Raw genomic sequence first — 230,686 nt, 5'->3', positions numbered from 1 at the left:
CTTGGGGCTTCCTTGGGCCCGCGCTGTCCCCGGCCTGTGCGTCAGGCAAAGCGGCCCTAAAACAGCCCCTCTGGCCTGGGGTTCTCTGCCGACTCCCCGCCTGCTCGCTGGTACAGCTCCGTGACACAAGCGGCCGCCCGGGACAGTTCCGCGCGTACCTCGGGCGGTGAGAGGACCTCCACGCGGTCGGAGAACGCGAGGAGTTGCCGGGCCTCGCCCAGCACGCCGTACGACAGCCGGGCGGTCACCCACTCCCCCGTGCCGTCGTCGTCTGGCAGTTCGGTCAGCCAGCCGGTCATCATCCGCAGGAACAGGTCGAGTCGGTCGCGGCGGACCCGGACGACGACGTCGATGCCGCCGGGGCGCTCCTCCACCTGGCGGCGCAACTGCTCCCAGGCGTCGGCGAGTTCGACGCCCGGCCGCCGCCGCACGGCGTCCTCCAGCACAGTCGCCGCGCGCACCCGGTCCGCGCGGAACAGCCGCGGCTTCGCCCTGCGGTCGGCGACCAGGTACCAGACGCCGGCCTTGGAGACGAGGCCGTACGGATCGACGGTGTACGTCCGGATCTCGCGCTCCCCGCTGTGCCGGTACCGCAGCCGCAGCCTGCGGTCACTGAAGACCGCGTCCTGCAACACCTGGAGGTCCACGGCGGGTTGGGGGCCGCCCTTCCAGCGGGTGGCGTCGACCAGGATGCGCCGCGAGGTCACGTCGGCGGCGGGGCGGTGCGGGGCCGGGAGCGCCGCCATCACCTTGCGCAGGGCGGAACCGAGCGCGGTGTCGAGGCCGAGGGCGGCGTGTGCGCCCTGCGCGGCCAGGATGAACAGGGCGCGGGACTCGTCGGCGGTCAGTCCGGTGACGTCCGTGCGGAAGCCCGCGAGGAGTTCGATGCCGCCGTGCCGGCCGCGCTCGGCGTAGACCGGGACACCGGAGGCGGACAGGGCCTCGATGTCCCGGTAGATGGTCCGGACGGACACCTCCAGCCGCTCGGCGAGCTCGGGCGCGGGGACGCGACCCCGGGTCTGGAGGAGCAGCAGGATGGACAGGAGGCGGTCGGACTTCACGGCCCCAGGATGCCTCCCGTGCCGGGAGCGCCGCCGTCACGAGCGGCGGCTGTCCGGTTTTCCGGGAATGCTCGAAGGAGCACGCCCCCCACGGAGAGGCTTCGCCATGACGGACGCCCGCCCCTTGTTCGCCCGCGCCACCACCCAGGCCGCGGATCTGATCGGCACGGTCCGGCCGGAGCAGTTGTCCGGCCCCACGCCCTGTACCGAGTACGACGTCCGCACCCTGCTCAGCCACGTCGTCGGCGCCTGCACCCGGATCGCGGTGTGCGGTGAGCGCGGGGACGGGCTGCACGTCCGGATGTTCGTGGACGGCGTCCCGGACGACGGCTGGCCACGGGCGTACGAGGACGTCAGGGGCCGGGTCGTCGCGGCGTGGGCCGGCGACGAGCGGCTGGCGACGCCGGTGCGGGTGCCGTGGGGGGAGGTGCCGGGCCGGGAGGCGCTGCCCCTGTACGTGATGGAGGTCGTCACGCACACCTGGGACCTCTGGGAGGGGCTGGGCCGCCCGCTCCCCCTCGACACCGAACTGGCCGAGTACTCGCTCGCCGTCGCGCACGAGGCCCTGCCGGACGGTCCGCGTACGGACCACCCGTTCCAGCCGGTGGTGCCGGCTCCCGAAGGGGCCGATGTCTACGGGGAGTTGGCGGCCTGGCTCGGAAGGCGGCCGCTCAGCCCAGTCTGACCCGCGCCAGCTGGCGGGACTGGGCGACCAGCCGGTCCGCGCTGTCCCAGACCTCGGCGTCCTCCTCCAGGAAGCCTCCGGCGAGGTTGCGGGTGGTGATCGAGACGCGGAGGGGGCCGGGGGCCGGGCGGCAGCGGACGTGGACCGTCAGCTCGACCGTGGGGACCCAGCCCTTGAGGCCGATCTCGAAGGCGGTCGGCGGCAGCGCGTCCACCGCGAGCAGCAGGGAGAAGGGGTCGGCGTCGCGGCCGTCGGCGAGGCCGAACCAGGAGCGCATCTCGCCCTTGCCGGACGGGGCGCCGAGGGCCCAGCCGAGGGTCGAGGGGTCCAGCTTGAGCATCAGGCGTTCGGTGATGGCCGAGCTGCCGTCGACGGGGGCCGGCCCGTCCTCGGGGCCGAAGCACTGGTCCATGGGCGGGAACGCGGGCGGCCGCGCGGACGTACGGACGTCGTCGGGGAGGGAGTCGAGGTCGCCGTAGGAGGCGAGGACGCGGATGCGCTCGACCTCGGCGCCCTGCTCGTCGTACTGGAAGAGGGAGGCCTGGCCGGTGGAGAGGGTGCGGCCGGTGCGGACCACGTCCGTGCGGATCACCGCGGGGCCCGGCTGGGACGCGGTGAGGTAGTGCGCGGAGATGGTGAACGGGTCGGCGTGCGGCAGGGCGTCCGCGAGGGCGCGGCCGAGGACGGCCAGCAGATAGCCGCCGTTGACGGCGTTGATGATCGTCCAGCCGGCGGAGAGGTCGATGTCGTAGACACCGGGTTCCCGGCGGGTGACCGCGGTGTCCCGGTCGAACTCGCTGTCGCCGATCGTGGCGCGCGTGACGGGGGCTGCTTCTGGCATGGGTGAACGGTACAACAGCTAACTACTAAGCGGTAGCTTTGTCAGGCGCCCGCCATAGACCCATCCAGGTGAGACCCGGGCAATTTCTCGGTAAGTGTCCGTACTCGTCCGTAAACCCGGAGCCCGGCCTCGCCCTCTGTAGGGACATGAGCCTCACCGGGACCACGTTCCTTTACACGCTGATCGTGCTGTCCGTCGTCGCCGTCCTGCTGCCGCTGGCGCTGTGGTCACGGCTGCGCGGGCCGAAACCGCTGCGGGCCCTGGGCCGGCTGCTGATGGTGCTGTTCGCCCAGGGCACGGCCGTCGCGCTCGTCTTCGTGCTGGTCAACAACGAGAACAACCTGTACGACAACTGGGCCGACCTCCTCGGCACCGGCAACCACGTCGAGCAGGCCGCCAATCTCGGGGCCGACGGCACCGGCGGCATCGCGCTGAAACGGTTGCCCAAGGTCCGCCAGCGCTTCTCCCCCGCCGCCGGGCCCGGCATGGCCGGCGTCCGCGTCACCCAGCTCAAGGGCCGGGTGTCGGGCGTGAACGCCGAGGTCTACGTCTGGCTGCCGCCGCAGTACCACCAGGCCGCCTACCGGCACCACAAGTTCCCCGTGGTGGAGCTGCTGTCGGGCTACCCGGGCTCGGCGAAGGCCTGGTTCGGGTCGCTGCACGCGGTGAACCAGCTCCAGCCGCTGATGCGGGAGGGCAAGGTCGCGCCGTTCATCCTGGTCGCCCCGCGGATGAACCTGCTGGCCGGGGTCGACACCGGGTGCGCCAACATCACGGGCACCGTGAACGCCGACAGCTGGCTCAGCATCGACGTGCCGAAGATGGTCACGGACAACTTCCGCGCCCAGCCGGGCCCCACGGGCTGGGCCGCCGCCGGGTACTCCGCGGGCGGGCACTGCGCGACCAAGCTCGCCGTCGCCCACCCCGACCGCTACCGGGCCGCGATCAGCATGTCCGGCTACAACGACCCGATCGGCGAACGCACCTCGCTGGCCGCCGAGACCCCCGCACTGCGCCGCGCCAACAACCCCTACGTCCTGCTGCGCGCGGCCCGCACCCCGCCCGCGATCGCGCTCTACCAGTCGGGCCAGCCGGGCGACGGCTACGAGGCGGCCACCGGCCTCGAACAGATCGCGAAGGCCCCGACGACCGTGCACGTGGTCTTCATCCCCAAGAGCGCGGGCGGCCACAACATGGCGCTGTGGCGGCCCCAGGTGGTCCCGGCCTTCCACTGGCTGACGGAGCAGATGGGGCTGCTGCACGGCCGGGCGGGCGGCCCTACTCCTCGCGCACGGTCGACCGGCGGTTCCAGGCCCGCGGAGCTCGCCAGTGGTAGCGCATCGCCAGCAACCGCAGCACGAAAGCCGTGATCGCGGCGAGGGAGCTGGTGAACGGGGTCAGGGTGTCGTAGCGGATGCAGAGCACCACCATCGTGGCGCCGACGATCGCCGGGACCGCGTACAGGTCGCGGTCCCAGCGCAGCAGCGACGGCACCTCGTTGGCGAGCACGTCACGCAGCACACCGCCGCCGACCGCGGTGGCGAGGCCGAGGGTGGCGGACTGGGTGAGGCCGAGACCGTAGTCGTACGCCTTCGTCGTCCCCGTCACGCAGAACAGGCCGAGGCCCGCCGCGTCGAAGACGTTCACGCCGAGCTGGATGCGCTCGACCTGCGGGTGCAGGAAGACGACCAGCAGCGCGGCGAGCAGCGGGGTGACGAAGTACCCCAGGTCGGTGAAGGCGGCCGGGGGCACCGCGCCGATGATCAGGTCCCGGAACAGCCCTCCGCCCAGCGCGGTGACCTCGGCGAGGACGGCGATGCCGAAGACGTCGAAGTTCTTGCGCACGGCCAGCAGCGCGCCGGAGATGGCGAAGACGAAGATGCCGATCAGGTCGAGCGTGTGCTGGACGGAGGGGGCAAACAGTGGCTCAAGCACCCCACATTCTTACCTATGAGCGGGGGTGAACCTTGCAATGCAAGGGTTACCCGGCCGGAAGAGCCGGTTTTCCTGTGGTGAACAGCCAGGTCTGGAACAGGTCGTCGAGCTGCTGTCCGGAGATCTTCTCCGCGAGCCGGACGAAGTCGGCCGTGTTCGCGTTGCCGTAGCGGTGGATCTTCGTCCAGGCCGGCAGCAGCTTGAAGAAGGCCGCGTCGCCGATGCGTTCGCGCAGCACCTGGAGGGTCATCGCGCCGCGCTGGTAGACCGCGGAGGCGAACATGGTGTCGCGCTGCGGGTCGCCGACGGTGATCTGCCAGAAGGGGGCGTCGGCCGGGCGGGCGTTGTACCCGGCCAGGAACGAGTCGTGGGCGCTGCGGGTGCCCTGGTGCTCGGCCCACAGCCACTGGGCGTAGGTGGCGAAGCCCTCGTTGAGCCAGATGTCCTTCCAGCGCTCCACCGACACCGAGTCGCCGAACCACTGGTGGGCCAGCTCGTGCACGATCGTGGTCTCGTTGCGCACGGCCGAGTAGACCGGCTTCGACTGCACCTCCAGCGAGAACCCCGCCTCGGGCATGTCGTCGACGATCGCGCCGGTCTCCTCGAAGGGGTACGGCCCGAAGACCTCCGACCAGTAGTCGGTGGCGGCGGCCGTGACGGCGTACACGTCGACGTTGTTGCTGTTCGCGAGGACGGGGTCGATCGCGACGTAGATCGGGGTGCCGCCAGGGGTGGTGCCGGTCTTGACGTCGAACTTCCCGATCGTCGCGGTCGCGAGATAGGTCGCCATCGGCTTGCTCTCGCGCCAGTGGGTGTACGTCGAGTCGCCCTTGTCGTACGTCGACACCAGTCGGCCGTTGGAGACGCCGGTCAGGCCCTTGGGCGCCTTGATGCGGATGTCGTAGGTGGCCTTGTCGGCGGGGTGGTCGCTGGACGGGAACCAGGTGGAGGCGGCGTTGGGTTCGCAGGCGACGAAGACCCCGTCGGCCGTCTTCATCCAGCCGTAGTTCGAGCCGAACACGATCGGGCCGCCGAGGGGTTCGGGGACGCCGCCGTAGACGACGGCGACCGTGAAGTCCTTTCCTTTACGGAGGGATTCGCGTGGGGTGATCACGATCTCGTCGCCGTCGCGGGTGAACTGGGCTCTTTTGCCGTTCACTTCGACTCTCGTGACCTCCAACTGCTGGAGGTCGAGGTCGAAGGCGGAGAGGTTCTGGGTGGCGCGGGCGGTGAGGGTGGTACGGCCGTCGAGGCGGTCGGTGTCCGGGTTGTACGCCACGTCGAGGTCGTAGTGACGGGCGTCGAAGCCGCCGTTGCCGAGGAGGGGGAAGTAGGGATCGCCTAGGCCGGGGGCTCCGGGGGTGGGCGCGGGGGAGGCTGCGATGACCATGAAAGAAGCCGCCGCGGTAGCGACGGCTCCTAAGCGTGCCGAACGGGAGAGTCTCATGGTGTCGTCCCTTTCGAGCGTGTGCCGATAAGTCGGACACGGACGACTGTGGACTCTCCCGTTCAGGCATGTGCATGACTTTGCCAACTTGTCATGCGTTACTTGTCGGTTGACTCCTGGCTCTCGCCGTTCTCCTCAGGAGCATCAGTGGAGTCGCCGGCTTCCGCCACCTCGGCTGCAACGGCTGCCGACGTCTCCGCCGACTCCGCCAGGACCTCGTCCGCCACCAGCTCCGCCGCTTCCTTCGCGACCGTCAGCAGGACCGTGTCCTGCGGAGCCTGGTCCTCGAAGTTCTCCGGGTGGTGGCAGGCGACCTGCTGGCCCGGCTTCAGCTCGGTGAGCTTCGGCTCGGTCGTCTTGCAGATCTCCGTCGCCTTCCAGCACCGGGTGTGGAAGCGGCAGCCGCTCGGCGGGGAGATCGGCGAGGGCACGTCGCCCTTGAGCAGGATGCGCTCGGACTTGGCGTTCTTGCGCCGCGGGTCCGGAATCGGCACCGCCGACATGAGCGCCTTGGTGTACGGGTGCATCGGCGCCTTGTACAGCGACTCGCGGTCCGCCAGCTCGACGATCTTGCCGAGGTACATCACCGCGATCCGGTCCGAGACGTGCCGGACGACCGAGAGGTCGTGCGCGATGATCACGTACGTCAGGCCGAGCTCCTGCTGGAGGTCGTCCAGGAGGTTCACGACCTGGGCCTGGATCGACACGTCGAGCGCGGAGACCGGCTCGTCGGCCACGACCAGCTTCGGGTTCAGGGCGAGCGCGCGGGCGATGCCGATGCGCTGGCGCTGACCGCCGGAGAACTCGTGCGGATAGCGGTTGTAGTGCTCGGGGTTGAGGCCCACGACCGACAGCAGCCGCTGGACCTCCGCCTTGATCCCGCCCTCGGGCGTGACGCCCTGGAGCCGGAACGGGGCGCCGATGATCGTGCCGATGGTGTGGCGCGGGTTCAGCGACGAGTACGGGTCCTGGAAGATCATCTGCACATCGCGGCGGAGCGGACGCATGCCGCCGACGCCGAGGTGCGTGATGTCCTTGCCCTCGAACTCGACCTTGCCGGCCGTCGGTTCGAGCAGCCGGGTGATCAGCCGGCCCATGGTCGACTTGCCGCAGCCGGACTCGCCCACGACACCGAGGGTCTCGCCGGCCTTGACCTCGAAGTCGATGCCGTCGACCGCGCGGACCGCGCCGACCTGCCGCTGCAGCAGGCCCTTCTTGATCGGGAAGTGCTTCTGCAGCCCGGTCACCTTGAGCAGGGTCTCACCGGGGGCGGCGTCGGCCTTGGTGACCAGGGTGCCGTCGCTCTGCGCAGGGATGCTCACTTTGTCCTCGCTCACAGCTTCGGCGCAATCTCTTCGGTCCAGATCCGCTCCCGCTGCTCCTGCGTCATGTGGCAGGCGGCCCAGTGCTGGCTGCCGACCTCGGACAGCTCGGGGCGGACCGTGCGGGTGACGTTGTCCTTCGGGATGTCCGCGTACGGGCAGCGCGGGTTGAAGGCGCAGCCGGACGGGATGTTGATCAGCGAGGGCGGGGAGCCCTTCACCGGGATCAGGCGCTCCTGCTGGTCGCGGTCGAGGCGGGGCATCGAGCCGAGCAGACCCCAGGTGTAGGGGTGGCGGGGCTCGTAGAACACCTTCTCCGCCGGACCGCGCTCGACGCAGCGGCCGCCGTACATCACCAGGATGTCGTCGGCAAGCTCGGCGACGACGCCCAGGTCGTGGGTGATGATGATGACCGCGGAGCCGAACTCCTTCTGCAGATCCCGGATCAGGTCGAGGATCTGCGCCTGGACGGTCACGTCCAGGGCGGTCGTCGGCTCGTCCGCGATGAGCAGTTCGGGGTTGTTGACCAGCGACATCGCGATCATCGCGCGCTGGCGCATACCGCCGGAGAACTCGTGCGGGTAGTTGTCCACCCGCTTGTCCGGCTGCGGGATGCCGACCCGGTCGAGCATCTCGACCGCGCGCTTCTTCGCGGTCTTCTTGTCCACCTTGTGGTGGATGCGGTACGCCTCCACGATCTGCTGGCCGATCGTGTAGTACGGGTGCAGCGCGGACAGCGGGTCCTGGAAGATCATCGCCATGTCACGGCCGCGCAGCTTGCGCACGTGGTCCGGGTCGGCGGTGAGCAGTTCGGTGCCGTCCAGCCAGATCTCGCCGGAGATCTGCGCCTTGCGCTTGCCGTACTGGCCGGCGGTGTGCAGGCCCATGATGCCGAGCGAGGTCACCGACTTGCCGGAGCCGGACTCGCCGACGATGCCGAGGGTCTTGCCCTTCTCCAGCTTGAAGGAGAGCCCGTCGACGGACTTGACCAGGCCGTCGTCGGTCGGGAAGTGCACCTTCAGGTCGCGCACTTCCAGGAACGAGGTCGGCGCGGGCGAGGCGGGGGTGGGCTCGCCCACGGCCGCTCCGCTCTTGCTGAGTTCGGTCATGCGAGCCTCACTCGGGGGTCGATCACGGCGTAGAGGATGTCCACCACGAGGTTGGCGATCAGCACCGCGAGAGAAGTGATCAGGGTGACGCCCAGAATGATGGGCAGGTCCTGGGTTTTGATGCCGTTGAGCACCGCCTGGCCGAGGCCCGGCAGGCTGAACGTGGTCTCGGTCAGGATCGCGCCGCCGATGAGGGCGCCGAGGTCCATGCCGAGCATGGTCAGGATGGGGGTCATCGTGGAGCGCATGGCGTGCTTGCCGATGACGACGCGCTCCTTGAGACCCTTCGCGCGGGCGGTGCGGATGTAGTCCTCGCCGAGGATCTCCATCATCGTCGCCCGGGTGATCCGGGCGTACATCGCCGCGTAGAGGAAGGCGAGGGTGATCCAGGGGAGGATCATGCCGCCGAACCAGCCGGTGAAGCTCTGGTCGAGGGGCACGTACTCGCCCTCGACCCAGCCGAGACTGTACGAGAAGATCGCGAGGCTCAGCAGGCCGGTGAAGTAGATCGGGAGCGAGACACCCGCGAGGGCGACGACCATCGCACCGCGGTCCCACAGGCTGCCCCGCTTGAGCGCGGAGAGCACACCGGCGGCGACACCGAACACCAGCCACAGCACGGCGGCACCGAGCGCGAGACCCAGGGTCACCGGGAAGCGGTCCGTGATCACCGGCCAGATGGCCTGCTCGGTGCGGAAGGAGTACCCGAAGCACGGCGCGGCACAGTGCACGGAGTCGCCACCGCCCACGTAGGTGCGACCGGCGAACAGACCCTTGAAGAACTCCCAGACCTGGGAGTAGATCGGGTCGCCCAGTCCGAGCTTCTGCCGCACGCCCTCGACGGCGGCGGGGTCGGCCTGCTTGCCCACGAAGCTCAAGGCGACGTCGACGCCCGCCCACTTGGGGACGAGGAAGAAGATGCCGAAGACCACCATGATGATGACCACGAGCATCACTGCGGCGGCGAACAGCCGCCTGATGAGGTAAGCGAGCACAGCTCTCGGCCCGCCGCGGGCCGCGGGCCACCGGAGGTCGTCCGGTGGCCCGCGCTCCCACGTCGCCGGCCTTCACCTGCCTTTCGTGCCGTACGGCGGGTGTGCCGGGTTTACTTCGAGGACTTCAGACCGAGGTTCACGAAGTCGTACATGCCGCTGTAGTTGTCCGACGTGTAGACGTTCGCGAGTCGGTCACCGCGCCAGTTGACGAACTTCTCGAAGACGAACGGCAGGTAGTAGCCGCCGTCCATGACCGCGTGGTTGATGTCCTTGGCGATCGCCAGCTTGCCCGCGTCGTCCTGCGTCTTCACGTAGGTGTCGAACAGACCGTTGATCTTCTTGTCGTCGATGAGGGCGAAGTTGTTGTTGCCGCTCTCGAGGATGTACTTGCCGTCCCACAGCGGCAGACCGAAGCCCTGGACCGACGGGAAGTCGGCGCCCCAGCCCATGATGATGATGCCGTAGCCCTTCTTCTTCACGTTGGAGGGGCTGCCGATGATGCCGGACGTCTGCGAACCGTCGAACTGGTCGATGTTGACCTCGATGCCGACCTTCTTCAGGGAGGCCTGAAGCGACTCGGCGGTGGCGACCTCGACCGGCTTGTTGTTGCGGACCGCGATGGTGGTCTTGAAGCCGTTCGGCTTGCCGCAGGCCTTCAGCTCTTCCTTGGCCTTGGCGACGTTGCCGTTCTTGTTCGCGCCGTTCAGCTCGTACGGGTCGTACGACTGGCCCTCGGAACCGGGGACGGTCGGCGGGAGCATGTTGGTGCCGATGTCACCACCGGCGACCGGGCCACCGCGCGCGGTCTGCAGCGAGACGTGGTCGGCACCGTAGATCACGGCCTTGCGGCAGTGCTCGTTGTCGAACGGCTTCACGCTCTGCGGGAAGGTCGCGTAGCGGATGTAGCCGGAGACCGGGTTGTCCAGGTTGGCCTTGTGCTCCTGGAGGGCGGTGGTGCGGCCCTGCGGGGACAGACCGGTCTGGTTGATGTCCAGGTCGTAGTCACCGGCGAGCAGACGGGCGTCCAGGTCGTTGGCGTTCGAGAAGAACTTGACCGAGATCTTGTCCGGGTAGGCCTTGCGGATCGGGTCCGAGGCCTGGCTCCACTTGTCGTTGCGGACGAGGATCAGGTCCTTGCCCGGGCTGTACGACTGGAACTTGTACGGGCCGGAGGAGAACGGCTTCAGGCCGTACTTGGACTTGGTGTCCTTGTCCTGGCGGACCGGGGAGGCCGAGACCAGGGCGAGGATCTCCTCGAAGTCGGCGTTGGGCTCCGGCAGGTGGAAGACGATCGTCTTGTCGTCCGGAGTGTCGATCGCCTTCAGACCGAGCTTGTCGGCCGAGGAGTCCTTGTAGGGGCCCTTGTACTCGCCCTTGGGGTCGAGGACGTCCTTCAGGTAGACCGGGCCGCCGGACAGCACGTCCTGCGCCCAGACGCGCTCGATGCCGTACTTGACGTCCTTGGACGTGATCGGCTTGCCGTCCTCCCACGTGATGCCGTCACGCAGGGTGTACGTGTAGGTCTTGCCGTCGTCGGTGACCTTGGCGAGACCGGTGGCGAGGTCCGGGGTGAGCTCGGTGCCCTTCTTGCCCGGGGCCGCGGCACCGGTGACGAGCTGGCGGCTGTAGTAGCGCGCAAAGTTCCACATGAAGCCGTAGTAGCCGCGCGTGGTGTCCCACGAGTCGGCGTCCTGGGCACCGGCGAACTTCAGCTCGCCGCCCTTCTTGGCGAGCGAGGCCTGGGCGACCTTGTTGTTCGCGGCGTTGAAGCCGGCCGCGCCGGTCGCCGAGCCCTTGTCACCGCCGTCGTCGTTGCCGCCGCCGCACGCCGCCGTGGTCAGCAGCGCGGCGACCGCGGCGACAGCGGCAAATGCCTGCTTCCGCCGCCCTGAGGTGCGTTGGGTAGTCACGATCTCGGATCCTCCGGATTTGATGAGAGACCCCGTGTCGGTGCCACGGGACGCTTTTGGTACGGCAGTTCAGCGGGAGCCCTTCGGGTCCAGCGCGTCCCGCACGCCGTCGCCGAAGAGGTTGAAGGCCAGAACGGTGATGAAGATCGCCATACCCGGGACCACCATGTAGGTGGGGTCCGACTTGTAGTAGTCGATCGCGTTCGAGAGCATCTGCCCCCAGGAGGCCGTGGGGGGCTTGACGCCCACGCCCAGGAAGCTGAGCGCCGCCTCGGTGAGGATGTTGGTGGGGATCATCATCGTCGTGTAGACGATGATCGGCGCGACCAGGTTGGGCAGCAGTTCCTTGAACAGGATGTAGAGCCGCCCGGCGCCGAGGGAGCGGGCCGCCTCGACGTATTCGCGCTCGCGCAGCGAGAGCGTCTGGCCGCGCACCACGCGTCCGATGTAGGGCCAGCCGAAGAAGCCGATGACGAGGATCATCACGAACAGGCGCACGCCCGTACCGGACAGTCCCAGCATGTTGTTCGGCATGACGGAGACCAGCGCGATGATGAACAGCAGCTGCGGGAAGGCCAGCAGACCGTCCATGACCCGGCTGATGGCGGAGTCGACCCAGCCGCCGAAGAAGCCGGCGAGGACGCCCAGGACGGTGCCGATGATCACGGCCACGATCGCGGACAGGAAGCCGACGAGCAGCGAGATCCGGGCGCCGTAGACGATGCGCGCGAAGATGTCGCGGCCGTTGACGGGCTCGACGCCCAGCCAGTGGTCGCCGCTGATGCCGCCGAAGGACCCCTTGGGGGTGCCGAACAGCGGGTCGATCAGGTCCTTGTCGTTGTACGCGTTCGGGTCCTGCCCGTACAGGCTGGTGATCACGGGCGCGAGCAGCGCGACCACGATGAGGATGAGGACCACGACGCCGCCCGCGAGGGCGAGTTTGTCCCGCTTCAAACGCTCCCAGGCGATCCGGCCCAGGGAACGTCCCTGTACGGCCTTGGCGCCGGCGTTGACCGCCGCTTCTTCGGCCGCGCTCGGGGCCGCTTCCGCGGTCGGCTCGTGCAATGGTGCCGTCATCTGGCAGGGACCCCTCTCAACCGGCGGTAGCCGGCCCGCACTTGCCGCTGTAGCGGCGTGATCAGTCCGTCGTACACAGGGGCGAAACCACCCCTGGTGCGGGAGTCTTCAACGCTTTGGCGATCTGTTGCCAGACTTGACGAGGAAAGGATGCATAAACGTGATGCGGGCTGCAGGGTTCCGTTATCCGGACAGCGGGTAACACCCGCCGGACGCAGGCCAGTTGGGGCAATCCGGACCTCATGGGGCCTTCCGCCCCGATCTACGCGCGCAGACACACGCTCGTAACACGGGAGTTCGTGACCGGTACTCCTCAGTAGCCGGCGGGCGCCGGAGGGTAGCCGTACCCGGCCGCGGGAGCCTGCGCCGGGGCCGCGTGCGCCTCTCGGTCGTAGAAGGGGCGGGCGCCGGCCCGCATCCACATCGCGACCGGGTCGTACTCGTCGGACATGGCGACCGTCGACACCGGCAGCCCGTCCGGGACCGCGCCGATGGACTGCTGCATCATCGCGCGCACCGAGTCCACCGCGGGCGGGCTGGTGTCGTAGACGTCGAGACCGATGGCGAGGTACGGCGCCCCGAGCGCGGGCTGCACCCAGGCGCGGCGCAGCGAGCGGACGGCCGGGGTGCGGTGGGCGTTCTGCGCGATCAGGGCGTAGAACTGCGGGATCTCGATACCGGGTTCCGACAGCCGCAGCGGACCGGCGGGCTGGCGCTCCAGGCCCGTCGCGATGCGGCGCAGGTCGAGCCAGGGGATGCCGACGCCGCCGCCGGGGGCGTGCGGGTTCAGCCAGAGACCGTAGTGGTCGGGGTAGAGGGTGCGCGCGACGTCGACGCCGTCGACGACCTCGTACGAGCGGTTCCAGCCGCTCGCCGAGAGTTCCTGGGCGGAGGTGACGCAGGGCGCGTAGCCGTAGCCGTCGACCTCCATGTTCCCGTACTGGGCGTCCGGGGAGCCCGCCTGGCCGTGCCACAGGAGCATCCAGACCTGGCCGGAGGAGGGGGTGGCGAGGGCGCGGAGGAGTGCCTCGTAGGCGTCGTAGCGCCCCGGCGTCACCTGGCGCAGCATGTGCTCGACCGTGCCGGTCGCTGTGCCGCTGGCACTCACCTTCTACCGCCCCTTCGGGAAAGTTTCGTGGTCGGAAACAGCTTAAGCGCCCAATAGCTCGGGGCTTGATGTGGTTCGCGAGTGCGGGTGGGTTGTGGCTGGTCGCGCCCACGCGGCGGAGCCGCGAATTTGATACAGCCCCGCGCCCCTGAGGTCCGCTGACCCTGGAGGCGTTTACAAGGGGCCCTGGTAGAAGGGCCTTACCTGTTCCCGCATCCAGTGGCCCACCGGGTCGTCCGCCACGTCCAGCAGGACCAGGTTCACCGGCCACTGCACCGGGGTCTGGCCCAGGGCCCGGCCCAGGGCGTCCATCGGGAGGGTACGCAAGTCGCCCTCCCATTGGGAGAGTTCCACGCCCACGAACAGCACGGGGTCGGCCGTCTCGATCGCGGCCAGGCAGCGGCGGGCCGTCCGGACGACTCCCGTCGCGGCGAACTCGGCCGAGGCGGCGGCGAGGAAGTCGACCGGGTCGTCCTGCCAGTCGGGCTCGTAGAGCTTGACCCGGCCACCGCTGTTGGGGCCGTCCAGCGGAGTCCGCCCGGCCCGGCACAGGTCCGCCACGGCGGGCGGCGGGAGCGGGACGCCGACCACGCCGTCCGGGTTCACGGCGATGCCGACCTGCGGCGGGAGGCCGCGCGCGAACTCCACCGCCGGGGCGATCGTGTACGCCATGTGCGCCCCGGCGACCTGGCGGAACTGTTCCTCGGAGCTGAAGACCGGGACGTAGGCCTGGCCCTCGATCTCGAAGGTGGGGAGGTCGAGCGGGCCGGTGTGGGCGCCGCCGCCGTTCGGCAGCGGGACCCAGACGAAGCTGCGGCCGAGGACCTCGATGATCCGGCCGTCGGCGCCGGGCACGCCGAGGGCGGCCGAGAGCACCTCCTCCAGCTCGTTGCCGGGCCATCCGCCGCCGTGCGGATGAGGGTGCGCCTGTGCCGGGAAGTCCTGTGCCGGGAAGTCCATCTGTCCGTCCGCTTGCCGAGTACCGCTGATGTGGCTGAAAGGCTAACGGGTGCGGGCCCCTGAGCACCCCGGTCGTCAGCCCGTGAACCCGATCCTGCGCAGGGCGTCCGCCGCCGCCCGGTCCAGGAGCACCGCCGAGCCCACGCCCTGCGGCAGTTCGCCCCGCTCCACGGAACGGATCAGGCGGGCGGCCGCGGTGCGGTGGCGGAGGAAGGCGTAGCGCGAGACGCCCCGGCCGCGCTCGCGCTGGCCCTCGAGCGCGGTGTCCGCGGTGACGTCGAGCAGCAGCAGATGCAGGGTGCCGCCGCGGCGGTGGGCCGCGCGGGCCAGCCAGCCGCGCACCCAGGACTGGGTGCCGCAGTCGTGCACCACGACCCCCTCGCCGGAGCGCAGGGCGCGGTACAGGCCGAGGTAGTGGGCGGCGCGGACGAGGGGGCGGTAGACCGCGTACGGCAGGAAGCGGGGCGCGCGGGCGTCCCAGCGGTCGCGGGTGTCCTGGGAGTCGATCCGGATGCCCTTGACGGCGCGTCGCATCAGGGTGGACTTGCCGCTGCCGGGCAGACCGGTGATCACGACCAGGTCGTCGGGGGCGAAGAGCAGGGCGTGCGGGCTGTGGCCGGCACGGTCGCGCAGGTCGCGGACGACCGGCTGCGGTGCGCAGGTTTCCTGGGCCGGAGCTGTCGGCTGCGCGGGCAGCGCGACGGCCGAGGTGGTGGCGTACGCAGTGGGCCTGTTCACCGTGATCGTCCTCCTCCGGGGTCGAGGGGTTCCCCTCCCCACCGAGCGTAAAGAGAAGGTAATGAGGTGTCTCTCTCGTTTTGGTGCTCGTCCTGCCACAAGCCGGTTACAGAGGGGGCGGCGACGGGAGCGGCCGATGCGGCCCTGCCGCCCGTGCCCGATGCGTGCAATGATGTCCGCGCCAACTGCATACCGGCCGTTCGAATCCGCGCGGGAGAGTCCCCACCACTGGCTGGGGCGCCGAAGGAGCAAGTCCCTCCCTTGAATCTCTCAGGCCCCGTTACCGCGCGGGCGAGGCACATCTGAAAAGCGGGTCACCGTTTCCGGTGGCTCCACCCAAGGTGCAAGTCATGTCCCCCGCGGTCATGGCGAACCTCTCAGGTTCCGATGACAGATGGGGAGGAACGACCTCGCCCGTCATGCCTTGGGAGAAGACCGTCCGATGAGCAACGCACCCCGCCTGACCGCGCTCGACGCCCTGCACCGTTCGCTCGGCGCGACGATGACCGACTTCGCCGGCTGGGACATGCCCCTGCGCTACGGCTCCGAGCGCGACGAGCACAACGCCGTGCGCACGAAGGCCGGGCTCTTCGACCTCTCCCACATGGGCGAGATCACGGTGACCGGGCCGCAGGCCGCCGCCCTGCTGAACTTCGCCCTCGTGGGCAACATCGCCTCCGTCGGCGTCGGCCGCGCCCGCTACACCATGATCTGCCGCGAGGACGGCGGCATCCTCGACGACCTGATCGTCTACCGGCTCGAAGAGACCGAGTACATGGTCGTCGCCAACGCCTCCAACGCCCAGGTGGTGCTGGACGCCCTCGTCGAGCGCTCGGCCGGCTTCGACGCCGAGGTCCGCGACGACCGGGACGCCTACGCGCTGCTCGCCGTCCAGGGCCCCGAGTCCCCCGGCATCCTCGCCTCCCTCACCGACGCCGACCTCGACGGCCTGAAGTACTACGCCGGGCTGCCCGGCACCGTCGCGGGCGTCCCGGCGCTGATCGCCCGCACCGGCTACACCGGCGAGGACGGCTTCGAGCTGTTCGTGAAGCCCGAGCACGCCGTCGAGCTGTGGCAGGCCCTGACCAAGGCGGGCGAGGGCGTCGGCCTGGTCCCGTGCGGGCTGTCCTGCCGGGACACGCTCCGCCTGGAGGCGGGCATGCCGCTGTACGGGCACGAGCTGAACACCTCGCTCACCCCCTTCGACGCCGGGCTCGGCCGGGTGGTGAAGTTCGAGAAGGAGGGCGACTTCGTGGGCCGCGAGGCGCTCACCGAGGCCGCCGCCCGCGCCGAGACCGCGCCGCCGCGCGTCCTCGTCGGCCTCATCGCCGAGGGCCGCCGCGTCCCGCGCGCCGGGTACGCCGTCGTCGCCGACGGCCAGGTGATCGGCGAGGTCACCTCCGGCGCCCCCTCGCCCACGCTGGGCAAGCCGATCGCGATGGCGTACGTCGACGCCGCGCACGCCGCGCCGGGCACGCCCGGTGTCGGTGTGGACATCCGGGGCAGCCACGAGCCGTACGAGGTCGTGGCGCTGCCCTTCTACAAGCGTCAGAAGTAGCCGCCGTAGGTGATGCTGAGCACACGGACGCTGCTCACGCACGCCTTCCGCAGTCCCCCATTCATCAGCACTCCCCCGCGTACAGGAGAATTCAGGCCATGAGCAACCCCCAGCAGCTGCGCTACAGCAAGGAGCACGAGTGGCTGTCGGGCGCCGAGGACGGCGTCTCGACGGTCGGCATCACGGAGCACGCGGCCAACGCGCTCGGCGATGTCGTCTTCGTGCAGCTCCCGGAGGTCGGGGACACGGTGACCGCGGGCGAGACCTGCGGCGAGCTGGAGTCGACCAAGTCGGTCTCCGACCTGTACTCGCCCGTCTCCGGTGAGGTCACCGAGGTCAACGAGGACGTCGTCAACGACCCGTCGCTGGTGAACTCCGCGCCCTTCGAGGGCGGCTGGCTGTTCAAGGTACGCGTCGCGGAGGAGCCGGCCGACCTGCTCTCCGCCGACGAGTACACCGCCTTTTCCGCCGGCTGAGGAGTCTGCACCTGATGTCCGCACTGAACACGCCCCTGCACGAGCTCGACCCGGAGATCGCCGCGGCGGTCGACGCCGAGCTGAACCGGCAGCAGTCCACCCTCGAGATGATCGCGTCGGAGAACTTCGCCCCGCTCGCGGTCATGGAGGCGCAGGGCTCGGTCCTGACCAACAAGTACGCCGAGGGCTACCCGGGCCGGCGTTACTACGGCGGCTGTGAGCACGTCGATGTCGCCGAGCAGATCGCCATCGACCGGATCAAGGAACTGTTCGGCGCCGAGTACGCCAATGTCCAGCCCCACTCCGGTGCCTCGGCCAACCAGGCCGCCCTGTTCGCGCTGGCCTCGCCCGGCGACACGATCCTGGGCCTGGACCTGGCGCACGGCGGCCACCTCACCCACGGCATGCGGCTGAACTTCTCCGGCAAGCAGTTCAACGTGGTCGCCTATCACGTGGACGACGCCGGTCTGGTCGACATGGCCGAGGTGGAGCGCCTGGCCAAGGAGCACCGCCCGAAGGTGATCATCGCCGGGTGGTCGGCGTACCCGCGGCAGCTGGACTTCGCGGAGTTCCGCCGGATCGCCGACGAGGTCGAGGCGTTCCTGTGGGTCGACATGGCGCACTTCGCCGGTCTGGTCGCGGCCGGGCTGCACCCCAACCCGGTCGCGTACGCGGACGTGGTCACCTCCACGACCCACAAGACGCTGGGCGGGCCGCGCGGCGGGATCATCCTGGCGAAGAAGGACTTCGCGAAGAAGCTGAACTCGTCCGTGTTCCCGGGCTTCCAGGGCGGCCCCCTGGAGCATGTGATCGCGGCGAAGGCGGTGTCCTTCAAGGTCGCCGCGAGCGAGGAGTTCAAGGAGCGCCAGCGGCGTACGGTGGAGGGTGCGCGCATCCTCGCCGAGCGTCTGACCGCCGCGGACGCCCGCGAGGCCGGGGTCAACGTGCTCTCCGGTGGCACGGACGTGCATCTGATCCTGGTGGACCTGCGTGAGTCGGAGCTGGACGGGCAGCAGGCCGAGGACCGTCTCCACGAGGTCGGCATCACGGTCAACCGCAACGCCGTCCCCAACGACCCGCGCCCGCCCATGGTGACGTCGGGCCTGCGCATCGGCACCCCGGCGCTGGCCACCCGCGGCTTCACGGCCGAGGACTTCGCCGAGGTCGCGGACGTCATCGCGGCGGCCCTGAAGCCGTCGTACGACGCCGAGGCACTGAAGGCCCGGGTCAAGGCCCTGGCCGACAAGCACCCGCTGTACCCCGGCCTGAGCAAGTAGTAGTTCCCTGGTGGGGGCACCCGACGATGTGTGCCCCCACCCTTTTTGAAGGAGTTCCCGTGGCCATCTCGGTCTTCGACCTGTTCTCGATCGGCATCGGCCCGTCGAGCTCCCACACGGTCGGCCCGATGCGCGCGGCCCGCATGTTCGCCCGCCGTCTGCGCAACGAGGACGTGCTGTCCTCGGTGGCGGCCGTCCGCTCGGAGCTGTACGGCTCGCTGGGCGCGACCGGCCACGGCCACGGCACCCCCAAGGCGGTGCTGCTCGGTCTGGAGGGGGCGTCCCCTCGTACCGTCGACGTGGAGACGGCCGACGAGCGGATCGAGGCGATCAAGAGAAACGGTTCGCTGAATCTGCTGGGCGAGCACGAGATCGCCTTCTCCTTCGACGACGACCTGGTCCTGCACCGCCGCAAGGCGCTGCCGTACCACGCGAACGGCATGACGCTGTGGGCGTACGACGCGTCCGGGGCCGAGCTGCTGTCGAAGACGTACTACTCGGTCGGCGGCGGATTCGTCGTGGACGAGGACGCGGTCGGCGCGGACCGCATCAAGCTGGACGACACGGTCCTGAAGTACCCCTTCCGCACCGGCGACGAGCTGCTGCGTCTGACCAAGGAGACCGGCCTGTCGATCTCCGCGCTGATGCTGGAGAACGAGCGGGCCTGGCGCACCGAGGACGAGATCCGGTCCGGGCTCCTCGACATCTGGCGGGTCATGCAGGCCTGCGTCTCGCGCGGCATGTCGCGGGAGGGCATCCTGCCGGGCGGGCTCAGGGTCAAGCGCCGGGCGGCCGTGACGGCGCGTCAGCTGCGGGCGGAGGGCGACCCGTTGGCCCACGCGATGGAGTGGATCACCCTCTACGCGATGGCGGTCAACGAGGAGAACGCGGCCGGCGGACGCGTCGTGACCGCGCCGACGAACGGCGCGGCCGGCATCATCCCGGCGGTCCTGCACTACTACATCAACTTCGTGCCCGGCGCCGACGAGGACGGCGTGGTGCGCTTCCTCCTCGCGGCCGGTGCGATCGGCATGCTCTTCAAGGAGAACGCCTCCATCTCCGGCGCCGAGGTCGGCTGCCAGGGCGAGGTCGGCTCGGCCTGCTCGATGGCGGCGGGGGCGCTGGCGGAGGTGCTGGGCGGCTCGCCGGAGCAGGTGGAGAACGCGGCCGAGATCGGCATGGAACACAACCTCGGCCTGACCTGTGACCCGGTCGGCGGCCTGGTCCAGATCCCGTGCATCGAACGCAACGGCATGGCCGCGGTGAAGGCGGTCACCGCCGCCCGCATGGCGATGCGCGGCGACGGCTCCCACAAGGTCTCCCTCGACAAGGTCATCAAGACCATGAAGGACACCGGCGCCGACATGAGCGTGAAGTACAAGGAGACGGCGCGGGGCGGACTCGCGGTGAACATCATCGAGTGCTGAGCGGGCAAGGGGTCCGCGTGCCAAGGTGGTGGGCGATGCACCCGCCCCCTCCCCCCCTACGGCACTTCAGGGAGCCCCCATGCTGCGCGGCATCGACGTGAGCGCGTACCAGTCCTCCTCCTACTCCACCGACGGCATCTCCTTCGTCTTCGTCAAGGCGACGGAGGGCCGTACGTACACCAACCCCAAACTGGCGGCCCAGACCAAGCACGCCCGTGACGCCGGTCTGGTCGTCGGCTTCTACCACTTCCTCTGGCCGGGCAATCTGACCGCGCAGGCCGAGCACTTCGTGAGCAAGGCCCCCGAACGGGCGGGCGACATCCTCGCCGTGGACTGGGAGACCACCGACGAGGGAACGCACGCGAGCAACGCGGAGAAGGACCGGTTCATCCGGAAGGTGAAGGAGCTGCGGCCGAACAACCGGGTCGTGCTCTACACGAACCGGAACTACTGGCTGAACATCGACACGACGTCCTACGACGGCGACGGCCTGTGGATCGCCGACTACGTGACGGCCGGCAAGCCCCGCATCAAGGCGAAGTGGCTCTTCCACCAGTACACGGACGACCCGCTGGACAAGAACGTGGCGGACTTCTCCAGCAGGGCCGCCCTGCGTGAGTGGGCCGAGGACGCCTGATCGGTGCGGTCGGCCGTCAGCCGCGGAACTCCGGCTTGCGTTCCGGGCTCGCCTCCGCCAGTGCCTTCGTCACCCCGTCGACGCCCTCCCGCAGCCCGTACACCGGCGTGTCGGGCTGCTGGCGCCAGGAGTCGTCGAGGCCGCCCGCGTCGACCGTGTCGAAGCCGAGTTCGTCGATGAGGGCGCGGACCTTCGCCTTGGCCGCCTCGTCGTCGCCGGCGACCGGGAGGGCCTGGCGGTCGGGGGCGCCGGCCGGGCGGTGGCGGTCGAGGATGTCCTGGGCGTAGGTGCCGTTGAAGGCCTTGATGACGGGGTGGCCGAGGTGCCGTTCCGTCCAGCGGCTCTCCGTCAGGCCCTCGTCCTCGATCCCGGCGATCCGGCCGTCCCGCTGCTTCGGGTAGTAGTTGCCGGTGTCGATCACGGCCACCCCGTCCGCCGCGCCGTCGAGGACGCCCTTCGGCAGGTCCGGGATCGCCTTGAGCGGGATCGTGACGACGACCACTTCAGCGCCTCGCGCGGCCTCCTCGACCGGGACGGGCGTCGCGCCGGTCTCCTCCGCGAGCGCGGTCAGGGTGTGCGGGCCGCGGGAGTTCGCCACCGCCACCTCGTGCCCGAGGGCGGTGAGCCGCCGGGTGAGGTTGCCGCCGATGTTTCCCGCGCCGATGATGCCGATCTTCATGACAGACCTTCCCAGATTCGATGCATGTGCATGCGTCTGAGTGGCATCAACCCAGGTCGGCGGGGAGGTATTCCGGGAGGCCTCAGATTCGGACGACGATCTTTCCCGTGTGCCGGTTCGACTCCATCAGCCGGTGGGCGTCCCGGATCCGGTCCAGGCCCTCGAAGACCTCGGCGATGACCGGCCGGAAGCCGCCGTCGGCCAGTCCCGCGTTGAGGAACGCGGTGGAGCGCCGGCGCCCGCCCGGCGTCCCGGTGAGGTTCATGTTGGCGTACGTGTGGATCGTGAACGGCCAGTTCCAGGGGATCTCGGCGGGACGGCGGTCCAGCCAGCCGTACGCCACCACCGAACCGCCTTCCGCGAGCGCACCGGCCAGCGGGCTGAATCCTGGCCCGCCGATCGCGTCGAAGATCACCTCGGCGCCCCGCCCGCCGGTGAGCCCCCTGACCTCCTTGGCCACCGTCTCGGCGTCCCCGTCCGAGACGATCACCTCCGCCGCCCCCACGTCCAGCAGCCCCTGCCGCTTGGCCTCGGTACGGGTCGTGGCCAGCGGGATCGCGCCGATGCGGCGGGCCACCTGGATGGCCGCCGTACCGACCCCGCTGGAGGCCCCGGTGATCAGGACGTGGTCGCCGGGCCTGAGTCCGGCCGTCTCCAGGAGGGCGCCGTAGGCGGTCGTGTACGTCAGCCAGGAAGCCGCCCCCGTGACGGCGTCCACGGAGGCGGGGCGGGGCAGCACCGAGGCCTCGGGCAGGACGACCCGTTCCGCGTAGACCCCCTGCGCGCTCATCTCGATGCCGGGTCCGGTCGTCACCGGGTCGCCGACGGCGTGTTCGGTGACGCCCTCACCGACCGCCTCGACGACGCCGGAGGCCTCGTAGCCGAGGCGGGAGGCGGGAAGGGTGGGCTGGTAGTAGTAAGTGCCGGAGCGGAAGAGGGCCTCGGCGCGGTTGAGGCCCAACGCCTCTACGCGGACGGCCACTTGGCCCGGGGCGGGGTCGGGCACCGGTGCGTCCTCGATGGACAGCACCTCGGGTCCGCCGATTTCATGAAAGAGCACGGTACGTGCGGTAGTTGGCATGCCGTCCACGCTAGGAGCGGCGGCCGGGATGAACCATGTCCGTCGATCTCCCTTTCCTGTCCGTACGTCTTCCTCATCGCCGCCCCCGCCCGGCTCCCGGCTACGGTTGCCGGTATGGACGTACTCAGCGACGCGCTCGCCGCGATGCGCACCGGGCGGCCGCACTCGGGGCTGCGGGACAAGTACGCCCCCTGGGGAATGCGGGTCGAGGACGGGGACGGAGCCGGGTTCCATGTGCTGCTGCGGGGCTCGGGCTGGCTGGTCCCGGCGGCGGGCGAGCCGGTGGCACTTGGTCCGGGGGACATCGTGTTCCTGTCGCACGGGCGCGGATACGCGCTGACCAGCGACCTGGACAGGGAGCCGGAAGTCCTGCGGTTCAACGCCGACGGCAGCCTGCCCGCACCCCCCGCCCCCGCACCGGGCGCCGTCCCGGACACGGTCATGCTGTGCGGCGCCTACTGGCTCGACCGCACCCGCGCGCACCCGCTGCTCTCCGAGCTGCCGGAGGTCGTCCATCTGCCCGCCGGGGCCGGCGACCACGATGCGCTGCGGGCGGTGGTGGAGCTGCTGGCCGCGGAGCTGGCGGAGCCGCGGCCAGGTGCGGACCACATCGTCGTCTCGCTCCTGGACACCCTGCTGCTCTACATCCTGCGCGCCTGGTGGCAGGACGAGGCCCGCCGCTCGGACCACCCCACCGGCTGGGCGGCCGCACTCGCCGACCCCGCGGTGACGGCGGCCCTGCAAGCCGTCCACGCCGCCCCGCACCACCCCTGGACGGTGGAGGAACTCGCCTCCCGCGCCGGCCTGTCGCGCGCCGCATTCGCCCGCCGGTTCACCACGCTCGTAGGCCGCCCGCCGCTGTCGTACCTCACCTGGTGGCGCATGACCACGGCGGGCCGCCTGCTCCGCGACGACGCCCTGCCCCTCCGACATGTCGCCCAACGCACCGGCTACACCTCGGAGTTCGCCTTCGCCAAGGCGTTCAAGCGGGAGTACGGGGTGGCGCCGGGGCAGTACCGGAGGAAGGCGTCCTAGCCCCTCGCGGGGGCCGCGCGCACGAGCCGCACAACGGAAGGGACGCATGTGGGACCATCCCACCACCGGCTCTCCCCGCACGGGAGTCCGTGGAGTTCGTCGAAGACGTCATCGGCGTGGGCGACTCCATCGTGGGCGAGATCAACGACGGGCCGAGCGGGGCCACTTACCTGTGCTGGAGGGCCATGGCGTACGGATCCTGCCGGTACGGTTCGGTGGGTCGGCTCCGCCATCCTCGTCGACCTCAAGTACGCGGACCTGACGAAGGATTGGGACGCCGGCACCGCTGAACTGCTGAAGGCGATCCGCTGATCCGGGGGGCACTACGTGGTGCAGATTCTCATCGCACACGCCAAGGGTGAGGAAGACCTGGCCGAGACGCTGGCCGAGCCCCTGGCAAGCGCCGGTTACGAGGTCCTGCATCACAACGCGATCCTGGTCGGCGAATCCCTCGCCGACAAGGCCTCGCAGGCCATCGCCGCAGGAAGTCCGGTCGTCATCTGCGGGACGGTCAGGGCGGTCGGTACGTCGTGGGCGCGACGCCTCGTCAACGCCACGCGGCTGCACTCCGGCGCGCGGATCTTCGCGGTGCAGATGGAGGAGGACGCCGACCTCGAACTGCTCGCCCTCGACGGCAAGGTCGCGCTGTACTGGCAGGATCCGGCGCGCGCGGTCGGCGAGTTGCTCGACGCGCTCGCCGAGTACTACCCGCTCGACGAACCGGCCGAGTCGACGAACAACCGCGCGCTGAACAACCTGATGCGCAGATTCCGCGACCTCGCCCTCAGCACCTGCGACATCGTGCACCTCGCCTATCTGCCCAACGAGGACCGCGAACTCGCCACGAAGGAACTGCTGTTGCGCAGTCTCTATGTGTCGCTGCGGGTGGGAGTGCAGGAGAACGAAGCACTCGATCCGGAGAAGGCCCTCCTGGACCCCGAAGGGCGGGCAGGGGAATTCGACCCGCTCGGCGAGGAGCGCTTCTCCATCGGTGAGCGACTCAAGGAGTCGAGGAGGCTCGTCGTGCTCGGAGATCCCGGAGCCGGCAAGAGCACCATGCTCCGCTGGATCGCCACGGCCTATCTGCTGCGCCTCAAGTCGGACCCGGACTGGCAGGAGCTTCCGGACGTCCACACCCTCCCCGACGCCGACTGGCTGCCCCTGCTCATCCGGTGCCGGGAGATCGACGAGGGGCGGGGGCTGGGGTCACTGGAGGACATCGTCCGGCGGCAACTGCGTCACGACGCGCAGTCCTGCTTCTCCGACGCGGAGACCGCCGCTCTCACCGACATGCTGCTGGGCGCGCTGGCGAAGGGGCGGGTGCTGCTCCTGATCGACGGCCTGGACGAGATATCCGATCCGCGGCTGCGCGCCCGCTTCTGCGTACAGGTCGAGCAGATCCATGTCGCCTATCCCGAGGCATCCATCGTCGTCACATCCCGGATCGTCGGATACAAGGAGTTGGGGCTGCGTATCGGCCGGGGGTTCGAGCATGTCAGAGTGCTGGATCTCACCCCGGAGGACAAGGACGACTTCGCACGACGCTGGTGCACGGTCGCCGAGCCCTTGCCCGGCCGGGACGCCGCGACACGGGAGCTCATCAGCGACATCCACAGCTCGGACCGTATCGAGCGTCTCACCGGCAATCCGATGCTGCTGACCACCATGGCGCTGGTCAAGAAGAAGGTCGGCAAACTGCCGAGCCGCCGCGCGGACCTCTACCGGGAGGCCGTGGACGTCCTGCTGAGCTGGCGCAGCAGCGCGAGCGAGAGGATCGACCGGTACGAGGCGCTGCCGCAGTTGCAGTACCTCGCCTACGCGATGTGTGACGCCGGCGTCCAGCAACTCCGGGAGGACGAGGTCATCGACACCCTCGTCCGGATGCGGGAGGAGTTCCCCAACGTATGGGCGGCCGGTAACCACAGCCCCCTCGAGTTTCTGCGGCTCCTCGAAAGCCGGACGGGCATCCTCGTCGAATCCGGGCACACGCTGCACAACGGCGCGCTGGTGCCGGTCTACGAGTTCCGGCACCTCACCTTCCAGGAATATCTGGCGGGGCTGGCGCTCGTCGCGGGGCGGTTCCCCGGAAAGGACATGGGGAAGTCACTCGCGGATCAGGTGGCGGCGCTCGCGGCCCGGACCTCCCCGGGCAACTATCCGGGGAGCCTCTCTTCCACCGTGAGCTGGCGCGAGGTACTCCGGCTGTGCGTCATGTCGTGCAATGACGACGACGTGGGCGACGTACTCGGGGCCATCGCTCTCCCCATGGAGGGAGAAGGAGAGGAGGGGAGCGCCAGGTCCCGAGCCACGTTGGCGCTCGCGTGCCTCGCGGATGAACCGAATGTCAGCGAGAGAGTCGCGCTGGAGATCATCGACAGGTTCATCGAGGGAATAGGGCAATTCGAGGCCGCTAACACAACCGAGGAGATCCAGTCCTCCCGCTGGGGACCCGTTCTCATTCGTCGCATCATCACGGCCTGGCTGAACAGCCCGGCGGAGTTCTGGAGACTGGCCGGCAATCTGGCCACCATGCTCCAGCGGACCATACCCGCAGACAATGACGAGGGCCGGCTGGAAACCTGGCTTCAGCTCCGGGTTGCCCAGCTCGCCGCCCCTGACGTCTGTACGGCGATCGAAGCGGCCATCGCATTGGAGTATGCCGCCTTCCTCAAGAAGGTCATTCTCCTTCCTGACATGGTGCCGCGCCTGATGTCCCTGCTGTCGCGCGGACCGTGCGAGAGCACTTCGGGCGCGTGGGCTCTGAAGTGGCTGTCGGACAGCGTATGGAATCCCTCGCCCGGCCAAATCGACGAGCTGGACCGGGTGATAAGCACGGAAACGCTCCCCGCAGAAGCTCTCGCTTATCTGATGTCGTGCTTCGACGTAGCCGACGGACCCCTTCTGCATGACAAGATCCCCCGTCTGATCGAGCCGTTCGTCACCGCTACGAGCAATGGCCGCGGCCTACTCGCCGATCAATATTCACGGCTCTTTCCCCAGACGATCGACCCGCTTCGACGGCTGGCCCACCACGCAGACCCGGCGGTGCGCGACGCCGCGCTCGTTTCCCTGGCGAAGTCGGCGAACGAGTCGGTGGCGGACACCCTGTTGGAGGTTCTGCCCAGCGTCGAGAACGCGACCGTGTACGAGGCGATGGCCCGGGCGCTGGGCCGCCTCGGCGACTCACGCGCAAAGGAACCGCTGCTCAGGCTGATGACGGAGCACTCACTCGAACCGCCGTCGCCCGTGGTGGCCGCCCTCGCCTGGTTGGGTGTCCCCTTGGCATCCTCCGCCGTCGAGCGAGCCATGAACGGCCCGTCCTCCCCCCAACACAGAGCGGCAACCTTGTGGTCGCTCGCCTCGCTCGAAACGGACGATCACACCCGGAAACTGCTGTCCCATGACCTTGACGGCCGATCCCCCGGGCGTGACCCGGCGCAAGAAATCGATGAGGAGACTCTCTCGATCAGCAGCGAAGCCACGGACCTCCCCGTGGAAGAAGTCCGCGCCCGCTACGAGGCCCTCGCCAGGCGCTACCCCCTGAAACTCGCCTGGCTCCCCCGTCAGCGCCAACGGCCTGAGCCGAAGGGGCGCCCGGCGTGATCCCACCCGCCGAACGCCCCTCCCGCTGACGTCACTTGCTCAGGTACGCCCAGAACTCGTCGAAGGAGAGCACCTTGTCACCGTTGAGGTCACGGGTCTTGATGATCGCCTCGGCGACGGACTCGGTGACGTTCCAGTCGCCTCCCTGGGCGAGGGCGGTCTTGAACTCAGCGGCGGTGATGAAGCCGTCACCGTCCGTGTCGATCCGCTCGAAGTCCTTGCGTGCCTCGTCGATGTTCGCCACCGATCCGCCCCTTTTCGTCGTACCTTGCTTGGCTTGTTGCCGGAGGTCAGATTAACCGGCGGTACGAACGCGCAACGCGGCGACCACCCACGCGAACTTCTCCTCGGGCGCGACACCCCGCTCCAGGGCCTCCCCCGCGAGCTGCACCAGGCGGCTCATGAACCACAGCGAGGTGCCCGCCGGCACATCCGGGCCGCGGTCGGCCGCGTTGAACTCGATCATCCTGCGCATCAGCGCCCAGAACTCGGGGTCCCGCATCATCTCGGCGAGCTCCACCCACGCGTCCACCTGCTCGGGCGTCGGGTCGTCCGGCAGGTCCGCCGGGGCGTACCGCAGCCGCTTGCGGATGTCGGGGTCGGCGGTGTCGAGCCCGTCGAAGATCTCCGTCGTGAAGTCGTCGACGATCCGGGCCCGTTCGGCCGCCGAAAGCCGTGCCAGCTTGTTCATGAGGGTCATCTCCTTCGCGGTCGAGCCGCGTCGCGCCACGGTCGACAGCACCGCCCGGGTCACCTTCAGCTGGGGGTCCCCCTCTGGGGGAGGATCTGCGCGTCCAGCGCCGTCACATGCGCCGCCGCCACCTCCGCGACCGTCCGCTCCCCGGCCAGCACCTTGCGTACGTCGTCCAGGCCGAGGCCCAGCTCGCGCAGGGTGCGGATCAGCTCCAGGCGGGCGGCGCACGAGGCGTCGTACAGCCGGTAGCCCCCGGTCGAACGGGTCACCGGTTCCAGGACCCGCTCGTCCGACCAGTAGCGGATGGTGCGCACGGTCAGTCCGGTCGCCCGGGCCAGCTCGCCGATGGTGAAAAGTCCGGTGCCGTCGTCGATCATGTCTGCGAGTCTGGGCCTTCCAGCGGGTGGAGACTCAAGGAGCGGGTGCGGTGGAGACTCTCCGGGACATTCTCGACGCGGCGGCCCGCGGGGTCTTCCCGCCGGCGGACGGCCGGACGACGGTCGTGCCGCAGCACTCGGCCCGGGACGCGGGCGTCCTCGCCTTCACCGCGCACTCCGTCGTCTTCACCGACGAGGATCCGGAGTGGGTGTACGAGACGCTGCGCGGACTCGACTGCGATCCGCTCGCCGCGCCCCTGAACCCGCTGTTCCTGACGGCCTTCCTGGCGCGGACCGGGCGCCGGGCCGAGACCATCGACGTGATGCTGGTCGGCGCGCCCCTGCCCGGCCGGCCGCCGGTCACGCTCACCGAGATCGAGGACGCCGGTCATCCGCGGATCACCTACGCCCGCGGGCGCCGCGACGACGTGCGGGCCTGGACGGCGGACGGCGGGGTGCTGGTCATGGGGCGCGGGATCGGTGGCCGCCTGGAGGTGTCGGTCGAGGTCGACGACGGCGTACGGCACCGGGGGCTGGGGCGGCTGCTCGTGGGTGCCGCCCGGCATCTCGTCGACGAGCCGCTGTGGGCGCAGGTCGCGCCGGGGAACGCCCGCAGCACGCGGGCGTTCCAGGCGGCCGGTTACCGGCCGGTGGGCGCGGAGGCGCTGCTGCTCAGTGCCAGGCCTCGTAGTGCGGGTTGCTCTGACAGCCGCTCATGATCTCGACCTTGGTGGTCTTGTTCACGGGGCAGACGCCGATGATGTATTTGCGGGCGATGCCGCCGGGGAAGGCGACCTCGACCTGGTCGGCCCACTTGTGGGTGTCGCCGATGGTCTTGTTCACGTCCACGCCGCCGGGGGCGTCGATGTAGTAGTTGTAGCCCGACTTCCACCACGTCTTGTACAGGTCGTGGTCGTAGGTCGTGGAGACGTACGGGGAGGGCTGGTTGACCAGGACGTACTGCTCGATGTCGTACTGGCCGTTCACCACGTCCTTGGGCTTGAAGCCCTCCGCGAAGACGATCTCGGGGCCGCGGCCGTCGCTGCGGTAGAGGGTGCCGCAGCTCTTGCGCCAGACCGGTTCGGGGGTGATGCGGCTGACGTCGACGGTGCGGTCGGCCGCGGCCTTGACGGGGTCGTCGAACTGGACCTTGCAGTCGGGGGTCGTGGGCGCCTTGGCGGGGGCGGTGGCCTTGGCGGGGGCGGTGGCCGCCGTGGTGGCGAGGACGGCGGCGAGGGACAGGGCGGCGGCAGCGGCACGCCGCCGCAGACGAGTAGTGATCATGGGAGCACCATCCCGGCCCGCCCGTGGCGGGTCGGGGATCTTCACTCGTGCGGCGGCGTGTCAACTGACCGAAGATCAAACGGAGATGAACCGAAGGTCAGCGGAAGATGCCCGTGTGTCCCAGCGAGTAGCGTCCGGGCTGCGGATAGACGGCGAGTCCGTGCGGTCCGCTGCCGACCTTGATGCGGGCCAACTGCTCGCCGGTGCGGGTGTCGATGGCGTACACCTCGGCGTTGTAGCGCCCGGACAGCCACAGCACCTTGCCGTCCGCCGAGACGCCGCCCATGTCGGGGCTGCCGCCGTTCGGCAGGCGCCACTTCCTGGTCACCCTGTCCTGCGCGAAGTCCCAGACGGAGATGGTCCCTTCACCCCGGTTGGAGACGTACATCTCGCGCGAGTCGCGGCTGACGTAGAGGCCGTGGGTGCCCTTGCCGGTGGGGATGAGCTTCGGCTTGCCGAACGTGGCGCCGTCCAGGACCCACATGCCGTCGGCCATCATGTCGGCGACGTAGAACCGCTTGCCGTCCGGCGAGACCTTCACGTCCTGCGGCATGGCGCCGCGGAAGGGCAGTTTCTGCTGGCCGACGACCTTCATCTGCTCGGTGTCGACCTTGAGCAGTTCGCCGCTGAACTCACAGGAGACGATGAAGTACCGGCCGTCGAGGGAGAAGTCGGCGTGGTTGACGCCGTAGCAGGTGACCGGGACGGTCTTCTTGCGCTCCATGGTGTGCGGGTCGCGGAAGACGAGTTCGCGGTCGAGGGAGGCCATGACGACGGCGTACTTGCCGTTGGGCGTGAAGTAGAGGTTGTACGGGTCGTGCACGTCGACCGGCTTGCCCGCCTTGCCGGTTCTCGGGTCGATGGGCGTGAGGGTGTTGCCGCGGTCGTTGTTGACCCACAGCGTCTTCATGTCCCAGGAGGGGACGACGTGTTGGGGCTGGCGGCCGACGTGGATCGTCTCGATGACCCGGTACGTCTTCGGGTCGATGACGGAGACCGTGTCGGACTCGGTGTTGGGGACGTACACACGGGACGGGAAGTCCTTGACCACCGGGGAGAGCCTGCCCGGCCGGTCGGCGGCGTACACGTCGTGCGGGTCGAGGACCGGCGGCATGCCGGGCAGCCCCTGGACGGGCTTCTTCTTCGGCGCGGGGACGGCCGCCCGGGTGGCGGTGTGCTCGGGGGCGGCGTGGTCCCGGGTCTCGGTGCCGCAGGCGGTGAGGGCGACGAGGACGACTCCGGCGGCCAGGGTCTGCTTCACAAGGCGGTGCATCAGCTGAACAACTCCGTGGTGGTCACCGCGGCCAGGCCGCGGCGGTCGAGTTCTTCCAGTACGGCGGGGAGGGCGGCGACCGTGTCGGCGTACCCGAAGTGCAGGCTCACCACGGACCCGTTCCTGACCTCGCCGAGCACCTTGCGGGTGATCGCGGGGGCGCCGGGCGAGGTGTAGTCCAGGGAGTCGACGTCGTACGACAGGACGTGCGGGTAGCCGACGCGGCGGGCCAGCCGTTCAACGAGCGGGGAGGCCCGGGCGGCACGCGAGGGGCGGAACCAGCTGCCGATGGAGCCGGTGAGCCGGCGCAGCCGGTCGGCGCAGCCCTCGATCTCGGCGAGCGCGTCCGCCTCGGACATGTCGTTGACGCCGAGGTGGTGGAGGGTGTGGTTGCCGAGGTCATGGCCGCCGTCGAGGATGCGGCGGGCGAGCCGGGGGTGCTCGTCGAGCCAGGTGCCGACGGCGAGGACGGTGAGCCGGGCGCCGTGCCGTTCGGCCTCGCCGAGCAGGGCCTCGGCCGTGGCGGGGTCGCCCTGACCGTGGAAGGTGAGGGCGACGCGCGGGTGGGTGCGGGGGCCGTGGGTGAGCTGGGCGGGGCGGCCGGGGAAGCGGCGGGGGCCGGGGGCGGGGGGTTTCGCCGTGGGGCCGGCGGACGTCGAGGGGGCCGGCCGGGCGACGGCGCCGCTGGTGGCGCACCCGGTGGTGAACGCGAGCCCGGCGGTGGCGCGGAGCACGGCCCGGCGATCGGTGTTGGTCACGCCCTCATTTAAGGCGATTTGATCCGAATACCGGCAGATTCACCCACCCAGGGGCGCGGGACTCGAGCAAGGTGCGGCTCCACGGGCCGGGGACCGAGCACCTATCTGTCGGCGACGCGCATCTCGAACCACGTCGTCTTCCCGCGCGGCAGCAGATCGACGCCCCAGCGGTCGGACAGCTTGTCCACCAGGAACAGCCCCCGCCCGCTGATGTCCATCTCCTGCACCGGCATCAGACACGGCAGCCCGCGCGAGGGGTCGCGCACCTCGACGCGGATCCAGCCGCGCCGCCGGCGCATCCGGAGCCCGAACACCCGCGCCCCTGTGTGCCGTACCGCGTTGCCCACGAGTTCGGAGACGAGCAGGACGGCGTCCTCGGTCATCTTGGGGGTGAGGCCCCACTGGCGCAGTACGACCACCTGGGTCAGCCGGCGGGCCGCGGCCGCGGACTCGGGGCGGGACGGAAGCGGAACCTCCGCCTCGGTCGGGTCTCCGAACAACTCCAGCGCCTTCTGCGCGTGTTCGTCCTCGACCGTCGGCGACCAGCGCGCCGCGGTCGCACGGCCGTGTCCCCGCGGCTGTTCGATACCCTCCAGCCCCGCCATGCCCCCATCATGGCCGTCCCGGACCTCCTCCGGGGCCGTTCCAGTCGAATACGCCCCCCGGAATCCACCGTTCCGCAGATGCCGATCGGCATATGCCAGAGGCAGTTCAGGGTCGTCGACAGCCCGTCTGACCTGCGGCGGAGGCTCGGTTGCGGGCAATCGACGGTCCCCCTCGACAAGGCAGACTTAAGGTTGCGTTAAGGCTCCCATAAACCGCCCCATCGAGGGAACGGGATCAGACAGTCCGTCAATTGCAAGTGATTCAGCGAAGTTTCACCATCGACTTCCTCACTCCGGTCCTCAGAGGAACTTCGCCTTCCCCGGGCCCTCCTCGACGAAGCTGCGCATGCCGATCTCGCGGTCGGCGGTGGCGAACAGGCCCGCGAACCAGTTCCGTTCGACGGCGAGCCCGGTGTCGATGTCGGTCTCCAGACCGGTGTCGATCGACTCCTTCGCGGCCCGCAGCGCGATCGCCGGCCCCTGCGCGAGCTTCGCCGCCCACGCCCGCGCCTCGGTGTACACGTCGGCGGCCGGGACGACCCGGTCCACCAGGCCCAGCTTCTCCGCCTCGTCGGCCTTGACCATCCGGCCGGTGAAGATGAGGTCCTTCGCCTTGGACGGGCCGACGAGCCGGGCCAGGCGCTGGGTGCCGCCCGCGCCCGGGATCAGGCCGAGCAGGATCTCGGGCTGGCCCAGCTTGGCGTTGTCGGCGGCGATCCGGAAGTCCGCGCACAGCGCCAGCTCGCAACCGCCGCCCAGCGCATAGCCGGTGACGGCCGCGACGACCGGCTTGGGGATGCGGGCCACGGCCGTGAACGAGTCCTGGAGGGCGCGGGCGCGCAGGACCATCGCGGTGTGGTCCATGTTCTGCATTTCCTTGATGTCCGCGCCGGCCGCGAACACCTTCTCCCCGCCGTAGATCACCACGGCCCGCACGTCCTCGCGACGCGTCGCCTCCTCGGCGAGCTCCTTGAGCCGGTCCTGGGTGGCGACGTCCAGCGCGTTCATGGGCGGACGGTCGAGAAGGATGGTGCCGACGCCTTCGGCGACTTCCAGAGTTACGGTCATGGGGGAAGGTTAACGGCCACTAACGACAACGGCCCCGGTGGAGTACCTCACACGGGGGCCGTCCGTCAGCGTCGTACGCCTACTTCTTCCACTCCGCCCAGGACATGTTCCAGCCGTTGTAGCCGTTGTCCGGGGCCACCGTGGCGTCGTTGGAGTGCTTGACGACCACCACGTCGCCGATGATCGAGTGGTCGAAGAACCACGCGGCCGGCGCGGAGCGGTCGCCGCCGCCGCGGTTGTCGCGCAGGCCCACGCAGCCGTGGCTGGCGTTGTAGTTGCCGAAGGCGTCGCCGCCCCAGTAGTTGCCGTGGATGAAGGTGCCCGAGTTGGTCAGGCGCATGGCGTCGGGGACGTCCTTGATGTCGTACTCGCCGCCGTAGCCGACCGTCTCGCCGTTCATACGGGTCACCCGGAGGCGCTCGCTGATGACCATCTGGCCGTTCCAGGTGTCGTAGCCGGGCTTGCCGGTGGTGACCGGGAGGGTCTTGACGACCTTGCCGTCCTGCATGACCTTCATCGTGTGCTTCTTGGCGTCCACGACCGAGACCTGGTTGCGGCCGATGGTGAAGGAGACGGTCTTGGCCTGCTTGCCGTAGACGCCGTCCCGGCCCTCGACGCCGTCGAGGTTGAGGTCGACGGTGACCTTGGTGCCCTCGGCCCAGTACTTCTCGGGGCGGAAGTCGAGGCGGTCGTTGCCGAACCAGTGGCCCTGGACGTCGACGGCCGGCTCGGTCTTGATGCTGATGGCCTTCTCGACGTCCTCGGGGTGGGTGATGCCCCGGGTGAAGCGGATCGAGAAGGGCATTCCGACGCCGACCTTCGAGCCGTCCTCCGGCGTGAAGTTGCCGATGAAGGTGTTCTTCGGCGTCAGGGTGGTGAAGCTGGAGTCCTCGGCGGCCTCCCGGCCGTCCGCGTCCTTGGCGACCGCGTGCACCGTGTACGTGGTGGACCCGGCCAGGTGGGTGGACGGCTTCCAGGAGGCGCCGTCGGCGGATATCTCGCCGTCGACCTTGTCCCCCTTGGCCGTCTTGACCTCGACGGCCGTCAACTTGCCCTTTTCGGCGCTCACCTTGAGGGCGCCGCTGGTCTCGACGGCCTTGGCGCCGTCCTTGGGCGCGATGGCGACGACGGCCACCGACTGCTTGCTCTCCGCGGCGCTCGCGTCCTCGCCCTTGCCGGCGCCGGGCTTGCCGTCCGAGTCCCCGCCGCCTCCGCCGCACGCCGTGACGGCGACCAGCATCACTCCGGACACCACGGCCATCCAGCCCTTGCGTCGCCGCCCGCCTGCGTCAACCGACGCCCCCGGTATCGGTCGCACGTTCAAAGTGTTTCTCCCCTCGCCGGGCCCGGTCCAGGCCCGCAACCCCCTGCGCGTCCCGCGCACTCGGCGCATATTAACCACAAGATCCCGGCCGTCGGCGGGGTGCGATTGTCACCGTTCGGTCCCAACCGCGCCCCCTGCACCACCCGTCGACCCGGCCCCCCACCTGGTTACTTCACCGCGCTGCCCGCCTTCCACTCCTTCCATCCCATGTTCCATCCCCCGAGCCCGTTGTCAGGAGCGACCCTTTTGTCATTGCTGTGCACGACCTCGACGACGTCCCCGACGAGGCTGCGGTCGAAGAACCAGCCCGCGGGGGTGTCCGAGCTGCCTCCCTTCACGTCCCGCAGGCCGACACAGCCGTGGCTGACGTTGACCTTCCCAGGCGCGTCCGGCGCCCAGTAGTTGCCGTGCAGGAAGGTGCCGGAGTCGGTCAGGCGCATGGCGTGCGGGACGTCCGGGATGTCGTACTCACCGCCGAAGCCGACCGTGCGGCTGTTCATGCGGGTCACTTCCAGCATCTCGGTGACGACCATCTTGCCGTTGTAGGTCGTGGTCCGGGGCGCTCCGGCCGTGATCGGTACCGTGGCCAGCAGCGCGCCGTCCCTCCTGACCTGCATGGTGTGCTTGGCGGCGTCGACCAGGGAGACCTGGCTGCGGCCGACGGTGAAGGAGAACGTCCTGTACTGGAGGCCGTAGACGCCCGGGGCGCCCTCGACGTCCCGCAGGCGCAGCGCGACGGTCACCTGGGTGCCGGGCTTCCAGTAGTGCTCGGGGCGGAAGTCGAGGCGGCCCTTGTCGAACCAGTGGGGGCGGACCTCGACGGCCGGCTTGGCGGTGACGTGGACGGCGCGTTCGACGGCGGCGCGGTTCTCGATGTCGCGGTTGAAGGTCAGGGAGACGATCATTCCGGTGCCGACGGTGGAGCGGTTCTCGGGGGTGACGTACCCGATGAAGCGTTCGTCGGGGACGTAGGTGGTGAACGTGGTGTGCCGGGCGGAGCGGCGCCCGTGGCCGTCGAGGGCGACGGCGTCGACGGTGTACTTCGCGGCGAGGGCGAGCTTCGCCTCGTCGGGCTCCCAGCGCAGGCCGTCCTCGGAGATGCGGCCGGGCACCGGGGTGTCCTGCGCGTCCTGGGACTTGACGACCTTCACCGACTCCAGGCGTCCGCTGGGCACCCGCACCCTGAGCCGGCTGTCCTGCCCCACGCCCTTGCTGCCGTCGTCCGGGGTGACCCGGATGACGTCCTCGGGTGCGGGCGGTTTCCCGAACCCGCCGAGGTCGAGCCCGCCGGACCCCGAAGTGCAGCCGGCCAGCAGTCCTGCCCATGTCAGTACGGCGGCCAGACCGGTCGCCACGCGCCGAGCGCGCCCGTGTGCATGCCTCACAGGGGGCCCAACGATCGGGGCGGCCCAGGGGAAACGTGAGTGCGAGCCAAGCGCTGGGCAGAACAGTGGGGAGGACGACTGGAGGGGGTGCCGCGGCCGGGACGCCGTACGCCCTTCATTACGTCGTTCCGCGAGCCGTGGGAGGCCCTGAGGTGTCCAGCGCAGCCGAGCAGGAGGCGGTGGCCGAGGACGTACGTCCGGCTGTCGTGAACGGTGCGCGGCGTACGCCGTCGGCGCCGACGGTGCCCGTGTGGCCGGGTACGCCCGTGCCGTTGGGGGCCCGGTTCCGGGTGGGCCCCGACGGGGTCGCGGGCACCAACTTCGCGTTGTGGGCGGGCGGCGCGGAGGGCGTCGAGCTGTGCCTCTTCGACGAACACGGCAAGGAGACCCGGGCCCGGCTGACCGAGCTGACGCACGAGATCTGGCACGGGTTCGTGCCGGGCGTGATGCCCGGGCAGCGGTACGGCTATCGGGTGCACGGCCGGTGGGACCCCTGGACCGGCGGCCGCTGGAACCCGGCGAAGCTGCTCCTGGACCCGTACGCCCGGGCCGTGGACGGCGACTTCAGCCTGCCGCCCGAGGTGTACGGGCACGTCCGTGACTGGCCCCAGCAGCAGGTCGCCGACACCGTGCGCGACGAACGGGACTCGGCGCCGTACGTCCCGAAGGGCGTGGTCGTCCACGACGACGCCCCCGACGACGAGTGGGCGGACGACCGCCGCCCGAAGACGCCGTGGGCGGACTCGGTCATCTACGAGCTGCACGTCCGCGGCTTCACGAAACTGCACCCCGGCATCCCCGAGGAACTGCGGGGCACCTACGCCGGGTTGGCGCATCCGGCGGCCGTCGAACACCTCACGAAGCTGGGCGTCACGGCCGTAGAACTGCTGCCAGTGCATCAGTTCGCGCACGAGGACCATCTGCTGCGCCGCGGCCTGAAGAACTACTGGGGCTACAACTCCATCGGCTACTTCGCCCCGCACGCCGCCTACGCCGCCTCCGGCACCACCGGCCAGCAGGTCGGGGAGTTCCGGCGGATGGTGCGCGCGCTGCACGAGGCGGGCATCGAGGTCATCCTCGACGTGGTCTACAACCACACGGCGGAAGCGGGCGAGTTGGGCCCGACACTGTCGCTCAAGGGCATCGACAACCGGGGCTACTACCGCCTCCAGTCGGACGCCCGCCGGTACGCCGACTACACGGGCTGCGGCAACACCCTGCACGTCGTGCAGCCGCACGTCCTGCGCCTCATCACCGACTCACTGCGCTACTGGGTCACCGAGATGGGCGTCGACGGCTTCCGCTTCGACCTGGCGGCGGCGCTGGCGCGCTCGATGCACGACGTCGACATGCTGTCGCCGTTCCTCGCGGTGATCGCGCAGGACCCGGTGCTGCGACGGGTGAAGCTGATCGCCGAACCGTGGGACGTCGGGTCGGGCGGCTACCAGGTCGGCGCCTTCCCGCCCCTGTGGACGGAGTGGAACGACCGCTATCGCAACGCGGTACGGGACTTCTGGCGGGGCGCGCTGCCGGACGTACGGGATCTCGGGTACCGCCTGTCGGGGTCCAGCGATCTCTACGCCTGGGGCGGGCGGCGCCCGTACGCGTCGGTCAACTTCATCACCGCGCACGACGGTTTCACGCTGCGCGACATGGTGTCGTACGAGCGCAAGCACAACGAGGCCAACGGCGAGGGGAACCGGGACGGTTCGGACGACAACCGGTCGTGGAACTGCGGGGCGGAGGGCGAGACCGAGGACGAGCGGGTCCGCGGACTCAGGCGCCGTCAGCTGCGGAACCTGCTGACGACACTGCTGCTGTCGACGGGTGTGCCGATGCTGGTCGCGGGGGACGAACTGGGGCGGACACAGCGCGGGAACAACAACGCGTACTGCCAGGACAACGAGATCAGCTGGCTGGACTGGGGGCTGCTGGAACAGCCGGGCTGGAAGGCGCTGTTCGAGCTCACGTCCCGCCTGATCGCCCTGCGCCACCGGCACCCCGTGCTGCGCCGCCGTGCCTTCTTCTCCGGGCGGGCGCACTCCGCGGACGGGCTGCGCGATCTGGCGTGGTTCACGGCGCGCGGGACGGAGATGACGGAACGGGACTGGTACGCGCCGGCCGCCACGCTCGGCATGTACCTCTCCGGCCGGGACATCCCGGGGCGCGACGAGCGCGGCGCCCCCGTCCTCGACGACAGCTTCCTCGCCGTCCTGCACGCCGGCGACCGCCCGACGAGCTTCGTCCTGCCGGGGCCGCCGTGGGCGGAGCGGTACGAGGTGGTCGTCGACACGTCCCGGGAGGAGCAGTCGGAGGCGCCGGGGGTGGTGCATCGGGCGGGGGCGGCTATCACGGTGCCGGCTCGGGCGGTGTTGTTGTTGCGGGTGGTCGACTGACATTGCAGGTCCGTGAACAGCTCATGTGATCCCTGGCCGATACACGGATCCGGTGATCAGACTCGACCGCATGTCTGCGATATCCCGCCGTACCTTCGGTGGTCTCGTCGGTGGTGGTGCCGTGACCGCCGTCGCCGGTACCGGCACCGCCGCCGAGGCCGCCGCTGCCGCCGAACGTCCCTTCGAGGCGCGTGCCGGAGCCGTCTCCGGGCGCCGCCCCAACCTCCTCGTCATCCTCGGCGACGACCTCGGCTGGGCCGACCTCTCCTCCTACGGGGCCCCGCACATCAAGACGCCGCACCTGGACCGGCTGGCCCGGCAGGGGGTGCGGTTCACGGACGCGTACTCGGGGTCGGCGACCTGCTCGCCCACCCGGTTCAGCCTCTACACCGGCCGCTATCCGGGCCGTACGCCGGGCGGGCTCGCCGAGCCGATCGGCAACCGGACGCAGGGCCTCGACCCGCACCACCCCACCCTCGCCTCCCTGCTGAAGAAGGCCGGTTACGCCACCGCCCTGATCGGCAAGTGGCACTGCGGCTGGCTGCCCGACTACAGCCCCACCAAGTCGGGCTGGGACGAGTTCTTCGGCAATCACGGCGGTGTCCTGGAGTACTTCTCCAAGCTCGGCCAGCTCGGCGACTACGACCTCTACGAGGGCGACGCCACCTACAAGGACCTGCGCTACTACACCGAGGTCCTGACCGAGCGGGCCGTCGAGTACGTCGGCCGCAAGCACGACCGGCCCTGGCTGCTGAACCTCAACTTCACGACCCCGCACTGGCCCTGGCTCGCGGAGGGCGACGAGGAGACCGGCGCCGAGATCGAGGCGAAGATCCGGGCCGCCAAGTCCCAGGCCGAGGTCGTCGCCGCGCTCAACCACTACGACGGCGGCTCGGTCGCGAAGTACGCGGAGATGGTGGAGTCCCTGGACGCGGCCGTCGGCGAGGTGCTCGCCGCCCTGCGCCGCTCCGGGCAGGAGGAGAACACGGTCGTGGTGTTCGCCAGCGACAACGGCGGCGAGCGCTACTCCTACAACTGGCCGCTCAGCGGCGAGAAGTTCGTCCTCCTGGAGGGCGGCATCAGGGTTCCGACGATCGTGCGCTGGCCCGCCCGTATCGACGGCCACCAGGTCAGCCACGAGCCCAACTTCTCCCCCGACTGGACGGCGACCCTGCTGGAGTTCGGCGGCGCCCGCCCCGACCCGGCGTACCCGCTGGACGGCACGAGCCTCGCGGGCTATCTGCTGCGCGGCGAACAGCTGCCGGAGCGCGACCTGTTCTGGCGGGTGCGGGCCAACCGGGCGCTGAGGCGCGGCGACTGGAAGTACTACCAGGACGCGGACAGGACCGACCACCTCTACAACCTGGCGGCGGACTCCCGCGAACAGGCCGATCTCGCCCCGGACAAGCCGGAGTTGCTGGCCGAACTGAAGGCGGCGTGGGAGAAGACGGCCGCCACCCTCCTGCCGTATCCCAGCTAGCCGAGAATCCCCCGCTGGTACGCCGTCGCGACCGCCGCCGCGCGGTCGTTGACGCCCAATTTGGCGTACAGATGGGTGAGATGGGTCTTCACGGTCGCCTCGCTGATGAAGAGTTCGCGGGCGATCTCGCGGTTGGACGTGCCCTTGGCGACGAGGGCCAGCACTTCGCGTTCGCGGGCGGAGAGCGGCTCGTTGCGGGGCGTCCCGGGAGTCCTGACGGCAGAGACCAGGCGGGTGGCGACGGCCGGCGAGAGGACCGTACGGCCTTCCGCCGCCGCGCGGACCGCGGTGAACAACTCGTCGCGCGGGGCGTCCTTGAGCAGATAGCCCGTCGCCCCCGCCTCGATCGCGGGCAGGGTGTCGGAGTCGGTGTCGTACGTTGTCAGCACCAGGACCTTGGCGCGGGCGCCGCGGCGCGTCAGCTCGCGGATGGCGTCGACTCCCCCGCCGCCCGGCATGCGCAGGTCCATCAGGATCACGTCCGGGTCGAGGGCGGCGGCACGCTCCAGCGCCTCCACACCGTCGGACGCCTCGCCGAGGACGGTGAAGCCGGGGGCGTTCTCGAACATGCCGCGCAGACCGTCCCGTACGACGGGATGGTCGTCGACGATCAGCAAAGAGACCTGGTCGTTCAGGGCGGAGTCAGTCATGGCGGACCAACGGTACGCGAGCCGACAGGGCCGTGCCGTGCCCGGGTTCGGACTCCACCGTGAGGGAGCCCGCGATGCGTTCGGCGCGGGCCCGCATGCCGTCGAGGCCGAAGCCGCCGGTGCGGGTGCGTTCGGGGACGGCCGCGGGGTCGAAGCCGCGGCCGTCGTCGCGGATGTCGAGGATGACCTCGTCGCCCAGGTAGGACAGGGTGACGCCGACGCGTCCTGCCTCGGCGTGCCGGGCCGCGTTGGACAGGGCCTCCTGGACGATCCTCAGCAGGGTCGCCGCGACCTCGTCGTGGAGCTGCTCGGCGGTGCCGGTGACGGTGAACTCAGCGCGTACGCCCGTCCGTTCGCCCCATTCGGCGACCGTCTTCTTCAGGGCCTCGGCGAGGCCCGCGTTCTCCAGCGCCACCGGGGCGAGGTTGTGCACCGAGCGACGGGCCTCGCCGAGACTGTGCCGGGCCAGGTCCGAGGCGCGCTCCAGGTGGGTGCGGGCCACGTCCAGGTCGGGGGCGTTCGCGACGACCTGGAGCTGGGCGATGATGCCGGTCAGGCCCTGGGCGATGGTGTCGTGGATCTCCGCGGCGAGCCGCCGCCGCTCGTCGGCGACCCCCGCTTCCCGTGCTTGGACGAGGAGTTGGGTGTGAAGGGCGGCGTTCTCGTCGAGCGCCTGCTGCAACGCCTCGATGGTGGCGGCGCGTTCCCGGGACCGCTCCTCCTCCTGGTAGGTGAGGTGGGCGACGGCCATCAGCAGCGCGTTGTTGACGACCAGCAGTCCGCAGAAGACGGCCACCTGCCCCCAGTTGCGGAACGGCAGCCCGCCCGACTGCGAGCCCGCCACCACGATCGACGTGGCGAACAGCCCGAACCGCTGCCGGCGCACCCCGGGGAGCACCTCGTCGGCGTCGAAGTAGCCGGCCACGGCGTAGAACGCGAAGAACGGGTTGAGCCAGGTCAGTCCGAAGGAGATCACCCAGCGCAGCACGTAGTAGACGACCCCGCGCCGGGACGGGACCCTGCGGCCGCGGCGCGGCCCGTGCCACAGCTGGAGGACGAGCGCGGCGCCCACCAGGGGCCCGGCCGCCCACCACGCGCCGGGCCCGTGCATCACCTCGTCGGTGGTGACGGCGGACAGGAGGGTGCCCATGGCGAGCAGTCCGTAGGGGCCCCAGGTGTGGAACTGGTCCCAGCGTCGCTCGATCGCTGCGTCGGCCGCGGTCATGCCCCCAGTGTGCACGGCGGACCGCCTACTCCCACCGGAACCAGCGTGCGGCGGCGCCCGTCAGCAGCACCGTCCAGGCGACCAGGACGCCCAGGTGGGTCCAGCCGATCCAGTCGCCCGCGGCGGCCCGGTTCAGCGCCTCGGCCGCCGCGCCGAACGGGGTGCAGCCGACGATCCGGGCGAGGACGTCCGGCATGGTCTGCACCGGCGCCCACAGGCCCGCGCAGAACATCGCCGGGAAGAACACCGCCGACCCGATGGCACCGGCGATCTTCGTCGTCCGGGACAGCGCGCAGACGACGGCACCCAGCGCGAGGGACACGAGGACGGCCAGGACGAGGGCGAGGAGATAGCCCGCGGGCTGCTTCGGCAGTCGTACGTCGAAGGCGAGCCGCCCGACGGTGAGGGCGAGCAGCGCGGAGGCGAGGGCGGCGCCGCCGAACACCGTCATCTGGGCGGTCAGCAGCGCGGAGGGCCGTACCGGAGTGGTGGCCATCCGGCGCAGGATGCCGCGCTCGCGGTAGCCGGTCAGCGTCTGCGGCATCGCCTGGAGGCCGCCGACGATCAGGCCGAGCAGCACGGCGACGGGGACGTACACGTCGATGGTCCGCAGCCCGCCGAGGTCGGCCTCGGCGTGCCGGAAGGACGGGACCGAGCCGAGGATGACCAGGAGCAGGGTCGGGAAGAGCAGGATCCAGAAGAGGGCGCCGGGTTCGCGGCGGAAGAGGCGGATCTCGGTGCGCAGGACGGCGGCGTTCATGCCCGGCCGCCGTTCGTCGTTCACCAGGGCGGTGGTCATGCCGCGGTCTCCTTCGTCAGGTCGAGGAACGCGTCGTCGAGGGTGGCCTCGGTGACGCGGAGCTGGTGTGCGGTGACGTGGCTGCGGGCGAGCAGCGTGATGACGGCGTTGACCGTCTCGTCGGTGCCGGCGAGCGTGACGCGGCCGTCCTTGTGCGCGATCGAGGCGAGCGCGGGCAGGGCGTTGAGGTCGCGGTCGTCCAGCGGGGCGGACGGCGTGAAGCTGATGACCGTCGCGCCCGCCGAGCGGCGGATGAGGCCGGCCGGGGTGTCGAGGGCGGCGACCCGGCCCTTGTCGATCACGGCGATCCGGTCGCAGAGCCGCTGGGCCTCCTCCATGAAGTGCGTGACGAGCAGGACTGTGACGCCGCCCGCGCGGATGTCCTCGATCAGCTCCCAGGTGTCCCGGCGGGCCCGCGGGTCCAGGCCGGTGGTGAGCTCGTCCAGGACGACGACCTTCGGGTCGCCGATGAGCGCGAGCGCGATGAACAGCCGCTGCTTCTGGCCACCGGACAGCTTCGCGAACCGGGTGGTGAGCTTCCCGGTCAGACCGAGGCGTTCGGCGAGCGGCCGCCAGTCGGCGGGGCGGGCGTGGAAGGAGGCGTAGAGCTCCAGCGCCTCGCGGACGGTGAGCTTGGCCTGGAGCTCGCTCTGCTGGAGCTGGGCGCCGAGGACGCGGGCCACGCGCGCGTGGTCGGCGATCGGGTCGAGCCCGGTGACCCGGACGCGGCCGGCGTCGGGGACGCGCAGGCCCTCGACGCACTCGACCGTGGTGGTCTTGCCGGCTCCGTTGGGGCCGAGGACGCCGAAGATCTCGCCCTCCTGCACGGTGAAGGAGACGCCGTCCACGACGGGCCGGCCGCCGTAGGACTTGCGCAGTTCGCTGACTTCGATGACGGACATGGCATCAGCGTCGCGGGACGGGGGGTGTCCACACATCGGCCGTCGCGCTCGAAGGCGCATCAGCCGATCGGTTGATGCGGTCGTACGACCCTTCGAAGGCGCAGGTCGTAGGACCAAGGCCCGATACCGGTCCGGCCAAAACTCGGTGGGCGTTGTCAGTGCCGATCCGTAGGCTCGCTGCTGATGTCCACGACACGTGCAACCACCCCCCGGAAACGCTCCGCCGTCAGAACTCTGCTGCGCCTGTGGCCGTACGTCAGACCGGTGCGGGCGCGGCTGTTCACCGCCGCGTTCGTCGCGGTCCTGGCCTCCTGTACGGGCCTGGTGATCCCGCTCGTCCTGAAGTGGATGGTGGACGGCCCGGTCGCCGACCGGGACCCGGCGGGTGTGTGGCTGGGCGCGCTGTTCCTGCTGTTGCTGGGCTTCGGTGAGGCGCTGCTGTTCGGGCTGCGGCGCTGGCTGGTGGCCCGGCCGCTGTCGCACGTCGAGGCGGAGATGCGCGCGGACCTGTACGGGCATCTGCAACGGCTGCCGGTGGCCTTCCACGACCGGTGGGCGTCCGGCCAGTTGCTGTCGCGGGGCACGACCGACTTGATGCTGCTGCGCATGTTCCTGGCCTTCCCGCTGACGTTCCTGCTGGTCAACAGCGTGACGATCCTCGTCGGCGTCATCATCATGCTGATCCAGGACTGGACCCTCGGGCTGGTGATCCTGGCGCCCGCGGTCCCGGTGATCGTCTCCTGTCTGCTCTTCGAGCAGCGGTACGCCTCGGTGGCCCGGCAGGCGCAGGACCAGGTCGGTGACCTGACGACGGTCGTCGAGGAGAGCGTCCTCGGCATCCGCATCATCAAGGGCTTCGGCCGGCACCGCAGCCAGGCGCGGGCGTTCTGGGAGCTGTCGCGGACGCTGCGCGGCACGGAGCTGCGCAAGGCGCGGCTGCTGGCCACGATCCTGACCGTCATCGTGACGCTGCCGGAGGTGGCGATCGGGGCGGCGCTGGTGATGGGGTCGGTGCAGGTGGCGAACGGGGAACTGTCGGCGGGGACGCTGGTGGCGTTCCTGTCGACGGCGCTGGCGCTGCGGTGGCCCATCGACTCGATCGGCTTCCTGCTGGCGATGAGCCAGGACGCGGCGAGTGCGACGGAGCGGTACTTCGAGGTGATGGACGAGGCGCCGGAGGACGCTTCGGTGGCGGCCGGCTCAGCGGGCGCCAAGGAGAACGGCCTCCGGTTCCACGACGTCCGCTTCCGCTACCCCGACGCCGACCCCGACTCGCCCCCCGTCCTCGACCGCGTCGACCTCCACATCCGCCCCGGCGAGTCCATGGCACTGGTCGGCGCGACGGGCAGCGGCAAGACGACCCTCACCGCGCTGGTCCCCCGCCTCCACGAACTCACGGACGGCCGCATCACCCTCGACGGCGAGGACATCACCGCCATGTCCCGTGAGGAGCTGCGCTCTCTCGTGGCGATGGCCTTCGAGGAACCCACGCTCTTCTCCGCGAGCGTCGGCGAGAACGTCCTCATGGGCGCCGACGACCACGAACTCGACCGCGCCCTGTCCATCGCGCAGGCCGACTTCGCGCACGCCCTCCCGCAGGGCACCGACACCAGGATCGGCGAGCAGGGCCTCAGCCTCTCCGGCGGCCAGCGCCAGCGTCTCGCGCTGGCCCGCGCGGTCGTCGGCAGGCCCAGGTTCCTCGTCCTGGACGACCCGCTGTCCGCGCTGGACGTGCACACGGAGGCCGCGGTCGAGGCCGCCCTGCGGGACGTGCTCGCGGACACCACCGCCCTGATCGTCGCCCACCGCCCGTCGACCGTGCTGCTCGCCGACCGGGTGGCGCTGCTGTCGGAGGGCCGTATCACCGCCGTCGGCACGCACCACGAACTGCTGCGGACGAACGCCGAGTACGCCCATCTCATGTCCGGCTCAGAGGAAACGGAGGACGCCCGATGACCGCGCCGCCGACGGCCGCGCCCGCCACCGCCGACGACGAGCGGGAACCGGAGGTCCGGGAGAAGGCGGGCGACCCCTTCGACCGGGACGTCCTGCCCACACCGCCCCGCGCGACCTCCACCCTGCTGCGCTCCCTGCTCGCCCCGATGAAGGCCCGCGTCGCCTTCACCAGCTTCCTGCTGCTGCTCCAGCAGGCGGCGGTGCAGGCGGGGCCGCTGCTGGTGGCGTACGCGATCGACAGTGCCGTACCGGCGTTCCGGGACGACCGGCACGGACCGCTGATCGCGGTCGGAGTGGCCTACCTGCTCTGCTCGGTGGCGTCCGGCGGCCTCCAGTACGCGTTCGTCCGCGCCTCGGCCCGGGTCAACCAGGACGTGCTCCTGGACCTGCGCGGCCGGATCTTCCGGCACGCCCAGGCGCTCAGCGTCGACTTCCACGAGCGCTACACGAGCGGCCGCCTGATCTCCCGGTCCACGACGGACGTCGAGTCGCTGCGCGAGCTCCTCAACGAGGGCCTCCAGGAGCTGATCACGGTCATCCTGTCCTTCGTCTTCATCTCGGCGATGCTGCTCTGGCTGGACCTCGGCCTCGGCGCGGTCGCGGTGGCGTCGTTCGTGCCGCTCTACCTCCTCGTACGCAACTACCGGCGGCGCGCGGGACGCGTGTACACGCTGCGCTCGACGGCCATCGCCGCCGTCATCGTGAAGTTCGTCGAGACGATGAACGGCATCCGCCCGGTGCGGGCGTTCCGCCGGGAGGCCGCCAACGACGCCGAGTTCGCCGTACTGAACAAGCGCCACGAACGCACCAACGGCGACGCGCTGCTGGAGATGGCCCGCTATGTCGTCGGCTCCCGGCTGGTCGCCAACACGGCGGTCGCGCTGATCGTGCTGTGGGGCGCCTACCGGGTGGCGGACGGCTCACTGGAGCTGGGCGTGCTGGCGGCGGCGGTCCTGTACCTACGAAGGCTGTACGACCCCATCGACCGCCTGGGCATGTTCCTCAACTCCTACCAGTCGGCGGCGGCCTCACTGGAGAAGATCGCGGGCCTGCTGGCCCAGACCCCGTCGGTCCCCGAGCCCGTCACACCCCGCGAACTGCCGCCCCTTCAGTCCGAGCACCCCGGCCGCGAGGTCGTCTTCGACGGCGTCCGCTTCGGCTACCGCACCGGCGGCGAGATCCTCCCCCAGTTCGACCTCACCCTCCCGGCCGGGCAGACGGTCGCGGTCGTCGGTTCCACGGGCGCCGGCAAGTCGACCCTCGCCAAGCTCCTCGCCCGCTTCTACGACCCGACAGCGGGCCGGGTCCTCCTCGACGGCGTCGACCTGCGCGACCTGTCCGTGCCCGAACTCCGGCGCGGAGTCGTGATGGTGACGCAGGAGGCGTTCCTGTTCTCCGGCACGGTCGCCGACAACATCGCCATCGGCCGCCCCGACGCCACCCGCGAGGAGATCGAGCGGGCCGCGAAGGCCATCGGCGCCCATGAGTTCATCAGCGCCCTGCCCGACGGCTACGACACCGACGTACGCAAGCGCGGCGGCCGGATCTCCGCGGGCCAGCGCCAACTGGTGGCGTTCGCGCGGGCGTTGCTCGCCGACCCGGCCGTGCTGATCCTCGACGAGGCGACCAGCTCGCTCGACATCCCCGGCGAACGGGCGGTGCAGCGCGCGATGTCGACGGTGCTGCACGGCCGTACCGCCGTCGTGATCGCCCACCGGCTCTCCACGGTCGAGATCGCCGACCGGGTGCTGGTGATGGAGCACGGCCGGATCGTCGAGGACGGCCCGCCGGCCGAACTCATCGTGGGCACGGGCAGGTTCGCGGACCTGCACCGGGCGTGGCGGGACAGCCTGGCGTGAGTCTCCGAGGGGGGTACAGGTGATCGACGCGTACGAGGACCCCGGCACGCCCGACCGCCGGGGCGGCTGGCACTACCTGTGGTGGCTGGTCCGCTGCCAGCCCGGCCGCTCCGCCCTCGGCGCGCTGTTCGCCAGCGTCTGGATGGTGCTGCTGGCGGCGACGCCGTACCTGATGGCGAAGGCGATCGACGAGGGCCTGGAGCCCGGCGACCTCGGGATGCTCACGCTCTGGTCGGCCGCCCTGTTCCTGGTCGGCGCCTTCAACGCGTGGCTGAGCATCATGCGGCACCGCACGATGACCCGGGTCCGGATGGACGCCAACTTCCGCACGGTCAAGGTCGTCGTGGGCCACGCGGTCCGGCTGGGCGCCGCGCTGTCACGACGGGCGGGGGCCGGCGAGGTCGTCACCATCGGAGTCGGCGACGTCCAGACCATCGCCTCCGCCCTCACCGTGGTCGGCCCCGGCGTCGGCGCGATCATCGCCTACCTCGTGGTCGCGGGCCTCCTGGTCTCCGTCTCCCCGCTGATCGCCGCGGTCGTCCTCCTCGGCATGCCGGTGATCGTCGGCCTGGTCGGCCCGTTCCTCACCCGGCTCCAGGGCGCCGAGACCGAGTACCGGGACCGCCAGGGCATCCTCACCGCCCGCATCGCCGACCTCGCCGGCGGCCTGCGCGTCCTCAACGGCCTCGGCGGCAAGGGCCTGTTCGCCGACGCCTTCCAGCGCGACTCCCAACGGCTGCGCGAACAGGGCTACCGGGTAGGCGCGGTGACCAGCTGGGTCCAGGCCCTCGGCGTAGGCCTCCCGACCCTGTTCCTGGCGGTGGTCACCTGGCTGGCGGCCCGCCTGGCCGCCCAAGGGGACATCAGCATCGGCGAGTTGGTGTCGGTGTACGGCTATGTCGCGGTCCTGGTGGGCCCGGTGGCGTTCTGGGTCGAGTGCGGCTACATGCTGAGCCGGGGCGTGGTGGCGGCACGGAGGGTCGTACGGTTCCTGACCCTGGAGCCCATGGAGGACAGGGGGACGCGGGACGCTCCCGCGGAGGCGTCGGTACTGCACGACCCGGAGTCGGGGGTACGGATTCTGCCGGGCCGCTTGACGGCACTGGCGGGGGCGCGTCCGGCGGAGACAGCGGCCGTACTGGACCGCGTGGCCCGTTACACCCCGTCGAAGGCGAGCTGGGGCGGCATCCCTCTGGACGAGATCCAGCTGCCCCAGATCAGAGCCCGCATCTTGATGGCGGACCACGAGTCAGACGTGTTCGCAGGCACCTTGTACGAAGTATTGGGCGTCCCCGCAAAGGCTTTCAGGGGCGCGGGGAACTGCGCGACCAGCCCCAACGAACCCGCACCCGCCACCCAACCCCACGAGGCACCCCCTCCCGCGCACATCACCACCGCCCTTCACACAGCCGCAGCCGAAGACATCGTCCAATCCCTCCCCGACGGCCTCGACTCCCCCATCGACGCGAACGCCCGCAACCTCTCCGGCGGCCAACGCCAACGCATCCGCCTGGCAAGAGCCCTGGCGGCCGGCCCCGAGGTCCTCCTGGCCATAGAACCCACCTCAGCCCTGGACGCCCACACCGAGGCCCGAGTAGCCACCCGCCTCAAAGAGGCACGCCAAGGCAGGACCACCGTCGTCACCACCACCTCCCCCCTCGTCCTGGCCCACGCGGACACCGTCATCCACCTGGTGGACGGCAAGGTCTCAGCGACCGGCACCCACCAGGGCCTCCTGGACCACGACCCGGCGTACAAGGCCCTCGTGGCGAGGGACACCGACGCAGAGGAGCCCGTACGGTGACTTCCGGCCACCTCCCCATCGCCACCGCCACCGACGTCCGCCACGCAGCCCAACGCCTGATCCGCGCCGACCGAACCGCCTTCACCACCACCCTCGCCCTCAACGCCACCGCGGCGATCGCGGGCCTCGGCGGCCCCTGGCTCCTGGGCCGCATCATCGACGAGGTGAAGGCACAGGCCGGCGTAGGCACAGTCGACCGCCTCGCCCTCGCCGTCCTCCTCTGTGCCGTAGCGGAGCTACTGCTGGCCCGCTGGGCCCGCTTCGTGGGCCACCGCTTCGGCGAACGCACCCTCGCCCGGGTCCGCGAGGAGTTCATCGACCGGACCCTCGCCCTGCCCGCGTCGACGGTCGAGAGAGCGGGCACCGGAGACCTCACCGCCCGCGGCACCGCCGACGTCTCCACGGTCGGCACCACCCTGCGCGACGCAGGCCCCGACCTCCTCATCAACGCGGTCCGTTTCCTGATCGCGCTCGTCGCGGTGTTCGTGCTGGCCCCGCTGCTCGGCGTGGTCGGCGTGTGCGGTCTGCTGCCCGTCTGGTTCGCCCTGCGCTGGTATCTGCGCCGCGCCCGGGACGGCTATCTGGCCGAGGGCGCGGCCACCTCGGACGTCGCCGAGATCGTCGCGGCGACCGCGTCGGGGGCGCGCACCGTGGAGGCGCTGCGGCTGGAGGGCGAGCGGATCGCGGCGAGCCGGGACGCGATCGAGGCCGCGCGCCGCACCCGCTTCCACACCCTCTACCTGCGCAGCGTCTTCTTCCCGGCCGTCGAGGTGTCGTACGTCCTGCCGATCGCCGGGGTCCTGATCGTCGGCGGTGTGCTGTACACGCACGGGGCGATGAGCCTGGGGGCCGTGGTCTCGGCGGCCCTGTATCTGCAGCAGCTCACCGGCCCGCTCGACCAGATCCTGGTCCGGGTGGAGCAACTGCAGAGCAGCGGCGCCTCGTTCGCGCGGGTGGAGGGGCTCGCCCGGGCCCCGAAAGCCACCTCGGGCGAGTCGGCGTCCCCCGTCGGCGACCGTATCGACGTGACCGGTGTGCGGTACTCCTACGGCCGTGGCGGTGAGGTCCTGCACGGGGTGGACCTCACCGTGCGGCCCGGGGAGCGGCTGGCGGTCGTCGGTCCGTCCGGTGCCGGGAAGACCACGCTCAGCAGGCTGCTCGCGGGCGTCGACGCGCCCACCGAGGGGACGGTGACGGTCGGCGGCGTTCCGGTCGTCGCGCTCGGTCCCGAGCAGCTGCGCCGCCAGGTCGTCCTGGTCACCCAGGAGCACCATGTGTTCCTGGGCACGGTCCGGGACAACCTGCGGATCGCCGAACCCGGCGCCGGGGACGAGGAGTTGTGGTCGGCGCTGGCCGCCGTCGGTGCCGACGGCTGGGTGCGGGAGCTGCCCGACGGCCTCGACACCGCCCTCGGCGACGGCGGTCACCGCACCGACGGTTCACAGGCCCAGCAACTCGCCTTGGCCCGGGTGGTGTTGGCGGACCCGCACACGCTGATCCTGGACGAGGCGACGGCGTTGCTGGACCCGACGACCGCCCGGCACACCGAGCGTGCCCTGGCCGCCGTACTGGAGGGCCGTACCGTCATCGCGATCGCGCACCGGCTGCACACCGCGCACGACGCGGACCGGGTGGCGGTGATGGAGGACGGCCTGCTGACCGAACTCGGGGCGCACGAGGAGCTGGTGGCGGCGGACGGGGCGTACGCGGCGCTGTGGCACTCGTGGCACGGGGACCGCACGTCCGGCACGGAGACGGCCCGCCCTGACTTTTAGACAAATTGCCCGTATAACGAACATGACCATCCGGGCAACGGACGATTTCCAGCCAACTTCCTGACGCGGTCCTGACAGAAACCGCGAACTGCTGCGACTCTTCCCACGGCCACGACACAGCAACCCCACAGCTTCCGCACAGGACTGTGCCGTGGTCGAACTCCAGCACGCGCAATGCCCGTTCTGCCCGGCCGGCCCACCAGCCGCCCGGTCTCCCCATGGCCGCGCGACCCGCGGCCCGCAGACGCAGGAGTCAGTGTTGAGAGAGAGTTCCTCCCACAGACGCACCTCCCACACGATGCACCGCCGTGCCGCAGCAGTGGCGCTCGTCGGTGTGTCCGCCCTGATCGCCGCGGCCGTCCAGTCGGGCGCCGCCACCGCAGCCCCGGTGAAGGCACCGTCGGCCGCGGGCAAGGTCATACCGGGCGCCGAGTCGGTCAAACTGACCCCCGCCCAGCGCGCCGAGCTGCTGCGCACGGCCAACGCCGGCAAGGCGGACACCGCCAAGGAACTCGGCCTGGGCGCCAAGGAGAAGCTGGTCGTCCGTGACGTCGTCAAGGACGGCAACGGCACGCTCCACACGCGCTACGAGCGCACCTACGACGGTCTGCCCGTCCTCGGCGGCGACCTGGTCGTCACCAGCACGAAGGCCGACGCCACCGCGGCGGTCACCAAGGCGACCCGCGCCACCATCAAGGTCGCCTCGGTGAAGCCGCAGCTGTCGACCGCCAAGGCCGAGAAGCAGGCGCTGAGCGCCGCGAAGGCGGAGAAGGCGAAGAGCCCTGCGGTCAGCCACGCCCCGCGCAAGGTGATCTGGGCGGCCGACGGCAGGCCGACGCTCGCCTACGAGACGGTCGTGGGCGGCTTCCAGCACGACGGCACCCCGCAGGAGCTGCACGTCATCACCGACGCGGCGACCGGCGCGAAGCTGTACGAGTGGGAGGCCATCGAGACCGGCACCGGCAACACGGTGTACTCGGGCACGGTCAACCTGACGACGACGCAGTCGGGTTCGACGTACAACCTCACCGACGGCGCCCGCGGCGGCCACAAGACGTACAACCTCAACCGCGGCACCTCCGGCACCGGCACGCTGTTCTCGGGCCCCGACGACGTCTGGGGCAACGGCAGCGCCTCGAACGCGGAGTCGGCGGCGGCGGACGCGCACTACGGCGCGGCGCTGACGTGGGACTACTACAAGAACATCCACGGCCGCAGCGGCATCCGCGGTGACGGGGCGGCGGCCTACTCCCGCGTCCACTACGGCAACGCGTACGTCAACGCGTTCTGGGACGACAGCTGCTTCTGCATGACCTACGGCGACGGCTCGGGCAACACCAACCCGCTCGTGTCGATCGACGTGGCCGGTCACGAGATGACGCACGGCGTCACCTCCAACACCGCGGGCCTCAACTACAGCGGGGAGTCCGGCGGTCTGAACGAGGCCACCTCCGATATCTTCGGCACGGCGGTCGAGTTCTACGCGGCGAACTCCAACGACGTCGGTGACTACCTCATCGGCGAGGAGATCAACATCAACGGCGACGGCACGCCGCTGCGTTACATGGACAAGCCGAGCAAGGACGGCGCGTCGAAGGACAGCTGGTACTCCGGTATCGGCTCGGTCGACGTCCACTACTCCTCGGGCCCGGCCAACCACTTCTTCTACCTGCTGTCCGAGGGCAGCGGCGCCAAGGTCATCAACGGCGTCAGCTACAACTCGCCGACCTCGGACGGGCTCCCGGTCACCGGCATCGGCCGCGACAAGGCGGAGAAGATCTGGTTCCGCGCGCTGACCACGAAGTTCACGTCCACCACCAACTACGCGGCGGCCCGCACGGGCTCCCTCGCGGCGGCCGGTGAGCTGTACGGCACGACGAGCGCCGAGTACAAGGCGGTGCAGGACGCGTGGGCGGCCGTGGCGGTCGGTTCGCGCTCCGGTGGCGGCGGGGGCGGCACGTCCTTCGAGAACACCGCCGACGTATCGATTCCGGACAACGGCGCCGCGGTGACGTCGTCGATCACGGTCTCCGGGCGGACGGGCAACGCGCCCTCCAACCTCCAGGTCGGCGTCGACATCGTGCACACCTACATCGGTGACCTCAAGGTCGACCTGGTGGCCCCCGACGGCAGTGTGTACACGCTGAAGGCGTACGGCACCGGTGGCAGCTCGGACAACATCAACACCACGTACACCGTGAACGCGTCCTCCGAAGTCGCGAACGGTACGTGGAAGTTGCGGGTCCAGGACAACGCGGCCATCGACACCGGCTACATCAACAGCTGGAAGCTCACCTTCCCGTAGGCCGGCCGTGCTCGACGGCTGAACGACAGGGCGCCGCTCCGGAGGTTCACCTCCCCGGGGCGGCGCCCTCTTTTTGCCAGTCACTTACCGGTGACTTGTTGGGCCTTTGCCGAGGTCAAGTCGCTTTACATTGCGGCAACATTCACCTGACAGTCGTTTTTCGGCCAACATCACTTCAGGGTCCTGACATGTACGCGCCTTGATGTCAGGCTTCCTCACACCCGCCGCACAACTTCACAACTGCCCCGGGCCGACGACCCCAATGTCAGTCCGGGCTCCCCCACGAAGGAGCTTGTGTGACCCCCGTCTACGCGCGTCACAAGCGCACCACTCTGGCCATCGCCACCGCCGTCGCGGCCGGAGCTCTCCTCGCCACCGGTCTGACCACCGGTACCGCCGCCGCCCAGACCCCGGCGGAGACGAGCGGCAAGGCCACCCTGGCCGGAGCGCCCCTCCAGCTGTCCCCGGCGGCGCGCACCACGCTCATCAAGCAGCAGCAGGCCGGCGCCGCCGACACCGCCGCGAAGATAGGCCTCGGCGCCAAGGAGAAGCTGGTCGTCAAGGACGTCGTCAAGGACGCCGACGGCACGGTGCACACCCGCTACGAGCGCACCTACGCCGGTCTGCCCGTCCTCGGTGGCGACCTGGTCGTCCACGAGTCGAAGTCCGGTGCGACCAAGAGCGTCACCAAGGCGACGACCAAGTCCATCAAGGTCGCCTCCCTGACCCCGAAGCTCACCGTCGCCAAGGCGGAGAAGCAGGCGCTGTCCGCCGCCAAGGCCGCGGGTTCGGAGAAGACCGCCGCCGACGGCGCGCGCAAGGTCATCTGGGCCGGCTCGGGCACCCCCGTCCTCGCCTACGAGACGATCGTCGGCGGCTTCCAGGACGACGGCACCCCGAACCAGCTGCACGTCATCACCGACGCCGCGACCGGCAAGAAGCTCTTCGAGTACCAGGGCATCGAGAACGCGACCGGCACCGGCAAGAGCCTGTACTCGGGCACGGTCAGCCTGACCACCACCCTGTCGGGTTCGACGTACCAGCTGACCGACGGCTCGCGCGGCACCCACAAGACGTACAACAAGTCCCACGGCACCAGCTCCTCCGCGGGCACGCTGTTCACGGACGCCGACAACACCTGGGGCACCGGCACGGCCTCCAGCTCCACCACCGACCAGACGGCGGCCGTCGACGCCGCCTACGGCGCGGCGGAGACCTGGGACTTCTACAAGTCCACCTTCGGCCGCAGCGGCATCAAGAACAACGGCGTCGCGGCCTACTCCCGGGTGCACTACGGCAACCAGTACGTGAACGCGTTCTGGGACGACAGCTGCTTCTGCATGACGTACGGCGACGGCGAGGGCAACGTCGACCCGCTGACCTCGCTGGACGTGGCCGGCCACGAGATGAGCCACGGCGTCACCTCGAACACGGCGGGCCTGGACTACTCCGGCGAGTCCGGCGGCCTGAACGAGGCCACCTCGGACATCTTCGGCACCGGCGTGGAGTTCTTCGCCAACAACGCGTCCGACAAGGGTGACTACCTCATCGGCGAGAAGATCAACATCAACGGCGACGGCACCCCGCTGCGCTACATGGACAAGCCCAGCAAGGACGGCGGCTCGGCGGACTCCTGGTCCTCCTCCGTCGGCAACCTGGACGTCCACTACTCGTCCGGCGTCGCCAACCACTTCTTCTACCTGCTGTCCGAGGGCAGCGGCGCGAAGACGATCAACGGCGTGAGCTACAACTCGCCCACGTCCAACGGCTCCACGGTCACCGGCATCGGCCGGGACAAGGCGCTGCAGATCTGGTACAAGGCGCTGACGACGTACTTCACGTCGACGACCAACTACAAGTCGGCACGCACGGGCACCCTGTCCGCGGCGGCCGCCCTGTACGGCTCCGGCAGCACCGAGTACAACGCGGTCGCGGCGGCCTGGTCGGCCGTGAACGTGAGCTAGTCCCCAGGGGATTGGCGGGCGGCACCCGGGAGGAAGGCATTCCGGGGTGCCGCCCTACCCTTGTTTCCCATGCCGCCGATACAGCCCCCCAACACCTTCACCTACACCGACGTGGGCGCGACCCGCAAGCCGGGTTTCTGCCCGCCGGACTTCCACCCCCTGCACGTCCGCACCCGCCTCGGCGAGGGCGAACCAGTCTTCCGCCGCGCCTCCGAAGCGGTCCTGACCTGGGAGATGCACCGCGCGATGGGCGTGGGCATCGACGCCACGGCCGACCGGGCGGCCCCCGAGGTCGACGTCACGGTCACCCTGGCCGGCATGATCAAGGCCCCCTGCCGGGTGGTGTGGACGGTCGAGGAACCCCGCCGCGCGGGCTGGGCGTACGGCACCCTTTCCGGCCACCCGGAATGCGGCGAGGAGTCCTTCGTGGTCGACCGCACCGGCGACGGCACGGTCTGGCTGACGGTGTCGGCGTTCAGCCGGGCGGCGAAGTGGTACGCCCGGGCGGGCGGCCCGGCGACCCGGGGCCTGCAACACGCCTACGCGCGCCGCTGCGGTGTGGTCCTGCGCCGGCTGTCCGGAGGGGAGGAGGACTGAGCCCGGCCCAGCCCTCCACTGAGCCGGACCCAGCCCTCCGACCGTCACCGCATCAATACGCCCGCGGCCTCCACCGCTCCCTCCGAAGGCACCGCCACCAGCCCCAACTCGGCCCCGGAGGCCAGAAGTCGGTGTGCCGGCAGAATCCGCACCGTGTACCCGAAGGGCCCCGTCCGGTCCAGGGACAGCGGACCCTCGTAGACCCACCGCCCCTCCGCGTCCGGACCGCCCACCGGCTTCAGGGGGAGCGTCAGCGCGTCCGTGATCCTGTCCTCCTCGTCGACCCGGCCCGACAAGGCCTGTACGTCCACGTCCTCGGGGCTGAGGTCTCCCAGGCCGACCCGGACCCGCAGCCCCAGGGTCGTCCCCAGCTCCGCGGTCGCGGTCGTCACGGACGTCTCGACATGGTCGACCGTCACGCTCTGCCACGCGGACCGCACCCGCGCCTTCCAGCCCGCCAGCTCCCGGGCCGCGGCCGGCTCCATCGCGCGGTGCGCGTGCGCGGCGGGGGTGTAGAGCCGCTCCACGTACTCGCGGACCATGCGGCCGGCCAGCACCTTCGGGCCCAGCAGCGTCAGTGTCTGGCGGACCATCTCGATCCAGCGGTCGGGCAGGCCGCCCTGGCCGCGCTCGTAGAAGCGGGGGGTCACCCGCTGTTCCAGAAGGTCGTAGAGCGCCGCCGCCTCGATGTCGTCCCGGTGGTCCGGGTCCGTGCCCGTGCCGTCCGCCGTCGGGATCGCCCAGCCGAAGTCCGGCTGGAACCATTCGTCCCACCAGCCGTCCAGGACGGAGAGGTTCAGACAGCCGTTCAGCGCGGCCTTCATGCCCGATGTGCCGCAGGCCTCCAGCGGCCTCAGCGGGTTGTTCAGCCAGATGTCGCAGCCCGGGTAGAGCTTCTGCGCCATCGCCATGCCGTAGTCCGGGAGGAAGACGATCCGGTGGCGCACCCGCGGGTCGTCGGCGAACCGCACCAGCTCCTGGACCAGGCGCTTTCCGCCGTCGTCCGCCGGGTGCGCCTTCCCCGCCACCACGATCTGGATCGGGCGCTCGGGGTGCAGGAGCAGGTCCATCAGCCGGTCCCGGTCGCGCAGCATCAGCGTCAGGCGCTTGTACGACGGGACCCTGCGCGCGAACCCGATCGTCAGGACGTCAGGGTCGAGCACCCCGTCGATCCAGCCCAACTCGGCGCTGCCCGCGCCCCGTTGCCGCCAGGACGCCCGCAACCGCTGCCGTACCTCCACGACCAGTTGCTCGCGCAGGTCGCGCCGCAGCTCCCAGATGTCCTGGTCCGGTATCTCGCCCACCGCGTCCCACCGGTCCGACCCGCCGACCGTCAGCGCGTCCTCGGTGCGCTGGGCGCCGATCTGCCGGGCGCCCAGGCGGAGGACCTCCGGGGCGACCCAGGTCGGGGCGTGCACCCCGTTCGTGACGGAGGTGATCGGGACCTCGTCCGCGTCGAATCCCGGCCACAGGCCCGAGAACATCTCCCGGCTCACCTGGCCGTGCAGCAGCGAGACGCCGTTCGCCCGCTGGCCCAGCCTGAGGCCCATCACCGCCATGTTGAAGAGGTTCGGCTCGCCTCCCGGGTACGTCTCCATGCCCAGGCGCAGGATGTGCTCGACGTCGATGCCCGGCAACTCGGCCTCGGGGCCGAAGTGATGGGCGACCAGTTCGCGGTCGAAGCGGTCGATGCCGGCGGGGACCGGGGTGTGGGTGGTGAACACCGTTCCGGCGCGGACGGATTCCAGTGCCGCGTCGAAGTCCAGGCCTTCCCCGGCGCACAGTTCGGCGATCCGTTCCAGGCCCAGGAAGCCCGCGTGGCCCTCGTTCGTGTGGAAGACCTCGGGCGCGGCATGTCCCGTCAGCCGGCAGTACGTCCGTACCGCCCGCACGCCGCCGATGCCCAGCAACATCTCCTGCAACAGGCGGTGTTCACTGCCACCGCCGTACAGCCGGTCCGTCACTCCGCGCTCGCCGAGGTCGTTCTCCTCGACGTCCGAGTCGAGCATCAGCAGCGGCACCCGGCCCACCTGCGCGAGCCAGATGCGGGCGTGCAGCTGCTTGCCGCCGGGCAGGGCGAGGGACACCTGGGCGGGGGTGCCGTCCTCCTCCCTCAGCAGCGCCACCGGCAGCTCGTTGGGGTCCAGGACGGGGTAGTGCTCCTGTTGCCAGCCGTCCCTGGACAGGGACTGGCGGAAGTAGCCGTGGCGGTAGAGCAGGCCGACCCCGATCAGCGGTACGCCCAGGTCGCTGGCCGCTTTCAGATGGTCGCCGGCCAGGATGCCGAGGCCGCCGGAGTACTGCGGGAGCGCGGCCGTGATGCCGAACTCGGGTGAGAAGTAGGCGACGGCGGCCGGGAGTTCGCCGGGCTGGGTCTGGTACCAGCGCTCGCCGGAGACATAGTCGTGGAGATCGTCGGCGACCGACTGCAACCGGCGCAGGAAGCGGCGGTCCTCCGCCAGCTCGGCGAGCCGCCGGGGCGGCACGCTGCCCAGGAGGCGTACGGGGTCGCCGCCCGAGGCGGCCCACTGCTCGGGGTCCACCGACTGGAAGAGGTCGCGGGTCTCCGCATGCCAGGACCAGCGCAGATTGCGCGCCAGGTCGCTCAACGGGCGGAGGGGATCGGGGAGTACGGGTCGGACGGTGAAGCGACGGATAGCCTTCATGGGCACTGCCACCTCGTCAGGCGTGCGGAAGCGGACGCACCGCGTTGTGCGTCCCGTCGTCGACACCGACGGTATCGGTGCAGGGGCCGCCGTAACCACGGTGCCGTGGAAGCCATACGGATCGGAATCAGACCGGAAATCGTCGCAACCTTCACGCACCCCCCATGGCCGGTATGGCTGATTCCGCCCCCGTAGGCGTCCTTGTGGTGACTTCACACCCCACGAGAGGCTGCAACTGGCGTATCGGTCACACAGGGCCAGACCCGGACGACACCGGCCGGCCCCGAGCGCTTCCGGCCGACTCACGGGCGCGCCACGACCGCCGTACGCCGAGTCGAGGAGGGGAACTCACACCATGGCACGGACGCGAACCCGGCGTCTGCGCCGGGCGGGGGGCTTGGCCGCGGCGATCTGTACCGTCGCGCTTTCGGCCGGCACCCTGCCCGCGCACGCCGCACCGGAGGGGCGGATACTCGGCGCCGGAGCCCCCGGCTCCGTCAGCGGAAGCTACCTGGTGACACTCAAGGGGGGAACGACGGCCCCGTCGTCGGCGGGAAAGAGCCTCGCCGAGAAGTACGGGGCGAAAATCAGCCACACCTACGGCACGGTCCTCAACGGCTACGCGATCAAGGCCGACGAGAGACAGGCGAGGCTGCTCGCGGCGGACTCGCGGGTCGCCTCGGTCGTCCAGGACACCCGGGTGTCGCTCGACCACACCCAGAAGAACCCGCCGTCCTGGGGCATCGACCGCGTCGACCAGCCGGACCTCCCGCTGGACAAGAACTACACCTGGCCGGATTCCGCGGGCGCCGGGGTCACGGTGTACGTCATCGACACCGGCATCCGTATCTCGCACAAGGACTTCGGCGGACGGGCCGGTTACGGCTGGGACTTCGTCGGGAACGACAAGTACGCCGGTGACGGCAACGGCCACGGCACCCATGTCGCCGGCACCGTCGCGGGCACCAGGTACGGCATCGCCAAGCAGGCCAAGGTCGTCGCCGTCCGGGTCCTCGACAACACGGGCTCCGGTACGACGGCCCAGGTCATCGCCGGTATCGACTGGGTCACCCAGCACGCCAGGAAGCCCGCCGTCGCCAATCTCAGCCTCGGCGGCTACCACAACGCCCAACTCGACGCCGCCGTACAGAACTCGATCAAGTCCGGCGTCACCTACACCGTCGCGGCGGGCAACGACGGGCTCCCCGCCGGCCTCTACTCCCCCGCGGACGTGAAGCAGGCGATCACGGTCGGCGCGACCGACACCACCGACACCCGGGCGAGCTTCTCCAACTACGGCTCCGCCCTGGATCTGTTCGCCCCGGGGGTCTCGATCACGTCAACCTCGAACAAGGGCGACACCGCCAAAGCCACCTACTCGGGTACGTCGATGGCGTCCCCGCACGCCGCGGGCACGGCCGCGCTCTACCTCGCCGACCACCCGCGGGCCACCCCCGCACAAGTGGCGAAGGCGCTGGTCACACTGGCGGCGTCCGGCAAAATCTCCGCACGCGGACTGGGCTCACCGGACAAACTCCTGCAGGTGCCGGGCTCCTAGGGCACGGTATGCGGACACCGGCCCCGTCCGACGCGGACGGGGCCGGTCTTGTGTGCCGACATACGCGTGAGTAGTTAACAAAGTGCCGGATTGCCCACCCGAATAGGGTGGGAAGGCTCCACCGGTACGTCCCCCAGCCACATCATGGGAACACACGAGAACACCACGCAGGACCCACCTCCCCACAGCCATCCGCCCACCCCCAGTTGACGCGGACAGGAGCGGTCATGCCCGCCACGCACCACTCGTCAGCACCCCCGACACCGAGCACCAGGCCCGCCGTCACCGGGCCACCGTCCACCTCGGAGCCACCCTCCACGGACGGCACCCCCACGATCGGACGGATACCGGTGCTGGACGTCCGCCCGGTCGTCCAGCACGGACGCCGCCCCGCCAAGGCCGTCACCGGCGAGACCTTCCAGGTGACCGCCACGGTCTTCCGCGAGGGTCATGACGCGGTCGCCGCCAACGTCGTACTGAAAGACCCCGAGGGCCGGCCGGGCCCGTGGACGCCGATGCGCGAACTCACCCCCGGCACCGACCGCTGGGGCGCCGACGTCACCCCCGGAGCCGAGGGCCACTGGACCTTCTACGTCGAGGCCTGGGGCGACCCGATCAGCACCTGGCGCCACCACGCCCGGATCAAGATCCCGGCGGGCATGGACACCGAACTGGTCCTGGAGGAGGGCGCCCGCCTGCACGAACGGGCCGCCGCAGGCGCCCCCAAGGGACAGCGGAAGATCCTCAAGGCCACCGTGACCGCCCTCCGGGACGAGACCCGCCCGGCCATGGCCCGACTGTCGGCGGCGTTGACGCCGGAGGTGGACGCGGTCCTGGCGGCGCATCCGCTGCGGGAGTTCGTCACCGCCTCCGAGCCGCTGCCCCTGCTGGTCGAGCGGGAGCGGGCCCTGTACGGGTCCTGGTACGAGTTCTTCCCGCGCTCCGAGGGCACCCCGGAGCGGCCGCACGGCACCTTCCGTACCGCGGCGCGCCGGCTGCCGGCGATCGCCGCGATGGGCTTCGACGTCGTCTACCTGCCGCCCATCCACCCGATCGGGACGACGTTCCGCAAGGGCCCCAACAACACCCTGTCGGCCGGTCCGGACGATGTCGGGGTGCCGTGGGCGATCGGCTCGCCCGAGGGCGGCCACGACGCGATCCATCCCGACCTGGGCACGATCGAGGACTTCGACCACTTCGTGCAGGAAGCCGGACGGCACGGCCTGGAGATCGCGCTGGACTTCGCGTTGCAGTGCTCCCCGGACCATCCCTGGGTGCAGAAGCATCCGGAGTGGTTCCATCACCGTCCGGACGGCACCATCGCGTACGCGGAGAATCCGCCGAAGAAGTACCAGGACATCTATCCCATCGCCTTCGACGCGGACCTGGACGGTCTGGTCGCCGAGACGGAGCGGGTGCTGCGGCACTGGATGGACCACGGGGTGCGGATCTTCCGGGTCGACAACCCGCACACCAAGCCGGTCGTGTTCTGGCAGAAGGTGATCGCGGACATCAACGCCACCGACCCGGACGTGATCTTCCTGGCGGAGGCGTTCACCCGTCCGGCGATGATGCACACCCTGGGGCAGATCGGCTTCCAGCAGTCGTACACGTACTTCACCTGGCGCAACACCAAGCAGGAGCTCACCGAGTACCTGACCGAGCTGTCGGGGGAGGCGGCCGCCTACATGCGGCCGAACTTCTTCGCCAACACCCCCGACATCCTGCACGCCTACCTCCAGCACGGCGGCCGGCCCGCCTTCGAGATCCGTGCCGTCCTGGCCGCCACCCTCTCCCCCACCTGGGGCATCTACAGCGGCTACGAACTCTGTGAGAACACCCCGCTCAGGCAGGGCAGCGAGGAATACCTGAACTCGGAGAAGTACCAGCTCCGCCCCCGCGACTGGGAGACGGCCGACACCATCGCGCCCCTGATCACCCGCCTCAACACCATCCGCCGGGAGAACCCGGCCCTGCGCCAACTGCGCGATCTCCACTTCCACCACGCGGACAAGGAAGAGGTGATCGTCTACTCGAAGCAGAGCGGTTCGAACACGGTTCTGGTGGTCGCCAACCTCGACCCTCACCACACCCAGGAGGCCACGGTCTCGTTGGACATGCCGCAACTCGGCCTGGAATGGCACGAGTCGGTGCCGGTGCGCGACGAGCTCACCGGCGAGACCTACCACTGGGGCAGGGCGAACTACGTGCGTCTCGAACCGGGCACTCGTCCCGCGCACATCCTCACCGTCCTGCGACCGTCCACCCCGCAGATCGGAGGGTCACCCACAACATGATCGTCAACGAGCCCGTCCAGGACACCTTCGAGGACACCCCGGCGAAAGACCGGGACCCCGACTGGTTCAAGCGCGCCGTCTTCTACGAGGTACTCGTCCGCTCCTTCCAGGACAGCAACGGCGACGGCGTCGGCGACCTCAAGGGCCTGACCGCCAAGCTGGACTACCTCCAATGGCTGGGCATCGACTGCCTGTGGCTGCCACCGTTCTTCAAGTCACCGCTGAGGGACGGCGGTTACGACGTCTCCGACTACACCGCCGTCCTGCCCGAGTTCGGTGATCTCGCCGACTTCGTGGAGTTCGTCGACGCCGCCCACCAGCGCGGCATGCGCGTCATCATCGACTTCGTCATGAACCACACCAGCGACCAGCACCCGTGGTTCCAGGAGTCGAGGCGGGACCCGGACGGACCCTACGGTGACTACTACGTCTGGGCCGACGACGACAAGCAGTTCCAGGACGCGCGGATCATCTTCGTCGACACCGAGGCGTCCAACTGGACCTTCGACCCGGTCCGCAAGCAGTACTTCTGGCACCGCTTCTTCTCCCACCAGCCGGACCTCAACTACGAGAACCCGGCGGTCCAGGAGGAGATGATCTCCGCGCTGCGGTTCTGGCTGGACCTGGGCATCGACGGCTTCCGGCTGGACGCGGTGCCGTACCTGTACCAGCAGGAGGGCACCAACTGCGAAAACCTTCCGGCAACCCACGAGTTCCTCAAGCGGGTCCGCAAGGAGATCGACGCCTCCTACCCGGACACGGTGATCCTGGCGGAGGCGAACCAGTGGCCGGAGGACGTCGTCGACTACTTCGGCGACTACAAGTCCGGCGGCGACGAATGCCACATGGCGTTCCACTTCCCGGTCATGCCCCGCATCTTCATGGCGGTGCGCCGCGAGTCCCGCTACCCGGTCTCCGAGATCCTCGCCAAGACCCCGGCGATCCCCGCCAACTGCCAGTGGGGCATCTTCCTGCGCAACCACGACGAGCTGACCCTGGAGATGGTCACCGACGAGGAACGCGACTACATGTGGGCCGAGTACGCGAAGGACCCGCGGATGCGCGCCAACATCGGCATCCGGAGGCGTCTGGCGCCCCTGCTCGACAACGACCGCAACCAGATCGAGTTGTTCACGGCTCTGCTGCTCTCCCTGCCCGGCTCGCCGATCCTCTACTACGGCGACGAGATCGGCATGGGCGACAACATCTGGCTCGGCGACCGCGACGCCGTCCGCACCCCGATGCAGTGGACACCGGATCGCAACGCAGGTTTTTCGTCCTGTGACCCCGGCCGGCTGTATCTGCCGACCATCATGGACCCGGTCTACGGCTACCAGGTCACCAACGTCGAGGCGTCGATGTCGTCGCCCTCCTCGCTGCTGCACTGGACCCGCCGCATGATCGAGATCCGCAAGCAGAACCTGGCGTTCGGACTCGGCTCGTACACCGAACTCCAGTCGTCCAACCCGGCGGTGATCGCGTTCCTGAGAGAGTACGAGGACGATCTCGTCCTGTGCGTGCACAACTTCTCCCGCTTCGCGCAGCCCACCGAGCTGGACCTGAGCAGGTTCAACGGGCGGCACCCGGTGGAGCTGTTCGGCGGGGTGCGTTTCCCGGCCATCGGCGAGCTGCCCTACTTGCTGACGCTGGCGGGGCACGGCTTCTACTGGTTCCGGCTCCGCAAGGACGCCGCCTGAGAGACCCGGCGGGGCGGCTGATTCCCTGTTTCTCCCGCCCCGCCCTGGGCACGCATCAGTAACACCCCGCCCCCGGGGAAAGGACGCGACGCCATGTCGGAAGCCGTCACCCGTACCGCCACGACGAGTCCGGGCCTGCTTGCGTCACTCGATCCACTCCTGCGGGAATGGCTGCCACGGCAGCGCTGGTTCGCCGGCAAAGGCCGCCCGGTCACCGGATTCACGCTGGTCGCGGCCACCGAGCTGCTGCCGGTCGACCGCAGGCTGGGCCTCTACCACCTGCTCGTCCAGGCCCATCAGCCGGCCGCCCCATGGGACTGCTACCAGCTCCTCATAGGCGTGCGCGAGGCGCTGCCACCCCATCTCGCGCCCGCGCTGATCGGACATGTGGAGGAGGGCCCGCTCGCCGGCCGGACGGTGTACGAGGCCCTGCACGACCCGCGGGCCGCCGAGGTGCTCCTGGAGGCGCTGCGCTCGCGGGCCCGCATCGGCGGACTCCGCTTCGAACGGGACCCCGGGCAGGACATCCGGCCCGGTCTGGTGCCCCGCGTGATGACCGCCGAGCAGTCCAACACCTCCGTCGTCTACGGAGATACGTTCATCCTGAAACTGCTCCGCCGGGTCGTGCCCGGCGTCAACCCCGACCTGGAGCTGCCGCTGGCGCTGGCCCGCGAGGGCTGCCCCCGGGTGCCCGCGCCGACGGCGTGGCTGAACGCCGAGCTGGACGGGGAGTCGTACGTCCTCGGTGTGCTGCAGCCCTTCGTGCAGGGCGCGGCGGACGGCTGGGAGCTGGCGCTGCGCGAGCTGGCCAAGGGCGAGGACTTCAGCGCGGAGGCGCGGGCACTCGGGCGGGCCACCGCCGAGGTGCACACGGCACTGGCCCACGCGCTGCCGTCGGTGACACTCGGCGCCGCGCAGCTGCGTCTGCTGGTCGACGGCATGGTCGAGCGCCTCGACGCGGCCGTCCAGGCGGTGCCCGCACTCACGCCGTACGCGCCCGGGCTGCACTCGGCGTTCAGCGCGCTGGCCGACCTGGCCGCGGAGGGCCGTACCTGGACCGCGCAGCGCATCCACGGCGATCTGCATCTCGGCCAGTGCCTGCGTTCGCCCGCCGGGCAGTGGTCGCTGATCGACTTCGAGGGCGAGCCGTCGAAGCCGCTGGCCGAGCGGCGGCTGCCGCAGCCGCCGGCCCGGGACGTCGCCGGCATGCTCCGCTCCTTCGACTACGCCGCGTTGTCGGCCGACCCTCCGGCGCCGGGCTGGGCGCACGCCTGCCGGGCCGCGTACTGCTCCGGATACGCCGAGGTCAGCGGCTCGGACCCGCGCACCGATCCGGTGCTGCTGCGGGCGTACGAGACGGACAAGGCGATCTACGAGGTCGTCTACGAGGCCAGGCACCGCCCGGACTGGCTGCCGGTGCCGATGGCGGCGATCGAGCGGTACGCCACATCCGACCTGTTCTGACTTCACGTTCGCCGAGGAGGCTCCCCCGTGACTCCGCCCACGCCCAGCGGATCGGACCCGAAGAAGAAAGCGACAGCGAAGAAGGCAGCAGCGAAGAAAGCGCCGGCCGAGAAGGCGGCCGTGAAGAAGGCGACGGCGAAGAAGGCGGTCGTGAAGGAGGCGGCGGTCAAGAAGGAGGCAGCCGTCAAGAAGGCGGCCGTGAAGAAGGCGACGGCGAAGAAGACGACCGCAAAGGAAACGACGGCCACAAAGGCGGTCGCCAAGAAGGCGGCGGCGAAGAAGACCGTCACGAAGGCCAAGAAGACCCTCGCCCCGGCGCCCGCCCCCGTGCCCGAGACGCCCGTCTCCCCCGCCCTCGACGCCCACGACCGCGACCGTCTCCTCTCCGGCACCCATCACGACCCGCACGCGGTCCTCGGCGCCCACCCCGTGCCCGGCGGCATCGCCTTCCGCGCCTTCCGGCCGTTCGCCCTGTCCGTCACCGTCCTCACCGGCACCCTGCGCGCCGAGCTGCACGACGACGGGGACGGGTTCTTCAGCGGCCTCCTCCCGATGCAGGAGGTCCCCGACTACCGGCTGCTCGTGACGTACGAGAGCTCGGAGCAGGAGATCGAGGACGCGTACGGCTTCCTGCCCGCCCTCGGCGAGCTGGACCTGTATCTGATCGGCGAGGGTCGGCACGAGGAGCTGTGGACGGCGCTCGGTGCCCAGCCGATGACCCACCAGGGCGTGACCGGCACCCGCTTCACGGTGTGGGCGCCGAACGCCCGCGGCGTCAGCCTGGCCGGCACCTTCAACTTCTGGGACGGCACGGGCCATCCGATGCGCTCGCTCGGCGGCTCCGGCGTCTGGGAGCTGTTCGTGCCCGGCATCGGGGAGGGCGAGCTCTACAAGTTCGCGATCACCCGCCCGGACGGTTCGAAGACGCTGCGCGCCGACCCGCTGGCCCGCCACACCGAGGTCCCGCCGGCCACCTCGTCGATCGTGCACGCCTCCCACCACGAGTGGCAGGACGAGGCGTGGCTGGCGCGGCGCGCGGACACGCCGGCCCACGAGGCGCCTTTCTCGGTGTACGAGGTGCATCTGCCCTCCTGGCGACCTGGTCTGACCTACCGTCAGCTGGCCGAGCAGCTCCCGGCGTACGTCAAGGACCTGGGTTTCACGCACGTCGAGCTGATGCCCGTCGCCGAGCACCCCTTCGGCGGCTCCTGGGGCTATCAGGTCACCGGCTTCTACGCGCCGACCGCCCGCCTGGGCACGCCGGACGACTTCAAGTACCTGGTCGACGCCCTGCACCAGGCCGGGATCGGCGTCCTGATGGACTGGGTGCCGGCCCATTTCCCGCGCGACGACTGGGCGTTGGCTGAGTTCGACGGGCGGCCGCTGTACGAGCACGAGGACCCGCTGCGGGCCGCCCACCCCGACTGGGGCACGCTGGAGTTCGACTTCGGCCGCCGCGAGGTGCGCAACTTCCTTGTCGCCAACGCCGTGTACTGGTGCGAGGAGTTCCACATCGACGGGCTGCGGGTGGACGCGGTGGCGTCCATGCTCTACCTCGACTACTCACGCGAGCCGGGCCAGTGGACGCCCAATGTGTTCGGCGGCCGGGAGAACCTGGACGCGGTGGCGTTCCTCCAGGAGATGAACGCGACCGTGTACCGCCGGGTGCCGGGCGTCGTCACCATCGCCGAGGAGTCCACGGCCTGGGACGGGGTGACCCGGCCGACCGGGAGCGGCGGGCTGGGGTTCGGGCTGAAGTGGAACATGGGCTGGATGCACGACTCGCTCGACTATGTCCAGCACGAGCCGGTGCACCGCAAGTACCACCACCACGAGATGACGTTCTCGATGGTGTACGCGTACAGCGAGAACTACGTCCTTCCCATCTCCCACGACGAAGTCGTCCACGGCAAGCGGTCCCTGGTGTCGAAGATGCCGGGCGACTGGTGGCAGCAACGCGCCAACGAGCGGGCGTACCTGGGCTTCATGTGGGCCCACCCGGGCAAGCAACTCCTCTTCATGGGGCAGGAGTTCGCCCAGGGCGCGGAGTGGTCGGAGGCGCACGGTCCCGACTGGTGGCTGCTGGACCCGGCGTACGGGGCGGAGCCCGATCACCGGGGCGTCCGCGACCTGGTCCGTGACCTCAACGTCGTCTACCGCCACACCCCGGCGCTGTGGCAGCGCGACACCGCCCCGGACGGTTTCCAGTGGGTGGTCGGCGACGCGGCGGACGACAACGTCTTCGCGTTCCTGCGCTACGACGCCGAGGGCACGCCCCTGCTGGCGGTCTCCCACTTCTCCCCCGTCGTCCGCCACGACTACCGCCTCGGCGTCCCGGACGACATCCCCGCCTGGCACGAGACCCTCAACACCGACCTCGGCAAGTACGGCGGCGGCGACGTCACCAACCCGGACGCGGTGAAGCCGGAGGCCATCCCGTGGCACGGCCGCCCGGCCAGCGTCCAGCTGACGCTGCCGCCGCTGGCCACGGTCTGGCTACGGCCCGCGTAGCCGACAGCGGCACTCATTAGAGTGGTCCGGGTCGATGACTGTGCTCCACGGGGGAATTGAGGGCTCATGCGATCCGGAGGCAAACGCGGGGCGGCCGCGGCCGCCCTGCTCTGCGCACTCGCCGTACTGCTGCTCGGCGGGTGCGGCACCCAGGTGGCCGGCCAGGGCGGCACCGCCCCGGCCGAGTGGACGCTGTCGGCGCCCACCCGCTCCCAGATCACGGGGGCCGAACTCGGCCCCGACCAGCGCACGGTGACCATCGACGTGGACGTGCCCAGTGGCCCGAAGCCCTGTGTGCGCGACCTCAAGGCGGCACTCACCGAGCCCGTCACGCGAAACACCGTGCCGGTCCAGGTCACCTTCACCTCACCGTCCGGGGACCTGGACTCCGGCTGCACGAAAACCACCACGGGGAAGGCCCGGGTCAAGCTCCCCGAGCCCCTGGGCCACCGCGAGCTGGCGGTCGGCTACCCCGCCGCCCTCTTCACCGCCCAGGGTGCGAAGCCGCCCGCTCTGCGCCTCTGCGGCGACCTGGGCTGCACCCCGCCGGCCACCGGCTGCACCGCCGACTCCTACGAGCAGGCGATCAAGGCCGTCGACATGCCCACGCACACCTCCAGCGACGCGGAGCACTGCGACGGCAAGTGGCTGGTCCTGGACCTCTCCTGGCGCACCGGCCCGGCCTGCGACGACCAGGCGGACAGCGCGTGCGCGTCCCGGCTCGGCGACCGCTGGTTCTACCGGGCCGGGAAGTCGGGCTGGAAGCCGTTCTTCCGCACGACGGAAGGGGGCTGCCAGGCCGTGCGCGACAGGGAGCCGGCCTTCCCGACCGCCCTGTGCGCGCCCCTGGAGCCCCTCGCCCCGTCCCTGCACCCGACCTACTCCCCCACCCCCACGGCGAGCCCGTCCTCCTGATCGGCCGGCTGCTCGGCCAGTGCCTTGGGCAGCCGCCCGGTGTGCAGCACCCCCAGCCGCTGCGTGGCCCGGGTCAGGGCCACGTACAGGTCGCTGGTCCCGTACAGCCCCGGCTCGACCACCAGCACGGAGTCGAATTCGAGGCCCTTGGACTGCCGCGGGTCGAGAAGGACGACGGTCCGGGTGAGGTCGGGTTCGGCGCCCGCCGTCACTCCGTCCAGCTGCGCCGCGAGCCTGCGGTGCAGATGGCGCGGGGCGATGACCGCTAGCCGGCCCTCGGCGGGGGTCAGCTCCTCGACCGCCTTGGCGACGGCGCCGGGCAGGTCGTCGGTGGCGCGGACCCAGGGCCGTACACCGGTCGAGCGGATCGAGCTCGGCGGTTCGAAGTCCGGGTTCTCGGCCCGTACGACGGCCGCCGCGAGGTCCATGATCTCGGCGGGGGTGCGGTAGTTGACGCCCAGCCGGGTGTGCTCGAAGCGGTCCTCGACGTACGGCTCCAGGATGTCCGACCAGGAGCCGACACCGGCCGCCTCCGCCGTCTGGGCCGGGTCGCCGACCAGGGTCATCGAGCGGGTCGGGCTGCGCCGCATGAGCAGCCGCCAGGCCATAGGCGACAGCTCCTGCGCCTCGTCGACGATGATGTGCCCGAACGCCCAGGTCCGGTCGGCCGCCGCACGCTCGGCGGCGCTGCGGTGGTCGTCCTCCTCCTGCCGCTCGGCGAAGCGCTCGGCGTCGATGATGTCGTGCGCCGACAGCACCTCGGACTCCTCGTCGTCGATGTCCTCGAACTCATAGGTACGCGAGGCGTACGACACGTCGAGGACGCCCTGCGCGTACGCCACCTGCGTCTCCCGCTCGCGCTCGGCGCGGGCCCGCGCCACCCGCTCGTCCACGCCGAGGAGTTCGGCGGCCTCGTCGAGCAGTGGCACGTCCGCCACCGTCCAACTCCGGGTCACCGGGCGGCGGATGGCGGCCGCGTCCTCGTCGGGGAGGTAGCCGACGGGGTCGGCGAGGAAGTCCGCGACCAGCCGCTGCGGGGTCAGCCGGGGCCACAACTGGTCGATGGCGGCCCACACTTCGGGGTTCTCGGCGATCTCGTCGCGGATCTGGGTGATGTCGGCCGGGTCGAGGAGGCTGCTGCCGTCGTAGGGGTCGGTGCCGACCCGCTCGGCGTACAGCTCGGTGAGGGTGTTGAGGATGTGGCCCTCGAAGTGCTCGCGGGCCACGTTGTGCGGCAGCCGCGCGGCCCGGGTCTTCTCCCGCGCCATCTTCACCAGACCGTCGTCGAGCATCAGGACCTCCCGGTCGTGCTCGATCGCGATCACCGGGTCGGGCAGCGCCTGCCAGTCGCGTACGACGTCGGCGAGGACCTCCGCCATGTCGGCGCGGCCCTTCACGGCCGCCGCCGCGCGGGTGTCGGTGGCGGTCGCCTTCACGCCGGGGAACAGCTCGCCGACCGTCGCGAGCAGCACGCCCGTCTCGCCGAGCGCGGGCAGCACCTCGCCGATGTAGCCGAGGAAGGCGGGGTTGGGGCCGACGATCAGCACGGCCCGCTTGGCGAGCAACTCCCGGTGTTCGTAGAGCAGATAGGCGGCGCGGTGCAGGGCGACAGCCGTCTTGCCGGTGCCCGGGCCGCCCTCGACCACCAGCACACCGCGGTGCGGGGCGCGGATGATCTCGTCCTGTTCGGCCTGGATGGTCTGCACGATGTCGTGCATCCGGCCGGTGCGGGCGGCGTCCAGCGCGGCGAGCAGCACGGCGTCGCCGGTCGGGTCCTCGTGGCCGGTGCGCTCCTGGTCGCCGAGGTCGAGGATCTCGTCGTGCAGGGCGGTGACCGTACGGCCCTCGGTGCTGATGTGCCGGCGGCGGCGCAGGCCCATGGGGGTGTGACCGGTGGCCAGATAGAAGGGCCGGGCGACATCGGCGCGCCAGTCGATGAGGACCGGGGTGCGTTCGGCGTCGTCGGTCCGCAGTCCGATGCGGCCGATGTGATGGCTGGTCCCGGACGTCAGGTCGATGCGGCCGAAGCACAGCGAGCCGTCGACCGCGTTGAGCGCGGCGAGCAGCCCCGACCGCTCGGCGACCAGGATGTCCCGTTCCAGCCGGGCCTGCATGGGCGTGTTGCCCTGGGCGAGGGCGTCGGTGACTCCGGCCTCGGTGTCTCCGCGCAGCGCGTCCACGCGGGCGTACAGGGTGTCGATGAATTCCTGCTCACCGCGAATTTCATCGCTGTTTGACAATTCCACTCCCACGCAGATATACTGTGCCTACTGAACTTCTCTGCGACTCAATTCCCGTAAAGTCACGAACCATTGAGTCTAAGCAAAAGAATCCCCCCGGCGCAATTGCCGAGGGGAATTTTTTTGGTTATGAGAAGTCAGACGACGTCGGCCAGTTCCTCCAGCAGCCGTCGCTTCGGCCTGGCCCCCACCATGGACTTCACCGGCTCACCATCACGGAAGACCATGAACGTCGGCATGGAGAGCACCTTGTAGGCGTTCGTGGTCAGCGGATTGTGGTCCACGTTCAACTGCACCACCTTCAGCCGGCCGGCCTCCTCCGCGGCGAGCGCCTTCAGCACCGGCCCCATCTGCCGGCACGGCGGGCACCAGTCCGCCGTGAACTCCACCAGCACCGGCAGCTCGGCCCCGATCACCTCGGCCGCGAAATCCGCGTCCGTCACATCCGTCACAGCATCTGTCGCCTGCATCACAGCTCCTGCCCTCCCAGTTCGCACAGGGGCACCTCGCCCCCGGCCGTGGCCAGCCGCACGCCGATCTGTGCCCGTACCGCCTGAAGCTCGCCGATCAGTTCGTCAAGCTCCGCCAGCTTGCGCCGGTAGACGTCGAGCGAGGCCGGACAGGTGTCCCCTTCGGGGTGTCCGGCCTGCAGGCACTCCACGAAGGGCCGGGTCTCCTCCAGGTCGAACCCGAAGTCCTGCAAGGTCCGGATCTGCCGCAGCAGCTTCAGATCGCTCTCGTCGTACGTCCGGTATCCGTTGCCGCCCCGCCGGGCGGGCAGCAGCCCGCGTGACTCGTAGTACCGCAGCGTCCGGGTCGTGGTCCCGGCCCGCGCGGCCAGCTCGCCGATTCGCATGTCCACGAACGTAATCCTTTACGCCGACGTCAAGGCAACAGCGGTTTCCGCTCCACCGGGGAGGTGAGCACGATCGAGGTCGTGGTGCGCCCGAGGGCGGAGACCTCTTCGAGCACCTCCTCCAGGTGGACGGTGTCCCGGACGGCGACCTTGAGGATCCAGCAGTCCTCGCCGACCGCGTGGTGCACCTCGATGATCTCCGGGCGCTCGATCAGCTCCAGGGTCCTCGGGTGCTTGAGGTTGTAGCCGCCGTGCGGGTTGACCCGGATGAACGCCTGGATGCCGTAGCCGAGCCGGGCCGGGACGACATGGGCGCCGTATCCGCTGATCACGCCCGCCGCCTCCAGCCGGCGCACCCGCTCGGTGACGGCGGCAGGGCTCAGCCGCACCCGGCGGCCCAGCTCGCTCAGCTTGATCCGTCCGTCGGTCTGGAGCAGCCCGAGGATCTCCCGGTCCAGCGCGTCGAAGGCCGCCGAGGTTTCGCCGGCGACGGGTCGCGGATGCCGTGGTTCTTTCGGTGCCGCGGCCTGAACTCCCATGGTTACCCCTTCAGGACGTGGATGTGCGCCGGGAGAATTATGGTCATGGGAAAGGCACGGGAGATACTGGTCATCGGCGGCAGCCGCTATGTCGGCAAGCGGCTCGTCGCGCGACTGCTGGCCGCCGGGGACCGGGTGACGGTCCTCAATCGGGGATCGTCCACTCCGCCGCCCGGCGCGACGCATCTCGTCGCCGACCGCGACGACGAGACGTCCCTGGTGGCGGCGCTCGGTTCGCGCACGTTCGACGTGGTCGTCGACCAGGTCTGCTACACCCCGCGGCAGGCGGAGATCGCGCGGCGGGTGTTCACGGGCCGTACCGGCCGCTATGTGATGACGTCGACGGTCGAGGTCTACGAGTACGAGGACTCCATCACGCCCGTACGGGAGGACGCCGTCGATCCGCTGACGGTGCCCGTCGATCTCGAACTGCCCTGGGACGAACCGGAGTTCCTCGACGCCCACTACGGCGAGGGCAAGCGGCAGGCGGAGGCGGTCTTCGCGGCTGCCCCCGACTTCCCCTACGTGGCCGTCCGCGTGGCCCATGTCCTGGGCGGGGACGACGACTTCACGGGACGCCTGGAGCACTACGCCTCCCGCATCCGGGCCCGCGAGCCGATCGCGGTGCCGTTCTCGAACCAGCCCGCCACCTACATCCACGTCGAGGAGATCGCCGACTTCCTGGCGTGGGCCGTGGGCGAGGACTTCACGGGGCCGGTCAACGCCGCCTCCCACGGCCCGCTGACCACCGTGGACCTGTGCGAGGCGATCGTCGCGCGGATTCCCGAGGGCAAGGTCGTGCTCCAGCTCGTCGAGGTCGGCGAGGTCTCGCCGTTCTCCTTCTTCCGCTCCTACGGCATGGACAACTCCCGTGCCACCAGGCTCGGTTTCACCTTCCGCACCGCACCGGTGTGGCTCATGTCGGCCGTGGCGGAGACGCTCGGGAAGGGCGGCAACTGACATGCGGTACCGCACACTCGGCGACCTGAAGGTGAGCGCCGTGGGGCTCGGCGCGATGCCGCTGTCCATCGAGGGACGGCCGGACGAAGACCGCGCGGTCGCGACCGTGCGAGCGGCGCTGGACGCGGGGGTGACCCTCTTCGACACGGCGGACTCGTACCACCTCCCCGGCGCCGAACCCGGCCACAACGAACGGCTCCTGGCCCGCGCCCTGGCCGGCGCCGACGTTCTCGTCGCCACGAAGGGCGGCCGGGGCCGGCCGGCCGACGGCAGCTGGACGGTGAACGGCGACCCACGTCATCTGAAGCGGGCCGCCGAGGGCTCCCTGCGGCGGCTCGGCGTCGAGGCCATCGGCCTCTACCAGCTGCACAAGCCCGATCCCGCGGTCCCCTTCGAGGAGTCGGCCGGCGCGCTGCGCGAGCTGCTCGACGAGGGCAAGATCCGGCTGGCCGGCGTCTCCAACGCGGATGCGGAGCAGATCCGTACGGCCCGAGCGATCCTCGGTGACCGCCTGGTGTCGGTGCAGAACCGCTACTCGCCGGAGGTCCGGGACAGCGAGCCCGAGCTGCGGCTGTGCGCGGAACTGGGGCTCGCCTTCCTGCCGTGGAGCCCGCTGGGCGGCATCTCGCGCAGTTCGCTGGACGGTCCGTCGGGCCTCGCGGCGGCCGGCCGCTTCGCCGCCTTCCACGAGATCGCGGCCGAGCGTGGGGCCAGCCCCCAACAGGTGGGCCTGGCGTGGCTGTTGGCGAGGTCGCCGGCCGTGATCCCGATCCCGGGGGCGAGCCGTCCGGAGACGATCAGGGACTCGGCGGGGGCGGCCGAACTGGTGTTGAGCGGGGCCGAGTTGGCGAGGCTGGAGCCGCTTGGCTAGGCGGCTGAAGCCGCTGGTTGGGCGGCTGGAGCCGCTCGGCTAGTCCTCCGTCCACTCCTCGTCCTCGATGTCCCTCGCGCCGGGCACTCCCAGTAGCCGTCGGGTCAACCGGTCGTGGTCCGACAGCAGTTCGTCGAGGGCCTCGCGGACGTCCCGTGCCTCGGTGCGTGCCGACTCGCGTTCGGCGGCGATGAGCACGGAGCGTCGTACCAGCTCCTTGGTGAAGGAGGCGGTCGTGCCCTCCGTACGGGTCACGACCTCGTCCGCGATGTCCTGGCCGAGGCCGAGGTCGCCGGCGTAGAGGTCGAGGAGGCGGGCGCGGCCCTCGGCGTCCGGGAGGGGGATCTCGACGGCGAGGTCGACGCGGCCCGGGCGCTGGGCGAGGGCGGGTTCCAGCAGGTCGGCGCGGTTGGTGGTGAGGAGGAAGGCGACGTCGGCGTCGTCGCCGAGGCCGTCCATCTCGTTCAGCACCTGGAAGAGCAGGGGCTGTTCGCCGCCGCCGTAGTCGCGGGCCTCGGCGACGAGGTCGCAGTCCTCCAGGACGACGAGGGCGGGCTGGAGCATCCGGGCGAGGGCGCAGGCCGGGCCGATGGCGTTGATGCTCTCGCCGGACAGGATCACCACGGTGAACTGCGGGAGGTGGGAGAGGAGATAGCGCAGGGTGTGGGTCTTGCCGGTACCGGGCGGGCCGTACAGCAGCAGGCCGCGGCGCAGGTGCTGACCGGCCGCGCGCAGCCGCTCGCGGCGCCGGGCCACGCCCACGACCTGGCGTTCGACGCGATCCAGGAGGCCGGACGGCAGGACGATCTCGTCGCGAGTGAGGTCCGGGCGGCGGTGGAACCGGAACGGGCCGAGGCCGTGTCCGAACTGCGAGCCCTCGAAGGAGAGGACCTGGCCGCGGAAGATGTTGTGCTCGCGGACGAGCGCGTCGACCTCGGCGAGCAGCCGGTCCGCGAACTCCTTGTCGGCGGCGAGGACTTCGAGCTCGACCTTGTTGCGTCCGTACTCGTCCTGCGGCCCGCGCAGCAGGACGACGAACCGCTCGTCGCCTTCCGTGCCGAGGTAGAACCCGCAGGAGACGCAGGCCAGTTCGGCGTCCGGGGAGACCGGCAGCTGGGCGTAGTCGACGGCGCCGACGACGAAGCGGTCGTAGCGGTCGGCGGCGTCGATGATGTCGCCGAGGGTGAGCTCGCCGTGGTGCCGGCCGCCGCGCATGCCGATCAGCTCGTGGGTGCGGCCGTCGGCGGCGAACCAGCGCTCCAGGGCGAGATGGACGTTGGGCAGGTCGTAGGGGGCGTACGCCGTCTTCACCACCGGGCGGTCCGTGGGTGCCGAACCGAGGTGCTCGCGAAGGCGTTGGGCGAGGTCGCGGCTGCGGTCGGAGTCGGCGCGCTTGGGGCGGGCGACGGCCAGGAGGAACTCGTGGAACAGCTCGTTGACGCGGTCGATCGAGAGGGCCGAGGGTTCGCGACCCTCGCCGTACCTGGCCTCGTACTCCTCGGTGCTGAGGAGCTCAGTCCTGACCTCGCCCGGTTCCGCCATACCCTGTCCGCCTCCGTGTGCCGTGACTGTGCCCTTGGTGGCCCTCCAGCCTGGGCCCCACGCGTCGGCGGGTCAAAGCATTTCGGGCAAGCGATGGCGAAGGGTCCGGAAAAGGGCTGGAGGAGTCAGCCGGGCGGGACCGAGTTCACTGCGCTTCGACAAGGTCAAGCTCTTCGTCGGTGACTTGGGCGAAGCAGGTGTCTTCCGTGGCCATGACCTTGGACCGGTCCTGGGTCTCCGTGCTGATGTGCCGCACGCCAAGGGTCCAGCCCTGCTTCTTGTACGTGGCCAGGAAGTACGTGCTGCTCCCGGTCATCGGCGCTTCCGTGTACGGTTCGCCCTTTTTCCAGCCCCGCGCCTCAAGTCCGGAGAGCACGAGGTCCAGTTGCCGGCGCGGCTCGGTGGACTTCCAGGAGACCACGCACGGTGACAGCCGTTCGGCGAGGGCGGCCAGCTTCCGCCGCTCCGCCGCGGACCGTTGACCGGCCGGATGACCGGCGCCGGGATACCCCATCTCCGTCTCGCCTTCCGGGAGTCCGGCAGCCTCGAGCGCCGCGTCGAGGTCCGCCCGCACCGTCTTCTGCCCGAACGCCGCCGGTGAAGTCGCCGCCGTCGAGGCCTCGGCGGAGGGCGAGGTCTCGCTGCCGCATCCGGTGACGAGCACCGCCCCTGCGGCGACGGCGGCTGTCCGTACGGCTCTGCCGGCGGTGGTGGTACGCATGCACTCTTCCCTCGATGTGAACGGATCGGCTCCGGATCCTCGCATGAATGTGCGGAGCCTGTTCATTTGCCATGTGTTTGCCACGTGTTTGCCATGTACTCTGCATCCAAGCACGTCAGGGGTGGGGTGCATCAGCAGGGTGCACATGGGGGGTTCGTTGTTCCAGCCGTTGCGGCGCGTCCGGTTACAGACGCCCATCCGATAGCCGTCTTCACTTCGGCCTTTCACGCCACCCCCCCCCCCGCCATGCAATCGAACATATGTTCTATTCCGATGCTTGTTTTCACGCTCAGATGGAGACCCTCATGAGACCGACCCGAGGGCGCGCGGCGCGCCTGGCGGGTGCCGGAGTCACGCTGGCACTGGCGCTGACCCTGGCACCAGGGATGCCGCTCGCCGCCGACCGGGCGAGCGCCGCACCGTCGGACGCCACCGGACTGACCGCCTCCGAGAAGGCCCTCGCCGAGGCTGCGGCCACCGGTGAACGGGTGGAGGTCGTCGCGGAACGCACCGAGCGGGACACGGTGTTCGCCAACCCCGACGGCTCCACGCTCACCTTGGAGAAGTCGATCGTCCCGGTCCGGGTCGCCGCCGCGGACGGTGGCTGGGTCCGGCCGGACGCGACGCTGGTGAAGCGGGCGGACGGCTCGGTCGGGCCGCGGGCCGCCGCTGTAGAGATGTCGTTCTCCGGCGGTGGCTCCGGCGCGGACCTGGTCACCATCGGCGACGCCGGCCGGTCGGTGTCCCTCGGCTGGCCGGGAACTCTTCCCGAGCCCCGGCTGGACGGGGCCCGAGCCGTCTACGAGGACGTCCGGCCGGACGTCAACCTCATCCTGACGGCGACTCCGGAAGGCTTCCGGCAGGTGCTGGAGGTCGAGACGCTGGAGGCCGCCGCCGCACCCGGCCTGCGGGCCATCAGCTACGACCTGGACACCGACGGGCTGCAGGCGCGGGCCGGAGCAGCCGGAAGCATGGAAGTGGTCGACGGCAACGGCCAGGTCGTCTTCCGCTCGCCGAGCGCCCGGATGTGGAACTCCGCCGGAGACACCGCCGACGGCGAGGGCCTGTCCGCCCAGAGCGCCGGGCTGCGTCCGCTGGGCGCGGCCCGGACCGGCGGCGCCGATACCGGGTCCGACCCCGTCCCGGTGACCGGCCCCGCCGACGAGAACCCTCTCGACGGCCCCGGCGCCGGCGACGACTCCGCCCTGATGGACGTCGTCCTCGACAAGGAATCCGTCCGTGTCGTCCCCGACGCCGGCCTTCTCACCGGCACCACCCAGGCCGAACTGCCGCTCTACATCGACCCTTCGGTAGAACTGAACGAGTCCGAGCGCACGGTGCTGTCGTCCGACGGTGACGTCTTCTACAACTTCTCCGGCGGCACCAACGGCATGAGCGTCGGCAAGTGCGGCTCCGCCGTGATCGGCGGCGTCACCTACTACTGCGGCAACGGCTATGTGAACCGCATGTACTTCGAGTTCGCCCCGGACAAACTGAAGGGCAAGCACGTTCTGGACGCCGAGTTCAACGTGACGGAGACCTGGTCGTTCTCCTGCGACGCGCGCTGGGTCGACCTGGAGCGCACCGACCCCATCTCCTCGTCCAGCAAGTGGCCCGGCCCGACCAAGCTGGACCAGATGGGCGACCGGAATGTCTCCGCCGGCCGCGGCTCCGCCTGCTCACCGGCCCAGCCCGCCGCGCCGATCCGCTTCCACGACTACGCCGAGGAGCCGGACGAGAATCTCACCCCGACCGTCCGGTCCTTCGCGGCCGGATCGTTCCCCCGGCTGACGCTGATGCTGATGGCCAAGAGCGAGTCGGACACGGTGTCCTGGAAGCGGTTCGACGACGACGCCGTCCTCACGGTCGACTACGTCAGCACGCCCGCCACCCCCACCGAGACCGGCGTCAAGGCCGGCGCCGGCCGAGTGTGCAGCAAGTCGGAGTCGTCCCCCAGCATCATCACGGACCCCAAGCCCGATCTGCTCGCCACTCCTGAGACGGCGGCCGGCGGTGAGTCCGGCGCCCGGCTGCGCATCTACTTCGACGTGGACGTGAAGAACGGCACCACCTGGTCCGACGCGCCCGAGCCGACCACCTCCTCGTTGAAGCCGACCAGCGGATATGTGGCGTACAGCAGTACGTTGAAGGGATTCCCCGCGCAGACGAAGGACTGGAACACCCCCCTGGCCGACGGCAAACTGCACCGCTACCGGGCCTATACACACTCCCTCTACAACAGCGACCAGAGTTTCCTGTCCAGTCTGCAGAGCGCCTGGTGCTACTTCACGGTGGACAGCAAGGCCCCGCAGAAGCCGAGCATCACGTCCTGGACCACGTACAGCGAATGCGTCACGGGCGGTTCCTGCGTCGCGGGCGGCGGGCCCGGCAAGTCCGGCACCGCCGTGTTCGGTCCCGCCGCGGGCGAGACGAGCACCAACAGCGGCTACCGGTACCGGCTCTCCTCGGACTCCGCCTGGTCGGCGTGGACGAGCGGCTCCACCTACAAGGCGACCTTCACTCCCCCGTCCTCCGGCACCTATCTGCTGCATGTGCAGGCCAAGTCGGCCGCCTATCCGCTGGGCGGCGACGAGCAGATCGTCCGGTTCCTCGTCAGTGAGGGACCCAAGCCGGTCGCCCACTGGAACTTCGACGAGCCGAGCGGCGCGGCCGTCGACACCTCCACCACGGACAGCGCTCTGCGCGACGACCTCACCCTGTCCGCGGGCGCCGTCCGCACACCCGACGGGCGCCGCGGTGAGATCGTCAAGCAGCCCGCCACCGAGACCACGACAGCCGTTCTCGGCCAGGACCAGGCGCTGAAGGTGACGAACTCGGCGTACGCCTCGACCACCGAGCCGGTCCTGCAGACCGCGGCGTCGTACACCGTCGCCGCATGGGTACGGCTGGACGCGACGGGGCGGAACTTCACCGTGGCCGGCCAGGACGGCACGTACTACAGCCCCTTCTTTCTCAGCTACTGCGAGGACAGCAAGACCTGGTGCGTGCGCCTCGCCGACGCCGACCTCGCGTCCACGTCGCTGAGCAACCAGCGGGTCAACGCCAAGGACCCGGCGCAGACGGGCGTGTGGACCCACCTCGCCGCGGTGGTGGACCACGACAAGAACGTCCTGTCGCTGTACGTGAACGGCCGAATCCAGGGCACCGACACCATCACCGGCAACTGGTCCGCGAACGGCGGCTTCCAGATCGGCCGGGTGAAGTACAAGGGCGCCTACGCCGACCCCTTCGCCGGTGAGGTCGACGAGGTGACGATCTGGCAGGCGGCCCAGTCCGACGTCCAGATCGCGGACGAGGCCCGGCTCACCGACGGCCCCGACGGCACCGGACTGCCCCACCTGGAACTGGTGGCCGACCTGAACGCCTCCGGAGCGTCTGGCAGCACCATCCAGGACACCACCAGCAACTACGGCCCCACGCTCACCGTGGGCAGCGGCGCCAAGCTGGACGGCGAGTCCCTGGTCCTGGAAGGCACGGGCGGTGCCGAGTCCGCTTCACCGCTCGTCGACACCACCGGCTCCTTCACGGTGGCCGTGGAAACGATGGTCGACGGGGCGGCGCTCAAGGACAAGCCGAACGGCTATCGCGCGCAGGTCCTCGGTCAGCGCACGGCCGGCGGCTCGTCCTGGGGGCTGTGGTTCGAGAAGACCGGCCTCGACTCCCAGGGGCATGAGGTCCTGGACGAGAACGGCGACCCTGTGATCGACGAGGCCACCGGTGAGCCGAAGTTCGAGACCTGGGCGCTCGGCCGGTGGCACTTCGGCCTGCTGACCGCCGACGGCAACGGGGCGTCGGTGCAGAGCGACGCCGCGGCCGTGCTCGGCACCGACGTCGAGCTCACGGGCGCGTACGACGCCCAGAACCAGACCATCTCCCTCTTCCTCGTGGACCGGCAGGGCGAGCCCACGCAGTACACGGCACCGGCGAGCAGCGGCGGCGTGGCCGTCGGCAAGGGCTGGCTGAACAGCGCGTGGGGCAACCACGTGCCGGGCCGCGTCAACCACATCCGGATGTGGGCGGGCGCGGTGCAGAGCGCCCACCACAAGACGGCCGTGGTCGGCGACTGACCTCACCTGTCCCGGCCGGGGCGCGGGCGGTACTCCACCGCCCGCGCCCCGGCCTTCCCCCACACCTTCCAGAAGAAAGCAGATCGTGTTCAGATCACGTTCGCGCAGAACCGGGAACCCGGCCGGCCGCAGACCGGTCATCGGTGCCCTGCTCCTCGCGCTGTTCGCGACGCCGGTGCTGCCCTCGGGTGTCGCCGAGGCGGCCCGTCCGGGTGCCCCGGACTCCGCCGACACCAAGGTCAGCCGGGTCCACCCGGTCACCGGCCTCGGAGCCAAGAAGGCCCGGGCGCGGGTCGCCCGCGACAAGAAGGCCAACCAGCGCCTGATAGCCCAGGGCCGCGCGGAGCGCCGCGTCGCCTGGCCCGAGCCCGGCACGTCCCACGACTCGCTCGCGACCCCGTCCAAGAGCACTGTCGTCGACGTCACCGCGGTGAAGTCCGGCACCAAGAGTGCCTCAGGCGAGGCGTCCGTCCGGATCCTGGACCGGAAGGCCACCCAACGGGCCGGAGTCACAGGTGTCGTGTTCACGGTGGGCGCGAAGCGGCCCGGCGCAGCCCGAGTGACCGTGGACTACAGCTCCTTCGCCTCCGCGGTCGGCGGCAACTGGGCCACCCGGCTGGGCCTGGTGAAGCTCCCGGCGTGCGCGCTCACCACCCCGGAGAAGCCCCGGTGCCGCGTCACGACCCCGGTGGACTCCACCAACGACACCGAGGGCCAGACGGTGACGGCCCGCACAGCCGTCGCCGCGAGCGGCACCCCGACCGTGCTGGCGCTGGCCGCCGGGTCCACGACCACGTCCCCGGCCGGTGGCGGTGACTTCGCCGCCACCCCGCTGTCCGCGTCGTCGACCTGGCAGGCCGGCGAGTCGTCCGGCTCGTTCGCCTGGTCCTACCCGCTCACCCTGCCTCCGGCCCCGGCCGGTCCGGTGCCGCCGCTGGCGCTGGGGTACGACTCCGGGTCGATCGACGGCCGTACCGCCAACACCAACAACCAGGGCTCGCTGGTCGGTGAGGGCTTCTCGATGACCGAGTCCTACGTCTCGCGCCAGTACGGCGGTTGCGAGGACGACGGTCAGGCCGACAAGAACGACCTGTGCTGGAAGTTCGAGAACGCCTCGCTCGTCCTCAACGGTGTCGCCAACGAGCTGGTCAAGGACGACACCTCCGGCAAGTGGCGGCTGAAGAACGACGACGCCTCGCAGGTCTTCCACGAGACCGGCGCCGACAACGACGACGACGGTGACGGCACGGACGGCAAGGGCGAGTACTGGCGGATCGTCACCGGCAACGGCACGACGTACACGTTCGGTCTGAACAAACTGCCCGGCGCCGGCACCGAGCGGACCAACTCCACCTGGACCGTGCCCGTCTTCGGCGACGACAGCGGCGAGCCCGGCTACTCCGCGGGCACCGGGTTCTCGGGCCGTGCCAAGACCCAGGCATGGCGCTGGAACCTCGACCTGGTGCAGGACGTGCACGGCAACGCGGCCACCTACTGGTACGCCAAGGAGACCAACCACTACGCGAAGAACGGCGACAAGACGGCGCTCGAGTCGTACGTGAGGGGCGGTCACCCCACCGAGATCCGCTACGGCCAGCGCGCCGACGCGCTGTTCACGGGTGTCACCTCGGCGAAGGTCACGTTCACGTACAAGGAGCGCTGCACGGCCTCCTCCTGTGATGCGCTCACCAAGGACACCGCCGCCGACTGGCCGGACGTCCCCTTCGACTCGATCTGCGCGTCCACCGCGACCGACTGCCTCGCCACCGGCCCGGCCTTCTTCACCCGTAAGCGGCTGACGGCCGTCGACACCTACTACTGGTCCACGGCGGCCGAGCCCGACGCCTTCAAGCCGGTCGACTCCTACGCTCTGGGCCAGGAGTTCTTCGACGGTCAGGACATCGGCAACAGCTCCGACCAGGTCCTCACCCTCACCTCCCTCAAGCGCACCGGCCAGAACGGCACCCCCCTCGGCCTGCCGCCGGTCGGCTTCACCTACCAGCAGCGGCCCAACCGCGTCGCCGGTGGCAGCCAGCCGGGCGGCGGCGGCATCCTGCCGCTGACCCGGCCCCGTATCTCCACCATCACCTCGGAGACCGGCGCCGTCACGACCGTGGCGTTCTCCAACGAGGAGTGCGTGCGCGGCAGCAACATGCCGGCCGCGGCGGACAAGAACACCCTGTCCTGCTACCCCGTGTACTGGGCGGTCAACGGCGGCGACCCGGCGCTCGACTGGTTCCACAAGTACCGGGTCACCTCGGTCAACACCAGTGACCCCGCGGCCAAGAACCCGGCGGTCGAGTACAGCTACACCTACGAGTCCCCGGCCTGGCACTACGACGACGACCCGTTCACCAAGGAGAAGGAGCGCACCTGGTCCGTGTGGCGCGGCTACCAGAAGGTGACCACCCACACCGGCGAGGTGGGCGCTGTCCGCTCCAAGACGGTGAAGCTGTTCATGCAGGGCATGAACGGCGACAAGCAGCTCGACGGCACCACCCGCGCCGCGAGCGTCGAGCCGATCCCGATGACGGGCGTCACCCTGTCCGCGGCGACCGACTCCGACCAGTACGCGGGCCAGCCGCGCCAGGAGATCACCTACGACGGCGGCACGCCGATCTCGTTCAGCGTCAACAACTTCTGGTCCAAGCAGACCGCGAGCCAGCAGAAGTCGTACGCGAACACCAAGGCGTACTTCGTGCGCACGGCCCGCACCTACGAGCGCACGTGGCTGACGGCCGCGCAGAAGTGGCGGACCACCGCGGCGTCGTACACCTACGACGACACGTACGGCATGGTCACCCACAACGAGAACCACGGCGACTGGTCGGTGACCGGCGATGAGACCTGCACTCGCACCTGGTACGCGCGGAACGACACCAAGGGCCTGACCTCGCTCGTCTCCCGCACCCGTACGGTGGCCAAGCAGTGCGCGGACACCGACGACAAGCTGTCGCTGCCGGCGAACACCGACACCCGCGGGGACGTCCTCGCCGACGCCGCGACGGTGTACGACACCCCCGGCGCGACCGGCTGGAGCGCCGGCCAGACGCCGACGCTCGGCCTGCCGACCTGGACGGGCCAGCCCAAGGGCTACCCGGCCGCGAGCGGCACGGCGGACCGTAACCCCGGCACGGGATCGTGGCAGACCGTCACCGCCACGACCTTCGACACCGCGACCGCCAAGCTCGGCCGGTCCCTGAAGGTGGCCGACGCCGCGGGCTACGAGACCAGCACGGCCTACTACCCGGCCGCGGGCGGCCCGGTCACCGGCGTCATCGTCACCTACCCGAAGCTGGCGTCGAACGGCCAGGCGCACAAGTCGTACACCTACTTCGACCCCGCGCGCGGCACGGTCTCCTACGCCCTCGACGCCAACCTCAAGCGGACCGAGCACACCTATGACGCCATCGGGAGGATCACGGCCACCTGGCTGCCCAACCGGTCGAAGTCCGGGGGTGACACACCGAACGCGAAGTTCGACTACGGCATCAGCCAGACCAAGCCGTCCTGGAACTCCGTCGCCAAGCTGAACGCGGACGGGACCAGTTACCGCACCTCCTACGCGCTGTTCGACTCCTTGCTGCGTCCCGTCCAGACACAGGTCCCCGCGGCGGCCGGCGGCGGGCGCGTCCTGAACGACACGCGCTACGACTCGCGCGGTCTGGCCGTCACCACGCAGCATGACGCCTACGACAGCACCACCGCCCCCAACAGCACCTACACGGGCGTCGACTACGCCCAGTCGCCCAAGCAGAACGACACCGACTACGACGGTGCGGGACGCGTGGTGAAGACCACGCTGTCCTCGTGGGGCGTCAAGAAGTGGGACACCACGACCACGTACACCGGTGACTCGGTGGCGACCACCGCGCTGGAAGGCGGTACCGCGTCCCGGACGATCACCGATGTCCTGGGCCGCACCAAGGAGACCCGCACCTACGCGGGCCCGGTCCCGAACGACACCGAGTACGGCGCCACGCAGGGCACCTCGTACACCAGGGTCGCCTTCACCTACACGCCTGACGCCAAGCAGAAGACCATCACCGGTCCGGACGGCTCCGTCTGGTCGTACACCTACGACCTCTACGGCCGGCAGGTCACCGCGACCGACCCCGACAAGGGCACCACGACCACCACGTACACGGTCCTCGACCAGGTCGACCACACCAAGGACCACAAGGGCCAGCTCCTCTACTACGGCTACGACGAACTCGGCCGCAAGACCGGTCTGTGGCACACCAGCCGCACCGACGCCAACAAGCTCTCCGCCTGGACCTACGACAGCCTGCTCAAGGGCTACGTCGACGAATCCGTCCGGTACGAGAACGGCGTCGGCCAGACCAACAGCAAGGCGTACACCAAGAAGATCACCGCGTACGACAGCCTGAACCGGCCGACCAGCACCGATCTGACCCTGCCGGCCAGCGACGCGCTGGTCACCTCGCAGGCCGTCGCGCAGACCACCACCTTCGGCACCGCGTACCGGCTCGACGGCACGGTCAACAACACGAAGGAGCCGGCGGCCGGCGGTCTGGCCGCCGAGACGGTCGAGACGCTGTACAACGACGCGGGGCTGCCGGTCTCGCAGTCCGGGATCAGCGGCTATCTGCTGGGCGTGGACTACTCCGCGCTCGGCCAGGTCCACCAGTACCAACTCGGCACCTCCGCCTCGGCCAAGCGGGTCTTCATCTCGCGCACCTACGAGCCGGGCACCGGCCGCCTGCTGACGTCGTCGACCGACGACCAGACCCGGGGTCCGGTCCAGGATCTGGAGTACCGCTACGACCAGTCCGGGAACGTCACCGCGATCCACGACCGCGCCGACACCGGCTCCGGGGCCGACCACCAGTGCTTCGCCTACGACGAGCAGCAGCGGCTGACCGAGGCGTGGACGCCGAAGACGGCCGACTGCTCGGCCGCCGGGCGCACCGTGGCCAACCTCGGTGGCGCGGCGCCGTACTGGACCAGCTACGGCTACACGGCATCGGGCCAGCGGGCGACCGAGACCCGCAACGCCGCCGTACCGACCCCGGTCACGACGAGGTACTGCTACGACCCGGCCCGCAAGCACGCCCTGAAGTCGACCACGACCGCGGCCGCTTGCGACCCGGCGGCCGAGCAGTACACGTACGACGCCGTCGGCAACACGGAGACCCGCGCCGAGACGGCGGGCTCCGCCACCCGGCAGTCGCTGCTGTGGAACGCCGAGGGCAAGCTCAGCAGGCTCACCGAGGGGGCCACGGCCACCGACTACCTGTACGACGCCGACGGCACTCTCCTCATCCGCCGCGACAACGCCACGAACGGCGAGAGCGTCTTGTATCTCGGGGCCACCGAGGTACACCTCAAGGGCGGCAAGAAGTGGGCCAATCGCTACTACACGGTGGCCGGAGCCGCCATCGCGGTGCGCAGCAACGCGACCGGCACCGAGAAACTCCAGTACCTCTCGGGCGACCACCACGGCACCAGCACCGTCTCCATCGGCAGTGACAGCACCCAGGCGCTGAGCAAGCGGTACACCACCCCCTTCGGCAGCGCCCGGGGCAGCGGTACCGGCACCTGGCCGGACGACAAGGGTTTCCTCGGCAAGAGCGTGGACAGCGGCACCGGGCTCACCCAGATCGGGGCCCGCGAGTACGACGCCTCCACCGGGCAGTTCCTCAGCGTCGACCCGCTGCTGATGCCGGACCAGCACCAGTCCCTCAACGGGTACGGCTACGCCAACGGCAACCCGACCACGCTCAGCGACCCGTCCGGGCTCGGCGTGCCCGAGTGCCACACCGGTGAGATCTCCTGCACCGGCGGCGTCCCGGACACCGAGGCGGAGCGGAAGGCCAAGGGGTGGAAGCCGAGGAAGAGCAGTACCTCCGGCACCTCGTATGTGAACCAGGACGGCAGGTCGGGCAGGGCGCCGGCGGGTGCCCCTCGCTACGGCCGATCCCTGGAGGAGATCCTCTTCGCCAACGCGGAGATCGCCGCGAAGCTGCGCAAGGAGCGGGTGAACCAGATCCTCGACGGCGACTGGGATCTGTCCGACCCCTACGAGGAGATGGCCGAGGAGATCGAGGACTCGGTCCGCTGCCCCCGCGGCGCCAGGGACGGCTGCGGCGCCTACAAGCTCGGTTCCGCGTTCGCCGACATGCTGACGGGGCCCGACCGGGACGATGTCGAGGAGATCATGGAACGGATCGACGAGTCCTGGAAGCGCAAGAACACGAAGCGCTCCGCGAGTGAATTCGGTTTCTCCGACGACGCCGAGTTCCAGTTGGCCCTCACCCTGGCCGTCATGGGACATGACGTCATGTCCCGCAACGACGACCAACAGGCACCCCACGCGGGAGACGCCTGGGTCGACGACAAACGGGCCGAGTTCAAGGTGCCCCGGGGCTCGAACACCAATCAGCTCGCCAAGCATCTGAAGAAGGCCGACCGGGAACAGCAGGTCGACGTCGTCTATGTGGATCTGCGTCCCGTCGGAATGGACGAGGACGGTGTCAGCGACGCCTTGAGGCAGTGGAACCCGAAGGGGACCGTGCAACGCGTCGTCTTCATCGGCAGGGACTACGTGATCGATCACGAGGTATGAGAGAGGATCACGCGGGGGGTGCCGGGACGACCGGCACCCCCCGTGCCTTTCACGACCGGAAATGGATATGAGGGTGGGCGATTTCGAAGCGCACGTCGGCTTCAAGAAGGATTTCGAGCTCTACGTCGGACCGGCGCGGGAGACCGACGACTGGCGGCGGTTCGCCGGGGAACTGTGGCAGGAGGTCGCCCGGACTCTGCGCGTCCCCCTCGACGTGCCCGTGGCCGAATCAGCCGACGGTGACGAGTGGCGGTACTGGTTCGAGAACAGCGAGATGAGCGTCTCCCTGTACGTGGGCCGTCCGGATCCGGGTGCCGTCGACATGGCACCGGCGATCCTCACCGCCGTATCCCGCTCCTACGACGTGGAGAGCTGGCAGCTCGCGGAGCGGCTCTACACCCGGCTCGTCTCCGCCGGCACGTACTTGGTGGCGGCGTTCCTGGACGACGGTACGCCGATCGACGCGAACTTCGACGTCGACGACGACTGGTGAGCCGACCAGTACCGAAGGGGTCGGCCGGGGCTCAACCAGCCTTCGGAGAGCCGTGCCTTCGGCAGGGGCCAGGGGCGGGGCGGGAGCCGCATGGTCCATACGCGCTCGGCGGCGGCGCGGGCGGCGGTCGGCGGCACCGCCCGCTCCCGGCCCAGCGCGAGGGCGATGTCCTGGCCGTGGACGAGGAGGTCGAGCAGGGGTTCGTGCGGTGAGGTCAGGGGGCGAGGCGCCGGGAGCCGATGATCGACCGCAGCCGGTCGACGATCACGTCGGTGGGCGCCGCGGCCTCGCGGACGGCCGTGTCATGGATCATCCGGTTCCAGTTCCGGCGAGGGTCGACGACCTGCACAACTCGTCGGGCGATGCCGACGGAGAGCGAGCTCAACACGGGCGTGCTCCTGTTCCTCCCGTACCGGGCCCTGGAGAACCGGGTGATGCAGCGCATCGGCCCGAACGGCACGCGGCTGACCGAGGCCGCGGAGGTGGCCGACGGGGTCGTGGCCGAGGTGGAGAAGGAGTGGGAGGAGCACCTCGGCAAGCGCCGTATGAAGCAGTTGTGCGAGGCCCTGTCGCTGCTGCGGGAGATCACGGACCCGTGGGCCTAGGCGGCGCCGGAAGGCACCTTCGCGGCCTCCTCGACCTCCAGGAGGGACGCGCTGCGGCGTTCCGCCTCGAAGGCACGGTGGCCGCCGCGCAGCCCGAACAGCCGCTTGGTGAGCAGGATGTAGAGCACGGCGAGGATGTTGAGGACCAGGGTGGCGATCTTCAACCAGCTGATGTGCTCGGTGAGTTCGTAGATCTCCAGGGGGAGGAAGGCGGCCGTGGCGACGACCGTCAGATACTCCGCCCAGCGCTTGGCGTACCAGAGCCCGACCGCCTCGACGAGCTCGATGAGCGCGTAGGCCAGGAGCAACACCGCGACCAGGAGCAGGGTGTTGTGCCTGTACCCGAAGGTCTTCTGGATGGTGCCGACGACCGGTGAATGGTCGAGGTCGTAGTGGAAGTGCCGGAAGACCGGGCGGAACACGTCCAGGTACTCGTCGAAGAGCCGGCGCACCGCGTCCTGGGAGTTGCTGAACTTCCACACGGCCGCCGCGACCAGCACGATGAACACGCCGCGCACGGCCCGCTCGATCGCGAGGAAGCGCAGCACGAACAGATCGCGCAGCACCTTGCCGCGCGGTACGAGGGGCGCCTCGGCGGCAGGCCCCGACCCGTGCGGCTCACCGAGCACGAAGTCACCGCAGCGCAGACAGCGCCAGACCTCGCCGAGCGCGGTGTCGGCCCGCAGCCGGATCCGCAGCCGGGGGTCGTCCGGCGCGTACGTCACATGCCCGCGCCGCGCGCAGGTGCGCCGGTCCCAGTCGATCGCCATCCCCCGTGCCTTCCACGAACGCTGAACTAGCCTGCCGCGCCTGTTGGGGGCAGACGCGGCAGGCTAGTGGGGGCGGGTAAGAGTTCGGTGAGTGATGACTCTTGCCGCCGACGACTCTTGCCGTGTTGCTGCCCGGGCGGCCGAGCGACGGGGGAGCTACTCGGCCGCCCGGAGTCTGCGGTGCACTCAGGCCTTGGCGAGTTCCTTCTCGCCGCCCTGCTCCGGCAGGTCCGCGCGGACGTCTCCGGCACCGTCACCCTCGCCCTCGCCGTCCTCGTCCAGCAGCGTCTTCTCGTCGAAGGGCAGCTGACCGGCGAGCACCTGGTCGACCCGGGCGCGGTCGATCTCCTTGGTCCAGGTGCCGATCAGGACCGTGGCGACGGCGTTGCCCGCGAAGTTGGTGAGGGCGCGGGCCTCGCTCATGAAGCGGTCGATGCCGACGATGAGGCCGAGGCCGTCCACCAGGGCGGGCTTGTGCGACTGAAGGCCACCGGCCAGGGTCGCGAGACCGGCACCGGTGACACCGGCGGCGCCCTTGGAGGCGACGAACAGGAAGAGCAGCAGCGGGATCTGCTCACCGAGCGACATCGGCGTACCCATGGCGTCGGCGATGAACAGCGAGGCCATGGTCATGTAGATCATGGTGCCGTCGAGGTTGAAGGAGTAGCCGGTCGGGACGGTGATGCCGACGACGGGCTTGCTGACACCCATGTGCTCCATCTTCGCGATGAGCCGCGGCAGCGCGGACTCGGAGGAGGAGGTGGAGAGGATCAGCAGGAACTCACGGCCCAGGTACTTGAAGAGCTTGAGGATGTTCAGGCCCGCGAACACCCGCAGCAGCGCGCCGAGCACGATGAAGACGAACAGGAAACAGGTGATGTAGAAGCCCACCATGAGGAGGCCGAGATCCTTCAGCGCGTCCACACCCGCCGAACCGACGACGGCGGCCATCGCACCGAAGGCGCCGATCGGAGCGGCCCACATGACCATGCCGAGGACCCGGAAGACGAGCCGCTGGATGTGCTCGACACCGCGCAGCACCGGCTGCCCGGCGGGACCCATGGCCTGGAGCGCGAAGCCGCACAGCACGGCGAGGAGCAGGGTCTGCAGCACCTGGCCCTCGGTGAAGGCGGAGACGAAGGTGGTCGGGATGATGCCGAGCAGGAACTCGGTGGTGTCCTTGGCCTCCGCGTCGACCTGCGCGTGACCGACGTCCTTGACGGCGTCGGTGACGGCGAGCCCGGTACCCGGGTCCAGGATGTTGCCGACGATCAGGCCGATGCCCAGCGCGACCAGCGACATGATCATGAAGTAGACGAGCGCGATACCGCCGACGGCGCCGACCTTGGCGGCCTTCCGCACCGACCCGATGCCCAGGACGATCGTGCAGAAGATGATCGGCGAGATCATCATCTTGATCAGGTTCACGAAGCCGGTGCCGATCGGCTTCAGCTCGACGGCGAAGTCCGGCGCGACCATGCCGACGAGGATGCCGAGCGCGACCGCGACGATCACCGCGATGTAGAGATAGTGGGTCCGGTCCTTCTTGACCTTGACCTTGGGTGCCGTATCGGGTGCTGCGGGGGTGCTGGCGGCCACGGCTGCCCTCCTTGACGTCTTCGTCGGGATGACCGGCGTGCGGCTCACGTCCGGGCTTTTGAGGAATGCGGTGACTATCTCCCGCCCTGTGAGGGTGGTCACCCTTCCGTTCATTTAGTTCACGCTTAACGTCGGAGGCACACTGACGACATGCGCATCCCCATACCCCGTCCCCGCAGCCTGGCCGGCCAGCTGTTCGCCATGCAGGCCGTGCTGATAGCGGTGCTCGTGGCGGGATACGCGCTGTTCACGTACGTCAGCGACCGCGGCCAGGCCGAGGAGGCGGCGGGCCGCCAGGCCATGGCGGTGGCGGGCGCGGTCGCGGACTCCCCGTCGGTACGGCAGGCGATCCACACCCCCGACCCCTCGGCGCGGCTCCAGCCCTACGCGCTCCGCGTGATGCTCGACGCCGACGTCGACTTCGTGACGATCATGAACACGCACGGCATCCGCTGGACGCACCCCACGGAGTCGGAGATCGGCAAGAAGTTCCTGGGCCGGATCGGGCCCGCTCTGGCCGGGGGCTCCTTCACCGAGACCTACAAGGGCACCCTCGGCCTCTCGGTCCGCGCGGTCACACCGATCATGGAGAACGGCAAGGTCATCGGCCTGGTGAGCGCGGGGATCAAGGTGGAGGCGATCAGTAAACGGGTCCAGGGCCAGCTCACAGCCCTCCTCGGAGCCGCGGGAGGCGCGCTGGCACTGGGCGCGATCGGCACGTACGCGATCAACGCCCGCCTCCGCCGCCACACGCATGGCATGAACGCGGCCGAGCTGAGCCGCATGCACGACTACCACGAGGCCACGCTGCACGCGGTGCGCGAGGGGCTGCTGATGCTGGACGGCCAGTACCGGGTGGCGCTGATCAACGACGGTGGGCGGGAGCTGCTGGGGGTCGCGTCGGAGGGTGATGTGGTCGGTCGGTCGGTGGCGGAACTGGGCTTGCCCGCGCCGCTGACGGGCGCGCTGCTGGCGTCGGAGCCAAGGGTCGATGAGGTGCATCTGGCGGCGGACCGGGTGCTGGTGGTGAACACGTCGCCGGTGTCGGGGGGCGAGCGGCGGGGCACGGTGGTGACGCTCCGGGACGTCACGGAACTCCAGTCGCTGATGGGCGAGTTGGACTCGGAGCGGGGGTTCACGCAGGCGCTGCGGTCGCAGGCGCATGAGGCGGCGAACCGCCTCCACACGGTGGTCTCGCTGATCGAGCTGGGGCGGGCGGAGGAGGCGGTGGACTTCGCGACGGCGGAGCTGGAGTTGGCGCAGGCGCTGACGGACCAGGTGGTGGCGGCGGTGAGTGAGCCGGTGCTGGCCGCGCTGCTGCTGGGGAAGACGGCACAGGCGAACGAACGGGGCGTGGAGCTGGTGGTGTCGGAGGACAGCCGGCTGGACGACGGCCTGCTCCCCGCCTCCCTCCCCGCCCGGGACCTGGTGACGATCCTCGGCAACCTGATCGACAACGCGGTGGACGCGGCGCAGGGGAGCGTGGGGGCGCGGGTGACGGTGACCGCGTACACGGACGGTGACGAGCTGGTGCTGCGGGTCGCGGACACGGGGGCGGGGGTGGACCCGGCGCATGCGGAGGCGGTGTTCCAGCGGGGGTTCTCGACGAAGCCGGCGGGGCCGGGTGGGCGGGGGCTGGGGCTGGCGCTGGTGCGGCAGGCGGTGGCGCGGCATGAGGGGATGTTGGCCGTGGCAGCTGCGGAGGGGGGCGGGGCGGAGTTCGAGGTGCGGGTGCCGTTGCGGGGGGCGGGGGACGCCGCGGGTCCGGCGGTCGGGGGTGCGGTGGCCGGGGGTGCAGGTGCCGGGAGTGCGGGTGCCGGGAGTGCGGCGGCCGGGAGTGCGGCGGCCGGGAGTGCGGCGGCCGGGGGTGCGGCGGCCGGGGGCATGGTCGAAGATGCGTCGACGACAGCTGCCGTACCGGCCGGGACCGAGCGGCGCGCTGTGCGAGGTACCGCATCCGGAGGCGACGCATGACGACCCAGCCAGAGCCGATCCGCGTCCTGGTCGTGGAGGACGACCCGGTGGCCGCGGACGCACATGTGATGTACGTGGGGCGGGTGCCGGGGTTCGTCGCGGTCGGCAAGGCGCACACGGGGGCGGAGGCTCGGCGGCTGCTGGACCGTACGCCGGTGGATCTGCTGCTGCTGGATCTGCATCTGCCGGATGTGCACGGCTTGCAGTTCGCGCGGTCGCTGCGGGCGGCGGGGCATCAGGCGGACGTGATAGCGGTGACGTCGGCGCGGGATCTGACGGTGGTGCGGGAGGGGGTGTCGTTGGGGGTCGTGCAGTACGTACTGAAGCCGTTCACGTTCGCCACGCTGCGGGATCGGCTGGTGCGGTACGCCGAGTTCCATGCGGCGGTGGGGGAAGCGAGCGGGCAGGACGAGGTGGACCGGGCGTTGGCTTCGCTGCGGGCGCCGTCGCCTGCGGCGCTGCCTAAGGGGTTGAGTGCGCCGACACTTGAGCGGGTGACGGTCGCTCTGCGGGATTCAGGGGAGGGGCTTACGGCCACCGGGTTGGCGGAGGTAGTGGGGATTTCGCGGATTACTGCTCGGCGGTATCTGGAGCATTTGGTGGATGCGGGGCGGGCGGCGAGGGCTCCGCAGTATGGGACTGTGGGGCGGCCTGAGTTGCAGTATCGGTGGGTTAAGGGGGAGTTGGGGCGTTAGGGAGTGGGGGCGTCGAGGGTGGCGGCCCAGGTGCGGACTTCGGCAGCTTCGGTGGGGGCGTTGGCGCGGGTGTAGGCGTCGGCGGCCTGGAGGTAGGCGGCGCGGGCCTCGGCGGGGCGGTGGGCGTCCTCGTGGGCGTGGGCCAGATTCTGCAGGGTCTGTCCCTCGCCGTACCAGTCCTCGAACTCCCGGCAGATCTCCAGGTCCTTGCCATACGCCTCGATCGCCTCCCCCGCCCGGTCCGCATCTTGCAGGGCGGCGCCGAGGTTGTTCCACGCCATGCCCTCACGATGACGGTCCCCGACGGCCTGATACAGATCACGGGCGCGGACGTGAGCCTCGATCGCCTCCTCAGCCCGGCCCGCGTCCCTCAGGGCGGCGCCGAGGCTGGTCCACGCGTCGGCCTCGCCGCGACGCTCCCCGACTGCCTGGTGCAGGTCGCGGGCGTGAATGTGAGCCTCGATCGCCTCCTCCACCCGGCCCGCCTCTTGCAGGGCGATGCCGACGTTGTTCCACGCCAGGGCCTCGCCATGGTGGTCGCCGGTGGCCAGGTACAGTTCGCGGGCGCGGGTGTGGGCCTCGATCGCCTCGTCCGCCTGGCCCGTATGACGCAGGGCGAGGCCGAGGTTGTTCCACGCGTCGGCCTCGCAGTCGCGGTCCCCGACCCGCTGCGCGGCCGCCGCTGCCGCCTGCGCGACGGCGATCCCGTCATCGAAATACCGCCGCCAGTCCAGATACCCGTCCAGGCACAAGGCCAGCCGCACCCCCGCCTCCGCGAACCGCTCCTCCCGTGCCCACCCCACCGCAGCCACCAGACCCGCCCGCTCCCCGTCAAACCACGCCAACGCCCCCGCCCGGTCCCCGAACCGCTCCGGCACCGGCATCCCCGGCAGCCAACGCAACCGGTCATCCGCCTCGTACGCCCACCGGCAGTAGAATCCCAGCACCCGCTCCCGAGCCTCCTCCCCCTCCTCCCGCAACCCCCCATCCCCCGCCACCACACCCACCCCGAACACCCGCACCAAGTCATGCACCCGCCACCACCCACGCCCGCTCCCCCGCTCAACAAGATGGGCACGAGCCAGCGCCTTCAGCTCCCGTACCGGAGGCGTCTCCGCGCCGACCAGTGCGGTGACCACCTCATCACTCACCTCAGGCCCCGGCGCGAGGGCTAGCAGGCGCAGCAACCGCGCCTGGCCGGGCAGGAGACGACGGTAAGAGAGTTCGAAGGCGGCGCGGACGCTGCGCTCACCGTCGTCAAGGTGGTCGAGGCGATCACGGGACTCGGCAAGCTCAGCGACGAGTTCGGTCAGTGGCATCCCCGGGGCTTCCGCCAGCAGAGCGGCCGCAATCTGCAGAGCGAGCGGCAAGTAACCACAAATTCGCGCCAGTTGCCCAGCCGAGTCATAGTCGTCGGCGATCCGGGTGTCGTGCGGATCGGCGATCCGCAGGGCTCGGTCGAGGAGTTCGTCCGCCTCCTCCGGTGTGAGCTGGTCCAGAGACAAGAGCCGTGCCCCCAGTTGAGGTAACCGGTCCCGGGAGGTGACCAGGACATGATGCCTGGAGTCCCCCGGCAGGAGGAGCCGCACCTGATCCGGCGACGAGGCGTTGTCGGCGAGGACCAGCACCGCACCGCGCTCCCGAGCCCGCGTGTCGAGGGTCGACCGGTAGAGGGCCGCCCGCTCGTCTGCCGTGGCGGGGATATGTTCTGAAGGGATACCGAGGGCGCGGAGCAGGGCCTGGAGGGCCCGGTCGGCGGTGACAGGCTCCGGGTCATAGCCGTGCAGGTCGACGAAGAGAACCCCGCCGGGGAACCAGTTCCGCGCGCGGGCCTGGTGGGCGGTCTCGACGGCTAACGCGGTCTTGCCGATGCCGCCGAGGCCGGACACTGCGGCGACGAGGACGGCGGGTGACTGGGAGGAATCGGCCGTGGCCGGATCCAGCGCGGACAACAACGCCGCCGTCTCCGCCGCCCGACCGGTGAACCCAATGGGCTTCGGCGGCAGACCGGCCATCGCCTCGGGTACAGCCGTGGCCCCCTGCTGGATCACGACCTGCACGCCGACCACCTCACGCAGGAAGACCCCACCCCGGAAGTCGGCGTGATCACCGTCGTACCAGGAGCTCCCGCTCCCCGGCGCGTGACGCTCCATGACCTGCGCCACGGCACCGGCAACACCCGAAGGATCGGCGGCGAGCAGGTCGGCAACGGCCTCACCCCACTCCCGCACCGCATCCCGCCGCGCCGGATTCGCTGCCCCCTCCACGATCTCGCCGATAGACGCCCCGGCACGCAGCCCCACCGCCTGCGCCAGCTTCTCCACCGCCCGGCGCCCGGAGTCCCCGCCCGCGCCCTCCACCAGAGCCGCCAGAAGAGCCGAAAGCCACGCCGCTTCCATCCACCCGTCCCCCGCCGTTCCGTACCAGTACGTCAAAGGTAGGGCGTGTTACGGGAGTTCACGCCCCATTCGCGTACCACACCACCTGCGCGGCAAGCCCACCCACGGCGAGCGCCTCCAACCCAGACAAGGCAATGAGTAGCCCACTCCCTCCGGAAGCCCAGAAGACAACCAGCGCGGCCAACGGCACCCCGCAGAACGCCAACAAATCCACCGCCAACTGCACAGCCTTCCGCGACCCCCGCCGCGCATCCCCCCGATGAGCGATCTCCCACCCGAACGCCTGCACCCCACCCACCGGATTGGCCAACTCCGCCAACTTCGGCGCGAGTTCGCTGCGCACATACGCCCCAATCGCGGAGATCTTCTGGTCGTTCACGAGATACGTCCACCCGAGCACGACACACACCGGCGGCAGCGCCAGCAGCATCGACGCCTGCTTGGCCTGCGCGGCGGCGGCGATGACGGCGGCCACGACGGTCAGAGTGACGTAGAGGAGGTTGTCCCTGAACCCGATCCGCGCCTTCTGCTCGTCCTTGATGGCCTGATACTCGGCGAGCAGCAACTGCCCGACGGTGACGTCCTGTTCAGCCACGCGTTTCCCTTCCCCGGCGTACCTTATGAGTGTGCCCGAGACCGTATCCACCGCTCTGGTCCTGACCGCGCTCCCCCTCGAATACGCCGCCGTACGCGTGCACATCGAGGAGCGCCGAGAGCGAACGCATCGCGACGGAACCCGCATCGAGCAAGGCCTTTTGCCCGGTACGGCATGGCAGGTCGCCCTCGCCGAACTGGGCGTGGGCGCCGACCGGGCCGCCGCACTCACCACGCAGCTCATCGACTGGCTGCGCCCGGAGGCCGTGTTCTTCGTAGGTGTCGCCGGCGGCCTGAAGGACGACGTGGAGATCGGGGACGTCGTCGTGGGCACGCAGGTGTACGAGATCCACGGCGGCAAGCAGACGCCGGAAGGCTTCCATGTCCGCCCGAAGTCGTTGCCGGGTTCGCATGCACTGGAGCAGGCGGCCCGTTTCGCGGTCCGCGACATGCCCGACGTACGGCCCCACTTCGCGCCGATCGCTACGGGCGATGTGGTGCTGGCAGATGCCGATTCCGAGATCGCGAAATTCGTCCGCCGGAACTACAACGACGCGGCGGCGATCGAGATGGAGGGCTACGGGGCGACTCAAGCCGCCCATCTGAACGGCCGGTTGGACTCCTTGGTCGTCCGTGGCATCAGCGACCACGCCAACGCAGACAAGCACGTGGCCGACGCTGCCGGTTCACAGCCGCTCGCAGCTAAGCAGGCTGCGGCGGTGATGGTGGCGGTGCTGCGTAGACACGGGCCGCGTGGTTCCTCCGACCAGGAGGGTCCCTATTCGCGCGGGGACGGGGGAGCAACGTACGGCGGAGACCACATCGACTTCAGGGGCGGAACCTTCTATGGCCCCGTCACCGGGAAGAGAACCGAGCAGCGGTAGGGGTACGGCCCACGGCCCGGTTCCGCGCGCCACGGCGACGCTGCCGCTGCGCCCGCCGGGTTTTACGGGGCGGTCGGCGGAACTGGGCCGCCTGCTGCCCCACCTCACGCCGACCGAGGACGACGCTACGGCCCTCCCTCTCCTAATCTTCGCTGTCACTGGCATGGGAGGCATCGGCAAGACGGCGCTGGCGGTTGAGGCCGCGCACCGGGCGCGGGGAAAGGGCTGGTTCCCCGGCGGAACGCTGTTCGTGGACCTGCGCGGTTACGACGACGACCCCGTCACGGCCGATCAGGCGGTGCTGGCTCTGCTGGATGCGCTGGGTGTGCGGGACCGGGACTTGCCGCCGACGACAGAGCGCCAGTACGACACGTATCGCGAGCTGCTCGCCGAACGCCGGGAGCGGACGCTGCTGATCCTGGACAACGCGTCCGATCCGTCGCAGTACTTGCCGCTGCTACCGGGCACGGACTGCCACAGAGTGCTGATCACCTCACGGGACCGTCCGAACGCGTTGTCGATCCGCCTCATCGACCTGGAGACCCTTGACCCAGAGGACTCTGTATCCCTGGTGACGCGAGCCCTGCACAACACCGACGAACGCGACGATCGCGCGGCGCGGGAACCTGACGCGTTACGCGAATTGGCTGACCTGTGCGGCCACTTACCGCTGGCGCTCCAGATCGCCGCGGGGATGCTGCGCCGGCGACGGCATCGAAGCATCGCCTCCTTGGTGACCGAGATCCGGGAGGCTGGGGACCCAACCTCGGTTCTCGACGGTGGCAGTCCCGGGACGGATCTGTATGGGCGCTCGCTCGTTCTGCGACCTGTGCTGGAGACGTCGTACCGACGACTGCCAGCTGACCAGGCCCGACTGCTGCGACTGCTTTGCCTGGCGCCAGGCGTGGAGACGGGGACGGAAGCTATCGCCGCCCTGGCCGACCTCGACATGGAGGCTGCGCTGTCACTGCTGGAGGACCTCGCCGCGACCCATCTCGTCACGCCAGTACGGGGTGTCGACGGTTCGACAGGCGCTATGCGGTGGCGGCTGCATGACTTGGTGCGAGTGTTCGGGGCGGGTGTGGTGGCGGGGGACGCGGGGTTGCGGGAGGAAGAGAAGGCTGCTCGGGAGCGGGTGCTGGGGTTCTACTGCCGGTGGGCGGAGGCGGCCGATGACCGGTTGAAGTGGCTGCCGGGGAGGCGGATGCCAGAGCTGTTCGGGGACCGGGCGGGGGCGTTGGCATGGTTTGACGGGGAACGGGCGGGCCTGGTGGCGGCGGTGGGGTGGGCGCGGGAGGAGCGGTTCGCGGAGGCGGGGGTGCGGCTGGCCTTGTGCCTGGCGGCATATCTGGACTGGCGGCGGTATTTCGATGACGGGATCTCAGTCGCGGATGCGGCGCGGGTGGCTGCGCAGGGGTCCGGGGACCGCTTCCACGAAGCCGGCGCGTGGAACAACCTCGGCCTCGCCATGCAAGAGGTGGGCCGGGAGGGGGAGGCGATCGAGGCCCACACACGCGCCCGCGACCTGTACCGGGCCACCGGAAACCGCGACGACGAGGCCATGGCGTGGAACAACCTTGGCCTCGCCCTGTGGGAGGCGGGCCAAGCAGGGAAAGCAATCGAGGCCCACACCCGGGCCCGCGACCTGTACCAGGCCGCCGGGGAGCGTCGCGGCGAGGCGGACGCGTGGACCAGCCTCGGCAGCGCGCTGCGGCAGGCGGGTCAAGCGGGGGAGGCGATCGAGGCCCACACACGCGCCCGCGACCTGTACCGGGCCACCGGAGACCGCCACCGTGAGGGCCTGGCGTGGTACAACCTCGGCCTCGCCCTGTGGCACACGGGCCGGGTAGAGGAGGCGATCGAGGCGTATGGCAAGGACCTGCAGATCTGCCGGGAGTTCGAGGACTGGTACGGCGAGGGGCACACCCTGCATAATCTCGCCCTCGCCCACGAGGAATCCCACCACCCGGCCGAGGCCCGCTCCGCCTACCTCCAGGCCGCCGACGCCTACACCCGCGCCAACGCCCCCACCGAGGCCGCCCGAGTCCGCAACCGAGCCGCTGAACTCCCGGAGTAGCCCCTGCCCCTCACTCCACCCCCAAATACCCCCGAGCCCCCCGCCAAGGCACCACCGCCCACATCCGCGTCCCACCCCCGGGCTCCCTCGCCTCCCCGAACCCCCACTCCCCCTCACAAGCCCGCACCACGCACCCGAGCACCCGCAACGCCGCCCGCCTCCGCGCATCACAGGCAGCCGCCAGCCGAGGATGAGCGTGCCGGTCGTGCCCCTCGTAGAGAATGACCCGCACCTCCCCATCCCGGCATCGAAGCGACACGTACACCTCACTCCCCGGCGTGAACCGGCAAGCGCAGGCGGCCAGTTCACCAACGACCTGCACCACCGCATCGGTCATGTCGGCGAGCCCATGCGTCTGTAGGACGACCCGCGTGGCCGCCCGGGCAACACGCGGACTGGAAGGCCCGCCAGGCAACGTGAAGCTGTAGGCGAGCGTGTCCGGCGACGGAGGCGGCGCCTGCCAGTCATCGAGGGCGAGCGGGCAGGCGGACACACCGGCAGAGGTGAACGATACGGACATGGTGAGGGACTCCTTCGTACCCAGGCGATTTCAGACGTACGCGATACCGAACAAGCCGCCCACCCGACCGACCCCGGTGGCCTGTCTCCCTGGCGCAGGCCCACCCCTCCCAGGGCAGGAGAACGCGGGCAGGCTCACGCGATGCACTTCCGGCAAGGGCAGCCAGTAAGCGACTCGTCACCGACTGTAGCGCACGAGAGGAGTACACGTACTACCCTTCGCGGAACTCCCTGTTGGACCGATCTGTCATGCCGACGGCAGACTGTCCCCGTCTCACAAGGCCATACGGGAGGGCGGATGCCACCGAGGAGCGCTCCGACGGAGCGTCAGCGACGGCTCGGCACCGAGTTGCGGAGGTTGCGCGTCGCGGCCGGGATCACGACGGAGCAGGCGGCCGCACTGCTGGGGGTGCCGCGCACGAACGTGCCCAACATGGAGTCCGGGCGCTCCGGCATCAGTCCCGAACGCGTACGCACCCTCGCGAGCAACTATGGCTGCACGGACAGCGAGCTCATCCAGGCCCTCGCCACCGTGGCCACCACCGGACGCGAGAAGGGCTGGTGGGAGGCGTACCGCGGTCAACTCCGGGACGATTTCCTGGACATCGCCGAGTTGGAGTGGCACGCCACACGCCTCCGCATCGCCGTCACCGTGCACCTGCCGGGGCTGCTCCAGACCGAGGAACACGCCCGCGCCGTCTTCGAAGCCGTGATCCCGCGCCTGTCCCCCGACGACGTCGACGTCCGGGTCGCCCACCGGATCGACCGGCAGCAGGTACTCGACCGGCCGAGCCCACCGCACCTCGACGTGATCCTCCACGAGGCCGCGCTCCGCATGGAGTTCGGCGGCCCCGCGGTCGCCCGGCGACAACTGGAGCACCTGCTGCACATGTCCGAACGCGAGGCCGTGACCCTACGGGTCATCCCGTTCAAGGCGGGCGGTTTCCCGGGGGCAGGACAGTCCGTCGTCTACGCCGAGGCGTCCGTCCCCCGCCTCGACACCGTGGAGCTGGACAGCACACACGGGCCGGAGTTCATCGACACCGACACCCAACTCGCGAAGTACCGAGCCCAGTTGGACGCCGCCCAGGCCGTTGCGCTCGCCCCCACCGCCACGTACGACTTCATCGCCGCCCTGGCCGACGACCTCTAGGAGCGCCACCATGACCGACGTCACCTGGGAAGACCCCTTCTGCGGGGAAGGCGCCAACTGCTTCCGCATAGGCACCGACCACGAAGGCAACGCCTACATCGCCGTGACCGGCCAGGAAGACCACCCCCTCACCGACTCCCGCGAAGCCCTCCGCGCCCTCATCCTCGACATCAAGGCAGGCAAAGCCGACCACCTGCTCTAGGCGGTCGGCAAGGTCAGCCGTCGTGGGTGCCGGGCGGGTAGACGTCGTTCGTCTCGTTCGACTCGGGCACCTGGTCCGGGGAGTCGAGCATGGCGGAATCGCGCCGCAGACTCCCGCCCCTCACGCGTCCGATTTGCCCTGTTGACCACAACGCACTCGCCTTCGAGCCCCGCGCCCCCCGCCGCCCCCAACCATCGCGAGGCACCAGAAGCTCGCCCCCGCCAAGCCCCGCCAAGCCCCCGCGCATATGCCCCTCTACCTTGCCATTCCCTCCGCACCTCAATCCGCCGCCCTCCCACCCCCGCCCCCGACAGCCACCACAGCCACCCCGACCGTCGATCACCAGCCACCCGAACCCCTGGCCGAAACCGTACGTTCCTACAATCCGTGATCCTGGCCGAACAGACCGTAGTCACCGAAGCCCCGCCCCCCTACGTTGCTCCCGTGCGCCGACCCCCAGCTCTCCCGAACCAGCCAGGCCCTCCCTTCAACGCCCCCGCCGCCCGTCGCCTCAGAGCCGCCCTCAACATGGGGCCCGAGCATGTCGCCTACGGCATGCGGGCCTCGTACGGGATGCCGTACGTCACCCCGGACCTCGTGGTCGCCTGGGAGCGCGGCATGGTCTCGCCGACCAGCCCGGAGCTGACCGCCCTCGCGGGCGTGCTGTGGTGTTCGCCGGGGGAGCTCATCGGGCGGCCGCGGACCCTGCGCGAGCACCGCATCACCCGCGGCCTCGCGCCCGACGACGTCGCCCGCGCCCTGGGCCTGGAGATCCTCGCCTATCTGCGGATGGAGGAGAACAACGACTGGCGCGGCACCGAACGCCAGGCCACCACCCTCGCCGAACTGCTCGAACTCGACCTGCCGGACTTCGTCACCGTCACCGGGCGCGAGCCGCGCCTCGCCGAGCATCTGCGCAGCGCGGTCACCACACGCTGGCAGGCCTACGTCCGCCCGGTCGGCAAGATCGTGCCCCTGGACCGCCGACTCCTGGAGGACGCCCTCCAGGAGCTGCACCGGCAGTACCAGGGGCAGATGATGGCCACACTCAGCTGGGGCGCCAACGGCAGCGGAGGCGACAGCGACAATGGCGCCGGCGCCTCCGGCCAGGAATTCCTCGACCGGATCGTCGATCACTTCTGGACGAACGTCCAGGAGATCACCGGCTAGCCAGACCCCAGAAAGAAACGAGAAACGACCTAGAAGACCGACTCCGCCTCGTCCATCCGATCCTTCGGCACCGTCTTCAGCTCGGTCACCGCCTCCGCCAGCGGCACCATCACGATGTCCGTCCCGCGCAGAGCCGTCATACGACCGAACTCACCCCGGTGCGCCGCCTCCACCGCGTGCCACCCGAACCGCGTCGCGAGCACCCGGTCGTACGCCGTCGGCACGCCACCCCGCTGCACATGACCCAGGATCACCGGCTTGGCCTCCTTGCCGAGCCGGCGCTCCAGCTCGTACGCCAGCGCCGTACCGATGCCCTGGAAGCGCTCGTGGCCGAACTGGTCGATCTCGCCCTTGCCGTAGTCCATGGAGCCCTCGGCGGGGTGCGCGCCCTCGGCCACGCAGATCACCGCGAACTTCTTGCCGCGCGCGAAGCGCGCCTCGACCATCTTCACGAGGTCCGCCGGGTCGAAGGGGCGCTCCGGCAGGCAGATGCCGTGGGCGCCCGCCGCCATTCCGGACTCCAGGGCGATCCAGCCCGCGTGCCGGCCCATGACCTCGACGACCATCACGCGCTGGTGGGACTCGGCGGTCGTCTTGAGGCGGTCCATGGCCTCCGTGGCCACGCCCACCGCCGTGTCGAAGCCGAAGGTCCGGTCCGTCGAGGAGATGTCGTTGTCGATCGTCTTCGGGACGCCGACCACCGGCAGGCCCGCGTCGGACAGCATGCGGGCCGCCGTCAGCGTGCCCTCGCCGCCGATCGGGATCAGCGCGTCGATGCCGAAGTCCGCGACCATGTCCTCGGCCCGCTCGCAGGCCTCGCGCAGACGGTCGCGCTCCAGGCGGGAGGAGCCGAGGATGGTGCCGCCGCGGGCCAGGATGCCGCTCACGCTGTCGAGGTCGAGTGCGCGGTAGCGGCGGTCCAGCAGGCCGGAGTAGCCGTCCTCGAAGCCGATGACCTCGTCGCCGTAGTTGTCGACCGCTCGGTGCACGACCGACCGGATCACTGCGTTCAGGCCAGGGCAGTCGCCGCCTGCGGTCAGAACTCCGATGCGCATCGTGCTGTGTCTCCTGCTCGCTGTGGATACCGGTGAGCCGTGTCCGATTCTTCCACGTCCCACAGTGCGCTGCCGCATCCGGTTTTGACGGGCGCCTTAACCATCGAGAGAGGTATTGTCAAGAGGGTTTCGCTCACCCCGGTGGGCGATTTTTATGACCCCGAGCGGCCCCTCGCCGAGACAGCCGAAACATCCGACGGAACGGAGAGCACGCGTGACCCGCAGTGTGTACGTGACCGGTATCGACCGCGGCGACGGCCGCCAGGTCGTCGAGCTGGGGGTCATGGAACTCCTGACCCGGCAGGTCGACCGGGTGGGTGTCTTCCGGCCCCTCGTGCATCACAGCCCTGATCGCCTGTTCGAGCTGCTACGCGCCCGCTACCGCCTCTCCCAGGACCCGGCCACGGTCTACGGGATGGACTACCACGAGGCGTCCGCCCTCCAGGCCGAACAGGGCACGGACGAGCTGGTCTCGACGCTGGTCGACCGGTTCCATCGCGTCGCGCGGGACTACGACGTCGTCCTCGTCCTCGGCACCGACTTCGCCGACACCCAGGTCCCGGACGAGCTCAACCTCAACGCCCGCCTCGCCAACGAGTTCGGGGCGTCCGTGATCCCCGTCGTGGGCGGCCGCAAGCAGCCGGCCGAGTCCGTGCTCGCCGAGACCCGCAACGCCTACCGCGCCTACGACGGCCTGGGCTGCGACGTCCTCGCGATGGTCACCAACCGGGTCGCCCGCGAGGACCGCGACCTCATAGCCGAGCGCCTCGACGCCTCCCGGCTGCCCGTGCCCTGCTATGTGCTGCCGGACGAGCCCGCCCTCGCCGCGCCGACCGTCTCCCAGATCTCCCACGCCCTCGGCGCCCGGGTGCTCCTCGGCGACGACGCGGGGCTCGCCCGGGACGCGCTGGACTTCGTGTTCGGCGGGGCGATGCTGCCGAACTTCCTCAAGGCGCTGACCCCGGGCTGCCTGGTCGTGACACCGGGCGACCGGGCCGATCTGGTCGTCGGCTCGCTCGCCGCGCACAGCGCCGGCACCCCGCCGATCGCCGGTGTGCTGCTCACCCTCGACGAGGTGCCGAGCGACGACGTCCTGACCCTCGCCGCCCGCCTCGCCCCCGGCACCCCGGTCCTCTCGGTGCCCGGCAACAGCTTCCCCACCGCCGAGCAACTCTTCTCCCTGGAGGGGAAGTTGAGCGCGGTCACGCCACGCAAGGCGGAGACCGCGCTCGGTCTGTTCGAGCGCCATGTCGACACCGGCGACCTGCTCAAGCGGGTCTCCGCGCCGAGCAGCGACCGCGTCACGCCGATGATGTTCGAGCACAAGCTGCTGGAGCGGGCCCGCACCGACAAGCGCCGGGTCGTGCTGCCCGAGGGCACCGAGGCCCGCGTCCTGCACGCCGCCGAGGTGCTGCTGCGCCGCGGGGTCTGCGAGCTGACCCTGCTCGGCCCCGCGGACCAGATCCGCAAGAAGGCCGCCGACCTCGGCATCGACCTGGGCGACGCCCAGCTGATCGACCCCGCCACTTCCGAGCTGCGCGACTCCTTCGCCGACAAGTACGCCGGCTTCCGCGCCCACAAGGGCGTGACGGTGGAGCTGGCGTACGACGTCGTCAGCGATGTGAACTACTTCGGGACCCTGATGGTCCAGGAGGGGCTCGCGGACGGCATGGTGTCCGGCTCCGTGCACTCGACCGCGGCCACCATCCGGCCGGCGTTCGAGATCATCAAGACCAAGCCGGACGCCGACATCGTCTCGTCCGTCTTCTTCATGTGCCTCGCCGACAAGGTGCTGGTGTACGGCGACTGCGCCGTGAACCCCGACCCGAACGCCGAGCAACTGGCCGACATCGCCATCCAGTCGGCCGCGACCGCCGAGCAGTTCGGCGTGGAGCCGCGGATCGCGATGCTGTCGTACTCCACGGGTACGTCCGGCTCGGGCGCCGACGTCGACAAGGTGCGCGAGGCGACCGAGCTGGTGCGGCTGCGGCGGCCGGACCTGAAGATCGAGGGGCCCATCCAGTACGACGCCGCCGTCGAGCCGTCCGTCGCCGCCACCAAGCTGCCGGAGTCCGAAGTCGCCGGCCAGGCCAGCGTGTTGATCTTCCCCGACCTCAACACCGGCAACAACACCTACAAGGCCGTGCAGCGTTCGGCCGGCGCGATCGCCGTCGGCCCGGTCCTCCAGGGGCTGCGCAAGCCGGTCAACGACCTGTCCCGGGGCGCGCTCGTCCAGGACATCGTCAACACCGTCGCCATCACGGCGATCCAGGCCCAGTCCCCCACCGAGAAGGCGTCCCAGCAGTGAGTCCCTCCCGCGTCCTCGTCCTCAACTCCGGCTCCTCGTCGGTGAAGTACCAGCTGCTCGACATGAGCGACAGCAGCCGGCTGGCCGTGGGGCTCGTCGAGCGGATCGGCGAGGAGACCTCCCGGCTCAAGCACACGCACGTCGAGTCCGGCGCCACCCGCGAGTGGTCCGGGCCGATCCGCGACCACGAGGCCGCGCTGAAGGCCGTGGCGGAGGAGCTGGCCAAGGACGGGCTGGGGCTCGACTCCCCCGAGCTGGCCGCCATCGGGCACCGGGTCGTGCACGGCGGGCAGAGCTTCACCGCCCCGACCGTCGTCGACGACACCGTGCTCGCCGAGATCGAGCGGCTGATCCCAGTCGCCCCGCTGCACAACCCCGCCAACCTGACCGGCATCCGCACCGCGCAGACGCTCCGCCCCGACCTGCCGCAGGTCGCCGTCTTCGACACCGCCTTCCACACCACGATGCCGGAGTCGGCCGCCCGCTACGCCATCGACACCGCGACCGCCGACGCGCACCGCGTGCGGCGCTACGGCTTCCACGGCACCTCGCACGCGTACGTCTCCCGGGCGACGGCGAAGCTGCTGGGCAAGGCCCCCGAGGACGTGAACGTCATCGTGCTGCACCTCGGGAACGGGGCCTCCGCCTCGGCGGTCCGCGGGGGCCGGTGCGTGGACACCTCCATGGGGCTGACGCCATTGGAGGGACTGGTGATGGGTACGCGTTCCGGTGACCTGGATCCGGCCGTCATCTTCCATTTGGCGCGGGTTGGCGGAATGTCCATCGACGAGATCGACACTCTTCTCAACAAGAAGAGCGGTCTCATCGGGCTGTGCGGCGACAACGACATGCGCGAGATCCGCCGCCGGGTGGACGAGGGTGACGAGGAGGCGCAACTCGCCTTCGACATCTACATTCACCGTTTGAAGAAGTACATCGGCGCCTATTACGCCGTGCTCGGCCGGGTCGACGCGGTCGCCTTCACAGCGGGAGTCGGCGAGAACGCGAGTCCGGTGCGGGAGGCTGCGGTGGCGGGCCTGGACGAGCTGGGCCTGGCGGTGGACAGCGAGCTGAACGCCGTACGCGGTGACCGGCCGCGGCTGATCTCTCCGGAGTACGCGCGCGTGGCCGTCGCCGTGATACCGACCGACGAAGAACTGGAGATCGCCACTCAGACCTACGCACTGGTCGGAAGAAATACACAGCAGTAACACGCCTGAGCGCATTGCCGCCCATTTGTATCTTCCGCCAGACGGAATATTCCGCGGCGAAACAAACCGATAGGATCGTCCCATGCGCCGTTCGAAAATCGTCTGTACTCTCGGCCCCGCGGTCGACTCCCACGAAATGCTCGTGTCCCTGATCGAAGCCGGCATGAACGTGGCCCGCTTCAACTTCAGCCACGGCAGCCACGCCGAGCACCAGGGCCGGTACGACCGCGTCCGTGCCGCGGCCAAGGAGACCGGCAAGGCCATCGGTGTCCTCGCCGACCTCCAGGGCCCGAAGATCCGGCTGGAGACCTTCGCCGAGGGCCCGGTGGAGCTGGAGCGCGGTGACGAGTTCGTCATCACCGTCGAGGACGTCCCCGGCGACAAGACCATCTGCGGGACGACCTACAAGGGCCTGCCCGGTGACGTCTCCCGGGGCGACCAGATCCTCATCAACGACGGCAACGTCGAGCTGAAGGTCCTGGACGTCGACGGCCCACGGGTCAAGACGATCGTCATCGAGGGCGGTGTCGTCTCCGATCACAAGGGCATCAACCTGCCCGGCGCGGCGGTGAACGTCCCCGCGCTGTCCGAGAAGGACGTCGAGGACCTCCGCTTCGCGCTGCGCATGGGCTGCGACATGGTCGCGCTGTCGTTCGTCCGGGACGCCAAGGACGTGGCCGACGTCCACAAGGTGATGGACGAGGAGGGCCGCCGGGTCCCCGTCATCGCCAAGGTGGAGAAGCCGCAGGCGGTGGACAACATGGAGGACGTCGTGATGGCGTTCGACGCCGTGATGGTCGCCCGTGGTGACCTCGCCGTCGAGTACCCGCTCGAGAAGGTCCCGATGGTGCAGAAGCGGCTCATCGAGCTGTGCCGTCGCAACGCCAAGCCGGTGATCGTGGCGACCCAGATGATGGAGTCGATGATCACCAACTCCCGCCCCACCCGCGCCGAGGCCTCCGACGTGGCCAACGCGATCCTGGACGGCGCGGACGCGGTCATGCTGTCGGCGGAGTCCTCGGTGGGCGCGTACCCGATCGAGACCGTCAAGACGATGTCGAAGATCGTCCAGGCGGCCGAGCAGGAGCTGCTCTCCAAGGGCCTGCAGCCCCTCGTCCCGGGCAAGAAGCCGCGCACGCAGGGTGGTTCGGTCGCCCGCGCCGCCTGCGAGATCGCGGACTTCCTGGGCGGCCGGGGCCTGGTGGCCTTCACGCAGTCCGGCGACACGGCCCGCCGGCTGTCGCGCTACCGCGCCCAGCAGCCCATCATCGCCTTCACCACCGACGAGAACACCCGCAACCAGCTCACCCTCAGCTGGGGCGTGGAGTCGCACGTGGTGCCGTTCGTGAACACCACGGACGAGATGGTCGACATGGTCGACCAGGAGATCGCCAAGATCAACCGCTTCAACCCGGGCGAGATCGTCATCATCACGGCCGGCTCGCCCCCCGGCGTCCCCGGCACCACCAACATGCTCCGCGTCCACCACATCGCGGGCGGCGGCACCAACTGACGCAGCCACCAAGGCTCTTGTACGACGCTGAGGGCGCCCCCTGCGACAGGGGGCGCCCTCAGCGCTTGTGCGGCTCCCGAACGGGCTTACGGGGGCGCTCAGTCGATGTACTGATGCAGCCCGGGTATGTGCAGGGTGCCGCCGAACTGGCCGGCCTGCACGACCTTCACCTTGGTGAAGTAGATCAGCGGGATGTTCAGCGGCGGCGGGTTGTCCGGGTCGAACGTGATCGGGATCAGGCCCAGCAGGTTGCCGGAGATGGACTCCGTGTACATCACCGTCTGGCCGTCCCGGATGGTCGACGTCGTGCCCTTGCCGGCCTGCACGTGGTAGGTCTTGCCGGACTGCTCGTCCTTGACCGTCTGGTGCAGGTCGCCGATGTCGGTGCCGTCGGAGATGACGTACTTCAGCACCTTCTTCTTGGTGCCGTTGGCCGTCTTCACCTCGACGATGCCCTTGTAGTCGGCGCCCTTCAGCAGCAGCGAGCTGGCGTTCAGGTACCAGGGGTCGTCGGGCAGCGGCACGTTGTTGTCGACACCGCCCTCCGCGTCCGTGGCGACCGGGCAGTCGTCCGGGTCCGTGGTGGAGCTCGCGGACGGCGACGGGCCGGCGGTGGCCTCCTCGGCCGCCTCCTTCACCGCGTCGGTGGTGTCCTCGGCCGCCTTGGTCGCCTTGTCGGTCGTGTCCTTGACCGTGTCGGTGACCTTCTCGGTGGTGTCCTTGACGGCGTCGCCCGCGTCGTCCTTGGTGTCACCGGAGCCCTTGTCGTCGCTCGCCGAGGCCGAGGGCGACGCGGACGGCGTCGGGCTGGCGCTCGCGGACGGCGTCGCGCTCTCGCCACCCGTGAAGATGCCGGTGATGGCGTCGCCTATCTGGTCCAGCACATTGCCGCTGCTCTCGGAGGCCGAGGGCGTGGGCGTAGCCGTGGAGCCCGACTGCGGCGCGCTCGAGGGGGACGCGGACGGCGTGGGCGTGGCCTCGTCGTCGGAACCTGAATCCGACGAAGAGCCGCCCGAGGAACCGGAGTCCGAGGAGCCGGAGCCCGCGTCCTTCGTCTCGGAGGCCGAAGGGGTCGGCGTCGCCTCGTCCTTGGAGTCGCTCGGGCTCGCGGACGGCGTGGCCGACGCGGACGCGCCGTCCGCCAGGGCCGCGACGCAGTCCTTGTACTCGTCCGCCGTAAGGCTCTTGGCGGCGGGCTGGTCCTCGGCGTTGGCGAGCGTCGGCGTGAACCCCATCCCCATGAGGACCGCCGTCGGCATCGCCGCCAGGGCTATCGCCTTGCCTGCCGGCATGTGGAACCGGGTGAACAGCGGCTTCTTGGGTGCCGCGTGGCGCGGCCCGGTTCTCACACGGGACTCGTCCACATCAGTCCCGTGGGTCACCTCGTCAGCCGGCACTGTGCCTCCCGTTCGCCCCGTTCGCCGGGCTCGTTCCTGACAGATCGTTCGGCTCACCGAAGTCGTGCGCGTCCTTCGAGAGCGTGGGGACCGCGCCCTGGGGCGCGTCGCTCTCTTCCGCCCTGGCCTCCGGGACCGGCTGCGCCTCGGGCGCCTCGCCCGGCACCCACGCCACGGCCATCGCTCCGCCGACGAGGGCGAAGAGGAAGCCGATGAGGAAGCCGCCGAGGTTCGAGACCGGGATGGACACCAGGGCCAGCAGGATCGCCGCGACGCCCGCGAAGGTGCGGACGTGCTTCTGGAACCAGAGGCTGACGCCGAGGACGACCAGCAGCACGCCGATGATCAGGGATCCCGCGCCCGCGGTGGTGGCCATCGCCAGCGTCAGATGGCCGATCTGGAGGTTTGCGTACGGGAAGTAGGCGATGGGGAGTCCGCCGAGGATGACGAACAGGCCGGCCCAGAACGGCCGGTCACCCCGCCAGCCGCGGAACTTCCGCTTGGCGACCCGGAGGTAGTGCTCATCGCGGCCGGGTACGGCAGGAGTCTCGGCGCTCATGGAAAACAGCTCCCTGTCACGGCGTTGCTGTGGTGGTGAGTTGTGCGTCGTGCGGCCGCTTGTGGAGAAGGTGCGAACAGCCGCCGGAGAGTGGACGGGCGGGGGCGCCACCGGCTCCCCCGCCCGTCAGCGAGTGCTTAGTAGCACTCCTTGACACCCGTCGCCAGCGACATCTTCAGGCCGCTGAGCTTGAAGGTTCCGGCGGTGGTCGCCCACGCCGTCTGCTTCACGCCGGTCAGCGTGACCGAGTCGGCCTGCTGCGCGAACCCGTACGGGTTGGTGGTGTCGCCCTTGGCGATACCCGGGCCCTTGGCCGCGTCCTTGGCCGCAACACCGATGTCGATGCCGTGGAAGGTGGCGTCGGCGCTGAGGTCCGCGACGTCGATGTACAGGTTCTCGGCCTCGACCGGGGTGTCGCCACCGCCGGCCTTCAGGATGAGGCTGACCGAACCGAGCAGCGGGATGTCAGGGGTGACAACCGACTGGCACAGGTTCTTGATGGTCGCGGACTTGAAGCCCGAGACCGCGACCGGGTGGGCCGTCTTCTGGCCGCTCATGGTGTAACCCGAGTCAATGGCTCCGTACTGGACGAAGCCCTTGCCGTCGAGCTGGTCGGTCGTCACCTTGAACGACTGACCCGACACGCTGAACGACGCGGCGAGAGCGCCCTGCGCGAGGGCGACACCTATCGCTGCCGTGGCGGCCACGCTGGGCACCATCACGACGGCGAACCGCTTCCATCTGGTCCCGCCACGCACCTGGGACTCCATATTTCCTCCTTCTCGGACGTACATCTCCTGACCCTGACTGCCCCTGTCGAACAAGACGGCTCAGCCGGGCAGGGATGGGAGAAGTGCTACGTCCTCGGGAAGGGGAGCGCCCGTACTCAGGCGCGAACCGCGCACCGATCACCGGCGATCACCCCCGAGCGACAACCACTGGTCGCGCCTGACGCACATCACGCACAACCTGGACAGGCTTCGCCGGGTGGGCGAAGACCCCCCTGTCCAAGAGTCGGCGCCACTGCCGCCGGCTCTGCTCGGTGGGGACCCAGGAGTTCCCGCGTGCCCGACCGGCTGTCGGGGTACGGGGAATGGACCGAGCGTCGCCGATCGTGGTGCATTCTCGCCGCCCGCACAAGGGGCTTCGTTACTCGGTAGTAACGGCCGGATAACCGAACAACGACCCACTGGTCTCGGCCGACGACTCCGGGTAGCTCCGAGGGGCTGGACAAAGACGTTGACGGATGGACAAAAACCGACAGAACAACGTCCAGAACTTACTTGCAGTAACAGCGGCCGCGATTACCAAGTTTTGGTAAAGCGCGGCCGCAGTGACGCTCCATCGGCAAATCTTTCACTCGGGCACCACATGCCCGGGTGTTTAGCGGCTGCTCAGAACGGGGGCCTCGCCCCGGTCAGAACAGCGCCCGCGCGAGCGCCCGGCGCGCCGCGATCACCCGCGGGTCATCGGGCCCGACGACCTCGAAGAGCTCCAACAGCCGCACACGTACGGCGTTCCGGTCGTCACCGGCGGTGCGCTGCACGGTCTCGATGAGCCGCCCGAAGGCGTCCTCCACATGACCGCCGACCAGATCGAGATCGGCCGCGGCGACCTGCGCCTGCGCATCGGCCGGCTTCGCTGCGGCTTCCTGGCGCACCTGCTGCGGGTCGAGCCCCTGCACCCGGTGCAGCAACTCGGCCTGGGCGAGGCCGAGTTTGGCCTCCGTGTTGCCCGGGTCGTCGCTCAGTACGTTCTTGTACGCCTGGACGGCACCGCCGAAGTCGCCCGCGTCCAGGGCCTGTACGGCGGCCTCCAGGAGGGCGTCGTAGGGCCCGGCGGGAACGGCCGGGGCGGCGGCGCCCTGGGCGGCACCGGGGGCGGCGTCGGGGTCGACGGTGAGGCCGGTCAGCCCGAAGCGCTGCTCGGCGACCTGCACCAGCTGGTCCAGGGTCTGCTGGATCTGCTCCTTGCCGGCGGCGCCCTGGAAGAGCGGCAGCGCCTGCCCGGCGACGACGGCGAACACAGCCGGGATGCCCTGCACCCCGAACTGCTGCATCAGCATCTGGTTGGCGTCGACGTCGATCTTGGCGAGGAGGAGGCGGCCGTTGTACTCGACGACGAGCTGCTCGAGGACCGGGCTCAGCTGCTTGCAGGGCTCGCACCACTCGGCCCAGAAGTCGATGACGACGGGCACTTCGGTGGAGCGCTGCAGGACGTCCCGCTCGAACCCGGCCTCGTCGACGTCGATGACGAGATCGGCGGGCGACACGGCCCCCGGGCCCCCGCCCTGCCGCGCGGCCTCGGCCCGCGCCTGCTCCGCCTTCGCCTTGGCCTCTTGGGCCGCCTTCACCGCGGCGAGGTCGACGACTCCGCTCATGGACATGTTCCGTGGCTGCATGCGCCTATCCTCCCCCGTTCGCGCGCGTAGGTGAAAAGCATGATGAAAGCCGGTCAGGCTCTGCACCGGTTCTGTGGCGCCCAGTACCGGTCCTGCGATGTGCGACGCCGGGTCCCCACCCCACGCCAGTGGTTTCGCTACGAGTCGTAGCGTAATGGCACTGAGTGCCTTCTGACGACTGCCTTCCGGTGATCTCCCTCACGGCTTCACAGGAATCGGCAGTTATGGTCGGGGGATGCAGAGCCCCCCTCCCGTCCCACGCGCCACAGGACGCCCCCGCTCCGCCGCCGCGGACGCCGCGATCCTGGCGGCGACGCGGGAGGCGCTGGTGGAGCTGGGCTGGTCCAAGCTCACGCTGGGAGACGTGGCGACGCGGGCGGCGGTTGCGAAGACGACGATCTACCGCCGCTGGCCGGGCAAGAACGAGCTGGTGGTGGACGCCGTGGCCGAGCTCTTCGACGAACTGCGCATGCCCGACCGCGGCACGCTGGCCGCCGACATCGAGGGCGTGGTCCTCCAGTTCGCGGCGATCCTGGCGCGTCCGGAGGCGAAGAGCGGACTGATGGCGGTGGTGGCGGAGTCGACCCGCGACGACGCACTGCGCGAACGCATCCGCGCCTCGATCGTCGACCGCCAGAAGCGCCTGGTCCTGGAGGGCCGCGCGCGAGCCCAGACACGCGGCGAACTCCCCCCGGAGTCCGACCCCGAGGAGGCCGCCCGCACGGTCGACCTGATCTTCGACGTGGTGGCGGGCGCGGTGGTCCACCGCACGCTGGTGAGCGCGGAACCGGCGGACGAGGAGTGGGTACGGGGGTTCACGCGGGTGTTGCTGCTGGGGTTGACGGGGGCGTCACAGACGGCGTGACACCCCGGCGCCTCTCCGTCAGAACCCGGCGGGCTCCGTGTACACCCCCCACTCGTCCCGCAGCACCCCGCAGATCTCGCCCAGCGTCGCCTCGGCCCGCACCGCGTCCAGCATCGGCTCGATCATGTTGGACCCGTCGCGCGCGGCGGCGAGCAGGGCATCCAGCGCCACCCGCACCGCGGCGTCGTTCCGCGCCGCCTTACGGCTGCCCAGCACCCGCACCTGCTCCCGCTCGACCTCGTGGGAGACCCGCAGGATCTCCAGATCCCCCGTGACGGAGCCGTGATGGACGTTGACGCCCACCACCCTCTTCTCCCCCTTCTCCAGGGCCTGCTGGTACCGGAACGCGGACTCGGCGATCTCGCCGGTGAACCAGCCGTCCTCGATCCCGCGCAGGATCCCGGACGTGACGGGCCCGATGGGGTGCCGCCCGTCGGGGTGCGCCCGCAGCCCCCGTTCCTTGATCTGCTCGAAGATCCGCTCGGCGTCGGCCTCGATGCGATCGGTGAGCTGCTCGACGTACCAGGAACCACCCAGCGGATCGGCGACGTTGGCGACCCCGGTCTCCTCCATGAGCACCTGCTGGGTCCGCAAGGCGATCTCGGCGGCCTGCTCACTGGGCAGCGCGAGGGTCTCGTCGAGGGCGTTGGTGTGCAGGGAGTTGGTGCCGCCAAGGACGGCGGCGAGCGCCTCGACAGCGGTCCGCACCACATTGTTGTAAGGCTGCTGGGCGGTCAGCGACACACCGGCGGTCTGCGTATGGAACCGCAACCACTGAGCCTTCTCGGAGCGGGCCCCGTACACGTCCCGCATCCACCGAGCCCAAATCCGCCTCGCCGCCCGGAACTTGGCGATCTCCTCGAAGAAATCGACGTGGGCGTCGAAGAAGAAGGACAGCCCAGGGGCGAACACCTCCACGTCGAGCCCGCGCGAGAGCCCCAACTCCACGTACCCGAACCCGTCGGCGAGGGTGTAGGCGAGCTCCTGGGCGGCGGTAGAACCGGCTTCCCGAATGTGGTACCCGGACACGGAGAGAGGCTTGTAGGCAGGAATGCCCGCGGCGCAGTACTCCATCAGGTCCCCGATGAGCCGCAGATGGGGCTCGGGCTGGAAGAGCCACTCCTTCTGGGCGATGTACTCCTTGAAGATGTCGGTCTGGAGCGTGCCGTTGAGCACCCCGGGATCGACCCCCTGCCGCTCGGCGGCAACGAGATACATACAGAAGACAGGAACGGCAGGCCCACTGATGGTCATGGAGGTGGTGACGTCCCCGAGCGGGATGTCCTTGAACAGCACCTCCATGTCGGCGGCGGAGTCGATGGCGACCCCGCAGTGCCCGACCTCCCCGAGAGACCGCGGATCATCGGAGTCCCGCCCCATGAGGGTAGGCATGTCAAAGGCGACGGACAGCCCTCCACCCCCGTTCGCGAGGATCATCTTGTACCGCTCATTGGTCTGCTCGGCGTTCCCGAACCCCGCGAACTGCCGGATGGTCCACGTCCGCCCCCGATACCCGGTCGCATAGAGCCCCCGGGTGAACGGAAACTCCCCCGGCCACCCGATCCGCTCGAACCCCTCGTAACGATCCCCCGCCCGAGGCCCGTACACCGGCTCCACGGCATCCCCCGAGAGCGTGGTGAAGTCGGCCTCCCGCTTACGAGAACCGTCATACCGGGCCTGCCACCGACGGCGGCCCTCTTCGATGGCGTCAGCGTCCATACTCCAAATTTACTAGGACGTCCTAGTAAATGTCGACGGCGACCCACCCGTTACTCTCGACGGCATGAAAAAGAGCGTCCTGACCCGTTACCGGGTGATGGCCTACGTCACCGCCGTGCTGCTCATCCTGCTGACGATCGGCGTGATCGGGAAGCGGGTGCTGGGCCTGGACGGGTTCGACGCCTTCGTCACCGGTGTCGGTATCGCCCACGGCTGGCTGTACGTGCTCTACCTGGTCTTCGCGTTCGACCTGGGCACCAAGGCGAAGATGCCGCTGGGCCGCCTCGCCTGGGTCCTGCTGGCCGGCACGGTCCCGACGGCCGCCTTCTTCGTGGAGCGCAAGGTGACCCGTGAGGTCACGCCGCTCATCACCGAGAACGCACCCGCCAAGACCGCCGCGGCGTGAGCCTCACTCCGTGATGAAGTCGCTGCGCCGAGGCGCGCCGCGTAGGCGAAGTCGATCCTCCAGTTGCAGAACTTGGAGAAGGTCGCCGCGATCCCTCGCCGCCGGATCGATCATGCACAGGGAAGATCACCTTCAGGTGCGAGCAGCCCGCGCACGTTGACCCGCGAAGGTCAGTCCTCGTCGAAGTCGTTCGCCGCCACCCGCAGGGGTCTCAGCATCGCGAAGATCTCGCCGCATTCCTCCGCGTCGTACACGCCGAGGCCGAAGTCCATGGCCATGAGGTCGCGGGTCGCGGCCTCCACGACCTCGCGGCCCTTGTCCGTGATGACGGCGAGCGTGCCGCGGCCGTCGTTGGGGTTGGGCTTCTTGTCGACCAGGCCGGACTTCACCAGGCGGTCCACCGTGTTCGTCACCGACGTCGGATGCACCATCAGACGTTCCCCGATCTTGGACATGGTCAGCTCGCCGGCCTTGGAGAAGGTGAGCAGGACCAGCGCCTCGTAGCGCGCGAAGGTCAGTCCGTACGGTTTGACCACCGCGTCGACCTCGGCCAACAGGATCTGGTGGGCCCGCATGATCGAGGTGATCGCGGCCATCGACGGCACGTTTCCCCAGCGCTGCTTCCAGAGCTCGTCGGCGCGGGCGATGGGATCGAAGGGGAGACTGAGGGGCTTCGGCACGCCACTGACCTTACCGGCCGGTCACATCGTGGTCAGCCCCGTCTTGGCATTCGGTCGGGCCGTCGCCTCCCCACCCGTCCGCCGCGCCTCCGCCGCCAGCAGCGCACACCCCACCGCCCCCACCACCCCGGCCCCCGCCACCGTCCACGCCACCCCCGCGAACTCCGCCACGACCCCCGCCAGCGCCATCCCCACCCCCTGGATCGTCATCAGCCCGGCCGTGAGCAGCGTCATCGCCCGCCCCCGCAACCCCTCCGGCACCGCCCGCACGAACCACTGGTCCAGGCCCAGCGTGTACGCCGACCCGGCGCCCGAGAGGAAGAGGAGGAGCAGCGACACCGCCGGCCCCGGCCGCAGGGCGTAACCCACGTACGGCAGCAGCGTCACGCACACCAGCGGCAGCGCGACCCGTTCCCGCGCCGCCGGCCGCAGCCGTGCCCCCGCCCACAGCTCGCCCGCGATCGTCCCCACCGGCAGCGCGCACATCAGCAGCCCCAGCCCCACCGAACCGGCGCCCAGCTCGTCCGCGTACGGCGCCGCCAGCGCCTCCGGCACCACCGCGAACATCGGCGGCACCCAGAACAGGAACAGCAGCACCCTCACCCTGCGGTCCGCCAGCACCTGCCGCGCACCCCTCAGCGAATCCGCCACCAGCGCGTTCCCGCCCGCCGCCGCCCGCGCGGGCCGCCGCCGCGTCCCGAACCGCAGCAGCCCCGCCGACGCACAGAACGTGACCACCGTGATCAGCAGAGCGTGCCGCGGCGATACGACGGTCAGCAGCACCCCGCCGACGCCGTACCCGGCGAGCAGCGCACCCTGCGACACGATCCGCAGCAGCGAACGCCCCAGCACGAACAGATCCCCGTCCCCGAGGATGTCCGCCAGCGTCGCCATCCGCGTCCCCGCGAACACCGGCGACACCACGGCCAACGCGCACCGCAGCCCGAGCAGCACCCCGATCTGCGCGCCCGGCAGCGTCATCGGCAGCACACACGCCGCGCACACCAGGTCGCACAGCACCAGCACCCGCCGGGCCGGGAAACGGTCGGCGACCCCGGCGAGAAGGGTGCCGCCGACGACGTACGGCAGGAATCCGAGCGCGAACGCCAGCGCGCTGAGGAGAGGCGAGCCGGTCAGGTCGTAGACGAGGACGGACAGCGAGATCTCGGCCACCACCACGCCCAGCAGTGCCAGCAGGTGCGCGGCGAAGACCGCGCGGAACTCGCGTACGGCGAAGACGCGGGCGTAACCGGTGGGCGGGGCGCTGAGGGTGTCCGTCATGGGCAGAGCGTGGCCCTTCGCCGCTCCCGCCCCCTAGAGTTTCGGCACCAGCCGAATCTTCCGGCGCCGGCAGAGAGGCCCCATGCCGTCACACCTGCACTTCGGGGAGGAGGACTTCCTCCGCTGCCGCTTCGCCCTGTCGCCATTGTGGGAGACGCAGGACGCGGTCCGTACCCTCAAGCGGTCCGACCGGCACGGCTATCACGCGCCCTGGCTGCGGCGCATCCGCGACGCCGCCGCCACGCTCGACCTCACCCCTCTCTGGCTGCTGATGCCCCGCCGCGGACACTCCCCGGACTGGCTGTGCCCACCGCCCACCGGGCCGGCCGCCACCTTCGAGGAGGAGATCGCCGCGGTCCGCGCCGCCGATCCCAAGGCCGCCCGCGAGGACACCGCCAAGTCGCTCGCGGACACCCCGGGTGCGCTGGAGTCGCCGTACGCCCGAGCCTGGCTGGCAGATCCTGCGCGGATGGTGCGGGAGCTGGCGGACGCCCTGGAGGAGGTCTGGCACCGGCTCATCGCACCGGACTGGCCCCGGCTGCGCGCCCTGCTGGAGGCGGACGTGGCGTTCCACTCCCGGCGGCTGGCCGAGGTGGGGCTCGGCGGGCTGCTGCCGGAGATCAACCCGCGGTGCGGCTGGGACGCGGGCACGCTGACCATCGAGACCAACGGCCGGCACGAGCGGCACCTGGCCGGTCAGGGCCTGGTCCTGATGCCCAGCGTCTTCGTCTGGCCGGACGTGATCAGCGGCTTCGACCCACCCTGGCAACCGATGCTGGTCTATCCGGCACGAGGCATCGGCGGCCTGTGGACAACCCCCACCGACCGCACCCCGGACGCCCTCGTACGCCTCCTGGGCCGCGGCCGAGCAACAGTCCTGACGGCCCTGGACGAACCCGCCACGACCACAGCCCTGGCCCACCGCCTGGGCCTGGCCCCGTCATCGGTGTCGGCACACCTGACGATCCTGCGCGAGTCAGGCCTACTCACGTCACGCCGCTACGGCCACCAGGTCCTCTACGAACGAACCCCACTGGGCATCGCCCTGACTGCAACGCCCTAAAGGGGCGCGGGGAACTGCGCGACCAACCACGACAAGCCCGCACCCGACACACCACCCTCCGCCCCGAGCTCTTAGTCGATGACAAACCCACCCCACATGTAACGATTGGCGACAAAACGCCTCCAAACAGTCACCCTTGCGCAAGGGAGCAGCATGCCCCGGCTGACCCAAACCCTCGCCGCCCTCACCCTCCTCACCCTGATCACCGCCTGCTCACCCACCCCCGACCTCGACGAAGCCTCCGTCGCCGGGGCAAGCCCGGATGCCAACTCCCCGTTCTGGGTGGACCCGGCCAGCCCCGCCGCCGAGCAGATCGAACTGTGGCGGCGGGACGGACGTACCGCGGACGCCGCGCTGCTCCAGAAGATCGCCGATCAGCCCGCCGCGCTGTGGCCGGCCGGCGAGATCGACCCCGCCCCCACCGTGCGGGCGGCGACCACGGCGGCGAAGGCCGCCGACCGCACCGCCCTCTTCGTGGCGTACAACATCCCGCACCGCGACTGCGGCCAGCACTCGGCGGGCGGGGCCGCCGACGCGGACGCCTACCGGGCCTGGATCGGGAAGTTCGCCGACGCGCTGGGCGACGCCAAGGCGCTGGTCGTGCTGGAGCCGGACGCCGTCGCGCACCTCGTGGACGGGTGCACGCCCGGCGAGTACCACGCGGAGCGCGAGGAGTTGCTGGGCGAGGCGATCGCCCGGCTCAAGCAGCAGCCGAACACCAAGGTGTACCTGGACGCGGGCAACCCGTCGTGGATCAAGGACCCGGGGAAGCTGGTCGAGCCGCTGAAGCGGGCCGGGGTGGAGCAGGCGGACGGGTTCTCGCTGAACGTCTCCAACTTCCAGACGGACGCCGTCACCAAGAAGTACGGCGTCCGGCTGTCCGGGGAGCTCGGCGGCAAGCACTTCGTCATCGACTCCAGCCGCAACGGCAACGGGCCGCTGCCGGGCGCGTGGTGCAACCCGCCCGGCAGGGCCCTGGGCACCCGGCCGACCACGAAGACCGACGAGCCCGCCCTCGACGCCTACCTCTGGGTCAAGCGGCCCGGCGAGTCGGACGGCACCTGTGAGGGCGGTCCGGACGCCGGGCAGTGGTGGCCGGAGTACGCCCTGGGCCTCGCGCGCAACGCCCAGGGATCGTAAGTCGCTTCCAGGTCACTTCACCTGGATCCACTTCCCCTCCGACGGCGTGCCGTCCGCGTCCGTCACGAACAGCATGTACCAGCCCGGCGGGACCAGGGTCCGGTCCTTCGGCACCTCCACCGTCACCGCGTGCGCGCCCTTGGTCAGGCCCAGTTCGATGGAGCGCTGCTCGACGTCGGTGGTGTGGGTGACCGCGCTCGGCCGCATCAGCCGGGCCTTGGCGATCCGGTCGGGGTGGTCGGTGCCGTAAGTCACGCGGTGGTTGTCGGGGAGGGTCCGCGAACCGTCCCTCAGCGTCGGCCGGTTGGCGGCGTTGCGGTGCAGGGAGGGCGGTGTGAAGACCTCCATGCGCTGCTCGAAGTGGCCCAGCTTGGTGTTCTGCTGGTCGTCGAAGAGCGGGTCGGAGCCGAAGGTGGCGACCCGGCCGTCGGGCAACAGCAGCGCCTCGGAGTGGTAGTTGCGGCCGACCGTCGGGGCGGCAGCCTCGCGGAAGACGTTCTTCTTGGGGTCGTAGAACTGCGCCTTGAGGATGTTGCTGGCGCTGCGGCCGCGGTAGTCCTCGGAGCCGTTCGAGGTGAAGACGGTGTCGTCCGGCATGATCACACTGTTCAAGTACCGGGTCCCCTGGGGCAGGTTGGGGCCGTCCTTGAAGACGGGGTTGTCCTCCTTGAGGTCGACGACCGCGGTGCGCGGGGTCGACTTCTTGGACTCGCCGACGCCTCCGCCGCCGAGGATCATCACCTTCTGGTCCTGCGCGGGCGGCAGCAGCAGGGAGGCCGAGGTCTCCGTCTCCTCGGGGTCGCGCAGGCCCGGGACCTTCTCGAAGGTGTTGGTCTTCAGGTCCCACAGGCCCGGCTCGCGGCCCTTGTCGGCGGGCCCGTAACCGGCGTTGGAGGCCGGGTAGAAGAGCTTGCCGCCCTTGGTGAGGAAGAGCGCGGGGTAGGTCGGGAAGTACCGCTTGGGGCCACGGGACCACTTCTTGGTCTTCGGGTCGTAGATCTCGTTGTCGCCCGGGTCGATCACCCCGACGTCGTCCAGGCCGGAGACCGCGAGGACACGGCCGTCGTCGAGGCCGACGAGGGTCGGGTACCAACGCGCCTTGTCCATCGGGTCGACGGGGATGTACCGCTCGGCGACCGGGTCGAACTCGTAGGCGGCACGGATGCCCTGGAAGTCCTGCTTGTCGAGGGTGATCTTCTCCGACAGGCCGTAGACGTTGTCTGCGTCCTTGCCTTTCAGGCCCACGACCTCGTACTGGGCCTGCTTCTCGGTGACCGACATCGGGCCCTTCTCGACGGCCTCCACGAAGACGCGGGCCTCGGAGGCCGTCACCTTCGTCTGCCAGGGCTGCATCACACCGCGGGCGTTGTAGGTGATCTTGAACTTCTTCTGCGCCTTCGGCACGGTGACGTCGAACTTGGTGACGTACTCGACCCCGGCGGGCGAGCGGAAGCGGGTGCCCTTCTTCAGGACCATCGCCTTGTCGGGGTTCTCGTTCTTCACCCGCATGCCGCCGCCGGCCCGGTCGATCTCGCCGTCGAGGAGTTCGTAGCGCGCGGTGCCGCCGGCCACCAGCAGGCGGCCGTCGGGGAGTTGGGCGTGCCCGGAGCAGAAGAAGTCGTCGGGCGTGGGGATCTTCTTGAAGGTGTCCGTCTTCGGGTCCCACAGGATCGTGTCGAAGGAGCCCTCGTCGAATTTCTTCTGCTCGTTGCCGGAGCCCGCGACGATCAGCACCTTGCCGGTGTGCAGGAGCGCCGCGTGGATGGCGTTGGTGCGGTACTCCTCCGGGATGTCGACGGTGGCCCAACTCCCGTACTTCGCCTGGTACTCGGGCTGGGCGATCTTGTACGCGTTGTACTGCTTCTCGGCGAAGTCCAGTGCGGCGGGGGCGTTGAGGCCGGCGAGGAGGGCGATGCCGCCGATGCCGAGGACGGTCTTCTTGGTCTTCTGGGACGGCTGGTAGGCCATGGCCTAGTTGCCTCCTGTCGTGGTGCTGGAGGTGGCGGCGAGGGCGGGTTCGCTGCCGTCGACGACCCGGGCGGAGGCCCGCAGCGACTGCCGCTCCCTGCGCTCCTTGAGCGTCGTGGCCGCCCAGATCACCACCGGGGCCAGCGAGATGACCATCGCGAGGACCGCCCAGGTGCGCATGGCCACATGGGTGTGGTCGAGGACGACCGAGGCGGCCAGCGAGGTGGCGAGGACGACCGCCCAGAAGAGGTGGACGCGGAAGGTGAGGAGCCGGTCCGGGCTGGCGTCCCCGCCCTTGGGGGTGACGACGAAGCGGCTGGGCCGGCGAAGAAAGGCCGCGCCGAGGGACTTGAGGTAGATCGGCGCCGCGAGCGCCGACATCGCCATGCCCGCGAGGCCGCCGGAGCCCTCGGGTTCGTGCGGGGAGACGTTGTGGCGGCGGTTCCACAGGTAGAGGCCGATCTGGAGGGCGGCCGCGTCGCTGTAGAGCATCAGCCAGACGGAGGCGGCGACCTGTGTGCCGGACGCGCCGAACCAGAGGAAGAGGAAGCAGCTCAGGATGCCCAGGAACCAGTTGACGGCCGTCATCGGGTAGTAGACGAGCATCAGCGTGTACGAGAACAGCCGCCCGGGAGGCATCGTGAACGGCGCCTTCCAGTACTGCTTGAGCAGCGTCTCGTACGTCCCCCTCGACCAGCGCATCTGCTGGGTGAAGAAGTCGGTCCAGGACGCCGGGCCCTCGCCGACCGCGAGCACGTCCGGGGTGTAGACGGAACGCCAGTGGCGGCGGGTCGCGGGATTGCGGTGCCGGTGCAGTTCGAAGCCGGTGGCCATGTCCTCGGTGACGGAGTCGTACAGGCCGCCGATCTGCTTGAGGGCGGCGACGCGTACGACGTTGTTGGTGCCGACGAACATGGGTGAGCGGTAGCGGTTGCCGGCCCGCTGGATCAGGGCGTGGAAGAGGAACTGCTGCGACTCGGCGGCCTTGGTGACGGGGTTGTGGTAGTTGCCGTACACCTGCGGGCCGACGACGAAGGAGACGTCCGGGTCACGGAAGTAACCCATCATCCGCTCCAGGAAGTTGGGGAGCGGGACGTGGTCGGTGTCGACCGAGGCGAAGAACTCGTACTCGTCGCCGTGCCGGGCGATCCACGCGTTGTAGTTGCCGTGCTTGGTGCGGGCCTTGTGGACGCCCTTGGGGCGGTTCCACTCCGGGACTCCGTGCCGGGTGAAGTGCCGGACGCCGAGCTCCGCGCACAGGGCCTTCGCCTTCTCGTCGTCCCCCTCGTCGAGGAGCCAGACGTCGAGCGGGCCGTCATGGGTGACCTTCGTGGCGCCTTCGAGGGTGGCGCGGACCATCGCGAGGGGTTCCTTGCCCGGGACGTACGTCGTGAGGAAGGCGACGCGGGTGCCGGGTTCGGGGGTGACGGGGACGGGGTCGCGGGCGACGAGGGTCGCGTGGGCCACGGAGGCCACGTTGACGACCATGAACAGTTCGATCAGCCCGATGGCTATCAGCATCGTGGTGTCGAGCCAGACCATCCACGCGTCGCCGCCCTCGCGCTCGACCCAGTGGGTCGGCCAGACGAGGTAGACCAGCAGGGCGCCGGTGAGCACCGGCGCGAGGGACATCAGCAGGACGGCTCGTATTCGGTGGGGCTCGCGGGAGAGGAGCGAGGTGTACTGCACCTGGTACGGGGTGCCGGACGGCTCCGTCAGCGGTCCGGCCAGTCGGCTGTAGGTGTCGTAGTCGTAGCCCTCCGGCCGCACAGCGCCCTCCAGTGATCGAAACATCCGACATGCCCGATATGCCAACAGAAGTGGAGTTTCCTGGGCGTGTCGAACTGGGAGGGGCCAGCCGGGCGACCCGCGGGCCGTCGGCCTTGGTGCGGGTGCGGCTGCCGTCGGCCTCGCCGCGGGCGATGCCGCCGTCGTGGGGATCGTCAGCGGCGGTTCGTGCGCCGCAGGTGAAGGCGTACGGCACGCTGGGCCACCGGGCCCAGCTCCTCCAACGCGGCGACCAGGACGCCCAGTTGCTCCAGCGCGTCCAGCGCCGCCGTCGCGCCCGGCAGGTCGACGCCCTCGTACAGCTCGATGCCGACGAAGGACGCGGCGACCGCCCGCGCGAGGCCCGCCGGGTCGGTGAACTCCTCGAAGGGGGTGCCCGCGAGGACCCTCCGGAGGACCTTCTCGATCTCGGTGATCCAGGACTCCAGACCGGCCGCCGTGGCCACCGCGAGGCTCTCGTGGGTCTGGGCACCGGCGAGCAGCTGGCCGAGGAGGGCGACATGGCCGCCGGAGCGCTCCTCCTCGTGGATCTGCCGCCCCACCACGAGGAGTTCGGAGAGCGAGCGCACCCGGTCGAAGCGGGGGCGGTAGCGGGACACGGCCTGCTCGGCGCCGTACCGGCAGGCCGCCGCGAGGAGTTCGTCGACCGAGCCGAAGTGGTAGAAGACCAGCGCCTGGTTGACGCCGGCCGCCGAGGCGATCGTGCGCGCCGACGCCTTCGCGATGCCCTGGTCGACGAGGGTCCGCAGGGCGCCCTCCAGCAGCTTGGTCTTGGTCTCCTGCGACTTCGCGGTCTCGGGACTCACGCGCGCGACTCCTCGCGGACCGGGCGGAGTCCGGGGCGGACACCGCAGGACCGGATGTCGCTGTACGTCGCCCGGAAGGAACCCTCGTAGCCGAAGAGCGGCCCGAAGTACTTGTTGACGACCCGGACGCGGATGCGGAAGCGCCCCGAGTGGTCGTCGAAGGACTCCCGGACCTCGGCCGTGGCGCCGATCAGCTCGGGCACCCGGACGTCCACCACGCCCTCCCGGAACCGGTGTTCGCCGGAGCGGATGAGGAGCGAGCCGTCGGGCTCGGCGTGGAAGTACAGGTCGCTCGCCAGGTGCTGGTGGGTGCCGAGGTAGTCGAGGACGCGGTCGCCGCGCGGGTCCAGGACCATCTGGGCGTCGAAGCGGCGGGAGCGGCCGGGCAGGTCGAAGGTGCGCACGAAGGTCACCGTCTCACGGCCGTGGGTGTCGGCGTACGGCACGTTCTCGATGACGAAGGGGACGTTGCGGCCGGTGCGCGGGACGAGGATGTTGCGGGTGGTGCCGAGCGCGAGAAACGGCTTCACGAAGGCCCCGCCGTGCCAGATGCGGTCCATGACACCCCGCCCGGTACAGGCCTCACCACTGGCCAAGCCGACCGAGAAGCGGCGCTGGAGCTGGGGGTGGAGGTGGTCGAAGGCGGGGCCCATCGCGGTACGGAAGATCGAGGCCGTCGTAGGCGCCTCGGAGGGCGCGGGATGCGTGGTCATCGCAGGGTCTCCAGGGTGCGAGGGCGAAGGGTCGGGGCGGGGGGTGTCGGGGGCTTGGGGGGCATGGTGGTCGCCCGGTCTGCCGGACGCGAGACGGACACGGCCATCACCCGGCCTGCCGGACACGAGACGGACACGGCCATCACCCGGCCTGCCGGACACGAGACGGACACGGCCATCGCCCGGCCTGCCGGACGCACCGGAGGCACCGGAGGCACCGAAGGCACCGAAGGCACCGAAGGCACCGAAGGCACCGAAGGCATGGTCGTCACGAGGGCTCCTGGGCCGATGGGAGGCGCCGTCAACGAGGGCCCGCCGAACCGTGCAGAAGGAACGCCCGCCACCAGCTCCCGCCGAGGCGCAGGATGTGCGCTCGCCACAAGGACTCCCCGGCCCACGAAGGCCTCGGTCGCCAAGGGCCCGCCAAATCGCCCGGAAAGAACGGCCCTCACCAGCTCCCGCGGACACGCAGAAGGCGCAGTCATCGCCGGTCCGCCCACACGTCCCGAACGCGCAGTCGTCGCCGACTCACCCACGCGCCCCAGACATCCGGTCACCGCGGATTCTCCAGCGTGCGCAGAAGCCGAGGCGCCTGGGCGCGAACCGGAGGGCGGCGCAGGCAGCGGCGGGCGGCGGGGGTGCCGGGCAGGGGCGGGGCGAGGAGGGCCACCGCCAGGGTGACCAGGGCGAGCGTGGGCATCCAGTAGAAGAAGAGCGGCGCGAGGGGCCCGGTCAGCCGCAGCAGGCTGCCGAAGCCGAAGCCCGTGCAGGCGAGCACGATCATCAGGGCCCGCGCCAGCAGTTCGGCCAGCCAGTTCACGCACGCCCGCTCCGGAGTGATCCCGCGTTCCAGCCACAGCCGGAGCCGGTCGAAGGACCACGCCGTCGCCCAGCCCATGAGCGGCCGGAACAGCAGCCGGTCGGCACACGCGCCGAACACGCCCCAGCGGGGCCGGTAGTCGTAGCCGGTCAGGAAGCGGACCCCGTCGCCGTCCGGGACGTAGCGCCAGTAGCCGCTGCCCTCGGCAAGCAGGGAGAGCGGGTGCGGGGAGGAGAAGCGGAGGACGGAGGTGCGGGTGCCGTCGGGGCGCTCCTTCTCGCCGGCCGAGACACCGGTCCCGGCGATCGTGACGCCGGGCAGGACACGCGTCGCGTACCGGAAGTGCTGCGGCTCGCCCTCCGTACGCGGCAGGTAGTCGATCTCGGTGAAGCGGAGGTCCCAGCGCTGATGCTCGGACGGCTCCTGGGTGCGCGCCCACAGTTCGTCGAGATCGGCGCGGATGCGCGCCTCTATGTAGAGGCCGTTCCGCGGACCGTTGTGACCCATCTGAATTCCCCCAGGTCAACGCGTTCTTCGAGGGTAGTTTGAGCGACCGCTCAAACTCTCTGGGGCAGAAGGTACACCGTTTTGAGCGACCGCTCAAACAGTGGGCACAAGAAAACCCCGGCCCGCGCGGGCCGGGGTTTTCAGGGATGCGGAGACGCTGGACTACTCGGCGAGGTGCCGCTCCACGGTCTCCACCTTGGAGGTCAGTCCGTCGGTCACCCCGGGACGGATGTCCGCCTTGAGCACCACGGACACGCGCGGGGCGCGTGCCTCGACGGCGGCGACGGCACGCTTCACCACGTCCATCACCTCGTCCCACTCACCCTCGATCGAGGTGAACATCGCGTCGGTGCGGTTGGGCAGGCCGGACTCCCGGACGACCCGCACGGCGTCGGCGACGTACTCCCCCACGTCCTCGCCGACCCCCAGCGGCGTCACGGAGAAGGCGACGATCACGAGGTCTTCACCGCCTGCTCCTGACGCGCGCGGGAGGCGATGACCGCGTCCTCGGCCTCGCGGCGGAGCTTGCGCTCGGCGAAGAAGCCGCCGGTGGGCAGGACGGACAGGACGAAGTAGAGGGCGGCGGTGCCGAAGGACCACTTCGCGCGGTTCCAGGCGTCCGCCCAGAAGATCACGTACAGGATGAAGAGAACGCCGTGGATCATGCCCATGACCGGGACCGCGTTGAAGTCGGTGGTCCGCTTCAGCACCGAGCAGACGAGCAGAAGCAGGAAGGACACCGCCTCCGGGGCGGAGACGAGGCGGAGGCGGCGGAGGGCGCTGGCGGTCTTGAGGTCCACGGGTCACCTTCGGTGGGAGTTGCGTCGAGTGGGGGTCTGCCGGTTTGTGAACGCATGCACAAACGCTCGTCCATTGTGGCAAACGGTTGAGCGGGGGCAGGCTTGGGGGTCCGTGGAGAGCCTGGGGAGAGTGTGCGGTTTGTCTCCTTCATGATCCTGCCGGGCCTTGCTCCCTGGTGATGCGGGACGACGAGGAGGACGGGGCACCCCCCACGTCCGCGGTCGACCTGGGCACGGGCAAGGCGATCATCCGGATTCCGGGGTCCGGGGTCCGGCGGGTGAGCGCGGGCGCGGGCCGGTGAGGCCGGGCTCGGCGGGCGGGTGAGCCGGGGAGCGGGGCGGTTGCGGGCGGGTCGGCACGGCGCGGAAGCCGGGCCGGTCCGGCCGGGCTCGTAGCTCGGGCCGGCCCTAGGGGTGTGATCAGGGTTCGTCTCCACCCACGGGCTCTGTCGGCGGGAGCCCTCGCGGGCTACCTTCGCAGCGTGGCGATGTTCCGACTTCAGGGCAGCAAGGTGCTCGCCGTCGAGATGACCGGGGACGCCGTGAAGGCGAAGAACGGCTCGATGGTCGCGTACGACGGACAGATGGCGTTCAAGAAGCTCAGCGGCGGCGGTGAGGGCATCCGGGGGATGGTGACCCGGCGGATCACCGGTGAGCAGATGACGGTGATGGAGGTGAGGGGGCAGGGGACCTGCTGGTTCGCCGACCGCGCCTCCGAGATCAACCTCGTCGGCCTCCAGGGCGACAAGCTGTTCGTGGAGTCGAGCAACCTGCTCGCGACCGACGCCGGCCTGCGGACGGGGACGACCTTCACGGGCCTGCGGGGCGCCTCGCAGGGCAACGGACTGTTCACGACGACCGTCGAGGGCCACGGCCAGGCGGCGATCACCTCGGACGGCCCGGCCGTGGTGCTGCGGGTCAGCCCGCAGTTCCCGCTGAGCGTGGACCCGGGCGCGTACATCGCGCACCAGGGGAATCTGCGGCAGTCCTTCCAGTCGGGTGTGACGTTCCGCACGCTGATGGGCGAGGGCGGCGGCGAGGCCTTCCAGATCCGCTTCGAGGGCGACGGCCTGGTGTACGTCCAGCCCAGCGAGCGGAACACGATCGCGGGGGACGTCTGAGATGACCTTCCAGGAGCTCAACTCGAAGATGGTCGAGGCGACCGTCGCACCGGGGCAGCGGCTGTTCAGCCAGCGCGGCGCGATGCTCGCCTACCGGGGCGAGGTGTCCTTCACGCCCAACATCAGCGGCGGCCAGGGCGGGATCATGTCGATGATCGGACGCCGGGTGGCCAACGAGGCGACCCCGCTGATGACGGTCGAGGGCAGCGGCACCGTGCTGTTCGGGCACGGCGGCCATCACGTCCAGGTGATCAACCTCGCCGGCGACACCCTCTACGTGGAGGCGGACCGCCTCCTGGCCTTCGAGGGCACGCTGGAGCAGGGCACGATGTTCATGGGCTCCCAGGGCGGCGTCATGGGCATGGTCCGCGGCCAGGTCACCGGCCAGGGCCTGTTCACCACCACGCTCAAGGGCCATGGCGCGGTGGCGGTGATGGCGCACGGCGGGGTCATCGAGCTGCCCATCACCCCGCAGCGCCCGGTCCATGTCGACCCGCAGGCGTACGTCGCCCACCACGGCGACGTACGCAACAAGCTGTCGACCGCGCTCGGCTGGCGCGACATGGTGGGCCGCGGCTCCGGCGAGGCCTTCCAGCTGGAGCTCAGCGGCAACGGCGCGGTGTACGTCCAGGCCTCGGAGGAGAAGCTGTGAGCCAGTACGCGGGCGCGGGCCCGACCGTCCACGACCCGACGACACTCCCCTCCGACGACAACGTCAACAACTACACCTTCTGCGTGGAGCTCAAGGGGAGCCAGTGGTTCCTGCAGAAGGGGAAGATGATCGCCTACTACGGCTCGATCGACTTCAACGGCATCGGGCACGGCCGACTCGACCGACTTGTCCGTACGTCCTTCCATTCGCCTCTGCACGCGAGCGACTGGGTCGTGGCGGAGGGCTCCGGCAAGATGCTCCTCGCCGACCGGGCCTTCGACGTCAATTCGTACGACCTCGAAGACGGCAACCTGACCATTCGCTCGGGCAACCTGCTCGCTTTTCAGCCAACTCTTGCACTCAAGCAGTCGATCGTGCCGGGTTTTCTGACCCTGATCGGAACCGGAAAGTTCGTCGCCGCATCTAACGGTCCGGTGGTGTTCATGGAGCCGCCGATCCGGGTGGATCCTCAGGCGCTGGTCGGCTGGGCCGACTGCCCGTCGCCGTGCCATCACTACGACCACGGCTACATGACCGGCCTGATGGGCGGTCTACGTGCGATGACGGGCCTCGGCGGGGCCTCCGGGGAGGAGCACCAGTTCGAGTTCGTGGGCGCCGGCACCGTACTGCTCCAGTCGTCCGAGACGCTGATGGCGGAGCAGGCGACGGGAGCGGTCCCGCACCAGGCCGGAGTGCCCGGTTCCGGGGTACCGTCCACGGGCCCTTCACCGCAATCAGGGGTACCGCGCCTTCCCGGACAGCTGGGAGACCTCCAGCGTCGCTTCGGGCTGTGAGCGGTAGTCTGCGGAGTGTGACGTCGAACGTGTGCACGCCGTCACGAACAGAACCCTCACTAGTTCGCCTTTCAACTTCTTAGGTAGACTTCATTCATGGAGACCGAGACGGCCACGCGCTGGCTGACCGATGCGGAGCAGTGCGCTTGGCGCACCCACCTGGAGGTCAACAGGCTGTTGACGTACCAACTCGAGAAGGACCTCCAGCCGTTCGGCCTGACGATGAACGACTACGAGATCCTGGTCAACCTCTCCGAGTCGGAGGATGTCCGGATGCGGATGAGCGATCTCGCGTCCGCCACCCTCCAGTCCAAGAGTCGCCTCTCGCACCAGATCACCCGCATGGAGAACGCGGACCTGGTGCGCCGCGAGAACTGCGAGTCGGACCGCCGCGGCCTGTACGCGGTGCTGACCGAGCACGGCATGGAGACGATGAAGAAGGTCGCGCCACACCACGTGGCGTCTGTGCGGCGGCACTTCATCGACCTGGTCTCCCCCGAGGCGCTGGCGGAGCTCGACAAGGCCCTGAAGCCCATCGCGGAGCACCTGCGGGGGCAGCGCGGGCGTCCGTGACATAAGGACACAAGAGCCCGTGTCATGTCACGGGCTCTGACCGATCAAGCGAGCGGCAGGCGGAGTGCGAACAGCGCTCCGCCTGTCGGCGCATCGCGGACGGTGAGGGTGCCGCCGTGGCGTGCGGCGACGTCCCGGGCGATGGCGAGACCGAGTCCGGCGCCGCCGTCGTCGCGGCTGCGGGCCTCGTCCAGCCGGACGAACCGCTCGAAGATCCGCTCCCGGTCGGCCGCCGCCACCCCGTCCCCGTCGTCGGCGACCTCCGCGACGGCCCAGGCACCGTCCCGGCGCACGGACACCGTGACCGCGGAGCGGGCGTGCCGCTGCGCGTTGTCGAGCAGATTGCCCAGCACCCGCTCCACCTGTGCCCGGGACCCGGTCACCTCGACGTCCTCCGCCGCGACGCTCACCCCGTCCCGGCCCCGCGCCTCCCGCCGCGCCACCTCCCCGAGGTCGACCCGCTGGTCGCCGGGCCCCTCTCCCGCGTCCAGCCGGGCGAGCAGCAACAGGTCGGCGGCGAGCCGCTGCAGTCGTACGGTGTCCTCCACGGCACCGTCGAGGTCCAGCAGCTCCGGGTGCGCGGCGGCCACTTCGAGCTGGGTGCGCAGGGAAGCGATCGGGCTGCGCAGCTCGTGGGAGGCGTCGGCGACGAACCGGCGCTGCCGCTCCACGGAGGCCTCCAGCGCGGCCAGCGTCTCGTTGGTGGTGCGGGCGAGGCGGGCGACCTCGTCGTGGGTGACGGGTTCCGGGACGCGCCGGGAGAGATCCTCGGAGGCGGTGATCTCCGCCATCTCGCGCCGGATGTCCTCCACCGGACGCAGGGCACGCCGGGTGACCAGCCAGGTCACGGCCGCCACGACGCACAGCAGCAGCGGGAAGCCGGTCAGCATGCCGGTCGTCGTGGTGGTCACGGCGCTCTGCTCGGCGTCCAGGGACGCGCCGGCGTGGACGGTGAGCAGCCCCCGGTCCGTCGTCTCCACCCGGACGGTGGCGAAGCGGTACTCGTCTTCCTGGCCGTCGATGGTGGCGGCGCCGTCGCCGTAGTCGGTGTCCTCGTCGATCTCGCCGGGTTCGAGCGAGCTGTCGTCGTCCGCGTCCTCCTCGCCGCCCTCTACCGCTCCGCCGCTCTGCCGCTCGGGCGTCACCGCCTCGACGCCCGTCCCGCTGATCCGCTCCAGGTCGTCGCTCGCCGCGACGAGCGTGCCGTGCGCGTCGACGACCTGGACCGGGTAGTCGTCGTCCAGCTCCAGCCGGTCGTACGCCGTCCCGGCGGCGAGCTGCGCGGCGACCCCGCGTGCCGTGCGCTCCGCCTTGGTGGCCGCCTGGTCCATCAGGTGGGCCCGCAGCGACAGCAGAACGGCCGCGCCGGCCGCCGCCAGGGCCACGGCGACGACGAGGACGGCCCCGAGCGTGGCCCGCGCCCGCACGGACCCGAGGAGACGCCTCATCGTTCCTCCGCCTCCAGCCGGTACCCGGCGCCGCGCACCGTCCTGATGAGCCCGGCGCGCAGCTTGCGCCGCAGGGCGCTGACGTAGACCTCGACGATGTTGGGGTCGCCGTCGTAGGCGAAGTCCCAGACGTGCTCCAGGATCTGCGCCTTGGAGACCACCTCCCCCGCGCGCGTGACGAGCTGCTCCAGCACCGCGAACTCCTTGGTGGTGAGCGGCACTTCGTCGTCGCCGAGGAAGACCCGGCGGGCCGCGGTGTCGACCTTCAGATCACCGCGCACGACGACGGGCGAGGCCCCGGCGCCGTTGCGCCCGCGGCGGCGCAGCAGCGCCTTCACGCGGGCGACGAGGACGACGTAGGAGAAGGGCTTGGTGAGGTAGTCGTCGGCACCGGTGTCCAGTCCCTCCGCCTCGTCGTACTCGCCGTCCTTCGCGGTGAGCATCAGGATCGGCACGTCGTGGCCCGCGGCGCGCAGGGCGGCGCAGACCCGGTAGCCGTTGAGACCGGGCAGCATGATGTCGAGGATCACGAGGTCGTACGACCCCTCGGTGGCCCGGTGCAGGCCCTCCCGCCCGTCGTGGACGACGTCCACGGCGTAGCCCTCGGCGGTGAGTCCCTTGGCGAGCGACAGGGCCAGCCGCTTCTCGTCCTCGACGATCAACAGACGCATGTGCACCAGGGTGACAAAACGAAGCTGAAGATCTCTTCAGGGGGCTTCAGGTTCTCCTCAGCGTCGGTCGGTGATGGTTGTTCACGTCGAAAGCGCAGTGAACGCGACAGACCTGGAGGAACTCGCATGAAGCGCAACATCGTGATCGCCGCCCTCACCGCGACCGCTCTGATCGGGGGCGGCACTGCCACGGCCCTCGCGGTGGCCTCGGACGGCGGCAGCGCGTCGACGCGGGCGGATGTGCGGGGGGCGGACGATGACAACGACGACCGGACCGACGCCGGGTTCGCCGCACAGAGCGACGTGACGGCCGCCGACGCCCTCGCCGTGGCGCTGCGACACACGCCGGGCACCGCCGCGTCTGTGGATCTGGACGACGACGGTGCCGGGGCGTGGGACGTCGATGTGGTCAAGGGTGACGGCACCGAGTACAGCGTGACGGTCTCCCCGGACACCGGGAAGGTCGTCGGCGCGCACAAGGACAACGACGACGACAACGACGCCGACGACCGGGCCGAGGTCGCCGCGCTGAAGGGCGCGAAGACCGACGCCCGTGAGGCTGCGCTGGCCGCGGCCACCAAGGGGACGGTCACCGAGGTGAGCCTCGACGACGATGACGACAGCCGGGGCGTGGTCTGGAACGTGGACACCACCCAGGGCGACTGGAAGGTCGACCTCGGCACGGGCAAGGTCACGGCGGACCGGGACGAGGACTGACGGGGCGGTGGGGGTACGCGGGGGGATGCAGTTCGCCCCCGCCGCCCCTACCCGTCCCCTCACTGGGGGCTGCCGCCCCCAGACCCCTGCTTCGGCCCCGAAAGGGCCTCGTCCTCAAACGCCGGACGGGCTGGTTGGCCAGCCCCTCCGGCGTTTGAGGAGTGGGGGTCCAGGGGGGGCAGAGCCCCCTGGGCGGGGGCGAAGAACCCGCACCCCCGCCACCCCCGCCGCCCCCAGCGCCACACCACCCGCCACCACGAAGCACACCCCCAACGGCAGCCGCTCCACCAGCAGGCCCGCCGCCACCGCCCCCGCCGAACTCCCGCCGTTCACCGCGGTGTTGACCCACGCCCCGGCCTGCGTCCGGAACCCCTCCGGAGCGGCCTCGTCGGCGATCAGATACGCGGTCGTCAGCGCCGGCGCGACGAAGAACCCGGTGCAGGCGGCGGCGACCGCGAGCGCGCCGATGCCCGGAGCCAGCCCTGCCAGGCACAGGGTCACGCCCAACCCCGCGGCGAGCAGCGGAAGCCGGACCCGCGCGGCCACCCGCCAGTCGACCGCGCCGTTCGCCAGACCTCCTACCGCGCTGCCCGCCGACAACGCGGCCAGCACCCACGCCACCGTGTCGTCCCCCTGCCCCCGCTCGGCGGCGAACGCGACCACGAGCAGGTCCAGGGAGCTCAACGCGAGCCCCATACCGGCGGCGACCACCACCGGTTGCAGCAGCCCCCGCCCCCGCAGCGAACCCCCGCCGCCGGAGCGGGACTTGGCGCGGCGCGTGGGCCGTACCGCCGCCACCGCCGGCGAGCCGACGAACGCCATCGTGCCCACGGCCATCAGCAGTGCGCCCAGCACCACCCCGGCCGCCGGTGGCGCGACGCCGATCACTGCGCCGACCAGCAACGGGCCGGTGACGTACAGGAGTTCCTCGGCGACCCCGTCCAGGCTGTACGCGCGCTGCAACAGCCGCCGGTCGTCGACGAGTCGGCCCCATACCGAGCGCATCGTGGGCCCGAGCGGGGGCGCGCACGCGCCCGTGGCGGCGGCCACCGCGCCGAGTACCACCGCGGGCGCACCCGGCCGCCAGCTGACCGCGGCGAGCGCGCAGAGCAGCCCCGAGTGGAGGAGGGACATGGGGATCAGGGCCCGCCGGGGGCCGTGCCGGTCGACCAGGGCCGCGCGGTACGGCGCCAGGAAGACGACCGTGGCGCCGAACAGCGCCATGACGACACCGGCCACGGCGTACGACCCGGTCGCCCGGGTCACGGCGAGCATCACGGCGAGGGGAGCCACGCCGTACGACAGCCGGCCGACGAGGGCCGAGACGAACGTGCGGCGGGCATGCGGAACGGACAGCACGGCGGCATACGAAGGCCGCCGCGTGGGGGACGCGGACATGGGAGAGGTTCCTCTGCGAAAGGCATGAGCAAGGGACGCCGAAGGGCCGCGACGGCTGTGTCAGCGGGTCGCGGTCAGGGGCGGGCTCTATGCCAAGAGAAGGAACATGTGGATCAACGTACCAACATCAACAGCGGGTTGACCAGAGCGCTACTGGGGGCCTCAGCCCTCCGTCAGGCCCGCCACCAGCTCGTCCGCCGCCCGGTACGGGTCCAGCTCGCCCGCCACGATCCGCTCCGCCAGGGCGCCGAGGCGGCGGTCGCCGTGCAGGTCGCCGATGCGTTCGCGCAGCGCCGTGACCGCGATGGTCTCCACCTCACGGGCGGCACGGGCCTGGCGGCGCTCGGCGAGGACGCCGCGCTCCTCCATCCAGGCCCGGTGCTTCTCCAGGGCCTCCACGACCTCGTCGACGCCCTCGGCGCGGGCCGCGACCGTCTTGACGATCGGGGGGCGCCAGTCGCCGGGGCCGCGGGACTCGCCCAGGCCCAGCATGTGGTTGAGCTCGCGGGCGGTGGCGTCGGCGCCGTCACGGTCGGCCTTGTTGACGACGTACACGTCGCCGATCTCCAGGATTCCGGCCTTGGCCGCCTGGATGCCGTCGCCCATGCCGGGGGCCAGGAGGACGACGGAGGTGTCCGCCTGGGAGGCGATCTCCACCTCCGACTGGCCGACGCCGACCGTCTCGACCAGGATCACGTCACAGCCCGCCGCGTCCAGGACGCGGATCGCCTGGGGCGCCGCCCAGGCCAGGCCGCCGAGGTGACCGCGGGTGGCCATCGAGCGGATGTAGACGCCGGGGTCGGAGGCGTGGTCCGACATGCGCACCCGGTCGCCGAGCAGGGCGCCGCCGGAGAACGGCGAGGACGGGTCGACGGCCAGGACGCCGACCCGCTTGCCCTGCTTGCGGTACGCGGTCACCAGGGCGGACGTCGACGTGGACTTGCCGACGCCCGGTGAGCCGGTCAGGCCGACCACGTACGCGGTGCCGGTCAGCGGGGCCAGGGCCGCCATGACCTCACGGAGCTGCGGGGACGCCCCCTCCACGAGGGAGATCAGCCGGGCCACGGCCCGCGGCCGGCCTTCCCTGGCCTGGGCCACCAGGGTGGAGACGTCCTGCATCACAGCTCCGATCAGCTTCGAACTCGACGTACGAGGGCTCAGGCCTTGGGTACCCGCACGATCAGCGCGTCACCCTGGCCGCCGCCGCCGCACAGCGCCGCCGCGCCGACGCCGCCGCCGCGCCGCTTCAGCTCCAGCGCCAGGTGGAGGACCAGACGGGCGCCGGACATGCCGATCGGGTGGCCCAGGGCGATGGCCCCGCCGTTGACGTTCACCGTTTCGGTGGACACGCCGAGGTCCTTCATTGACTGGACCGCGACGGCGGCGAAGGCCTCGTTGATCTCGATCAGGTCGAGGTCGGAGACCTCCAGGCCCTCCTTCTTGAGGGCGTGCAGGATCGCGTTGGACGGCTGCGACTGGAGGGAGTTGTCCGGTCCCGCCACATTGCCGTGGGCGCCGATCTCGGCGATCCACTCCAGGCCCAGCTCCTGCGCCTTGGCCTTGCTCATCACGACCACGGCCGCCGCACCGTCCGAGATCTGCGAGGAGGTGCCGGCCGTGATGGTGCCGTCGCGGGTGAACGCCGGGCGGAGCTTGCCGAGGGACTCCACGGTGGTGTCGCCGCGGATGCCCTCGTCCTTGCTGAAGACGACCGGCTCGCCCTTGCGCTGCGGGATCTCCACCGGGGTGATCTCGGCCTCGAAGATGCCGTTCTTCTGGGCGGCCGCGGCGCGCTGGTGGGACAGGGCGGCGATCTCGTCCTGCTCGGGGCGCTGGATGCCGAGGCGGGTGTTGTGCTTCTCCGTGGACTCGCCCATGGCGATGCCCTCGAAGGAGTCGGTCAGGCCGTCGTACGCCATGGCGTCGAGCATCTCGATGGCGCCGTACTTGAAGCCCTCGCGGGACTTGGGCAGCAGGTGCGGGGCGTTGGTCATGGACTCCTGGCCGCCCGCGACGATCACGTCGAACTCGCCGGCGCGGATCAGCTGGTCGGCCAGCGCGATGGCGTCGAGGCCGGACAGACACACCTTGTTGATGGTGAGCGCCGGGACGCTCATCGGGATGCCGCCCTTGACGGCGGCCTGGCGGGCCGGGATCTGACCGGCGCCGGCCTGCAGGACCTGACCCATGATCACGTACTGGACCTGGTCGCCACCGATCCCCGCACGGTCGAGGGCGGCCTTGATCGCGAAGCCGCCGAGGTCGGCCCCGGAGAAGGACTTCAGCGAACCGAGCAACCGTCCCATGGGCGTACGAGCGCCCGCGACGATCACCGAAGTAGTTCCGGAAGACATGAGGTGCGATCCCCTTCCAGCTGGACAGCCGAGGAGTGAACGAGGGTTTACTTCGAATGTACTGAGTGGCACTCCGTGCCGTCACCGGCCCGTCAGTGTGATCGCTGGCACGTTGCGTAACCACCTCCCGAGCGCTGCACTAACACCATGCTGACGCGAATCGACCACATCGGGATCGCCTGCTTCGACCTCGACAAGACTGTCGAGTTCTACCGGGCCACGTACGGCTTCGAGGTCTTCCACTCCGAGGTCAACGAGGAGCAGGGCGTCCGCGAGGCCATGCTCAAGATCAACGAAACCTCCGACGGCGGTGCCTCCTACCTGCAGCTTCTGGAGCCGACCCGCCCCGACTCGACCGTCGCCAAGTGGCTCGACAAGAACGGTGAGGGCGTCCACCACATCGCTTTCGGTACGGCGGACGTGGACGCGGACGCCGCCGACATCAAGGGCAAGGGCGTCCGCGTGCTGTACGAGGAGCCGCGACGCGGCTCCATGGGGTCACGAATCACCTTCCTGCACCCCAAGGATTGCCACGGAGTACTGACAGAACTGGTCACTTCGGCGCCTGTTGAGTCACCTGAGCACTGACCCTCGTACATATGGGCCGGTAGGGTTGGGGGCGGTCGCCCCGCCACCGGGGTGGCCGCATGCCGGGGTCCGGGTTTCGGGGGGCGAGCGTCGGGGCAGCAGCCCAGGCTCCGCCGTTGATCTGACACCATTCCCCGGGGGCCTCGTTCGGCGGACGGACGGAGCTCGTTTGGCCAGACTTGCGACCAGGGGACGGATGGGACCGCGCAGTGCGGGGCTACGAACGCCAGGAGCGAGAGCCGGCGGCTGACGTCGACCACCTCTCTCGGTTCGAGGCCGAGATGGATCGGCTGAAGACCGAGCGGGAGAAGGCGATCCAGCACGCCGAGGACCTCGGCTACCAGGTCGAGGTGCTGCGCGCCAAGCTGCACGAGGCGCGCCGCACCATCATGTCCCGGCCCGATTTCTCGGGCGGCGACATCGGCTACCAGGCCGAACAGTTGCTGCGCAACGCCCAGATGCAGGCCGACCAGCTGCGTCAGGACGCCGAACGCGAGCTGAGCCAGGCGCGGGCGCAGACCCAGCGCATCCTCCAGGAGCACGCCGAGAACGCGGCGCGGCTCCAGGCGGAGCTGCACCAGGAGGCGGTCACCCGTCGCCAGCAGCTGGACCAGGAGCTCGCCGAGCGCCGCCAGACCGTCGAGTCGCACGTCAACGAGAACGTGGCGTGGGCCGAGCAGCTGCGCGCCCGCAGCGAGCAGCAGGCCCGCCGGCTCCTGGAGGAGTCCCGCGCGGAGGCCGAGCAGGCCATGGCGGCCGCCCGCGCGGAGGCCGAGCGGCTCACCACCGAGGCCCGCCAGCGGCTGACCAGCGAGGCCGAGGCGGCCCGCGCGGAGGCCGAGCAGTTGCTGCGCCGCGCCCGCGCGGACGCCGAGCGGCTGCTGAACGCGGCCTCCACCCAGGCCCAGGAGGCCACCGACCACGCCGAGCAGCTGCGCACCTCCACGGCGACGGAGTCGGACGCCGCCCGCCGCCAGGCCACCGAGCTCAGCCGCGCCGCCGAGCAGCGGATGACGGAGGCCGAGGAGGCGCTGCGCAAGGCGCAGGCCGAGGCCGAGAAGCTCGTCACCGAGGCCAAGGCGGCCGCCGAGAAGGCCCTGTCGAGCGCCGAGTCGGCCAACGAACAGCGCGTCCGGACGGCGAAGGAGCAGGTCGCCCGGCTGGTCAGCGAGGCCACCCAGGAGGCCGAGACCACCAAGGCGGACGCCGAGCAGCTCGTCGCGGACGCCCGCGCGGAGGCCGAGCGGATCGTCGAGGAGGCCGCCGAGAAGGCCCGTACGATCACGGCCGAGGAGAGCGCGACCCAGCTGTCGAAGGCGGCCAAGACCGCCGAGGACGTCCTCAACAAGGCGCAGGAGGACGCGCAGCGGACCACCAAGGCGGCCGCCGAGGAGGCCGAGCGGATCCGCCGTGAGGCGGAGGCCGAGGCCGACCGGCTGCGGTCCGAGGCGCATGACATCGCCGAGCAGCTCAAGGGCTCCGCGAAGGACGACACCAAGGAGTACCGCGCCAAGACGGTCGAGCTGCAGGAGGAGGCCCGCCGGCTGCGCGGCGAGGCCGAGCAGCTGCGCGCCGACGCGGTCGCCGAGGGCGAGAAGATCCGCGCGGAGGCCCGCAAGGAGGCCGTCCAGCAGATCGAGGAGGCGGCCAAGACCGCCGAGGAGCTGCTGGCCAAGGCCAAGGCGGACGCCGACGAGCTGCGCCAGACGGCGACGGCGGACAGCGAGAAGGTCCGCACCGAGGCCATCGAGCGGGCGACGACGCTGCGCCGGCAGGCCGAGGAGACCCTCCAGCGGACCCGGCAGGAGGCCGAGCGCCACCGCGAAGAGGTCATCGAGCAGTCCGAGGGCATCAAGAACGACGCCGAGCAGGCCGCGCGCGAGCTGCGCGAGGAGACCGAGCGCGCCATAGCGGCCCGTCGCGCGGAGGCCGCCGAGGAGCTGACCCGGCTTCAGACCGAGGCCGAGGAGCGGCTGACGGCCGCCGAGCAGGCGCTGACCGAGGCCCGTGAGGAGGCCGCGCGGATCCGCCGCGAGGCGGCCGAGGAGACCGAGCGCCTGCGCGGCGAGGCCGCGGAACGCATCCGCACGCTCCAGCAGCAGGCCGAGGCCGAGGCCGAACGGCTGCGCACCGAGGCCGCGGCCGACGCGTCCGCGTCCCGGGCCGAGGGCGAGGCCGTCGCCGTACGGCTGCGTTCGGAGGCCGCGGCCGAGGCCGAGCGGCTCAAGACGGAGGCCCAGGACACCGCCGACCGGGTCCGCGCGGAGGCGCAGGCCGCCGCCGAGCGGCTGGCGACGGAGGCGTCCGAGACGCTGGCCGCCGCCCAGGAGGAGGCCGTACGGCGTCGTCGCGAGGCCGAGGAGACCCTCGGCGCGGCGCGCACCGAGGCCGACCAGGAGCGTGAGCGGGCCCGCGAGCAGAGCGAGGAACTGCTGGCCTCGGCGCGCAACCGGGTCGAGGAGGCGCAGGCCGAGGCGGTGCGGCTGGTCGAGGAGGCCGACCGGCGTGCCACCGAGATGGTGTCGGCGGCCGAGCAGCACGCCCAGCAGGTCCGCGACTCGGTCGCCGGGCTGCACGAGCAGGCCCAGGAGGAGATCACCGGGCTGCGCAGCGCCGCCGAGCACGCGGCGGACCGTACCCGCCGGGAGGCCGAGGAGGAGGCGGACCGGGTCCGCGCCGACGCCTACGCCGAGCGGGAGCGGGCCAGCGAGGACGCGAGCCGGGTCCGGCGCGAGGCGAGCGAGGAGTCGGAGGCCGCGAAGGCGCTCGCCGAGCGCACCATGGCGGACGCGATGTCCGAGTCCGAGCGGTTGCGCTCCGACGCGGCCGAGTACGCCCAGCGGGTGCGCACGGAGGCGTCCGACGCGCTCGCCGAGGCCGACCAGGCGTCCGCCCGGACCCGGGCGGACGCCCGTGAGGACGCCAACCGCATCCGCTCGGACGCGGCCGCGCAGGCCGACGCCCTCATCACCGAGGCGCGCAACGAGGCCGAGCGGCTGACCACGGACACCATCCGGGACACCGACCAGCTGCGGCAGGACACGGTCGCCGAGGCGGAGCGGCTGCGTCTGGAGACCGCGGCCGAGGCCGAGCGGGTCCGGAACGAGGCCGTCGCCAAGGCCGAGCGGCTCATCGCGGACGCCGCCGGCGACGCGGAGCGGCTGCGGGCCGAGGCCGCCGAGACGGTCGGCTCCGCCCAGCAGCACGCCGAGCGGATCCGCACCGAGTCCGAGCGCGTCAAGGCCGACGCCCTGGCCGAGGCGGAGCGCCTGCTCAACGCCGCGCGCGAGGAGGCCGACCACACCCTCGACGAGGCCCGCAAGGACGCCAACAAGCGGCGCCAGGACGTGGCCGAGCAGGTGGACACGCTCATCAACGAGACCACCGCCGAGGCCGACAAGCTGCTCACCGAGGCGCAGCAGCAGGCCCACAAGACCACCGCGGAGGCGGAGGCGCAGGCCGACACGATGGTCGGCGCCGCCCGCAAGGAGGCCGACCGGCTGGTCTCCGAGGCGACGGTCGAGGGCAACTCCCGGGTGGAGAAGGCCCGTACGGACGCGGACGAGCTGCTCGTCGGCGCCCGCCGGGACGCCACCGCCATAAGGGAGCGGGCCGAGGAGCTGCGCGAGCGCATCACGGCCGAGATCGAGAGCCTGCACGAGCGGGCCCGCCGCGAGGCCGCCGAGACGATGAAGTCGACCGGCGACCGCTGCGACGCGCTCATCAAGGCGTCCGAGGAGCAGCTGGCGAAGGCTCAGGCCAAGGCCAAGGAGCTGGTGTCGGAGGCCAATTCGGAGGCGGGCAAGGTCCGGATCGCCGCCGTGAAGAAGGCCGAGCTGCTCCTGAAGGAGGCCGAGCAGAAGAAGGCGGCCCTCGTGAAGGAGGCCGAGGAGCTCAAGGCGGAGGCGATCCGCGAGGCCAAGCGCACGGTCGAGGAAGGAAAGCGCGAGCTGGAGATCCTGGTGCGCCGCCGCGAGGACATCAACGCCGAGATCTCTCGTGTCCAGGACGTCCTGGAGGCGTTGGAGTCCTTCGAGGCTCCCGCGGGGGGCAAGGACGGTGGCGTCAAGGCGGGCGTCTCGGTCGGCGCCCCTCGTTCGGGTAAGCCTTCGGACAGTTAACCGACAGGTTCCGACCGGTCACGACCGGTCGAACTGCGGTGCCGTCTGAGGCGTTTGACCAAGTTTTTGGCAAGCCGTCCAAGGGTTAGCCACTCAAAAGGGGTGTCATTCTCCAGATCAAACACGTATCCGCTCGATGACACACCGCTTCGGCCCCTAGGATTCCCCCTATCACCTCACCGGTCTCATTTGACAGGAACCCCATGAGCGACACTTCCCCCTACGGCTTCGAGCTTGTGCGGCGTGGGTACGACCGCGCTCAGGTGGACGAACGTATCTCCAAGCTCGTCTCCGACCGTGACAGTGCTCTCACCCGCATCACCGCTCTGGAAAAGCGCATCGAGGAGCTCCACCTCGAGACGCAGAACGCCCAGGCTCAGGTAAGCGACGCGGAGCCGTCGTACGCCGGTCTCGGCGCGCGTGTCGAGAAGATCCTCCGCCTCGCCGAGGAAGAGGCCAAGGATCTGCGCGAGGAGGCCCGTCGCGCGGCCGAGCAGCACCGCGAGCTGGCGGAGTCCGCGGCCCAGCAGGTGCGCAACGACGCGGAGTCGTTCGCCGCGGAGCGCAAGGCCAAGGCCGAGGACGAAGGCGTCCGGATCGTCGAGAAGGCCAAGAGCGACGCTTCGCAGCTGCGTGCCGAGGCCCAGAAGGACGCGCAGTCCAAGCGCGAGGAGGCGGACGCCCTCTTCGAGGAGACCCGCGCCAAGGCCGCCCAGGCCGCCGCGGACTTCGAGACCAACCTGGCCAAGCGCCGCGAGCAGTCGGAGCGCGACCTCGCGTCCCGTCAGCAGAAGGCCGAGAAGCGCCTCGCGGAGATCGAGCACCGCGCGGAGCAGCTCCGCCTGGAGGCCGAGAAGCTGCGCACGGACGCCGAGCGCCGCGCCCGCCAGACGGTGGAGACGGCCCAGCGTCAGGCCGAGGACATCGTCGCGGACGCGAACGCCAAGGCCGACCGCATCCGTTCGGAATCCGAGCGCGAGCTGGCCGCCCTCACCAACCGCCGCGACTCGATCAACGCCCAGCTCACGAACGTCCGCGAGATGCTCGCGACGCTCACGGGCGCCGCGGTGGCCGCGGCCGGTTCGCCGGCCACGGACGACGAGCCGATCTCCCGTGGGGTGCCGGCTCAGCAGTCCCGGTAACACCGCTTGACGGCAGCGACAAAGGGCCCGCACCCTCTCCCCCGAACGGTGCGGGCCCTTTGCCGTACCGGCGACCGGCTCAAGTGGCAGCGTCCCGGGGCCCGTCTTAGCGTGGCCGCATGATCGAGCTCGAGGGCCTGACCAAGCGGTACGGCGAGAAGGTGGCGGTCAACAATCTGACCTTCACCGTCAGACCCGGCATCGTCACCGGCTTCCTCGGTCCCAACGGCGCCGGCAAGTCGACGACGATGCGCATGATGCTCGGCCTCGACCGGCCCACCGCCGGCGATGTCCGCATCGACGGCAAGCACTACGACCGTCTGAAGGACCCCCTCACGTACATCGGCGCCCTGCTGGACGCCAAGGCCATGCACGGCGGGCGCAGCGCCTTCAACCACCTTCTGTGCCTCGCGCAGAGCAACGGCATCCCGCGCAGCCGGGTCGCCGAGGTGCTCGACACCGTCGGTCTGACCGCCGTCGCGAAGAAGAAGGCCAAGGGGTTCTCGCTCGGCATGGGACAGCGGCTCGGCATCGCGGGCGCGCTGCTCGGCGATCCGCGCATCCTGATGTTCGACGAGCCGGTGAACGGGCTCGACCCCGAGGGCATCCACTGGATCCGCAATCTGATGAAATCGCTGGCCGCGCAGGGCCGGACGGTGTTCGTCTCCAGTCACCTGATGAGCGAGATGGCGCTGACCGCCGACCACCTCGTCGTCATCGGTCAGGGCCGGCTGCTCGCCGACACGTCCATGGCCGAGTTCATCGAGCAGAACTCGCGGTCGTACGTCCGCATCCGCTCGCCCCAGCGCGAACGGCTCCTCGATGTGCTGCACGGGGCCGGGATCACGGTCGTGGAGACCGGTGCCGGCGCGCTGGAGGTCGACGGCGGCAAGCCCGAGCACATCGGCGAGCTGGCCGCCCAGCACCAGATCGTGCTGCACGAGCTCAGCCCCCAGCAGGCCTCCCTGGAGGAGGCGTTCATGCAGCTGACCGCCGAGTCGGTCGAGTACCACGCGCACACCGACACCCCGCAGGAGCAACAGGCCTGGGGCGACGGCTGGAAGGGGAACTGACCATGGCGGCAGCCCAGGTCGTCCGGTCCGAGTGGACCAAGATCCGGTCGGTGGCCTCCACCGTGTGGACGCTCTCCCTCGCCGTGGTCGTCACCCTCGCCCTCGGCATGCTGATCTCGGCCCTGTCGAAGAACGAGTTCGACAAGATGAGCCGCAAGGACCAGCTCTCCTTCGACCCGACCTACATCAGCTTCGCCGGGATGAGCCTCGGCCAGCTCGCGATGATCGTGTTCGGGGTGCTGGTGGTGTCCAACGAGTACAGCACCGGCATGATCCGCACCTCGCTGGCCGCCGTACCGCAGCGCGGCACCTTCCTGTTCAGCAAGATCGGGGTCGCGACCGGCCTCTCACTCGTCGTCGGCCTCGTCACCAGCTTCGTCGCCTTCTTCCTCGGGCAGGCCATGCTCGGCGAGCACCGGGCGCACATCGGCGACCACGGCGTGCTGCGCGCGGTGATCGGCGGCGGGCTCTACATGACCCTCATCGCGATGTTCTCCATGGGCGTCGCCGTGATGCTGCGCTCGCCGATGCTGTCGCTGGGCATCCTGATGCCGTTCTTCTTCCTGATCTCCAACATCCTCGGCAATGTCTCGGCCACCAAGAAGATCGGCCGCTACCTGCCCGACCAGGCCGGCAGCAAGATCATGCAGGTGGTCACGCCGATCGACGACGACACCCCGTACGGCCCCTGGGGCGGACTCGCGATCATGGTGCTGTGGGTGGCGGCGGCGATCGCGGGCGGCTACCTGCTGCTGAAGAAGAGAGACGCCTGAGGCTTTGCGGCCTCTTGAGTGGAACCGTCAGCGCCCGGATAAGCTCCTAACCCTTACGGGGGCGTGCGCCCTGCTGTCCTGAACCTTTCGATGGGTGCGGAGCATGATCGAGGCAGTCGGCCTGACCAAGCAATATGGCGACAAGACCGCTGTGTACAACCTTTCCTTCCAGGTGCGGCCCGGTGCCGTCACCGGCTTCCTGGGCCCCAACGGCTCGGGCAAGTCGACGACGATGCGGATGATCCTTGGCCTGGACAACCCCACCTCGGGGCAGGTGACGATCGGCGGCTACCCGTACCGCAAGCTGCCGAACGCCCCCCGTCAGGTCGGCGCGCTCCTCGACGCCAAGGCGGTCCACGGCGGCCGGCACGCCCGCAACCACCTCCTCTGCCTCGCCCAGCTCTCCGGCATCCCGGCCCGCCGGGTGGACGAGGTGCTCGGTGTGGTCGGCCTCCAGGACGTGGCGCGGAAACGTTCCAAGGGCTTCTCCCTCGGCATGGGCCAGCGGCTCGGCATCGCCGCCGCGCTCCTCGGCGACCCGCAGGTCCTGCTCTTCGACGAGCCGGTCAACGGCCTCGACCCCGAGGGCATCCTCTGGGTGCGGAACCTGATGAAGGCGCTGGCGGCGGAGGGCCGTACGGTCTTCGTCTCCTCGCACCTCATGAGCGAGATGGCGCTGACCGCCGACCACCTGATCGTCATCGGGCGCGGCCAGCTGCTGGCCGACATGAGCGTGAACGACTTCATCGCAGCGAACTCCGCGGGCTTCGCGCGGGTCCGCACCCCCGACACCGAGCCGCAGCTGCGCGAGAAGCTGACGTCCGCGCTGACGGAGGCCGGCGGCCATGTGCTGCCCGAGCAGGACGGCGCCCTGCGGATCACCGGGCTCCCGCTCCCCCGCATCAGCGACATCGCCCACGACACCGACGTACGGCTGTGGGAGCTGTCGCCGCACTCCGCCTCGCTGGAGGAGGCGTACATGCGGATGACGCAGGGGACCGTCGACTACCGCTCGACCATCGACCAGAAGGCCGGGCTCATGCAGCCCGTGCCGCCCGGCGCCCAGCCCCCGATGCCGGTCCCCGGCCAGGGCCAGCCCGACTGGTACGCACCGCCGCCGCCCCAGCAGCAGTTCGCTCCGCAGGGCCGGCCGACGCCGGGCCCCTACAGCGCGTCCCAGCCGCCGGCAGGGCCGTACGGCGCCTCCCAGCCGCCGGCGGGCCCGTACGGCACCCCGGGCGCCCCCGGCACGCCCGCCGGCCCCTACGGCGCCCAGGCCCCGGCCGCCGCTCCGGCCGCGAACTCCGGCGCGGGCGCCGCGAACCCGTACGCGCCCGTGGCCCCGGCTGACGCTGCCGCCCCGCAGGCCCCCGGCCTCACCAAGCAGCCCGCGGCGGCCCCGGCCCCGGCTGGTGCCCCGGCGGCCGCCGCCTCGCAGCCTTCCACGGGCACCCCGGACTCAGCCCCGGCCGCCGCCTCTGCGGCCGCGCCCGCGCAGCCCGCCGCCCCGGCCTCCGCGCCCTCCCCCACCCCGTCCGCCGCCGACCTGACCAAGCCCGAGGACGCCCGATGAGTACGCCCCAGCCTCCGATGCCGCAGGCCGCCGTGGCCCAGCCTCAGCCGGCGCAGGCGCCCGCGCCCCACTGGCAGTCGGCGCCCGCCGGCTCGTACCCGACGTACACCTCGCCGATCCCGGTGGTGCGTACGCACCTCGGACACGCCATCGCCTCGGAGTGGACGAAGATCCGTTCCGTGCGGTCGACGATGTGGACGCTCGGGGTGTTCATCCTGCTCGTCGTCGGGATCGGTCTGCTGGCCGCCGCGGTGGTGGGGAGCAACGCGGGCGAGACCGACCTGTCCGGGGAGAACCCGCTGTCGTTCGGCTTCTTCGGGCTGCTGCTCGGCAGCATGTGCCTCATCACGCTCGGCGTGCTGACCACCGCCTCCGAGTACGGCACCGGCATGATCCGCACCACCATGACCGCGTGCCCGAACCGGGTGCGGGTCCTGGCGGCCAAGGCGATCGTGTTCTTCACCGTCGCCTTCGTGGTGACCTTCGCCTCGGCGCTCCTGGTCGCCCTCGCGGACGTGGCCCTGCTGGACAGCAGCGGCGTACGGGACCCCTCCGGCGGCGAATGGCTCAAGGGCACCCTCGGCATCTCGCTCTACCTGGCGCTGCTCGGCCTGCTCTCGCTCGTCATCGGCTCGATCATCCGGCACTCGGCGGGCGCGATCACCATCATGATCGGCGTGGTGCTGGCCCCGCTGGTCATCGCGCTGTTCATGTTCTCGTCCTCGCTGGAGAAGCTGCGCGAGGCCCTGTTCGAGTACTCCATCCCGAACCAGCTGAGCGTCTTCTACTCCAACTCGCTCACCGAGTCCGGCCCGTCCGGCTGGGACCCGCTGTGGATCATGCTCGGCGTGACGGCCGTCGCGTTCGCGGGCGCGTGCGCGCTGCTGGAGAAGCGGGACGTGTAGCCCGTAGGAAGACTCAGAACCTCGGCGCGTTACGGGACCGCTGCACCCGCGTGGTGCGGCGGTCCTTCGCGTTCCAGCACGCCTTGTGCCAGTGCCGGCGCTCGTCCACCCCGGAGTGGTCCGGCCAGGCCACCACATGCGGGACGCCGTCCGGGATCAGCTGGTCGCAGCCCGGGCAGCGGTAGGACTTGCCCTGGGCACTCGCGCCCGCCACATGGCGGACGTTCCACTCCTCGCCCTGCCAGCTCTCCGTGGACTGCCAGCCGCCGTACCGGCCGGACCGGTCGCCCTCGGCGCTCCGGCCGGAATCGGAACCCTTGGGTCGGTTGCGACGCGGGGACACGGAACACCTCTCGGGGCTATACAGGAAGCACGGGCCGTGTCCAGCCTACGCGGCGCGGACAGGGGTACGCGAAGGGCACCAACCCCCGCAAGTCCCCCTCGCGGGCGCCGCATTCGGCAGACAATCCGCAAATCTCTTCGCCAGGCCGTGTCCTCGGCACGTGTCAGACGGTTATGCCGGGTGGGGGAGCTCCGCGTCGGAGCCAAGGAAGCAGGAAAAGCACATGCGCGTTGGAAGTTTCGTGTTGGCGGCCCAGTTCCCGGGGCAGGGCCAGGGGGAGGCGCTGCACCGCGCGGTCCGCTCCGCCGAGGTCGCCGAGGAAGCGGGCCTGGACTCGGTCTGGCTGGCCGAGCACCACTTCGTGCCGTACGGCACCTGCCCGTCGGCGATCACCCTGGCCGCGTTACTGCTGGGCCGCACCCGGCGGCTCCGGGTCGGCACCGCCGTCAGCGTGCTCCCCACCGCCCACCCGGTGGCCCTGGGCGAGCAGGCCGCGCTGCTGCACCTCACCTCGGGCGGGCGCTTCTCGCTGGGCGTCGGGCGGGGCGGGCCGTGGGTCGACCTGGAGGTGTTCGGGTCCGGGCTCGCGGCCTACGAGAAGGGGTTCCCGGAATCACTCGATCTGCTGGTGCGCTGGCTGCGCGACCCGTCGGTCTCGGCCGACGGCGAGCGCTACCGCTTCCGTGAGGTCCCCGTCGTACCCCGCCCGTCGGAGGCGCTGACGGAAGCGGACGGCCCCGAGGTGATCGTCGCCTGCACGTCCCCGGCGAGCGTGAAGCTGGCCGCCGACCGCGGGCTGCCGATGCTGCTCGGGATGCATGTCGGGGACGAGGAGAAGGCGGAGATGGTCGCCCTGTGGCGCAAGCACGCGCGCGCGGCGGGCCGTTCGCCGGACGAGATCGCGCACGCGGCCCATGTCTCCGCCGGTGTCTGCCAGATCGCGGACAGGCGCACGGACGCCGTGGAGGCGTTGGTGAAGGCGATGCCGGGCTGGCTGCGGCAGGGCCTGGAGGCCCATGTGACGGTCGACGGCCGCCATCGCTCGATGCGCGACCCGGTGGCCTACACCGAACTGCTCTGCGGGCTGCACCCGGTGGGCACTCCCCGGCTGTGCGCCGACCGGCTCGCCGCCACCAGCGAGCGGACCGGCATCTCCCGCTTCGCCCTGCTCGTCGAGGGCTCGGGAGACCTCGCGGCCACCGAGGAGAACGTACGACGGCTGGGCGCCGAGGTGCTCCCTCACCTCGGCTGACCGTGGGGCCCCGCGCAGAGCTTGCCGCCCCTGTACTGAATGCACCTCCCGCGTACGGAGCGGCAAGCGAACGGCTCGTGCGTCAGCAGTCCCGGAACTCCGGGGACTGGTTCAGCAGTTGACTGCGGACCGAGGTGAAGCGGGCCAGCGTCTCGTCCACCGAGGCGTCCAGCGGGAACACCGCCACCCGGTGGCAGTTCTGGAACGCCAGCCGTACCCCGAAGTGCCGTTGCAGCGCGCCGCGTATCGCGTCACTCGCGAGCGCACGCAGCAGCTGACCGCGTGCCTGCTCGTCCGGCGGGGGCGTCTGGTTGTCGGCGAAGGAACCGCCGTCGACCTTCAGCTGGGCCACCAGGGAGCTGATCATCTCCCATGCGTAGGGCAGGGAGGTCCGGACGCAGTCGACGAATTCCGCTTCGTCGACCTCGCCTCGCTCGGCCTTCTCGAGTAGGGCCGGTGAGACGTCGAGCGACATGGGTTCTCCTCTCGCACCCCCAAGCAACAGGGGTTGCCGGACAGATGAGGGAGTCCGCGATGCCGAACACGCTGAGTACATGCCTCGCGACCTCCCGTTTACTACCGTAGGCAACGGGCCGTGACGGCACCAGGAGATTGCGTACATAGAGGGCCCCCAATGGGCACACAATCGGCCACAAACGAACACGGGTCGTTCCGGGTGCTACGGGGCCGAATCGCTTCGACGGCGGGCCGTCGAGTAGCGTTGCCCACCATGCGTCTCGTCATCGCCCGGTGCTCCGTCGACTACGCGGGCCGGCTCACCGCCCACCTCCCGTCCGCGCCCCGTCTGATCCTCGTGAAGGCGGACGGCAGCGTCTCGATCCACGCGGACGACCGGGCCTACAAGCCCCTGAACTGGATGTCCCCGCCCTGCACGTTGAAGGAGGGTGCGGGTGACGAAGACGGCGTCTGGACCGTCGTCAACAAGGCCGGCGAGAAGCTGATCATCACGATGGAGGAGATCCTCCACGACTCCTCGCACGAACTGGGCGTCGACCCGGGCCTGATCAAGGACGGCGTGGAAGCACACCTTCAGGAGCTCCTCGCGGACCGCATCGAGACCCTCGGCGACGGCTACACCCTCATCCGCCGCGAGTACATGACCGCCATCGGCCCGGTCGACATCCTGTGCCGGGACGCCGACGGCCAGACCGTCGCGGTCGAGATCAAGCGGCGCGGCGAGATCGACGGCGTCGAGCAACTCACCCGCTACCTGGAGCTGTTGAACCGCGACCCGCATCTCGCCCCGGTCCGTGGCATCTTCGCCGCCCAGGAGATCAAGCCCCAGGCCCGCGTCCTCGCCACGGACCGCGGCATCGGCTGCGCGGTCCTCGACTACGACGCCCTGCGCGGCATCGAGGACGACAAGCTGCGGCTCTTCTGACGGCAGCGCTCTTCGAGCCTCTACGACGACGAGGGCCGGGTTCCTGACAGGAACCCGGCCCTCACTGCTGGTGCACGCGCGTCAGATGACCGCGCCCGACGCGGAGCCCGACGTGCTCGGCGTCCCGGCGCCGCCGCTCTCCGAGGCGCTGGCGGGCGCGCTGGAGGCCGGGCCGCTGGCGGAGTCCGACGTGGACGGCGTGGTCGACGGCGTCGGTGTCGGGCTCGTCGTCGGCGTCGGCGAACCCGAGGGCGTGCTCGGCGTCGGCGTCGGCGAGGTCGACGGCGGCTTGGTCGGGGACGCCGAGGTCGACGGCGGCCTGGACGTCGACGACGGCGGCTTCGAGGTGGGCGTCTTCGTCCCGCTCGGGTCGTCGGAGGGCTGCGTGCTCTCCGTCGGCGTCGGGTCGTCCGACGTACCGAACGTACCGTCCGGGCCCGGGTCGGTCGGGCGGCTGGTGGCCGTGCCGGTGTCGCCCTTGCCGTCGTCGTTCTTCGGCACGTCGGCGCCGAGGCTGCCGTCATCGGCGCCCTGGCTGGCCGACGGGTTGACGCCGACCTTGTCGGACGGGGTGTTCGCGTCGTTGTCGGACGTGGCGCCGAGCGTCACCACCGTGCCGAGCACGGCCGCGAGGAGCGCGCCCGCGCCGGCCGCGACGAGGTTGCGCCGGGCGAGGCCCTTGAGGCCGCCGCGGGCCTTGCGGTTGGGCACGGCGGAGGCGGGGGCCACGGCCCGGTGGGTGACCAGGGTCGAGGGGTCGTTCGGCGGCTGGAGCGGCGGGAAGGCCGGGATGCCGCCGGGCGGCGACAGCGACTCCTCGTGGCGGGCGTCGGGCACCTCCTCGCCGGCGGTCGCGGTGATGGCCGGCAGCGTGCCGGACCGGTCGGCGACCAGCGCGAGGGCACGGCGGCCGGCGACGGTGCCGCGCTTGTCGGCGAGGGCGCCGCGCAGCGCGATGGCGGCCTCCAGCTCGGCGCGGGCCCGGTCCAGCTGGTCGGTGCAGAGCGCGAGGATGCCCAACTCGTGGTGGAAGTAGGCCTGTTCACCCACCTCGCCGGAGACCCGGGCGGCCTCGGCACCGAAGCGCAGGGTGCGCTCCCAAGCGCTCCAGTGCAGTCCGGCGGCGAACGCGGGCGCGGCGGTGCGGGCCAGCTGGACGGTGACGTTCTCCTCGTCCTCGTCGGACGGTTCCACGACCGGCACGAGCACGGTGAGGGCGGCGAGCACGGCGTCGGCCTCGGCGCACACCCGCTCGGGCGTGACCGAGGGGTGCCCGGCCCACCAGGCGTAGTGCCGGGCCGCGGCCAGGGCGCGGTCGTCGATGTCGTCGCCGTATCCGGCGTTCTCCAGCTGGGTCCGGACGCCCGCGGCGAGCCGGTAGCGGGAGCCGACCGGGGTGATCAGCGCGCAGCTCAGCAGCTCACCGAGCGCGGCGTCGGCGTGGGTGTCGCCGACGAGGGCGGGCAGATGGGCCTGGTGCGGCACCTCGCCGTCGAGCGCCACGGCGAACCGCAGGGCGGTGCGCGCCGACTCGCTGAGCCGGCCGGCGAGCAGCGCGGCCGGTGCGGCGCCCTCGGCGAGGGAGGGCAGCGGCACGTCGTCGCCGTCGGCGGTCTCGTAGGGGGCGTCGACCTGGGCGCCCTGGAAGACGCCGAACTCGTCGAAGGCGTCGGCGCTGGCGCGCACTTCGTCGCGCTGCCGGAGCAGGGCGCCGGCCTGGACGAACCGCAGGGGCAGGCCCTCGGACTCGAACCAGAGGTCGCCGGCCCAGTTGGCCTCGTCCTCGGTGAGCACGCGGCCGACGGCACGCTCCAGGAGCTCCACTCCCCCGGCCCGGTCCAGGCCGTCGAGGAAGACCTCTTCGAGGGCCGAGTCGGCGGACGGCGCGGGCACGTCCGGGGTCGCGGCGACGAGGAAGGCGCACTCGGGGGTGGCCTCGAGCAGGTCCTCGAGCGCGGCGCCGCCGAACTCGACGTCGTCGAGGACGACGACCGCGCCGATCTCCCGGACGAGGGCGAGCAGGTCCTCGTGTCCGGGCCTGTGCAGGGGGGCGTCGTAGACGGCGTAGAAGAGGTCGTGGAGGAGGTCGTCGGCGCTGCGGTGGAAGCCGCTCAGGCGGACGACCCCGTCCGGGGCGAGATCCGAGCAGTCCTCGGCGACGACGTCGAGGAGGCTGGTGCGGCCCGATCCGGCGGGGCCGGTGAGCCGGACGGAGCGGCCGCGGGCGAGCAGCCGCACGAGGCGTTCGCGCTCGTCCTGGCGGGCCAGCAGCGGCAGCCGGGGCGGGGTGGGGCCGGACGGGGCCGGCGGGCGGGCCGCGCGGTCGGTCTCGGCGCGTTCGGCGGCGCTGAGCTTGCGCGGCCGACCGGGCCGTTCGCCCGGCGGGCAGGGTTCTATCTCGCTGCCGTCGACGGGATTGACGGTGAGCAGATGGTCACCGGAGACCAGCTGCACCGTGCGGGCCAGGGCGGGCGTGCTCGGGCCGAGGCCGGGTGTGAGCGGGTCCCGGGGCGGACGCTGGCGCGACGGGTTGCCGCCGTCACCTTCGTGGCCGTACTCCTCGGGTCCCCGGTTGTTCGGGTCCATAGGTTCAAGCCCCCCAAAAGCGTCTCGTGTGTCGTGGGTCCCTCGGGACCCAGGCCCCCTCCGGCCTGCTGCACACCGCGCTGTCGCTTCTGGTCCGGGCCCGCTCGTTCAGGGACGTGCTTCCAGCGGGCGACCGAACCCTAAACCTTCGCACAGTATCTACGACAGTCCGGGGCACCGCGCCGTCCGAGACGTCACAGTCTCGTGAGGATTGTGCGCGGCGCGCCTTTCACCATTGCAACACCGGACGCTCACACCGCATGCGCACAAGCGTTCACACCCGGGGCAGCGACTCCACCCCGATGCCGCCCTCGATCGCCAGGATCCGGTGCAGCCGGGTGGCCACCAGCAGGCGCTGCATCTGCGGCGGTACGTCGCGCAGCACCAGGCGTCGGCCGCAGCGGCCGGCCCTGCGGTGGGCCCCCATGATCACCCCGAGTCCGGTGGCGTCCCAGGAGTCGAGCTCGGACAGGTCGAGCACGAGATCGCCGACTCCGTCGTCGACGGCCGAGTGCAGGACCGTACGGGCGTCCGCCGCGCTGCGGACGTCGAGGCGGCCCCCGACGACCAGCTCGACGTGGTCGCCCCTGATGAACATATGCGCTCCCCGTGGTGCGTCTCGTGCTCCGCGAATGTGATGTCCGGTGATGCAACCTCTGACTGCGCGAGGCGGTCAGAGGTTGCCGTCTGTAAGCGAACCGATACCGAATTCACCCGTCGGTGTGACACCAGAGGGGCGTATGTGAATTCGGGCGTTGATCAGTACGTGTACCGGGTGGTGATCAGTACGTGTACCGGGTGGTGATCAGTACGTGTAGAAGCCCTGCCCGCTCTTGCGTCCGATGTCACCGGCGTCAACCATCCGGCGCATCAGCTCGGGCGGAGCGAACTTCTCGTCCTGGGACTCCGTGTAGATGTTGCTGGTGGCGTGCAGCAGGATGTCGACGCCCGTCAGGTCGGCCGTGGCGAGCGGGCCCATGGCGTGCCCGAAGCCCAGCTTGCAGGCGAGGTCGATGTCCTCCGCCGTCGCCACGCCGGACTCGTAGAGCTTGGTGGCCTCGACGACGAGCGCCGAGATGAGCCGGGTGGTGACGAAACCGGCGACGTCGCGATTGACGACGATGCAGGTCTTGCCGGTGGACTCGGCGAACTCCCGCGCGGTGGCGAGGGTTTCGTCGCTCGTCTTGTAGCCGCGGACCAGCTCGACGAGCTGCATCATCGGCACCGGCGAGAAGAAGTGGACGCCGACGACGCGCTCGGGGTGCTCGGTGGCGGCGGCGATCTTGGTGATCGGGATGGCGGAGGTGTTGGAGGCGAGGACGGTGTCCTCACGCACGATCTTGTCGAGCGCGCGGAAGATCTCATGCTTGACTTCGAGTTTCTCGAAGACGGCCTCGACGACGATGTCGGCGTCCGCGGCGGCGTCCAGGTCGGTGGTCGCGGTGATCCGGCCGAGGGCGGCGTCGGCGTCGTGCGCCTCCATCTTGCCCTTGCTCACGAACTTGTCGTACGAGGCCTTGATGCCGTCGGTGCCACGCGTCAGGGCCTCGTCGGTGACGTCCCGCAGGACGACGTCCCAGCCCGCAGATGCGGAGACCTGGGCGATCCCGGAACCCATCAAGCCGGCGCCGATGACGGCAAGCTTCCGTGCCACTGTTGCGACTCCCCTTTTGAACGCCTTACACGCTGTTTAAGTTGCCTCTTCGGCGGACCCTAGCGCCCGTGAGGGGCTGTGTGACCGGTAAGTAATGCGCGTCACGTCTCATCTGACGGACATCACACCGGCAGACGTCACGAGGGGTCTCGTACGGCGTAGTTGAGCACCTTCTCGCTCAACAGCTCCTCGATGTCGTCCAGGTAGACCAGTACCTCACGTGACACTTCGTCCGGATTGCGCCCTGCGACCATGTCTCGCCCGATACGGACGAACACCTCCGAGTGGACCCAGCAGATCTGACCGGCGATCAGCCCCGGCAGCGGGTCGGCGGCGTCCACGCCCGCCTCCTCCCGCAAGGTGGCTTCGAGGTGGTCGTGGATCTCCTGCTGGAGGCTCCACAGCCGGGACCGCAGCGGCGGGGCCTCCTGGATGCAGCGCATGAAGCGGTCGTAGCCCGCCATGAGCCCGACCCGCGGCGAGACCGCCTCCACCTCCGCGCGCAGCTCGCGCAGCACGGCACGGGCGGCGGACTCGCCCGCACTCCGGGCCCGCACCCAGCGCGAGAGCTGTTCGACGACGCCGGAGGACCGGTCGAAGAAGAGGTCCTCCTTCGCCGGGAAGTAGTTGTAGACGGTGTTGACGGAGACGTCGGCCGCCTCGGCCACCTCCGCGATGGTCACGGTCACGAAGCCGTGCTCCAGGAACAGTCCGGTGGCGATGTCCGAGATCCGCTGTCTCGTCTCGCGCTTCTTCCGCTCCCTGAGCCCCTCTGCCATGGTCACCATCTTAGCTTCGTTGGAGCCTCTGAAATTTTGGGGGCGTTGCAAAATTTAAGAGACCCTGTTTTTCTAGTGGTCATGACCGTCATCCGTACGGCCTCACTGGCCCGTACCTTCCAGACCAAGCGCGGCCCCGTGGCGGCCGTGCGCGGCATCGACCTGACCGTCCGCGAGGGCGAGATCCTCGGCTTCCTCGGTCCGAACGGCGCCGGGAAGACCACCACCCTGCGCATGCTCACGACCCTCCTCGCCCCGACCGGCGGCACCGCCACCGTCGCCGGGCACGACCTCGCCACCGACCCGGCCGGCGTGCGCCGGGCCTGCGGGTACGTGGCCCAGTCGGGCGGCGTCGACCCGCAGATCAGCGTGCGCGAGGAGCTGGTCACCCAGGGCCGCCTCTACCGGCTGACCAAGGCCCAGGCCGCCGGCCGCGCCGAGGAGTTGGCCCGCGACCTCGGGCTGACCGAGCTGCTCGACCGCAGGTGCGGGGAGCTGTCGGGCGGCCAGCGCCGCCGCCTGGACATCGCGATGGCCCTCACCCACCGCCCGAAGGTCCTCTTCCTCGACGAGCCGACCACCGGCCTCGACCCCGGCAGCCGCGCCGACCTGTGGGACCTGATCCGGCGGCTGCGCGCCGAGCACGGCACGACCGTCTTCCTCACCACCCACTACCTCGACGAGGCCGACGCCCTCTCCGACCGCCTGGTGATCGTGGACCGGGGCGTGGTCGTGGCCGAGGGCACGCCGAGCGCGCTCAAGCTGGAGCACGGCGGCTCGATCGACGCCACCCTCCAGGACACGTTCCTCGCCATCACCGGCCGCAGCGCGACACCGGCCGACGCCGCCCCCGTAGCCGTATAGGACCCGCGACATGCTTCTCCACGACACCGCGCTCATCTACGGCCGCTATCTGCGCCAGTCGCTGCGGTCCCGCTTCGCGCTGCTCTTCGGCGTGCTCATGCCGCTGCTGTATCTGCTCTTCTTCGGCCCTCTCCTGACCGATCTGCCGCTCGGCGGTCAGGGCAGCTCCTGGCAGGTGCTGGTACCCGGGCTGCTCCTCCAACTCGGGCTGTTCGGGGCCCTGTTCGCCGGATTCATGATCATCCTGGAGAAGGGGGCGGGGATCGTGGACCGGATGCGGGTCACGCCCGTCAGCCGGCTCGGGATGCTCCTCGGCCGGGTGCTGCGGGACGCGACGGTCTTCGTCTTCCAGGCGGTGCTGCTGGTGCTGGCCGCGCTGGTGATGGGGCTGAGGGCGCCGCTCGTCGGCATCCTGATCGGCTTCGCGTTCGTCGGGCTGCTCACCGTCTCGCTCGCCTCGCTGTCCTACGCGGTGGCGATGAAGGTCCGCACCCCCCAGGAGTTCGGCCCGCTCATCAACGCCGTGTCGATGCCGTCGATGCTGCTGTCCGGACTGATGCTCCCGATGACGCTCGGCCCGGCCTGGCTGGACGTCCTCTCCCACTTCATGCCGTTCCGCTATCTGGTGGACGCGATGCGCGACGCGTACGTCGGCGAGTACGCGACCGCGCACATGGCGTACGGCGTCCTGGTCGCCCTCGGCTTCTCGGCGCTCGCCGTGACAGTGGGCACACGCGTGTTCCGGACGGCCGGAGCGTAACTAGGCTGGTCACATGGTCAATCTGACGCGCATCTACACCAGGACCGGCGACCAGGGCACCACCGCCCTCGGCGACATGAGCAGGGTCGCCAAGACCGACCTGCGGATCTCGGCGTACGCCGACGCCAACGAGGCGAACGCCGTGATCGGGACGGCGATCGCGCTCGGTGGGCTCGCCGAGGAGGTCGTCAAGGTCCTCACGCGCGTCCAGAACGACCTGTTCGACGTCGGCGCCGACCTGTCCACGCCCGTCGTCGAGAACCCGGAGTTCCCGCCCCTGCGCGTCGAGCAGTTCTACATCGACAAGCTGGAGGCCGACTGCGACCACTTCAACGAGCAGTTGGAGAAGCTCCGGTCGTTCATCCTCCCGGGCGGCACCCCGGGCGCGGCCCTCCTGCACCAGGCCTGCACGGTCGTACGGCGTGCCGAGCGGTCCACCTGGGCGGCGCTGGAGGTGCACGGCGAGGTCATGAACCCGCTGACCGCGACCTACCTCAACCGCCTGTCCGACCTGCTGTTCATCCTGGCCCGGACGGCGAACAAGGAGGTCGGGGACGTGCTGTGGGTGCCCGGCGGGGAGCGTTAGGGCTCCTTCTTGGGGAACAGCGTGTAGCTCCCGGCGATGACGACGTTGATGCCGATCAGCCAGAGCATGCGCTGCTGCCACGCCTGGAGTGAATCGGTGTCGCCGTCGCCTCCTACGTACCAGATCGCGGCCTGGAGCAGCACCATGGCGACCACTGCCGCGACGACCCAGCGGCCCGCGACCTTCCATTCGTGGACGGCGCGGGCCGTGCCGTACTTCGGCGGCCGCACCGGCGGCGGGCCGCCCGCGAAGCGGTGGGCGAAGTGGGCGTCGGCCCAGCGGATCGTGGCGTGGCCGAGCCCGACGGTGAAGCCGATGTAGACGGCGGCCAGGCCGTGCTTCCAGTCGGGTTCGGCGCCGTCGCGCAGGTCGATCGCGGTGACCGTGAACAGGACCAGCTCCAGCAGCGGCTCGCACAGGAGCAGAGCAAGGCCGGTGCGCGGCATCTTCAGCAGGTACCGGAAGGCCAGCCCGGCGGCCAGCAACACCCAGAACGCCACCTCGCACGCGACGATCAGCCCGACGATCATGAACTCGCTCCCTTCCCTCTCTCCCAGGTTCGGGCCGCGCTCCCCCGCTTTCGTCGTCGTCGCTGACGAACTCGCCGTACATCGAAAGATGCAGTCCAGGACCGTCCCCGGGGATCAGGCGGGCCGCGCGACGGCCGTGTTTCATGGGGACATGGCCGTACGACTCCCCCGCCCGCACCGCTTCGACGTGCACGTCGCGGCCGGCGGCCTGCTCGGCGGTCTGCTGCTCGTGCTGCTGGGGCTCGGCACCCGGCGCTCCGACGACCCGATCACCCTCTTCGACGGCCCCTGGCCGGTGCTGCTGCCGCTCACCGTGCTGGCCGGCTGTGAGCTGCTGCGCCGTGCGGCACCCCGGGTGGCGCTGCTGACCGGCACGGTCGCGATCTGCGCGGACGTGCTGACCCAAGGCAGCCTGGCGTCGGTGCTGATGTTCACCGACCTCGTCTACGCGGCCGTCCTGTACGGCCCGCTCGCCTCGGCCCGCCGCATCCAGTGGATCACCGGCCTGCTCACGGTCGTCGCGACGCTGGTGCCGTTCGCGGTGTGGCGGGTGCCGGAGGCGCTGCTGATCGGTGTGGTCGTCGGCGTCGTGGCGTACGGGCCCGCCGCCACCGGCTGGATCGTCCGCAACCACCGCGACGCCGCCGAAGCCGCCCGGCTGCGCGCCGAACAGACCGCGCTGCTCGCGGAGATGGACCGCACCCAGGCCGTCACCGCCGAACGCGCCCGGATGGCCAGGGAGTTGCACGACATGGTCGCCAACCACCTCTCCGCGATCGCCATCCACTCCACCGCGGCGCTGTCCCTGGACGATCCGAAGACCTCCGCGCAGGCCCTCGGCGTCATCCGCGAGAACAGCGTCAAGGGGCTGGCGGAGATGCGCCGGCTGATCGGCATCCTGCGCGACGGCGACGAGGAGCCGACCGCGGTCCCGACCCTCGACGGCCTCGCCGCCCTCGTGGAGGACGCCCGCACCAACGGTCTCGACGTCACGCTGGAGGCCGAGCAGGGCACGACCGTGCCCGCCCCCGTCGAACTGGCCGCCTACCGGATCGTCCAGGAGTCCCTGACCAACGCGCTCAAGCACGCCTGCCCCGGCCGCGTCACCGTCGCCCTCGCCCGCCGCGACGGTTCCCTCGACGTGCGCGTGACCAGCCCGTACGGCCACCGGGACGGCCCGCGCGCCCCCGGTTCCGGCGCCGGTCTGGTCGGCATGCGGGAGCGGGTCGCGCTGCTCGGCGGCGCCTTCGCGGCCGGTCCCGAGGGCACCCTGTGGGCCGTACGCGCCGCCCTCCCCCTCACCGATGGAGACCCCGCATGATTCGTGTGCTCGTCGCCGAGGACCAGTCCGCCGTGCGCGCCGGGCTCGTCCTCATCCTGCGCAGCGCGCCCGACGTCGAGGTGGTCGGCGAGGCCGCCGACGGGGAGCAGGCGGTGGCGCTGGCCCGGGAACTGCGGCCGGACCTGGTCCTGATGGACGTGCAGATGCCGCGTCTGGACGGGGTGTCGGCGACCCGGAAGGTCACGGAGGAGGGGCTCGCGGACGTCCTCGTGCTGACCACTTTCGACCTCGACGAGTACGTGTTCGGGGCGCTGCGGGCGGGGGCGGCCGGGTTCCTGCTGAAGAACACGGAGGCGCGGGACCTCGTCGAGGCCGTCCGCACGGTGGCCCGCGGCGAGGGCATCGTGGCCCCGGCCGTCACCCGGCGCCTGATCGCCGAGTTCGCGGCGAAGCCGGTACGGCAGCCGAGCGCGGACCCGGCCGTCCTGGACCTGCTCACCCGCCGTGAACGCGAAGTGCTGTCCTGCCTGGGCGAAGGGCTGTCCAACGCGGACATCGCGGGGCGCCTGGACATGGCGGAGGCGACGGTGAAGACGCACGTCAGCCGTCTCCTGGGCAAGCTGGAGCTGCGCAGCCGGGTCCAAGCGGCGGTACTCGCGCAGGAGTTGGGTGTCTGAGCGGTTGCATACGAGAGTGGTCCAGACCTATTGACCCGTGGTCCAGACCTTTCTATTCTCGCGGCACCGTGGGTACGAAGGCTCAGTCGTGCCCCCATCCCCGAGAAGGAGGCGCGGTATGCGCTTCAGACACAGAGCCGCAGCAGGCTTCGCGACGCTGTTGCTCCCCTTCGCCGGACTGGTCGGGCTGGCCAGTCCCGCCGAGGCGGCGACCTCCGCGACCGCGACCTTCGCCAAGACCCAGGACTGGGGCACCGGCTTCGAAGGCAAGTGGACCGTCAAGAACACCGGCGACACCACCCTCAGCTCCTGGACCGTGGAGTGGGACTACCCCTCCGGCACCTCGGTCACCTCCGCCTGGGACGCCGACGTCACCTCGTCCGGCACCCACTGGACCGCCAAGAACAAGTCCTGGAACGGCACCCTCGCCCCCGGCGCCTCCGTCTCCTTCGGCTTCAACGGCGCCGGCCCCGGCTCCCCCGCCAACTGCAAGCTGAACGGCGGCAGTTGTGACGGCGGCACCACCAACCCCAGCGACAGCGCGCCCAGCGCCCCCGGCACCCCGACCGCGTCGAGCGTCACCGACACCTCGGTGAAGCTGACCTGGAGCGCGGCCACCGACGACAAGGGCGTCAAGAACTACGACGTGCTGCGCAACGGCACCAAGGTCGCGACGGTGACGACGACCTCGTACACCGACACCGGTCTGACCGCCGGCACCTCGTACTCCTACACCGTCCAGGCCCGCGACACCGCCGACCAGACCGGCCCGGTCAGCGGCGCGGTCTCCGTGACCACCACGGGCGGCGGCGGCACCGACCCGGGCACCGGCGGCAAGGTCAAGCTCGGCTACTTCACCGAGTGGGGCGTCTACGGCCGCAACTACCACGTCAAGAACCTGGTGACCTCGGGCTCCGCCTCGAAGATCACGCACATCAACTACGCGTTCGGCAACGTCAAGGACGGCAAGTGCGTCGTCGACGACACCTACGCCGCCTACGACAAGGCCTACACCGCCGACCAGTCCGTCAGCGGCGTCGCCGACACCTGGGACCAGCCGCTGCGCGGCAACTTCAACCAGCTGCGCGAGCTGAAGGCCAAGTACCCGAACATCAAGGTGCTGTACTCCTTCGGCGGCTGGACCTACTCCGGCGGCTTCGCCCAGGCCGCCGCCAACCCGGCCGCGTTCGCCGCGAGTTGCAAGTCCGTCATCGAGGACCCGCGCTGGGCGGACGTGTTCGACGGCATCGACATCGACTGGGAGTACCCGAACGCCTGCGGTCTGACCTGTGACACCTCCGGTGCCGCGGCCTTCAAGAACCTGGTGGCGGCGCTGCGTTCGGAGTTCGGCAGCGACTACCTCGTCACCGCCGCGATCACCGCGGACGCCTCCAGCGGCGGCAAGATCGACGCGGCCGACTACGGCGGCGCCTCCGCGTACCTCAACTGGTACAACGTGATGACGTACGACTACTTCGGCGCCTGGGACAAGACCGGCCCCACCGCCCCGCACTCCCCGCTCACCTCGTACTCCGGCATCCCGAAGGCCGGCTTCAACTCGGCCGACGCGATCGCCAAGCTGAAGGCGAAGGGCGTGCCGTCGAGCAAGCTCCTGCTGGGCATCGGCTTCTACGGCCGCGGCTGGACCGGCGTCACCCAGGCCGCCCCCGGCGGCACCGCCACCGGCCCGGCGACCGGCACCTACGAGGCGGGCATCGAGGACTACAAGGTCCTCAAGACGTCCTGCCCCGCCACCGGCACCGTCGGCGGCACGGCGTACGCCTACTGCGGCAGCAACTGGTGGTCGTACGACACCCCCGCCACCATCGGCACCAAGATGACCTGGGCCAAGAACCAGGGCCTCGGCGGCGCCTTCTTCTGGGAGTTCAGCGGCGACAGCTCCAACGGTGAGCTGGTGAGCGCCATCAACAGCGGGTTGCAGTAACTCCGTCAGGCAACATTGACGCGCTGACCGGGCGGGGCTGCCTCAAGCCACGCGAGAAAACCGGTCAGCGCGTCTTCGCTCATGGCGAGCTCCAGACGCGTGCCCCGGTGGAGGCAGGTGAGGACGACGGCGTCCGACAGCAGCGCCAGCTCCTCCTCGCCCTCGGGCAGCCGGCGGCCGGCGACCTCGATCGCGGCGCGCTCCAGGACGCGGCGCGGGCGGTAGGCGTAGGAGAAGACGCGGTACCACTCGATGCGGTCGCCGTTGTAGCGGGCGACGCCGTAGCTCCAGCCCTTGCCGCTGGTGTCGGTTTTCTCCGGGACGTCCCAGCGCAGGGAACAGTCGAAGGTGCCGCCCGAGCGCTGGATGAGTCTGCGGCGCAGACCGAAGACGAACAGTCCCAGCACCACCAGGGCGACCACGACTCCGCACACAGTCAGAGCGAGGACCATCGACACCGACCTCCTCGTCTACTCGGTAACGGATTACTCAGTAACGGATTGGAAAAAACGTCCACATTCGCCTCAGCCGCGACCGGGGCCGGATTTCTCCGGTCCCAGCCGCGGCTGAGTGACGTCATACGGTCTCGCGCAGGCTAGCGCGTCGCCGCCGCGCGGATGCGTACGTCCGCGCGACGCTCGGCGGCGGCGTCACCCTCCGCCTTCGCGCGCTCCAGCTCGCGCTCGGCGCGCTGGACATCGATCTCGTCCGACAGCTCGGCGATCTCGGCCAGCAGCGACAGCTTGTTGTCCGCGAACGAGATGAAACCGCCGTGCACCGCGGCGACGACCGTTCCACCATCACTCGTACGGATGGTCACCGGGCCCGACTCCAGCACACCGAGCAGCGGCTGGTGACCGGGCATGACGCCGATGTCGCCGGACGTGGTGCGCGCGACGACCAGGGTGGCCTCGCCGGACCAGACCTCTCGGTCGGCCGCGACCAGCGCGACGTGCAGCTCAGCAGCCAAGGTGGCTCCTCGGGTCACCACCCGGCGGGTCTGCCGGGTGTTGGTTACAAGTCTAGTAGGCGTGAAAGAGGGGGCGGGACGTACCCCGCCCCCTCGGACGTGAGCGCGAGGCTCACATGGAACTCACGGAGTTCAGGAGACGCCGAGCTCCTTGGCGTTGGCCTTGAGGTCCTCAATGCCACCGCACATGAAGAACGCCTGCTCCGGGAAGTGGTCGTACTCGCCGTCGATGATCGAGTTGAAGGCCGCGATCGACTCGTCCAGCGGGACGTCCGACCCGTCGACGCCGGTGAACTGCTTGGCGACGTGGGTGTTCTGGGACAGGAAGCGCTCCACGCGACGGGCACGGTGGACGACGAGCTTGTCCTCCTCGCCGAGCTCGTCGATACCGAGGATCGCGATGATGTCCTGGAGGTCCTTGTACTTCTGCAGGACCGTCTTGACGCGCATGGCGGCGTCGTAGTGGTCCTGCGCGATGTAGCGCGGGTCCAGGATGCGGGACGTGGAGTCCAGCGGGTCCACGGCCGGGTAGATGCCCTTCTCGGAGATCGGACGGGACAGAACCGTCGTCGCGTCGAGGTGGGCGAAGGTGGTGGCCGGGGCCGGGTCGGTCAGGTCGTCCGCGGGGACGTAGATCGCCTGCATCGAGGTGATCGAGTGACCACGGGTCGAGGTGATGCGCTCCTGGAGGAGACCCATCTCGTCGGCCAGGTTCGGCTGGTAACCCACCGCGGAGGGCATACGGCCGAGCAGGGTCGACACCTCGGAACCGGCCTGCGTGAAGCGGAAGATGTTGTCGATGAAGAACAGCACGTCCTGCTTCTGCACATCGCGGAAGTACTCCGCCATGGTCAGACCGGCGAGGGCCACGCGCAGACGGGTGCCCGGGGGCTCGTCCATCTGACCGAAGACCAGCGCGGTCTTGTCGATGACGCCGGAGTCCGACATCTCCTCGATGAGGTCGTTGCCCTCACGGGTGCGCTCACCGACACCGGCGAACACGGAGACACCGTCGTGGTTGTTGGCGACGCGGTAGATCATCTCCTGGATGAGCACCGTCTTGCCGACGCCGGCACCACCGAACAGACCGATCTTTCCACCCTTGACGTACGGGGTGAGAAGGTCGATGACCTTGACGCCGGTCTCGAACATCTCGGTCTTCGACTCGAGCTCGTCGAAGTTCGGGGCCTTGCGGTGGATGCCCCAGCGCTCGCCCGTGTACTGCTCGTCGACGTTCAGCACCTCACCGAGGGTGTTGAACACCTTGCCCTTGGTGAAGTCGCCGACCGGGACCGTGATGGAGGCGCCGGTGTCGGTGACCGGGGCCTGGCGGACCAGGCCGTCGGTGGGCTGCATGGAGATGGTGCGGACCAGGCCGTCACCCAGGTGCTGGGCGACCTCCAGGGTCAGCGTCTTCTTCTCGCCGTCCTTGGCCGGGTCGGCCACCTCGACGTGAAGGGCGTTGTAGATCTCCGGCATCGCGTCGACGGGGAACTCCACGTCGACGACCGGGCCGATGACCCGGGCGACGCGGCCCGTGGCCGTCGCGGTCTCAACAGTGGTGGTCATTAGCGGTCACTCCCCGCGGTCGCGTCGGCCAGGGCTGCGGAGCCACCGACGATCTCGCTGATTTCCTGGGTGATTTCGGCCTGGCGGGCCGCGTTGGCAAGTCGGGAGAGCGTGGTGATGAGCTCTCCGGCGTTGTCGGTGGCCGACTTCATCGCGCGGCGCGTGGCGGCGTGCTTGGAGGCAGCCGACTGGAGCAGCGCGTTGTAGATACGGCTTTCGACGTAGCGCGGCAGCAGGGCGTCGAGGACGTCCTCCGCCGACGGCTCGAAGTCGTACAGCGGAAGGATCTCGCCCTTGGGGGCTGCTTCCTTCGCGACCTCTTCGAGGCTGAGCGGCAGCAGACGGTCGTCCAGCGCCGTCTGCGTCATCATCGAGACGAACTCGGTGAACACGATGTGGAGTTCGTCCACACCACCCTCGGCCGTGTCCTTCTCGATGGCCTCGATCAGCGGACCCGCGACCTTCTTGGCGTCCGCGTACGTGGGCTCGTCGGTGAAGCCCGACCACGACTCCGCGACCTTGCGCTCGCGGAAGTTGTAGTGGGCCAGACCGCGGCGGCCGACGATGTACGTGTCGACCTCCTTGCCCTCGGCCTCAAGACGCGCGGTCAGCTGCTCCGCGGCCTTGATGGCGTTGGAGTTGAAGGCGCCGGCGAGACCACGGTCACTCGTCAGGAGCAGCACCGCGGACCGCACGACCGTCTCGGCCTGCGTGGTCAGCGGGTGCTTCGTGTTCGAGCCGGTACCGACCGCCGTGACCGCACGCGTCAGTTCCTGCGCGTACGGCGTGGAGGCCGCCACCTTGCGCTGCGCCTTGACGACGCGCGAGGCGGCGATCATCTCCATCGCCTTGGTGATCTTCTTGGTCGCGGTGACGGATCGGATGCGACGCTTGTAGACCCGGAGCTGGGCTCCCATGAGTCAGGTCCCTTCCTTACGTCACTTGGCGGCGGCCGGGGCGTCCTCGCCGAGAAGCTTGCCGTCCGAGGTCTCGAACTGCTTCTTGAAGTCGGCGATCGCGTCGGCAACAGCGGTGAGGGTGTCGTCCGACAGCTTGCCGCCCTCGCGGATGGAGGTCATGAGGCCCTGCTCCTTGCGGTGCAGGTACTCCAGGAGCTCCTTCTCGAAGCGGCGGATGTCGGCGACCGGGACGTCGTCCATCTTGCCGGTGGTGCCGGCCCAGACGGAGACGACCTGGTCCTCGGTGGACATCGGCTGGTACTGAGCCTGCTTGAGCAGCTCGACCATGCGCTGACCGCGCTCCAGCTGCGCCTTCGACGCGGCGTCCAGGTCGGAACCGAAGGCGGCGAACGCCTCCAGCTCACGGAACTGGGCGAGGTCCACGCGCAGACGTCCGGAGACCTGCTTCATCGCCTTGTGCTGCGCGGAACCACCGACTCGGGAGACGGAGATGCCGACGTTCAGCGCGGGGCGCTGACCGGCGTTGAAGAGGTCCGACTCCAGGAAGCACTGGCCGTCGGTGATGGAGATGACGTTGGTCGGGATGAACGCCGAGACGTCGTTGGCCTTGGTCTCGACGATCGGCAGACCCGTCATCGAGCCGGCGCCCATGTCGTCGGAGAGCTTCGCGCAGCGCTCCAGCAGACGGGAGTGCAGGTAGAAGACGTCACCCGGGTAGGCCTCACGCCCCGGCGGGCGGCGCAGCAGCAGCGACACGGCGCGGTAGGCGTCGGCCTGCTTCGACAGGTCGTCGAAGATGATGAGGACGTGCTTGCCCTCGTACATCCACTGCTGACCGATGGCCGAACCGGTGTACGGCGCCAGGTACTTGAAGCCGGCCGGGTCGGACGCGGGGGCGGCGACGATGGTCGTGTACTCCAGCGCGCCGTTCTCCTCCAGCGCGCGGCGGACCGACGCGATGGTGGAGCCCTTCTGGCCGATGGCGACGTAGATGCAGCGGACCTGCTTGTTCACGTCGCCCGAGCGCCAGTTGTCGCGCTGGTTGATGATCGTGTCGACGGCCAGGGCGGTCTTGCCGGTCTGACGGTCACCGATGATCAGCTGACGCTGGCCACGGCCGATCGGGGTCATCGCGTCGACGGCCTTGTAGCCGGTCTCCATCGGCTCGTGCACCGACTTGCGCTGCATGACCGTGGGGGCCTGCAGCTCAAGGGCACGACGACCGGACGTCTCGATCTCGCCGAGGCCGTCGATCGGGTTGCCGAGCGGGTCGACGACGCGGCCGAGGTAGCCCTCGCCGACGGCCACGGACAGGACCTCGCCGGTGCGCGTGACCGGCTGACCCTCCTCGATGCCGCTGAACTCACCGAGGACGATGGCGCCGATCTCGCGCTCTTCCAGGTTGAGCGCGAGGCCGAGGGTGCCGTCCTCGAACTTCAGCAGTTCGTTGGCCATGGCCGAGGGCAGACCCTCGACCTTCGCGATGCCGTCGCCGGCAAGGGTGACCGTACCGACCTCCTCGCGCGAGGCCGCGTCCGGCTTGTACGACTGGACGAAGTTCTCCAGCGCGTCCCGGATCTCCTCCGGCCGGATCGTGAGCTCCGCCATCTGGGTTCCCTGCTCTCCTTGTTGGGCCCGAAGTTTCACTTTGGGGGTCTGGGGGCGACCCCCAGGATTCTTCATGTACGGCCCAACCAGGGCCGTCGTAAGTACGTACTGCTATGAAGTTGCTGCTCAGCCCGCCAGGCGGCGGCCGGCGTCCTCGATGCGGTCCGCGATGGAGCCGTTGATGACCTCGTCGCCGACCTGCACCCGGATGCCGCCGAGGACCTCGGGGTCCACGTCGATGTTCAGGTGGACCGGGTGGCCGTAGAGCTTCCCGAGCGCGGCGCCCAGGCGCTGCTTCTGGGTGTCGCTCAGCGGGACCGCCGAGGTGACGACGGCGACCAGGCGGTTGCGACGGTCCGCGGCGAGCTTGGACAGGGACTCCAGTCCCGCTTCCAGGCTACGTCCCCGCGGCGCGGTCACAAGACGCGTCACCAGACGCTCGGTGGTCGCGTGGGCACGGCCGCCGAGCAGGCTGCGCAGCAGCTCGCCCTTGGCCGAACCGGTCGCGGCGCGGTCGGTGAGCGCGGCCCGCAGCTCGGTGTTCGAGGAGACGATCCGGCCGAACCGGAACAGCTCGTCCTCCACGTCGTCGAGCGCGCCGGCCCGCTGCGCGGCGGTGAGGTCGGCGAGGTTCGCCAGCTCCTCCAGGGCGTCCACCAGGTCGCGCGACTGCGACCAGCGGGAGCGCACCATGCCGGACACCAGGTCCGCGGCCTCGCCGCCGACCTGGCCGCCGAGGAGACGCTGGGCCAGTTCGGCCTTGGCCTCGCCGGCCTGCGCCGGGTCGGTCAGGACCCGACGCAGCGACACCTCGCGGTCGAGCAGCGCGGTGACGGCGGCCAGCTCGTCGGCGAGCGTGCCGGCGTTCACGGACGTCGAGTCCGTCAGCGCGTCGAGACGCTCACGTGCGGCTGCCAGGGCCTCGCGGCTCGCTCCGTTCATCGCGCGGCCTCGGCCTTCTCCTCGAGCTCGTCGAGGAAGCGGTCGATCACGCGGGACTGCCGGGCGTGGTCCTCGAGGGACTCACCGACGAGCTTGCCGGCCAGGTCGGTGGCGAGCTTGCCGACGTCCTGGCGCAGCGCCTGCGAGGCGGCCTTGCGGTCGGCCTCGATCTGCGCGTGACCGGCGGCGATGATCTCCTCACGCTGCCGCTGGCCTTCCGCGCGCATCTCGGCGATGAGCGTGGCGCCCTGCTCCTGCGCCTCCTGGCGCAGACGCGCGGCCTCGTGGCGGGCCTCGGCGAGCTGTGCCTTGTACTGCTCAAGGACGCTCTGGGCCTCGGTCTGTGCGGCCTCGGCCTTCTCGATACCGCCCTCGATGGCCTCGCGCCGCTCTTCCAGAACCTTGTTGATGGTCGGGAGGAGCTTCTTGGCGAGGAAGCCGAAGACGATGACGAAGGCGATCAGGCCGATGACGAGCTCCGGCCACGGCGGAATGAGGGGGTTCTCCTTCTCCGCCTCGGCCGCCAGCTGAACCAGTGCGTGGTTCACATCAGTGCCTTTCGTCTAATTACGGCTGGTCGTTTGGTTCGTCTTAGTAGACGAACGGCATGACCAGACCGATGAGGGCGAGCGCCTCACAGAAGGCGAAGCCGAGGATCTGGTTGGCGCGGATCAGACCGGCGGCCTCGGGCTGGCGGGCGAGGGCCTGCGTGCCGTTACCGAAGATGATGCCGACGCCGACGCCCGGGCCGATCGCCGCGAGGCCGTAGCCGATGGAGCCGAGGTTGCCGTCGACCGCAGCGAGCATCTGGGACATGCCAGTTCTTCCTTCTCTTTACGTGACCGGTGGGGGTTGGCCACCGGATGTCTCTGGGGGTGTGACCGAGGGCTCGGCTCAGTGGTGCTCGGCGAGCGCGCCCTGGATGAAGGTGCAGGTCAGGAGGACGAAGACGTACGCCTGAACGGCCTGGATGAAGAGCTCGAAGGCGGTCATGATGATGACCATCACGAACGACACTGCGGAGTAGGCGATGCCGATGCCGTTGAGCATGTACCAGCTGGCGATCGTGAAGAGCAGCAGCAGGGTGTGGCCGGCGAACATGTTCGCGAAGAGTCGCACCGCGTGCGTGAACGGGCGGACGATCAGGTTCGAGAAGAACTCGATGGTCATGGCCAGCGGGAGCACCGGGCCCAGCGACTTGTCGTAGCCGGTGAAGTTCTTGAAGGCGCCCACGAAGCCGTGCCGCTTGAAGGTGAGCGAGACCCAGGTGATGTAGACGATCGCGGCCAGCACGGCGGGGTACGCGATGATCGACGTCACCGGGAAGGAGGCGACCGGGACGATGGACCAGAGGTTCATGATCCAGATGAAGAAGAACAGCGAGACGGCGAGCGGTACGTACTTCTCGCCCTCCTTCTTGCCGATCGTCTCGTAGACGATGCCGCGGCGTACGAAGTCGTAGCCGGCCTCGGCGACCATCTGGAGCTTGCCCGGGACCAGCTTCGGCTTGGCGAAGGCGGACCAGAAGAAGCCGACGATGATGATGGAGCCCAGCAGGGCCAGCAGCATCGGCTTGTTGAAGTACGCGCCGTTGCCGTCAGCGTCGCCCCAGAGCGGCTCGAACATGAACGAGTGCAGGCCCGGAGCCGGGAAGCCACACCCGTCGAACAGGTGACAGCTCGTGTCGAAAGCGAGCGTCTGCGTCGGGTCAGCACTCACCGCGGGCTCCTTCATCGTGGCGCATAGGTACGGCAACCTCGTTGTGTCGGCGCGGCGCAGGGCCGCGGTTCGGCACGGGACTGGTGTTACGGATGTGGGGGCGGCTGGGGGGCATCTCGCCTCGCGAGTGAGATTGAGCAGGCGTCAGCTCAGATGCCCGCGCCCGCGATGCCGCAGTTGGCACCGGACGATAGCAGGACTTCTCGTGCGCCTTTATCCCGCCCCTACCCCTCACGACGAGTGCCCCGATTTTTCGGGCTTGTTACCCGAATCGGGTTCGACGTAAAGGATCTTGGACTTCATGTGGGCACGTGTCTGTGCGGCGATCCACGCGAGGGTGCCGACGACGAGAGTCAGTGCGAAAGCCTTGGGGTTGAACAACGTCGTGTTCTTGAAAGCGGCGAGGAACACGAACAGCAGCAGGATCTGAGCCGCGTAGAGCATCAGGCCCATCGCCTGGAACAAGTGCGGAAGCGATTTGGCAGTGCGCTGCAGAACGTAGAGACCGATTCCCATGAAGAGGATCACGATCAGCGTCGCGACGCCCGCCCCGATCGCCCCTTTGCCGCCGGCGACCACACCACTGACGACGGCGGCAATCGCGCCGACGGCAGCTGTGGGCACAGCAGCCTGGGCCAGAATCCGGACGTCGTTGGACGGCATGGCGGCAACTCCGCTTTCAACGGGGGGAAGGGGTGTCGTCATGGACGAGCGTAGTCCCGGGCCGAGAGGGACCTCACACCAATGGACCGTCGCACTACGGTCCTTCGGCTCTATCCCGGGTTCTCGTGAACCGTATCACAAACTATTTGATGAGGTCTTTACCTGGTTGGTGTGCTCGCTGTCACACGTGAGAGTGATGGTGCACGTCTGTGCAAGAACGCGGCCAACATGTCTGGTATTGGGGCGCTTTGCACCCCCAACTCACTCCCACGACTTGGCAATGCTCTAGTCAGATTCTTACCTTGTCGCGTCAGCGCGAGGATCCGGCTTTCCGCCGGTCCAGGAAGCGCGAACGGGCGCCGACGGCGGTCGCCCCGTTGACACCGGAGACCCCGACGGCGACCGGCGTGCGCTCCTCCTCGTCGACCGCGGGAGAGACCGCCTGCGCGAGGGACGCGGATTCCGCAACTGCCTTGCGGCGACGGCGATAACGCGGTGGCACGACGGCCTGCGCCCACACCGGCACCCGCGGCGTGAAGCGCGGCAGCAGCAACAGCAGCAGCCCGAGCGCCGAGAGGATCACCACACCGAGCACGATCCACATGGACGCGGAGTTCACGGAGTAGGCGAGCGCACCGAAGGCGATCAGCGCCGACCAGAAGTACATGATCAGGACGGCCCTGCTGTGCGAGTGCCCGATCTCCAGCAGCCGGTGGTGCAGATGTCCGCGGTCGGCGGCGAACGGCGACTGACCGCGCCAGGTGCGGCGCACGATGGCCAGGACCAGGTCGGCGGCCGGGATCGCGATGATGGTCAGCGGCAGCAGCAGCGGGATGTAGACCGGGACCATGTGGTGCACGGTCTGGCGCTGGGAGCCGCCGAACAGGCTGTCCGGGTCGACCTGCCCCGTGATGGAGATCGCGCCCGCGGCCAGGACCAGCCCGATCAGCATCGAGCCCGAGTCGCCCATGAAGATGCGCGCGGGGTGCATGTTGTGCGGCAGGAAGCCCAGGCACATGCCCATCAGGATGGCCGCGAACAGTGTCGCGGGGGCGGCGGCCTCGATGCCGTACGAGTACCAGATGCGGTAGGCGTACATGAAGAACGCGGCGGCGGCGATGCACACCATGCCGGAGGCCAGGCCGTCGAGGCCGTCGACGAAGTTGACCGCGTTGATGGTGATGACGACCAGCGCCACGGTCAGCAGGGTGCCCTGCCACTGGGTCAGCGCGACGGTGCCGGCGCCGGGGATCGGCAGCCACAGGATCGTCAGACCCTGCATGACCATCACGCCGGCGGCGATCATCTGCCCGCCGAGCTTGATCAGGGCGTCGATCTCGAACTTGTCGTCCAGGACGCCGATCAGCCAGATCAGCGCGGCGCCGGAGAGCAGCGCGCGCGGCTCGTTGGACTGGGAGAAGACCCCGTTGAGGTTGGTGAGGTGGTCGGCGACCAGGAGCCCGGCGCACAGGCCGAAGAACATGGCGATACCGCCGAGCCGCGGAGTCGGTTCCCGGTGCACGTCACGGGCCCTGATCTCCGGCATCGCTCCGGCCACGATCGCGAACTTCCGTACCGGCCCTGTCAGCAGATACGTCACCGCGGCCGTGATGCAGAGCGTCAGCAGGTATTCACGCACGGGCTTCCCCACAGGTCTCGCTGGCCATCTCAGCCCCACACCCTAGCGATGCGCGCATATGGTTGGGGACTTCCGGGTAGCGACGATGGTTGCACGTGTGGCTGTGCACCTGTGCCGGAACCAGGTGTACGAGGGGTTCGACGAGGGTGCGCCTACCCCGGTTCAGCCGGGATACGGCGGAAATCTGCCCGCGAGCTCCCGCACTTCTTCACGTGCCTTCTGGCTGTCGGTCTCCCCGCGCAGCACCGCCGCGAGCAGGGCGGCGACCCCGGCCATCTCCTCCTCGCCCATCCCCTGCGTGGTCACGGCGGCGGTCCCCAGCCGCAGTCCGCGGGCGTCCCCGTGCGGCAGCGCGCAGCAGTCCAGGACCATGCCGGCCGCCGCGAGCCGCCCGCGCGCGCTCCGCCCGTCGACGCCGAGCGGCGCCGTGTCGACGGTGAGCAGGTGGGTGTCCGTGCCGCCGGTGGTGACGACGAGCCCCTCGGCGGCGAGGCCAGCCGCGAGAACCCTCGCATTGGCGACCACCTGATGGGCGTACGCCGTGAACGCGGGTGTTGCCGCCTCGCCGAACGCGACGGCCTTGGCGGCGATGGTGTGCATCTGCGCGCCGCCCTGGGTGAACGGGAAGACGGCCCGGTCGACCCGCTCGGCGAGTTCCTCGCCGCACAGGATCATCCCGCCGCGGGGCCCGCGCAGCACCTTGTGCGTGGTGGCGCAGACGATGTCGGCGTACGGCACCGGACTGGGCGCCGCTCCCCCGGCGACGAGCCCGATGGGATGGGCGGCGTCCGCGATCAGATAGGCGCCCACCTCGTCGGCGACCTCGCGGAAGAAGGCGTGGTCCATGTGGCGGGGGTAGGCGATGGAGCCGCACACGATGGCCTTGGGCCGGTGGTTGCGGGCCAGCGTCCGCACCTGCTCGTAGTCGATGAGCCCGGTCTCGGCGTCGACGCCGTAGCCGACGAAGTCGAACCAGCGCCCGGAGAAGTTCGCGGGCGACCCGTGGGTGAGATGCCCTCCGTACGGCAGCCCGAGGGCGAGCACGGTGTCGCCCGGCCGCAGCAGTGCGGCGTAGGCGGCCAGCACCGCCGACGACCCGGAATGGGACTGCACATTGGCGTGCTCGGCCCCGAACAGCGCCTTCGCGCGATCCACGGCGATGCGCTCGGCGACGTCCACGATCTCGCAGCCGCCGTGGTGCCGGGCGCCGGGATACCCCTCGGCGTACTTGTTGGCGAGCGGTGAGCCCAGGGCGGCCAGCACGGCGGGCGAGGAGAAGTTCTCGGCGGCGCTGAGCTGCAACGACGTCGACTGCCGCGCGAGCTCCCCGAGCAGGATCTCGGCCAGCTCTGGATCCTGCCGCCGCAGGACGTCGGCGGTCTCGGGCGCGTGGGTGACCGACATGGTGGACTCCGGGGCGTCGCGTGGTGCGGCGGCTCACCTCCGGGGCGCCCAGGTCGCCCCTTCGGCTCGCTCGCCGTGATGACGTACGACCAATGTAGGCCCGGTGTCCCCGCGCTGCCCGCCCGTCACGTCCTCGCGGGCACCCCCGTCAGCGCCGTCACCACCGGATCCAGCGCCTGATGTATCTCTTCCCCGATCGACCGGAAGAACGTCAGGGGCGCCCCGTACGGGTCGTACACCTCGTCCGCCTCCGCCGTCGGGGCCAGGAGCCACCCGCGTAGAGCCGCCGCCGCGCGGACCAGGGCGCGGGCGCGGTCGACCATGCCGTCCTCCAGGGGCGGCAGCGTGGTCGGGTCTATCGCGCGGACCAGGCGGGTGAACTCCTTCAGGGTGAAGGTGCGCAGGCCCGCCGAGTGGCCCATGGAGATGACCTGGGCGCGGTGGTCGCGGGTGGCGGTCAGGACCAAGTCGGCCATGATGACGTGCTCGTCGAGGAGTTCGCGGCCGGTGAAGCCGGAGGCGTCCGCGCCGAAGTCGGCCAGGACCGCCTCCGCGTTGGCCTCCATGGGCGCCCCTTCGTGGCCCCAGGTGCCGGCGCTCTCCACGACCACGCCGCCCCACAGCGGGTCGCCGAGCCGGTTCGCCAGGGCATGGCGGGTCAGCCGCTCGGTGATCGGCGAGCGGCACACGTTGCCGGTGCTGACGTGGAGGATGCGGAAGGTGTCACGCGGGAGGCCGGTGAAGGTCCGCGTCTCTTCCATGTCCCATATGCCACGCCCCGCGTCAGGGGCCGTCAATTCGCCACCTCGAGGTCGGGTACGACCTTCCTGAGCTCCTCCGCGGAGATCGCGCCCGCCCGGAGCAGGACGGGCACCTCGCGCGTCACGTCGACGATCGAGGACGGCACGTTGCCGGGCGTCGGGCCGCCGTCCAGGTAGACGGAGACCGAGTCGCCGAGCATCTCCTGGGCCGCGTCACAGTCCTCCGGTGCCGGGTGTCCGGTGAGGTTCGCCGAGGAGACCGCCATCGGGCCGACCTCCGTCAGCAGCTCGATCGCCACCGGGTGCAGCGGCATGCGGATCGCCACCGTGCCCCGGGTGTCGCCCAGGTCCCACTGGAGGGACGGCTGGTGCTTGGCGACGAGCGTGAGGGCGCCCGGCCAGAACGCGTCGACCAGCTCCCACGCCAGCTCGGAGAAGTCCGTGACCAGGCCGTGCAGCGTGTTCGGGGAGCCGATGAGGACGGGCGTGGGCATGTTGCGGCCCCGGCCCTTGGCCGCCAGCAGATCGACGACGGCCTCCGAGGAGAACGCGTCGGCACCGATGCCGTACACCGTGTCGGTCGGGAGGACCACCAGCTCGCCACGGCGGACGGCGGACGCGGCCTCGCGCAGACCCGTCGAGCGGTCGGTCGCGTCGTTGGTGTCGTATCGCCGTGCCATGTCTAGCGGGCCTCCTCGTACACGTGCTTCTCGTCGAAAGTCTCTACGGCGGTCACGGCAGCGCCTTGCGTGCCGTGGCGAACCGGGGCCGGTTGTTGAGGTCGGGGTGGTCGGCCGCGTCGGCCCAGCCCCGCTCCTCGGTGAAGATCCACGGCACCTGGCCGCCCTGGGTGTCGGCGTGCTCGATGACGACGACGCCGCCCGGGCGCAGGAGCCGGTGTGCGGTGCGCTCCAGACCGCGGATGAGGTCGAGGCCGTCCTCGCCCGAGAACAGGGCGAGTTCGGGATCGTAGTCCCGCGCCTCGGGAGCGACGTACTCCCATTCGGTGAGCGGGATGTAGGGCGGGTTGGAGATGACCAGGTCGACCTGGCCGTCGAGGTCCGGGAAGGCGTCCAGGGCGTTGCCCTGCCGCAGGTCGACCCTGGACCCCTGGACGTTCTTGCGCGTCCACTGGAGGGCGTCCTCGGACAGCTCCACGGCGTGCACGCGGGAGCGCGGGACCTCCTGAGCGAGGGCGAGCGCGATGGCGCCCGAGCCGGTGCACAGGTCGACGATGCAGGGCTCGACGACGTCCATCGCGCGCACGGCGTCTATCGCCCACCCGACGACCGACTCGGTCTCGGGCCGGGGCACGAAGACGCCGGGGCCGACCTGGAGCTCCAGGTACCGGAAGTAGGCGAGCCCGGTGATGTGCTGGAGCGGCTCGCGCTGCTCACGGCGGGCGATGACCTCCCAGTACCGGGCGTCGAAGTCCGCGTCCTTCACGGAGTGCAGCGCGCCCCTCTTCACGCCGTGCACGAACGCGGCGAGCTCCTCCGCGTCGTTGCGCGGCGAGGGCACGCCGGCGTCGGCCAGCCGCTGGGTGGCTTGAGCTACCTCAGCGAGCAGCAGACTTCGGGGCTTCGGGGGTCGCCCCCCAAAAGATTGCTGCACGCAAGTCCTCCGTGTCGTACTCGGTGGTGCACAGGTCCCTCTTACGCGGCCGCCAGCTTCGCCGCCGAGTCCGCGTCGACGCAGGCCTGGATCACCGCGTCGAGGTCGCCGTCCAGGACCTGGTCCAAGTTGTACGCCTTGAAGCCGACGCGATGGTCCGAGATGCGGTTCTCCGGGAAGTTGTACGTACGGATCTTCTCGGAGCGGTCGACGGTACGGACCTGGCTGCGGCGGGCGTCGGCGGCTTCCCGCTCCGCCTCCTCCTGCGCCGCGGCGAGCAGCCTGGAGCGCAGGATACGCAAGGCCTGCTCCTTGTTCTGAAGCTGGCTCTTCTCGTTCTGGCAGGAAGCGACGACTCCGGTGGGAATGTGCGTGATGCGCACGGCGGAGTCGGTCGTGTTGACGGACTGGCCGCCGGGCCCGGAGGAGCGGTAGACGTCGATGCGGAGGTCGTTGGGGTTGATCTCGACGTCGACCTCCTCGGCCTCGGGCGTGACCAGCACACCGGCCGCGGAGGTGTGGATACGGCCCTGGGACTCGGTCGCCGGGACGCGCTGCACGCGGTGCACGCCGCCCTCGTACTTCAGCCGCGCCCAGACACCCTGGCCGGGCTCGGTGGCACCGTTGCCGCCCTTGGTCTTCACGGCGACCTGGACGTCCTTGTAGCCGCCCAGCTCGGACTCGGTGGCGTCGATGATCTCGGTCTTCCAGCCGACGCGCTCGGCGTAGCGCAGGTACATGCGCAGCAGGTCGCCGGCGAACAGGGCCGACTCGTCACCGCCGGCGCCGGCCTTGATCTCGAGGATCACGTCCTTGTCGTCGGACGGGTCCCGGGGCACGAGCAGCAGGCGCAGCTTCTCGGTGAGTTCCTCGCGCTGCTTGTCCAGCTCCTTGACCTCGGCCGCGAAGTCGGGGTCGGCGGCGGCGAATTCCTTCGCCGTCTCGATGTCGTCGCCCGTCTGCTTCCAGGAGCGGTACGTGGCGACGATCGGGGTGAGCTCGGCGTAGCGCTTGTTCAGCTTGCGCGCGTTGGCCTGGTCGGAGTGGACCGACGGGTCGGCGAGCTTCTTCTCCAGGTCGGCGTGCTCCGTGACCAGTTCCTCGACGGCCTCGAACATCTTGGGGCTCCTGTACTGCGAATGACGGGGGAAGGCGGGCGACCAAAAACGCCGGTCCCGGCGCGCTCCGAGGAGCGCGACCGTGGACCGGCGCTGGTGGCTCGCTACTTCTTGGCAGCAGCCTTGCCGAAGCGGGCCTCGAAGCGGGCCACACGGCCACCGGTGTCGAGGATCTTCTGCTTGCCCGTGTAGAACGGGTGGCACTCGGAGCAGACCTCAGCACGGATGGTGCCGCTCTCGATCGTGCTACGGGTGGTGAACGACGCGCCACAGGTGCAGCTGACCTGCGTCTCGACGTACTCGGGGTGGATGTCGCGCTTCAAGGTGTCTCCTAGTTTCGGGAGGGCACCGGGTCGCCTTCCGCGGGCTGCGGGGGCGTGAACCGGGGCCGACGTACCAGTCTGCCAGGACTGGCCGCATCCCCCAAAACGAGGGGTGGCCGTGAACTATTCCCAGCGGTCCGGACCAGGCCTACGAGGCGGTGACCACGCCTTCCGCCTGGCCCGTGGCGGTGCCCTTGGTCGCGCTCTTGGGAATCGCCCGGTCGTTCTCCAGGGCCTTCCAGACGACCTTGGCCTTGGCCTCGTCCACCAGCACCCGGTTCGCGTCCTGCGGGTCGTACTGGACCGGCATGGTGACCATGGTCATGTTCTTGGAGCTGATGCCCTTGAGGCCGTTCGCGAAGGACATGAGCTTGTTGACGTTGCCCAGGTCGGAGTCGGTCGTCACGGCGTTGGTGGCGGTGTTGGCGAGGTCGTAGAGCTTCTTCGGGTTGCCGAAGACGTCGACGTCCTTGATCTGGTTGATCAGCGCCTTGATGAACGCCTGCTGGAGCTGGATGCGGCCGAGGTCGGAGCCGTCGCCGACGCCGTGCCGGGTGCGGACCAGGCCGAGGGCCTGCTTGCCGGTGAGGGTGTGGGTGCCGGCCTTGAGGTTGAGGTGGCTGTCGTGGTCCGTGATGTTCTTGGTGGTCGTCACGTCGACGCCGCCGAGCTCGTCGATGAGCTTCTGGAACCCGGAGAAGTCGACCTCCAGGTAGTGGTCCATGCGGATGCCGGTGAGGGACTCGACCGTCTTCACGGCACAGGCGGCGCCGCCCGTGGAGTACGCGGAGTTGAACATCGCCATCCGCGCGGCGTCGTGCACCTTCCCGTCGGTGTCGGTGCACTCGGGCCGGTCGACGAGGGTGTCGCGGGGTATGGAGACCACGCTGGCCTTCTTGTGGCCCTCGTAGATGTGCACGATCATCGCGGTGTCCGAGCGGGCACTGCCGTCGTCGGCGCCGCCGCCGAGCTTCTTGTTCGAGCCGGAGCGGGTGTCGGAGCCCAGGACGAGGATGTTCTCGGAGCCGTTGTCGACCTTGGTCGGCCGGTCGGTGCCGAGGGCCTGGTCGATGTCGACGCTCTTGATGTTGCCGTTGAGCTTGAAGTACAGATAGCCGGCCCCGGTGCCGCCCAGCACGACGATCCCGGCGGCGGTCCAGGCCGCGATCTTCAGGCCCTTGTGCCCGCCCCGGGTCTTGCGGCGGCGGCCCTTGGCGCGGTGGCGCGGGCCCGTGGTGCCGGAGTCGCCCGGTATGCCGGGCTCCGGCGTGCTCTCGGCGGTCATGTGCTCCTCGTTCTCGTCGGGTCGGTTACCCCCTGCTTTCAGGGTCAGACGTGGTCGCGCGCGACCCGGACCTCTCCATGGTCGCTCCGCCTGGTCAGACGGGGAAACCGGAGAAAGGGTTGCACAACGCACTGTGCCCACCCGGTGGACGGGTGGGCACAGTGTGTAGTCGAGGAGCCGGGGCGTGCCCCGCTCACCTGCGATTTCAGCCGAAGATGTCGTACTGCTTGAAATCGGTACCGACCGAGATCCTTGTGGCGAAGATCTCGCTCGTGCCCTTGCCGGTGCCCTTGTACAGGTACAGGGTGCCGCCGGGCGTACGGGCCAGGAAGTCGGCCTTGCCGTCGCCGGTGACGTCACCGACGGCGTCGAAGGCGTTGTACGTGCTGTTGCTCCAGGTGCGGACCTTCACGCGGGCGGAGAACGGGGCCGAGGCCTTGCCGGTGCCCTTGTAGAGGTAGATGTCGCCGGTGCTCTTGTTGCGGGCGATCAGGTCGGCCTTGCCGTCACCGTTGAAGTCGCCCTTGCCGCGCACCATGTTGTACGAGTTCCAGCCCGTGCCGGTGCCGATCTGCACACGGGCGGAGAAGGTGCCGTCGCCCTTGCCCGGGTAGAGCCAGGCCTTGCCAGCGGAGTCCACGGAGACGACGTCCGGCAGGTAGTCGCCGGTCAGGTCGCCGGGGGTGATGATGCGGGTGCGGGTCTTCCAGCCGCTGAAGATCTTCTTCTCGGCCCAGGTTCCGTCGTCGGCGGGGTCGGCCGGGAACACGTAGTGGTTCCAGTAGACGTCACCGGTGGACGCGACGCGGTACACGAGGTCCTGGACGCTGTCGCGGTTGAAGTCCGTCTGCGTGACGAGGTTGACGGCACCGAAGTTGCCGAGGCTCTGCCGGGCGCCGAAGGACGTGCCCTTGGAGTCCTTCTCGTAGGCGGTCTTCGTGGAGGCGTTGCGCACGAAGAGGTCGGCCTTGGCGTCGGTGTAGCTCATGTTGGCGTCGTCGACCTGCGCGTAGGCGGCGCCGACGTACGTCTTCACCTTCGAGAAGACGCTGTAGGCGCCCTTCTCCACGCAGTCCGTGACGCCCCACGAGACGACGCCGACGATGCGGCCGCCCACGACCAGCGGGCCGCCGGAGTCGCCGTTGCAGGCGGACGTCGTACCGGTGTCGCTGCCGGTGGCGGGGTTGCCCGCGCAGACCATGTGGCCCTTGATGAAGTCCGCGTCGTAGTAGCCGGCGCAGGTGCTGTCCGACTGGATCGGCAGCGTGGCCACCTTCAGCGTGTCGGAGATGTCCTGCGTGGTGGAGCTGGTGCGGCCCCAGCCGTAGACCTTCGCGCTGGTGCCGGCGGTGTACGCGGCGGTCTCGGTGGACGTCGTCATCTTGATCGGCGTCGCCTTGACCGGCCAGCCGAGCGTGATGACCGCGATGTCGTTGTCGATCGTCGACGAGCTGTACGACGGGTGGTTCCACTGGCGCACGACGCCCGTGACCTCGCCGGCGGTGTTGCCGTTCTCGTCGGGCAGCGACGTGGTGCCGGTGACGATGGCGCCGTTCTTGGCCCAGTTGTAGCCCTTGACGCAGTGCGCGGCGGTGAGGATCTTCGTCGGCGAGACGACCGAGCCGCCGCAGAAGAAGCCGATGTCGTCGGAGGTGTCGCTGGTGCCCTTGTCGTCGTAGTACCAGAGCTGGGCCATCCACGGTGCCGAGGAGATCGTGGTGGTGGAGCCACCGATGATCTTCGGGTCGACGGTGCCGCTGCTGGTGCTCGCGCTCAGGGACGACTTCGAGGTCGTCTGCCCCGCGGTGTCGTCACCGGCGACCGCGCCCGCGACGCGCTTGGTCAGCTCGGCCTGCGAGACCGAGGAGACGGCGGGCTTGATCTTCGGCTGCGGCAGCGGCGTCGCGGCGTCCGCCGACGTGGTCATGAGCGCCGCGGCGACGGCGGCGGCGACACCGGCCGCGGCGACCGGCAGCCCGATCCGCATCCGGCGTCTGTGACGGCCTCCGGACATGGGTGTACCCACGCAAGTCCCCCCTCGGGATCAGAAGTTCAACGGTCGAAAAAGCGACCGAAGAGCGCGATCGTACACCGACCCCAGAAAGCACAAAGGGCCACCCCCGTAACGGGGATGGCCCTTTGCTGAAGACTTACGTCAGTCGCCGTTGCCGGGCGTCGGCGTGGTCTTCTGGATCTGCATCAGGAACTCGGCGTTCGACTTCGTCTGCTTCATCTTGTCGAGGAGCAGTTCGACCGCCTGCTGCTGGTCGAGGGCGTGCAGCACCCGGCGCAGCTTCCAGACGATGGCGAGCTCGTCGCTGGCGAGCAGGATCTCTTCCTTACGGGTGCCGGACGCGTCCACGTCCACCGCCGGGAAGATGCGCTTGTCGGCGAGCTTCCGGTCGAGCTTGAGCTCGGCGTTGCCCGTGCCCTTGAACTCCTCGAAGATCACCTCGTCCATGCGGGACCCGGTGTCCACCAGGGCGGTGGCGAGGATGGTCAGCGAGCCGCCGTCCTCGATGTTGCGGGCCGCACCGAAGAAGCGCTTCGGCGGGTACAGGGCGGTCGAGTCGACACCACCGGACAGGATGCGGCCGGAGGCCGGCGCCGCCAGGTTGTACGCACGGCCCAGACGCGTGATCGAGTCGAGCAGCACGACCACGTCGTGGCCCAGCTCCACCAGACGCTTGGCGCGCTCGATGGCGAGCTCGGCGACCGTGGTGTGGTCCTCGGCCGGGCGGTCGAAGGTCGAGGAGATGACCTCGCCCTTGACCGACCGCTGCATGTCGGTGACCTCTTCCGGACGCTCGTCGACCAGGACGACCATCAGGTGGCACTCGGGGTTGTTGTGCGTGATCGCGTTGGCGATCGCCTGCATGATCATGGTCTTGCCGGTCTTCGGCGGGGCCACGATCAGACCACGCTGGCCCTTACCGATGGGCGAGACCAGGTCGATGATGCGGGTGGTGAGCACACCCGGGTCCGTCTCCAGGCGGAGGCGGTCCTGCGGGTACAGCGGGGTGAGCTTGTTGAACTCCGGGCGGCCACGGCCGTGTTCGGGCGCCATGCCGTTGACGGAGTCCAGACGCACCAGCGCGTTGAACTTCTCGCGCCGCTCGCCTTCCTTGGGCTGACGGACCGCACCGGTGACGTGGTCACCCTTGCGCAGGCCGTTCTTGCGGACCTGGGCGAGGGAGACGTACACGTCGTTGGGACCCGGCAGGTAGCCCGACGTACGGATGAAGGCGTAGTTGTCGAGGATGTCCAGGATGCCCGCGACGGGGATCAGGACGTCGTCGTCGGCGAGCTGCGGCTCGGCGGCGCCGATCTCGTCACGGCCACGACGGCCCCGACGGTCCCGGTAGCGGCCGCGACGGCCACGACGGCCGCCCTCGAAGTCGTCGTCGTCCTGCGGGCCGGCGTTGCGGTCCTGGCGGCCGCCGCCCTGCTGCTGGTTCTGCTGCTGGCCGCGCTGGCCGCCGCCCTGCTGGTCGTCGCCCTTGCCACGGCGGTCGCGGTCACGGCCGCCACGGTCGCGGTCCTGACGGTCGCCGCGGTCACGGCGGTCGCGACGGCCCTGACGGCCCTCGGCGTCACCCGCGTCGCCCTGCGCCTGCGGGGCGGGCGTCTCGGCCTTCGGCTCGCTCTTCGCCTCGGCGGTCACCGTCTCGGGGCTGCCGGCGTCGGCGGTGGCACGGCGACGGCGGCGCTCGACGGGAGCGTCGTCGGAGGCCGGCTGGCCGGGGATCTCGATCTGCTGCTGGGCCACGGCCTTCTCGGCGGCGGCCTCGGCCTTCGCGTCCGCCTTCTTCTCGGCGGCCTCGCCGGTGCGGGCCTTGGAGGTGGCGCGGCGCTTCGGCTTGGTCTCGGTGGCGGCTTCCGCCTTGGGGGCGGCGGCGCCTCCCCCGGCCTGCGCCTCCTTGATGACCTCGATCAGCTGGCTCTTGCGCATACGCGCGGTGCCCCTGATGCCGAGGCCGGATGCGACCTGCTGCAGCTCGGCCAGCACCATGCCCTCGAGGCCGGTACCGCGGCGCCGCCGGGAGCCGGCACCGGTGGCAGGCGCGGAGGCGTCCGTGGCGGGCGCGGCAGCGGTCTCCTCGACACGTGCGCCCATCAGATCGGTGGTGTCGCTCACGAAGGGTCCTTCCCTGGAGCGGACGTCGGCCTGTCTGGCTCGGCGACCGGTTGTGCTGTCCGACGTCGGTCCCATCCTTGTGGACCGTGCCGGGGCGGTGGTCCGCCTGGGCGGCGGAGGAATCTGGTGATGGCGCTTCCCAGAGCAGTGACACCGACTGGCTGTGTCACGCGGCTCGGTCGCACCGGTTCCGGAGCGTGCCCGGCAAGTCGCTCAGTGCTCGCGTACGACGTACTGCCCGCGTACGTCGTACGAAACACAGTGCGGCTTGGGAGGCTCCCGGAAGAATGTCTGTCCCGGACGGGGACGTGAAGCACCTCGCCATGGTGGGGTCGGGTGCAGACTTGAGATTAACACTACCGGATCCAACAAACATTCCCCCTCTCGAAATCCGGCAACCGAACGCATTCAGATGTCACCGGCGGGTGCGAGCGGCAATACGCTCGCCCCCTGGGCATCCAGTTCGAGCCGGTTGGCGGCCCATCCCTCACCCGCGAGGTGGGCCACCTTGTCGGCGCTGGCCTCGTCGACCAACGCGAGAACAGTGGGTCCGGCGCCGGAAATCACCGCCGGAACTCCGTCCGCCCTCAAGCGCTCCACGAGCGCGGCACTCTCCGGCATGGCCGGAGCCCGGTATTCCTGGTGGAGCCGGTCCTCGGTGGCGGGCAGCAGCAGCTCGGGGCTCCGGGTCAGGGCCTCGACGAGCAGGGCGGCGCGGCCCGCGTTGGCGGCGGCGTCGACGTGCGGCACGGTGCGCGGGAGGAGACCGCGCGCGGTCTCCGTCAGAACCGGCTTCCCGGGCACGAAAACCACCGGAACGATGGAATCGGCGGGCTCCAGCCTGATGGCCCGGGCGGCGCCGGCCTCCATCCAGGCGATGGTGAAGCCGCCGAGCAGACACGGCGCCACGTTGTCGGGGTGGCCCTCGATCTCGGTCGCGAGCTCCAGGAGCGCGGCGTCGTCGAGCTTGGACTCGCCGCCTATGGTCACGGCACGCGCGGCGACGATGCCGGCGCAGATGGCGGCGGAGGAGGAGCCGAGGCCCCGGCCGTGCGGGATGCGGTTGGCGCACACGATCTCGAGGCCGCGCGGCTGTCCGCCGAGCAGGTCGAAGGCGGTGCGCAGGGACCGTACGAGCAGGTGCTTCTCGTCGCGCGGGAGGGTCTCGCTGCCCTCGCCCGCGATGTCGATGTGCAGCCCTGAGTCGGCCACCCGGACGACGACGTCGTCGTAGAGCCCCAGCGACAGGCCGAGGGCGTCGAAGCCCGGGCCGAGGTTGGCGCTGGTGGCGGGGACGCGCACCCGGACGGCGGCGGCGCGGAACGCTGGACCGGCCATCGCTCGATGACTCTCCTTGAGCTGCGTGATTGTCGAAGACATTCGATACGTACGTGGAGACCCCGCGGGCCGCGCAGATGACGCGGCTCCCGGCCATGCGCTCGGGCATATGCGGCGGGCGGGTTCAGTACAGCCTATCGAAGGAAGGTTCTGTGGCGACATAGGGCGCACAGGAGGCGCACGATGCGTGTCGTAAGCCCCCTGTGCACCCCCTGTCGGGATGTCGCCGCGCGGCGCTTTGTCTACGCCTGTGTACGCAAGGCTTGCTTACGCAAGGCCGAGGCGCTCGGCGGCCGTCGACGCGTCGACCGGGACGGTGACGGGCTGCGGCGCGCCCGCGACGGCCCAGTCGGGGTCCTTCAGGCCGTTGCCGGTGACGGTGCAGACGATCTTCTGGCCCGGGTCGACCAGGCCCTGCTCGGCGGCCTTCAGCAGACCGGCCACGGACGCGGCGGAGGCGGGCTCGACGAAGACGCCCTCCTGCGCGGCCAACAGGCGGTAGGCGCGCAGGATCTCACGGTCCGTCACCTCGTCGATGAGGCCGCCGGACTCGTCGCGCGCGGCGAGCGCGTACTGCCAGGACGCCGGGTTGCCGATGCGGATGGCGGTGGCGATCGTCGACGGGTCCTTGACGACCTCGCCGCGCACGATCGGGGCGCTGCCGGAGGCCTGGAAACCCCACATGCGGGGGGTCCTGGCGGCGATGCCGTCGGCGGCGTACTCCTTGTACCCCTTCCAGTACGCGGTGATGTTGCCCGCGTTGCCGACCGGGAGGACGTGGATGTCGGGGGCGTCGCCGAGCATGTCCACGATCTCGAACGAGGCCGTCTTCTGGCCCTCGATACGCACCGGGTTGACCGAATTGACCAGCGCCACGGGGTAGTTCTCGCTGAGCGAGCGGGCGAGGGTGAGGCAGTCGTCGAAGTTGCCGTCGACCTGGAGGATCTTCGCGCCGTGCACGAGGGCCTGGCCCATCTTGCCGAGCGCGATCTTGCCCTGCGGCACGAGGACGGCGGAGACCATGCCGGCGCGCACCGCGTAGGCGGCGGCGGAGGCGGAGGTGTTGCCGGTGGAGGCGCAGATGACCGCCTTGGCGCCCTCCTCCTTGGCCTTGGTGATGGCCATGGTCATGCCGCGGTCCTTGAAGGAGCCCGTCGGGTTCGCGCCTTCGACCTTGAGGTGGACCTCACAGCCCGTGCGCTCGGAGAGCACCTGCGCGGGCACGAGGGGCGTGCCGCCCTCGCGGAGCGTCACGACCGGGGTGCTGTCGGAGACGGGCAGCCGGTCCCGGTACTCCTCGATGATTCCGCGCCACTGGTGGGTCATTGCTGGTTACTCTCCTTCAACCCGCATGATGCTGGCGACACCGCGCACGGTGTCGAGCTTGCGCAGCGCCTCGACGGTCCCGGACAGGGAGGCGTCGGAGGCCCGGTGGGTGACGACGACGAGGGAGGCCTCGCCGTCCTTGCCCGTCTGGCGAACCGTATCGATGGACACGCCGTGCTCGGCGAACACGGTGGCCACCTGGGCGAGAACACCCGGTTTGTCCGCGACGTCGAGGCTGATGTGGTACCGCGTGACGACCTCGCCCATGTCCGAGACGGGCAGGGCGGCGTACGCGGACTCGCCGGGACCGGTCGCGCCGTTGAGCCGGTTGCGGCAGACGGCGACGAGGTCGCCGAGGACTGCGGAGGCGGTCGGGGCGCCGCCGGCGCCGGGACCGTAGAACATGAGCTGCCCGGCCGCGTCGGACTCGACGAAGACGGCGTTGTACGCGCCGCGCACCGAGGCCAGCGGGTGGGTGAGCGGGATCATGGCCGGGTGCACGCGGGCCGTGACCGACCCACCGTCCTCCGCGCGCTCGCAGATGGCGAGCAGCTTGATGGTGCACCCCATGTTCTTCGCGGAGGCGAAGTCGGCGGCGGTGACCTCGGTCATGCCCTCGCGGTAGACGTCGTCGAGGCGCACGCGCGTGTGGAAGGCGATGCCGGCGAGGATGGCGGCCTTGGCGGCGGCGTCGAAGCCCTCGACGTCGGCGGTCGGGTCGGCTTCCGCGTATCCGAGGGCGGTGGCCTCGTCGAGGGCCTCCTGATAGCCCGCCCCCGTGCTGTCCATCTTGTCGAGGATGAAGTTGGTCGTGCCGTTGACGATGCCGAGCACCCGGTTGACCTTGTCGCCGGCGAGGGACTCGCGCAGCGGGCGGATCAGCGGGATGGCGCCGGCGACGGCGGCCTCGTAGTAGAGGTCGGCGTCGTGGTCCTCGGCGGCCTTGTGGAGGGCGGCGCCGTCCTGGGCGAGGAGGGCCTTGTTGGCGGAGACGACCGAGGCACCGTGCTCGAAGGCGGTGGTGATGAGGGTGCGGGCGGGCTCGATGCCGCCGATGACCTCGACGATGACGTCGATGTCCCCGCGTTTGACGAGGGCGGTGGCGTCGGTGGTGACGAGGGCGGGGTCGATGCCCTCGCGGACCTTGGAGGGACGGCGTACCGCGACACCCGCCAGCTCGACGGGGGCGCCGATGCGCGCGGCGAGGTCGTCGGCGTGCGTCGTCATGATGCGCGCCACCTCTGAGCCGACCACTCCACAGCCCAGCAGCGCCACCTTCAGCGGACGCGTACGCATCATCCGACCTCGTTTCCTCATACCGTCTACGGTTGGACCAGTCTCACTCACCGGACGGGAGTTTCTACCCTTCGTCCGGATCGTGAGACATCGATTTCATCTGTACGGGCCCGGAAGACAGGAGATCTTCCGCCCTGTTGATTTTTGGGTCTCACCCGACGTCGAGACGCAGGAGGTCCTCCTCCGTCTCCCGCCGGACGATGACCCGTGACTCCCCCTCGCGCACGGCGACGACCGGCGGCCGCAGCACGTGGTTGTAGTTGCTCGCCATGGAACGGCAGTACGCACCCGTCGCCGGTACGGCGATCAGGTCGCCCGGCGCGAGGTCGGCGGGCAGGAACGCGTCCTTGACCACGATGTCCCCGCTCTCGCAGTGCTTGCCGACGACGCGGGCGAGCATGGGCTCGGCGTCGCTGGTCCGGGACACGAGAGCGACGCTGTACTCGGCGTCGTACAGCGCGGTCCGGATGTTGTCGGACATGCCGCCGTCGACGGAGACGTACGTCCGCAGCCCGTCGAGCGGCTTGATGGTGCCGACCTCGTAAAGGGTGAACGCGGTGGGCCCGACGATGGCACGCCCGGGCTCGACGGAGATCCGCGGCGTGCGCAGCTTGGCCGCCTCGCACTCCCGCGTCACGATCTCGGTGAGCGCCTTGGCGATCTCGTGCGGCTCGCGAGGGTCGTCATCGCTGGTGTACGCGATGCCGAGGCCGCCGCCGAGGTCGATCTCGGGCAGCTCCACGCCGTGCTCGTCCCGGATGTCCTTGAGCAGCCCGACGACGCGGTGCGCGGCGACCTCGAAGCCGGACATGTCGAAGATCTGCGAGCCGATGTGGGAGTGGATCCCGATGAGGTCGAGGGAGTCCAGCTGAAGCGCCCGGCGCACGGCCTCCGCGGCCTGCCCGCCGGCGAGCGGAATGCCGAACTTCTGATCTTCGTGGGCGGTGGCGATGAACTCATGGGTGTGCGCCTCGACGCCCACCGTGATCCGGATCTGCACGCGCTGCCGCTTGCCCAGCTCCCCGGCGATGTGGGCGACGCGGACGATCTCCTGGAAGGAGTCGAGGACGATACGTCCGACACCGGCCTCGATGGCACGGCGGATCTCGTCCTTCGACTTGTTGTTGCCGTGGAAGGCGATGCGGTCGGCGGGCATGCCGGCGGAGAGGGCGGTGGCGAGTTCGCCGCCGGAGCAGACGTCGAGGTTGAGCCCCTCTTCGTGCAGCCAGCGCACGACGGCACGCGACAGGAACGCCTTGCCGGCGTAGAAGACGTCGGCGTCGGCCCCGAAGGCGGTACGCCACGCGCGCGCCCGCTCGCGGAAGTCGGCCTCGTCGAGGATGTAGGCGGGGGTGCCGTGCTCCTCGGCGAGCTGGGTGGCGGTGATGCCGCCGACGGTGAGGACACCGTCCTCGTTGCGCGTGACCGTCTGGGCCCAGACCTTGGGGTCGAGGGTGTTGAGGTCGGCGGGCGGCGCGGAGTAGTGGCCCTCGGGGAGGACATCGGCGTGACGGGGCCCGGCGGGGTGGGCGGAACGGCTCATGATCTGTGGCTGGCTCTCTAGATGTGGTCGGGTGCGTCGATGCCGAGCAGGGACAGGCCACCGGCCAGCACCGTCCCGGCGGCTTCGGCGAGGGCGAGCCGGGCACGGTGGGCGGCCGAGGGTTTCTCGTCACCGCGCGGCAGCACGCCGGGCAGGAGGGTGAGCACGGCATCGGCGACGGTGACGAGGTGCCGGGCGAGACGGTCGGGCGCACGGTCGGCTGCGGCCTGGGCGAGGACTCGGGGGTGGTCGGCGAGCAGGGGGGTGAGGCTGTGCCGTGTGTCGGCGGGGGCGGCGGGTGCAGTGGGTGCGGTGGGTACGCCGGGCACGCCGGGCGCGGTGTGTACGCCGGGTACGCCGGGCGCGGTGTGTTCTGCGAGCCCGGCGAGCGCGGCTGGATCTGAGGTGAAGCCCAGGTCGGCGGCGTTGCGGCTGAGGGCCCGGGTGCGGGCGTGGGCGTAACGGACGCGGAAGAGGGGGTTGCCCTCGCGCTGGACGAGATGCTCGTCGGTGATCCGGGGCCGGTCGTGGGCGGCGGGGTAGAGCAGGGCCCAGCGGGCGGCGTCGCGGCCGAGGGGGGTGGGGTCGGTGGGGGCGGGGACTGGGCGGAGGGTGATGTTGAGGGGGGCCGGGGTGCCGAAGGCGTCGACGGGAGCGTCGAGCAGGTCGGTCCACTCCGGCTCGGGACGGGCCTCGCAGGTGCTCCGGACGAGGGCGCCCTGGGAGCGGAGGAGCCGGGACACGGCGTCCATGACGACAACGGCACGGACCTCGTGGGGCGCGTGCAACTGGACGATCTCGCCGGTGAACCCGTCCTCCACCCATCCGTAGCGCCGTCCGCGACGGAGGATCTCCTCGACGAGCGCGGCGGAGCCGGAGTCACGCAGACTGATGTTGAGGAAGCCGGGTCCCGTGACGACGACGTCGGTGATGGCGGGGGCGTCGAGGAGATGGGCCCGCAGGATCTCGGCGACCTTGTCCGCGGGCCGGCCGGCGGGGCGGGCGAGCTGGAGGGCGATGTTGGTGGCGTAGTCACCGCAGCCGCCGGGGCCGGGAGGTGCGACGACGGCCCGTCCGGGAACCGTCACGCTCAGCTCTCCACCGTCGACAGCGCGACGGACCGCGCGCAGCACGGTACGGGAGAGCTCGACGGGGGTCACGGGACCAGCGTATGGGAGGAGGGGGGTGGGTAGGCGAGTCGGTTTAACGGAAGGTCCGGGATGTGGACGCCGGTGGACAGTGGATGTGGACGCCGGTGGACGGTGCCGGAGCCTGCCCGACCCCAGCCTCCGCCTCGACCTCAGCCGCCCGCCCGCCCGGCCCGCTCGGCCTCACCGGCGCCGAGCACGCTGTCGAAGACCGCGTCGTCGCCCCCGTCACCCTCTGCCGAGTCATGCCGGCGCTCCATCAACTGGCGTACGAGCCGTACGAGTTCGGCGGGCTCGAAGGGCTTGGCGAGGAAGGCGTCGACGCCGACGTCGAGGCCGCTCTCGACCTCGTGCTGCGTGCAGGCGCTGACGATGGCGAGGGGAAGATCGCGGGTCCGGGGATCGGAGCGCAGCCGGGCGGCGGTACGAAGTCCGTCAAGCCGGGGCATCACCACATCAAGGGTCACCACATCGGGCCGCACCTGATGAACGACATCCAGACACTCGGCACCATCGGCCGCGGTCACGACCTCGAGACCCTCCAGCTCGAGATTGACCCTGATCAACTGCCGGATGACCTTGTTGTCGTCCACAACAAGCACCCGGCCCGAGGCGCCTGGCACAACTCGAGAGTAGGTCCGGACCGGCCATCGCGTCCGGGTTTTCCCGACTTCCACCCCTACCGGGGGCCGCGGGCGGCCCCTGACCGCCGGAAATACCTGTTCATGAAGACCCCATCGAAGCTGGTAGGGTTCTACCCGTCGCCGCGCACAGCACGGCGGACGCCCGCGTAGCTCAGGGGATAGAGCAACGGTCTCCGGAACCGTGTGCGCAGGTTCGAATCCTGCCGTGGGCACTTTGGAGAGCGGGACCCAGTTTCACTGGGTCCCGCTCTTTGTCGTTGGTTCGTGGTGGGTGCGGAGCGGGCGCGGTTCGAGGAGGCGTGCGGTCGACGGAGGTGGGCCGCCGGATGCTCCGGCTGCCTGTGTGTGCGGCCGTGAGCTTGCACACAGATCGTTCGAAGGTGTGCTGGTAACTCGCCTTGTGCGCACGCAGGTTGACGGGGTGTCGATTCTGATCACCGTTTGCGGAGCGTAAGAATCCGGGCATGTTTCGGGTTCAACAATGGCCTTTCCGGCTTTCGTCCCGTTCACTCGGGACCGTCCCCCGCAAGGCAGTTCGGAGCACGGGAAGCGTGTACGGGTATGTCCAATTCGTCCGAGAAGACCGAAGTCCCGATAAATCCGCACACAGTTAGCGTCGCCGAGGTGATTCCGGGTGACCTGGTCGCGCTGTCGGCCGAGGACGTGGAGCGGCAGCGCTGGTACGTCGTCACGCACACGCTGCCCGAGTCGCCGGAGACGATCCGGGTGTCGCTGCGGCCGCCGCTCGGCGGGGTGGACCGGGACGAGGTGCTCGGGCGGGAGAGGACGGTCACCGTCGCCTGCCATCGGCTGGACGTGGCCGCCGTGCCCCGGCTGTCGTCGCCGGCGCTGGACGATGTCGAGTTCCGGGACGGGGACCGGGTGGGCTCGGTGCGGGCCGTCGATCCGCGGGCCGTCGAGGTGACGTACGTACGGCGTTGGGGGGTCTGGCACCGGGATCTCGACCTGTGTGTGGAGGAGCCGGTGGCGGACGAGGTCGTGCGGGGGTGGGCTCGGGATGCCGACCGGGAGGGGTATGTCGTACGGCATCACCCTCGGCCCTCGCGGGAGGCCGCTGCCGGTGGGCCGCGGCGGGTCGTCGTCACCGGGCTCGGGGCCGTGACTCCGCTCGGGGTCGGGGTGGACGCGTTGTGGCGGGGGCTGCTCGACGGGCGGCACGGGATACGGGAGTTGGAGGGGGAGGAGTTCGGTGAGTTGCCCGTGCGGGTTGCCGGGGTCGTGGACGTCGATCCTGCCGGGCTGCTGCCTCGGGCTGCCGCTCGGCGGATGAACCGGGCCGCGCAGTTCGCGGTGCTCGCCGCGCGCGAGGCCTGGGGCGATGCCGGGTTCGTGGACGGGGGAACGCGGGAGAGCGGGCTCGATCCCACGCGGGTCGGGGTCAGTCTCGGGGCGATCCTCGGGGATGCGTCGGTCCTGGTGGGTGGGGACCGGAAGCTGCGGGAGAAGGGGCCGCGGGGCGTCTCGCCGCTCACCACTCCGATGACCGTGCCCTCGCAGGCCGCCTCGCAGGTCTCCCTCGACCTGCACATCACCGGGGAGGCCCGGACGGTGACCAGCGCGTGTGCCTCCGGCACCGAGGCCATCGGGCAGGCGATCGACCGCATACGGTACGGCCGTGTCGACGTCGCCCTCGCAGGCGGTGCGGAAGCGGTCGTGACGCCGGCGATCATGGCGTCGTTCGCCTCGATGCGAGCCCTGTCCCAGGCCGGGCTGGAGGACGGGCGGTCGCCCTCGCGGCCGTTCGCCAAGGACCGGGGCGGGTTCGTGAACGGGGAGGGCGCGGGGGTTCTCGTGCTGGAGGCCGAGGAGCATGCCCTCGCCCGAGGGGCGCGGATCTACTGCGAAGCCGCGGGGTGGGGGCTGTCCGCGGACGCGCATCACATGGCCGCACCCGATCCCTCGGGGAGCGGGGTGGCGCTCGCGCTGCGGCGGGCGGTGCGGGACGCCGGCGGGCATGTGGTGGATGTCGTACACGTGAACGCGCATGCGACCGCGACCGTGGAGGGGGATCTCGCCGAGGCGGGTGCGCTGCGGGCCGTCCTCGGGAAACGGAGCCTGTACGTGCCGGTGACCGCGCTCAAGGGGCACCTCGGGCATCTGCAGGGGGCCGCCGGCGGGGTGGAGGCCGTGGCCACCGTACTGACGCTGCGTCACGGGGTGGTGCCGCCGACCGTGGGGTGTGCGGAGGTGGACGAAGAGGTGGAGCTGGACGTGGTGACGGACGCTCCGCGGGAGCTGCCGGCCGGCGGGGATCTGGCGCTCAGCAACTCGTTCGGGTTCGGGGGGCACAACGCGGTGCTGGCGTTGCGGCGCATCCGTTGAGCGGATGCGGGTGGGGGGGCTGAGCACCGTTGCGGTCGGATGAGGGGACGGGCCTGTTGGCAGGGGTCAGGCCGAGCGCTTGCGGGGCGTTGCCTTCTTCGCCGTCGTCTTCTTTGCCGAAGCCGCAGTTGAGGTCGTCTTCTTCGCCGAAGCCGAGGTCGTCTTCTTGGCCGTCGTCTTCTTCGCCGTCGTCTTCTTCGTCGCCGTCGACTTCTTCGCCGAGGCCGAGGGCGCGGCCTTCTTCGTCGTCGCCGTCTTCGACGTCGACTTTCTCCCCTGCGCCGGCTTCGGCGTCGTCCGGGACGACGGCTTGCGCTGCGGGAGTTGTCTGACCTCCGCCGGTTCCTCGCCGCGGGACTCCTTCGCCTCGCGCACGCTCTTCTCCAGCGCCGCCATGAGGTCGAGGACCTTGCCGCCGGTGGCCGGTTCCGGGGCCTCGGGTGGGGTCTCGCCGGCGGCCTTCGCGGCGACGACCTCCTCCAGCGCCTCGCGGTACTCGTCGTGGAGGTCCTCCAGGTCGATCTCGCCCAGGGTGTCCATGAGGGCGTCGGCGAGGTCGAGTTCCTTGTCGTTGACCGTGACCTTGGTGTCCGGCGCCACTCCCTGCGGGGCCCGCACCTCGTCCGGCCACAGCAGCCCGTGCATCGCGATCGCGTCCTCCACCACCCGCAGCATCCCCAGCCGCTCCCGCCCCCGCAGCGCGTACTTGGCGATCGCCACCTTGTTGCTGCGCTTCAGCGCCTCCCTCAGCAGGGTGTACGGCTTGGCCGCCGGGGCACCGCCCGCCGCCAGGTAGTACGCGGCATCCATCTGGAGCGGGTCGATCCGGTCGGCCGGCACGAAGGCCACGATCTCGATCGTCTTCGCCGTCGGGAGGGGGAGGTGGGACAGGTCCTCGTCCGTGATCGGGATGATCGTGCCGTCCGCGTCCTCGTAGCCCTTGCCGATCTCGGCCCCGCTGACCTCCTTCTCCTCCAGCTCGCACACCTTGCGGTAGCGGATGCGGCCGCCGTCCTCCAGATGGATCTGGCGGAAGGAGATCGAGTGGCTCTCGGTGGCGTTGACCAGCTTGATCGGGATGCTGACCAGGCCGAACGAGATCGCGCCGTTCCATATGGATCGCACGGGCGGCATCCTTTCGGCGACTGTGACGGGCGATATCACACGATATGCGTGAGATTCTCATCGTATGACGCCTATCACGGAGGTGGCGGGGCGCCGGCTCGCGCTCAGCAACCTGGAGAAGGTGCTGTATCCCGCGACCGGGTTCACCAAGGGCGAGGTGCTGCACTACTACGCCACCACCGCCGACGCCCTCCTCCCCCACCTGCGGGACCGGCCGCTGTCCTTCCTGCGCTACCCGGACGGGCCCGACGGGCAGGTGTTCTTCGCCAAGAACGTGCCGCCGGGTACGCCCGACTGGGTCACCACGGCCGAGGTGCCGCGGTCGGAGGGGCCGGCGCGGATGGTCGTCGTACAGGATCTGGCGTCGTTGATGTGGGCGGCGAATCTCGTCACCGAGTTCCATACGCCCCAGTGGGTGGTCGGTGAGCCGGCCGAAGCCGATCGGATCGTGTTCGATCTCGATCCGGGGCCGCCCGCCTCCGTCGTCGAGTGCTGTGAGGTCGCGCTGTGGCTGCGGGAGCGGCTCGCGGCGGACGGGATCGCGGCGTACGCCAAGACGTCCGGGTCGAAGGGGCTGCATCTGCTGGCGGCGGTGCGGCCGACGCCGTCCGAACGGGTGACGGAGTACGCCAAGGGGCTCGCCGTCGCCGCCGAACGGGCGATGCCGAAGCTCGTCGTGCACCGGATGACCCGGAGCCTGCGCCCCGGGAAGGTGTTCGTCGACTGGAGCCAGAACGCGGCCCGCAAGACCACCGCGACCCCCTACACCCTGCGCGCCCGCCCCGAGCCGACCGTCTCCGCGCCGGTCACCTGGACGGAGGTCGAGGAGTGCCGGTCGGCGTCTCAACTCGCCTTCCTCGCAACGGACATCGGGCCGCGGATCCAGGACTACGGGGATCTGCTCGCGCCCCTCTTCGACGCGCGGTCCGCCGGACGGCTGCCCTAGGGGCTGTCCTGGCTTCGCGCCCGGCACCGGCGGGCACAGATGGTGACCAATGGGGACATCTCTCATCTCATCGGATCACCGAAGGAGCAGCCACCGGCATGCGCGCACGACCGCCCTCCCGCGTCCGCACCCGTACTCTCCGCCGAGCCCTGCTCGTCGGTCTCACGGCGCTCTCCCTCTCGGCCGCCCCCTGGGCCACCGCCGCCCAGGGCACGTCCGACAAGCGCCCCGGCGCCGACGTCATCACCGACTGGAACCGCACCGCCGTCGCCGTGATCGCCGACGACGCCAGGCGGCCGACCGCCGAGCCGTTCCTCTGGTACGGCTTCGTCCACGCCGCCGTCTACAACGCGGTCGTCGGCATCGAGGGCCGCTACGCCGAGTACAAGTGGGACGTACGCGGCCCGCGGTACGCCTCCTCCGAGGCGGCCGCCGCCACCGCCGCGCGGCGGGTGCTGCTCACCTACTTCCCGGCCTCCAGGGAACGCATCGAGAAGGCGTACACCGCCTCCCTCGCCAAGATCCCGGACGGCACGGCCCAGCAGCAGGGCGAACGGTTCGGGGAGCTGGCCGCCGAGCGGCTCATCGCGCTGCGTGAGGAGGACGGGCGCGGTGAGCGGGTGACCTTCGCCCCGGAGCCCGCGCCGGGTGTGTGGCGGCCCGCCCCGCCGACGTACAGCCCCGCCGTGAACGCCTGGCTGGGCAAGGTGCGGCCGATGCTGTCCGACGACCCGGAGCAGTTCATGCCGGGCCCGCCGCCCGCGCTGACCTCGCGGCGGTACGCCCGTGATCTCACCGAGACGAAGGCGATGGGCGGGAGGAGCGGCAGCAGGCGGAGCGCGCGGCAGACCGAGACCGCGCTCTTCTTCTCGCACCCGCTGCCCCAGCAGCTCCAGGCCGGGTACCGCGACCACGTCACCCGGCACAAGCTCGACATCGTCGACGCCGCCCGGCTGTTCGCCGCGGCCGACACCGCGGCCGCCGACGCCACGATCACCGCCTGGAACGCCAAGTTCACATACGCCCTCTGGCGTCCGGTCCACGCGATCCGGCTCGCCGGCACCGACGGCAACCCGGCCACCGAGGCCGACCCGGGCTGGACTCCGCTGCTGGACACGCCCCCGTACCCGGAGTACATCGGCGGGCACTGCGCCAACGACGGCGCCGTCATGGCCGTACTCGACCGGCTGACCGGCGGGGACATCGACCTGCGGCTGTCGTCGACGCCGACCGGGACGACGCGGACGTACAAGAGGTCGGCCGACTTCCAGCGGGACACCGTCAACGCCCGGGTCTGGAGCGGCATCCACTTCCGCACCGCCGACGAGGTCGGCACCCGGATCGGCAGGGCCATCGGCGACTGGGCGATGGACCACTACTTCCGGCCGCTGCGGTAACTACACGCGCGTCCAGGTGTTCCGGTCCCGTGCCATCGCGTGCAGGGCCTCCACGTCCGCCGGTTTCAGCACCCCGCCGAGCCGGGCCAGGCTCTCCACCTCCGTGTCCGCGATGACGCGGACCTCGCGCAGCGGGGCGCTGATCCGTACGTCCGACGGGGCGACGACGGCGAGGACCGGGTGGACCTCGGCGGTCAGCGCGTAGGAGGCGCGGTCGGCGTCGGCGCGGACGCGGCGCAGCAGCGGGCGGGGGTCGTGGCGGCCCAGGGCGACCATGGGGTCGGCGACCGTCACCCGCTGCTTGCGGGCGTGCAGGGTGTGGATCGCGAAGAGGCCGCCCGGGCCGATCGCCAGGTGGTGGACGCGGTCGCCGCCGGGGAGCGGGACCGAGTGCAGGGCGTGCCAGCCGGCGCCGTCGAGCCGGTCGAGGGCCTCGCCCACGGTCTGCTCGGCCAGCAGTGCCCTGCGGCGCGGGTCGGGGCGCAGCCGGTGCGGCGGGCCGGGGTCGCGGTCGAGGGCGATCTGAAGGGCCTCGCCGGGGCGGTTGGGCGCCAGGTCGTCGTCCGGGTGGAGGGTGAGCCGGGCCAGTTCCGCGGGGGTCGGGACGGGGGGCGGCCCGACCGCGACCTGGCCCGTCAGGAACGGGCCGAGCACCTCCAGGACGTCCTCCCGGCTCGCCTCGCTGAGCAGGTTCACCCGGGCCGCCTCCCTGTCGTACCAGGCGACGTTCCGCCCGTCCGTCAGGCACACATAGAGCCGCTCCTGGCCGTGCCGCCAGGTCGGTATGACGCGCAGTCCGCTCATGCACCATCACCCCTCGACCATGGGACCAGGCGGGGTGCTCCAGGGGCAAGAAGGCGGTTACCTTTGACGAAGGTCGCCACGGTGGTGGGGAGTTGGGGAGGCGTTGTTGCGTACCCGCAGGAGGCAGCCCGACGTACCGGCCCCGGACCGCCCCTGGAACGAGATCGTGCCCGGACTGTGGATGGGCGGACACGAGTTCAAGGGGCCCTCGGGGCAACGGGAGTTCGCCGTCGTACGGGACGAGTTCGATCTCGTCCAGACCTTGTTGAGGCTGCCGGGGCACGGGCCCGACCCCGGCGTGGAGCACCATGTGTGGCCGATACCCGACGGGCCCCTGGACGGGACCCAGCTCGCGGGCGTGATCCGGCTGGCACAGGCCGCGAGCGAAGCGATCGACGAGGGCCGCACGGTCCTCGTCCGCTGTTATCACGGCTACAACCGCTCGGGGCTGGTCGTGGCGCACGCCCTGATCCGTGCCGGGCACTCCGCCGAGGAGGCGATCCGCACGATCCGGGACCGCCGCTCGCCCTGGGCGCTGCACAACGACCTGTTCGTCGACTATCTGCGGGCCGGACTGCCGACGGCACGGCTGCTGGAGGAGCTGGCCGAATGACGCCCCTCCCGGACGGGTGCGCAAAAAGGACTTCCGTACGAATAAGGTGTACGGGCGGGTAGTCGTCCCGCGTACGGGGCCGGTAGTCGCCCCTCGCCGCCCCGTCCGCCCCGTCCGCCCCTCTGGAGCACAGTGCCACGCCCCGTCCGAACCGTCCTCGCCGCCGCCCTGCTGCTGGCCACCGCCGCGGGCTGCGGTGACGCGGGCGGCCTCCAGGCCGCGGGGTCCACCCCGACCGCGACCAGCCCGGCCAAGCTGTGGCCGCAGCTGACGCCGGCGTCGAGCCCCGCCTGGAACTACGACGACGGCGAGGCCGAGGTCATGAAGGGCGTCGCCGTGCCCGGTGACGACGTGCGCAAGGTGGACCCGGTGGCCGTCGTGAAGGCGGAGATCTCCCAGCACCCGGACGACTACTCCGGCTCCAAGGCGACCTACCGCGAGACGGCCCGCCGGATGGCCTACTGCGGCAGGACGCCGGCGGACGACCGGTGCCCGGTCCTCAAGGCGTACTACCGCGATCTCACCGGCGACGGCCACGCGGATCTGACGCTGGGCTTCCGGCTGCTGCCGGGCAACCAGACCGCCGTCCGCGTCTACACCGTCCAGGGCGGCCGGCTGGTGCAGGTCATGAGCAACGACGACGCGGTGAGCCAGGTCGAGCTGGCCGGGCACTCGGTGATCATCCACGCGCCGTCCGACCTCGCGGACTACGAGTACCGGTTCCAGTGGACCTGGGACCCGGACCAGCGCGTCTTTCTGCTCACCCACGACGAGATGCTGCGCCTCGGCAAGGGGCCGAAGGCCTCCTCTTCCCCTTCCCCCTCCCCTTCGGCGACCCCCTGATGAGGCTCGCGCTCCCCCGCTGGTCCGGCACGCTCGCCCTGAAGGCCGCCGCCTTCATCACCGTCATGTGCTGTGCGCTGGCCGCGCTGCTCGGCATCCTCGTGCATGTCTCGGTGACCAATCAGACCGTCGGCCAGGCCCGTGACCTGGCGCTGTCCCGGCTGGCGGACGCGACCGAGGCGTACGAGGCCGGGGACAGCCTGCTGCCGGGTGCGGGCGTCGACCCGCCGGGGCTGCCCACGTCGCTGCGGGCGCTGGCGGTGGCGGGCCACCGGGGCACGATGGTCGCCGACAACGAGGGGCGCCCCACGATGTGGGCGGCCGGTCCCGCCGACCACGAGCGGGCCCTCGCCGTCGTCGTCGACTACTCCCAGCAGGCCCACACCATCAACGCGCTCGACCGGGCCATCCTGTGGTCCTCGGCCCTCGCCATCGGGGCGACGCTGCTGGTGGGCGCGTTCGCGGTGACCCGGGTGACCCGGCGGCTGCACGCCACCGCGCGGGTGGCGCGGCGGATCAGCGGCGGTGACCTGGACGCGCGCGTCGACGACCCGCGCACGAAGGATCCGACGCGGCCGCAGGACGAGGTGGCCGCGGTGGCCGCCGCGCTGGACTCCATGGCGGCCTCGTTGCAGGGCAAGCTGCTGAGCGAGCAGCGGTTCACGGCCGACGTGGCGCACGAGTTGCGCACGCCGCTGACCGGGTTGCACGCGGCGGCGGAGCTGCTGCCGCCGGGGCGGCCGACGGAGCTGGTGCGGGACCGGGTGGCCGCGCTGCGGACGCTGACGGAGGATCTGCTGGAGATCTCGCGCCTGGACACGGGGCGGGAGCTGCTGGATCTGGACGCGGTGTCGCTCGGGGCGCTGGCGGAGCGGGTGGTGCGGGCGTCGGGGACCGACACGGAGGTCAGGGTTGTGCACAGTGTCGTCGTCGAGACGGATCGGCGGCGCCTTGAGCGGGTGTTGGGGAATCTGGTGGCCAACGCGCATCGGCATGGCAGGGCGCCGGTCTCTCTGACGGTGGACGGGCCGACGGTGACCGTGCGGGATCACGGGGACGGGTATCCGGAGTATCTCGTCGAGCACGGACCACAGCGGTTCCGGACCGAGGGGGGATCGAAGGGGCATGGGCTGGGGCTGACGATCGCGGTCGGGCAGGCGGAGGTGCTCGGGGCGGAGCTGAGTTTCCGGAACGCGTCTGACGGAGGAGCCGTCGCCGTACTCACGCTGCGCGGGTCCCCCGCCCCTGACGGCCCAGCCTGAAAGGCGGCTCCCGACCACCCCTCCTAATGTGGCGAATAGTCAAGTTCGCCCCCTTCGTGGAGGTTCGCTCATGTCCCTGCGCTCCCGTCTCTCCATATCCCTCGCCGCCGGCGCCCTGCTCGCCGCCGCTGCCGCCGTGCCCGCCGTCGCGAACGACGACTGGGACGGCAACCAAAGCAACCAAAGCAACCAAAGCAACCAGGGAAACCAGGGCAACCAGGGCAACTGGGAGCACCACCAGCAGGAGCACAACCCGCGCCTCTACAAGGGCGTGGTCACCGCCAGCACGCTGAACCTGCGCAGCGCGCCGACCCGCGGGTCGCAGATCATCCGGACCGTACACAGGGGCGAGATCGTCTCGATCTTCTGCAAGACGCCCGGCCAGACCATCGACGGCAACCCGCTCTGGTACCTCCTCACGGACGGCACCTGGGCCTGGGGCGCCGCACGGTACATCGACAACATCGGAGCGGCGCCACGCTGGTGCTAGGAAGACCCGGAAAATCGGGAAGACAAGTCTCCCTATTTGGGTAGGTTCCGGACATGACCAAGGCCGGAACCACCGTGGTGCGAGCGGATCCCCCCGCTTCCGCCGTCCGCCTCCCCCGGCGCCGGGGCATCGAACTCGCCCTCATCGTCGTCGCCGTACTGCTCTCCGTGTACGGCTACTGCGCGGTCGGCCTCGCCCGACACGGCACCGTCCCGCCCGGCGCCGCCGGTTACGGCGCCGGGCTCGGCGTGCTCGCGCTGGTCGCGCATCTCGCGGTGCGCTACCGGGCGCCGTACGCCGATCCGCTGCTGCTGCCGATCGGCGTGCTGCTCAACGGCCTCGGCCTGGTCCTCATCTACCGGCTCGACCTGGAGACCCCGGGCGACCGGGCGGCGCCCACCCAACTCGTGTGGTCCACGGTGGGCGTGGCGCTGTTCATCGTCACCGCGCTGTTCCTGCGGGACTTCCGGGTGCTCCAGCGGTACTCCTACGTGTGCGTCGCCGCCGCCCTGGCGCTGCTCGTCCTGCCGATCGCCTTCCCGGCCGTGAACGGGGCCCGGATCTGGATCCGGATCGCCGGGTTCTCCATCCAGCCGGGCGAGTTCGCCAAGGTGCTCCTCGCGGTCTTCTTCGCCGCCTATCTCGCCGCCAACCGCAACGCGCTCGCCTACGCCGGGCGCCGGATCTGGTGGCTCCAGCTGCCGACCGGGCGGGTGCTCGGGCCGATCGTGGCGATCTGGCTGCTGAGTGTGGTGGTGCTGGTCCTGGAGCGGGACCTCGGGACGTCGCTGCTGTTCTTCGGGCTGTTCGTGGTGCTGCTGTACGTCGCCACCGGGCGGACCGGGTGGATCGCGGTGGGGCTGCTGCTGGCCTCGCTGGGCGCCGTCGCGGTGGGCTGGCTGGAGCCGCATGTGCACAGCAGGGTGCAGGACTGGCTGCATCCCTTCGCCACCATCGAGGCCGGTCAGGGCCCCAACCAGCTCTCGCAGTCGCTGTTCGCGTTCGCCGCGGGCGGCATCATGGGCACCGGGCTCGGGCTCGGGCACTCGATCCTCATCGGCTTCGCCGCCAAGTCCGACTTCATCCTGGCGACGGCCGGCGAGGAACTGGGGCTGGCCGGACTGTCGGCGATCTTCCTGCTGTACGGACTGCTGGTGGAGCGCGGCTATCGGGCGGGGCTCTCCCTGCGCGACCCCTTCGGGCGGCTGCTGGCGGTCGGGCTCGCGTCGATCGTGGCGTTGCAGGTGTTCGTCATCGCGGGCGGGGTGACCGGGCTGATCCCGCTGACGGGCATGGCGATGCCGTTCCTGGCCCAGGGCGGCTCGTCGGTGGTGACCAACTGGGCGATCGTGGCCCTGCTGATCCGGGTGAGCGACTCCGCCCGCAGCCAGTTCGACGGGGAGGTCGCCGCGTGACGCGGAACATCCGGATGAGCCGCTATATCCGGCACGCCGCCGGCTTCTGCGCCCTGCTGCTGGTGGCGCTCCTCGTCAACGCCACCCGCATCCAGGTCTTCCAGGCCCACTCCTACGACGACAACCCCGCCAACCGCCGTACCGCGATCGCCCGTTACGGCCAGCCGCGCGGCGACATCCTGGTCGGCGACGCCCCGGTCACCGGCTCGAAGGACACCGACGGGCGGCTGCGCTACGAACGGACCTATCCGAAGGGCCCGTTGTACGCGCCGGTGACCGGCTTCGCCTCGCAGATCTACGGCACGACGTTCCTGGAGCACGCCGAGGACGACCTCCTCTCCGGCACCGACCCGATGCTGTCGGCGTTCCCCCTCTGGAACGACCTGACACGGCGCCAGAACCCGGGCGGCAACGTCGTCACGACCATCAACCCGGCCGCACAGCGGGCCGCTTACGCGGGACTCGCCGGGCGGAAGGGCGCGGTGGCGGCCGTGGAGCCGTCGACCGGGCGCGTCCTCGCGCTGGTGACCAGTCCGTCGTACGACCCACAGGTGCTGTCGGGGAACGACGCGGCGGTGGAGCGGTCCTGGGCGCGGCTGAACGCGGACCCGGACAAGCCGATGCTCAACCGGGCGGTGCGGCAGACCTATCCGCCGGGGTCGACGTTCAAGGTCGTCACGCTGGCCGCCGCGCTGGACGCGGGCGTGGTCACGGACGTCGACGAGGCGACCGACTCCCCCGACCCCTACACCCTGCCGGGCACCACGACCTCGCTGACCAACGAGGCCACGGGCTGCGAGGACGCGCCGATCCGGGCCGCGTTCATGTGGTCCTGCAACACGGTGTTCGCGCGGCTCGGGGTGCGGGTCGGGGTGAGCGACATGGCGACCACGGCGGCGCGGTTCGGCTTCAACGACACCGGGCTCGGGATTCCGTACTCCGTCGCCGAGTCGACCTTCGACGTGTCCGTGGACAAGGCGCAGCTCGCGCTGTCGTCGATCGGGCAGTACAACACGCGGGCGACGCCGCTCCAGATGGCGATGGTGTCGGCGGCCGTCGCCAACGGCGGGCAGATCCGGCCGCCTTACCTGGTGGAGCGGACGACCCGGTCGGGCGGCGCCACGGTCTCGACGGCCGGCTCACGGCCGGTACGGCAGGCGATGCATCCGGCGACCGCCGTACGCCTGAAGGAGCTGATGGAGGAGGTGGTGACCGAGGGCACCGGCACGAACGCCGCGATCCCCGGCGCGATCGTCGGCGGCAAGACCGGCACCGCCCAGCACGGCGTCGACAACTCCGGTACGCCGTACGCCTGGTTCATCTCCTGGGCGCAGGGCGAGCGCGACCTGGAGCCCAAGGTCGCGGTGGCCGTGGTGGTGGAGGACGCGGAGGCGGACCGGGGGGAGATCAGCGGGGGCGGGGACGCGGCGCCGATCGCGCGGGCGGTGATGGAGGCGGTGCTCGCACACTGAGACGGGGGTACCGGCGGCCGGGGTCCCGACCTACCGTTCGGTACATGACTTCAGCCGCCGCGTACGAACTCGCCCAGGTCAACATCTCCCGCCTCAAGTTCCCGCTGGACTCACCGGAGTTGAAGGACTTCGTCGACGCGCTGGACCCGGTCAACGCCTCCGCGGAGGCCGCCGACGGCTATGTCTGGCGCCTCCAGTCGGAGGGCGGCGACGCGACCGACATCAAGGTCTTCGGCGACGACTGGCTGATCGTCAACCTCACGGTGTGGCGGGACACCGACGCGCTCACGGCCTTCATGTACCAGGGCCAGCACCGCGAGCTGCTCTCGCGCCGCCGCGAGTGGTTCGAGAAGGTCGAGGAGGCGATGACGGCCCTGTGGTGGGTACCGGCCGGCCACCGCCCGACGGTCGCGGAGGCCGAGGCACGGCTGCTGCACCTACGCGCCAACGGGCCTACGCCGTACGCCTTCACACTCCGGACGTCGTTCCCGGCGGGGGCTTCGGAGCCGGTGGTCTTCGCGGTGCCGGAGGACTTGGGCTGCGGGGTCTAGGCGGCCTCGCCGGGTACTGCTTCGCGGCGGCGCAGCCACTCCTGCGGTACGCCGTCCACGCCCGTGCGGGCGGCCACGATGCCGCCCGTGATGGCACAGGTGGTGTCGACGTCGCCGAAGCCCTCGGCGGTCGTCCACAGGGCCGAGACCAGGTCGTCGGGATGGCGGACCGCGGACCAGACGGCGAACGGGACGGTGTCGTCGGCGCGGATCCGCTGCCCGTTGCCGAGGAGGTCGGAGGCCTTCCAGGGCTCGGTGGAGAAGGGGACCTCGGCGGCTCGGGCGAGGCCTTCGCGGACCGCGCTGTCCGGGGTCAGTGCCGCCACCGCGTCCAGGGTCAGCTCGTGCCGGGCGGAGAGCGCGGCGGCCACGGCGACGGCGACCGCGCCCGCGACGCCCTCCGGGTGGGCGTGCGTGACCTCGGCGGAGCGGGCGGCCTGCTCGGCGGCACGCGACACGTCGGTGTGGAACCACGCCCCCAGCGGCGCCACCCGCATCGCCGCCCCGTTGCCGAGGCTGCCCTCGCCGCCGAAGAGCTCCCGGGCGAACTCCGGCCAGCGCTCGGGCTCTTGGAGCAGGCGGGGCAGCAGCAGATGCATGCCGTGGCCGTAGCCGCGGGCGGGGTCGGCGTCGTAGCCGAGCGCGAAGGCCTGGGCCAGTTCCGTCTGCCGGATCTCGCCGAACTCGTCCAGCACCCGGCACACGGCGAGCGCCATCGCCGTGTCGTCCGTCCAGTGCCACTCGGGTTCCGCCGGCATCCGGCGGGCGCGGACCTCGTCGTAGGCCTGCCGGGGCTCACGGAACAGCGGGAACCAGCGCTCGCCGAACGCGTCCCCGAGGGCGAGGCCTTGGAGGCTGCGGCGGGCGGCGGCTCGGTTCATGGGGTCCCCTGGTCGATCGTGTCCTGTATTTCCGCGACCCGATCATGCTCCTGCGCCGCGAACCGCTCCGCATCCAGTTTCTCGGCGATCTCCTCGTCCTGGGCCATCAGCAGGTCGAGGTTCGAGTCGCCCATCTCGAAGACGCCCATGTCGACGTAGGCCTGCTGGAGGCGTTTGCCCCACAGGCCGATGTCCTTGACGCACGGGACGATGCGGGAGAACAGCAACTGGCGGAACAGGGCGAGGAATTCGGACTGCTCGCTGTACTCCTCGGCCTCCGCGGTGGGGATGCCGAAGTTCTCCAGGACCTCGACGCCTCGCAGCCGGTCGCGCATCAACCAGCAGCCCTCGATGACGAATTCCTCGCGTTCCCGGAGTTCGGCGTCACTGAGCTGCTTGTAGTAGTCGCGCAGCGCCATGCGGCCGAACGCGACGTGCCGCGCCTCGTCCTGCATGACGTACGCGAGGATCTGCTTCGGCAGCGGCTTGTCCGTCGTGTCGCGGATCATGCCGAACGCGGCGAGCGCGAGGCCCTCGATGAGGACCTGCATACCGAGGTACGGCATGTCCCAGCGGCTGTCGCGGAGGGTGTCACCGAGCAGCGACTGGAGGTTGTCGTTGATCGGATACAGCATCCCGATCTTCTCGTGCAGGAACCGCCCGTAGATCTCCGCGTGCCGGGCCTCGTCCATCACCTGGGTCGCCGAGTAGAACTTCGCGTCGAGGTCGGGAACGGACTCGACGATCCGCGCGGCGCAGACCATGGCGCCCTGCTCCCCGTGCAGGAACTGGCTGAACTGCCAGGAGGCGTAGTGCTGCCGCAGCTCGCCCTTGTCCGTCTCCGTCAGCTTCGCCCAGTGCTTGGTGCCGTAGAGGGACATGGACTCGTCGGGGGTGCCGAGGGGGTCGTACGGGTCGACCTCGATCTCCCAGCCGATGCGTTTCTGTCCGTCCCACTGCTTGTCCTTGCCCTTCTGGTAGAGGGCGAGGAGACGGTCGCGACCATGGTCGTACTCCCAGCTGAAGCGTGCCGCGCCGGTCGCCGGCACCTGCCAGTGGGGGTCTCCCGGATCTGTGGCGTACAGGTCGAAAGTCGGCATGTCCCGCAGGCTGCCCCTTCGTAGACGCGGGGTCAACAAGTAGTGCGCGGGGGATTGACGGGCTTGCTGACAAGCAGTCTCATAACCTCATGACGACGTTGACGGACGCCGATGCGCTCGCGGGCCTCCGCGACGCGCTCGGCCTGCTCAAGGACCGGGAGCAAGTGGCCGAGCGGCTGCTCGACTCCTCCGCCAAGCACTCCTTCGACCCCGACAAGGAACTCGACTGGGACGCGCCCTTCGAGGAGGGCAAGTGGTTCTGGCCGCCCGAGCTGGTGTCGCTGTACGACACCCCGCTGTGGAAGCGGATGAGCGAGGAGCAGCGGATTCTGCTCTCGCAGCACGAGGCCGCGGCGCTGGCCTCGCTCGGGATCTGGTTCGAGCTCATCCTCATGCAGCTGCTCGTGCGGCACATCTACGACAAGGCGGCGACGAGTGCGCATGTGCGCTACGCGCTGACCGAGATCGAGGACGAGTGCCGGCACTCGAAGATGTTCGCGCGGCTGATCTCGCACGGGGACACTCCGTGGTACCCGGTGAGCCGGGCGCACCAGCAGCTGGGCCGCCTGTTCAAGACGATCTCGACGACGCCGGGGTCCTTCACCGCGACGCTGCTCGGTGAGGAGGTCCTCGACTGGATGCAGCGGCTGACGTTCCCGGACGAGCGGGTGCAGCCGCTGATCCGGGGGGTCACCCGGATCCATGTCGTGGAGGAGGCACGTCATGTGCGGTACGCCCGCGAGGAGCTGCGGCGGCAGATGGTGACCGCGCCCCGGTGGTCGCAGGAGTTCACCCGGGTGACGTCCGGGGAGTTCGCGCGGGTGTTCTCGGTGGCGTTCGTGAATCCCGAGGTCTACACGAATGTGGGGCTGGACCGGCGGGAGGCGCTGGCTCAGGTGAAGGCGAGTGGGCATCGGCGGGAGGTCATGCAGACGGGGGCGAAGAGGTTGACGGACTTCTTGGATGACATCGGGGTTCTTCGGGGGGTGGGGCGGCGGTTGTGGAAGTCGTCGGGACTGTTGGCGTAGGCGCAGTCTGCCGACCCAGGGGCGCGGGGAACTGCGCGACCAGCCACGACGCACCCGCACACGGCCGACTACCCTGCGAGGCATGACCCCGCCGGCCGCCACCCCCGCCTACCGTCGCCTCAGCGTCGAGGAGCGTCGAAGCCAGCTCCTCGACGCCGCCCTCGGTCTCTTCGCGCACCGCGCCCCCGAGGACGTCTCCCTCGACGACGTGGCGGAGGCGGCCGGGGTGTCGCGGCCCCTCGTGTACCGGTACTTCCCGGGCGGGAAGCAGCAGCTCTACGAGGCTGCCCTCCGGTCCGCCGCCGAAGAGCTCCAGCACTGCTTCGCCGAGCCTCCCGAGGGGCCGCTGCTCGACCGTCTCTCCCGGGCGCTCGACCGCTACCTCGCCTTCGTCGACCAGCACGACGCCGGCTTCAGCGCGCTGCTCCAGGGCGGCAGTGTCGTCGAGACGTCCCGTACGACGGCCATCGTGGACGGCGTACGGCGAGCCGCCGCCCAGCACATCTTCAGCCATCTCGGGGTCACCGAGCCCGGCTCGCGGCTGCGGATGACCGTACGGATGTGGATCACGGCGGTGGAGGCGGCCTCGCTGATCTGGCTGGACGACGACAAGGAACCGCCGGTCGACGAGTTGCGGGACTGGCTGGTGGAGCAGTTCGTCGCCGTGCTGTCGGTGACCGCCAGGCGCGACCCCCAGACGGCCGCGCTGGTGCAGGCCCTCGCGGCGGATGGCTGACACTGGTGCCGTGAAGAGCGAAGACACCCCCTTCGAGGGCGGCCCCATGGACGGCCGTGTCCTGCCGGTCCTCCTCGGCCCGACCGGGCACCCGCCCAAGCAGTACCGCATCCCGGTCCCGGACCCGGACGGCGGTCCGCCCACCGTGCTGATCTACCGCCGGGTGCCGCGCGGGCAGAGCAAGCTGGGGCTGCAGAAGGGGTGGAAGTACGCGTACGAGCCCGAGGGCAGGCCGTCGCGGTTGAAGTGGCCGTGGTCCAAGCCCGACGCCACGCCGGGCGGCAAGCCGGACGACACCGACGGGTGACATGATTGGGCCGAACCGCCCACGTCCGGCGCGCGGAGCGCGACCGGCCGTCCCATGCTCGCGGTGCGGAGCAGAGGGGCTGCTGCGCTCCGGAGGTGATGACGTGTCAGGAAGGCTTCTGCGTCTGGTGTGTACGGCGGCGGTGGCGGCCGGCACCGTCCTCGCGCCCTTGCCCGCGGCGGCCGTACCGGAGCCGCCCGCGCCCGGCGGGCGAAGCGTCTCCGGACTGCTGACGGATCTTCAGCGGCTGTACCAGGAGGCCGAGGAGGCGACCGAGACGTACAACGCCACCGCGGAGAAGCTGAAGGAGCAGCGGGCTCAGGTGCGCCGCCTCGACGGGCAGCTGGCGCGGGCCCGGCTCTCGCTCCATGACAGCCGGGGCGCGGCGGGGCGCCTGGCCCGGCAGCAGTATCAGAACAGCACCGACATCTCGCCGTACGTGCGCCTGCTGCTGGCCCGCGATCCGCAGCACGCGCTCGATCAGGGGCATGTGATCGGGCAGTTGGCGCGGGAACGCGCCGAGACCGTGGGGCGGCTGACGGGAAGCGAGAAGAAGGCCGACGGGCTGGCCCGCAAGGCCCGCGCGGCGCTCGACCGGCAACTCACCCTGTCGGCACGGCAGAAGAAGGACCGGGACGCCGTACGGAAGAAGCTCGACGACGTCGAGGAGCTGCTCGCCTCCCTGACCGAGGAACAGCGCGGCGCCGTCGACGAGTTGGAGCGGACAGACGTCGAGGCGGCCCAGGAGGACCTCGTCACCTCGGGCACCCTGGGCAGTGGTGAGGACGCCAACGAGCCGACGCGGGCCGCGGACCGGGCCGTGCGGTACGCCGTGCAGCAGCTCGGGAAGCCGTACGAGTGGGGCGCCGAAGGGCCGGAGGCGTACGACTGTTCAGGGCTGACGTCCCAGGCCTGGGGGCATGCGGGGCGGCCCATCCCCCGGACCAGTCAGGAGCAGTGGGCCGAGCTGCCGCGGATTCCGCTGCGCGAGCTCCGGCCCGGTGACCTGGTGGTCTACTTCCCGAAGGCGACCCACGTGGCGATCTACCTGGGGGGCGGGCAGGTCGTGCAGGCCCCGAGGACGGGTGAGAAGGTCAAGGTCTCGCCCCTGGCTTCCCACCCGATCCTGGGGGCCGTACGCCCCGACAAGAGTCAGGACAGAGACCCCAGATAAGCCGCCGTCTTCTCCGGCTCGTAGAAGAAGTTCTCGAAGTCGGACGGGTCGTCGAAGGCGTTGGCGAAGCGGTCGGCGGCGGGCTGCAACTGGCCTGCCGCGCCGATCAGGTTGAGGACGTGCTCCGGCGGCGGGGCCAGCATCGCGTTCGTCCACTTGGTGACGTGCCGGGCCGTGTCCCAGTAGCGGTCGAACGTGCCCTGCATCCACTCCTCGTCGAACTCCTTCTCCCCGCGCTCCAGGATCGAGGCGAGGTAGGAAGCCGCGCACTTGGCGGCGGAGTTGGAGCCCTGGCCGGTGATCGGGTCGTTGGCGACGACGACGTCCGCGACGCCGAGGACCAGTCCGCCGCCGGGGAGCCGGCCGATCGGGTTGCGGACCGTGGGGGCGTAGCGGCCGGCCAACGTGCCGCCCGCGTCGGTGAGTTCGACCTTCGTGGCCCGCGCGTACTCCCAGGGCGTGTACCGCTCCATGAGTTCCAGGGTCAGGGAGAGGTGCTCCGCCGGGTCCTTGACGCCGCTGAAGACGTCGAGCGGGCCGCCGGGTATGCCTTCCCAGAACAGGATGTCGGCGCGGCCGGAGGTGGTGAGCGTCGGCATGACGAACAGCTCGCCGACGCCGGGGACGAGGTTGCAGCGGACCGCGTCGTAGTCCGGGTGCTCGGGGCGCGGGCCCAGGCCGTGGACGTACGACACGGCCAGTGCCCGCTGCGGCTCGGTGTACGGCGAACGGGACGCGTCCCGGCCGAACATCGACACCAGCTCGCCCTTGCCCGCCGACACCAGCACGAGGTCGTACGTACGGGAGAAGTAGTCGAGGTCGGAGACCGCCGCGCCGTGGATGACGAGCTGGCCGCCGCGCTGGGCGAAGGTCTCCATCCAGCCGGCCATCTTCACCCGCTGGTCGACCGACTGCGCGTACCCGTCGAGCCTGCCCACCCAGTCGATCGCACGGGCGGCCGGGCCCTCGGCCCACGAGCCGGGGGCCGCGACCGAGACGCCGAGTCCTTCGATCTTCGGGGCCTGGGACTCCCAGAAGTTCAGCTGGAGATCGCGCTCGTGCTGCAGTGCCGTGTGGAACATGCACTGCGTCGACATGACCCGGCCGGAGCGGATCTCGTCCGCCGTCCGGTTCGACATCAGGGTGACCTCGTAGCCGTGCGACTGGAGGCCGAGGGCCAGCTGGAGACCGGACTGACCGGCTCCTACGACGAGTATCTTCCGCATGCGGGTGGTGGCTCCTTGTGGGTTCTACTCGGGGACTACTCGGGGGTTTCGTCCAGGGCGTGGCCGACCAGGGAGAGGAGGGTCTCGATCACCGAGATCCGGCGGCGCGCGTCCATGATCATTACAGGTATGTGCGCCGGGATCGTCAACGCCTCCCGCACGTCCTCCGGTTCGAACAGCTCGCTGCCGTCGAAGTGGTTGACGGCGACGACGTACGGCAGTCCGCAGCTCTCGAAGTAGTCCAGGGCCGGGAAGCAGTCCTTCAGGCGCCGGGTGTCCGCCATGACGACCGCGCCGATCGCGCCGCGCACCAGGTCGTCCCACATGAACCAGAACCGCTGCTGGCCCGGCGTGCCGAACAGGTAGAGCACCAGGTCGTCGTCGAGCGTGAGGCGGCCGAAGTCCATGGCCACGGTGGTGGTGAGCTTGCCGGGCGTGGCGGTGAGGTCGTCGGTCTCCTCGCTCGCCTCGGTCATCAGTGCCTCGGTCTGGAGCGGGGTGATCTCCGAGACGGCGGTGACGAGGGTGGTCTTGCCGACGCCGAAGCCGCCGGCCACGACTATCTTCGTGGCGATCGGGGCGCGGGTGCGGTCCGTCTGCCAGGACTTGAGGTCCTCGTCGGGTTCCGCGAAGGCGGTGCCTCCGGAGGCGGCGTCTCCGAAGGCGGTGTCGCTAAAGGCGACGGAGTCCATTCAGCACCCTTTCGAGCAGAGCGCGGTCCGGACGGCCGGTGCCGTGACCGGTGCCGGTGCCGTACACACGGATCTTTCCCTGGTCCGCGAGGTCGCTGAGCAGCACCCGGACCACGCCGAGCGGCATCTTCAGCAGCGCGGCGATCTCGGCCACCGTGCGCATGCGGCGGCAGAGTTCGACGATGGCCCGCATCTCCGGCATCACCCGGGTGTTGAGGGAACCATTCGTCAGTTCCTTGCGCTCCTCCGGCGCTTCGAGCGCCGCCACGAACGTCTCCACGAGGAGGACGTGGCCGAAGCGGGTCCGGCCGCCGGTGAGCGAGTAGGGGCGGACGCGGGCGGGTTTGCGGTCGCCGCCGCGGACGGGGAGGGTGGGGCGATCGGTCATCGGGTGCTCCCTGCCGACTCGTTCTCGCTCTCCAGGGATTTTCGGAGCTCGCTGCGCAGCTCGGGGGTCAGCACATGGCCGGCGCGGCCCACGAAGAGGGCCATGTGGTACGCCACCACGCTCATGTCGCAGTCCGCGGAGCCGTGCACACCGAGCAGCGAGCCGTCGCTGATCGACATCACGAACAGGCTGCCCTCGTCCATCGCGACCATCGTGTGCTTCACCGGGCCGGAGTCCATCAGCCGGGCGGCGCCGATGGTGAGGCTGCCGATGCCGGAGACGATGGTGGCGAGGTCGGCCGCCGATCCGCGCGGGCCCTTGGGGGCGGCGGCGCGGGGCTGGCGGGCCGCGTCGTTGCGTCCGGGGTCGGAGGAGAGCAGGAGCAGGCCGTCCGATGAGACCACCGCTACTGACTGGATGCCCGGCACCTCCTCGACCAGGTTCGTCAGCAGCCAGTGCAGGTTGCGGGCTTCACTGCTCAGTCCGAAGGTACTGGGCGCGGTCAACTGCTTGCCTCCTCGGGAGTGCCCCCCGTGGCTTCTTCGGCATGCGCGGGCGTCGTCGTCTGGCCCGTCTGTTCGGCGATCTCCGCTTCTACGTCGCGATAGCCGGCCTCCGCCCCCCGGCGGAAGCCGCCGAGCCTCCGGCGGAGGGCTTCGGCGTCGACGGATGCGCTGCGCTGGCGGGGCGGTTCTGATGGTGCCGTGATCTTCGGGGTGCGCTTGGGGAGACCCTTTGCGGTGAGCTGGTCCTCGTCGGGGGCGCGGGTGTGTTCCGTCTCGGCTTCGCCTTCGGCGGGGTGCCCTGGTGGGGCGGATTCGCCGTCGGCGGCGGGGTGTTCGTCGGTCGTCGCAGGGTCTTCGCCGGTGGCTGCCGGTACCGGGGCCAGGAGTTCCATCGTCGTTTCCGACGGGGTTTCCTCCGTGGTCGTCTCCGCGCCGCGCACCGCCTGTTCCGCCAGGTCCACCAGCGCGTCGCCCGTCTCCGAACGGCCGTGCAGGACGTTGGAGTTGGCCTCCGCGTCGGCGCCCGGGAGGGCGAAGGTGTGGGGCGTGCCGGTGAACGGGGTGGCGGAGGGCACCGCGGCCGAGGGGGCCGCCGCCAGCAGCGGCTGGGGCAGGACCACGACCGCCGCGATGCCGCCCTGCTTCTGCTCGCGCAGCCGGACGCGCACGCCGTGACGGTGGGCCAGGCGGGCGACGACGTAGAGGCCGAGGCCGAGACCCTCCTCGCCCTCCTGGTCGTACGGGGAGTCCGGGTCGAAGTCGGCCAGGCGGGAGTTGAGGCGGGTCAGGCGGTCCTCGGCCATGCCGATGCCCTCGTCATGGACGGAGAGCATGACCTCGCCGCTCTCCAGGAGCCAGCCGGAGACCTCGACGGGCAGGTCCGGCGGGGAGAAGGACGTGGCGTTCTCCATCAGCTCGGCGAGGAGGTGGGAGAGGTCGTCGGCGGCGAAGCCCGCGACGTGCGCGTGCGGGGGCAGGGCGGCGATGCGGACCCGCTCGTAGCGTTCGATCTCGCTGACCGCGGCCCGTACGACGTCCACCAGCGGGACCGGGCCCGCGTGCTGCTGGACGTGTTCCGTGCCCGCGAGGACCAGGAGGTTCTCGCTGTGGCGGCGCATGACCGTGGCGAAGTGGTCCAGTTTGAAGAGGGTGGCCAGCCGGTCCGGGTCCTGCTCGCGCTCCTCCAGGCCCTCGATGACCGCCAGTTGGCGTTCGACCAGGCCCAGGGTGCGCAGCGCGAGGTTGACGAAGGTGCCGCCGATGCTGTCGCGGAGGCGGCCCAACTGGGCGGCGGCCTCGGCGAGTTCGCCGCGCAGTTCCTCGCGGGCGTCGGCCATCTTCTGGCGCTGGGCGACGAGGTGCTTGCGGTCGGCTTCCAGGGTGGTGATGCGGCCCTGGACGCCGAGGACGTGCGCGTGCAGGGCGTTGACGGAGCGGACGACCTGGGCGAACTCGTCGTTGCGGCCGGTGAACTTGACGGGTTCCTCGGCCGCCGGGTCCGCCGCCGTGGCCAGCCGGGCGGAGCCGAGGCGCAGCACCGCGAGGGGGCGGGTGAGGGTGCGGGCCATGGCGGTGGCGATGCCGACGGCGAGCAGCATCAGGGCGCCGAGGACCGCTATGCGGATCTCCCAGGCGGTGACGTCGTCGTCGCGGAGCTGGGCGAGGTCCTTGGTGCGCTGGTTGTAGAGCGCGGACTCCACGCCGCGCATGAGCTCGACGCGGGCCGAGAGGGCGGCGTCCAGCTTCTTGGCGCTGGTGGCGAGTTCACGGTCGGAGAGGGTGGGCTGGTCGGTGAGGGCGGCCAGGTACTTCTCGGCGGAGTTGACCTCGGGCCCGGTGACGGTGGAGTCGTAGCGGGCGACGGTCTCCTTCGGCGCGGCCTCCTTGAAGTCGGCGAGGGCCGCGTCGGAGCGGACACGGGCCTGCTGGGCGGCCGCGGTGAGGGCGTCGCGCTGCTTGGCGTCGGCCTCGGAGGTGGTGGAGACGGTCGAGGTGATGCCGGTGATCGGGTCGGTGACCGTCTGGGTGCCGCTCGGCACGCTGAGGGCGGCGAGGAGCAGACCGCGGGTGGCGGCGGCCTGCTGGACGGCGGAGTCCAGCTCGGCGAGAGCGTGGGCACCGGAGCCCGCGCGGGGCGGCAGCTGCTCGGCCAGCTGTTCGGCGAGGCGGTGCAGCTCGGTGATGGTGGCCGAGTAGGTGGCGTGCGCTTCGAGAGCGGTGCTCTTGCCGGTGAGCGCCGCTCTGCGCAGGGTGGCGATCCCGTCGAGGTCGGCGCGCAGGTCGGCCGGGGTGTCGGTGTCGGCGCGCAGTTCCTCGACCTGGCGGTCGACGCGGGTGCTGTCCTGCTCGGAGGGCGCCTTGGAGCGGGGGCGGCCGGCGGCGACGTACGAGGTGACCTCGTCCCGCTCGTCGGCGAGCGCGTGCGCGAGGGCGAGCGCGTTCTGGGTCTGCTCGGCGAGCGTCACCAGGTCCTGGGAGTCGCTGAGGTCCCGGGAGGCGTCGAGCACGGAGGGCGCGCCGGCCCCGGCGATCGCGGCGGCCACGACGGCGACGGCGACGATGAGCCGGTTGCGTACGTGGGTGGGGCGGCCCTTGCCCACGACGGCCCCGTCAGGGGTGGGGGCGGAGGTGGTGTCGGCGGGAGCCGTCTGCTTGCTCGTACGACGTGGCCGCGTCTTCTGCACCGGTGCTCGCATTCCTGACTCGTGTACCCATGGGCCCGGGTGACGCTCCGTCAACTGACGGGTACTCCCGGTACGGTTCCCGACCCTCCCAGCGCCAGTGGGCAGCGGTTGTGCATCACCCGACCCGCCACTCGAAGGAGTGAACCCCGGACGGGAGTTGGGGGGCAAGTTCCCATGGCACAGTCAGAGGCCTTGCACGGTGGGCCGGTTGGACGTCCGCGGCGCACGATGGCATCATCTGCCGCCGCTCCCGGCCGGAGTAAATCATTCCACCCCAAATCAGACGCCTGACCTGCGCGCCCGCACCGATTCGGCGACCGATGCCAGCCTTTCGTGAACCCTGTGAAGGGCTCGTGCAGACTGGCTGGATGCGCACTGAACTCGTATCGGAGCCCGGCGATCCGATCCGCCCCAACGAGGACTTCGCGAGCGTCGGCCTTCCGGCCTCCGGGCGGGGCGGAGCACTGGTGGTCCTGGACGGTGTCACACCGCCGAAGGGCCCGACAGGCTGTCTGCATTCCGTCCCCTGGTTCGTCTCCCGCCTGGGCGGCGCCCTGACCGAACTGACCGTTTCCCGCCCGGATGTTCCGCTGCCCGAGGCACTGCGCCTCGCTGTTGCGCGTACCGCCGATTCCCATGCGCACACCTGTGACCTTTCTCACCCACGCACCCCACAGGCAACGGTGGTGCTGACGCGCTGGTCGGAGGGGTCCCTGGAGTACCTGGTCCTGTCGGACTCGGCCCTGCTGCTGGAATCACCGGACGGCGCGGTCACACCCCTCCTGGACGACCGGCTGGCCCTCCTGCCCCGCGAGTCCCTCACGACCGACGCCCACATCGACGCACATCTGCGCAACAAGGAGGGCGGCTTCTTCACCGCGGCGGCCGACCCCTCGGTGGCGGGCCGGGCGGTGACGGGGGTTGTCCCGCGCACGGAGGTACGAGCACTGGCCGCCCTGACGGACGGGGCCACCCGCTGGGTGGAGAAGTTCCGGGAGGGCGACTGGACGGACCTGTTCACCTTCGTACGCAAGGAGGGCGCTCAGGCGCTGGTGACGCGGGTGCGGGAGCTGGAGACCGCGGACACGGAACGGGAGTTCCTGGGGCTCAGCAAGCGGCATGACGACGCGTCGGTGGTGTACGCGGAGCTCTGAGGGCTGCGCCTACCGCTGCCGGCTATTTCTCCATGCCCAGGTTCAACTGATGCAGCAGCCGCGCCAGCTCCGACACCTCCCGCGGGTCCCAGTCCGCCAGCCGCCCCGCGTACCGGGCCCGGCGCGCGTCCCGCACCCGGCCGACCCGTGAGCGCCCCTCCTCCGTCAGCTCCACCAGCCAGGCCCGTCCGTCCGCGGGATCGGGCGCGCGGGTGACCAGGCCCAGGTCTTCCAGGGCCCGCAGCTGCCGGGACATCGTGGCCTTGCCGACGCCGATGTACGCGGCGAGTTCCGTGGCCCGCTGGCGGCCGTACTCGTCGAGGCGCACCAGGAGGCCGTACGCGGAGGACTCCAGATCCGGGTGGACCTCACGGGCCATCTCGCCCTGGTTGGCCCGGGCGCGCCGCAGCAGCACGGTCAGCTCGCGTTCCAGCGCCAGGAACTCGGGCTGGTTCACACCACTCCCGGACACGGCGGAGCCGGCTCCGCGTCCGCCGCCGTTCGCGTCTTCGTGCACGTCAGTCCCCGCCTCGGTTTTCCCGGTCGTGAAAGTTTCCGCCAAATGCCGTCATCGCCGCAGCTCGGCCAGTATTTCGCAGGCTTAGACCAACGGCAGCCTCCGGTCCCTCTTCCCTGGCCCTCTTCTACGTGCGTAGCTTCGTCATCAGGCACACACTGGCATGACCACGCCAGGACACCCCCCATGGTTCCGGTACGTTCCCCCACCGCGCCTCCGGAGGCACGCATGCCCGTGCACAGACTCAGACCCGTCCGACTCCTCCTCGCGGCCCTCGTCGCCCTCGCGGGGACCCTGCTCGCCGCCGCCCCCTCCCCCGCCGCCGAGACCCCCGCCCGCGGCTCCGCGTACATGGGCATCGGCGTCCTCGCCCACGACGGCCAGAACGGCACCCCCCGCGACACCCGCGCCGCCCAGACCGAGGGCGTGGACGTCTCCGGCCACCAAGGAAACGTCGCCTGGTCCACCCTTTGGAGCAGCGGGGTGAAATGGGCCTACGTGAAGGCGACCGAAGGCACGTACTACACGAACCCGTACTTCGCCCAGCAGTACAACGGCTCCTACAACGTCGGCATGATCCGCGGCGCGTACCACTTCGCCACCCCGGACACGACCGGCGGCGCCACGCAGGCCGACTACTTCGTCGACCACGGCGGCGGCTGGTCCAAGGACGGCAGGACGCTCCCCGGCGCCCTCGACATCGAGTGGAACCCGTACGGCGACTCCTGCTACGGCAAGACGCAGAGCGGAATGGTCACCTGGATCCGCGACTTCCTGAACCGCTACAAGGCCCGCACCGGCCGCGACGCCGTCATCTACACGGCCACCAGCTGGTGGACCGACTGCACGGGCAACTACGCCGGCTTCGCCACCGCCAACCCGCTGTGGATCGCGCGCTACGCGTCGACCGTGGGGACGCTGCCGGCGGGGTGGGACTACCAGACCATGTGGCAGTACACCTCCTCCGGGCCGACCGTGGGTGACCACGACAAGTTCAACGGGGCGCTCGACCGGGTGCAGGCCTTGGCCAACGGATAGTGCAACGCCGCCACCGGCTGGGGGTCCGGGGGTTATCCCCCGGACGATGCGGCAACGGGGCGCTCGACCCGGTCGTCGCCCTCGCCAACGGCTGACACACCGACGTACGACGAAGGCCCGGGCCTCCCTCACGGGACCCGGGCCTTCACCTCATCCGATCGCGTCCGTCACGCCGCGACCGGACGTCTTGCGGTGGCCGCGGCCGTGCGTCACGCCGCCACCGGTACCTCCGGCGCCGCCCCGTTCGTCGCCGGGGACAGGGCCAGTTCCAGGACCTGGCGGACGTCGGTCACCGGGTGGACCTCCAGCTTGTCCAGCACCTCGGCGGGGACGTCGTCCAGGTCGGCCTCGTTGCGCTTGGGGATGATGACGGTCGTGACGCCCGCCCGGTGCGCGGCCAGCAGCTTCTGCTTCACGCCGCCGATCGGCAGGACCCGGCCGGTCAGGGAGACCTCGCCGGTCATCGCCACGTCCGTGCGGACCAGCCGCCCGCTGAGCAGCGACGCCAGTGCCGTCGTCATCGTGATGCCCGCGCTCGGGCCGTCCTTCGGCACCGCACCCGCCGGGAAGTGGATGTGCACGCCGCGGTCCTTCAGGTCGCCGACCGGCAGCTCCAGTTCGGCGCCGTGCGAGCGGAGGAAGCTGAGCGCGATCTGCGCGCTCTCCTTCATCACGTCGCCCAGCTGACCGGTGAGGGTCAGGCCCGCCGCGCCCGTCTCCGGGTCGGCCAGCGACGCCTCCACGTACAGCACGTCACCGCCCGCTCCGGTCACCGCCAGGCCCGTCGCCACACCCGGCACCGCGGTGCGGCGCTCGGCCGGGTCCTGGGCGGACTCGGGGACGTGGTGCGGACGGCCGATCAGGTCCCGCAGGTCCGCGTCCGTCACGGTGAACGGCAGCTTCCGCTCGCCCAGTTCGTGCTGGGCGGCGACCTTCCTCAGGAGCCGCGCGATGGACCGCTCCAGGGTGCGGACGCCCGCCTCGCGCGTGTACTCGCCGGCGAGCTTGCGCAGCGCGCTCTCCTCCAGCGTGACCTCGTCCTTGTCGAGGCCCGCCCGCTCCAGCTGGCGCGGGAGCAGGTGGTCCCGGGCGATGACGACCTTCTCGTCCTCGGTGTAGCCGTCGAGGCGGACCAGCTCCATACGGTCGAGCAGGGCCTCCGGGATCGCCTCCAGGACGTTCGCCGTGGCGAGGAACACCACGTCGGACAGGTCGAGTTCGACCTCCAGGTAGTGGTCGCGGAAGGTGTGGTTCTGCGCGGGGTCGAGGACCTCCAGGAGGGCCGCCGCGGGGTCGCCGCGGAAGTCGGAGCCCACCTTGTCGATCTCGTCCAGCAGCACCACCGGGTTCATCGACCCGGCCTCCTTGATCGCCCGCACGATCCGGCCGGGCAGCGCGCCGACGTACGTACGCCGGTGGCCGCGGATCTCCGCCTCGTCGCGGACACCGCCGAGGGCGACGCGGACGAACTTGCGGCCCATGGCGTGCGCGACGGACTCACCGAGCGAGGTCTTGCCGACACCGGGCGGGCCGACGAGCGCCAGGACGGCACCGCCACGGCGGCCGCCCACGACACCCAGGCCGCGCTCGCTGCGGCGCTTGCGCACCGCGAGGTACTCGGTGATCCGCTCCTTCACGTCCTCCAGGCCCGCGTGCTCGGCGTCCAGGATCGCCTTGGCGCCCTGGATGTCGTACGCGTCCTCGGTCCGCTCGTTCCACGGGAGTTCGAGGACGGTGTCCAGCCAGGTGCGGATCCACGACCCCTCGGGGGACTGGTCGGAGGACCGCTCCAGCTTGTCGACCTCCTTCAGCGCCGCTTCCCGCACCTTCTCCGGCAGGTCGGCGGCCTCCACGCGGGCGCGGTAGTCATCGGACTCCTCGCCCTCCTGCTCGCCGTTGAGCTCGCGCAGTTCCTTGCGTACGGCTTCCAGTTGGCGGCGGAGCAGGAACTCGCGCTGCTGCTTGTCGACGCCTTCCTGGACGTCCTTGGCGATGGTCTCGGCGACGTCCTGCTCGGCGAGGTGGTCGCGCAGCTGCTGGGTGGCGAGCTTGAGGCGGGCGACCGGGTCGGCGGTCTCCAGCAGCTCGACCTTCTGTTCGGTGGTCAGGAACGGCGAGTAACCGGAGTTGTCGGCGAGCGCGGAGACGTCGTCGATGGCCTGGACACGGTCGACGACCTGCCAGGCGCCGCGCTTGCGCAGCCAGGCGGTGGCGAGCGCCTTGTATTCCTTGACCAGTTCGGCGGCATGGCCGGGCAGCGGTTCGGGGACCGTCTGGTCGATCGTGGTCCCCTCGACCCACAGGGCGGCGCCCGGGCCGGTGGTTCCCGCACCGATCTGCACCCTGCCCCGGCCGCGGATGAGCGCGCCCGGGTCGCCGTCGGCCAGCCGGCCGACCTGCTCGACGGTGCCGAGCACACCGGTGCTCGCGTAGGTCCCGTCGATCCGCGGCACCAGCAGGACCTTCGGCTTGCCGGGCTGCGAACGGGCGGCGGCCTGGGCGGCCTCCACCGCGGCCCGCACGTCGGCGTCGTTCAGGTCCAGCGGCACCACCATTCCGGGCAGCACGACCTCGTCGTCGAGCGGCAGCACAGGCAGAGTGAGCGGTGTGGACGTCGAAGCCATGATCTCCCCTTCGGCAGTCAAGTTGAGCTATGCCGACTCAATGCACGTGAGCCTTTGATTGTTCCCCCGGGTGCGTTCGCTGTGAGCGATCACCTCTGTCGGGGTCGCTGAGCGGCCACGTATCGTCGACAACGGTAATAACCGCTGAAGCATTCCACCTATTACAGGGAGATGTCGTGGACGAGACCGTGCGGGCCTGGGTGGACGGGTGGGTCGTCTCGCGCGGGGCGGCCCCGCCGGTGGTGGAACCCTGGGGCTGCACGATCGACATGGGCTCGGAGGAGCACGTCACCCGGCATGTCTTCGGCGCGGTCGGTGACGCCGTGGACGAGGCGGCCGTACGCAAGGTCGCCGAGGGGGTGACCGGGGCCGGGGTGTGGCTCAAGGTGTTCCGGGACCCGGCCGTGGTGGGCAACTGGCTGGGCGCGGACTGGTGGATCGACCCGGAGCCCGGATACCTGATGGCCCTCCCGCTGACGCGCGACGCGGCGGACCTGCGGGTCCCGGACGGCTACCGGCAGCGCACCTGGTCCCGCGGCGGAGTCGTCCGCACGATGATCGCCGGCCCCGACGGCTCCTGGGCGGCCCGCGGCCAGCTCGCCCCGACCGGCGCCACCGCGGTCGCCGACCAGATCGCCACGTCCCCCGCCCACCGGCGCCGCGGCCTCGGCACCCTCGTCATGCGCACGCTCCAGCGGGCGGCGCTGGAACAGGGTGCCGAGCGGTGCGTGCTGGCGGGGACGCCTGAGGGGCGGGCGCTGTACGAGTCCATGGGGTGGACGGTGGCGGCGATGCTGACGAGCGCGAAGTACACCGGGGGCTGAGACCGGGGGCTGCCGGACCGGCTGATCGCCCGGCAGCGGGACCACTTCGCCGGGCGCTGTGAGGCGGTGGAGCGGAAGACCCGGGGTCACACGTCCCCGCGGCCTCAGCGCACGCCGGGCCGCCGACCTGGCCGAACGGGAGCCGGTGCGGCCGGCCGGTGTGACGCTGCGGCGGCCGGTGCGGCCGGCCGGTGTGACCCTGCGGCGGCCGGTGCTGCCGACGCGGGCATGCGGCGGATCGCCGCCATGGAGTCGGCCGTGTGGGGCCGGGACCGGGGCCGGCTCGCGGACGACCTCGTCGGCCGGGTGGCCGCCGCCCCCGACGAGATCGCGGTCTACGTCGCCGAGGCGGACGGGCAGGTCGTCTCCGCCGCCTGGCCGGCCTTCCGGGCGGGCACCGGGTTCGCGCGCCCGTGGGGCGGCTCCACGCTCGCCGCGTGGCGGGGCCGGGGCATCTACCGCGCCCTCGTCGCCACCCGCGCCGCCCTCGCCGCCGCCCGGGGCGTCACCTACCTGCACGTCGACGCCTCCGACGACAGCGCCCCCATCCTGCGCCGCCTGGGTTTCACGGCGGTGACGACGACCACGCCGTACGTGGGGACGCCGGGCGACCGCGGCGGACCCTGATCCGCCGACGGATGAACAACGGCCCGGCATACCGACGTTGGCAGCAGGCCTGGCCAAGGCCCGTTTGCGCGGCGGGAACTGACGGAAGAGAACTTCCTGCACGCCGTATTCTGAGCCGGCGTGAAGGGGGGATGGCTCATGGGGCCGTTGATCGCTGTGATGGGGAGCGCGGATCCGGGGCGGCGGCTGGACCCGCCGTTGACGGACGCGGACGACGCGCTGAGGGCCTGCGAGGAGATCGGCGCGGAGCTCGCCGCCGAGGGGTGCCGGATCATCGTGTACTCCAGCGAGGCGCAGTTCGTCGAGAGCCGGGTCGTCGCCGGCTTCCTGACCCGGGAGGACCTGCCGGACGGCTCCGTCCAGGTCCGGCCGCCCTACGAGGACGGCGACATCGACTTCCCGCTGCGTGACAAGCGGCCCGAGGCCTTCGACCTGCGGTACGAGCCGGGCAACGACTGGGAGGTCAGCTTCTACCGGTCGCTGCGCGACGTCGACGGGGTCGTCCTCGTCGGCGGCGGCCGCTCGACGCTGGTCACGGGGATGATCTGCCTCGCGTTCGGGATACCGCTGTATCCGCTGGCGTCCTTCGGCGGTTCCGCCCGCAAGGTCTGGGAGACCATGAACCGGTCCACCCATCACGCCACGGCGGACGAGGTGTCCGCCATGGGCGCGCAGTGGGGTCCGGGCAGCGCCCAGCGGCTGGTGCGGCTGCTGGGCACGCAGCGGGAGCGGCGCGAGGAGAAGCAGCGCGAGGAGGCCAGGTCCCGGCGGGGCGCCACCCTGCGGGCCGGGCTCGGCGCGGTCACCGGCATGCTGCTGCTCCTGCTCGGCTTCGCGACCATCCCGCTCACGTACGCCGTCGAGTCGAGCACCGCGGTCAACCTCAGCGCGCTGATCGTGGGCGCGCTGGCCACCGGCACCTCGGGGGCGATCACCCGGACCGTCTTCGACCGCGAGACCCACTGGGCGCGGACGGCGGTCCTCGGCATGTCGGCCGGCGGGATCGCCTTCCTGCTCTTCGTCTCCGCCCAGCTGGCCGCGTCGCCCGACATCCTGGCCGGCGAGGGCGTCCGCCGTCTGCTGTTCTTCGTGCTGGCCGTCGGCTATGTCTCGGGCTTCACGTTCGACGCGGTCTACAACCGCCTGAAGCAGACGGAACCGCCCGCACCGCCGGTGCTCCCGGGGCTGCCGACGGGGGTGCCGGGCGGGGCGACGCCGCCGCAGGGGCCCGGAGGCGCCTGATGGAGTCGCCGGCCCGGCTCAACGTCTTCCTCAGCCACCGCTACCACTCCCCCGCCGAGAACCTGTACTTCTGGGAGCTGCTCAGCTCCGCCGAGGACGTCTCGTTCCGCGTCGACGAGGCGGTCTCCTTCACCAGCCCCGTCCGCCTGGAGCGCATGATCCGGGACGCGGACGGGTTCGTCGGCATCCATCCGCTGCCGGGTGACCCCCGCGAGGTGCATCTGCTGCCCCGGCTGCGGCACATGGCCCGCTACTTCCGGCTGGAACTGGGCATGGCGGTACGGGCCCGCAAGCCGACCGTGGTCTTCCACGACCAGCGGTTGCTGCCGGTGTTACGGGCTCCGGAGAGCGTGCGTCTGGTGCCGTACGACGCCCAGGAGACCGAGGCGGCGACCCACTCCGCGCTGCCCGGGAAGGTCGAGTCGGTCTACCGGGGCTTCCTCGCCGAGGCGCACGTGTCGGCGTCGGCGCAGCGGCGGCGGTCCCATCACCAGCGCCGGGTGGGGCTGGTCGTGTCGCCCGAGAACAGGGCCGCCACGCCCGCCCTGACCGAGGCCCTGGAGGAGCACTCCTGGGAGCCCGTCGTCCTGCCCTGGCCGCCCCGTCTCGACCTCGATCTGATCACGCGGTTACGGGCCTGCGACTGGGTGATCGTCGACCTGGACACCGTGCGGGGCCATCTCGTGGCCGCCTTCACCCACGGCCAGTTCGTCCCGACGCTGCCGATCGTCTCGCCCCGGGCCCCCGGGACGCCGGAGGAGACGCTCTACGGCGGGAGCGCGACCGGCCACCGCAAGGCGATCGTGCGCTGGGACGATCCCGACGGCCTCGTCGCGGCCGTCGAACCCCATCTGCGGGTCATCGACGAACAGCCCCGCTACATCGGCAGCACCGCGCAGGCCCTGGACTACTTCCGCTCCGCCGCCAAGCGCAACGAACGCGTCTTCCTCAGCTACGCCACCGCCAACCACGACCACGCCGCCACGTTCTCGCAGCTGCTGAACGAGCGCTTCCAGAACGTCTTCGACTTCCGCCGGCACGGCGCCATCGGGGTCGGCGAGGACTGGCTCGACGACCTGATGGGGAACCTGGCCAAGTCCGCGGTCGGGGTGCTGCTGCTGTCGAAGGAGTACCTGGAGAGCAAGTACTGCATGCTGGAGGCCCGGGAGTTGTACCGGCACTCCATCGAGGGGGACGTACGCCTCGTGCCCGTCTGCCTGGAGAAGCTGGACCTGCCCGACTTCCTCCAGCGCACCCAGTACCGCAACCTCGCCCGGCACACCCCGCTCGGCATCGTCACCGAGCTCCTCGACCAACTCCCGCCCACCGCCTGACCATCGGCCAGCAAGCCACCCCGATCACCAGCGAGAACAGGTGCCCCCAGCCGCTCAGCGGATCGGTCAGCGCCACCAGGTCCTGGACCAGCATCCACCCGAACCCCGCCAGCAACGGCCACCGCAGCCACTGCCGCAGCAGCCCCGCCAACGCCCCGAAGCTCGCGGCGACGCCGAAGCTGATGCCGTAGTCCAGCCGGTGCAGTGAGCTGTCCGGCAGATGCCCGGCCAGCACCGCGAGCCCCACCGGCACCTCGGTCGCCAGCGTCGCCAGGACGTGCCCCAGCAGAAAGACGACCGCCGTCCGCGCCCCGCCGATCCGCCGCTCCAGCGCGGTCAGCACGAGGAGGAAGCCGACGGCGTACGGCGAGAGCAAACCGCCCGCGACCCACAGCGCGCTGGCCGGCAGCACGAGCGCCGGCGTCCGCACGAGGTGCGCCACATCGGTGCTGGAGGCCTGGAGCAGGCGGTGCACGAGGTCGGGGTCGGCGTACTCGGTGACCAGCGAGGTCACGGCGAGGACGGCGGCGTACCCGAAGGTGAAGGGGGTTCCGGTGGGGGTGGGGAGCAGGCGCCAGGGGCGGGGACGTACCGGCGCCGGGCGGGTGGCCGGTGCCGGCGCTCGCTGGGCCGGGATGCCGTCGAGCAGCTCGGCGGCATCCGGAAGACCTGCCGTCTCAGTCCGTTCCACCGCGAGGCACTCCTTCCGTTTCACCCCACGATTCGCGCCCGACCCGCCCGCTGTCTGTGACCGGCGCCACGCGGGCCCCGATTCACAGACAGTTCTCAACCACCGCTCCACAGGCGGCGGACGCACCCCCGCCACCCCAATTGCCTGTACAGAGACCGCCGAACTGCGAAAATGACCCGATGCCCATCTCGTACGACACCCCTGAAGTCCTGGACCGTCGCGAGGGCCCGCACGGCGAGGTCGTGCTGCGCCGGCACGGTCAGCTGCTGCAGATCATCGCCAACGGCTGTTTCCTGATGGACACCTCGGACGGCCGCTCGGAGCGGCTGCTGGTCGACGCCGCGCTCGCCGCGCTGGACGACCGGCCCGCGCCGAGCGTGCTGATCGGCGGACTCGGTGTCGGCTTCTCGCTCGCGCACGCGGCCGAGAATCCGCGCTGGGGCCGGATCACGGTCGTGGAGCGGGAACCGGCCATCATCGACTGGCACCGCGACGGCCCGCTGTCCGAACTCTCCGCGCGGGCACTGGCGGATGCACGCGCAAAGATTCTGGAAACGGATCTTGTCACTTACGTCAATGAGACATCGGACACGTACGACGCGCTGTGCCTGGACATCGACAACGGACCCGACTGGACCGTCACCGAGGGCAACGACGGCCTGTACTCCCCGGCCGGACTCGCCAGCTGCGCAAGGGTGTTGAGACCGGGCGGGGTACTGGCGGTGTGGTCGGCGCAGCCCTCGCCGGAATTTGAAAGTTCCCTATGGAATGCCGGGTTCCAGCAGGTGCGTACCGAAGAGATCCCGGTTGCCCGGGGCGTTCCGGACGTCGTGCATCTCGGCGTCCGACCTGGATAGCCGAGGCGTGGTGACTCCCCGTACGCTGCATCCCTGACGCAGATCATTCAAGCGTCAATCGCAAGCATGCGCAGGCAGGCCAGAGAGCGGAATCACCCCACTGATTCCGGAAAGCAACTTTTGGGGCGGGCGATGGAGCAGACACACACCTCCCACAACGGCACGGCTACGGCCACCCCGGGCGCGCAGCGCCGGGTGCTGGTGGTCGAGGACGACCCGACGATCGTGGAGGCCATCGCGACCCGGCTGCGCGCCGAGGGATTCCTCGTGCAGACCGCGGGCGACGGTCCGGCGGCGGTCGACACGGCCGAGGCCTGGCAGCCCGATCTGCTGATCCTCGACATCATGCTGCCCGGCTTCGACGGCCTGGAGGTCTGCCGCCGGGTGCAGGCCGCCCGTCCGGTGCCGGTCATGATGCTGACCGCGCGGGACGACGAGACCGACATGCTGGTCGGGCTCGGCGTAGGCGCCGACGACTACATGACCAAGCCGTTCTCCATGCGGGAGTTGGCGGCCCGGGTGCACGTCCTGCTGCGGCGCGTGGAGCGGGCGGCGCTGGCCGCCGCGACGCCGAGAAGCGGCATCCTGCGGCTCGGTGAGCTGGAGATCGACCACGCGCAGCGGCGGGTACGGGTCCGCAGCGAGGACGTCCACCTCACCCCGACCGAGTTCGACCTGCTGGTGTGCCTGGCGAACACCCCGCGCGCGGTGCTCTCCCGGGAGCAGCTGCTGGCCGAGGTGTGGGACTGGGCGGACGCCTCCGGCACCCGCACCGTCGACAGTCACATCAAGGCGCTGCGGCGGAAGATCGGCGCCGAGCGGATCCGCACGGTGCACGGCGTGGGCTACGCCCTGGAGACGCCGACGCCATGAGCGAGGGTCCGGCCGGACGGAGAGGCCCCGGGGGGCCCGGGGATCCCAAGGGTGCCCCCGGTGAGTCCTGGGGCAGCGTGCGCCCGTTCTCGATCAAGACCAAGCTGGGGGCACTGGTCGTCGCCTCGGTCCTGATCACCACGGGCCTGTCGATGATCGCGGTGCAGACGAAGACGGAGATCCGTTTCATCACGGTCTTCTCGATGATCGCCACGCTGCTGATCACCCAGTTCGTGGCGCACTCGCTCACGGCCCCGCTGGACGAGATGAACGCGGTCGCCCGGTCCATCTCGCACGGCGACTACACCCGCCGGGTCCGCGAGAACCGCCGGGACGAGCTGGGCGACCTCGCCGAGACCATCAACCGCATGGCCGACGACCTGGAGGCCCAGGAACAGCAGCGCAAGGAGCTCGTGGCGAACGTCAGCCATGAGCTCCGTACGCCCATCGCGGGCCTCAGGGCGGTGCTGGAGAACATCGTGGACGGGGTCTCGCCCGCGGACCCCGAGACGATGCGCACGGCGCTGAAGCAGACGGAACGGCTGGGCCGGCTGGTCGAGACGCTGCTGGACCTCTCCCGCCTCGACAACGGCGTCGTCCCGCTGAAGAAGCGCCGTTTCGAGGTGTGGCCGTATCTGTCGGGCGTGCTGAAGGAGGCCAACATGGTGGCCTCGGCGCGCGCGGGCATGAGTACCGGGTCCGGCAGCCATACGCGCACGGACGTGCATCTGCACCTGGACGTGACCCCGCCGGAGCTGACCGCGCACGCGGATCCGGAGCGGATCCACCAGGTGGTGGCGAACCTCATCGACAACGCCGTCAAGCACAGCCCGCCGCACGGCCGGGTCACGGTGAAGGCGCGGCGGGGCGCGCTGCCCGAGTCCCTCGAACTGGAGGTCCTCGACGAGGGCCCCGGCATTCCGCGCTCGGAGTGGCACCGGGTCTTCGAGCGGTTCAACCGCGGCAACATCACCCGGCCACACGGTCCGGGCAGCGACGGCGGCACCGGGCTCGGGCTGGCGATCGCCCGCTGGGCGGTGGATCTGCACGGCGGCCGGATCGGAGTGGCCGAATCCGAGCGGGGCTGCAGGATTCTTGTCACTCTCCCGGGACTTCCATCTCTGCCAAGTTGACGTAAAGTTCCAAGCGGAGCTTCAAGATCCACGGACGTCCGCGCTGACGGACACGTGTGATCGGCCACAGGCCCGCGCCTTCGGCGTCCAGGGGCCGTGCTCACCCCTTCCCAAGTGACGCCGTGAGAACCGGAACCACGCTTGTTTCCCGCCATTTCCAGCGGCGAAACACGGTTTTCGATGTGACTTACACGACGATGAACGGGCCCGGCCTGACCTTCTGGGTCTTGGGGGCGTAGCCTTTATTCCCGCTGTCCATCACCTTGTGAAGCGGAAGAGGGCGGTTGCCGCCGTGTCGCCACAGTCCCCCAGTAACTCGAGCATCTCGACCGACGCAGACCAAGCGGGCAAGAACCCCGCGGCCGCGTTCGGACCGAACGAGTGGCTCGTCGACGAGATCTATCAGCAGTACCTCCAGGACCCGAATTCGGTAGACCGAGCCTGGTGGGACTTCTTCGCCGACTACAAGCCGGGCGCGGCCGCCGCCCCGGCTGCGGCTGCTGCTCCGGCCCCCGCCGCCCCGGCTCAGGCGGCTCCTGCCGCCCCTGCGGCTCCGGCGACGCCCTCGGTGCCCGCGCCGGCCCCCGCGGCCGCGCAGCCCGCTGCCGCCGCTCCGGCGCCCGCCAAGGCCGCCGCCCCGGCTCCGGCCGCTGCTCCGGCTCAGGCCGCTGCTCCGGCCCCGGCTCCGGCGAAGCCCGCCGCGGCCAAGCCGAAGGCCGAGCCCGCCGCCGCGTCCGCGGAGGGTCCCGAGCTGGTCACGCTGCGCGGCCCCGCCGCCGCGGTCGCGAAGAACATGAACGCCTCGATCGAGGTGCCCACGGCCACGTCCGTGCGCGCGGTCCCGGTGAAGCTGCTCTTCGACAACCGCATCGTGATCAACAACCACCTGAAGCGCGCCCGGGGCGGGAAGATCTCCTTCACCCACCTCATCGGGTACGCGATGGTGCAGGCCATCAAGGCCATGCCGTCGATGAACTACTCCTTCACGGAGAAGGACGGCAAGCCGACCCTGGTCAAGCCGGAGCACGTCAACTTCGGCCTCGCCATCGACCTGGTGAAGCCCAACGGCGACCGCCAGCTGGTCGTCGCGGGCATCAAGAAGGCCGAGACGCTGAACTTCTTCGAGTTCTGGCAGGCCTACGAGGACATCGTCCGCCGCGCCCGTGAGGGCAAGCTGACGATGGACGACTTCTCGGGCGTCACGGTCTCCCTGACCAACCCGGGCGGCCTCGGCACCGTCCACTCGGTCCCGCGCCTCATGCCCGGCCAGTCGGTCATCATGGGCGTCGGCTCCATGGACTACCCCGCGGAGTTCCAGGGCACCTCCCAGGACACCCTGAACAAGCTCGGCATCTCGAAGGTCATGACGCTCACGTCGACCTACGACCACCGGGTCATCCAGGGCGCCGCCTCCGGCGAGTTCCTGCGGATCGTCGCGAACCTGCTGCTCGGCGAGAACGGCTTCTACGACGACATCTTCGAGGCGCTGCGCATCCCCTACGAGCCGGTCCGCTGGCTCCGGGACATCGACGCGTCGCACGACGACGACGTCACCAAGGCCGCCCGGGTCTTCGAGCTGATCCACTCCTACCGGGTCCGCGGCCACGTCATGGCCGACACCGACCCGCTGGAGTACCGCCAGCGCAAGCACCCCGACCTCGACATCACCGAGCACGGCCTCACCCTGTGGGACCTGGAGCGCGAGTTCGCCGTCGGCGGCTTCGCCGGCAAGTCGATGATGAAGCTGCGCGACATCCTCGGCGTGCTGCGCGACTCGTACTGCCGCACCACCGGCATCGAGTTCATGCACATCCAGGACCCCAAGCAGCGCAAGTGGATCCAGGACCGCGTCGAGCGCCCGCACTCCAAGCCGGAGCGCGAGGAGCAGCTGCGCATCCTGCGCCGGCTGAACGCGGCGGAGGCCTTCGAGACCTTCCTGCAGACGAAGTACGTCGGCCAGAAGCGGTTCTCCCTGGAGGGCGGCGAGTCCGTCATCCCGCTGCTTGACGCGGTCATCGACAGCGCGGCCGAGTCGCGCCTGGACGAGGTCGTCATCGGCATGGCCCACCGCGGCCGCCTGAACGTGCTCGCCAACATCGTCGGCAAGTCGTACGCGCAGATCTTCCGCGAGTTCGAGGGCAACCTCGACCCGAAGTCGATGCACGGCTCCGGTGACGTGAAGTACCACCTGGGCGCCCAGGGCACCTTCACCGGCCTGGACGGCGAGCAGATCACGGTCTCGCTGGCCGCCAACCCGTCCCACCTGGAGACGGTCGACCCGGTCATCGAGGGCATCGCCCGCGCCAAGCAGGACATCATCAACAAGGGCGGCACGGACTTCACCGTCCTGCCGGTCGCCCTGCACGGTGACGCGGCCTTCGCGGGCCAGGGCGTGGTGGCCGAGACGCTGAACATGTCGCAGCTGCGGGGCTACCGCACCGGCGGCACCGTCCACATCGTCATCAACAACCAGGTCGGCTTCACGGCGGCTCCCGAGTCGTCGCGCTCCTCGATGTACGCCACCGACGTGGCCCGCATGATCGAGGCCCCGATCTTCCACGTGAACGGCGACGACCCCGAGGCGGTCGTCCGGGTTGCCCGTCTGGCCTTCGAGTTCCGCCAGGCGTTCAACAAGGACGTCGTGATCGACCTCATCTGCTACCGCCGCCGCGGTCACAACGAGTCGGACAACCCGGCGTTCACGCAGCCGCTGATGTACGACCTGATCGACAAGAAGCGCTCGGTGCGCAAGCTCTACACCGAGTCCCTCATCGGTCGCGGCGACATCACCCTGGAAGAGGCCGAGCAGGCGCTGCAGGACTACCAGGGCCAGCTGGAGAAGGTCTTCACCGAGGTCCGCGAGGCCGTCTCGCAGCCCGCCGCCGGCCCGGTGTCGGACCCGCAGGCGGAGTTCCCGGTCGCCGTGAACACCGCGATCTCCACGGAGGTCGTGAAGCGGATCGCCGAGTCCCAGGTCAACATCCCCGACTCCTTCCACGTCCACCCGCGTCTGCTGCCGCAGCTGCAGCGCCGGGCGACGATGGTCGAGGACGGGACGATCGACTGGGGCATGGGCGAGACCCTCGCCGTCGGCTCGCTGCTGCTGGAGGGCACCCCGGTCCGCCTGTCGGGCCAGGACTCCCAGCGCGGCACCTTCGGCCAGCGCCACGCGGTCCTCATCAACCGCGAGACGGGCGAGGAGTACACCCCGCTCCAGTACCTCGCCGAGGACCAGGCCCGCTACAACGTCTACAACTCCCTGCTCTCCGAGTACGCGGTCATGGGCTTCGAGTACGGCTACTCGCTGGCCCGTCCCGACGCGCTCGTGATGTGGGAGGCGCAGTTCGGCGACTTCGTCAACGGCGCGCAGACGGTGGTCGACGAGTACATCTCGGCGGCGGAGCAGAAGTGGGGCCAGACCTCCGGCGTCACCCTCCTCCTCCCGCACGGCTACGAGGGCCAGGGCCCGGACCACTCCTCGGCCCGTGTCGAGCGGTTCCTCCAGCTCTGCGCCCAGAACAACATGACGGTCGCGATGCCGACCCTGCCGTCGAACTACTTCCACCTCCTGCGGTGGCAGGTGCACAACCCGCACCACAAGCCGCTGGTGGTCTTCACCCCGAAGTCGATGCTGCGCCTGAAGGCCGCCGCGTCGAAGACGGAGGAGTTCACGTCGGGTCAGTTCCGCCCGGTCATCGGCGACTCGACGGTCGACCCGGCAGCGGTCCGCAAGGTCGTCTTCGTGGCGGGCAAGCTGTACTACGACCTGGAGGCCGAGCGTCAGAAGCGCGGCATCACGGACACGGCGATCATCCGGATCGAGCGCCTGTACCCGCTGCCGGGTGCCGAGCTCCAGGCCGAGATCGCCAAGTACCCGAACGCCGAGAAGTACCTGTGGGCCCAGGAGGAGCCGGCGAACCAGGGTGCCTGGCCGTTCATCGCGCTCAACCTGATCGACCACCTCGACCTGGCGGTCGGCGCCGACGTCCCCCACGGGGAGCGCCTGCGCCGCATCTCCCGCCCGCACTCCTCGTCCCCGGCCGTCGGTTCCGCGAAGCGGCACCAGGCCGAGCAGGAGCAGCTGGTGCGTGAGGTGTTCGAGGCGTAACCGCTCGCGCGGACAGCACGTCACCGGGCCGCATCCCTCTTCCGAGGGGTGCGGCCCGGTC

190 protein-coding genes, 1 tRNA gene, 3 pseudogenes and 2 riboswitches are annotated in these 230,686 nt (G+C 70.4%); of the genes and pseudogenes, 91 read left to right on the top strand and 103 right to left on the bottom strand.

Annotation, left to right across the window (positions count from 1 at the left end; all coding sequences use genetic code 11):
* Nucleotides 1-56: 56 nt before the first annotated feature.
* Complete coding sequence (locus CRP56_RS30050) at nucleotides 57-1,061, bottom strand: helix-turn-helix transcriptional regulator (protein WP_097269259.1); 1,005 nt, start codon at nucleotides 1,059-1,061, stop codon at nucleotides 57-59.
* A gap of 106 nt (nucleotides 1,062-1,167) precedes the next feature.
* Here CRP56_RS30050 and CRP56_RS30045 point away from each other — a divergent pair, with 106 nt between their 5' ends.
* Nucleotides 1,168-1,746: a TIGR03086 family metal-binding protein gene (locus tag CRP56_RS30045; RefSeq protein ID WP_097269257.1), complete on the top strand. Its 579-nt coding sequence runs from the start codon at nucleotides 1,168-1,170 to the stop codon at nucleotides 1,744-1,746.
* On the opposite strand, the gene CRP56_RS30040 is transcribed toward CRP56_RS30045, so the two are convergent.
* Complete coding sequence (locus tag CRP56_RS30040) at nucleotides 1,733-2,587, bottom strand: thioesterase family protein (protein ID WP_097269255.1); 855 nt, start codon at nucleotides 2,585-2,587, stop codon at nucleotides 1,733-1,735. The genes CRP56_RS30045 and CRP56_RS30040 overlap by 14 nt on opposite strands.
* Before the next feature lie 146 nt (nucleotides 2,588-2,733).
* On the opposite strand from CRP56_RS30040, the gene CRP56_RS30035 reads away from it, so the two are divergent.
* Nucleotides 2,734-3,957 (top strand): alpha/beta hydrolase, encoded by a 1,224-nt coding sequence (locus CRP56_RS30035; RefSeq protein ID WP_097269253.1) that lies wholly within the window; start codon nucleotides 2,734-2,736, stop codon nucleotides 3,955-3,957.
* On the opposite strand, the gene CRP56_RS30030 is transcribed toward CRP56_RS30035, so the two are convergent.
* The 10 genes from CRP56_RS30030 to CRP56_RS29985 form a co-directional block, all read right to left on the bottom strand.
* A complete protein-coding gene (locus CRP56_RS30030; RefSeq protein ID WP_097269251.1) occupies nucleotides 3,866-4,522 on the bottom strand; it encodes a trimeric intracellular cation channel family protein in 657 nt (218 codons plus the stop codon). The two genes, CRP56_RS30035 and CRP56_RS30030, sit on opposite strands and share 92 nt — an antisense overlap.
* 46 nt (nucleotides 4,523-4,568) lie before the next feature.
* Nucleotides 4,569-5,969 (bottom strand): M1 family metallopeptidase, encoded by a 1,401-nt coding sequence (locus CRP56_RS30025; RefSeq protein WP_097269248.1) that lies wholly within the window; start codon nucleotides 5,967-5,969, stop codon nucleotides 4,569-4,571.
* A 98-nt stretch (nucleotides 5,970-6,067) separates the two neighbouring features.
* Entirely contained in the window at nucleotides 6,068-7,291 is a 1,224-nt protein-coding gene (locus CRP56_RS30020; protein WP_179851162.1) for an ABC transporter ATP-binding protein, read from the bottom strand.
* 11 nt (nucleotides 7,292-7,302) lie between these two features.
* Nucleotides 7,303-8,400, bottom strand: coding sequence for an ABC transporter ATP-binding protein (locus CRP56_RS30015; protein ID WP_097269244.1), 1,098 nt, complete (start codon nucleotides 8,398-8,400; stop codon nucleotides 7,303-7,305).
* Complete coding sequence (locus tag CRP56_RS30010) at nucleotides 8,397-9,395, bottom strand: ABC transporter permease (RefSeq protein WP_097269243.1); 999 nt, start codon at nucleotides 9,393-9,395, stop codon at nucleotides 8,397-8,399. The genes CRP56_RS30015 and CRP56_RS30010 overlap by 4 nt, the downstream gene beginning before the upstream one ends.
* Before the next feature lie 110 nt (nucleotides 9,396-9,505).
* Nucleotides 9,506-11,305, bottom strand: a complete 1,800-nt coding sequence (locus CRP56_RS30005; protein WP_097269241.1) for an ABC transporter substrate-binding protein — start codon at nucleotides 11,303-11,305, stop codon at nucleotides 9,506-9,508.
* Between the two features lie 69 nt (nucleotides 11,306-11,374).
* A complete protein-coding gene (locus tag CRP56_RS30000; protein ID WP_097269239.1) occupies nucleotides 11,375-12,382 on the bottom strand; it encodes an ABC transporter permease in 1,008 nt (335 codons plus the stop codon).
* 313 nt (nucleotides 12,383-12,695) lie between these two features.
* Nucleotides 12,696-13,490 (bottom strand): enhanced serine sensitivity protein SseB C-terminal domain-containing protein, encoded by a 795-nt coding sequence (locus tag CRP56_RS29995; protein ID WP_097269237.1) that lies wholly within the window; start codon nucleotides 13,488-13,490, stop codon nucleotides 12,696-12,698.
* Nucleotides 13,491-13,664: 174 nt separating this feature from the next.
* Entirely contained in the window at nucleotides 13,665-14,450 is a 786-nt protein-coding gene (locus tag CRP56_RS29990) for an enhanced serine sensitivity protein SseB (RefSeq protein ID WP_097269235.1), read from the bottom strand.
* Between the two features lie 75 nt (nucleotides 14,451-14,525).
* Nucleotides 14,526-15,188: an AAA family ATPase gene (locus tag CRP56_RS29985; protein ID WP_097269234.1), complete on the bottom strand. Its 663-nt coding sequence runs from the start codon at nucleotides 15,186-15,188 to the stop codon at nucleotides 14,526-14,528.
* A 201-nt stretch (nucleotides 15,189-15,389) separates the two neighbouring features.
* Nucleotides 15,390-15,484: riboswitch (glycine riboswitch) on the top strand.
* Nucleotides 15,485-15,592: riboswitch (glycine riboswitch) on the top strand.
* Nucleotides 15,593-15,630: 38 nt separating this feature from the next.
* Between CRP56_RS29985 and gcvT the strand changes: the two genes are divergently transcribed.
* From gcvT to CRP56_RS29960, 5 genes are all read left to right on the top strand, one after another.
* On the top strand, nucleotides 15,631-16,746 hold the full coding sequence (gene gcvT / locus CRP56_RS29980; RefSeq protein ID WP_097269232.1) for a glycine cleavage system aminomethyltransferase GcvT: 1,116 nt from the start codon (nucleotides 15,631-15,633) through the stop codon (nucleotides 16,744-16,746).
* Nucleotides 16,747-16,844: 98 nt separating this feature from the next.
* Complete coding sequence (gene gcvH, locus CRP56_RS29975; protein ID WP_062026852.1) at nucleotides 16,845-17,222, top strand: glycine cleavage system protein GcvH; 378 nt, start codon at nucleotides 16,845-16,847, stop codon at nucleotides 17,220-17,222.
* A 14-nt stretch (nucleotides 17,223-17,236) separates the two neighbouring features.
* The gene (glyA, locus tag CRP56_RS29970) at nucleotides 17,237-18,499 is read left to right on the top strand and encodes a serine hydroxymethyltransferase (RefSeq protein WP_097269230.1); all 1,263 of its coding nucleotides are present in this window, start codon (nucleotides 17,237-17,239) and stop codon (nucleotides 18,497-18,499) included.
* Between the two features lie 59 nt (nucleotides 18,500-18,558).
* Entirely contained in the window at nucleotides 18,559-19,926 is a 1,368-nt protein-coding gene (locus CRP56_RS29965; protein ID WP_097269228.1) for an L-serine ammonia-lyase, read from the top strand.
* Nucleotides 19,927-20,005: 79 nt separating this feature from the next.
* Nucleotides 20,006-20,563, top strand: coding sequence for a glycoside hydrolase family 25 protein (locus tag CRP56_RS29960; RefSeq protein ID WP_097269226.1), 558 nt, complete (start codon nucleotides 20,006-20,008; stop codon nucleotides 20,561-20,563).
* A 16-nt stretch (nucleotides 20,564-20,579) separates the two neighbouring features.
* Here CRP56_RS29960 and CRP56_RS29955 read toward each other — a convergent pair.
* A pseudogene (locus tag CRP56_RS29955) lies at nucleotides 20,580-21,260 on the bottom strand (NADPH-dependent F420 reductase); the annotation flags it as partial.
* A gap of 64 nt (nucleotides 21,261-21,324) precedes the next feature.
* Nucleotides 21,325-22,323 (bottom strand): zinc-dependent alcohol dehydrogenase family protein, encoded by a 999-nt coding sequence (locus CRP56_RS29950; protein ID WP_097274599.1) that lies wholly within the window; start codon nucleotides 22,321-22,323, stop codon nucleotides 21,325-21,327.
* A 114-nt stretch (nucleotides 22,324-22,437) separates the two neighbouring features.
* Between CRP56_RS29950 and CRP56_RS29945 the strand changes: the two genes are divergently transcribed.
* On the top strand, nucleotides 22,438-23,358 hold the full coding sequence (locus CRP56_RS29945) for an AraC family transcriptional regulator (RefSeq protein ID WP_097269222.1): 921 nt from the start codon (nucleotides 22,438-22,440) through the stop codon (nucleotides 23,356-23,358).
* Between the two features lie 327 nt (nucleotides 23,359-23,685).
* On the top strand, nucleotides 23,686-26,961 hold the full coding sequence (locus CRP56_RS29940) for an NACHT domain-containing protein (RefSeq protein ID WP_097269220.1): 3,276 nt from the start codon (nucleotides 23,686-23,688) through the stop codon (nucleotides 26,959-26,961).
* Nucleotides 26,962-26,992: 31 nt separating this feature from the next.
* Here CRP56_RS29940 and CRP56_RS29935 read toward each other — a convergent pair whose 3' ends face one another.
* Nucleotides 26,993-27,205, bottom strand: a complete 213-nt coding sequence (locus CRP56_RS29935; protein WP_097269218.1) for an EF-hand domain-containing protein — start codon at nucleotides 27,203-27,205, stop codon at nucleotides 26,993-26,995.
* Between the two features lie 102 nt (nucleotides 27,206-27,307).
* Nucleotides 27,308-28,032, bottom strand: a pseudogene (locus CRP56_RS29930) (helix-turn-helix domain-containing protein); the annotation flags it as partial.
* A 50-nt stretch (nucleotides 28,033-28,082) separates the two neighbouring features.
* On the opposite strand from CRP56_RS29930, the gene CRP56_RS29925 reads away from it, so the two are divergent.
* The gene (locus CRP56_RS29925) at nucleotides 28,083-28,751 is read left to right on the top strand and encodes a GNAT family N-acetyltransferase (RefSeq protein WP_097269216.1); all 669 of its coding nucleotides are present in this window, start codon (nucleotides 28,083-28,085) and stop codon (nucleotides 28,749-28,751) included.
* On the opposite strand, the gene CRP56_RS29920 is transcribed toward CRP56_RS29925, so the two are convergent.
* The 7 genes from CRP56_RS29920 to CRP56_RS29890 all read right to left on the bottom strand — a co-directional run bounded on the left by CRP56_RS29920 (nucleotide 28,705) and on the right by CRP56_RS29890 (nucleotide 35,729).
* Entirely contained in the window at nucleotides 28,705-29,316 is a 612-nt protein-coding gene (locus CRP56_RS29920; RefSeq protein ID WP_097269214.1) for an ADP-ribosyltransferase, read from the bottom strand. The genes CRP56_RS29925 and CRP56_RS29920 overlap by 47 nt on opposite strands.
* 97 nt (nucleotides 29,317-29,413) lie before the next feature.
* Entirely contained in the window at nucleotides 29,414-30,589 is a 1,176-nt protein-coding gene (locus CRP56_RS29915) for a YncE family protein (protein WP_097269212.1), read from the bottom strand.
* The gene (locus CRP56_RS29910) at nucleotides 30,589-31,347 is read right to left on the bottom strand and encodes a polysaccharide deacetylase family protein (protein WP_097269211.1); all 759 of its coding nucleotides are present in this window, start codon (nucleotides 31,345-31,347) and stop codon (nucleotides 30,589-30,591) included. The genes CRP56_RS29915 and CRP56_RS29910 overlap by 1 nt, the downstream gene beginning before the upstream one ends.
* 101 nt (nucleotides 31,348-31,448) lie before the next feature.
* Complete coding sequence (locus tag CRP56_RS29905; protein ID WP_079306065.1) at nucleotides 31,449-31,952, bottom strand: ATP-binding protein; 504 nt, start codon at nucleotides 31,950-31,952, stop codon at nucleotides 31,449-31,451.
* 300 nt (nucleotides 31,953-32,252) lie between these two features.
* On the bottom strand, nucleotides 32,253-33,020 hold the full coding sequence (locus tag CRP56_RS29900; RefSeq protein ID WP_079306063.1) for an enoyl-CoA hydratase/isomerase family protein: 768 nt from the start codon (nucleotides 33,018-33,020) through the stop codon (nucleotides 32,253-32,255).
* 79 nt (nucleotides 33,021-33,099) lie between these two features.
* Complete coding sequence (locus CRP56_RS29895; protein ID WP_179851161.1) at nucleotides 33,100-34,344, bottom strand: L,D-transpeptidase; 1,245 nt, start codon at nucleotides 34,342-34,344, stop codon at nucleotides 33,100-33,102.
* Between the two features lie 167 nt (nucleotides 34,345-34,511).
* Nucleotides 34,512-35,729, bottom strand: a complete 1,218-nt coding sequence (locus tag CRP56_RS29890) for a L,D-transpeptidase (protein ID WP_097269207.1) — start codon at nucleotides 35,727-35,729, stop codon at nucleotides 34,512-34,514.
* 152 nt (nucleotides 35,730-35,881) lie between these two features.
* Here CRP56_RS29890 and glgX point away from each other — a divergent pair, with 152 nt between their 5' ends.
* Nucleotides 35,882-38,125, top strand: coding sequence for a glycogen debranching protein GlgX (glgX, locus tag CRP56_RS29885; RefSeq protein WP_179851160.1), 2,244 nt, complete (start codon nucleotides 35,882-35,884; stop codon nucleotides 38,123-38,125).
* A 70-nt stretch (nucleotides 38,126-38,195) separates the two neighbouring features.
* Nucleotides 38,196-39,605, top strand: a complete 1,410-nt coding sequence (locus CRP56_RS29880) for a sulfatase family protein (protein WP_179851159.1) — start codon at nucleotides 38,196-38,198, stop codon at nucleotides 39,603-39,605.
* On the opposite strand, the gene CRP56_RS29875 is transcribed toward CRP56_RS29880, so the two are convergent.
* The 4 genes from CRP56_RS29875 to CRP56_RS29860 are packed head-to-tail and all read right to left on the bottom strand — an operon-like array spanning nucleotide 39,602 to nucleotide 43,181.
* Nucleotides 39,602-40,255 (bottom strand): response regulator, encoded by a 654-nt coding sequence (locus CRP56_RS29875; RefSeq protein ID WP_097269201.1) that lies wholly within the window; start codon nucleotides 40,253-40,255, stop codon nucleotides 39,602-39,604. The two genes, CRP56_RS29880 and CRP56_RS29875, sit on opposite strands and share 4 nt — an antisense overlap.
* Nucleotides 40,248-41,480 carry a sensor histidine kinase gene (locus tag CRP56_RS29870; protein WP_097269199.1) on the bottom strand — a complete coding sequence of 411 codons (1,233 nt, stop codon included), beginning with the start codon at nucleotides 41,478-41,480 and terminating at the stop codon, nucleotides 40,248-40,250. The genes CRP56_RS29875 and CRP56_RS29870 overlap by 8 nt, the downstream gene beginning before the upstream one ends.
* A 25-nt stretch (nucleotides 41,481-41,505) precedes the next feature.
* Entirely contained in the window at nucleotides 41,506-42,240 is a 735-nt protein-coding gene (locus tag CRP56_RS29865; RefSeq protein WP_097274597.1) for an ABC transporter permease, read from the bottom strand.
* Nucleotides 42,241-42,275: 35 nt separating this feature from the next.
* A complete protein-coding gene (locus CRP56_RS29860; RefSeq protein WP_097269197.1) occupies nucleotides 42,276-43,181 on the bottom strand; it encodes an ABC transporter ATP-binding protein in 906 nt (301 codons plus the stop codon).
* 183 nt (nucleotides 43,182-43,364) lie between these two features.
* Here CRP56_RS29860 and CRP56_RS29855 point away from each other — a divergent pair, with 183 nt between their 5' ends.
* From CRP56_RS29855 to CRP56_RS29825, 7 genes are all read left to right on the top strand, one after another.
* Entirely contained in the window at nucleotides 43,365-45,137 is a 1,773-nt protein-coding gene (locus tag CRP56_RS29855) for an ABC transporter ATP-binding protein (protein ID WP_097269195.1), read from the top strand.
* Entirely contained in the window at nucleotides 45,134-46,996 is a 1,863-nt protein-coding gene (locus CRP56_RS29850) for an ABC transporter ATP-binding protein (protein ID WP_097269193.1), read from the top strand. The genes CRP56_RS29855 and CRP56_RS29850 overlap by 4 nt, the downstream gene beginning before the upstream one ends.
* Before the next feature lie 19 nt (nucleotides 46,997-47,015).
* Nucleotides 47,016-48,800 (top strand): ABC transporter ATP-binding protein, encoded by a 1,785-nt coding sequence (locus tag CRP56_RS29845; RefSeq protein WP_097269191.1) that lies wholly within the window; start codon nucleotides 47,016-47,018, stop codon nucleotides 48,798-48,800.
* A complete protein-coding gene (locus CRP56_RS29840) occupies nucleotides 48,797-50,575 on the top strand; it encodes an ABC transporter ATP-binding protein (protein WP_097269189.1) in 1,779 nt (592 codons plus the stop codon). The genes CRP56_RS29845 and CRP56_RS29840 overlap by 4 nt, the downstream gene beginning before the upstream one ends.
* A gap of 259 nt (nucleotides 50,576-50,834) precedes the next feature.
* Entirely contained in the window at nucleotides 50,835-52,880 is a 2,046-nt protein-coding gene (locus tag CRP56_RS29835; protein ID WP_097269187.1) for a M4 family metallopeptidase, read from the top strand.
* 296 nt (nucleotides 52,881-53,176) lie between these two features.
* On the top strand, nucleotides 53,177-54,844 hold the full coding sequence (locus CRP56_RS29830; protein ID WP_097269185.1) for a M4 family metallopeptidase: 1,668 nt from the start codon (nucleotides 53,177-53,179) through the stop codon (nucleotides 54,842-54,844).
* A gap of 69 nt (nucleotides 54,845-54,913) precedes the next feature.
* A complete protein-coding gene (locus CRP56_RS29825) occupies nucleotides 54,914-55,441 on the top strand; it encodes a DUF1990 domain-containing protein (RefSeq protein WP_097269183.1) in 528 nt (175 codons plus the stop codon).
* Nucleotides 55,442-55,485: 44 nt separating this feature from the next.
* Here the strand turns inward: CRP56_RS29825 and CRP56_RS29820 are convergent, their stop codons facing one another.
* Nucleotides 55,486-58,107, bottom strand: a complete 2,622-nt coding sequence (locus CRP56_RS29820) for a glycosyltransferase family 1 protein (protein ID WP_097269181.1) — start codon at nucleotides 58,105-58,107, stop codon at nucleotides 55,486-55,488.
* Between the two features lie 355 nt (nucleotides 58,108-58,462).
* Between CRP56_RS29820 and CRP56_RS29815 the strand changes: the two genes are divergently transcribed.
* The 6 genes from CRP56_RS29815 to CRP56_RS29790 all read left to right on the top strand — a co-directional run bounded on the left by CRP56_RS29815 (nucleotide 58,463) and on the right by CRP56_RS29790 (nucleotide 68,549).
* The gene (locus CRP56_RS29815) at nucleotides 58,463-59,665 is read left to right on the top strand and encodes a S8 family peptidase (RefSeq protein ID WP_097269179.1); all 1,203 of its coding nucleotides are present in this window, start codon (nucleotides 58,463-58,465) and stop codon (nucleotides 59,663-59,665) included.
* Nucleotides 59,666-59,892: 227 nt separating this feature from the next.
* On the top strand, nucleotides 59,893-61,962 hold the full coding sequence (locus CRP56_RS29810; protein WP_097269177.1) for an alpha-1,4-glucan--maltose-1-phosphate maltosyltransferase: 2,070 nt from the start codon (nucleotides 59,893-59,895) through the stop codon (nucleotides 61,960-61,962).
* A complete protein-coding gene (gene treS / locus CRP56_RS29805; protein WP_097269175.1) occupies nucleotides 61,959-63,659 on the top strand; it encodes a maltose alpha-D-glucosyltransferase in 1,701 nt (566 codons plus the stop codon). The genes CRP56_RS29810 and treS overlap by 4 nt, the downstream gene beginning before the upstream one ends.
* A 93-nt stretch (nucleotides 63,660-63,752) precedes the next feature.
* Nucleotides 63,753-65,123 (top strand): maltokinase N-terminal cap-like domain-containing protein, encoded by a 1,371-nt coding sequence (locus CRP56_RS29800; protein WP_097269173.1) that lies wholly within the window; start codon nucleotides 63,753-63,755, stop codon nucleotides 65,121-65,123.
* Nucleotides 65,124-65,150: 27 nt separating this feature from the next.
* Nucleotides 65,151-67,634: a 1,4-alpha-glucan branching enzyme gene (glgB, locus tag CRP56_RS29795; protein ID WP_097269171.1), complete on the top strand. Its 2,484-nt coding sequence runs from the start codon at nucleotides 65,151-65,153 to the stop codon at nucleotides 67,632-67,634.
* Between the two features lie 66 nt (nucleotides 67,635-67,700).
* Nucleotides 67,701-68,549 (top strand): hypothetical protein, encoded by an 849-nt coding sequence (locus tag CRP56_RS29790; RefSeq protein WP_097269170.1) that lies wholly within the window; start codon nucleotides 67,701-67,703, stop codon nucleotides 68,547-68,549.
* Here the strand turns inward: CRP56_RS29790 and CRP56_RS29785 are convergent.
* The 4 genes from CRP56_RS29785 to CRP56_RS29770 all read right to left on the bottom strand — a co-directional run bounded on the left by CRP56_RS29785 (nucleotide 68,513) and on the right by CRP56_RS29770 (nucleotide 72,184).
* The gene (locus tag CRP56_RS29785; RefSeq protein ID WP_097274595.1) at nucleotides 68,513-70,771 is read right to left on the bottom strand and encodes a HelD family protein; all 2,259 of its coding nucleotides are present in this window, start codon (nucleotides 70,769-70,771) and stop codon (nucleotides 68,513-68,515) included. The genes CRP56_RS29790 and CRP56_RS29785 overlap by 37 nt on opposite strands.
* A gap of 155 nt (nucleotides 70,772-70,926) precedes the next feature.
* Nucleotides 70,927-71,241, bottom strand: coding sequence for a thioredoxin family protein (locus tag CRP56_RS29780; RefSeq protein ID WP_079306119.1), 315 nt, complete (start codon nucleotides 71,239-71,241; stop codon nucleotides 70,927-70,929).
* A 17-nt stretch (nucleotides 71,242-71,258) separates the two neighbouring features.
* Nucleotides 71,259-71,645: a MerR family transcriptional regulator gene (locus CRP56_RS29775; protein WP_097274593.1), complete on the bottom strand. Its 387-nt coding sequence runs from the start codon at nucleotides 71,643-71,645 to the stop codon at nucleotides 71,259-71,261.
* Nucleotides 71,646-71,674: 29 nt separating this feature from the next.
* A complete protein-coding gene (locus tag CRP56_RS29770) occupies nucleotides 71,675-72,184 on the bottom strand; it encodes an Lrp/AsnC family transcriptional regulator (RefSeq protein ID WP_179851158.1) in 510 nt (169 codons plus the stop codon).
* 45 nt (nucleotides 72,185-72,229) lie between these two features.
* Here CRP56_RS29770 and CRP56_RS29765 point away from each other — a divergent pair, with 45 nt between their 5' ends.
* Together CRP56_RS29765 and CRP56_RS29760 are read left to right on the top strand one after the other, a co-directional pair.
* Nucleotides 72,230-73,144 carry an NAD-dependent epimerase/dehydratase family protein gene (locus CRP56_RS29765; protein WP_257041208.1) on the top strand — a complete coding sequence of 305 codons (915 nt, stop codon included), beginning with the start codon at nucleotides 72,230-72,232 and terminating at the stop codon, nucleotides 73,142-73,144.
* 1 nt (nucleotide 73,145) lies between these two features.
* A complete protein-coding gene (locus CRP56_RS29760) occupies nucleotides 73,146-74,015 on the top strand; it encodes an aldo/keto reductase (RefSeq protein ID WP_097269166.1) in 870 nt (289 codons plus the stop codon).
* 39 nt (nucleotides 74,016-74,054) lie between these two features.
* On the opposite strand, the gene CRP56_RS29755 is transcribed toward CRP56_RS29760, so the two are convergent.
* Nucleotides 74,055-75,557, bottom strand: coding sequence for an AAA family ATPase (locus CRP56_RS29755; protein WP_097269164.1), 1,503 nt, complete (start codon nucleotides 75,555-75,557; stop codon nucleotides 74,055-74,057).
* A 145-nt stretch (nucleotides 75,558-75,702) separates the two neighbouring features.
* Entirely contained in the window at nucleotides 75,703-76,278 is a 576-nt protein-coding gene (locus CRP56_RS29750) for a hypothetical protein (protein ID WP_097269162.1), read from the bottom strand.
* Between the two features lie 305 nt (nucleotides 76,279-76,583).
* Between CRP56_RS29750 and CRP56_RS29745 the strand changes: the two genes are divergently transcribed.
* The 4 genes from CRP56_RS29745 to CRP56_RS29725 all read left to right on the top strand — a co-directional run bounded on the left by CRP56_RS29745 (nucleotide 76,584) and on the right by CRP56_RS29725 (nucleotide 88,053).
* Nucleotides 76,584-80,366, top strand: coding sequence for a LamG-like jellyroll fold domain-containing protein (locus tag CRP56_RS29745; RefSeq protein WP_097269160.1), 3,783 nt, complete (start codon nucleotides 76,584-76,586; stop codon nucleotides 80,364-80,366).
* 85 nt (nucleotides 80,367-80,451) lie between these two features.
* Entirely contained in the window at nucleotides 80,452-86,955 is a 6,504-nt protein-coding gene (locus tag CRP56_RS29740; RefSeq protein ID WP_257041207.1) for an RHS repeat-associated core domain-containing protein, read from the top strand.
* Between the two features lie 73 nt (nucleotides 86,956-87,028).
* Nucleotides 87,029-87,448 carry a hypothetical protein gene (locus tag CRP56_RS29735; RefSeq protein WP_097269158.1) on the top strand — a complete coding sequence of 140 codons (420 nt, stop codon included), beginning with the start codon at nucleotides 87,029-87,031 and terminating at the stop codon, nucleotides 87,446-87,448.
* A gap of 362 nt (nucleotides 87,449-87,810) precedes the next feature.
* Complete coding sequence (locus tag CRP56_RS29725) at nucleotides 87,811-88,053, top strand: hypothetical protein (protein ID WP_097269157.1); 243 nt, start codon at nucleotides 87,811-87,813, stop codon at nucleotides 88,051-88,053.
* Here CRP56_RS29725 and CRP56_RS29720 read toward each other — a convergent pair.
* Both CRP56_RS29720 and CRP56_RS29715 read right to left on the bottom strand, forming a co-directional pair.
* Complete coding sequence (locus CRP56_RS29720; RefSeq protein ID WP_097269155.1) at nucleotides 88,050-88,823, bottom strand: DUF2127 domain-containing protein; 774 nt, start codon at nucleotides 88,821-88,823, stop codon at nucleotides 88,050-88,052. The two genes, CRP56_RS29725 and CRP56_RS29720, sit on opposite strands and share 4 nt — an antisense overlap.
* Before the next feature lie 186 nt (nucleotides 88,824-89,009).
* On the bottom strand, nucleotides 89,010-90,422 hold the full coding sequence (locus tag CRP56_RS29715) for a cation:dicarboxylate symporter family transporter (RefSeq protein ID WP_097269153.1): 1,413 nt from the start codon (nucleotides 90,420-90,422) through the stop codon (nucleotides 89,010-89,012).
* Nucleotides 90,423-90,572: 150 nt separating this feature from the next.
* Between CRP56_RS29715 and CRP56_RS29710 the strand changes: the two genes are divergently transcribed.
* Complete coding sequence (locus tag CRP56_RS29710) at nucleotides 90,573-92,396, top strand: sensor histidine kinase (protein ID WP_097269151.1); 1,824 nt, start codon at nucleotides 90,573-90,575, stop codon at nucleotides 92,394-92,396.
* On the top strand, nucleotides 92,393-93,091 hold the full coding sequence (locus CRP56_RS29705; protein WP_097269149.1) for a response regulator: 699 nt from the start codon (nucleotides 92,393-92,395) through the stop codon (nucleotides 93,089-93,091). The genes CRP56_RS29710 and CRP56_RS29705 overlap by 4 nt, the downstream gene beginning before the upstream one ends.
* Here CRP56_RS29705 and CRP56_RS29700 read toward each other — a convergent pair.
* Nucleotides 93,088-95,490, bottom strand: a complete 2,403-nt coding sequence (locus tag CRP56_RS29700) for a tetratricopeptide repeat protein (RefSeq protein ID WP_097269147.1) — start codon at nucleotides 95,488-95,490, stop codon at nucleotides 93,088-93,090. The two genes, CRP56_RS29705 and CRP56_RS29700, sit on opposite strands and share 4 nt — an antisense overlap.
* Before the next feature lie 58 nt (nucleotides 95,491-95,548).
* Nucleotides 95,549-96,085 carry a hypothetical protein gene (locus tag CRP56_RS29695; RefSeq protein WP_097269145.1) on the bottom strand — a complete coding sequence of 179 codons (537 nt, stop codon included), beginning with the start codon at nucleotides 96,083-96,085 and terminating at the stop codon, nucleotides 95,549-95,551.
* Nucleotides 96,086-96,110: 25 nt separating this feature from the next.
* On the opposite strand from CRP56_RS29695, the gene CRP56_RS29690 reads away from it, so the two are divergent.
* From CRP56_RS29690 to CRP56_RS29665, 5 genes are all read left to right on the top strand, one after another.
* Entirely contained in the window at nucleotides 96,111-96,968 is an 858-nt protein-coding gene (locus tag CRP56_RS29690; RefSeq protein ID WP_097269143.1) for a 5'-methylthioadenosine/S-adenosylhomocysteine nucleosidase family protein, read from the top strand.
* A 163-nt stretch (nucleotides 96,969-97,131) separates the two neighbouring features.
* Nucleotides 97,132-99,045: a tetratricopeptide repeat protein gene (locus CRP56_RS29685; protein ID WP_257041199.1), complete on the top strand. Its 1,914-nt coding sequence runs from the start codon at nucleotides 97,132-97,134 to the stop codon at nucleotides 99,043-99,045.
* Between the two features lie 817 nt (nucleotides 99,046-99,862).
* The gene (locus CRP56_RS29675) at nucleotides 99,863-100,717 is read left to right on the top strand and encodes a helix-turn-helix domain-containing protein (RefSeq protein WP_097269139.1); all 855 of its coding nucleotides are present in this window, start codon (nucleotides 99,863-99,865) and stop codon (nucleotides 100,715-100,717) included.
* Between the two features lie 10 nt (nucleotides 100,718-100,727).
* A complete protein-coding gene (locus tag CRP56_RS29670; protein WP_097269137.1) occupies nucleotides 100,728-100,919 on the top strand; it encodes a hypothetical protein in 192 nt (63 codons plus the stop codon).
* Nucleotides 100,920-101,363: 444 nt separating this feature from the next.
* Nucleotides 101,364-102,089: a transcriptional regulator gene (locus tag CRP56_RS29665; RefSeq protein ID WP_097274585.1), complete on the top strand. Its 726-nt coding sequence runs from the start codon at nucleotides 101,364-101,366 to the stop codon at nucleotides 102,087-102,089.
* A gap of 29 nt (nucleotides 102,090-102,118) precedes the next feature.
* Here CRP56_RS29665 and CRP56_RS29660 read toward each other — a convergent pair whose 3' ends face one another.
* Nucleotides 102,119-103,144 (bottom strand): ATP-dependent 6-phosphofructokinase, encoded by a 1,026-nt coding sequence (locus CRP56_RS29660; RefSeq protein WP_097269135.1) that lies wholly within the window; start codon nucleotides 103,142-103,144, stop codon nucleotides 102,119-102,121.
* A gap of 214 nt (nucleotides 103,145-103,358) precedes the next feature.
* On the opposite strand from CRP56_RS29660, the gene pta reads away from it, so the two are divergent.
* The 3 genes from pta (at nucleotide 103,359) to pyk (ending at nucleotide 108,176) form a co-directional block, all read left to right on the top strand.
* Entirely contained in the window at nucleotides 103,359-105,452 is a 2,094-nt protein-coding gene (pta, locus tag CRP56_RS29655) for a phosphate acetyltransferase (protein ID WP_097269133.1), read from the top strand.
* Nucleotides 105,449-106,663, top strand: a complete 1,215-nt coding sequence (locus tag CRP56_RS29650; RefSeq protein ID WP_097269131.1) for an acetate kinase — start codon at nucleotides 105,449-105,451, stop codon at nucleotides 106,661-106,663. Before pta ends, CRP56_RS29650 begins: the two co-directional genes overlap by 4 nt.
* Nucleotides 106,664-106,745: 82 nt before the next feature.
* The gene (gene pyk, locus CRP56_RS29645) at nucleotides 106,746-108,176 is read left to right on the top strand and encodes a pyruvate kinase (protein ID WP_097269129.1); all 1,431 of its coding nucleotides are present in this window, start codon (nucleotides 106,746-106,748) and stop codon (nucleotides 108,174-108,176) included.
* Nucleotides 108,177-108,274: 98 nt separating this feature from the next.
* Here the strand turns inward: pyk and CRP56_RS29640 are convergent, their stop codons facing one another.
* The 4 genes from CRP56_RS29640 to CRP56_RS29620 form a co-directional block, all read right to left on the bottom strand.
* Nucleotides 108,275-109,573 carry a hypothetical protein gene (locus tag CRP56_RS29640; RefSeq protein ID WP_097269127.1) on the bottom strand — a complete coding sequence of 433 codons (1,299 nt, stop codon included), beginning with the start codon at nucleotides 109,571-109,573 and terminating at the stop codon, nucleotides 108,275-108,277.
* Nucleotides 109,563-110,132 (bottom strand): DUF6114 domain-containing protein, encoded by a 570-nt coding sequence (locus CRP56_RS29635; RefSeq protein ID WP_097269125.1) that lies wholly within the window; start codon nucleotides 110,130-110,132, stop codon nucleotides 109,563-109,565. Before CRP56_RS29635 ends, CRP56_RS29640 begins: the two co-directional genes overlap by 11 nt.
* Before the next feature lie 137 nt (nucleotides 110,133-110,269).
* A complete protein-coding gene (locus CRP56_RS29630; RefSeq protein ID WP_097269123.1) occupies nucleotides 110,270-110,902 on the bottom strand; it encodes a DUF6230 family protein in 633 nt (210 codons plus the stop codon).
* A 647-nt stretch (nucleotides 110,903-111,549) separates the two neighbouring features.
* Nucleotides 111,550-112,533, bottom strand: coding sequence for a tetratricopeptide repeat protein (locus CRP56_RS29620; protein ID WP_097269121.1), 984 nt, complete (start codon nucleotides 112,531-112,533; stop codon nucleotides 111,550-111,552).
* A 235-nt stretch (nucleotides 112,534-112,768) separates the two neighbouring features.
* Here CRP56_RS29620 and CRP56_RS29615 point away from each other — a divergent pair, with 235 nt between their 5' ends.
* Nucleotides 112,769-113,398 carry a TetR/AcrR family transcriptional regulator gene (locus tag CRP56_RS29615; protein WP_097269119.1) on the top strand — a complete coding sequence of 210 codons (630 nt, stop codon included), beginning with the start codon at nucleotides 112,769-112,771 and terminating at the stop codon, nucleotides 113,396-113,398.
* Between the two features lie 18 nt (nucleotides 113,399-113,416).
* Here CRP56_RS29615 and CRP56_RS29610 read toward each other — a convergent pair whose 3' ends face one another.
* A complete protein-coding gene (locus tag CRP56_RS29610; RefSeq protein ID WP_097269117.1) occupies nucleotides 113,417-115,117 on the bottom strand; it encodes an acyl-CoA mutase large subunit family protein in 1,701 nt (566 codons plus the stop codon).
* A 64-nt stretch (nucleotides 115,118-115,181) separates the two neighbouring features.
* On the opposite strand from CRP56_RS29610, the gene CRP56_RS29605 reads away from it, so the two are divergent.
* Complete coding sequence (locus tag CRP56_RS29605) at nucleotides 115,182-115,523, top strand: DUF3817 domain-containing protein (protein WP_097269114.1); 342 nt, start codon at nucleotides 115,182-115,184, stop codon at nucleotides 115,521-115,523.
* Between the two features lie 170 nt (nucleotides 115,524-115,693).
* On the opposite strand, the gene CRP56_RS29600 is transcribed toward CRP56_RS29605, so the two are convergent.
* Both CRP56_RS29600 and CRP56_RS29595 read right to left on the bottom strand, forming a co-directional pair.
* Complete coding sequence (locus CRP56_RS29600) at nucleotides 115,694-116,203, bottom strand: MarR family winged helix-turn-helix transcriptional regulator (protein WP_097269112.1); 510 nt, start codon at nucleotides 116,201-116,203, stop codon at nucleotides 115,694-115,696.
* A 21-nt stretch (nucleotides 116,204-116,224) separates the two neighbouring features.
* Nucleotides 116,225-117,484 carry an MFS transporter gene (locus CRP56_RS29595; protein WP_097269110.1) on the bottom strand — a complete coding sequence of 420 codons (1,260 nt, stop codon included), beginning with the start codon at nucleotides 117,482-117,484 and terminating at the stop codon, nucleotides 116,225-116,227.
* Between the two features lie 82 nt (nucleotides 117,485-117,566).
* Between CRP56_RS29595 and CRP56_RS29590 the strand changes: the two genes are divergently transcribed.
* Together CRP56_RS29590 and CRP56_RS29585 are read left to right on the top strand one after the other, a co-directional pair.
* The gene (locus CRP56_RS29590) at nucleotides 117,567-118,547 is read left to right on the top strand and encodes an ArsR/SmtB family transcription factor (RefSeq protein WP_097269108.1); all 981 of its coding nucleotides are present in this window, start codon (nucleotides 117,567-117,569) and stop codon (nucleotides 118,545-118,547) included.
* Nucleotides 118,548-118,700: 153 nt separating this feature from the next.
* Nucleotides 118,701-119,687, top strand: a complete 987-nt coding sequence (locus CRP56_RS29585) for a glycoside hydrolase family 6 protein (protein ID WP_097269106.1) — start codon at nucleotides 118,701-118,703, stop codon at nucleotides 119,685-119,687.
* A 12-nt stretch (nucleotides 119,688-119,699) separates the two neighbouring features.
* On the opposite strand, the gene CRP56_RS29580 is transcribed toward CRP56_RS29585, so the two are convergent.
* From CRP56_RS29580 to CRP56_RS29550, 7 genes are all read right to left on the bottom strand, one after another.
* On the bottom strand, nucleotides 119,700-121,655 hold the full coding sequence (locus CRP56_RS29580; RefSeq protein WP_097269104.1) for a kelch motif-containing protein: 1,956 nt from the start codon (nucleotides 121,653-121,655) through the stop codon (nucleotides 119,700-119,702).
* Between the two features lie 3 nt (nucleotides 121,656-121,658).
* Entirely contained in the window at nucleotides 121,659-123,425 is a 1,767-nt protein-coding gene (locus tag CRP56_RS29575) for a glycosyltransferase family 2 protein (protein WP_097269102.1), read from the bottom strand.
* A 173-nt stretch (nucleotides 123,426-123,598) separates the two neighbouring features.
* Nucleotides 123,599-124,249: a TetR/AcrR family transcriptional regulator gene (locus CRP56_RS29570; protein WP_097269100.1), complete on the bottom strand. Its 651-nt coding sequence runs from the start codon at nucleotides 124,247-124,249 to the stop codon at nucleotides 123,599-123,601.
* Nucleotides 124,246-124,962 (bottom strand): DUF4166 domain-containing protein, encoded by a 717-nt coding sequence (locus CRP56_RS29565; protein ID WP_097269097.1) that lies wholly within the window; start codon nucleotides 124,960-124,962, stop codon nucleotides 124,246-124,248. The genes CRP56_RS29570 and CRP56_RS29565 overlap by 4 nt, the downstream gene beginning before the upstream one ends.
* A gap of 553 nt (nucleotides 124,963-125,515) precedes the next feature.
* Complete coding sequence (locus CRP56_RS29560; RefSeq protein ID WP_097269095.1) at nucleotides 125,516-126,289, bottom strand: hypothetical protein; 774 nt, start codon at nucleotides 126,287-126,289, stop codon at nucleotides 125,516-125,518.
* Nucleotides 126,290-126,451: 162 nt separating this feature from the next.
* On the bottom strand, nucleotides 126,452-126,745 hold the full coding sequence (locus CRP56_RS29555; protein ID WP_019060761.1) for an MTH1187 family thiamine-binding protein: 294 nt from the start codon (nucleotides 126,743-126,745) through the stop codon (nucleotides 126,452-126,454).
* Nucleotides 126,742-127,089: a DUF3817 domain-containing protein gene (locus CRP56_RS29550; protein WP_097269093.1), complete on the bottom strand. Its 348-nt coding sequence runs from the start codon at nucleotides 127,087-127,089 to the stop codon at nucleotides 126,742-126,744. Before CRP56_RS29550 ends, CRP56_RS29555 begins: the two co-directional genes overlap by 4 nt.
* A 179-nt stretch (nucleotides 127,090-127,268) precedes the next feature.
* Here CRP56_RS29550 and CRP56_RS48530 point away from each other — a divergent pair, with 179 nt between their 5' ends.
* The 5 genes from CRP56_RS48530 to CRP56_RS29530 all read left to right on the top strand — a co-directional run bounded on the left by CRP56_RS48530 (nucleotide 127,269) and on the right by CRP56_RS29530 (nucleotide 130,229).
* Complete coding sequence (locus CRP56_RS48530; protein ID WP_257041191.1) at nucleotides 127,269-127,391, top strand: DUF6191 domain-containing protein; 123 nt, start codon at nucleotides 127,269-127,271, stop codon at nucleotides 127,389-127,391.
* Between the two features lie 186 nt (nucleotides 127,392-127,577).
* On the top strand, nucleotides 127,578-128,210 hold the full coding sequence (locus CRP56_RS29545) for an AIM24 family protein (protein WP_097269091.1): 633 nt from the start codon (nucleotides 127,578-127,580) through the stop codon (nucleotides 128,208-128,210).
* A 1-nt stretch (nucleotide 128,211) separates the two neighbouring features.
* Entirely contained in the window at nucleotides 128,212-128,862 is a 651-nt protein-coding gene (locus CRP56_RS29540) for an AIM24 family protein (RefSeq protein WP_097269089.1), read from the top strand.
* Nucleotides 128,859-129,656: an AIM24 family protein gene (locus CRP56_RS29535; RefSeq protein WP_097269087.1), complete on the top strand. Its 798-nt coding sequence runs from the start codon at nucleotides 128,859-128,861 to the stop codon at nucleotides 129,654-129,656. Before CRP56_RS29540 ends, CRP56_RS29535 begins: the two co-directional genes overlap by 4 nt.
* 96 nt (nucleotides 129,657-129,752) lie before the next feature.
* Entirely contained in the window at nucleotides 129,753-130,229 is a 477-nt protein-coding gene (locus CRP56_RS29530) for a MarR family winged helix-turn-helix transcriptional regulator (RefSeq protein ID WP_097269085.1), read from the top strand.
* Between the two features lie 44 nt (nucleotides 130,230-130,273).
* On the opposite strand, the gene CRP56_RS29525 is transcribed toward CRP56_RS29530, so the two are convergent.
* Together CRP56_RS29525 and CRP56_RS29520 are read right to left on the bottom strand one after the other, a co-directional pair.
* On the bottom strand, nucleotides 130,274-131,677 hold the full coding sequence (locus CRP56_RS29525) for a sensor histidine kinase (RefSeq protein WP_097269082.1): 1,404 nt from the start codon (nucleotides 131,675-131,677) through the stop codon (nucleotides 130,274-130,276).
* A complete protein-coding gene (locus CRP56_RS29520; protein WP_097269079.1) occupies nucleotides 131,674-132,348 on the bottom strand; it encodes a response regulator transcription factor in 675 nt (224 codons plus the stop codon). Before CRP56_RS29520 ends, CRP56_RS29525 begins: the two co-directional genes overlap by 4 nt.
* A gap of 126 nt (nucleotides 132,349-132,474) precedes the next feature.
* Between CRP56_RS29520 and CRP56_RS29515 the strand changes: the two genes are divergently transcribed.
* The gene (locus tag CRP56_RS29515; RefSeq protein WP_097269076.1) at nucleotides 132,475-133,065 is read left to right on the top strand and encodes a PepSY domain-containing protein; all 591 of its coding nucleotides are present in this window, start codon (nucleotides 132,475-132,477) and stop codon (nucleotides 133,063-133,065) included.
* Nucleotides 133,066-133,179: 114 nt separating this feature from the next.
* Here the strand turns inward: CRP56_RS29515 and CRP56_RS29510 are convergent, their stop codons facing one another.
* From CRP56_RS29510 to CRP56_RS29500, 3 genes are all read right to left on the bottom strand, one after another.
* Nucleotides 133,180-134,463, bottom strand: coding sequence for an MFS transporter (locus CRP56_RS29510; protein WP_097269074.1), 1,284 nt, complete (start codon nucleotides 134,461-134,463; stop codon nucleotides 133,180-133,182).
* A 162-nt stretch (nucleotides 134,464-134,625) separates the two neighbouring features.
* A complete protein-coding gene (meaB, locus tag CRP56_RS29505; protein ID WP_097269072.1) occupies nucleotides 134,626-135,582 on the bottom strand; it encodes a methylmalonyl Co-A mutase-associated GTPase MeaB in 957 nt (318 codons plus the stop codon).
* A 38-nt stretch (nucleotides 135,583-135,620) separates the two neighbouring features.
* Entirely contained in the window at nucleotides 135,621-136,817 is a 1,197-nt protein-coding gene (locus CRP56_RS29500) for an acetyl-CoA C-acetyltransferase (RefSeq protein WP_059192300.1), read from the bottom strand.
* Between the two features lie 147 nt (nucleotides 136,818-136,964).
* Between CRP56_RS29500 and mce the strand changes: the two genes are divergently transcribed.
* The 7 genes from mce (at nucleotide 136,965) to CRP56_RS29465 (ending at nucleotide 146,992) form a co-directional block, all read left to right on the top strand.
* Nucleotides 136,965-137,405 (top strand): methylmalonyl-CoA epimerase, encoded by a 441-nt coding sequence (mce, locus tag CRP56_RS29495; RefSeq protein WP_097269070.1) that lies wholly within the window; start codon nucleotides 136,965-136,967, stop codon nucleotides 137,403-137,405.
* Nucleotides 137,406-137,614: 209 nt separating this feature from the next.
* Nucleotides 137,615-141,526, top strand: coding sequence for a polarized growth protein Scy (scy, locus tag CRP56_RS29490; protein WP_097269068.1), 3,912 nt, complete (start codon nucleotides 137,615-137,617; stop codon nucleotides 141,524-141,526).
* A gap of 203 nt (nucleotides 141,527-141,729) precedes the next feature.
* A complete protein-coding gene (locus tag CRP56_RS29485; protein WP_079311652.1) occupies nucleotides 141,730-142,668 on the top strand; it encodes a cellulose-binding protein in 939 nt (312 codons plus the stop codon).
* A gap of 119 nt (nucleotides 142,669-142,787) precedes the next feature.
* Nucleotides 142,788-143,741 (top strand): ABC transporter ATP-binding protein, encoded by a 954-nt coding sequence (locus CRP56_RS29480; RefSeq protein WP_097269066.1) that lies wholly within the window; start codon nucleotides 142,788-142,790, stop codon nucleotides 143,739-143,741.
* A 2-nt stretch (nucleotides 143,742-143,743) separates the two neighbouring features.
* On the top strand, nucleotides 143,744-144,514 hold the full coding sequence (locus tag CRP56_RS29475) for an ABC transporter permease (RefSeq protein ID WP_097269063.1): 771 nt from the start codon (nucleotides 143,744-143,746) through the stop codon (nucleotides 144,512-144,514).
* Between the two features lie 103 nt (nucleotides 144,515-144,617).
* Nucleotides 144,618-146,087, top strand: coding sequence for an ABC transporter ATP-binding protein (locus CRP56_RS29470; RefSeq protein ID WP_097269061.1), 1,470 nt, complete (start codon nucleotides 144,618-144,620; stop codon nucleotides 146,085-146,087).
* Nucleotides 146,084-146,992 (top strand): ABC transporter permease, encoded by a 909-nt coding sequence (locus CRP56_RS29465; RefSeq protein ID WP_097269059.1) that lies wholly within the window; start codon nucleotides 146,084-146,086, stop codon nucleotides 146,990-146,992. Before CRP56_RS29470 ends, CRP56_RS29465 begins: the two co-directional genes overlap by 4 nt.
* A 13-nt stretch (nucleotides 146,993-147,005) precedes the next feature.
* Here the strand turns inward: CRP56_RS29465 and CRP56_RS29460 are convergent, their stop codons facing one another.
* Nucleotides 147,006-147,335, bottom strand: a complete 330-nt coding sequence (locus CRP56_RS29460) for an ATP/GTP-binding protein (RefSeq protein ID WP_097269051.1) — start codon at nucleotides 147,333-147,335, stop codon at nucleotides 147,006-147,008.
* A gap of 223 nt (nucleotides 147,336-147,558) precedes the next feature.
* Here CRP56_RS29460 and CRP56_RS29455 point away from each other — a divergent pair, with 223 nt between their 5' ends.
* Nucleotides 147,559-148,587, top strand: coding sequence for an LLM class flavin-dependent oxidoreductase (locus CRP56_RS29455; protein WP_097269049.1), 1,029 nt, complete (start codon nucleotides 147,559-147,561; stop codon nucleotides 148,585-148,587).
* Between the two features lie 82 nt (nucleotides 148,588-148,669).
* Here the strand turns inward: CRP56_RS29455 and CRP56_RS29450 are convergent, their stop codons facing one another.
* Nucleotides 148,670-149,062: an SCO5389 family protein gene (locus CRP56_RS29450; protein ID WP_097269047.1), complete on the bottom strand. Its 393-nt coding sequence runs from the start codon at nucleotides 149,060-149,062 to the stop codon at nucleotides 148,670-148,672.
* Nucleotides 149,063-149,317: 255 nt separating this feature from the next.
* Between CRP56_RS29450 and nucS the strand changes: the two genes are divergently transcribed.
* Entirely contained in the window at nucleotides 149,318-149,989 is a 672-nt protein-coding gene (gene nucS / locus CRP56_RS29445; RefSeq protein ID WP_097269045.1) for an endonuclease NucS, read from the top strand.
* 81 nt (nucleotides 149,990-150,070) lie between these two features.
* Here the strand turns inward: nucS and CRP56_RS29440 are convergent, their stop codons facing one another.
* The 4 genes from CRP56_RS29440 to CRP56_RS29425 all read right to left on the bottom strand — a co-directional run bounded on the left by CRP56_RS29440 (nucleotide 150,071) and on the right by CRP56_RS29425 (nucleotide 155,008).
* Nucleotides 150,071-152,575 carry an ATP-binding protein gene (locus tag CRP56_RS29440; RefSeq protein WP_097269043.1) on the bottom strand — a complete coding sequence of 835 codons (2,505 nt, stop codon included), beginning with the start codon at nucleotides 152,573-152,575 and terminating at the stop codon, nucleotides 150,071-150,073.
* A gap of 274 nt (nucleotides 152,576-152,849) precedes the next feature.
* Nucleotides 152,850-153,173 (bottom strand): STAS domain-containing protein, encoded by a 324-nt coding sequence (locus tag CRP56_RS29435; RefSeq protein ID WP_059192313.1) that lies wholly within the window; start codon nucleotides 153,171-153,173, stop codon nucleotides 152,850-152,852.
* Nucleotides 153,174-153,380: 207 nt separating this feature from the next.
* Nucleotides 153,381-154,229: a 3-hydroxyacyl-CoA dehydrogenase family protein gene (locus tag CRP56_RS29430; RefSeq protein WP_097269042.1), complete on the bottom strand. Its 849-nt coding sequence runs from the start codon at nucleotides 154,227-154,229 to the stop codon at nucleotides 153,381-153,383.
* 137 nt (nucleotides 154,230-154,366) lie between these two features.
* On the bottom strand, nucleotides 154,367-155,008 hold the full coding sequence (locus CRP56_RS29425; protein ID WP_097274583.1) for a TetR/AcrR family transcriptional regulator: 642 nt from the start codon (nucleotides 155,006-155,008) through the stop codon (nucleotides 154,367-154,369).
* Nucleotides 155,009-155,089: 81 nt separating this feature from the next.
* On the opposite strand from CRP56_RS29425, the gene CRP56_RS29420 reads away from it, so the two are divergent.
* From CRP56_RS29420 to CRP56_RS29410, 3 genes are read left to right on the top strand one after another with little or no spacing between them, the layout of a single operon-like run.
* Entirely contained in the window at nucleotides 155,090-155,872 is a 783-nt protein-coding gene (locus CRP56_RS29420; RefSeq protein WP_097274581.1) for an ABC transporter ATP-binding protein, read from the top strand.
* A 10-nt stretch (nucleotides 155,873-155,882) separates the two neighbouring features.
* Complete coding sequence (locus tag CRP56_RS29415; protein ID WP_097269040.1) at nucleotides 155,883-156,632, top strand: ABC transporter permease; 750 nt, start codon at nucleotides 155,883-155,885, stop codon at nucleotides 156,630-156,632.
* Between the two features lie 13 nt (nucleotides 156,633-156,645).
* Nucleotides 156,646-157,218 carry a cob(I)yrinic acid a,c-diamide adenosyltransferase gene (locus CRP56_RS29410; RefSeq protein WP_059192315.1) on the top strand — a complete coding sequence of 191 codons (573 nt, stop codon included), beginning with the start codon at nucleotides 156,646-156,648 and terminating at the stop codon, nucleotides 157,216-157,218.
* On the opposite strand, the gene CRP56_RS29405 is transcribed toward CRP56_RS29410, so the two are convergent.
* Nucleotides 157,215-157,748 (bottom strand): hypothetical protein, encoded by a 534-nt coding sequence (locus CRP56_RS29405; RefSeq protein WP_097269039.1) that lies wholly within the window; start codon nucleotides 157,746-157,748, stop codon nucleotides 157,215-157,217. The genes CRP56_RS29410 and CRP56_RS29405 overlap by 4 nt on opposite strands.
* A 151-nt stretch (nucleotides 157,749-157,899) precedes the next feature.
* Between CRP56_RS29405 and CRP56_RS29400 the strand changes: the two genes are divergently transcribed.
* From CRP56_RS29400 to CRP56_RS29390, 3 genes are all read left to right on the top strand, one after another.
* Nucleotides 157,900-159,069, top strand: coding sequence for a sensor histidine kinase (locus CRP56_RS29400; RefSeq protein ID WP_097269037.1), 1,170 nt, complete (start codon nucleotides 157,900-157,902; stop codon nucleotides 159,067-159,069).
* A complete protein-coding gene (locus tag CRP56_RS29395) occupies nucleotides 159,066-159,707 on the top strand; it encodes a response regulator (protein WP_097269036.1) in 642 nt (213 codons plus the stop codon). Before CRP56_RS29400 ends, CRP56_RS29395 begins: the two co-directional genes overlap by 4 nt.
* 118 nt (nucleotides 159,708-159,825) lie before the next feature.
* Nucleotides 159,826-161,652, top strand: coding sequence for a glycoside hydrolase family 18 chitinase (locus CRP56_RS29390; RefSeq protein WP_097269034.1), 1,827 nt, complete (start codon nucleotides 159,826-159,828; stop codon nucleotides 161,650-161,652).
* Between the two features lie 5 nt (nucleotides 161,653-161,657).
* Here CRP56_RS29390 and CRP56_RS29385 read toward each other — a convergent pair whose 3' ends face one another.
* From CRP56_RS29385 to CRP56_RS29260, 26 genes are all read right to left on the bottom strand, one after another.
* Complete coding sequence (locus CRP56_RS29385; RefSeq protein ID WP_059192320.1) at nucleotides 161,658-162,104, bottom strand: DUF2550 domain-containing protein; 447 nt, start codon at nucleotides 162,102-162,104, stop codon at nucleotides 161,658-161,660.
* A 143-nt stretch (nucleotides 162,105-162,247) separates the two neighbouring features.
* A complete protein-coding gene (locus CRP56_RS29380) occupies nucleotides 162,248-162,622 on the bottom strand; it encodes a F0F1 ATP synthase subunit epsilon (RefSeq protein ID WP_046262507.1) in 375 nt (124 codons plus the stop codon).
* A 132-nt stretch (nucleotides 162,623-162,754) separates the two neighbouring features.
* Entirely contained in the window at nucleotides 162,755-164,191 is a 1,437-nt protein-coding gene (gene atpD / locus CRP56_RS29375) for a F0F1 ATP synthase subunit beta (RefSeq protein WP_097269032.1), read from the bottom strand.
* Nucleotides 164,191-165,108 (bottom strand): F0F1 ATP synthase subunit gamma, encoded by a 918-nt coding sequence (locus tag CRP56_RS29370; RefSeq protein ID WP_097269030.1) that lies wholly within the window; start codon nucleotides 165,106-165,108, stop codon nucleotides 164,191-164,193. The genes atpD and CRP56_RS29370 overlap by 1 nt, the downstream gene beginning before the upstream one ends.
* Nucleotides 165,109-165,129: 21 nt before the next feature.
* Complete coding sequence (gene atpA, locus CRP56_RS29365) at nucleotides 165,130-166,719, bottom strand: F0F1 ATP synthase subunit alpha (RefSeq protein WP_079311050.1); 1,590 nt, start codon at nucleotides 166,717-166,719, stop codon at nucleotides 165,130-165,132.
* Nucleotides 166,720-166,845: 126 nt separating this feature from the next.
* On the bottom strand, nucleotides 166,846-167,661 hold the full coding sequence (locus CRP56_RS29360) for a F0F1 ATP synthase subunit delta (RefSeq protein ID WP_097269028.1): 816 nt from the start codon (nucleotides 167,659-167,661) through the stop codon (nucleotides 166,846-166,848).
* On the bottom strand, nucleotides 167,658-168,209 hold the full coding sequence (locus tag CRP56_RS29355; protein WP_179143505.1) for a F0F1 ATP synthase subunit B: 552 nt from the start codon (nucleotides 168,207-168,209) through the stop codon (nucleotides 167,658-167,660). The genes CRP56_RS29360 and CRP56_RS29355 overlap by 4 nt, the downstream gene beginning before the upstream one ends.
* Nucleotides 168,210-168,252: 43 nt before the next feature.
* On the bottom strand, nucleotides 168,253-168,477 hold the full coding sequence (gene atpE, locus CRP56_RS29350; RefSeq protein ID WP_030860414.1) for an ATP synthase F0 subunit C: 225 nt from the start codon (nucleotides 168,475-168,477) through the stop codon (nucleotides 168,253-168,255).
* 78 nt (nucleotides 168,478-168,555) lie between these two features.
* Nucleotides 168,556-169,395 carry a F0F1 ATP synthase subunit A gene (atpB, locus tag CRP56_RS29345; RefSeq protein WP_179851156.1) on the bottom strand — a complete coding sequence of 280 codons (840 nt, stop codon included), beginning with the start codon at nucleotides 169,393-169,395 and terminating at the stop codon, nucleotides 168,556-168,558.
* 216 nt (nucleotides 169,396-169,611) lie between these two features.
* On the bottom strand, nucleotides 169,612-170,043 hold the full coding sequence (locus CRP56_RS29340; protein WP_097269025.1) for a hypothetical protein: 432 nt from the start codon (nucleotides 170,041-170,043) through the stop codon (nucleotides 169,612-169,614).
* A 310-nt stretch (nucleotides 170,044-170,353) separates the two neighbouring features.
* Complete coding sequence (locus CRP56_RS29335; RefSeq protein ID WP_097269023.1) at nucleotides 170,354-171,682, bottom strand: MraY family glycosyltransferase; 1,329 nt, start codon at nucleotides 171,680-171,682, stop codon at nucleotides 170,354-170,356.
* 162 nt (nucleotides 171,683-171,844) lie between these two features.
* Nucleotides 171,845-173,086, bottom strand: coding sequence for a serine hydroxymethyltransferase (gene glyA / locus CRP56_RS29330; protein WP_097269021.1), 1,242 nt, complete (start codon nucleotides 173,084-173,086; stop codon nucleotides 171,845-171,847).
* A 125-nt stretch (nucleotides 173,087-173,211) separates the two neighbouring features.
* Nucleotides 173,212-173,883: an arsenate reductase/protein-tyrosine-phosphatase family protein gene (locus tag CRP56_RS29325; protein WP_097269019.1), complete on the bottom strand. Its 672-nt coding sequence runs from the start codon at nucleotides 173,881-173,883 to the stop codon at nucleotides 173,212-173,214.
* Complete coding sequence (locus CRP56_RS29320; protein WP_097269017.1) at nucleotides 173,880-174,527, bottom strand: L-threonylcarbamoyladenylate synthase; 648 nt, start codon at nucleotides 174,525-174,527, stop codon at nucleotides 173,880-173,882. Before CRP56_RS29320 ends, CRP56_RS29325 begins: the two co-directional genes overlap by 4 nt.
* A gap of 52 nt (nucleotides 174,528-174,579) precedes the next feature.
* Nucleotides 174,580-175,419, bottom strand: a complete 840-nt coding sequence (gene prmC, locus CRP56_RS29315; RefSeq protein ID WP_059193146.1) for a peptide chain release factor N(5)-glutamine methyltransferase — start codon at nucleotides 175,417-175,419, stop codon at nucleotides 174,580-174,582.
* Between the two features lie 83 nt (nucleotides 175,420-175,502).
* Nucleotides 175,503-176,579, bottom strand: a complete 1,077-nt coding sequence (gene prfA, locus CRP56_RS29310) for a peptide chain release factor 1 (RefSeq protein ID WP_097269015.1) — start codon at nucleotides 176,577-176,579, stop codon at nucleotides 175,503-175,505.
* 104 nt (nucleotides 176,580-176,683) lie between these two features.
* The gene (rpmE, locus tag CRP56_RS29305; protein WP_079311057.1) at nucleotides 176,684-176,902 is read right to left on the bottom strand and encodes a 50S ribosomal protein L31; all 219 of its coding nucleotides are present in this window, start codon (nucleotides 176,900-176,902) and stop codon (nucleotides 176,684-176,686) included.
* A 148-nt stretch (nucleotides 176,903-177,050) separates the two neighbouring features.
* Complete coding sequence (locus tag CRP56_RS29300) at nucleotides 177,051-178,187, bottom strand: LCP family protein (RefSeq protein ID WP_097269013.1); 1,137 nt, start codon at nucleotides 178,185-178,187, stop codon at nucleotides 177,051-177,053.
* 205 nt (nucleotides 178,188-178,392) lie between these two features.
* Entirely contained in the window at nucleotides 178,393-180,201 is a 1,809-nt protein-coding gene (locus CRP56_RS29295; protein WP_097269011.1) for a trypsin-like serine protease, read from the bottom strand.
* A gap of 141 nt (nucleotides 180,202-180,342) precedes the next feature.
* On the bottom strand, nucleotides 180,343-182,325 hold the full coding sequence (gene rho / locus CRP56_RS29290; protein WP_097269009.1) for a transcription termination factor Rho: 1,983 nt from the start codon (nucleotides 182,323-182,325) through the stop codon (nucleotides 180,343-180,345).
* A 408-nt stretch (nucleotides 182,326-182,733) separates the two neighbouring features.
* Nucleotides 182,734-183,663: a homoserine kinase gene (thrB, locus tag CRP56_RS29285; RefSeq protein ID WP_079311061.1), complete on the bottom strand. Its 930-nt coding sequence runs from the start codon at nucleotides 183,661-183,663 to the stop codon at nucleotides 182,734-182,736.
* Between the two features lie 267 nt (nucleotides 183,664-183,930).
* Entirely contained in the window at nucleotides 183,931-184,989 is a 1,059-nt protein-coding gene (gene thrC / locus CRP56_RS29280) for a threonine synthase (RefSeq protein ID WP_097269007.1), read from the bottom strand.
* A gap of 6 nt (nucleotides 184,990-184,995) precedes the next feature.
* On the bottom strand, nucleotides 184,996-186,288 hold the full coding sequence (locus CRP56_RS29275) for a homoserine dehydrogenase (RefSeq protein ID WP_179851155.1): 1,293 nt from the start codon (nucleotides 186,286-186,288) through the stop codon (nucleotides 184,996-184,998).
* 148 nt (nucleotides 186,289-186,436) lie between these two features.
* Entirely contained in the window at nucleotides 186,437-187,828 is a 1,392-nt protein-coding gene (gene lysA, locus CRP56_RS29270) for a diaminopimelate decarboxylase (RefSeq protein ID WP_097269005.1), read from the bottom strand.
* A 17-nt stretch (nucleotides 187,829-187,845) separates the two neighbouring features.
* Complete coding sequence (nrtL, locus tag CRP56_RS29265; RefSeq protein ID WP_097269003.1) at nucleotides 187,846-188,988, bottom strand: ArgS-related anticodon-binding protein NrtL; 1,143 nt, start codon at nucleotides 188,986-188,988, stop codon at nucleotides 187,846-187,848.
* Nucleotides 188,989-189,128: 140 nt separating this feature from the next.
* Nucleotides 189,129-189,653: a response regulator gene (locus tag CRP56_RS29260; protein ID WP_097269001.1), complete on the bottom strand. Its 525-nt coding sequence runs from the start codon at nucleotides 189,651-189,653 to the stop codon at nucleotides 189,129-189,131.
* Between the two features lie 107 nt (nucleotides 189,654-189,760).
* Between CRP56_RS29260 and CRP56_RS29255 the strand changes: the two genes are divergently transcribed.
* Nucleotides 189,761-189,832: transfer RNA gene (locus tag CRP56_RS29255), tRNA-Arg, on the top strand.
* 349 nt (nucleotides 189,833-190,181) lie between these two features.
* Nucleotides 190,182-191,963 carry a beta-ketoacyl-[acyl-carrier-protein] synthase family protein gene (locus tag CRP56_RS29250; RefSeq protein WP_097268999.1) on the top strand — a complete coding sequence of 594 codons (1,782 nt, stop codon included), beginning with the start codon at nucleotides 190,182-190,184 and terminating at the stop codon, nucleotides 191,961-191,963.
* A 66-nt stretch (nucleotides 191,964-192,029) separates the two neighbouring features.
* Here CRP56_RS29250 and ku read toward each other — a convergent pair whose 3' ends face one another.
* Nucleotides 192,030-193,088 carry a non-homologous end joining protein Ku gene (ku, locus tag CRP56_RS29245; RefSeq protein ID WP_097268997.1) on the bottom strand — a complete coding sequence of 353 codons (1,059 nt, stop codon included), beginning with the start codon at nucleotides 193,086-193,088 and terminating at the stop codon, nucleotides 192,030-192,032.
* Nucleotides 193,089-193,152: 64 nt separating this feature from the next.
* On the opposite strand from ku, the gene ligD reads away from it, so the two are divergent.
* Nucleotides 193,153-194,034, top strand: a complete 882-nt coding sequence (gene ligD, locus CRP56_RS29240) for a non-homologous end-joining DNA ligase (RefSeq protein WP_097268994.1) — start codon at nucleotides 193,153-193,155, stop codon at nucleotides 194,032-194,034.
* Between the two features lie 98 nt (nucleotides 194,035-194,132).
* Nucleotides 194,133-195,431, top strand: coding sequence for a vanadium-dependent haloperoxidase (locus CRP56_RS29235; RefSeq protein ID WP_097268992.1), 1,299 nt, complete (start codon nucleotides 194,133-194,135; stop codon nucleotides 195,429-195,431).
* Here CRP56_RS29235 and CRP56_RS29230 read toward each other — a convergent pair whose 3' ends face one another.
* A complete protein-coding gene (locus tag CRP56_RS29230; protein ID WP_097268990.1) occupies nucleotides 195,432-196,235 on the bottom strand; it encodes a nuclease-related domain-containing protein in 804 nt (267 codons plus the stop codon). It lies immediately after the preceding gene.
* Between the two features lie 106 nt (nucleotides 196,236-196,341).
* Between CRP56_RS29230 and CRP56_RS29225 the strand changes: the two genes are divergently transcribed.
* The 7 genes from CRP56_RS29225 to CRP56_RS29195 all read left to right on the top strand — a co-directional run bounded on the left by CRP56_RS29225 (nucleotide 196,342) and on the right by CRP56_RS29195 (nucleotide 202,881).
* Complete coding sequence (locus CRP56_RS29225; RefSeq protein ID WP_097268988.1) at nucleotides 196,342-196,848, top strand: protein-tyrosine phosphatase family protein; 507 nt, start codon at nucleotides 196,342-196,344, stop codon at nucleotides 196,846-196,848.
* 132 nt (nucleotides 196,849-196,980) lie between these two features.
* On the top strand, nucleotides 196,981-197,691 hold the full coding sequence (locus tag CRP56_RS29220) for a hypothetical protein (protein ID WP_097268986.1): 711 nt from the start codon (nucleotides 196,981-196,983) through the stop codon (nucleotides 197,689-197,691).
* Complete coding sequence (locus CRP56_RS29215) at nucleotides 197,691-198,953, top strand: sensor histidine kinase (RefSeq protein ID WP_097268983.1); 1,263 nt, start codon at nucleotides 197,691-197,693, stop codon at nucleotides 198,951-198,953. The genes CRP56_RS29220 and CRP56_RS29215 overlap by 1 nt, the downstream gene beginning before the upstream one ends.
* 70 nt (nucleotides 198,954-199,023) lie before the next feature.
* The gene (locus tag CRP56_RS29210; RefSeq protein WP_097268981.1) at nucleotides 199,024-199,443 is read left to right on the top strand and encodes an SH3 domain-containing protein; all 420 of its coding nucleotides are present in this window, start codon (nucleotides 199,024-199,026) and stop codon (nucleotides 199,441-199,443) included.
* Between the two features lie 53 nt (nucleotides 199,444-199,496).
* Nucleotides 199,497-200,858, top strand: coding sequence for an FtsW/RodA/SpoVE family cell cycle protein (locus CRP56_RS29205; protein WP_179851153.1), 1,362 nt, complete (start codon nucleotides 199,497-199,499; stop codon nucleotides 200,856-200,858).
* A gap of 14 nt (nucleotides 200,859-200,872) precedes the next feature.
* Nucleotides 200,873-202,330, top strand: a complete 1,458-nt coding sequence (locus CRP56_RS29200) for a penicillin-binding transpeptidase domain-containing protein (RefSeq protein WP_097274572.1) — start codon at nucleotides 200,873-200,875, stop codon at nucleotides 202,328-202,330.
* A 44-nt stretch (nucleotides 202,331-202,374) separates the two neighbouring features.
* The gene (locus CRP56_RS29195) at nucleotides 202,375-202,881 is read left to right on the top strand and encodes a DUF3291 domain-containing protein (protein WP_097268979.1); all 507 of its coding nucleotides are present in this window, start codon (nucleotides 202,375-202,377) and stop codon (nucleotides 202,879-202,881) included.
* Here CRP56_RS29195 and CRP56_RS29190 read toward each other — a convergent pair.
* The gene (locus CRP56_RS29190) at nucleotides 202,878-203,762 is read right to left on the bottom strand and encodes an ADP-ribosylglycohydrolase family protein (protein ID WP_097268977.1); all 885 of its coding nucleotides are present in this window, start codon (nucleotides 203,760-203,762) and stop codon (nucleotides 202,878-202,880) included. The genes CRP56_RS29195 and CRP56_RS29190 overlap by 4 nt on opposite strands.
* Entirely contained in the window at nucleotides 203,759-204,862 is a 1,104-nt protein-coding gene (locus CRP56_RS29185) for a ferritin-like domain-containing protein (protein ID WP_097268975.1), read from the bottom strand. The genes CRP56_RS29190 and CRP56_RS29185 overlap by 4 nt, the downstream gene beginning before the upstream one ends.
* A gap of 89 nt (nucleotides 204,863-204,951) precedes the next feature.
* Here CRP56_RS29185 and CRP56_RS29180 point away from each other — a divergent pair, with 89 nt between their 5' ends.
* The 4 genes from CRP56_RS29180 to CRP56_RS29165 all read left to right on the top strand — a co-directional run bounded on the left by CRP56_RS29180 (nucleotide 204,952) and on the right by CRP56_RS29165 (nucleotide 208,107).
* Complete coding sequence (locus CRP56_RS29180) at nucleotides 204,952-205,890, top strand: AurF N-oxygenase family protein (protein WP_097268973.1); 939 nt, start codon at nucleotides 204,952-204,954, stop codon at nucleotides 205,888-205,890.
* An 82-nt stretch (nucleotides 205,891-205,972) separates the two neighbouring features.
* Nucleotides 205,973-206,626, top strand: coding sequence for a TetR/AcrR family transcriptional regulator (locus tag CRP56_RS29175; RefSeq protein ID WP_097268971.1), 654 nt, complete (start codon nucleotides 205,973-205,975; stop codon nucleotides 206,624-206,626).
* Complete coding sequence (locus CRP56_RS29170; RefSeq protein WP_179851152.1) at nucleotides 206,619-206,933, top strand: hypothetical protein; 315 nt, start codon at nucleotides 206,619-206,621, stop codon at nucleotides 206,931-206,933. Before CRP56_RS29175 ends, CRP56_RS29170 begins: the two co-directional genes overlap by 8 nt.
* Before the next feature lie 103 nt (nucleotides 206,934-207,036).
* On the top strand, nucleotides 207,037-208,107 hold the full coding sequence (locus tag CRP56_RS29165) for a C40 family peptidase (RefSeq protein ID WP_257041170.1): 1,071 nt from the start codon (nucleotides 207,037-207,039) through the stop codon (nucleotides 208,105-208,107).
* On the opposite strand, the gene CRP56_RS29160 is transcribed toward CRP56_RS29165, so the two are convergent.
* Genes CRP56_RS29160 through CRP56_RS29140 form a run of 5 tightly spaced genes read right to left on the bottom strand, consistent with a single transcriptional unit; the run spans nucleotide 208,086 to nucleotide 213,603 of the window.
* Nucleotides 208,086-209,333 (bottom strand): styrene monooxygenase/indole monooxygenase family protein, encoded by a 1,248-nt coding sequence (locus CRP56_RS29160; protein WP_097268965.1) that lies wholly within the window; start codon nucleotides 209,331-209,333, stop codon nucleotides 208,086-208,088. The genes CRP56_RS29165 and CRP56_RS29160 overlap by 22 nt on opposite strands.
* A 35-nt stretch (nucleotides 209,334-209,368) precedes the next feature.
* On the bottom strand, nucleotides 209,369-210,025 hold the full coding sequence (locus CRP56_RS29155) for a GTP-binding protein (RefSeq protein ID WP_097268963.1): 657 nt from the start codon (nucleotides 210,023-210,025) through the stop codon (nucleotides 209,369-209,371).
* Nucleotides 210,006-210,413, bottom strand: a complete 408-nt coding sequence (locus tag CRP56_RS29150; protein ID WP_079311625.1) for a DUF742 domain-containing protein — start codon at nucleotides 210,411-210,413, stop codon at nucleotides 210,006-210,008. The genes CRP56_RS29155 and CRP56_RS29150 overlap by 20 nt, the downstream gene beginning before the upstream one ends.
* Nucleotides 210,410-210,919, bottom strand: coding sequence for a roadblock/LC7 domain-containing protein (locus CRP56_RS29145; RefSeq protein ID WP_097268960.1), 510 nt, complete (start codon nucleotides 210,917-210,919; stop codon nucleotides 210,410-210,412). Before CRP56_RS29145 ends, CRP56_RS29150 begins: the two co-directional genes overlap by 4 nt.
* Entirely contained in the window at nucleotides 210,916-213,603 is a 2,688-nt protein-coding gene (locus CRP56_RS29140; protein ID WP_257041169.1) for a nitrate- and nitrite sensing domain-containing protein, read from the bottom strand. Before CRP56_RS29140 ends, CRP56_RS29145 begins: the two co-directional genes overlap by 4 nt.
* Before the next feature lie 368 nt (nucleotides 213,604-213,971).
* Between CRP56_RS29140 and CRP56_RS29135 the strand changes: the two genes are divergently transcribed.
* Nucleotides 213,972-214,757, top strand: coding sequence for a protein phosphatase 2C domain-containing protein (locus CRP56_RS29135; RefSeq protein WP_097268958.1), 786 nt, complete (start codon nucleotides 213,972-213,974; stop codon nucleotides 214,755-214,757).
* Nucleotides 214,758-214,779: 22 nt separating this feature from the next.
* Here the strand turns inward: CRP56_RS29135 and CRP56_RS29130 are convergent, their stop codons facing one another.
* On the bottom strand, nucleotides 214,780-215,274 hold the full coding sequence (locus CRP56_RS29130) for a MarR family winged helix-turn-helix transcriptional regulator (RefSeq protein WP_097268955.1): 495 nt from the start codon (nucleotides 215,272-215,274) through the stop codon (nucleotides 214,780-214,782).
* A 228-nt stretch (nucleotides 215,275-215,502) separates the two neighbouring features.
* Between CRP56_RS29130 and CRP56_RS29125 the strand changes: the two genes are divergently transcribed.
* The gene (locus CRP56_RS29125; protein WP_097268952.1) at nucleotides 215,503-216,312 is read left to right on the top strand and encodes a lysozyme; all 810 of its coding nucleotides are present in this window, start codon (nucleotides 215,503-215,505) and stop codon (nucleotides 216,310-216,312) included.
* 209 nt (nucleotides 216,313-216,521) lie between these two features.
* On the opposite strand, the gene lon is transcribed toward CRP56_RS29125, so the two are convergent.
* Complete coding sequence (gene lon, locus CRP56_RS29120) at nucleotides 216,522-218,936, bottom strand: endopeptidase La (protein WP_097268950.1); 2,415 nt, start codon at nucleotides 218,934-218,936, stop codon at nucleotides 216,522-216,524.
* Nucleotides 218,937-219,112: 176 nt separating this feature from the next.
* On the opposite strand from lon, the gene CRP56_RS29115 reads away from it, so the two are divergent.
* The 4 genes and pseudogenes from CRP56_RS29115 to CRP56_RS29100 all read left to right on the top strand — a co-directional run bounded on the left by CRP56_RS29115 (nucleotide 219,113) and on the right by CRP56_RS29100 (nucleotide 222,963).
* Entirely contained in the window at nucleotides 219,113-219,760 is a 648-nt protein-coding gene (locus tag CRP56_RS29115; protein ID WP_097268948.1) for a GNAT family N-acetyltransferase, read from the top strand.
* Between the two features lie 15 nt (nucleotides 219,761-219,775).
* Nucleotides 219,776-220,387 (top strand): annotated as a pseudogene (locus CRP56_RS29110) (GNAT family N-acetyltransferase); the annotation flags it as partial.
* A gap of 138 nt (nucleotides 220,388-220,525) precedes the next feature.
* Nucleotides 220,526-221,629 (top strand): hypothetical protein, encoded by a 1,104-nt coding sequence (locus tag CRP56_RS29105; RefSeq protein WP_143664955.1) that lies wholly within the window; start codon nucleotides 220,526-220,528, stop codon nucleotides 221,627-221,629.
* Nucleotides 221,629-222,963: a toll/interleukin-1 receptor domain-containing protein gene (locus CRP56_RS29100; RefSeq protein ID WP_097268943.1), complete on the top strand. Its 1,335-nt coding sequence runs from the start codon at nucleotides 221,629-221,631 to the stop codon at nucleotides 222,961-222,963. The genes CRP56_RS29105 and CRP56_RS29100 overlap by 1 nt, the downstream gene beginning before the upstream one ends.
* Here the strand turns inward: CRP56_RS29100 and CRP56_RS29095 are convergent.
* Entirely contained in the window at nucleotides 222,926-223,654 is a 729-nt protein-coding gene (locus CRP56_RS29095) for a rhomboid-like protein (protein WP_097268940.1), read from the bottom strand. The genes CRP56_RS29100 and CRP56_RS29095 overlap by 38 nt on opposite strands.
* Nucleotides 223,655-223,833: 179 nt before the next feature.
* On the opposite strand from CRP56_RS29095, the gene CRP56_RS29090 reads away from it, so the two are divergent.
* The 4 genes from CRP56_RS29090 (at nucleotide 223,834) to CRP56_RS29075 (ending at nucleotide 230,625) form a co-directional block, all read left to right on the top strand.
* Nucleotides 223,834-224,511 (top strand): spermidine synthase, encoded by a 678-nt coding sequence (locus CRP56_RS29090; protein ID WP_097268938.1) that lies wholly within the window; start codon nucleotides 223,834-223,836, stop codon nucleotides 224,509-224,511.
* Nucleotides 224,512-224,643: 132 nt separating this feature from the next.
* A complete protein-coding gene (locus tag CRP56_RS29085) occupies nucleotides 224,644-225,384 on the top strand; it encodes a response regulator transcription factor (protein ID WP_059192372.1) in 741 nt (246 codons plus the stop codon).
* On the top strand, nucleotides 225,381-226,517 hold the full coding sequence (locus CRP56_RS29080) for a HAMP domain-containing sensor histidine kinase (RefSeq protein WP_097268936.1): 1,137 nt from the start codon (nucleotides 225,381-225,383) through the stop codon (nucleotides 226,515-226,517). Before CRP56_RS29085 ends, CRP56_RS29080 begins: the two co-directional genes overlap by 4 nt.
* A 292-nt stretch (nucleotides 226,518-226,809) precedes the next feature.
* Nucleotides 226,810-230,625 (top strand): multifunctional oxoglutarate decarboxylase/oxoglutarate dehydrogenase thiamine pyrophosphate-binding subunit/dihydrolipoyllysine-residue succinyltransferase subunit, encoded by a 3,816-nt coding sequence (locus CRP56_RS29075; RefSeq protein WP_097268934.1) that lies wholly within the window; start codon nucleotides 226,810-226,812, stop codon nucleotides 230,623-230,625.
* Nucleotides 230,626-230,686: the final 61 nt, after the last annotated feature.

Source organism: Streptomyces sp. TLI_55 (genome assembly GCF_900206255.1).
GTDB lineage: Bacteria > Actinomycetota > Actinomycetes > Streptomycetales > Streptomycetaceae > Streptomyces > Streptomyces aquilus.
This window is presented reverse-complemented; position numbering and strand designations above follow the sequence as displayed.

Coding starts and splice junctions, on each gene's coding strand:
- CRP56_RS29525 (WP_097269082.1), bottom strand. CDS start 131,677: ATGAGGCGTCTCCTCGGGTCCGTGCGGGCGCGGGCCACGCTCGGGGCC.
- mce (WP_097269070.1), top strand. CDS start 136,965: ATGCTGACGCGAATCGACCACATCGGGATCGCCTGCTTCGACCTCGAC.
- CRP56_RS29670 (WP_097269137.1), top strand. CDS start 100,728: ATGACCGACGTCACCTGGGAAGACCCCTTCTGCGGGGAAGGCGCCAAC.
- lysA (WP_097269005.1), bottom strand. CDS start 187,828: ATGAGCCGTTCCGCCCACCCCGCCGGGCCCCGTCACGCCGATGTCCTC.
- CRP56_RS29390 (WP_097269034.1), top strand. CDS start 159,826: ATGCGCTTCAGACACAGAGCCGCAGCAGGCTTCGCGACGCTGTTGCTC.
- CRP56_RS29710 (WP_097269151.1), top strand. CDS start 90,573: ATGCGCATCCCCATACCCCGTCCCCGCAGCCTGGCCGGCCAGCTGTTC.
- CRP56_RS29185 (WP_097268975.1), bottom strand. CDS start 204,862: ATGCCGACTTTCGACCTGTACGCCACAGATCCGGGAGACCCCCACTGG.
- CRP56_RS29150 (WP_079311625.1), bottom strand. CDS start 210,413: ATGACCGATCGCCCCACCCTCCCCGTCCGCGGCGGCGACCGCAAACCC.
- CRP56_RS29755 (WP_097269164.1), bottom strand. CDS start 75,557: ATGGCGGAACCGGGCGAGGTCAGGACTGAGCTCCTCAGCACCGAGGAG.
- CRP56_RS29770 (WP_179851158.1), bottom strand. CDS start 72,184: ATGGGAGTTCAGGCCGCGGCACCGAAAGAACCACGGCATCCGCGACCC.
- CRP56_RS29815 (WP_097269179.1), top strand. CDS start 58,463: ATGGCACGGACGCGAACCCGGCGTCTGCGCCGGGCGGGGGGCTTGGCC.
- prfA (WP_097269015.1), bottom strand. CDS start 176,579: ATGTTCGAGGCCGTCGAGGAACTGGTCACGGAGCACGCCGACCTGGAG.
- CRP56_RS29180 (WP_097268973.1), top strand. CDS start 204,952: ATGACGACGTTGACGGACGCCGATGCGCTCGCGGGCCTCCGCGACGCG.
- CRP56_RS29605 (WP_097269114.1), top strand. CDS start 115,182: ATGAAAAAGAGCGTCCTGACCCGTTACCGGGTGATGGCCTACGTCACC.
- CRP56_RS29825 (WP_097269183.1), top strand. CDS start 54,914: ATGCCGCCGATACAGCCCCCCAACACCTTCACCTACACCGACGTGGGC.
- CRP56_RS29880 (WP_179851159.1), top strand. CDS start 38,196: ATGTCTGCGATATCCCGCCGTACCTTCGGTGGTCTCGTCGGTGGTGGT.
- CRP56_RS29900 (WP_079306063.1), bottom strand. CDS start 33,020: ATGACCGTAACTCTGGAAGTCGCCGAAGGCGTCGGCACCATCCTTCTC.
- CRP56_RS29470 (WP_097269061.1), top strand. CDS start 144,618: ATGATCGAGGCAGTCGGCCTGACCAAGCAATATGGCGACAAGACCGCT.
- CRP56_RS29760 (WP_097269166.1), top strand. CDS start 73,146: ATGCGGTACCGCACACTCGGCGACCTGAAGGTGAGCGCCGTGGGGCTC.
- CRP56_RS29810 (WP_097269177.1), top strand. CDS start 59,893: ATGCCCGCCACGCACCACTCGTCAGCACCCCCGACACCGAGCACCAGG.
- CRP56_RS29870 (WP_097269199.1), bottom strand. CDS start 41,480: ATGACCGCGGCCGACGCAGCGATCGAGCGACGCTGGGACCAGTTCCAC.
- CRP56_RS29205 (WP_179851153.1), top strand. CDS start 199,497: ATGACCAAGGCCGGAACCACCGTGGTGCGAGCGGATCCCCCCGCTTCC.
- CRP56_RS29540 (WP_097269089.1), top strand. CDS start 128,212: ATGACCTTCCAGGAGCTCAACTCGAAGATGGTCGAGGCGACCGTCGCA.
- CRP56_RS29520 (WP_097269079.1), bottom strand. CDS start 132,348: ATGCGTCTGTTGATCGTCGAGGACGAGAAGCGGCTGGCCCTGTCGCTC.
- CRP56_RS29635 (WP_097269125.1), bottom strand. CDS start 110,132: ATGAGCGCCGAGACTCCTGCCGTACCCGGCCGCGATGAGCACTACCTC.
- CRP56_RS29615 (WP_097269119.1), top strand. CDS start 112,769: ATGCAGAGCCCCCCTCCCGTCCCACGCGCCACAGGACGCCCCCGCTCC.
- CRP56_RS29705 (WP_097269149.1), top strand. CDS start 92,393: ATGACGACCCAGCCAGAGCCGATCCGCGTCCTGGTCGTGGAGGACGAC.
- CRP56_RS29135 (WP_097268958.1), top strand. CDS start 213,972: ATGCGCACTGAACTCGTATCGGAGCCCGGCGATCCGATCCGCCCCAAC.
- CRP56_RS29215 (WP_097268983.1), top strand. CDS start 197,691: ATGAGGCTCGCGCTCCCCCGCTGGTCCGGCACGCTCGCCCTGAAGGCC.
- CRP56_RS30015 (WP_097269244.1), bottom strand. CDS start 8,400: ATGACCGAACTCAGCAAGAGCGGAGCGGCCGTGGGCGAGCCCACCCCC.
- CRP56_RS30040 (WP_097269255.1), bottom strand. CDS start 2,587: ATGCCAGAAGCAGCCCCCGTCACGCGCGCCACGATCGGCGACAGCGAG.
- CRP56_RS29800 (WP_097269173.1), top strand. CDS start 63,753: ATGTCGGAAGCCGTCACCCGTACCGCCACGACGAGTCCGGGCCTGCTT.
- atpE (WP_030860414.1), bottom strand. CDS start 168,477: ATGTCCCAGATGCTCGCTGCGGTCGACGGCAACCTCGGCTCCATCGGC.
- CRP56_RS29105 (WP_143664955.1), top strand. CDS start 220,526: ATGGGGCCGTTGATCGCTGTGATGGGGAGCGCGGATCCGGGGCGGCGG.
- CRP56_RS29195 (WP_097268979.1), top strand. CDS start 202,375: ATGACTTCAGCCGCCGCGTACGAACTCGCCCAGGTCAACATCTCCCGC.
- CRP56_RS29090 (WP_097268938.1), top strand. CDS start 223,834: ATGCCCATCTCGTACGACACCCCTGAAGTCCTGGACCGTCGCGAGGGC.
- CRP56_RS29660 (WP_097269135.1), bottom strand. CDS start 103,144: ATGCGCATCGGAGTTCTGACCGCAGGCGGCGACTGCCCTGGCCTGAAC.
- CRP56_RS29485 (WP_079311652.1), top strand. CDS start 141,730: ATGAGCGACACTTCCCCCTACGGCTTCGAGCTTGTGCGGCGTGGGTAC.
- CRP56_RS29465 (WP_097269059.1), top strand. CDS start 146,084: ATGAGTACGCCCCAGCCTCCGATGCCGCAGGCCGCCGTGGCCCAGCCT.
- CRP56_RS29400 (WP_097269037.1), top strand. CDS start 157,900: ATGGCCGTACGACTCCCCCGCCCGCACCGCTTCGACGTGCACGTCGCG.
- CRP56_RS29855 (WP_097269195.1), top strand. CDS start 43,365: ATGTCCACGACACGTGCAACCACCCCCCGGAAACGCTCCGCCGTCAGA.
- CRP56_RS29170 (WP_179851152.1), top strand. CDS start 206,619: ATGGCTGACACTGGTGCCGTGAAGAGCGAAGACACCCCCTTCGAGGGC.
- CRP56_RS29820 (WP_097269181.1), bottom strand. CDS start 58,107: ATGAAGGCTATCCGTCGCTTCACCGTCCGACCCGTACTCCCCGATCCC.
- CRP56_RS29295 (WP_097269011.1), bottom strand. CDS start 180,201: ATGTCCGGAGGCCGTCACAGACGCCGGATGCGGATCGGGCTGCCGGTC.
- CRP56_RS29250 (WP_097268999.1), top strand. CDS start 190,182: ATGTCCAATTCGTCCGAGAAGACCGAAGTCCCGATAAATCCGCACACA.
- CRP56_RS29685 (WP_257041199.1), top strand. CDS start 97,132: ATGGGAGGCATCGGCAAGACGGCGCTGGCGGTTGAGGCCGCGCACCGG.
- CRP56_RS29395 (WP_097269036.1), top strand. CDS start 159,066: ATGATTCGTGTGCTCGTCGCCGAGGACCAGTCCGCCGTGCGCGCCGGG.
- CRP56_RS29545 (WP_097269091.1), top strand. CDS start 127,578: ATGTTCCGACTTCAGGGCAGCAAGGTGCTCGCCGTCGAGATGACCGGG.
- CRP56_RS29235 (WP_097268992.1), top strand. CDS start 194,133: ATGCGCGCACGACCGCCCTCCCGCGTCCGCACCCGTACTCTCCGCCGA.
- CRP56_RS29160 (WP_097268965.1), bottom strand. CDS start 209,333: ATGCGGAAGATACTCGTCGTAGGAGCCGGTCAGTCCGGTCTCCAGCTG.
- CRP56_RS29210 (WP_097268981.1), top strand. CDS start 199,024: ATGTCCCTGCGCTCCCGTCTCTCCATATCCCTCGCCGCCGGCGCCCTG.
- CRP56_RS29960 (WP_097269226.1), top strand. CDS start 20,006: ATGCTGCGCGGCATCGACGTGAGCGCGTACCAGTCCTCCTCCTACTCC.
- CRP56_RS29190 (WP_097268977.1), bottom strand. CDS start 203,762: ATGAACCGAGCCGCCGCCCGCCGCAGCCTCCAAGGCCTCGCCCTCGGG.
- CRP56_RS29425 (WP_097274583.1), bottom strand. CDS start 155,008: ATGGCAGAGGGGCTCAGGGAGCGGAAGAAGCGCGAGACGAGACAGCGG.
- CRP56_RS29175 (WP_097268971.1), top strand. CDS start 205,973: ATGACCCCGCCGGCCGCCACCCCCGCCTACCGTCGCCTCAGCGTCGAG.
- CRP56_RS29865 (WP_097274597.1), bottom strand. CDS start 42,240: ATGAACGCCGCCGTCCTGCGCACCGAGATCCGCCTCTTCCGCCGCGAA.
- CRP56_RS29720 (WP_097269155.1), bottom strand. CDS start 88,823: ATGGCGATCGACTGGGACCGGCGCACCTGCGCGCGGCGCGGGCATGTG.
- CRP56_RS29630 (WP_097269123.1), bottom strand. CDS start 110,902: ATGGAGTCCCAGGTGCGTGGCGGGACCAGATGGAAGCGGTTCGCCGTC.
- CRP56_RS29775 (WP_097274593.1), bottom strand. CDS start 71,645: ATGCGAATCGGCGAGCTGGCCGCGCGGGCCGGGACCACGACCCGGACG.
- CRP56_RS30025 (WP_097269248.1), bottom strand. CDS start 5,969: ATGAGACTCTCCCGTTCGGCACGCTTAGGAGCCGTCGCTACCGCGGCG.
- atpD (WP_097269032.1), bottom strand. CDS start 164,191: ATGACCACCACTGTTGAGACCGCGACGGCCACGGGCCGCGTCGCCCGG.
- CRP56_RS29585 (WP_097269106.1), top strand. CDS start 118,701: ATGCCCCGGCTGACCCAAACCCTCGCCGCCCTCACCCTCCTCACCCTG.
- CRP56_RS29085 (WP_059192372.1), top strand. CDS start 224,644: ATGGAGCAGACACACACCTCCCACAACGGCACGGCTACGGCCACCCCG.
- CRP56_RS30045 (WP_097269257.1), top strand. CDS start 1,168: ATGACGGACGCCCGCCCCTTGTTCGCCCGCGCCACCACCCAGGCCGCG.
- pyk (WP_097269129.1), top strand. CDS start 106,746: ATGCGCCGTTCGAAAATCGTCTGTACTCTCGGCCCCGCGGTCGACTCC.
- CRP56_RS29580 (WP_097269104.1), bottom strand. CDS start 121,655: ATGGCCTACCAGCCGTCCCAGAAGACCAAGAAGACCGTCCTCGGCATC.
- lon (WP_097268950.1), bottom strand. CDS start 218,936: ATGGCTTCGACGTCCACACCGCTCACTCTGCCTGTGCTGCCGCTCGAC.
- CRP56_RS29415 (WP_097269040.1), top strand. CDS start 155,883: ATGCTTCTCCACGACACCGCGCTCATCTACGGCCGCTATCTGCGCCAG.
- CRP56_RS29340 (WP_097269025.1), bottom strand. CDS start 170,043: ATGCCGTCCAACGACGTCCGGATTCTGGCCCAGGCTGCTGTGCCCACA.
- CRP56_RS29725 (WP_097269157.1), top strand. CDS start 87,811: ATGCCGACGGAGAGCGAGCTCAACACGGGCGTGCTCCTGTTCCTCCCG.
- CRP56_RS29530 (WP_097269085.1), top strand. CDS start 129,753: ATGGAGACCGAGACGGCCACGCGCTGGCTGACCGATGCGGAGCAGTGC.
- CRP56_RS29905 (WP_079306065.1), bottom strand. CDS start 31,952: ATGGCGGGGCTGGAGGGTATCGAACAGCCGCGGGGACACGGCCGTGCG.
- CRP56_RS29320 (WP_097269017.1), bottom strand. CDS start 174,527: ATGGCACGGCGATACGACACCAACGACGCGACCGACCGCTCGACGGGT.
- CRP56_RS29435 (WP_059192313.1), bottom strand. CDS start 153,173: ATGTTCATCAGGGGCGACCACGTCGAGCTGGTCGTCGGGGGCCGCCTC.
- ligD (WP_097268994.1), top strand. CDS start 193,153: ATGACGCCTATCACGGAGGTGGCGGGGCGCCGGCTCGCGCTCAGCAAC.
- CRP56_RS29515 (WP_097269076.1), top strand. CDS start 132,475: ATGAAGCGCAACATCGTGATCGCCGCCCTCACCGCGACCGCTCTGATC.
- gcvT (WP_097269232.1), top strand. CDS start 15,631: ATGAGCAACGCACCCCGCCTGACCGCGCTCGACGCCCTGCACCGTTCG.
- meaB (WP_097269072.1), bottom strand. CDS start 135,582: ATGCAGGACGTCTCCACCCTGGTGGCCCAGGCCAGGGAAGGCCGGCCG.
- CRP56_RS29690 (WP_097269143.1), top strand. CDS start 96,111: ATGAGTGTGCCCGAGACCGTATCCACCGCTCTGGTCCTGACCGCGCTC.
- CRP56_RS29875 (WP_097269201.1), bottom strand. CDS start 40,255: ATGACTGACTCCGCCCTGAACGACCAGGTCTCTTTGCTGATCGTCGAC.
- gcvH (WP_062026852.1), top strand. CDS start 16,845: ATGAGCAACCCCCAGCAGCTGCGCTACAGCAAGGAGCACGAGTGGCTG.
- CRP56_RS29300 (WP_097269013.1), bottom strand. CDS start 178,187: ATGACCGCCGAGAGCACGCCGGAGCCCGGCATACCGGGCGACTCCGGC.
- CRP56_RS29745 (WP_097269160.1), top strand. CDS start 76,584: ATGAGACCGACCCGAGGGCGCGCGGCGCGCCTGGCGGGTGCCGGAGTC.
- CRP56_RS29275 (WP_179851155.1), bottom strand. CDS start 186,288: ATGATGCGTACGCGTCCGCTGAAGGTGGCGCTGCTGGGCTGTGGAGTG.
- CRP56_RS29920 (WP_097269214.1), bottom strand. CDS start 29,316: ATGATCACTACTCGTCTGCGGCGGCGTGCCGCTGCCGCCGCCCTGTCC.
- atpA (WP_079311050.1), bottom strand. CDS start 166,719: ATGGCGGAGCTCACGATCCGGCCGGAGGAGATCCGGGACGCGCTGGAG.
- CRP56_RS29155 (WP_097268963.1), bottom strand. CDS start 210,025: ATGGACTCCGTCGCCTTTAGCGACACCGCCTTCGGAGACGCCGCCTCC.
- CRP56_RS29510 (WP_097269074.1), bottom strand. CDS start 134,463: ATGTCCGCGTCCCCCACGCGGCGGCCTTCGTATGCCGCCGTGCTGTCC.
- CRP56_RS29455 (WP_097269049.1), top strand. CDS start 147,559: ATGCGCGTTGGAAGTTTCGTGTTGGCGGCCCAGTTCCCGGGGCAGGGC.
- CRP56_RS29360 (WP_097269028.1), bottom strand. CDS start 167,661: ATGAACGGAGCGAGCCGCGAGGCCCTGGCAGCCGCACGTGAGCGTCTC.
- CRP56_RS29370 (WP_097269030.1), bottom strand. CDS start 165,108: ATGGGAGCCCAGCTCCGGGTCTACAAGCGTCGCATCCGATCCGTCACC.
- CRP56_RS29700 (WP_097269147.1), bottom strand. CDS start 95,490: ATGGAAGCGGCGTGGCTTTCGGCTCTTCTGGCGGCTCTGGTGGAGGGC.
- CRP56_RS29595 (WP_097269110.1), bottom strand. CDS start 117,484: ATGACGGACACCCTCAGCGCCCCGCCCACCGGTTACGCCCGCGTCTTC.
- CRP56_RS29750 (WP_097269162.1), bottom strand. CDS start 76,278: ATGCGTACCACCACCGCCGGCAGAGCCGTACGGACAGCCGCCGTCGCC.
- CRP56_RS29450 (WP_097269047.1), bottom strand. CDS start 149,062: ATGTCGCTCGACGTCTCACCGGCCCTACTCGAGAAGGCCGAGCGAGGC.
- CRP56_RS29420 (WP_097274581.1), top strand. CDS start 155,090: ATGACCGTCATCCGTACGGCCTCACTGGCCCGTACCTTCCAGACCAAG.
- CRP56_RS29620 (WP_097269121.1), bottom strand. CDS start 112,533: ATGCAGCCACGGAACATGTCCATGAGCGGAGTCGTCGACCTCGCCGCG.
- CRP56_RS29480 (WP_097269066.1), top strand. CDS start 142,788: ATGATCGAGCTCGAGGGCCTGACCAAGCGGTACGGCGAGAAGGTGGCG.
- atpB (WP_179851156.1), bottom strand. CDS start 169,395: ATGAAGGAGCCCGCGGTGAGTGCTGACCCGACGCAGACGCTCGCTTTC.
- CRP56_RS29850 (WP_097269193.1), top strand. CDS start 45,134: ATGACCGCGCCGCCGACGGCCGCGCCCGCCACCGCCGACGACGAGCGG.
- CRP56_RS29440 (WP_097269043.1), bottom strand. CDS start 152,575: ATGGACCCGAACAACCGGGGACCCGAGGAGTACGGCCACGAAGGTGAC.
- CRP56_RS29610 (WP_097269117.1), bottom strand. CDS start 115,117: ATGGACGCTGACGCCATCGAAGAGGGCCGCCGTCGGTGGCAGGCCCGG.
- CRP56_RS29410 (WP_059192315.1), top strand. CDS start 156,646: ATGGTCAATCTGACGCGCATCTACACCAGGACCGGCGACCAGGGCACC.
- CRP56_RS29230 (WP_097268990.1), bottom strand. CDS start 196,235: ATGAGCGGACTGCGCGTCATACCGACCTGGCGGCACGGCCAGGAGCGG.
- CRP56_RS29675 (WP_097269139.1), top strand. CDS start 99,863: ATGCCACCGAGGAGCGCTCCGACGGAGCGTCAGCGACGGCTCGGCACC.
- CRP56_RS29560 (WP_097269095.1), bottom strand. CDS start 126,289: ATGGGTCACAACGGTCCGCGGAACGGCCTCTACATAGAGGCGCGCATC.
- CRP56_RS29860 (WP_097269197.1), bottom strand. CDS start 43,181: ATGTCCGTCATCGAAGTCAGCGAACTGCGCAAGTCCTACGGCGGCCGG.
- glyA (WP_097269021.1), bottom strand. CDS start 173,086: ATGTCGGTCACCCACGCGCCCGAGACCGCCGACGTCCTGCGGCGGCAG.
- CRP56_RS29200 (WP_097274572.1), top strand. CDS start 200,873: ATGAGCCGCTATATCCGGCACGCCGCCGGCTTCTGCGCCCTGCTGCTG.
- nucS (WP_097269045.1), top strand. CDS start 149,318: ATGCGTCTCGTCATCGCCCGGTGCTCCGTCGACTACGCGGGCCGGCTC.
- glyA (WP_097269230.1), top strand. CDS start 17,237: ATGTCCGCACTGAACACGCCCCTGCACGAGCTCGACCCGGAGATCGCC.
- treS (WP_097269175.1), top strand. CDS start 61,959: ATGATCGTCAACGAGCCCGTCCAGGACACCTTCGAGGACACCCCGGCG.
- CRP56_RS30000 (WP_097269239.1), bottom strand. CDS start 12,382: ATGACGGCACCATTGCACGAGCCGACCGCGGAAGCGGCCCCGAGCGCG.
- CRP56_RS29100 (WP_097268943.1), top strand. CDS start 221,629: ATGGAGTCGCCGGCCCGGCTCAACGTCTTCCTCAGCCACCGCTACCAC.
- CRP56_RS29945 (WP_097269222.1), top strand. CDS start 22,438: ATGGACGTACTCAGCGACGCGCTCGCCGCGATGCGCACCGGGCGGCCG.
- thrC (WP_097269007.1), bottom strand. CDS start 184,989: ATGACCCACCAGTGGCGCGGAATCATCGAGGAGTACCGGGACCGGCTG.
- CRP56_RS29915 (WP_097269212.1), bottom strand. CDS start 30,589: ATGCACCGCCTTGTGAAGCAGACCCTGGCCGCCGGAGTCGTCCTCGTC.
- CRP56_RS29475 (WP_097269063.1), top strand. CDS start 143,744: ATGGCGGCAGCCCAGGTCGTCCGGTCCGAGTGGACCAAGATCCGGTCG.
- CRP56_RS29080 (WP_097268936.1), top strand. CDS start 225,381: ATGAGCGAGGGTCCGGCCGGACGGAGAGGCCCCGGGGGGCCCGGGGAT.
- CRP56_RS48530 (WP_257041191.1), top strand. CDS start 127,269: ATGCGGGACGACGAGGAGGACGGGGCACCCCCCACGTCCGCGGTCGAC.
- CRP56_RS29790 (WP_097269170.1), top strand. CDS start 67,701: ATGCGATCCGGAGGCAAACGCGGGGCGGCCGCGGCCGCCCTGCTCTGC.
- CRP56_RS29125 (WP_097268952.1), top strand. CDS start 215,503: ATGCCCGTGCACAGACTCAGACCCGTCCGACTCCTCCTCGCGGCCCTC.
- CRP56_RS29765 (WP_257041208.1), top strand. CDS start 72,230: ATGGGAAAGGCACGGGAGATACTGGTCATCGGCGGCAGCCGCTATGTC.
- thrB (WP_079311061.1), bottom strand. CDS start 183,663: ATGGCCGGTCCAGCGTTCCGCGCCGCCGCCGTCCGGGTGCGCGTCCCC.
- CRP56_RS29385 (WP_059192320.1), bottom strand. CDS start 162,104: ATGGTCCTCGCTCTGACTGTGTGCGGAGTCGTGGTCGCCCTGGTGGTG.
- CRP56_RS29990 (WP_097269235.1), bottom strand. CDS start 14,450: ATGGACTTCCCGGCACAGGACTTCCCGGCACAGGCGCACCCTCATCCG.
- CRP56_RS29950 (WP_097274599.1), bottom strand. CDS start 22,323: ATGCCAACTACCGCACGTACCGTGCTCTTTCATGAAATCGGCGGACCC.
- CRP56_RS29405 (WP_097269039.1), bottom strand. CDS start 157,748: ATGATCGTCGGGCTGATCGTCGCGTGCGAGGTGGCGTTCTGGGTGTTG.
- CRP56_RS29500 (WP_059192300.1), bottom strand. CDS start 136,817: ATGTCTTCCGGAACTACTTCGGTGATCGTCGCGGGCGCTCGTACGCCC.
- CRP56_RS29565 (WP_097269097.1), bottom strand. CDS start 124,962: ATGACCACGCATCCCGCGCCCTCCGAGGCGCCTACGACGGCCTCGATC.
- CRP56_RS29590 (WP_097269108.1), top strand. CDS start 117,567: ATGCCGTCACACCTGCACTTCGGGGAGGAGGACTTCCTCCGCTGCCGC.
- CRP56_RS30035 (WP_097269253.1), top strand. CDS start 2,734: ATGAGCCTCACCGGGACCACGTTCCTTTACACGCTGATCGTGCTGTCC.